Source organism: Flavobacterium sp. LM5 (assembly GCF_002017945.1).
GTDB classification, from domain to species: domain Bacteria; phylum Bacteroidota; class Bacteroidia; order Flavobacteriales; family Flavobacteriaceae; genus Flavobacterium; species Flavobacterium succinicans.
Map to the genome: position 1 here is coordinate 1,613,657 of NZ_MUFX01000001.1, position 230,686 is coordinate 1,844,342.

At 34.7% G+C, this 230,686-nt stretch carries 195 protein-coding genes and 2 pseudogenes (2 of these 197 cut by a window edge); 72 read left to right on the forward strand and 125 right to left on the reverse strand.

Annotated elements, in window-relative coordinates; all coding sequences use genetic code 11:
* From BXU11_RS06885 to BXU11_RS06900, 4 genes are all read right to left on the reverse strand, one after another.
* Window positions 1-3,123, reverse strand: the 5' portion of a protein-coding gene (locus tag BXU11_RS06885) for a T9SS type B sorting domain-containing protein (RefSeq protein ID WP_078211511.1). Its footprint begins 1,821 nt before the window's first position; 3,123 of the gene's 4,944 nt are visible here — the first part of the coding sequence; its start codon is at window positions 3,121-3,123; the stop codon falls past the left edge of the window.
* Between the two features lie 304 nt (window positions 3,124-3,427).
* Window positions 3,428-5,764: a T9SS type B sorting domain-containing protein gene (locus tag BXU11_RS06890; protein WP_078211513.1), complete on the reverse strand. Its 2,337-nt coding sequence runs from the start codon at window positions 5,762-5,764 to the stop codon at window positions 3,428-3,430.
* A gap of 15 nt (window positions 5,765-5,779) precedes the next feature.
* Window positions 5,780-6,616 (reverse strand): ABC transporter permease, encoded by an 837-nt coding sequence (locus BXU11_RS06895; RefSeq protein WP_078211515.1) that lies wholly within the window; start codon window positions 6,614-6,616, stop codon window positions 5,780-5,782.
* A gap of 30 nt (window positions 6,617-6,646) precedes the next feature.
* Entirely contained in the window at window positions 6,647-7,540 is an 894-nt protein-coding gene (locus BXU11_RS06900) for an ABC transporter ATP-binding protein (protein WP_024981091.1), read from the reverse strand.
* 188 nt (window positions 7,541-7,728) lie between these two features.
* On the opposite strand from BXU11_RS06900, the gene BXU11_RS06905 reads away from it, so the two are divergent.
* Together BXU11_RS06905 and BXU11_RS06910 are read left to right on the forward strand one after the other, a co-directional pair.
* A complete protein-coding gene (locus tag BXU11_RS06905; RefSeq protein WP_078211517.1) occupies window positions 7,729-8,790 on the forward strand; it encodes a hypothetical protein in 1,062 nt (353 codons plus the stop codon).
* Between the two features lie 31 nt (window positions 8,791-8,821).
* On the forward strand, window positions 8,822-10,033 hold the full coding sequence (locus BXU11_RS06910; protein ID WP_078211519.1) for a TCR/Tet family MFS transporter: 1,212 nt from the start codon (window positions 8,822-8,824) through the stop codon (window positions 10,031-10,033).
* Between the two features lie 136 nt (window positions 10,034-10,169).
* Here BXU11_RS06910 and BXU11_RS06915 read toward each other — a convergent pair whose 3' ends face one another.
* The 11 genes from BXU11_RS06915 to BXU11_RS06965 form a co-directional block, all read right to left on the reverse strand.
* Entirely contained in the window at window positions 10,170-11,960 is a 1,791-nt protein-coding gene (locus BXU11_RS06915) for an acyl-CoA dehydrogenase family protein (protein ID WP_078211521.1), read from the reverse strand.
* Window positions 11,961-12,036: 76 nt separating this feature from the next.
* Complete coding sequence (locus BXU11_RS06920; RefSeq protein WP_078211523.1) at window positions 12,037-12,402, reverse strand: four helix bundle protein; 366 nt, start codon at window positions 12,400-12,402, stop codon at window positions 12,037-12,039.
* A gap of 131 nt (window positions 12,403-12,533) precedes the next feature.
* On the reverse strand, window positions 12,534-13,715 hold the full coding sequence (locus tag BXU11_RS06925) for an acetyl-CoA C-acyltransferase (protein WP_078211525.1): 1,182 nt from the start codon (window positions 13,713-13,715) through the stop codon (window positions 12,534-12,536).
* A gap of 50 nt (window positions 13,716-13,765) precedes the next feature.
* Complete coding sequence (locus BXU11_RS06930) at window positions 13,766-14,128, reverse strand: four helix bundle protein (protein WP_078211527.1); 363 nt, start codon at window positions 14,126-14,128, stop codon at window positions 13,766-13,768.
* A gap of 45 nt (window positions 14,129-14,173) precedes the next feature.
* The gene (locus tag BXU11_RS06935; RefSeq protein WP_078211529.1) at window positions 14,174-16,564 is read right to left on the reverse strand and encodes a 3-hydroxyacyl-CoA dehydrogenase/enoyl-CoA hydratase family protein; all 2,391 of its coding nucleotides are present in this window, start codon (window positions 16,562-16,564) and stop codon (window positions 14,174-14,176) included.
* 45 nt (window positions 16,565-16,609) lie between these two features.
* On the reverse strand, window positions 16,610-17,101 hold the full coding sequence (locus tag BXU11_RS06940) for a MarR family winged helix-turn-helix transcriptional regulator (protein WP_024981083.1): 492 nt from the start codon (window positions 17,099-17,101) through the stop codon (window positions 16,610-16,612).
* A gap of 342 nt (window positions 17,102-17,443) precedes the next feature.
* On the reverse strand, window positions 17,444-19,225 hold the full coding sequence (locus BXU11_RS06945; RefSeq protein ID WP_024981082.1) for a long-chain fatty acid--CoA ligase: 1,782 nt from the start codon (window positions 19,223-19,225) through the stop codon (window positions 17,444-17,446).
* 345 nt (window positions 19,226-19,570) lie between these two features.
* Complete coding sequence (gene purL, locus BXU11_RS06950; protein WP_078211531.1) at window positions 19,571-23,272, reverse strand: phosphoribosylformylglycinamidine synthase; 3,702 nt, start codon at window positions 23,270-23,272, stop codon at window positions 19,571-19,573.
* A gap of 101 nt (window positions 23,273-23,373) precedes the next feature.
* Complete coding sequence (locus tag BXU11_RS06955; protein ID WP_078211533.1) at window positions 23,374-25,215, reverse strand: endonuclease; 1,842 nt, start codon at window positions 25,213-25,215, stop codon at window positions 23,374-23,376.
* A gap of 181 nt (window positions 25,216-25,396) precedes the next feature.
* Window positions 25,397-27,238, reverse strand: a complete 1,842-nt coding sequence (locus BXU11_RS06960; RefSeq protein WP_078211534.1) for an endonuclease — start codon at window positions 27,236-27,238, stop codon at window positions 25,397-25,399.
* A gap of 294 nt (window positions 27,239-27,532) precedes the next feature.
* Complete coding sequence (locus BXU11_RS06965) at window positions 27,533-29,065, reverse strand: hypothetical protein (RefSeq protein WP_078211536.1); 1,533 nt, start codon at window positions 29,063-29,065, stop codon at window positions 27,533-27,535.
* 170 nt (window positions 29,066-29,235) lie between these two features.
* On the opposite strand from BXU11_RS06965, the gene BXU11_RS06970 reads away from it, so the two are divergent.
* From BXU11_RS06970 to BXU11_RS06985, 4 genes are all read left to right on the forward strand, one after another.
* The gene (locus BXU11_RS06970; RefSeq protein WP_078211538.1) at window positions 29,236-29,661 is read left to right on the forward strand and encodes a PaaI family thioesterase; all 426 of its coding nucleotides are present in this window, start codon (window positions 29,236-29,238) and stop codon (window positions 29,659-29,661) included.
* Between the two features lie 28 nt (window positions 29,662-29,689).
* Window positions 29,690-30,778, forward strand: a complete 1,089-nt coding sequence (locus tag BXU11_RS06975) for an isochorismate synthase (protein WP_078211540.1) — start codon at window positions 29,690-29,692, stop codon at window positions 30,776-30,778.
* Between the two features lie 33 nt (window positions 30,779-30,811).
* On the forward strand, window positions 30,812-31,264 hold the full coding sequence (bcp, locus tag BXU11_RS06980; protein WP_078211542.1) for a thioredoxin-dependent thiol peroxidase: 453 nt from the start codon (window positions 30,812-30,814) through the stop codon (window positions 31,262-31,264).
* A 144-nt stretch (window positions 31,265-31,408) separates the two neighbouring features.
* Window positions 31,409-31,867 carry a YciI family protein gene (locus BXU11_RS06985; RefSeq protein ID WP_024981074.1) on the forward strand — a complete coding sequence of 153 codons (459 nt, stop codon included), beginning with the start codon at window positions 31,409-31,411 and terminating at the stop codon, window positions 31,865-31,867.
* Window positions 31,868-31,909: 42 nt separating this feature from the next.
* Here the strand turns inward: BXU11_RS06985 and BXU11_RS06990 are convergent, their stop codons facing one another.
* Window positions 31,910-33,367, reverse strand: coding sequence for a nicotinate-nucleotide adenylyltransferase (locus BXU11_RS06990; protein ID WP_024981073.1), 1,458 nt, complete (start codon window positions 33,365-33,367; stop codon window positions 31,910-31,912).
* A gap of 97 nt (window positions 33,368-33,464) precedes the next feature.
* Between BXU11_RS06990 and BXU11_RS06995 the strand changes: the two genes are divergently transcribed.
* Genes BXU11_RS06995 through BXU11_RS07005 form a run of 3 tightly spaced genes read left to right on the forward strand, consistent with a single transcriptional unit; the run spans window position 33,465 to window position 35,242 of the window.
* Entirely contained in the window at window positions 33,465-34,229 is a 765-nt protein-coding gene (locus tag BXU11_RS06995; RefSeq protein ID WP_024981072.1) for an MBL fold metallo-hydrolase, read from the forward strand.
* Between the two features lie 14 nt (window positions 34,230-34,243).
* Complete coding sequence (locus BXU11_RS07000) at window positions 34,244-34,744, forward strand: hypothetical protein (RefSeq protein WP_078211544.1); 501 nt, start codon at window positions 34,244-34,246, stop codon at window positions 34,742-34,744.
* 18 nt (window positions 34,745-34,762) lie between these two features.
* Complete coding sequence (locus BXU11_RS07005; protein ID WP_078211546.1) at window positions 34,763-35,242, forward strand: GNAT family N-acetyltransferase; 480 nt, start codon at window positions 34,763-34,765, stop codon at window positions 35,240-35,242.
* A gap of 38 nt (window positions 35,243-35,280) precedes the next feature.
* Here BXU11_RS07005 and BXU11_RS07010 read toward each other — a convergent pair whose 3' ends face one another.
* From BXU11_RS07010 to BXU11_RS07025, 4 genes are read right to left on the reverse strand one after another with little or no spacing between them, the layout of a single operon-like run.
* Entirely contained in the window at window positions 35,281-35,922 is a 642-nt protein-coding gene (locus BXU11_RS07010; protein WP_078211548.1) for an alpha/beta hydrolase, read from the reverse strand.
* 19 nt (window positions 35,923-35,941) lie between these two features.
* On the reverse strand, window positions 35,942-36,265 hold the full coding sequence (locus tag BXU11_RS07015; protein WP_078211550.1) for a DUF4870 domain-containing protein: 324 nt from the start codon (window positions 36,263-36,265) through the stop codon (window positions 35,942-35,944).
* Window positions 36,266-36,275: 10 nt separating this feature from the next.
* Entirely contained in the window at window positions 36,276-37,526 is a 1,251-nt protein-coding gene (locus BXU11_RS07020) for a dihydroorotase family protein (RefSeq protein ID WP_078211552.1), read from the reverse strand.
* A 30-nt stretch (window positions 37,527-37,556) separates the two neighbouring features.
* Entirely contained in the window at window positions 37,557-39,485 is a 1,929-nt protein-coding gene (locus BXU11_RS07025; protein ID WP_078211554.1) for a BatA and WFA domain-containing protein, read from the reverse strand.
* Between the two features lie 430 nt (window positions 39,486-39,915).
* On the opposite strand from BXU11_RS07025, the gene BXU11_RS07030 reads away from it, so the two are divergent.
* Window positions 39,916-41,031: a lactonase family protein gene (locus BXU11_RS07030; RefSeq protein ID WP_078211556.1), complete on the forward strand. Its 1,116-nt coding sequence runs from the start codon at window positions 39,916-39,918 to the stop codon at window positions 41,029-41,031.
* Window positions 41,032-41,120: 89 nt separating this feature from the next.
* On the opposite strand, the gene BXU11_RS07035 is transcribed toward BXU11_RS07030, so the two are convergent.
* The 8 genes from BXU11_RS07035 to BXU11_RS07070 all read right to left on the reverse strand — a co-directional run bounded on the left by BXU11_RS07035 (window position 41,121) and on the right by BXU11_RS07070 (window position 50,533).
* Window positions 41,121-42,473 (reverse strand): DEAD/DEAH box helicase, encoded by a 1,353-nt coding sequence (locus tag BXU11_RS07035; RefSeq protein WP_078212140.1) that lies wholly within the window; start codon window positions 42,471-42,473, stop codon window positions 41,121-41,123.
* A gap of 149 nt (window positions 42,474-42,622) precedes the next feature.
* Window positions 42,623-42,994 (reverse strand): PleD family two-component system response regulator, encoded by a 372-nt coding sequence (locus tag BXU11_RS07040; protein ID WP_051536637.1) that lies wholly within the window; start codon window positions 42,992-42,994, stop codon window positions 42,623-42,625.
* 13 nt (window positions 42,995-43,007) lie between these two features.
* Window positions 43,008-45,236 (reverse strand): DUF4838 domain-containing protein, encoded by a 2,229-nt coding sequence (locus BXU11_RS07045; protein WP_223253687.1) that lies wholly within the window; start codon window positions 45,234-45,236, stop codon window positions 43,008-43,010.
* 2 nt (window positions 45,237-45,238) lie between these two features.
* Entirely contained in the window at window positions 45,239-46,504 is a 1,266-nt protein-coding gene (locus BXU11_RS07050) for a YaiO family outer membrane beta-barrel protein (RefSeq protein WP_078211557.1), read from the reverse strand.
* 4 nt (window positions 46,505-46,508) lie between these two features.
* A complete protein-coding gene (locus tag BXU11_RS07055) occupies window positions 46,509-47,951 on the reverse strand; it encodes a glycosyltransferase (protein WP_078211558.1) in 1,443 nt (480 codons plus the stop codon).
* Window positions 47,942-48,868 carry a hypothetical protein gene (locus BXU11_RS07060; RefSeq protein ID WP_139363454.1) on the reverse strand — a complete coding sequence of 309 codons (927 nt, stop codon included), beginning with the start codon at window positions 48,866-48,868 and terminating at the stop codon, window positions 47,942-47,944. The genes BXU11_RS07055 and BXU11_RS07060 overlap by 10 nt, the downstream gene beginning before the upstream one ends.
* Window positions 48,869-49,071: 203 nt before the next feature.
* Window positions 49,072-49,836 carry a TIGR02757 family protein gene (locus tag BXU11_RS07065; RefSeq protein WP_078211562.1) on the reverse strand — a complete coding sequence of 255 codons (765 nt, stop codon included), beginning with the start codon at window positions 49,834-49,836 and terminating at the stop codon, window positions 49,072-49,074.
* Window positions 49,837-49,870: 34 nt separating this feature from the next.
* The gene (locus BXU11_RS07070) at window positions 49,871-50,533 is read right to left on the reverse strand and encodes an ABC transporter ATP-binding protein (protein ID WP_024981057.1); all 663 of its coding nucleotides are present in this window, start codon (window positions 50,531-50,533) and stop codon (window positions 49,871-49,873) included.
* 153 nt (window positions 50,534-50,686) lie between these two features.
* Here BXU11_RS07070 and msrA point away from each other — a divergent pair, with 153 nt between their 5' ends.
* Genes msrA through BXU11_RS07085 form a run of 3 tightly spaced genes read left to right on the forward strand, consistent with a single transcriptional unit; the run spans window position 50,687 to window position 52,246 of the window.
* Window positions 50,687-51,220 (forward strand): peptide-methionine (S)-S-oxide reductase MsrA, encoded by a 534-nt coding sequence (gene msrA, locus BXU11_RS07075; RefSeq protein ID WP_078211564.1) that lies wholly within the window; start codon window positions 50,687-50,689, stop codon window positions 51,218-51,220.
* 14 nt (window positions 51,221-51,234) lie between these two features.
* Complete coding sequence (folE, locus tag BXU11_RS07080) at window positions 51,235-51,903, forward strand: GTP cyclohydrolase I FolE (RefSeq protein ID WP_078211566.1); 669 nt, start codon at window positions 51,235-51,237, stop codon at window positions 51,901-51,903.
* A gap of 40 nt (window positions 51,904-51,943) precedes the next feature.
* Window positions 51,944-52,246, forward strand: a complete 303-nt coding sequence (locus BXU11_RS07085) for a hypothetical protein (protein ID WP_051536631.1) — start codon at window positions 51,944-51,946, stop codon at window positions 52,244-52,246.
* 40 nt (window positions 52,247-52,286) lie between these two features.
* Here BXU11_RS07085 and BXU11_RS07090 read toward each other — a convergent pair whose 3' ends face one another.
* From BXU11_RS07090 to BXU11_RS07115, 6 genes and pseudogenes are all read right to left on the reverse strand, one after another.
* The gene (locus BXU11_RS07090) at window positions 52,287-52,589 is read right to left on the reverse strand and encodes a DUF6787 family protein (RefSeq protein WP_024981053.1); all 303 of its coding nucleotides are present in this window, start codon (window positions 52,587-52,589) and stop codon (window positions 52,287-52,289) included.
* A gap of 32 nt (window positions 52,590-52,621) precedes the next feature.
* Complete coding sequence (locus BXU11_RS07095; RefSeq protein WP_024981052.1) at window positions 52,622-53,053, reverse strand: DUF6146 family protein; 432 nt, start codon at window positions 53,051-53,053, stop codon at window positions 52,622-52,624.
* A gap of 115 nt (window positions 53,054-53,168) precedes the next feature.
* Complete coding sequence (locus tag BXU11_RS07100; RefSeq protein ID WP_078211568.1) at window positions 53,169-53,726, reverse strand: DUF937 domain-containing protein; 558 nt, start codon at window positions 53,724-53,726, stop codon at window positions 53,169-53,171.
* A 98-nt stretch (window positions 53,727-53,824) separates the two neighbouring features.
* Window positions 53,825-54,775 (reverse strand): D-2-hydroxyacid dehydrogenase, encoded by a 951-nt coding sequence (locus tag BXU11_RS07105; RefSeq protein WP_078211570.1) that lies wholly within the window; start codon window positions 54,773-54,775, stop codon window positions 53,825-53,827.
* 189 nt (window positions 54,776-54,964) lie between these two features.
* Window positions 54,965-56,035, reverse strand: coding sequence for a 3-phosphoserine/phosphohydroxythreonine transaminase (gene serC, locus BXU11_RS07110; RefSeq protein ID WP_078211572.1), 1,071 nt, complete (start codon window positions 56,033-56,035; stop codon window positions 54,965-54,967).
* Window positions 56,036-56,125: 90 nt separating this feature from the next.
* A pseudogene (locus BXU11_RS07115) lies at window positions 56,126-57,186 on the reverse strand (acyl-CoA reductase).
* Between the two features lie 145 nt (window positions 57,187-57,331).
* Between BXU11_RS07115 and BXU11_RS07120 the strand changes: the two are divergent.
* Both BXU11_RS07120 and BXU11_RS07125 read left to right on the forward strand, forming a co-directional pair.
* A complete protein-coding gene (locus BXU11_RS07120; RefSeq protein ID WP_024981047.1) occupies window positions 57,332-57,682 on the forward strand; it encodes a 4Fe-4S dicluster domain-containing protein in 351 nt (116 codons plus the stop codon).
* A 204-nt stretch (window positions 57,683-57,886) separates the two neighbouring features.
* On the forward strand, window positions 57,887-59,038 hold the full coding sequence (locus BXU11_RS07125) for a hypothetical protein (protein ID WP_078212144.1): 1,152 nt from the start codon (window positions 57,887-57,889) through the stop codon (window positions 59,036-59,038).
* A 34-nt stretch (window positions 59,039-59,072) separates the two neighbouring features.
* Here BXU11_RS07125 and BXU11_RS07130 read toward each other — a convergent pair whose 3' ends face one another.
* Window positions 59,073-59,822 (reverse strand): class I SAM-dependent methyltransferase, encoded by a 750-nt coding sequence (locus BXU11_RS07130; protein ID WP_078211574.1) that lies wholly within the window; start codon window positions 59,820-59,822, stop codon window positions 59,073-59,075.
* Between the two features lie 91 nt (window positions 59,823-59,913).
* Window positions 59,914-62,583 carry a TonB-dependent receptor gene (locus BXU11_RS07135; RefSeq protein WP_078211576.1) on the reverse strand — a complete coding sequence of 890 codons (2,670 nt, stop codon included), beginning with the start codon at window positions 62,581-62,583 and terminating at the stop codon, window positions 59,914-59,916.
* A 218-nt stretch (window positions 62,584-62,801) separates the two neighbouring features.
* On the opposite strand from BXU11_RS07135, the gene ychF reads away from it, so the two are divergent.
* Window positions 62,802-63,896 carry a redox-regulated ATPase YchF gene (gene ychF, locus BXU11_RS07140; RefSeq protein WP_024981043.1) on the forward strand — a complete coding sequence of 365 codons (1,095 nt, stop codon included), beginning with the start codon at window positions 62,802-62,804 and terminating at the stop codon, window positions 63,894-63,896.
* 172 nt (window positions 63,897-64,068) lie between these two features.
* Complete coding sequence (locus BXU11_RS07145; protein ID WP_024981042.1) at window positions 64,069-64,539, forward strand: Dps family protein; 471 nt, start codon at window positions 64,069-64,071, stop codon at window positions 64,537-64,539.
* A gap of 60 nt (window positions 64,540-64,599) precedes the next feature.
* Here the strand turns inward: BXU11_RS07145 and BXU11_RS07150 are convergent, their stop codons facing one another.
* From BXU11_RS07150 to BXU11_RS07160, 3 genes are all read right to left on the reverse strand, one after another.
* On the reverse strand, window positions 64,600-65,799 hold the full coding sequence (locus tag BXU11_RS07150; protein WP_078211577.1) for an LETM1-related biofilm-associated protein: 1,200 nt from the start codon (window positions 65,797-65,799) through the stop codon (window positions 64,600-64,602).
* A gap of 331 nt (window positions 65,800-66,130) precedes the next feature.
* Window positions 66,131-66,898: a superoxide dismutase gene (locus BXU11_RS07155; protein WP_223253688.1), complete on the reverse strand. Its 768-nt coding sequence runs from the start codon at window positions 66,896-66,898 to the stop codon at window positions 66,131-66,133.
* A gap of 37 nt (window positions 66,899-66,935) precedes the next feature.
* Entirely contained in the window at window positions 66,936-67,460 is a 525-nt protein-coding gene (locus BXU11_RS07160) for a hypothetical protein (RefSeq protein ID WP_024981038.1), read from the reverse strand.
* A 117-nt stretch (window positions 67,461-67,577) separates the two neighbouring features.
* Here BXU11_RS07160 and BXU11_RS07165 point away from each other — a divergent pair, with 117 nt between their 5' ends.
* The 3 genes from BXU11_RS07165 (at window position 67,578) to BXU11_RS07175 (ending at window position 69,449) form a co-directional block, all read left to right on the forward strand.
* Window positions 67,578-68,009 carry an META domain-containing protein gene (locus tag BXU11_RS07165; RefSeq protein WP_223253689.1) on the forward strand — a complete coding sequence of 144 codons (432 nt, stop codon included), beginning with the start codon at window positions 67,578-67,580 and terminating at the stop codon, window positions 68,007-68,009.
* 240 nt (window positions 68,010-68,249) lie between these two features.
* Entirely contained in the window at window positions 68,250-68,762 is a 513-nt protein-coding gene (locus tag BXU11_RS07170) for a DUF4251 domain-containing protein (RefSeq protein WP_078211581.1), read from the forward strand.
* Between the two features lie 207 nt (window positions 68,763-68,969).
* Entirely contained in the window at window positions 68,970-69,449 is a 480-nt protein-coding gene (locus BXU11_RS07175; RefSeq protein WP_078211583.1) for a copper resistance protein NlpE, read from the forward strand.
* Between the two features lie 92 nt (window positions 69,450-69,541).
* Here the strand turns inward: BXU11_RS07175 and BXU11_RS07180 are convergent, their stop codons facing one another.
* The 3 genes from BXU11_RS07180 to BXU11_RS07190 all read right to left on the reverse strand — a co-directional run bounded on the left by BXU11_RS07180 (window position 69,542) and on the right by BXU11_RS07190 (window position 72,292).
* On the reverse strand, window positions 69,542-69,988 hold the full coding sequence (locus tag BXU11_RS07180; protein WP_078211585.1) for a GNAT family N-acetyltransferase: 447 nt from the start codon (window positions 69,986-69,988) through the stop codon (window positions 69,542-69,544).
* A 115-nt stretch (window positions 69,989-70,103) separates the two neighbouring features.
* Window positions 70,104-70,739, reverse strand: coding sequence for a carbonate dehydratase (gene can, locus BXU11_RS07185; protein ID WP_024981033.1), 636 nt, complete (start codon window positions 70,737-70,739; stop codon window positions 70,104-70,106).
* Window positions 70,740-70,786: 47 nt separating this feature from the next.
* Window positions 70,787-72,292 carry a SulP family inorganic anion transporter gene (locus BXU11_RS07190; RefSeq protein WP_078211586.1) on the reverse strand — a complete coding sequence of 502 codons (1,506 nt, stop codon included), beginning with the start codon at window positions 72,290-72,292 and terminating at the stop codon, window positions 70,787-70,789.
* 806 nt (window positions 72,293-73,098) lie between these two features.
* Between BXU11_RS07190 and BXU11_RS07195 the strand changes: the two genes are divergently transcribed.
* On the forward strand, window positions 73,099-74,163 hold the full coding sequence (locus tag BXU11_RS07195) for an outer membrane beta-barrel protein (protein WP_078211587.1): 1,065 nt from the start codon (window positions 73,099-73,101) through the stop codon (window positions 74,161-74,163).
* A 125-nt stretch (window positions 74,164-74,288) separates the two neighbouring features.
* Here BXU11_RS07195 and arsB read toward each other — a convergent pair whose 3' ends face one another.
* From arsB to BXU11_RS07220, 5 genes are all read right to left on the reverse strand, one after another.
* On the reverse strand, window positions 74,289-75,353 hold the full coding sequence (gene arsB / locus BXU11_RS07200; protein ID WP_078211589.1) for an ACR3 family arsenite efflux transporter: 1,065 nt from the start codon (window positions 75,351-75,353) through the stop codon (window positions 74,289-74,291).
* Between the two features lie 6 nt (window positions 75,354-75,359).
* The gene (locus tag BXU11_RS07205; RefSeq protein ID WP_189318512.1) at window positions 75,360-75,971 is read right to left on the reverse strand and encodes a low molecular weight phosphatase family protein; all 612 of its coding nucleotides are present in this window, start codon (window positions 75,969-75,971) and stop codon (window positions 75,360-75,362) included.
* Between the two features lie 35 nt (window positions 75,972-76,006).
* Window positions 76,007-76,477, reverse strand: coding sequence for a DUF6428 family protein (locus tag BXU11_RS07210; protein WP_078211591.1), 471 nt, complete (start codon window positions 76,475-76,477; stop codon window positions 76,007-76,009).
* 19 nt (window positions 76,478-76,496) lie between these two features.
* Window positions 76,497-76,841 (reverse strand): helix-turn-helix transcriptional regulator, encoded by a 345-nt coding sequence (locus tag BXU11_RS07215; protein ID WP_078211593.1) that lies wholly within the window; start codon window positions 76,839-76,841, stop codon window positions 76,497-76,499.
* Between the two features lie 114 nt (window positions 76,842-76,955).
* Complete coding sequence (locus BXU11_RS07220; RefSeq protein ID WP_024981027.1) at window positions 76,956-77,675, reverse strand: DUF547 domain-containing protein; 720 nt, start codon at window positions 77,673-77,675, stop codon at window positions 76,956-76,958.
* 361 nt (window positions 77,676-78,036) lie between these two features.
* On the opposite strand from BXU11_RS07220, the gene BXU11_RS07225 reads away from it, so the two are divergent.
* From BXU11_RS07225 to BXU11_RS07240, 4 genes are read left to right on the forward strand one after another with little or no spacing between them, the layout of a single operon-like run.
* Entirely contained in the window at window positions 78,037-79,053 is a 1,017-nt protein-coding gene (locus BXU11_RS07225) for a glycosyltransferase (RefSeq protein WP_024981026.1), read from the forward strand.
* The gene (locus tag BXU11_RS07230) at window positions 79,050-80,294 is read left to right on the forward strand and encodes a glycosyltransferase (RefSeq protein ID WP_078211596.1); all 1,245 of its coding nucleotides are present in this window, start codon (window positions 79,050-79,052) and stop codon (window positions 80,292-80,294) included. Before BXU11_RS07225 ends, BXU11_RS07230 begins: the two co-directional genes overlap by 4 nt.
* Before the next feature lie 3 nt (window positions 80,295-80,297).
* Window positions 80,298-81,443: a glycosyltransferase gene (locus BXU11_RS07235; RefSeq protein ID WP_078211598.1), complete on the forward strand. Its 1,146-nt coding sequence runs from the start codon at window positions 80,298-80,300 to the stop codon at window positions 81,441-81,443.
* A gap of 24 nt (window positions 81,444-81,467) precedes the next feature.
* Window positions 81,468-82,682, forward strand: a complete 1,215-nt coding sequence (locus BXU11_RS07240) for a glycosyltransferase (RefSeq protein ID WP_078211599.1) — start codon at window positions 81,468-81,470, stop codon at window positions 82,680-82,682.
* Window position 82,683: 1 nt separating this feature from the next.
* On the opposite strand, the gene BXU11_RS07245 is transcribed toward BXU11_RS07240, so the two are convergent.
* A complete protein-coding gene (locus tag BXU11_RS07245; protein WP_078211601.1) occupies window positions 82,684-83,640 on the reverse strand; it encodes a hypothetical protein in 957 nt (318 codons plus the stop codon).
* 167 nt (window positions 83,641-83,807) lie between these two features.
* Here BXU11_RS07245 and BXU11_RS07250 point away from each other — a divergent pair, with 167 nt between their 5' ends.
* A complete protein-coding gene (locus tag BXU11_RS07250; protein WP_024981021.1) occupies window positions 83,808-84,689 on the forward strand; it encodes a hypothetical protein in 882 nt (293 codons plus the stop codon).
* Here BXU11_RS07250 and BXU11_RS07255 read toward each other — a convergent pair.
* Window positions 84,681-85,754 carry a glycosyltransferase family 1 protein gene (locus tag BXU11_RS07255; RefSeq protein ID WP_078211602.1) on the reverse strand — a complete coding sequence of 358 codons (1,074 nt, stop codon included), beginning with the start codon at window positions 85,752-85,754 and terminating at the stop codon, window positions 84,681-84,683. The genes BXU11_RS07250 and BXU11_RS07255 overlap by 9 nt on opposite strands.
* An 82-nt stretch (window positions 85,755-85,836) precedes the next feature.
* Between BXU11_RS07255 and BXU11_RS07260 the strand changes: the two genes are divergently transcribed.
* On the forward strand, window positions 85,837-86,601 hold the full coding sequence (locus BXU11_RS07260; RefSeq protein ID WP_078211604.1) for a lipopolysaccharide kinase InaA family protein: 765 nt from the start codon (window positions 85,837-85,839) through the stop codon (window positions 86,599-86,601).
* On the opposite strand, the gene BXU11_RS07265 is transcribed toward BXU11_RS07260, so the two are convergent.
* Complete coding sequence (locus BXU11_RS07265; RefSeq protein ID WP_078211605.1) at window positions 86,582-87,355, reverse strand: glycosyltransferase family 2 protein; 774 nt, start codon at window positions 87,353-87,355, stop codon at window positions 86,582-86,584. The genes BXU11_RS07260 and BXU11_RS07265 overlap by 20 nt on opposite strands.
* 18 nt (window positions 87,356-87,373) lie before the next feature.
* Window positions 87,374-88,438: a glycosyltransferase family 9 protein gene (locus tag BXU11_RS07270; protein ID WP_078211606.1), complete on the reverse strand. Its 1,065-nt coding sequence runs from the start codon at window positions 88,436-88,438 to the stop codon at window positions 87,374-87,376.
* A 128-nt stretch (window positions 88,439-88,566) separates the two neighbouring features.
* Here BXU11_RS07270 and BXU11_RS07275 point away from each other — a divergent pair, with 128 nt between their 5' ends.
* Entirely contained in the window at window positions 88,567-89,316 is a 750-nt protein-coding gene (locus BXU11_RS07275; protein WP_078211607.1) for a glycosyltransferase family 2 protein, read from the forward strand.
* 63 nt (window positions 89,317-89,379) lie between these two features.
* On the opposite strand, the gene BXU11_RS07280 is transcribed toward BXU11_RS07275, so the two are convergent.
* Entirely contained in the window at window positions 89,380-90,195 is an 816-nt protein-coding gene (locus BXU11_RS07280; protein WP_078211608.1) for a 2,3,4,5-tetrahydropyridine-2,6-dicarboxylate N-succinyltransferase, read from the reverse strand.
* Window positions 90,196-90,453: 258 nt separating this feature from the next.
* Between BXU11_RS07280 and BXU11_RS07285 the strand changes: the two genes are divergently transcribed.
* The gene (locus BXU11_RS07285) at window positions 90,454-91,074 is read left to right on the forward strand and encodes a PAS domain-containing protein (protein WP_078211609.1); all 621 of its coding nucleotides are present in this window, start codon (window positions 90,454-90,456) and stop codon (window positions 91,072-91,074) included.
* An 84-nt stretch (window positions 91,075-91,158) separates the two neighbouring features.
* A complete protein-coding gene (ruvX, locus tag BXU11_RS07290) occupies window positions 91,159-91,569 on the forward strand; it encodes a Holliday junction resolvase RuvX (protein ID WP_024981013.1) in 411 nt (136 codons plus the stop codon).
* Between the two features lie 5 nt (window positions 91,570-91,574).
* Here the strand turns inward: ruvX and BXU11_RS07295 are convergent, their stop codons facing one another.
* The gene (locus tag BXU11_RS07295) at window positions 91,575-93,788 is read right to left on the reverse strand and encodes an FUSC family membrane protein (RefSeq protein ID WP_078211610.1); all 2,214 of its coding nucleotides are present in this window, start codon (window positions 93,786-93,788) and stop codon (window positions 91,575-91,577) included.
* Window positions 93,789-93,980: 192 nt separating this feature from the next.
* Between BXU11_RS07295 and def the strand changes: the two genes are divergently transcribed.
* The 4 genes from def to BXU11_RS07315 all read left to right on the forward strand — a co-directional run bounded on the left by def (window position 93,981) and on the right by BXU11_RS07315 (window position 97,449).
* Window positions 93,981-94,568 carry a peptide deformylase gene (gene def, locus BXU11_RS07300; RefSeq protein WP_024981011.1) on the forward strand — a complete coding sequence of 196 codons (588 nt, stop codon included), beginning with the start codon at window positions 93,981-93,983 and terminating at the stop codon, window positions 94,566-94,568.
* 74 nt (window positions 94,569-94,642) lie between these two features.
* On the forward strand, window positions 94,643-95,116 hold the full coding sequence (locus BXU11_RS07305; protein ID WP_024981010.1) for a DUF5606 domain-containing protein: 474 nt from the start codon (window positions 94,643-94,645) through the stop codon (window positions 95,114-95,116).
* Window positions 95,117-95,198: 82 nt separating this feature from the next.
* Window positions 95,199-95,972, forward strand: coding sequence for a nucleoside triphosphate pyrophosphohydrolase (mazG, locus tag BXU11_RS07310; RefSeq protein WP_078211611.1), 774 nt, complete (start codon window positions 95,199-95,201; stop codon window positions 95,970-95,972).
* A gap of 34 nt (window positions 95,973-96,006) precedes the next feature.
* A complete protein-coding gene (locus tag BXU11_RS07315) occupies window positions 96,007-97,449 on the forward strand; it encodes an APC family permease (RefSeq protein WP_078211612.1) in 1,443 nt (480 codons plus the stop codon).
* A gap of 3 nt (window positions 97,450-97,452) precedes the next feature.
* On the opposite strand, the gene BXU11_RS07320 is transcribed toward BXU11_RS07315, so the two are convergent.
* The gene (locus tag BXU11_RS07320) at window positions 97,453-98,133 is read right to left on the reverse strand and encodes a Crp/Fnr family transcriptional regulator (RefSeq protein ID WP_024981007.1); all 681 of its coding nucleotides are present in this window, start codon (window positions 98,131-98,133) and stop codon (window positions 97,453-97,455) included.
* Between the two features lie 109 nt (window positions 98,134-98,242).
* Here BXU11_RS07320 and BXU11_RS07325 point away from each other — a divergent pair, with 109 nt between their 5' ends.
* The 8 genes from BXU11_RS07325 (at window position 98,243) to BXU11_RS07360 (ending at window position 107,013) form a co-directional block, all read left to right on the forward strand.
* Window positions 98,243-100,618: a heavy metal translocating P-type ATPase metal-binding domain-containing protein gene (locus BXU11_RS07325; protein WP_078211614.1), complete on the forward strand. Its 2,376-nt coding sequence runs from the start codon at window positions 98,243-98,245 to the stop codon at window positions 100,616-100,618.
* A 120-nt stretch (window positions 100,619-100,738) separates the two neighbouring features.
* A complete protein-coding gene (ccoS, locus tag BXU11_RS07330) occupies window positions 100,739-100,924 on the forward strand; it encodes a cbb3-type cytochrome oxidase assembly protein CcoS (protein ID WP_024981005.1) in 186 nt (61 codons plus the stop codon).
* A 7-nt stretch (window positions 100,925-100,931) separates the two neighbouring features.
* Window positions 100,932-103,115, forward strand: coding sequence for a cytochrome-c oxidase, cbb3-type subunit I (ccoN, locus tag BXU11_RS07335; protein WP_024981004.1), 2,184 nt, complete (start codon window positions 100,932-100,934; stop codon window positions 103,113-103,115).
* Window positions 103,116-103,123: 8 nt separating this feature from the next.
* Window positions 103,124-103,303 (forward strand): CcoQ/FixQ family Cbb3-type cytochrome c oxidase assembly chaperone, encoded by a 180-nt coding sequence (locus BXU11_RS07340; RefSeq protein WP_024981003.1) that lies wholly within the window; start codon window positions 103,124-103,126, stop codon window positions 103,301-103,303.
* An 18-nt stretch (window positions 103,304-103,321) separates the two neighbouring features.
* Complete coding sequence (locus BXU11_RS07345; protein ID WP_078211616.1) at window positions 103,322-104,257, forward strand: cbb3-type cytochrome c oxidase N-terminal domain-containing protein; 936 nt, start codon at window positions 103,322-103,324, stop codon at window positions 104,255-104,257.
* 92 nt (window positions 104,258-104,349) lie between these two features.
* Window positions 104,350-105,768, forward strand: a complete 1,419-nt coding sequence (gene ccoG / locus BXU11_RS07350; protein WP_024981001.1) for a cytochrome c oxidase accessory protein CcoG — start codon at window positions 104,350-104,352, stop codon at window positions 105,766-105,768.
* Between the two features lie 27 nt (window positions 105,769-105,795).
* Window positions 105,796-106,251, forward strand: a complete 456-nt coding sequence (locus tag BXU11_RS07355) for a FixH family protein (protein ID WP_024981000.1) — start codon at window positions 105,796-105,798, stop codon at window positions 106,249-106,251.
* Between the two features lie 60 nt (window positions 106,252-106,311).
* Window positions 106,312-107,013 (forward strand): sulfite exporter TauE/SafE family protein, encoded by a 702-nt coding sequence (locus BXU11_RS07360; protein ID WP_024980999.1) that lies wholly within the window; start codon window positions 106,312-106,314, stop codon window positions 107,011-107,013.
* A 229-nt stretch (window positions 107,014-107,242) separates the two neighbouring features.
* On the opposite strand, the gene hemN is transcribed toward BXU11_RS07360, so the two are convergent.
* From hemN to BXU11_RS07405, 8 genes are all read right to left on the reverse strand, one after another.
* Window positions 107,243-108,607, reverse strand: a complete 1,365-nt coding sequence (gene hemN / locus BXU11_RS07365; protein WP_024980998.1) for an oxygen-independent coproporphyrinogen III oxidase — start codon at window positions 108,605-108,607, stop codon at window positions 107,243-107,245.
* 155 nt (window positions 108,608-108,762) lie between these two features.
* Window positions 108,763-109,239 (reverse strand): hypothetical protein, encoded by a 477-nt coding sequence (locus BXU11_RS07370; protein ID WP_035717467.1) that lies wholly within the window; start codon window positions 109,237-109,239, stop codon window positions 108,763-108,765.
* 564 nt (window positions 109,240-109,803) lie between these two features.
* Window positions 109,804-111,759 (reverse strand): DUF349 domain-containing protein, encoded by a 1,956-nt coding sequence (locus BXU11_RS07380; protein WP_078211619.1) that lies wholly within the window; start codon window positions 111,757-111,759, stop codon window positions 109,804-109,806.
* A 132-nt stretch (window positions 111,760-111,891) separates the two neighbouring features.
* On the reverse strand, window positions 111,892-112,626 hold the full coding sequence (locus BXU11_RS07385) for a lipid A phosphoethanolamine transferase (protein WP_223253690.1): 735 nt from the start codon (window positions 112,624-112,626) through the stop codon (window positions 111,892-111,894).
* 226 nt (window positions 112,627-112,852) lie between these two features.
* Window positions 112,853-113,602: a shikimate dehydrogenase gene (locus BXU11_RS07390; RefSeq protein ID WP_078211623.1), complete on the reverse strand. Its 750-nt coding sequence runs from the start codon at window positions 113,600-113,602 to the stop codon at window positions 112,853-112,855.
* Window positions 113,595-114,998: a lipopolysaccharide assembly protein LapB gene (locus BXU11_RS07395; protein ID WP_024980992.1), complete on the reverse strand. Its 1,404-nt coding sequence runs from the start codon at window positions 114,996-114,998 to the stop codon at window positions 113,595-113,597. The genes BXU11_RS07390 and BXU11_RS07395 overlap by 8 nt, the downstream gene beginning before the upstream one ends.
* A 159-nt stretch (window positions 114,999-115,157) precedes the next feature.
* Entirely contained in the window at window positions 115,158-116,342 is a 1,185-nt protein-coding gene (locus BXU11_RS07400; RefSeq protein ID WP_078211625.1) for an aspartate aminotransferase family protein, read from the reverse strand.
* An 85-nt stretch (window positions 116,343-116,427) separates the two neighbouring features.
* Window positions 116,428-118,071, reverse strand: coding sequence for an OstA-like protein (locus BXU11_RS07405; protein WP_078211627.1), 1,644 nt, complete (start codon window positions 118,069-118,071; stop codon window positions 116,428-116,430).
* 266 nt (window positions 118,072-118,337) lie between these two features.
* Between BXU11_RS07405 and BXU11_RS07410 the strand changes: the two genes are divergently transcribed.
* A complete protein-coding gene (locus tag BXU11_RS07410; protein WP_369803199.1) occupies window positions 118,338-120,224 on the forward strand; it encodes an alpha-amylase family glycosyl hydrolase in 1,887 nt (628 codons plus the stop codon).
* A 733-nt stretch (window positions 120,225-120,957) separates the two neighbouring features.
* Here the strand turns inward: BXU11_RS07410 and BXU11_RS07415 are convergent.
* From BXU11_RS07415 to rsfS, 7 genes are all read right to left on the reverse strand, one after another.
* Window positions 120,958-121,737, reverse strand: a complete 780-nt coding sequence (locus BXU11_RS07415; protein ID WP_078211628.1) for a superoxide dismutase — start codon at window positions 121,735-121,737, stop codon at window positions 120,958-120,960.
* On the reverse strand, window positions 121,734-122,009 hold the full coding sequence (locus BXU11_RS07420; protein WP_024980987.1) for an acyl-CoA-binding protein: 276 nt from the start codon (window positions 122,007-122,009) through the stop codon (window positions 121,734-121,736). Before BXU11_RS07420 ends, BXU11_RS07415 begins: the two co-directional genes overlap by 4 nt.
* Complete coding sequence (locus tag BXU11_RS07425; RefSeq protein WP_078211630.1) at window positions 122,009-122,662, reverse strand: phosphatidylserine decarboxylase family protein; 654 nt, start codon at window positions 122,660-122,662, stop codon at window positions 122,009-122,011. Before BXU11_RS07425 ends, BXU11_RS07420 begins: the two co-directional genes overlap by 1 nt.
* Window positions 122,652-123,542: a phosphatidate cytidylyltransferase gene (locus tag BXU11_RS07430; protein ID WP_024980985.1), complete on the reverse strand. Its 891-nt coding sequence runs from the start codon at window positions 123,540-123,542 to the stop codon at window positions 122,652-122,654. Before BXU11_RS07430 ends, BXU11_RS07425 begins: the two co-directional genes overlap by 11 nt.
* A 2-nt stretch (window positions 123,543-123,544) precedes the next feature.
* Complete coding sequence (locus BXU11_RS07435) at window positions 123,545-124,141, reverse strand: lactate utilization protein B/C (protein ID WP_024980984.1); 597 nt, start codon at window positions 124,139-124,141, stop codon at window positions 123,545-123,547.
* Window positions 124,142-124,257: 116 nt separating this feature from the next.
* A complete protein-coding gene (gene ftsH / locus BXU11_RS07440) occupies window positions 124,258-126,183 on the reverse strand; it encodes an ATP-dependent zinc metalloprotease FtsH (RefSeq protein ID WP_024980983.1) in 1,926 nt (641 codons plus the stop codon).
* Between the two features lie 16 nt (window positions 126,184-126,199).
* On the reverse strand, window positions 126,200-126,571 hold the full coding sequence (rsfS, locus tag BXU11_RS07445) for a ribosome silencing factor (protein WP_024980982.1): 372 nt from the start codon (window positions 126,569-126,571) through the stop codon (window positions 126,200-126,202).
* A 96-nt stretch (window positions 126,572-126,667) separates the two neighbouring features.
* Here rsfS and BXU11_RS07450 point away from each other — a divergent pair, with 96 nt between their 5' ends.
* Window positions 126,668-127,396 carry a biotin--[acetyl-CoA-carboxylase] ligase gene (locus BXU11_RS07450; protein WP_078211632.1) on the forward strand — a complete coding sequence of 243 codons (729 nt, stop codon included), beginning with the start codon at window positions 126,668-126,670 and terminating at the stop codon, window positions 127,394-127,396.
* 56 nt (window positions 127,397-127,452) lie between these two features.
* Here BXU11_RS07450 and BXU11_RS07455 read toward each other — a convergent pair whose 3' ends face one another.
* Together BXU11_RS07455 and pyrE are read right to left on the reverse strand one after the other, a co-directional pair.
* Complete coding sequence (locus BXU11_RS07455) at window positions 127,453-127,845, reverse strand: hypothetical protein (RefSeq protein ID WP_024980980.1); 393 nt, start codon at window positions 127,843-127,845, stop codon at window positions 127,453-127,455.
* Window positions 127,846-127,863: 18 nt separating this feature from the next.
* Window positions 127,864-128,511: an orotate phosphoribosyltransferase gene (pyrE, locus tag BXU11_RS07460; RefSeq protein ID WP_024980979.1), complete on the reverse strand. Its 648-nt coding sequence runs from the start codon at window positions 128,509-128,511 to the stop codon at window positions 127,864-127,866.
* A 7-nt stretch (window positions 128,512-128,518) separates the two neighbouring features.
* On the opposite strand from pyrE, the gene BXU11_RS07465 reads away from it, so the two are divergent.
* Window positions 128,519-129,121, forward strand: coding sequence for an NUDIX hydrolase (locus BXU11_RS07465; RefSeq protein WP_078211633.1), 603 nt, complete (start codon window positions 128,519-128,521; stop codon window positions 129,119-129,121).
* 14 nt (window positions 129,122-129,135) lie between these two features.
* On the opposite strand, the gene BXU11_RS07470 is transcribed toward BXU11_RS07465, so the two are convergent.
* Window positions 129,136-130,863: a M14 family metallopeptidase gene (locus BXU11_RS07470; protein ID WP_078211634.1), complete on the reverse strand. Its 1,728-nt coding sequence runs from the start codon at window positions 130,861-130,863 to the stop codon at window positions 129,136-129,138.
* 116 nt (window positions 130,864-130,979) lie between these two features.
* Here BXU11_RS07470 and BXU11_RS07475 point away from each other — a divergent pair, with 116 nt between their 5' ends.
* The gene (locus BXU11_RS07475) at window positions 130,980-132,326 is read left to right on the forward strand and encodes a DEAD/DEAH box helicase (protein WP_078211636.1); all 1,347 of its coding nucleotides are present in this window, start codon (window positions 130,980-130,982) and stop codon (window positions 132,324-132,326) included.
* Window positions 132,327-132,435: 109 nt separating this feature from the next.
* On the opposite strand, the gene BXU11_RS07480 is transcribed toward BXU11_RS07475, so the two are convergent.
* The 3 genes from BXU11_RS07480 to BXU11_RS07490 all read right to left on the reverse strand — a co-directional run bounded on the left by BXU11_RS07480 (window position 132,436) and on the right by BXU11_RS07490 (window position 134,575).
* Entirely contained in the window at window positions 132,436-133,002 is a 567-nt protein-coding gene (locus BXU11_RS07480) for an alkylphosphonate utilization protein (protein ID WP_078211637.1), read from the reverse strand.
* A gap of 76 nt (window positions 133,003-133,078) precedes the next feature.
* Entirely contained in the window at window positions 133,079-133,543 is a 465-nt protein-coding gene (gene coaD / locus BXU11_RS07485; RefSeq protein WP_024980974.1) for a pantetheine-phosphate adenylyltransferase, read from the reverse strand.
* A 60-nt stretch (window positions 133,544-133,603) separates the two neighbouring features.
* The gene (locus BXU11_RS07490) at window positions 133,604-134,575 is read right to left on the reverse strand and encodes a D-alanine--D-alanine ligase (RefSeq protein WP_078211639.1); all 972 of its coding nucleotides are present in this window, start codon (window positions 134,573-134,575) and stop codon (window positions 133,604-133,606) included.
* Window positions 134,576-134,695: 120 nt separating this feature from the next.
* Between BXU11_RS07490 and BXU11_RS07495 the strand changes: the two genes are divergently transcribed.
* Both BXU11_RS07495 and BXU11_RS07500 read left to right on the forward strand, forming a co-directional pair.
* The gene (locus BXU11_RS07495) at window positions 134,696-135,322 is read left to right on the forward strand and encodes a PASTA domain-containing protein (protein WP_024980972.1); all 627 of its coding nucleotides are present in this window, start codon (window positions 134,696-134,698) and stop codon (window positions 135,320-135,322) included.
* Window positions 135,312-136,349 (forward strand): RluA family pseudouridine synthase, encoded by a 1,038-nt coding sequence (locus BXU11_RS07500; protein ID WP_078211641.1) that lies wholly within the window; start codon window positions 135,312-135,314, stop codon window positions 136,347-136,349. The genes BXU11_RS07495 and BXU11_RS07500 overlap by 11 nt, the downstream gene beginning before the upstream one ends.
* 47 nt (window positions 136,350-136,396) lie before the next feature.
* On the opposite strand, the gene BXU11_RS07505 is transcribed toward BXU11_RS07500, so the two are convergent.
* The 4 genes from BXU11_RS07505 to BXU11_RS07520 all read right to left on the reverse strand — a co-directional run bounded on the left by BXU11_RS07505 (window position 136,397) and on the right by BXU11_RS07520 (window position 142,198).
* Window positions 136,397-136,786: a DUF1398 domain-containing protein gene (locus BXU11_RS07505; protein WP_078211642.1), complete on the reverse strand. Its 390-nt coding sequence runs from the start codon at window positions 136,784-136,786 to the stop codon at window positions 136,397-136,399.
* 11 nt (window positions 136,787-136,797) lie between these two features.
* Window positions 136,798-137,232 (reverse strand): thioesterase family protein, encoded by a 435-nt coding sequence (locus BXU11_RS07510; RefSeq protein WP_024980969.1) that lies wholly within the window; start codon window positions 137,230-137,232, stop codon window positions 136,798-136,800.
* A 407-nt stretch (window positions 137,233-137,639) separates the two neighbouring features.
* Window positions 137,640-140,348 (reverse strand): phosphoenolpyruvate carboxylase, encoded by a 2,709-nt coding sequence (locus BXU11_RS07515; RefSeq protein ID WP_078211644.1) that lies wholly within the window; start codon window positions 140,346-140,348, stop codon window positions 137,640-137,642.
* 647 nt (window positions 140,349-140,995) lie between these two features.
* Complete coding sequence (locus BXU11_RS07520; RefSeq protein WP_078211645.1) at window positions 140,996-142,198, reverse strand: aminotransferase class I/II-fold pyridoxal phosphate-dependent enzyme; 1,203 nt, start codon at window positions 142,196-142,198, stop codon at window positions 140,996-140,998.
* Window positions 142,199-142,434: 236 nt separating this feature from the next.
* On the opposite strand from BXU11_RS07520, the gene BXU11_RS07525 reads away from it, so the two are divergent.
* Complete coding sequence (locus tag BXU11_RS07525) at window positions 142,435-142,896, forward strand: Lrp/AsnC family transcriptional regulator (RefSeq protein ID WP_024980966.1); 462 nt, start codon at window positions 142,435-142,437, stop codon at window positions 142,894-142,896.
* 87 nt (window positions 142,897-142,983) lie between these two features.
* Here BXU11_RS07525 and BXU11_RS07530 read toward each other — a convergent pair whose 3' ends face one another.
* The 22 genes from BXU11_RS07530 to BXU11_RS07630 all read right to left on the reverse strand — a co-directional run bounded on the left by BXU11_RS07530 (window position 142,984) and on the right by BXU11_RS07630 (window position 168,418).
* On the reverse strand, window positions 142,984-143,169 hold the full coding sequence (locus BXU11_RS07530) for a DUF2892 domain-containing protein (RefSeq protein WP_078211647.1): 186 nt from the start codon (window positions 143,167-143,169) through the stop codon (window positions 142,984-142,986).
* 16 nt (window positions 143,170-143,185) lie between these two features.
* A complete protein-coding gene (locus tag BXU11_RS07535; protein WP_024980964.1) occupies window positions 143,186-143,491 on the reverse strand; it encodes a hypothetical protein in 306 nt (101 codons plus the stop codon).
* A gap of 69 nt (window positions 143,492-143,560) precedes the next feature.
* Window positions 143,561-146,794: an efflux RND transporter permease subunit gene (locus BXU11_RS07540; RefSeq protein ID WP_078211649.1), complete on the reverse strand. Its 3,234-nt coding sequence runs from the start codon at window positions 146,792-146,794 to the stop codon at window positions 143,561-143,563.
* A 75-nt stretch (window positions 146,795-146,869) separates the two neighbouring features.
* Entirely contained in the window at window positions 146,870-147,958 is a 1,089-nt protein-coding gene (locus BXU11_RS07545) for an efflux RND transporter periplasmic adaptor subunit (protein ID WP_078211650.1), read from the reverse strand.
* 57 nt (window positions 147,959-148,015) lie between these two features.
* Window positions 148,016-149,329, reverse strand: coding sequence for a TolC family protein (locus tag BXU11_RS07550; RefSeq protein WP_078211652.1), 1,314 nt, complete (start codon window positions 149,327-149,329; stop codon window positions 148,016-148,018).
* Window positions 149,330-149,542: 213 nt separating this feature from the next.
* On the reverse strand, window positions 149,543-150,067 hold the full coding sequence (locus BXU11_RS07555) for a CIA30 family protein (RefSeq protein WP_223253691.1): 525 nt from the start codon (window positions 150,065-150,067) through the stop codon (window positions 149,543-149,545).
* Window positions 150,068-150,205: 138 nt separating this feature from the next.
* Window positions 150,206-150,589 carry a VOC family protein gene (locus BXU11_RS07560; protein ID WP_024980959.1) on the reverse strand — a complete coding sequence of 128 codons (384 nt, stop codon included), beginning with the start codon at window positions 150,587-150,589 and terminating at the stop codon, window positions 150,206-150,208.
* Window positions 150,590-150,775: 186 nt separating this feature from the next.
* Window positions 150,776-152,596 (reverse strand): hypothetical protein, encoded by a 1,821-nt coding sequence (locus BXU11_RS07565; RefSeq protein WP_078211654.1) that lies wholly within the window; start codon window positions 152,594-152,596, stop codon window positions 150,776-150,778.
* 599 nt (window positions 152,597-153,195) lie between these two features.
* Window positions 153,196-153,678, reverse strand: a complete 483-nt coding sequence (locus BXU11_RS07570) for a DUF4348 domain-containing protein (protein WP_078211656.1) — start codon at window positions 153,676-153,678, stop codon at window positions 153,196-153,198.
* A gap of 126 nt (window positions 153,679-153,804) precedes the next feature.
* The gene (locus tag BXU11_RS07575) at window positions 153,805-154,575 is read right to left on the reverse strand and encodes a hypothetical protein (protein WP_078211658.1); all 771 of its coding nucleotides are present in this window, start codon (window positions 154,573-154,575) and stop codon (window positions 153,805-153,807) included.
* A 200-nt stretch (window positions 154,576-154,775) separates the two neighbouring features.
* Window positions 154,776-155,621 (reverse strand): metallophosphoesterase, encoded by an 846-nt coding sequence (locus BXU11_RS07580; protein ID WP_078211660.1) that lies wholly within the window; start codon window positions 155,619-155,621, stop codon window positions 154,776-154,778.
* Window positions 155,622-155,653: 32 nt separating this feature from the next.
* Window positions 155,654-156,490, reverse strand: coding sequence for a carboxypeptidase-like regulatory domain-containing protein (locus tag BXU11_RS07585; protein WP_078211662.1), 837 nt, complete (start codon window positions 156,488-156,490; stop codon window positions 155,654-155,656).
* 348 nt (window positions 156,491-156,838) lie between these two features.
* Entirely contained in the window at window positions 156,839-157,390 is a 552-nt protein-coding gene (locus BXU11_RS07590) for a zinc ribbon domain-containing protein (RefSeq protein ID WP_078211663.1), read from the reverse strand.
* A 603-nt stretch (window positions 157,391-157,993) separates the two neighbouring features.
* Window positions 157,994-158,155, reverse strand: coding sequence for a hypothetical protein (locus BXU11_RS17830; RefSeq protein WP_155959411.1), 162 nt, complete (start codon window positions 158,153-158,155; stop codon window positions 157,994-157,996).
* 133 nt (window positions 158,156-158,288) lie between these two features.
* Window positions 158,289-158,735, reverse strand: coding sequence for a thioredoxin family protein (locus tag BXU11_RS07595; protein WP_189318513.1), 447 nt, complete (start codon window positions 158,733-158,735; stop codon window positions 158,289-158,291).
* Between the two features lie 82 nt (window positions 158,736-158,817).
* Entirely contained in the window at window positions 158,818-159,372 is a 555-nt protein-coding gene (locus BXU11_RS07600) for a hypothetical protein (RefSeq protein ID WP_078211667.1), read from the reverse strand.
* A gap of 101 nt (window positions 159,373-159,473) precedes the next feature.
* On the reverse strand, window positions 159,474-160,487 hold the full coding sequence (locus BXU11_RS07605; protein WP_078211668.1) for a hypothetical protein: 1,014 nt from the start codon (window positions 160,485-160,487) through the stop codon (window positions 159,474-159,476).
* Between the two features lie 163 nt (window positions 160,488-160,650).
* Window positions 160,651-162,525 (reverse strand): hypothetical protein, encoded by a 1,875-nt coding sequence (locus tag BXU11_RS07610; protein ID WP_078211669.1) that lies wholly within the window; start codon window positions 162,523-162,525, stop codon window positions 160,651-160,653.
* Window positions 162,526-162,963: 438 nt separating this feature from the next.
* Entirely contained in the window at window positions 162,964-163,353 is a 390-nt protein-coding gene (locus BXU11_RS18045) for a glycosyltransferase (protein WP_223253692.1), read from the reverse strand.
* 2 nt (window positions 163,354-163,355) lie between these two features.
* Window positions 163,356-164,189 carry a glycogen synthase gene (glgA, locus tag BXU11_RS07615; RefSeq protein ID WP_223253693.1) on the reverse strand — a complete coding sequence of 278 codons (834 nt, stop codon included), beginning with the start codon at window positions 164,187-164,189 and terminating at the stop codon, window positions 163,356-163,358.
* 1,970 nt (window positions 164,190-166,159) lie between these two features.
* Window positions 166,160-167,578, reverse strand: a complete 1,419-nt coding sequence (locus BXU11_RS07625; protein ID WP_078211673.1) for an adenosine deaminase — start codon at window positions 167,576-167,578, stop codon at window positions 166,160-166,162.
* A 66-nt stretch (window positions 167,579-167,644) separates the two neighbouring features.
* Window positions 167,645-168,418, reverse strand: coding sequence for a sulfite exporter TauE/SafE family protein (locus tag BXU11_RS07630; RefSeq protein WP_078211674.1), 774 nt, complete (start codon window positions 168,416-168,418; stop codon window positions 167,645-167,647).
* A 235-nt stretch (window positions 168,419-168,653) separates the two neighbouring features.
* Here BXU11_RS07630 and yaaA point away from each other — a divergent pair, with 235 nt between their 5' ends.
* From yaaA to BXU11_RS07650, 4 genes are all read left to right on the forward strand, one after another.
* The gene (gene yaaA, locus BXU11_RS07635; protein ID WP_078211740.1) at window positions 168,654-169,412 is read left to right on the forward strand and encodes a peroxide stress protein YaaA; all 759 of its coding nucleotides are present in this window, start codon (window positions 168,654-168,656) and stop codon (window positions 169,410-169,412) included.
* 301 nt (window positions 169,413-169,713) lie between these two features.
* Window positions 169,714-171,309, forward strand: coding sequence for an RNA-directed DNA polymerase (locus BXU11_RS07640; RefSeq protein WP_223253694.1), 1,596 nt, complete (start codon window positions 169,714-169,716; stop codon window positions 171,307-171,309).
* Window positions 171,306-172,034 carry a hypothetical protein gene (locus BXU11_RS07645; RefSeq protein ID WP_078211742.1) on the forward strand — a complete coding sequence of 243 codons (729 nt, stop codon included), beginning with the start codon at window positions 171,306-171,308 and terminating at the stop codon, window positions 172,032-172,034. Before BXU11_RS07640 ends, BXU11_RS07645 begins: the two co-directional genes overlap by 4 nt.
* Window positions 172,035-172,190: 156 nt before the next feature.
* On the forward strand, window positions 172,191-172,649 hold the full coding sequence (locus tag BXU11_RS07650) for a DUF4440 domain-containing protein (protein WP_223253695.1): 459 nt from the start codon (window positions 172,191-172,193) through the stop codon (window positions 172,647-172,649).
* Window positions 172,650-172,715: 66 nt separating this feature from the next.
* Here the strand turns inward: BXU11_RS07650 and BXU11_RS07655 are convergent, their stop codons facing one another.
* The 22 genes and pseudogenes from BXU11_RS07655 to BXU11_RS07755 all read right to left on the reverse strand — a co-directional run bounded on the left by BXU11_RS07655 (window position 172,716) and on the right by BXU11_RS07755 (window position 197,741).
* Complete coding sequence (locus BXU11_RS07655) at window positions 172,716-174,299, reverse strand: DHA2 family efflux MFS transporter permease subunit (RefSeq protein WP_024980939.1); 1,584 nt, start codon at window positions 174,297-174,299, stop codon at window positions 172,716-172,718.
* Between the two features lie 163 nt (window positions 174,300-174,462).
* Entirely contained in the window at window positions 174,463-175,542 is a 1,080-nt protein-coding gene (locus BXU11_RS07660; protein ID WP_078211746.1) for an HlyD family secretion protein, read from the reverse strand.
* A gap of 7 nt (window positions 175,543-175,549) precedes the next feature.
* On the reverse strand, window positions 175,550-176,881 hold the full coding sequence (locus tag BXU11_RS07665; RefSeq protein WP_078211748.1) for a TolC family protein: 1,332 nt from the start codon (window positions 176,879-176,881) through the stop codon (window positions 175,550-175,552).
* Window positions 176,871-177,497 carry a TetR/AcrR family transcriptional regulator gene (locus tag BXU11_RS07670; protein ID WP_024980936.1) on the reverse strand — a complete coding sequence of 209 codons (627 nt, stop codon included), beginning with the start codon at window positions 177,495-177,497 and terminating at the stop codon, window positions 176,871-176,873. The genes BXU11_RS07665 and BXU11_RS07670 overlap by 11 nt, the downstream gene beginning before the upstream one ends.
* Before the next feature lie 87 nt (window positions 177,498-177,584).
* Complete coding sequence (gene trpA, locus BXU11_RS07675) at window positions 177,585-178,349, reverse strand: tryptophan synthase subunit alpha (RefSeq protein WP_024980935.1); 765 nt, start codon at window positions 178,347-178,349, stop codon at window positions 177,585-177,587.
* Between the two features lie 297 nt (window positions 178,350-178,646).
* Window positions 178,647-178,967 carry a gamma-glutamylcyclotransferase family protein gene (locus BXU11_RS07680; RefSeq protein WP_078211750.1) on the reverse strand — a complete coding sequence of 107 codons (321 nt, stop codon included), beginning with the start codon at window positions 178,965-178,967 and terminating at the stop codon, window positions 178,647-178,649.
* A gap of 134 nt (window positions 178,968-179,101) precedes the next feature.
* Window positions 179,102-180,283 (reverse strand): tryptophan synthase subunit beta, encoded by a 1,182-nt coding sequence (gene trpB, locus BXU11_RS07685; RefSeq protein WP_315173700.1) that lies wholly within the window; start codon window positions 180,281-180,283, stop codon window positions 179,102-179,104.
* Window positions 180,284-180,343: 60 nt separating this feature from the next.
* A pseudogene (locus BXU11_RS18580) lies at window positions 180,344-181,021 on the reverse strand (phosphoribosylanthranilate isomerase); the annotation flags it as partial.
* 18 nt (window positions 181,022-181,039) lie between these two features.
* A complete protein-coding gene (trpC, locus tag BXU11_RS07690; RefSeq protein WP_078211754.1) occupies window positions 181,040-181,849 on the reverse strand; it encodes an indole-3-glycerol phosphate synthase TrpC in 810 nt (269 codons plus the stop codon).
* A gap of 87 nt (window positions 181,850-181,936) precedes the next feature.
* Complete coding sequence (gene trpD / locus BXU11_RS07695) at window positions 181,937-182,929, reverse strand: anthranilate phosphoribosyltransferase (RefSeq protein ID WP_078211756.1); 993 nt, start codon at window positions 182,927-182,929, stop codon at window positions 181,937-181,939.
* A gap of 87 nt (window positions 182,930-183,016) precedes the next feature.
* Window positions 183,017-183,583: an aminodeoxychorismate/anthranilate synthase component II gene (locus tag BXU11_RS07700; RefSeq protein WP_078211758.1), complete on the reverse strand. Its 567-nt coding sequence runs from the start codon at window positions 183,581-183,583 to the stop codon at window positions 183,017-183,019.
* Window positions 183,584-183,592: 9 nt separating this feature from the next.
* Entirely contained in the window at window positions 183,593-184,051 is a 459-nt protein-coding gene (locus tag BXU11_RS07705) for a hypothetical protein (RefSeq protein ID WP_078211760.1), read from the reverse strand.
* A 19-nt stretch (window positions 184,052-184,070) separates the two neighbouring features.
* Window positions 184,071-185,471: an anthranilate synthase component I family protein gene (locus BXU11_RS07710; protein WP_078211762.1), complete on the reverse strand. Its 1,401-nt coding sequence runs from the start codon at window positions 185,469-185,471 to the stop codon at window positions 184,071-184,073.
* A 377-nt stretch (window positions 185,472-185,848) separates the two neighbouring features.
* The gene (locus BXU11_RS07715; protein ID WP_024980926.1) at window positions 185,849-187,135 is read right to left on the reverse strand and encodes a hypothetical protein; all 1,287 of its coding nucleotides are present in this window, start codon (window positions 187,133-187,135) and stop codon (window positions 185,849-185,851) included.
* A 241-nt stretch (window positions 187,136-187,376) separates the two neighbouring features.
* On the reverse strand, window positions 187,377-188,657 hold the full coding sequence (locus tag BXU11_RS07720) for a hypothetical protein (protein ID WP_078211764.1): 1,281 nt from the start codon (window positions 188,655-188,657) through the stop codon (window positions 187,377-187,379).
* A 234-nt stretch (window positions 188,658-188,891) separates the two neighbouring features.
* Window positions 188,892-189,455, reverse strand: coding sequence for a YceI family protein (locus BXU11_RS07725; RefSeq protein WP_078211766.1), 564 nt, complete (start codon window positions 189,453-189,455; stop codon window positions 188,892-188,894).
* Between the two features lie 38 nt (window positions 189,456-189,493).
* The gene (locus BXU11_RS07730; RefSeq protein ID WP_078211767.1) at window positions 189,494-190,126 is read right to left on the reverse strand and encodes an NAD(P)H-dependent oxidoreductase; all 633 of its coding nucleotides are present in this window, start codon (window positions 190,124-190,126) and stop codon (window positions 189,494-189,496) included.
* Window positions 190,127-190,137: 11 nt separating this feature from the next.
* Entirely contained in the window at window positions 190,138-190,593 is a 456-nt protein-coding gene (locus BXU11_RS07735) for a MarR family winged helix-turn-helix transcriptional regulator (RefSeq protein ID WP_024980922.1), read from the reverse strand.
* Window positions 190,594-190,884: 291 nt separating this feature from the next.
* Entirely contained in the window at window positions 190,885-192,123 is a 1,239-nt protein-coding gene (locus BXU11_RS07740; protein ID WP_139363456.1) for a serine hydrolase, read from the reverse strand.
* Window positions 192,124-192,208: 85 nt separating this feature from the next.
* Window positions 192,209-194,719 (reverse strand): beta-N-acetylhexosaminidase, encoded by a 2,511-nt coding sequence (locus BXU11_RS07745; RefSeq protein WP_078211771.1) that lies wholly within the window; start codon window positions 194,717-194,719, stop codon window positions 192,209-192,211.
* A gap of 206 nt (window positions 194,720-194,925) precedes the next feature.
* Window positions 194,926-196,851, reverse strand: a complete 1,926-nt coding sequence (nagB, locus tag BXU11_RS07750) for a glucosamine-6-phosphate deaminase (RefSeq protein ID WP_078212157.1) — start codon at window positions 196,849-196,851, stop codon at window positions 194,926-194,928.
* Between the two features lie 140 nt (window positions 196,852-196,991).
* Window positions 196,992-197,741, reverse strand: coding sequence for a DeoR/GlpR family DNA-binding transcription regulator (locus BXU11_RS07755; RefSeq protein ID WP_024981611.1), 750 nt, complete (start codon window positions 197,739-197,741; stop codon window positions 196,992-196,994).
* 218 nt (window positions 197,742-197,959) lie between these two features.
* On the opposite strand from BXU11_RS07755, the gene BXU11_RS07760 reads away from it, so the two are divergent.
* The 8 genes from BXU11_RS07760 to BXU11_RS07795 all read left to right on the forward strand — a co-directional run bounded on the left by BXU11_RS07760 (window position 197,960) and on the right by BXU11_RS07795 (window position 210,455).
* Entirely contained in the window at window positions 197,960-201,031 is a 3,072-nt protein-coding gene (locus BXU11_RS07760) for a SusC/RagA family TonB-linked outer membrane protein (RefSeq protein ID WP_078211772.1), read from the forward strand.
* A gap of 10 nt (window positions 201,032-201,041) precedes the next feature.
* Window positions 201,042-202,637: a SusD/RagB family nutrient-binding outer membrane lipoprotein gene (locus tag BXU11_RS07765; RefSeq protein ID WP_139363457.1), complete on the forward strand. Its 1,596-nt coding sequence runs from the start codon at window positions 201,042-201,044 to the stop codon at window positions 202,635-202,637.
* A 22-nt stretch (window positions 202,638-202,659) separates the two neighbouring features.
* Window positions 202,660-203,580, forward strand: coding sequence for a DUF4397 domain-containing protein (locus BXU11_RS07770; RefSeq protein ID WP_078211776.1), 921 nt, complete (start codon window positions 202,660-202,662; stop codon window positions 203,578-203,580).
* A 139-nt stretch (window positions 203,581-203,719) separates the two neighbouring features.
* Entirely contained in the window at window positions 203,720-205,540 is a 1,821-nt protein-coding gene (locus tag BXU11_RS07775; protein WP_078211778.1) for a family 10 glycosylhydrolase, read from the forward strand.
* 12 nt (window positions 205,541-205,552) lie between these two features.
* Window positions 205,553-206,752, forward strand: coding sequence for an exo-beta-N-acetylmuramidase NamZ domain-containing protein (locus tag BXU11_RS07780; RefSeq protein ID WP_078211780.1), 1,200 nt, complete (start codon window positions 205,553-205,555; stop codon window positions 206,750-206,752).
* An 8-nt stretch (window positions 206,753-206,760) separates the two neighbouring features.
* Window positions 206,761-207,579 carry an N-acetylmuramic acid 6-phosphate etherase gene (murQ, locus tag BXU11_RS07785; protein WP_078211782.1) on the forward strand — a complete coding sequence of 273 codons (819 nt, stop codon included), beginning with the start codon at window positions 206,761-206,763 and terminating at the stop codon, window positions 207,577-207,579.
* Window positions 207,580-207,605: 26 nt separating this feature from the next.
* A complete protein-coding gene (locus BXU11_RS07790) occupies window positions 207,606-209,114 on the forward strand; it encodes a sodium:solute symporter (RefSeq protein WP_078211784.1) in 1,509 nt (502 codons plus the stop codon).
* A gap of 69 nt (window positions 209,115-209,183) precedes the next feature.
* Window positions 209,184-210,455: an acyltransferase family protein gene (locus BXU11_RS07795; RefSeq protein WP_078211786.1), complete on the forward strand. Its 1,272-nt coding sequence runs from the start codon at window positions 209,184-209,186 to the stop codon at window positions 210,453-210,455.
* Window positions 210,456-210,954: 499 nt separating this feature from the next.
* Here BXU11_RS07795 and BXU11_RS07800 read toward each other — a convergent pair whose 3' ends face one another.
* A complete protein-coding gene (locus BXU11_RS07800; protein ID WP_024981620.1) occupies window positions 210,955-211,413 on the reverse strand; it encodes an RNA methyltransferase in 459 nt (152 codons plus the stop codon).
* 160 nt (window positions 211,414-211,573) lie between these two features.
* On the opposite strand from BXU11_RS07800, the gene BXU11_RS07805 reads away from it, so the two are divergent.
* The 7 genes from BXU11_RS07805 to BXU11_RS07835 all read left to right on the forward strand — a co-directional run bounded on the left by BXU11_RS07805 (window position 211,574) and on the right by BXU11_RS07835 (window position 224,464).
* Window positions 211,574-212,335, forward strand: coding sequence for a S1/P1 nuclease (locus BXU11_RS07805; RefSeq protein ID WP_078211788.1), 762 nt, complete (start codon window positions 211,574-211,576; stop codon window positions 212,333-212,335).
* 282 nt (window positions 212,336-212,617) lie between these two features.
* A complete protein-coding gene (locus tag BXU11_RS07810; RefSeq protein WP_051536678.1) occupies window positions 212,618-213,169 on the forward strand; it encodes a sigma-70 family RNA polymerase sigma factor in 552 nt (183 codons plus the stop codon).
* Window positions 213,170-213,370: 201 nt separating this feature from the next.
* A complete protein-coding gene (locus tag BXU11_RS07815; RefSeq protein WP_189318514.1) occupies window positions 213,371-214,543 on the forward strand; it encodes a FecR family protein in 1,173 nt (390 codons plus the stop codon).
* Between the two features lie 321 nt (window positions 214,544-214,864).
* Window positions 214,865-218,470 (forward strand): SusC/RagA family TonB-linked outer membrane protein, encoded by a 3,606-nt coding sequence (locus BXU11_RS07820; protein ID WP_078211793.1) that lies wholly within the window; start codon window positions 214,865-214,867, stop codon window positions 218,468-218,470.
* 2 nt (window positions 218,471-218,472) lie between these two features.
* Window positions 218,473-219,972 (forward strand): SusD/RagB family nutrient-binding outer membrane lipoprotein, encoded by a 1,500-nt coding sequence (locus BXU11_RS07825; protein ID WP_078211795.1) that lies wholly within the window; start codon window positions 218,473-218,475, stop codon window positions 219,970-219,972.
* A gap of 253 nt (window positions 219,973-220,225) precedes the next feature.
* Window positions 220,226-222,352 carry a glycoside hydrolase family 97 protein gene (locus BXU11_RS07830; protein ID WP_078211797.1) on the forward strand — a complete coding sequence of 709 codons (2,127 nt, stop codon included), beginning with the start codon at window positions 220,226-220,228 and terminating at the stop codon, window positions 222,350-222,352.
* Window positions 222,353-222,424: 72 nt separating this feature from the next.
* Window positions 222,425-224,464 (forward strand): glycoside hydrolase family 65 protein, encoded by a 2,040-nt coding sequence (locus BXU11_RS07835; protein WP_223253696.1) that lies wholly within the window; start codon window positions 222,425-222,427, stop codon window positions 224,462-224,464.
* A gap of 398 nt (window positions 224,465-224,862) precedes the next feature.
* Here the strand turns inward: BXU11_RS07835 and BXU11_RS07840 are convergent, their stop codons facing one another.
* Window positions 224,863-225,714, reverse strand: coding sequence for an AraC family transcriptional regulator (locus BXU11_RS07840; protein WP_024981627.1), 852 nt, complete (start codon window positions 225,712-225,714; stop codon window positions 224,863-224,865).
* Window positions 225,715-225,878: 164 nt separating this feature from the next.
* On the opposite strand from BXU11_RS07840, the gene BXU11_RS07845 reads away from it, so the two are divergent.
* The 4 genes from BXU11_RS07845 to BXU11_RS07860 form a co-directional block, all read left to right on the forward strand.
* Window positions 225,879-226,799 (forward strand): dihydrodipicolinate synthase family protein, encoded by a 921-nt coding sequence (locus BXU11_RS07845; RefSeq protein ID WP_024981628.1) that lies wholly within the window; start codon window positions 225,879-225,881, stop codon window positions 226,797-226,799.
* Between the two features lie 98 nt (window positions 226,800-226,897).
* A complete protein-coding gene (locus tag BXU11_RS07850; protein ID WP_078211799.1) occupies window positions 226,898-228,481 on the forward strand; it encodes an aldehyde dehydrogenase (NADP(+)) in 1,584 nt (527 codons plus the stop codon).
* A 3-nt stretch (window positions 228,482-228,484) separates the two neighbouring features.
* On the forward strand, window positions 228,485-229,495 hold the full coding sequence (locus tag BXU11_RS07855) for a 4-hydroxyproline epimerase (protein ID WP_024981630.1): 1,011 nt from the start codon (window positions 228,485-228,487) through the stop codon (window positions 229,493-229,495).
* Window positions 229,496-229,574: 79 nt separating this feature from the next.
* A protein-coding gene (locus BXU11_RS07860; RefSeq protein WP_078211812.1) for an FAD-binding oxidoreductase crosses the window boundary here: on the forward strand, window positions 229,575-230,686 show its 5' portion. 124 nt of this gene lie beyond the right edge of the window; 1,112 of the gene's 1,236 nt are visible here — the first part of the coding sequence; its start codon is at window positions 229,575-229,577; its stop codon lies beyond the right edge, outside the window.

Genomic DNA, 230,686 nt, shown 5'->3' on the forward strand with positions numbered 1-230,686 from the left:
GGAATTTGCAGTAGTAGCACCGGCTAGTGTAGTATAGTAAGTGAAAAATTCGTTGGCAGCATTACTGGAAATAGCGTCGTTTTTTACGGTTAAATTAAATGTAGAAATAGCATCTAAATCATCATCGCATTGCACAATGGTAATAGGGGCAACGGTTGGCAGCGCAAAAGTCGTTAAGGTTGCTGCTGTAGAGATTAAACCACAAGAGTTTCCAACTCTGTTTAATAGTACTCTATAACTGTAACCATTCATAGTTGAAGCAATATTATTTACTTGCAGAATTGCTGTGGTTACCCCAGTATAATCAACATTGTTGATTAAATTGTTCCAAGTCACTCCATCAGTACTCCATTGCCATTGAAAACTTTCGGCATTGGATACCACTTCAAAAGTTGCGCTTTGCAAAAGGCATTGCGATTTGTTTGCCGGTTGCGTCGTGATTGTGATTGGTGCTGCAATACTGTAATTAGGATTTGGAAGGGTATATGGTGCACCAATTACGCGCCCGTTGGTATCAACCAAAATAGGAGCCGTTCCCAATTTTCCATCTCCATCAGGATCAGGAAATCCAGCTTCAATAATATCGTTGCATGAATCGTTATCACGGTCAAGATCGCGATAGTTAGCACTGCCGTCAGCATCTTGATCTGAGCCTGTTTCTATAGTATCTAAAATTCCGTCGTTGTCACTATCTAAATCTTTGTAATCGGGAATACCATCGTTATCCGTATCTATTGGAGTAAAGCCTGGTTCGAAGGCGTTATCCAACCCGTTTTTATCGGAGTCAGTGTTGGCAATTGTTACAGTAGTATTTCCTTGTGCTTCGAGGGTGTCTAAAATGCCATCGTTGTCACTGTCGGAATCAAATTGGTTAGGAATTCCGTCAGCATCTGAATCAACGGATCCAAAAGTGTAAATTTGAAAAGGAGCTTGGTTACTAGTTGATTCCGAAAGATTACTATGTTTAAAAATTAACGAGTCAATAGCATATCCTTGGATTTTAAATCGCATGCTACCAGCAGGTATGCTGGTCGTGCTTTTAAAACGGAACCTGATTTCGAAAGAGGTAAATTCTTTTACTCCGCTTTCGTAAATGCCATCAAAGTTGGTGTCAATCAATAATTCATCAAACGGGTTAGTGATTGTTAGCGTTTGATTTGGAGGTACAGAAATGATAAAATCTCCATCTCCATTAGCTAAATCAGCAACTGGAGTAGTCTTTCCAATATCAGGACCTATGTAGTTAAATGTTACTGATTCAGGTTTTGTCCAGTTAAGGTTATAAATGGTAGGATTGTTTTTGCCTGCTGGAACATTTGAGACAAAGCCGTAATCAACATAGCCAGAAATAGATCCAGTACCAGTAACTGTACCAGCGTAATTGCTGCCAACTATAGGATTACTTTGATTTACCAGCATGAACGCGCCTTCTGTTGTATTTACTATTCCATCGTTGTCCCAGTCAATATCGATGTTGTTGTTAGTGCCATCATTATCATCATCTTTAGGACATTCACTTACGGGAATTTTATCTGAAAAAACTTCACTCAAGCATCCCGAAATACTTCCTCTAACTTGATAATAACCAGGAGTTGTAGGCGTATAAGTATTCGTTGTTGCTCCCGTTATTTCTAAATCATCTTTGTACCATTGAAAATTATCATAAGCCGATAAACTACTAATTTTTAATACCACATTGGGTATGCAAGACGAAGTACCGATAGCTATTTTATCCGAAACAATTTCAGGTTTCAAATCAAAACCAGAATAATATCCACCATAAGTAGCCGCTCCATTAGTTCCAGAATACGAAACATAGACTTGTTTGGTGGATTTCACGGCAATATTTCCAAAAAGGCTTGTTATGGTATATTTTACAAAAGCAGGATTGCCAGTAATGGTTTGAGGTAATGCCGAAATCGGTGCGTTGTTCACTAAAACCGTAGCTCCGTTTTCTGTAATAATATTTAGTCCCCCCGAGTAAGTAATGGCTCCTATCTCTTGAATATCAGGAATGTTATCTACTACATTCGGCGTTGAGCAATTTAAGGGCGGTACAAAAAACATATTTTGATTCGCTGGTGAGTTTGTTCCCCCAATACTTTGGTAGGCAAATACTTTTTCCGAAGTTTTAATGTACAAGCTCCCGTTACTAAAATAGGATCCATCAATAACCGCATATTCTCCTTTGTTTAGAACGGCAAAAGGTATGCTATTACCATTCAACAAAATACTAGTAGCATCAGTATGCGCTACTAATAATACGCGCTCCAATTCATCGGTTCCATTGCCTTTGGCAAAAATATATTCGGTTCCCGTGCGTTCCAAAGGTACAATTTGGTCAAAACCTAGATCTCGTCCAATAGGAATGCCTGCTCCATTAACCTCAGTACTGTTACTACCACAAATTGAACCAGCATTCACCACTACTGATTTGTCTGCTTCCACTAAGGCACCAATCATTTTGGCACTATTTGACGGAATGGCGCTAGAATTTGTATTTTCTAAAGCAAGAACATAACTTTCATTTTTGTTCAGCGTCACAGTTATAGGACCGCTCACCACGCTACCATCCGTAAGCAAGGTGCCTGTTGGAAGGTTAGATATCGTAACTTTTGTCCCGTTTTCAGTAGCTAACACCGAAGCAAAATTCAATAGGGTAGCGTCCACCATTGGATTCAACATCGCGCCTAAACGGAATATTTTTCCTAATGCACTATTTCCTTTCGAGACGATACCTCCGGCGTGATTAAATCCGCCAAACTGACTCGGACTAGCATTCATTCGAATACTGGCATAAATTAGGTCATCAGCCTCAATCACATAGCCCTTGTTTTTTACTACCCCGATAAGACTTTTTGGAGTAATCAATTGTGTATTGTCACCCGATCCAATAGAATAACGATAAGGCGACGTTTTGCTTACGGTACCCGTAATTACAGCACCTCCATTTTCAATAATTTTAAACGGCACCGCAGTTGTATTGGGTGTCGAAATGTAGATGTAATGATCCCGAATAATATTAGTTTGACCTGTAAGTGGTGGTAAATAATGTGTTTTACTAAATTGAGCTTGAGTCAAAGCCGCTGCAAATAGCAACAAAAGGGTAAAAAGGTTTTTCATAGGTTAGTTACAAACAGTCTTGGTGGTTAAGTCATACTACTTTTTTAGGAGCAGTAACAATAGGCTTTATCAGGCAACATCGTCCCGTGATCCGCTGTATCTTTTCCTTTTTAAAGAAAAAAGGAAAAGGATGCCGCTACTCCCGGGGCTAAAATCAAAGAAGTGGCTTTTTTGGTCACAATCAACCACTTGGTATTGAGATTTCAAAATCAAAAATAGACTTAATAAGTGGATAAAAAAAGAGTAAGAATAAGAATTATAATCACGTTTTTTCAGCGGATTTAGGTAATAAACAATCGATAGTTTAGCGCTTCAAGCTAAAATGCCCCTTGATGATTTTACCCTCTTGAAAAATCAGTTGAAACCAATAATCATCCGAGGGCAAGGGGGATCCCGTAAAGGTTCCGTTCCAGCCTTCACTGCCGTGGCTTAATTCTTTTACCAGTTTTCCATAGCGATCAAAAAGTAAGATTCTTGAAGCGGGCAAAGTCTCCCAATTCTTGATTTTCCATGTATCATTATACCCGTCACCATTTGGAGTAAAAAAGCGAGGATAATCCAACACATAAATTAAATCACTAACAGTTATACCACAACCATTTTTATCTCGAATATAGGCCGTATAACTTCCGGGCGCCATATTGCCAAAAGTGGGACTTTCTTGATATTGACTACCATCCAGTGAAAATTCATAATATCCAGTTCCTGAGAAATTTAGCGTAATGGTGTTTTTATTACCAGCAAAATCATTAACAACAGCATTTAAAAACACCGCTTTTTCAGAGGATACTACAATAAAGTCTTTTGTTTTTTGACACCCTTTTTCGTTAGTAACCGAAACAAAATACTTACCCGCTTGAGACACCACAATCGATGCTGTGGTAGCGCCAGTATTCCAAACATAACTTGTGAAATCATCGGCTACACGGAGAGTTGTATTGCTCTCCGCACAAATAAAAGCTGTGGTAGGTTCAAAATCTACCGGATCAAAAGTGTTGACAACCAAAGTAATTGGAGTGATGCCGTAACAGTCGGTACCATTTTTAATTCTAGCATAAATGGTTTGTTGCAATGCTTGAGTATTGGTAAAATTGAGGTTGATTTTATTTTTCTCCACCAAAGCATCTTCATTGGATAAATAATAATCTACGATCAATCCATTAGGTAGTCCACTCAAAATAAGGGGAGTTGCTTGAATAGCTAAATCAAACTGGGACAAGCCATCTTGTTTTGAATCTTGATCGCAAATTTCTATGGGACTCGGACTAGGTATTACCGTAGTAGCCGTACTCAAAGTTACTGTAGCAATTTTTGTACAGCCGTAAATAGAAGTCGCTTTTACATAAAGCACTTGATCGACACTTGTGTTGTTAAAAGCAGCTAAATCAGTCAATGCATTGTTGTTATTCTGAGCATCGATTAGGTTGAGGTACCAATTGGTCTTGGCAATTTTGGTATCGATATTTTTGAGGGCAGTATCGTAGGTTTGTAAATCATAAGTTGTCAAGCCATCGGTATCAATATCGCATTGCAGGATTACACTATTGCTAAAAACAAGATCTGGTGCAAATTCTATTTTAATTTCTTCAGTAATAATACAAGTTGGTGAAAAAGCAACGGCTACTTTGTATGTTCCGGGAGTTGTAACCGAATAGGTAGGTTGGTTTGCGCCCGTAATCTTTAAACCATCTCTGAACCATTCAAAACTGTTGGTAGCAGGAAGATTGGTATTTAGGATCACTTGTTCCCCAAAACAAACTGGGGTATTGGTCGACAACAAACGATCAGGCCCCAAATCAATTTTGGAAGTAAAGCTTCCTGCTTCGATAAAAACAGCCGAGTTATAATCCACTAATCGATCATCCGCAATCACTAGTTTTATTTCATAGGTTTTGCCAGCGGTAACTTTGGAGCTTGCGGTTAAAACTTTAGTTTGTCCAGCATAATTTATGGGACTTGTAAAAGTATTATATCCTCCAAAATACACCTCGTTTTTGGCAGGACATCCGGGCTTGATACCATTGTTAGTGTTAGTTGGATCGATGAAGGGATGCACGCTAGTTGAGGCCACAGGAGTTGTAGATTCTGGAAGCACCGCTAAATTTTGATACGTACCGGTGCTTCCTTTTTCTTTAATCAAAAAAGCAAAGCCATCTGAATATTCGCAAGGAAAATACGAGTAGTATTCATTAGAAGCAAACACGTAATTAAAACTTATAAAATCAGTCAAAGGCACAAAATCAAATCCGATCACTGAGGCATTAATGCTTGAGATCCCCAAAATAGCATCCAAATCAGCATCGCCTTTCCAATTAGAAACTCCATTATTAATTCCATTATCGTCTTGATTAGCCAAGTATGGACCAGGAGTGTTACTACTGCTCCATGTACTCAAGAAAATTCCTTGTTTGAAAGGGAAAGCACTGCCATTAAAGTCAAAAAAACCAAGACTTTTTCGACCAGCAGTAAATGTATCTCCTGAGCTGATAAAATTAGATACTTGTGCGCAAGAACTATTTACCAATACTTTTTCAACCAAATGTTGTGTACTAAATGTATCATCAACAGTTATGTTTTGGGCTTTAATTTCTGGAAGAAAATAAAAATAAACTAGTAAAAATAAAAGGAGATGGAGTCGCATAGTATGACAAATATACTATAAATCTCGCTTTTTCAATATATTGTATGATGCGTAATTTAGAATACCCGTCCAAACTACAACAATTAGCAGGCTACCGAATCCTACGCCATATTCTTTGGTGTTTTCAACCCCTAATTGCGAACCGATATTTTGTACCACCGATAATCTGGTGAAAGGTTCGGTAATTAAATTTGACATAGCTTCCAAGGGAAAAAATTGGGTAATGTAGCCTGCAATTGGGCTGTCAGGAAATATTTCAAAAGTGAGTAGCCCTCTTGTAAAAGCTTCTACAAATGATAAAACTAGTATAAAGCCTAAAGCAAAAGCCGAACGTTTGACCCAAATACCAGCAAACAAACACAAAGAAAAGAATCCGACTAGTTTTACAAAAAAGGCCAAAACATATTCCAAATCCGAAAAAATGATACCAAATTCAGTGTAAGAAGAAAAGCATAATCCCAAAATTAAACTCATGATAAAAACGAACACAGTAGAAGCCGCTGCAAATGAAACTACAGTTAGGAATTTAGATAATACCAGTTCTTTTTTGCTCATACCATCGATGAGGTTTTGTTTTAGCGTGCCATAACTGTATTCGTTGGCCATCATCGAAACAATAACAATGGCTAAAAAGAATTTTAAAATAGCGGCAATATAGGTGTTGAAATGCCAAATAAAAGGGAAGTTAAAGATACCCATTTCGGCCAAGTGAAATTTGAAAACACCCAAATCAAATTTGATAGAGGCAATTAAGGCGATAAAGGAAAGCAATATAAAATAAGTAAGAGTAAGGACTCTACTGGCTTTATTCAACCAGATTTTTTGGAGTTCTATAGCGAGTAATCGTTTCATGATTTTATTTTTAGAGGTAGAGAAAGTAAACTATTTTTTGGTCAATGTTAAAAATTGCTCCTCCAAACTGTTTTTACGTTTTACAAGGTGCTTTAGCGTGATCTGATTGTCAAATAAGTAGCGATTCAAATCTGATGCTGGCCACTCGCTTTTCAAGTAGACCAATATTTTAGCATCTTCATCGACCACTTTTTCTACAGCAGGATGTGTTTGCAGCATGGCTTTGAGTGCTTGATTGTCATCTGCTTCTAGTTCAAAAAAACCTTCATTTGCAGCTATTCCGTCCACAGGACCAGCATACAAAATTTCGCCTTTTTGTAAAACAACAACGTGAGAGCATACTTTTTCTACTTCGTCTAAAAGGTGGGAGGCCAACAAAATTGTGGTGCCTAAAGCGGCTATTTTTTTGATAATATCCCGAATTTGATGAATACCTTGTGGATCTAAACCATTGGTGGGTTCATCCAAAATCAAAATCTCGGGATCGTTGAGTAGGGCAGAGGCAATGGCCAAGCGTTGTTTCATACCCAAAGAAAAAGTGCTGAATTTGCTGTCTTTTCTTTCGATAAGCCCTACCAATTCTAATTTTTCTTCAATTTTAGAATAATTGATGTTTTTTATTTTGCACACTAATTTAAGATTTTCATGTGCAGTCATGTACGGATAAAAATTAGGCCTTTCGATGATGGCGCCTACTTTTTTGAGCGCCTCATGCGTTTCTGTTGTTCCATCAAACCATTGATAGTTGCCGGATGAAGCATTAACTACATTGAGTGTAATGCCTAGTGTGGTAGATTTACCACTTCCATTTGGGCCCAAAATTCCGTAAACATTGCCTTTTTTTATCTCAAACGAAACATTTTTCAAGGCTTGTATTTTGCCATATCGTTTGTTGAGATTATTGATGCTGAGTATAGTTTCCAAGTGCGTTATTTTTAGTTTATTATAGGACGGCTCAATACAGTATTTGTTACTCATTTGCTTACTTTTTTATACCACAAAAGTTTATTCGATATAAAATTTGTTTTAAAAAGGAATAAAAAACCTTGTCAAGCATGGGTTTTCTTAGCATAACAACTGAAATTACTTAAATTTGTAAAAAATACATTCTTATGAGCGAGCCGTTAATGGTTTTTAAAAAGCCATCTTATCCTATCAACAAGCCTTTAATGGAATATTTAGAGCGATTTGAACGCATTTCAAAAGTGCCTATTTTTTACGATGATTTATTACGATTTTCGGGTGCCATAAATGTATACGATAAAAAAAACAACGATACGCTTTGGATTCGCGTGTATTATAATGAATTTGAAAGGGCTGAGATCGATTTGACGCTGATGAAAATTTATTCCTTACTTCATTCTGATGGAAATACCAATATCATAAAATACCTCAATATCGACTGTATCGATTATTGTACGTTCGGGAATTCGAAGCCGTTCCGTATTAAAGTTAGAAATATTTTAAACGACAATTATACTCACTTTTATATTAAAAAAGCCGACGCATCTAGAGTATATGGTTTAGAGTTTGAACACATACTTTCGCCAGATAAAATTAACTTTTTAGTGTATGGTGACACATTGGTGGAGGAGCATATTATGGGTATTCCAGGCGATATGTTCATGAAAGAACGTTTGTCAAAATGTTCAGAAACGGCCAAAGCACAAATCGCGAAGGAATTTGTTAAGTTTAATGAACGTTGTATGATCCGTCTGCTAGGGGATATGAGGGCTTATAATTATGTAATTGTTCCCACACACGATTTTGATCAAGTGGTGTATCGCATTCGAGCGATTGATTTTGATCAACAAACTTATGAAGGGAATTTTAAAGTATATCGCCCTCAATTTTTCAAAGAAAATTACCCCATGGTGCTATTGGTGAAAGATAAATTACAAGAAAGTTCTATCGAACAATACAAGTATGAGGAACGTTCTGCTATGGCCAAAAGAATTAAATCATACGAAAATAGAATCAAACGATTGGTTCAAATTATGACCAATGATCCCGTGGCTCCCATAGAGCACGTGGATCGATTAAAGCAAGAATTATTCAATTATACCCATGATATCAATTTTAAACATGCTAAATCAATGGGAGGTATTATGAATGCGGCTTTTGATTTTGTGACCCGAAATTTTAAAAACACTCATATTAGCCCGGGCTTTTAATGTTACATTTCATTAGTTGATTTTATTTTTTATGATAAGACAAAATAATAATGCCTTGCTGTTTATTTTTATTACTGTTCTAGTAGATGTCATTGGTTTGGGAATTATTATTCCAATAGTACCCAAATTGATTGAAAACCTTACTGGGCATGGAATCAGTGAAGCTTCAAGATATGGAGGTTGGTTGTTGTTTTCATACGCCATCATGCAGTTTCTTTTTTCTCCTATTTTGGGTGGCTTAAGTGATCGTTTTGGTAGACGACCTATTTTGTTACTATCGCTATTTGGACTGGGATTGGATTATATATTTCATGCCTTTGCACCATCCATAGCGTGGCTTTTTGTGGGCCGAATTATAGCGGGAATCATGGGCGCGAGTTTTAGTACTGCTACGGCTTATATTGCTGATATTAGTACACCCGAAAAAAGAGCACAAAATTTTGGTTTGATAGGCGCCGCTTTTGGTTTAGGTTTTATTATTGGCCCTGTAATTGGAGGTATAAGTAGCAAATGGGGTACGAATGTGCCTTTTTTGATTGCTGCTGGACTTACATTGTTGAATGTCATCTACGGTTATTTTGTTTTACCAGAATCCTTATCCAAAGACCATCGTAGAGCTTTTGAATGGAAACGCGCGAATCCTATTAGTTCCTTGCGAAATTTAAAGAAATATCCAGTAGTTTCGGGATTAGTGGTCTCGTTGGTTTTAACTTTTATCGCCTCTCACGCGGTACAATCTAATTGGTCGTTTTATACGATTTACAAATTCAATTGGACAGCCGAAATTGTAGGCTATTCTCTTGCTGTAGTTGGTGTTTTGGTCGCTTTTGTCCAAGGATTTTTGATTCGGAATATCATTCCTCGATTAGGACAAACGAAATCTATTTACTTAGGGATGTCGTTTTCTGCTATTGGATTACTATTGTTTGGTTTGGCAACCGAAAGTTGGATGATGTTCGTGTTTTTGATTCCGTATTGTTTAGGTGGAATCGCTGGGCCTAGTATTCAAGGAGTGATATCGAGTCAAGTGCCTGCTAATGAACAAGGAGAATTACAAGGTGCCTTAACGAGTTTGATGAGTTTGTGTGGCGTATTTGGGCCTTTATTGATGACCAATTTATTCGCCTTTGCGACCGTCAAAAATGGCCCGATTTATTTGCCTGGCGCTCCTTTTTTCTTGGCCTCTTGCTTGACTTTGATCAGTTTTCACCTTTCGTATCGCACATTATCTAACAAAAGATAGTTTATCAACAATACCGCAAATTCGCTAATTATTTTCATTCTTATCAATGGCAATTTGCGGATTTTATGGAAATAAAAAAGCCGACTTGTACCACACAAGCCGACTTCTTTAAACAAATAAAAACTAAAAAAAAATCTTAGAAACAATATGCATTTTCGTTCACAAGTTTAGCAGCAATTTGCTCTCTTAAACTCACAACATTTGGCATATTGGTATATTTCGTATAACGACGCAATCCCATTAACATCATACGTTGTTCATCACCTTCAGCAAACGAAGCGATGCCCTCTTTACCTTTTTGAGTAATGATATCTACGGCTTTGTATAAGTACAATTGTGCCATTGCGATTTGCTCTTTTACGTTGTCTGCACCATTAGTTTTAGCTAATTTTTCAGTACGTAAAATGGTACTTTCAGCCATGTAAATTTCAATCAGAATATCAGAAGCAGCCATCAATAATTGTTGGTGCGCTTCTAAGTCTGGGCCGTATTTTTGAACCGCTCCACCAGCAACCATCAAGAAAGCTTTCTTCAATTTGCCAATCATTTCTTTTTCTTCAGCAAATAATTCAGAATAATCAGGTGTTTCGAAAGAAGGAATTCCCATTAACTCCGCTTGTACTTCAGAAGCTGGTCCTAATAAATCTACGTGACCTTTCATAGCTTTTTTGATCAACATACCTACAGATAGCATACGGTTGATTTCGTTCGTTCCTTCGTAGATACGAGCGATACGTGCATCTCTCCAAGCACTTTCCATCGGAGTATCTTCAGAGAATCCCATTCCACCAAAAATTTGTATACCTTCATCAGAACAGTTTTGAACGTCTTCAGAAACCGCTACTTTCAAGATAGAGCACTCGATAGCATATTCTTCCACTCCTTTTAATTCCGCTTCTTGATGCGTTGATCCAGCTGCTTCACGCTCGATGATTCTGTCTTCGATATCTTTTGCTGCACGATATGAAGCACTTTCACCAGCGTAGCATGAAGTTGCCATTTCAGCTAATTTCGCACGGATAGCTCCAAATTGAGAAATAGAAGTGTTGAACTGAATTCTTTCATTTGAATATTTTACAGACTCCGTAATTACTCTTCTCTGAGCGTCCAAACAAGCTGCTGCCAATTTGATACGTCCCACGTTCAACGCATTCATCGCAATTTTGAATCCGTTACCTCTTTCAGATAACATGTTTTCAACAGGAACTTTAGTATCATTAAAGAACACCTGACGTGTAGAAGAAGAACGAATACCTAATTTGTGTTCCTCTTCATTCATAGAAATTCCGTTAGCTGGATCGTTTTCTACGATGAAACCTGTAATGTTTTTGTCATCACCAATTCTTGCGAAAACGATGAAAAGCGAACAAAATCCTGCGTTAGAAATCCACATTTTTTGTCCTGTGATGCTGTAATATTTTCCATCTTCAGATAAAACTGCTTTTGTTTTTCCAGAGTTAGCATCCGATCCAGCACCTGGCTCAGTCAAACAATACGCACCAAACCACTCACCTGAAGCCAATTTTGGAACATACTTTAATTTTTGTTCTTCTGTACCATACAAAGTAATTGGCATAGTTCCAATACCTGTGTGTGCTCCAAATGCAGTTGAAAATGATCCAGTAGCTCCAGAGATATAGTCACAAACCAACATAGTCGATACGAATCCCATTCCTAATCCGCCATAAGCTTCTGGAACAGCTACGCCAAGTAAACCTAGTTCACCAGCTTTACGCATGGTTTCTTCAGTATAAGCGTAATCTTTTTTCTCAAAACGAGCTTTATGAGCCCATAATTCTTTGTCTACGAACTCTTTTACAGAGTCACGCATCATTAATTGCTCTTCATTAAAATCTGCTGGTGTGAAAATATCTTCACATTTTGTTTCCTTTACGATGAATTGACCACCTCTTGTTTTATTGCTCATGTTTTTTTTAAATTTAGATGATAGATAATAGACGAATAGATAATAGACGCCGATTATTTATGAATTAATTTATAAGTTATTTATTTAATGTGTTTTGAAATGACATTGTTACCTTTTGAAATTCTTCAATTTTTATTTCAATAAAATTGGTGTATTCGTCTGTTATATATTTTCTATGATTTGCAAGTAAAAGTTGTGTTTGTAGTTCAAAAGACGATCCTAAAGATATATTCAGAAAATAACTAAAAGATTTATCTGTTCTACTTGATCCTTCTGCAATATTTGATGGCATAGAAACAGTAGATCGATCCATTTGACTTTTCAATCCAAATTTTTCAGAAACTGGAAATGTATCCGTTGCATCTAAAATTAGTTTAGCAATCTCCATTGCCATTTGCCAAATTTTTAGTTTTTTGAAATTATGTCTTTTGAATTCGCTCATGTTTTTAAATTTTCGATGATAGACGGAAAGATGATAGGTAACAGATGGATAGACGGATAGATGAAAGATTTTGATTTGATAAAATTGAACAAAAATCTATTATCCATCCGTCTCTCATCTATTATCTCCTTTTACACCAACTCAAAAATCCCTGCACTTCCTTGTCCTGTACCTACGCACATAGAAACAATTCCGTATTTGTTGCCTCTGCGTTTCATTTCGTCGAATAATTGAACCGAAAGTTTAGCACCTGTACAACCTAGAGGGTGACCTAAAGCAATAGCTCCACCATTCACGTTGATGATGTCAGGATTTAAGTTCAGTTCTCTAGTTACTGCTAAAGCTTGAGAAGCAAAAGCCTCATTTAGCTCAATCAAATCGATGTCATTTAGTGTCAATCCTGCTTGTTTTAAGGCTTTTGGAATGGCTTTTACTGGACCAATTCCCATAATTCTTGGTTCTACACCAGCAGAAGCAAAGTTTACCAAACGGGCAATCGGCTGAATGTTTAATTCTTTTACCATTTCTTCGCTCATCACCAAAACGAAAGCTGCACCATCACTCATTTGAGAAGAGTTACCAGCAGTTACACTTCCATCGGCAGCAAAAACAGGACGTAAACCTGCCAAGGCTTCCAATGAAGTACCAGCTCTAGGTCCTTCATCTTTAGTGACTACATACGATTTGGTTTCTTTTTTACCATTTTCATTGATAAAAGTTTGCTCAACTGTAATAGGTACAATTTGGTTGTCAAATTTTCCTTCTGCTTGAGCTTTTAAGGCTTTATTGTGCGATTGAAAAGCAAACTCATCTTGGTCTGCACGAGAAATGTTGAATTGTTTTGCTACCGCTTCAGAAGTCAATCCCATTCCCCAGTAGTAATCTTCGTGACCAGCTGCAGCCACTTTGTAATCTGGTGTTGGTTTGTAACCTCCCATTGGAATATAACTCATACTTTCAGCTCCACCTGCAATGATACAATGTGCCATTCCAGATTGGATTTTGGCAGTTGCCATCCCGATAGTTTCTAAACCTGAAGCACAGTATCTGTTTACGGTAACTCCAGGAACATCGTCTACTTTTAATCCCATCAAAGAAATCAAACGTCCGACATTTAGGCCTTGTTCAGCTTCTGGCATAGCATTTCCAACCATTACGTCATCAATACGGGTTTTGTCAAAATCAGGCAACTCATTCATCATATACTGAATGGTTTCTGCTGCTAATTCATCAGGGCGTTTGAATCTAAAAACTCCCTTTGGTGCTTTTCCTACGGCTGTACGATAAGCTTTTACTATATATGCTGTTTTCATTGTTATAAAGTATTAAGATTGGAGAATTAAGTATTAAGATTTTCCAATCGTTATTTGTTATTAGTTTTTAGAGATTTTTGAAGGGCAAAATTCATATTACTCACTTCAACTAAATTATGGATGATTGGAGTAATTTTTACTTCTTCAACTAATTCTAAGCGTTTTGAAATCATTAATTGAGTAATTAATTCATAAGTAGAACCATTTGCAATACCAAGAAAATGCACAAACTCATTATTTGAGTTTCTTCCTGAGCCCTCAGCAATATTTGATGGAATAGAAACGGCACATTTTTTAATTTGATGTGTTAAGTTAAATTTCTCATCAGAAGGTAATTCTGAAATGACTTTGTAAACATCTACAGTAATATCCATTGCTTTTTGCCAAATCTTTAATTTCTCAAATTGATGCATATTTCTAGGTCTTGATACTTAATACTTAATTCTTTCTACTTCAATCTAGTTTCTCAACGGTTTCCCTTTAGTTAACATAAATTGAATTCTCTCTAATGTCTTTCTTTCCGTACAAAGCGATAAAAAAGCTTCTCTTTCGATATCCAATAAGTATTGTTCAGATACTAAGGTCGCTTCAGATAAATCGCCACCAGCCATTACATAAGCCAGTTTGTTGGCGATTTTCTTATCGTGTTCAGAGATGTATTTACCAGCTTGCATTTGGTCAGTTCCTACTAAGAACATTCCCAAGGCTTGTTTTCCTAATACTTTTACATCGGTTCTGCGAATTGGTTGCGTGTAACCCGCTTCGGCCATCAGTAAAGCATGTTTTTTAGCCTCAGCAATCTGGCGATCTTTGTTGACTACCACCACGTCTTTACCATGTTGTAAAATACCTAAGTCAAAAGCTTCATAAGCAGATGTAGATACTTTGGCCATTGCCACTGTTAAGAAATACTCTTGAAGTACGTTCAATTCTACGTCGTTTTTACGGAACAAATCAGACGCTCTCAACGCCATTTCTTTTGATCCACCACCACCAGGAATAACACCTACACCAAATTCTACTAATCCAATGTACGATTCAGCTGCAGCTACAACTTTGTCAGCATGTAAACTCATTTCGCAACCACCACCCAATGTCATACCGTGTGGTGCAACTACTACTGGAATTCCAGAGTAACGCACGCGCATCATAGTGTCTTGAAACATTTTGATCGCCATGTTCAATTCGTCGTATTCTTGCTCTACAGCCATCATGAAAATCATTCCAATATTGGCTCCAACAGAAAAGTTTGCTGCTTGATTTCCAATTACTAAACCTTGGTATTCTTTTTCGGCTAGATCAATTGCTTTGTTGATTCCTTGCAATACATCGCCACCAATAGTATTCATTTTAGATTGGAATTCTAAGTTTAAGATACCATCTCCCAAATCTTGAATAATGGCGCCACTGTTGCTCCATACTTTTTTGGTTTCGCGTATGTTGTTCAGGATGATAAATGCATCTTGACCAGGAACTTTGGTTTGTGATTTTGTTGGAACATTGTAGAAATAAGTAGCACCTTCTTTTACTGTATAAAAACTAGTATTTCCAGTAGCTATCATTTCGGTAACCCATGCAGCAGGAGTAAGACCTTCAGCTTGCATAATTTCAATTCCTTTTTCAACACCTATGGCATCCCAAATTTCGAATGGACCATTTTCCCATCCAAAACCAGCTTTCATAGCGTCGTCAATTTTGTATAATTCATCTGATATTTCAGGAATTCTATTAGAAACATAAGCAAACATTCCAGCGAAACTTTTTCTATAGAATTCACCCGCTTTGTCTTTTCCTTTTACTAAAACTTTAAATCTATTGATTGGCTTGTCAATTGTTTTTGTCAATTCCAAAGTTGCGAAAGAAGCTCTTTTTGCCGCACGATATTCTAAAGTGTCTAAGTCTAAAGATAAAATTTCTTTGCCTTCTTTTTTGTAGAAACCTTGCCCTGTTTTACTTCCCAACCATTTGTTTTCCATCATTTTGTTGACGAAATCTGGTAGTTTGAACAACTCATGTTGCTCATCAGTTGGGCAGTTTTCGTAGATTCCGTTGGCCACATGTACCAAAGTATCTAGTCCTACAACGTCAACCGTTCTGAAGGTAGCCGATTTTGGACGACCAATAACTGGTCCTGTCAATTTATCAACTTCTTCAATAGTTAATCCTAATTCTTTTACTAAGTGAAACAAACTTTGGATGCCGTAGATTCCAATTCTGTTTCCGATAAAAGCTGGAGTGTCTTTGGCTACAACCGAAGTTTTTCCTAAGAATTTTTCACCATATCCTGTCAAGAAATCTAATACTTCAGTTGAAGTTTGTGGTCCAGGAATGATTTCAAATAATTTCAAGTAACGCGCAGGGTTAAAAAAGTGAGTTCCGCAGAAGTGCTTTTGGAAATCTTCACTACGACCTTCACTCATGAAGTGAATAGGAATACCAGAAGTGTTTGAGGTTACCAAAGTACCTGGTTTTCTGAATTTTTCAATTTGTTCAAAAACCAATTTTTTGATGTCTAAACGCTCAACAACTACCTCGATAATCCAATCTACACCTGCAATTTTCGCCATATCATCTGTAGTGTTTCCAGTACTGATACGGTTTGCGAATTTTTGATTGTAAATAGGAGAGGGCTTTGATTTTAAAGCGGTAGCTAAACTATCATTTACCAATCGGTTTCTCACGATTTTGCTTTCGAGAGTTAATCCTTTTTTGGCTTCTGCATCCGTCAATTCTCTTGGAACAATATCCAAAAGCAAGACTTCAACACCAATGTTGGCAAAATGGCAAGCAATTCCAGAACCCATAATTCCAGATCCGATTACTGCGACTTTTTTAATTGTGCGTTTCATACTTAGTTACTATTTATTTTTTTGATTAATTTGGAATTCGTTTTTTTATGAAAGTTCATTCTCATCATAATAAGAATCATTTTCATTGAATGTGATATCTTCAGTATTGAAAATTCTTTTTTCGAGAATTAAGTCATTGATGATTTCGGCTACCTCCATAAAATGAAGTAATTTTTCTTCAGAGACGTGTTCACGTACAGTTTCATTGAACCGAAGTACCGTGTTTTTGGAAAGGTCTCTTTTTTCTTTACCAAAAGGAGTCAGATATAGTAAAACTCCCCGACCATCTTCTGGATTTTTTTTTCTATAAATCAACCCTCTTTCTTCCATTGATTTGAGTGTTCGGGTTAAACTAGTAGCTTCCATTCCCATTCTTGGTCCCAAAGCAGTAGATGGTGTGCCATCTTCCTTGTCAATGCTTAATAAGGCAAATCCTGTTGCCATGGTGGCATCATATTTGGCAGCTTCTTCGTTATACATTCTAGATACGGCTTGCCAAGTTGCTCTCAAAATGTAATCAATTGTTTTGTCTTTCATAGTTTACTATATCGATTTCAAATATATATAAAAAATACTATGCACGCATATTATTTTTTTTGTTTTTTTATAAAAATAAAAATTTAACACTGATAATCAGTATTTTGTATTTTGTTTTCAATCTTTTTTTAAGTTTTTTTACTCCAATTTTTGAAAGTGCAAAAAAAAAGTCGTTAGGTAGTTCTTTGTTCAAAATGACTCTCTTTTTTTAATGGTATACCAGTACTTTTTCTAGCTAGATCCTTTTTTGAAATTTCAAAAAGATATAAAAATTGATCGGTATACTCCAAAAAAAAAGTCCTGAATTTGTAAATCAGGACTTTTGGTTATGGTTGCATTTTTTTATGATTGACCGTAAATTTTTTCATATAACGGTTTATACATTTCCATGATAACCTTTCGTTTTAGTTTTAAGGTAGGGGTAAGTTGACCGCCATCAATAGACCAAACGTCTGGAGTCAATTCAAAGCGTTTTATTTTTTCCCAATTCCCAAATTTTGCATTTAAGTGATCTACTTCTTCCTGAATTCTTGCAATAACTTTTGGATGCGAAATGACTTCCTGATTGGTTTTGCCAACTTCAATATCATGTAATTTTTCCCATTCTTTGATGAATTCAAAACTAGGTTGAATGAAAGCGGCTGGCATTTTTTCACCATCACCAATCACCATGATTTGTTCAATAAAACGAGATTGTTTCATTTTGTTTTCAATCATTTGAGGTGCAATATATTTTCCTCCTGAGGTTTTGAACATTTCTTTTTTTCGATCTGTAATTGTCAAAAAGCCCTCTGAATCGATGTTGCCAATATCTCCCGTATGAAAATAACCACCTGATAATACTTCGGCTGTTTTTTCAGGGTCTTTGTAATATCCCATCATTACGTTAGGTCCTTTACAAAGAATTTCTCCATCTTCGGCAATTTTCACTTCTACATTTTGAATAACCTTACCTACGGTTCCAACTTTGAAACCTTTGTTTCTCATATCATTTACAGCAATTACTGGGGAAGTCTCTGTTAGACCATATCCTTCCATTACTGGAATTTCGGCAGCGGCAAATACTCTAGATAATCGGGGTTGCAAAGCTGCACTTCCTGAGACCATTAAATCTAATTTTCCTCCTAATCCTTCTTTCCATTTGCTAAAAATTAATTTTCTAGCAATTTTTAATTGGAATTCATACCAAAAACCATTGGCGCCATATGGCGCATAATGTAAGCCTAAATTAATCGCCCAAAAGAAAAGCAATCTTTTGATTCCGGTTAATTCAGCTCCTTTGGCATAAATTTTATCGTATACTTTTTCTAGTAAGCGAGGCACGGCAGTAATCACATTAGGTCGCACCTCTTTAAGGTTATCGCTAATTTTGTCTATCGATTCTCCAAAATAAACCGAAACACCACAATATTGGTACAAATACAAAATCATGCGTTCAAAAATATGGCAAATTGGCAAGAAGCTTAAGGCAGTGTTTTTTCCTGATTCAAAAGGAACTCTTGGCGCACTATTTAATACATCCGAAACAATATTTTGATGAGAAAGCATCACACCTTTTGGTTTTCCAGTGGTACCAGAGGTGTATATGATAGTCGCCAAATCCATTTCGTTAACGCTAGATTTGCGTTGCTCTACTTCATTTTGGTTGCTTTCATCATTTCCTAAAGCGAATAAAGTAGTCCAATTTTGGCAACCTTCAATCTCATTAAACGAATATACTTCCTTTAAGCCCGGCACATTGGCTTGTATGTTTTTTAGTTTGTTGTACACATCAACATCCGAGACAAAACAATATTTGGATTCAGAATGATTCAAAATATATTCATAGTCTTCCTCTCCAATGGTAGGATATATCGGCACCGTTTGAGCTCCAGTTTGCAATACCCCAATATCCATAATATGCCATTCGGTTCTATTATTGGATGAGATAATGGCAATTTTGTCATTTTTTTGAATGCCCATTCGGAGCAATGCTCTTGAAATCGTGTTCGATTTTGCAATGTATTCTTCTGTCGAAGTTTTGATCCAAACTCCATTTTGCTTCGTAGCTAAAGCATCTGGAATGGAGTTAAATTTTTCTAATTGATAGTAGGGGAAATCAAAAAGACGTGTGATATTGACCATTGTAAATAAATTGAATTTGGCGCAAATTAAATAAAAAATGCTAATTTCCTAACGTTTTGTAAAAGTAATTATCCTATTGATTACTAATTGTTTGGAATTCAGCGAAATCGTTTTCATAAATAATGGGATTTAACATTTTTAGAGCAGGCACAATTGGCATTTTAACATATATTGTCCCGCTGTTCGTTATATCTTTCCCGCCGAACCCCGTCGGCAAAGGATGCCACTGCCATCGGGGCTATGAGGAATTATGGTTTCTTTTTTGTTGTCATTATCATTTCAACTTTTGATAAAAAAAGCTCATTCCTATTTAGAATGAGCTTTTTACAGAAAGTAAAAAATGTTTTATTGTTTTTCAATCCATTTTCTTGCGTTCACAAAAGCTTCTAACCAAGGCGAAACTTCATCTTTTTGCCCGTTGTCTGGATAATGTGCCCAGTTCCAAGGGAAAATAGAACGCTCAATATGTGGCATCATCACCAAGTGGCGACCTGTAGTATCACACATCATGGCCGTGTTGTAATCCGAACCATTTGGGTTAGATGGATAACCTTCGTAACCATATTTTGCTACAATATTATAATTCGTTTCTTGTTCTGGTAAATGGAATTTTCCTTCACCGTGTGACACCCAAACCCCAAGTGTAGCACCTTCTAAGCTAGAAAGCATCACCGAGTTGTTTTTTTGCACTTTTACCGAGGTAAAAATACTTTCGTGTTTGTTCGAAGTATTGTGGTGCATTTTTCCGTGTACTTTATGTTCTGGATTGATTAATTCTAATTCCATCCACAACTGACAACCGTTGCAAATCCCCACAGATAAAGTGTCTTCGCGTTTGAAGAAATTTTTCAATGCAGTATTGGCTTTTTCGTTGTACAAGAAAGCTCCAGCCCAACCTTTGGCAGAGCCTAAAACGTCCGAGTTAGAGAAACCACCCACTGCACCAATAAACTGAATGTCTTCCAATGTCTCACGTCCCGAAATCAAATCGGTCATATGTACATCTTTCACATCAAAACCAGCCAAGTACATAGCGTTTGCCATTTCACGCTCGGAATTACTTCCTTTTTCACGGATAATAGCCGCTTTTGGCTTCTCGACTGCGCTCGAAGTGACACCGACTGCGCTCGAAATGACAGCTGCTTTACCTGTAAAATGCGCTGGGAATTGATAGCCTAACGGTTGGTTTTTGTAATTGGCATAACGCGCTTCAGCCATTCCGTTGCGAGATTGCTTAGCATCTAACAAATACGATGTTTTAAACCAAGTATCTCTAGTTTCATTTACGTTAAAAGTGAACGTATCTGCATTATTCTGAATAGTAACTAAGTCTCCTTCGGTAATCGTTCCAATTTTGAAAATCTCAACATTTTGAGCGGCAAAAAGAGCTTCAATTGTTGCATCAGCTTGGAAAACCACAGCGATATTTTCATTAAATAATGCTTTAACCGTATCCGCTTCACCAAGAACGCTCAAGTCATAAGTCGCGCCTAAGTCTACTTCTGCAAACGAAAGTTCTAATAAAGTAGTAATCAAACCACCGCTGCCTACGTCGTGACCCGCTTTGATTTGGCGGTTTTTGATGGCGTCTTGTAAGGTGTTGAAAGCTGTTTTAAAATAAGCTGCGTTAGTAATGCTTGGCACATCGGTTCCTACTTTGTTCAAAATTTGAGCAAAAGATGAACCTCCCAATTTGAAACTATCTTGAGATAAGTTCAAATAGTAAATGTTGCCACCATTGCGTTGTAAAACAGGTTCAACAACTTTGGTAATATTGGTACAATTTCCTGCTGCCGAAATAATCACTGTTCCTGGAGCAATAACCTCGTCGTTAGGATATTTTTGTTTCATTGAAAGTGAATCTTTACCCGTTGGGATATTGATTCCTAATTCGATGGCGAAATCAGAACACGCTTGAACTGCTTCGTACAAACGAGCATCTTCACCTTCGTTTTTACAAGCCCACATCCAGTTGGCCGATAAAGAAACCGATTGTAAACCGTCTTTTAAAGGAGCCCAAACGATATTAGAAAGTGCTTCTGCAATAGCAGTTCTTGTTCCCGCTACAGGGTCAATCAACGAAGCTACTGGCGAGTGACCAACAGTGGTTGCAATTCCTTCTTTGCCTTTGAAATCCAAAGCCATAACTCCCACATTGTTCAGTGGTAATTGCAATGGACCAGCACATTGTTGTTTGGCTACGCGACCTCCCACACAACGGTCTACTTTATTGGTTAACCAGTCTTTACAAGCAACTGCTTCTAATTGCAGTACTTGATTAAGATAGTTCGGGATGTTTTTAGTAGTATAATTTAGTTCTGTATAATTTACAGCTACTTTCTTGTCTGTCATTATCGTTTTTGGAGAACTTCCAAAGAAATCTTCCAAAGCATAATCCATAGGTTTTACACCTGTAGTTTTGGATTCAAAAGTAAAACGATGGTCGTTCGTCACGTCACCTACTTGGTACATTGGAGAACGTTCTCTATCAGCAATGCGTTGTAAGGTGTCAATGTCTTTTTCGCCAATCACTAATCCCATACGCTCTTGCGATTCGTTACCAATGATTTCCTTAGCAGAAAGCGTTGGGTCACCTACTGGTAATTTATCCAAATCAATCAATCCACCAGTTTCTTCTACCAATTCCGAAAGACAGTTGAGGTGTCCACCTGCTCCGTGGTCGTGAATTGACACGATAGGGTTGTGGTCGCTTTCTACCAGTCCACGAATGGCATTCGCTGCACGTTTTTGCATTTCTGGATTAGAACGTTGTACGGCGTTCAACTCAATTCCGGAGCCAAAAGCACCTGTATCAGCTGAAGAAACTGCAGCACCACCCATTCCAATTCTATAGTTTTCTCCACCTAAAATAACGATTTTATCGCCAGCTGTAGGTTTCTTTTTTATCGCTTGGTCTAATTTTCCGTAACCAATTCCACCTGCTTGCATGATTACTTTATCGTAACCCACTTTACGGTTGTTTTCTTCGTGTTCGAAAGTCAAAACAGAACCCGTAATCAACGGTTGTCCAAATTTGTTTCCAAAATCAGAAGCTCCATTCGAAGCTTTAATCAAAATATCCATTGGTGTTTGGTACAACCAAGGTCTTTCTGCCATTCCTTTTTCCCAAGGTCTGTCATCCTGAGCGGAGTCGAAGGAGGTTAATCGAGAATACGCAGTCATATAAACCGCTGTTCCTGCTAATGGCAACGAACCTTGTCCTCCTGCTAAACGGTCGCGAATTTCTCCTCCAGAACCTGTTGCGGCTCCGTTGAAAGGCTCCACAGTAGTTGGGAAGTTATGGGTTTCGGCTTTTAATGAAAGTACCGAATCAAATGTTGTTTCTTGGTAAAAATCAGGTTTGTCGGCACTTTTTGGTGCAAATTGTGTCACTTTCGGTCCTTTTACAAAAGCCACATTATCTTTATAAGCAGAAACGATATCGTTTGGATTCGTTTCAGACGTTTTCTTAATTAATTTGAAAAGAGAAGTCGGTTTTTCTTCGCCATCAATTACAAAAGTTCCATTGAAAATTTTGTGACGACAGTGCTCTGAATTTGCTTGCGAAAATGCAAAAATCTCAGAGTCGGTTAATTTTCGACCTAATTTGGTTGCTAAATTAGAAAGGTAGTCTACTTCTTCTGGACTTAATGCCAAACCTTCGGATTGATTATAAGCTTCAATATCGTCGATTTCCAATATAGGTTCCGGTTGGATATTGATAGTAAAAATATCTTGGTGGAGTTCGCTAAATTTTTGCGAAAGCATAGGGTCAAAATCCGAAAAATCTTCGGTAACACGTTGAAATTCCTCGATTCTGATGATACCAGAAATCCCCATGTTTTGAGTAATTTCTACTGCGTTGGTACTCCAAGGCGTAATCATAGTGGCGCGTGGACCAACAAAAAAATCCGACAAGACGGATTTTTCTATTTTATTGGCATCAGCAAATAGCCAGTTGAGTTTTGAGATGTCTTGAGCCGAAATTTCGTTCTGCGTGTGTACGGCAAAAACAGTGTTACTTTGGTTTTCAAAGAAATGAATCATTGTTGTAGGGTTTGTTGTATTGCGCTGCAAATTTAGTTAATTAAGCCCTAAAAAAAAAGCGGCAATTGCTGCCGCTTCAAATAAAATTATTTTATCGTTATCTAATTTACAATTAGCTTTTTGGTTGTTGATTTTCCTTCTTTTGTGACTTTTACCAAATAAATCCCTTTTTGAAGATTATTTACAGCCGCAGCAGCTGTGTTATTGTATTCTTTTTCAAAAACTTTTTGTCCCGAAACAGAAAATATGGTAACGTCGTGTTTGTCGTTAGCATTTTCAAAATTGATTTTTACCGTTCCATTAGAAGGATTAGGATAAATATTGAATTCATTAGCGTCAAAATCAATATTAGAAAGGGTTGCCAATGAATGACTCCCCAATCCATTGCAAGTATCCTTAGTATATACATCCCATTCAACAGTTTTGTTGAAAGTAGTGTTTGGACCTGTAATGCTCGGTTTTCTACGCAAGGTCTCATCAATTGCAAAATTTGGAGATCCTCCATTGAATGTTCCTATGATATCGATTAACACTCCATTTTTAAATAATCCCATAGGATCATTCCCATTGAATGCTTCTTGAGCTGATGATAGATTGGCATTTGCTACAGTGAAACAAGTTGTAGTGATTTGTGGATCAACTAAAATAAATACAGCACCAGAATTTAAAGTTCCAGTTAAATTAAGTCCTGTGGCGCTCCAAGCTCCAGCTCCATTAGATTGTTTTTTTATAGAATAACCTGTCAAGTCAACTGCAGCTCCAGTAAAGTTAGCAATTTCTAATGCTTTGTTAAAACCAGTTCCTTCAACATACTCTGAAAAGAATAACTCTGTAGCTCCCGATCCACCTGATGGGGCAGCCGTAGTTGTTCCCGTTACCGAAGCACTCGCCACAGAAGAATTTCTATCAGCGTCTCTAGCAATTAAATAAAAGGTATAAGTTGTCTCAGCTGCTAAACCAGTGATCGTTGTGGTTACCCCAGTTACTGAAGTTTTCAAGGTGCCATTTACATATACATCATAGCCTGTAACTCCCACATTATCTGTTGAAGCAGTCCAAGTTAAAGTTGCTGAATTGGTAGTGGTTTCGGTTACTACTAGATTGGTTGGAGCAGTTGGTGCTTCAGTATCAACGGTACCTGCTTTCCAAATTTCGGTTACATAGGTTGGATTATCAATAAATGGATTTCTATTGTTTTGTCTGGCATAAATGGCGTTGTTTCTAGCAATTTCTCTCTCGCTTACTGGGTCTTGATTGTGCCAAGCTAATAGTTGATTTAAAAAAGCAGTGGTAAAAACTTGATTGCTGCTATTGTTGAACATAGCATAGTTGTAACCTGCTACGGTATTTTCATATCGAGTAGCAAAATAAAAGTACATTCTAGCAATATCTCCTTTGAATTCATCGATGGGTTCAAAAACCAGTCCGCTGTAACCGGCTGTTGTGCTAGTTCCCAGTTTGCTTCCATTTAAGGTAGTTTGTGAAGGCGTTACAACCACGGAATGCGGATAGTTGGAACGGATTCCGTTTACTTTTCCATCGGTTGGTGTAATAAAGTGCGCATCCGAAACCATTGGCGAAAGCTCATTAAATACCGATTGCGGAATGATGTGTTCTCTGTTATAACAATCACCTTCGTTGGTATAATTTCCACATCTTTGAGTAGCTGCAATGCTGTAGTTGTAAGGGTCTGTTCCTGCAGGATTCTCAGAATACATATCTAAAACAGAACCATCCTTTTCGAAAAAATTATCAATATCAGAAGTTTGATAGGTGACATATAACCCTGCATAATCAATAACAGTATGGTCTTTAATAATGTTGTACAATTGGGTTTTTAGCGTGTAGCCCGTTCCCGTGGCAGTCGAATAGTATCCAGTTGGAGCTTGGGCAAAACTCGCTGAAAATAGTAATAAAAAAAGTAGGGAGTAGATTTGTTTCATAATGTGAAATGGGATAAAATGTTTAAAAGTTTGTAAAGCTATTCTTTACAAATGGAACCTAGGTTAAGAAATATTTAAGTTAATGAGATATGTTTTACATATTATTCATAGGTACAAACAATTCAGACAGCAAAAAAAAACGACACAATTGTGTCGTTTTTCATATTGGAAATGGTTGTAATTAGTTGATAATTATCTTTTTGTAGATAGTTTGTGTAGCGTCTTCTATTTTGACCAAATAAAATCCTTTTGGAATAGTGTTTAGGGTCACCGAAGGTTGCGTAATGTTTTCTTTCTCAAAAATGATTTGTCCTAACAATGAGATAAGCTGAATAGAATAATTTTTGTTAGAATTGTTGTAATTAATCGTAAAATCACCGTGAGAAGGATTGGGGTAAATTGAAATTGCATCGATATCAGTTACTTCTTTTTTGTTCACTTTAGTGCTTGTTTTGCTACCAAGGTTGTTGCAAGTGTCTGTTGTGAATGAGTCCCATTGGCTTGAAAGATTAAAGGTCGTGCTGGGTGACGTTACAGTTGCTTTTCTTCTCAAGGTTACATCGGCAGCGAAATTAGCCGTTCCTCCATTAAAAGTCCCAATGATATCAATCAATACTCCATTTTTGAACAGACCTACAGCATCATTTCCGTTAAAAGCTAATTCGGTTGCGGCTGTTGAAATATTGGCAGATGTTTTAGGATAGCAAGTGGATGTAATAGAACTATTCACTATGGTAAATTTACCACCACTTGTTAATGTTCCTGACAAAGTTAGTCCCGTGCTCCAAGCTCCGGCACCATTAGTTTGTTTTTTGATGGTATAGCTCGATAAGTTTACTGCCGCTCCAGTGTTATTGGCAATTTCTAATGCTTTGTTGTTCGATGAACCTTCTATGTATTCAGAGAAAAGCAAGTCGGTTGCAGCTGTTCCGCCGCTACTAGTTGTTACTGTAATGGTAGTACTTTTTGTTGAACTATTTCCTGCTGCGTCTTTTGCAACTACATAAAAAGAGTAAGCGGTAGAAGCAGACAATCCTGTTATAGAGGTAGTTGTGCCAGTAACAGTAGTTTTGAGGGTGTTGTTCATATAAATAGCATACCCAGTTACTCCCACATTGTCTGTTGAAGCAGTCCAATTTAATGAAACAGAAGTAGCTGTAATAGCAGAAGCTGTTAAATTGGTTGGAATAGTTGGTGCTTGCGTATCAGAAGAAGGAGCGGATCCCCAAATAGCTTGTACATATTCAGGATGGTCTATATAGGGGTTACGATTATTTTGTCTAGCATAAATAGCGTTGTTTCGGGCTATTTCTCTCGCACTTACTGGGTCTTGATTGTGCCAAGCTAATAGTTGATTTAAAAAGGCGGTAGTAAAAACTTTGTTGCTAGAACCATCAAACATTGCAAAGGAATAGCCAGATACGGTATTTTCGTATCTAGTGGCAAAGTAGAAATACATTCTTGCAATATCACCTTTGAAATCATTTATTGGCTCAAAAACAGTTCCGCTATACCCAGATACACCACTCGAACCCAATTTCCCTCCGTTCAAAGAAGTCCAAGTTGCAGTTGCTACATTACCGTGTGGGTAATTTGAACGTTGTCCGTTTACTTTTCCGTCAGTAGGAGTAATGAAATGTGCATCAGAAACCATTGGTGCAGCAGAGTTAAAGGTAGATTGTGGGATAATATGTTCTCTATTGTAGCAATCGCCTTCAACTGAGTAAGTACCACATCTTTGCGTCGAACCCGAACTGTAATTGTAAGGATCTGTACCAGAAGGTTTTTCGGAATACATATCTAAAATGGTTCCATCATTTTCATAAAAAGAATCGATGTCAGAGGTTTGATAAGTGGTATACAGTCCAGCGTAACCATTGTCGGTGTGACCTTTGATGATGTTGTACAGTTGCGTTTTTAAAGTATATCCAGTACCCGTCGCAGTGCTGTAATAACCAGATGGAATTTGTCCAAATCCAATCGAAGACGAAAGAATAAGAAGTAAAACGTAGAGTTTTTTCATAAGTGCAAGTTTTAGTTAAGTTAATAGATTAGGGTTTTATGTGTTTGGTTTTCAATATTATAATCTAGGTTTAATAACAAAAGTACCTTTTTTTGTTATACATTATGTTAAGAAATAGTAATATAAATATGGTTTTTCTTATTTTTTAATGAAGTATGATATAATGGTAAATTTTGAGTAATTAGATAGCTATAATGTATTCTCAAAAAAAAAAGTGCTGACGTAAAAGCATAAGTAGTTGCATCATCTGCATAACTAAATGCTGATGACGAGATACTTTAAAAAACGGTAGAATTAATTGGTTTTCGGAAAAGCTTTATTTTGATAAGCACCCAAATCAGGTGGCAGGGTTCTGCTTGTTCCTAAAATGTCCAATGGAATTAAATAACTAGTATTCCCTTTGGCAAAAGCCGCCGAAGTATTGTCAATGTTGAGTTGGTTCTGATTTACTTTGAAAAATTTGGGGTCTTTGTTTAAAATTATCCCACTGTAGTGAGTGGCATCCGTCTCAAATTGGTATAAAGGGTTATTTGTAAAAGAATTACTGCTATTGTTGAATTTAAGCAAACAATGATTGAATTGATAATTGAAAGCCGAAGTAGCTTTTTTATTCAACAGCATTTCATTAGAGTAAGAGCCGTAAATGATACAGTTATTAAAAGTAGCTTGCGTCAAATCTTTAGACTCAGGAACGGCACCAGTAATAAAGTTGCTGACCAAAACTGCAACTTGTGAGGAACTGTTCCAATTGTTATTGAAAGTAGAATGCGTAAAATTGTATTCTCCACCATACAAACAAGCCAAACTTGCCACACCTGCATTGTTTATCACTACATTTTCACCTACGATTTTTCCCGTTTGAGCCAGAATGCCGTAGTTACTTGAATTATAGATTTGAGTATTTTTTAGTTGTACTGTAGTTCCATCGTTATTTTGAATCAAAAGTCCGATGGTTGCATTTTTTATAGTCAAATGGTTGATGCGGTTATTGGTGCTTCCGTTGGTTAGCCATAACGCTCCCCATTGTCCTGCTACATTCGAAAATCCGGGCTCTAAGCGATTGCCTTCAAAAATGACTTCATTTTCTAAAGCATTCGTGGTTGAGGTAGTTCCGTTGATTTGAATGCTTCCTTGATTGGCAACAATCAATCCAGAATTGGCGTGAAAATGCACTCTAGCACCCGCATCAAAAACAGCTGTTTTTCCCGAAGGAACTGCGGCATAACCATAAATTACATAGGGTTTTGTTTTGGTAAAATGCAACTCATTACCATTGATTGCATCGTTTTCGTCTAAATAAAAACCTTCGATTTTTTCATTGCCAATTGGTAGCGTCTCAGTCGTGCCATCCGCGAATCGCTGTGGATAAAGAAAAATAGCATCTTGAATTAGCGTAACCAATTCAACCGTTTGTAAATTGGCGCCACTATCAAATTGAATTTTATCGGTATACAAAAAATCACTAGGGTTAGCATCAGCGATACTTGCTGTGGTTTCGATGAAAATATACAAGCTGTCTTTGGCCAGTAGCGTAATGTCTTTGAAAATCTTACCCGAAGTTCCTTGCTGTCCATCTACGGTCATTCGGTATTTCGAATTGAGTCCTTTTTCGAATTGAATAATCGGAATGTTGATGTCCTTTTTACTTTTATTATAGACTTTTAGTTGGTACGTACTCGAACCAATATTGGCAAAAACCGTGTCCAAATACACCGTATCCTTAGAAAATTTCAAATCGCCCGTGCTAGCCACAGTTTCAAAATCAGCTCGGCAAGAACCCAGCAGCAGTATAATTCCAAGAATAAAAACGGTAGCAATGGAGCGCATTTCTTATTTTTTTTGGTAAAAATAACGATTAATTAGAATATGCCATCGCAAAACCCACAAATTTGATGGTGATGGCTGTTGCCTTTAAATCTAGTCAATTATACTAAAAAACAAGGATAGGTTTGTACTGACCAATTAGTTCGCTTATTTTTACAAGAAATATAATGACAATGGAAAAAGACAAAGAAAAAATGCTCCAATTTTGCAATGACTTTTCGAAGAATACGTTGATGGAGACCTTAAATATAGAATACATTGATGCTGGCGAAGGTTTTTTGGTAGCCAAAATGCCAGTCAATTCCACAGTACATCAGCCTATGGGATTGTTGCACGGCGGAGCTTCTGTGGCTTTGGCAGAGAGTGTTGGGAGTGCGGCTTCTCACTTTTTTATCAATCCTAAGGAACAAGAAGTTCGTGGCATTGAAATCTCGGCCAATCATCTAAAAAGCATACGCGAAGGTGTAGTTTTCGGCACAGCCAAAATTATTCATAAAGGTAAAACCGTACATTTATGGGAAATAAAAATCACCGACGAAGCCGGAAATTTGATTTCCTTATGTAAATTGACGAATATGGTTTTGCAAAAAAAGCCTTAATTATTTACCAACCATAAAAATAGCGGTTATGATTGATTTTTTTATAAAAGTACAGCAGCAAATTGCCTTAAACTTACCTTTTGTTATCTATCACAAACCTAATAAAAGTAAGATAGTGGGCTTTTTTCAAAAAAATGACCACTTGTTTTTCGTAGATGATTTTAAAGAAAGTGGATTTGTTTTTTCACCTTTCAATGGGAATCAGATGATTTTGATTCCACTCAAGGAGGCTGTTAAATGGGAAACGATAGTGCCAACCGTTGACTTTGAAGAAACAAAAGTTGCTTCTTCAGATGAAAATCAGGAGGCAAAAAATCATTTTTTAGCACTAATTGAAAAAGGAGTCGAAACGATTAAAAAAGGAGTTTTTGATAAAGTGGTTTTGTCTCGACAAGAAGAGGTCAATGTGTCCAATTTTGATGTTGTTACTACTTTCGAAAAATTAATTTCTTTGTATCCTACAGCTTTTACGTATTGTTGGTTTCATCCCAAAATAGGGCTATGGATGGGAGCTACACCCGAACGATTGTTGAAGGCGAACAAATCTAAGTTTTACACCACTGCTTTGGCTGGAACGCAAATCTTTGACCCCAAAAAAAGAACGGCAGTTTGGGGAAATAAGGAACAAAAAGAGCAACAATATGTTACAGATTCTATTTTAGATAGTCTTAAAAACCATACTTCTGAGATTGTACTTTCGAGCCCTTACACAGTTAAAGCAGGAAAGTTGCTACATATCAACACAGATATCGAAGGTGTACTAAAACGAAGTTCGAGTTTAAAAGAAGTGGTTTCGGTTTTGCATCCAACTCCTGCTGTTTGCGGATTACCCAAGGAGCAAGCTAAAGATTTTATTTTGGCTAATGAAGGCTATGACCGCAGTTATTATACTGGTTTTTTGGGTGAGCTAAATGTCAAAGGAGATTATTTGAATAAACCAAAATCTCATTTATTTGTAAATTTGCGTTGTATGCAAATTAAGCAAAGTGAAGACAAATCCGATACAGCAAAAGCTTATTTATATATGGGTTGCGGTATTACTTTAGAAAGTATTCCAGAGAAAGAATGGGAGGAAAGTGTCAACAAATCGATGACAATGAAAAGGGTTTTGGGTTAATTGGAAGAAATTTTAATTTAAATAAACAAATAAATGACAACATTAAAAAAAGGAGATCAAGCACCCCAGTTTTCTGGAGTAGATCAAGACGGAAACACTCATCAATTATCTGATTATGCTGGAAAAAAATTGGTGGTTTTTTTCTACCCAAAAGCGAATACGCCAGGTTGTACAGCCGAAGCTTGTGATTTGAGAGATAATTTTGCTCGATTTGAAGCACAGAATTATGCCTTGTTAGGCGTAAGTGCCGATAGCGCCAAAGCACAAGCAAAATTTAAAGATAAATATGAGTTTCCATTTCCTTTGTTGGCCGATGAAGATAAATCAGTGATTCAAGCTTTTGGTGTTTGGGGACCCAAAAAGTTCATGGGAAAAGAATACGATGGAATTCATAGAACCACTTTTGTGATTAATGAGAAAGGTGTTATAGAAGATGTGATTTCTGATGTTAAGACAAAAGTTCACGCTTCGCAAATTTTGAAATAAAAACAATTTTAGTTGTTTAAAGTAAGCCAAATGATTCGTTTTATTTGGCTTTTTTTGTTACTACATATTAAAGAATCAAGACTGTTAAATAATGATTATATTTGATAATTACTTAAATCTTTACTGTTTCTTAATTCTCAAGTTATGAAAAAAACACTGCTACTTTTTACGTTTTTTTTGTCATTTACTTCAAGTTATGCTCAAAATGACAATCCAAAATATGATGCGTCATTGGCTCAACAATTGGGAGCCGATGAATATGGAATGAAAAACTATGTTTTTGTATTGCTAAAAACAGGAACGAATACGACTAAAGATAAGCAATTCATAGCGGATTGCTTTGCTGGTCATATGGCCAATATTGCTAAATTGGCCAACGTTAAAAAATTGATTGTGGCAGGGCCAATGGGCAAAAATGAGGCCAATTTGAGAGGGATTTTTATCTTGAATGTGGCCACGATCGAAGAAGCCAACAAATTATTAGAAACAGATCCAGCTATCAAAGCCAATTTATTAAGTGCTGAGGTGTTTCCTTGGTATGGATCAGCGGCATTACCCGAATATTTGCCTTTTCACGAAAAAGTATCGAAAAAGAACCATTAATAATACAAAAGCCAAGTCTAGAACTTGGCTTTTACGGTTTTATTAGGCTTGTAACATTTTTTCTGGATCGTAACCAAATAAGCGCTGTTTTTTGATGATTTCTGCAACACCAGAAGGTAACATAGGTTCCCATCCAGGCTTACCTTGGCTAATCATTTTGAGGACTTCTCTCGAGAAAATCTCAAGGATTTTTGGATCATAGTCCGTGATGTCTTCAACTTTTCCATTGAATTTAAAGAATTTGTACAACTCTTTCATTCTAGGATGAACTTTAAGGTTGGCTGAGGTAATAATTTCGCCTTCTTCACCAATCATCGGATATAAAAATACTTTCATGTCTCGGTAAAACAATTTACCAAAAGCTTCCAAAATACCTCCACTCAAATGGCGGTAGTATTTCTCGTCAAAAATATCAATTAAATTGTTAACGCCCATCGCTAATCCCATTCTGGCTTTGGTGTAGTTAGAGAAATATTCAACTACTTTGTAATACTCTTGGAAATTTGAAATCATTACGGTTTGTCCAAGCGAACACAATAATTCGGCTCGATCCATGAAATCTCTTTCATCAATTTCACCATCAGAACGAAGATTCGATAAGGTAATTTCAAAGATAACCTGTGTGTTTTCTTTTTCTACTTTGTTTTCTTCCAAAAACATTTCGATGGATTTTTCATACATGTCCATATTAACCTTGGTCACAGGACGGAAACTTCCTCTAAAAGCCAAGATGTTTTTCTTGTATAAAATGGCTGCAGGAAGAATGTTTTTTCCTTCTGGATTGAACATCACAGCGTCGGTCATGCCGTTTTTAACCAATTGTAAACTCATCAAACGATTGTCAACTTCAGCAAATCGAGGTCCAGAAAAGTTGATGGTATCTATTTCAAGTTGGTCTTTATCTAAATGATCGTACAAATAGCGTAATAATTTTTTCGGATCGTTGTATTTATAAAAAGCACCATAAATTAAATTCACCCCAAGGATTCCAAGTGTTTCTTGTTGTAAACGAGAGTCAGTTTCTTTGAAACGAATGTGAAGTATAATTTCGTTATACGCCTCAGTAGGATCCAATTGGTAGCGAATACCCACCCAGCCGTGGCCTTTGAATTGCTTTGCAAAATCGATAGTCGCAACAGTATTGGCGTAGCTAAAGAATAACTTGTTTGGGTGTTTGACTCTGCTCAAACGTTCTTCAATCAATTCTCCTTCAAAAGTTAACATTTTTTTAAGACGACTTTCGGTTACATATCGTCCATCTTCTTCGATTCCGTAAACTGCGTCACTAAAATCTTTATCATAAGCAGACATTGCTTTCGCAATCGTTCCAGAAGAACCTCCTGCTCTAAAAAAATGTCTTACCGTTTCTTGTCCCGCACCAATTTCAGCAAAAGTACCGTATATGTTCTCGTTTAGATTTATTCGCAGTGTTTTGTCTTTTATGGATGGAATTTGTTCAATAAATTTATCCCCTTTGAGTTTGATTTTTTTTGTGTCCATTGGCTATCTAAAAAGTAGAATTTTGTTACAAAGTTAACTAATTCGATTTCGAATTGAATGATAAATAATTCTATTTTTGTAAAAAAATTAACAAACATTGAACATCTATTTTTTAGGTACAGGCACATCACAAGGAATTCCTATTATTGGGAGTTCTCATCCTGTTTGTAAAAGTATTGATCCTAAGGATAAAAGGCTCCGCGTTTCGCTCTGGATGTCGTGGAATAATCATTCCTACGTTATCGATTGCGGACCGGATTTTAGACAACAAATGTTGGCGGCTGATTGTCAGAAAGTAGATGGTATTTTATTTACCCATGAGCATTCAGATCATACGGCGGGTTTAGACGATATTCGCCCCTTTAACTTTAAGCAAGGGGAAATGCCTATTTACGCCCATCAGCGGGTTATTGAGAACTTGAAAAAACGATTTGATTATGTTTTTGAAACCGAAAACCGATATCCAGGCGCTCCTTCGGTAAAGACGATTGAAGTGATCAATGACCATCCTTTTGAACTGGGAGGCAAAACAGTTATTCCGATTAACGTTATGCATGGGAATTTGCAAGTTTTTGGGTATCGCATAGAAAATTTTGCCTATCTCACAGACGTGAAAACGGTAGCTCAAGAAGAAATCGATAAATTGAAAAATTTAGAAGTTTTAGTATTGAATGCTTTGCGTATTGAACCGCATACTACGCATTTTAATCTTCAAGAAGCATTAAGTTTTATTGCTTTAGTACAACCTAAAAAAGTGTATTTGACGCATATTAGTCATTTGTTAGGTTTTCATGAAGAAGTACAACAACAATTGCCAGAAAATGTATTTTTGGCCTATGATAATTTAGCCATTACCCTTTAATCTTTATATTTAAAATGAAAAATTCGCTTTTACTTTATGGTTTTATTTTGGCAGTTTTATTCAATATTTACACCTATATGTTTTTGAGCAAAGAGGTGAAATTTGAACAAGATAAAAGTGCAAAAATAGCTAACAAACTTCGAGACAGTATCAAAACAGTGGCTTTAAAATTAGACGATGCGAATTACTTTTCGCTAGCTAAAAATGAGAATGCTCAAAACTATTTTGAAGCCAGTAATCCTAATAAAACTATTCTTATTGATCAATTGATTCCTGTAGTTACCGAGAAATTACTCGACTTTAATGATGATCCAAAAGGCAATCCCTACACCGGACAAGATCGCATTGGAGCAAATAAATTTGTGATCAACAAAGTCAGAATCTTAAATCACCGTTGGATTATTGCTGATTTTAGTGATGGAGAATATTGGGGAGAAGTACTCTTAAAATACTTTGTCAACACCGATGATACGATTTCGTTTGAAGTAAATCAGTCTATTTTGTATCAAAAATAATTTTAGACATTACTTTAAATGAATGTAACTCCTACGATCGAAAGAGTAACCATAAAGGACGCAGCTGAAATTAGCGATTTGATTTTAAATAATGCCTCATTTTATTTAAGGTCACATTATTCTGATGCACAATGGAGAGTTTTCAAGAGGTATTATTCAATTGAAACCATTCAACAAAAAATCCTAAAACAGCAAATGTTTTGTGCTAAACTAGGAAATACAATAGTGGGAACCATTGCTATAGATCACGATTATGTTGTGGGGTTCTATACCCATGTTGATTATGCTAATAAAGGAATTGGGTCAAAGTTGCTTCGTTATATTGAAAAGGAAGCACAAGAAATGGGACATTCTGAAATTTATTTGGCATCATCTCCAGTTGGAGTTGATTTTTATCTAAAATTTGGATGGCAGATAGTGGAAGAACTTGCCATCGAATATTTGGGAGTTCCTTTTGTAGAAACGGTAATGAAAAAGCGACTTCAATCGATGGATTAAAGCCGCTTTTTTTGGTACTTGAAAGGACTGCTATTCGTTTATTGCAACCAATTTTTGAAGTCATAAAAATTTTGTGGTGATACACCATGCCCAATCGGATATTCTTTGTAAGTTATAGCAACGCCTAATTTTTCCATAAAAGGAGTTGTTTTTCTAGCCCATTCTACTGGAATTACTTGATCTACAGTTCCGTGAGAGGCAAAAATGCGTAACGAATTTAGATTGTTTTTTAAGTAATCTTCAGTAATGATATCAGGATTCAAATAACCGCTCATAGCCACAATCTGTTTTACTTTTTCGGGGTAAGAAAGTGCGACTGCATAACTCAATATAGCACCTTGACTAAAACCAATTAGAGTTACTTCTTCTTTGTTGATGGGGTAATTTTGTGTTAATTCGTCGATAAAGTTCGCAATGCAATCACGAGATTCGCGTGCTTGATCATTATCTGAAAATTTGTTTTGATCGGCATCAAAATTAATCGCATACCAAGCATAACTTCCGTATTGTAAATCATAGGGCGCTCTGGCTGAAATGATATAATAATGCTCTGGTAATTCTGGTGCAAAAGAAAACAAATCAGCTTCATTACTACCGTAACCGTGCAGTAAAATCAAAACAGGATTTTTTTCTAAAACAACTTTAGGCTCTCTTATTTTGTATTCTAAGGATAAATTCATGAAATGTATTTGATTTATTTTATTCTATGTTTTTAAAAATCTTTTGAAATTGTTCACCTAAAAGCGGAATGAGTTTGGTTTCTCCTTGTAAGGCGGCAGTAAAACCATAAATCCAAAGGATAAAATAAAATATGTAAAAGGCAGACGAAATCATCCAACTATCAAAATAGCCAATGAAATAGCCAATTAGAAAAAAAGAAATAAAAATTCCTAACGCCTGACGAATATGAAATGCGGCAAAAGTATCTTTTTTTTCAGAGTTCATGAAAATTGCAATCACGGCTCCAATTATGGTGATATAACTAACAATGGCTGTGTTTTTGCCTTCTTTAGTAGGATTCATTTTTTTGAATTTAATTTAATACAATTTGGTTTTGGTGAATACAGCCATACACTTTTCCTTTCATCGGCTGTCTTAAAAAGGCTGAATTTTTAGATTTGGAAAGGATGTTTTCTTTCTCAAAAACGCTTTCTCCTTCAGAAGTGAAAAGGGTTATATTGGCCATTTGCCCTTCTTCAATTGTTGTTACTGTAATTCCAAAAGTGGTTTTGCCAGCCGTTAGTTTTTCAACAATTACAGCTGTTGGCAAAACGGTAGATAAAGATCCAAACGCACTTTCTAATCCAATGGTTCCGTTTTTGGCTCCATCAAATTCCATTTTCTTGTGTTCAATATCAATTGGATTGTGATCGGAAGTAATCATGTCTATCGTTCCGTCGAGAACACCTTCTATTAGAGCTTTTCTGTCTGCTTCGCTTCTAAGCGGTGGACTGACTTTGTAACGGGTATCAAAGCCATCGAGTAAGTCTTCGTTTAATACTAAATGATGTACACTCACACTACAGCTTACGGCTAGTCCTTTAGCTTTAGCTTCTTTAATTAAAGCTACCGATTTTTGAGTGGAGATGGTAGGAATATGAAGTTTTCCACCAGTATATTCTAATAGAAATACGTTTCTAGCAATATGTAATTCTTCGGCCAAAGCTGGAATTCCTTTTAAACCTAATCGGGTAGAAGCTAAGCCTTCGTTGGCGACTCCGTTTCCTTTGATTTTTTCATCTTGTGCAAAAGCGATAACTAGACCATCAAAATCTTGTACGTATTGCAAAGCGATTTTCATCAAATTAGCGTTGTCCAAACTTTTATTATAATCACCAAAGGCAATCGCTCCTGCTTTCTTCATATCGTATAATTCTGCCATGTCTTTTCCTTCGCTTCCTACTGTAAGGGCGCCAATTGGATAAAGTTGTGTTACAGAATGCTGAGCTTTGTTGCGTACGAAATTAATCTGTGATTGATTGTCAATAACCGGAAACGAGTTGGGTTGCAACGCAATGGCAGTAAATCCGCTCTTGGCAGCTACGGTCAGACCGTTGCTGATGGTTTCTCGGTCTTCAAAACCGGGTTCGCCTAAGGATACACTACTATCAAACCAACCTGTAGAGATTTGTAAGTTTGGTAACTGGATTTCTTGTGCGCCGTCATTTTGAAGTTCGGGACCTATTTTTTTTATCCAGCCGTCTTGGATATAAACATCCAAGGTTTGGTTATGAAAGGGACTTTTAGAATCGAGAATAGTGGCTGCTCTAAGGAGAATTTTCATGGGTTGAGAAGATTATTTTTTGAAACTTTTTTATTTGACAAATCGGATAATGGCCATTTCTGCTAGCAAAAAAGCTAGGGCAAAGATAAGAAACCATTTCCAAAGTTGATGGTCTGTTCTGTTGGTTTGTAACGTGTTGAAAACGCTTTTGATACTATCAATTGTTTCAAAATCCGACGTCCATTGGGTGTTGATTTGGTTCAAATCGCTCTCCGTTCTGGCATAATTAAAGGAGAGGTTTTCTATGGTTTTATTTTGATTTTGTAAGCTGTAGTTACCAGAGGTATGTGGTAGGTCAGCAAAAGTAACTTTGACTTTGTTGTCCAACATTTGTTGTATGGGAATAAACTGTTCTGTGGTGCCTTTTACGGTCAGCACGGCTTCTTTACTCAAAGATGTAGTGGCCCAAAACGGAATGTTGTTGCCAATCGTTATTGCATTGAGTAAGGTGTTGTTGTTGGTTACGGCCATTTTATAGAAAACCGGAACAATTAATGGTGATTGCTGAAAATTACTATTATCCGTATTTAGAGGTGCAGCGAAAACAAAAACGGCTCCAACGGATTTAGGAATAGCTGTTACAAATTGGGTTTGATCCTCGAACGAAAGAATGGAAGGATATGAGCTATTCAAAACAAAGCTGTTTTCGGTTTTTGGATATTGAAAATTAGAGGTTTTACTTTCGAAAACACCGCCAAAAAGAGGATGGTCAAAATTGATTTTGGTAATTTGTTGGGCTTGATTTTTTAGCGCAGCCAATTGTACACTTCCTAAGGTTTTTAGGAACGAATTGGTGGTTTCAAGTACGGAAGTTTCAGAGGGGATTAACACCAAATTCCCACCTTTGGCCACAAAAGAATGCAGTGTTGTTTGTAAGGCTTGTGGAATGTCGGCTACTTCGTTGAGAATAATTGTTGATTGGTTTTCGATCAGGTTGTAATTCAAACTGCGCAATTCAGTAGGCGTGAAATTGAATTCTTCTGGGGTGAAAATACGAGAGAGAAAGTTATTTTTTTGGGTGTCTCCTATACTTAAAACGGAAATTTTTTTGTTTTTGCTGATGCTAAAAAAATATTCATTATCGTAGGTTAAGCCTTTGTCCTTGATGGTAGCATAACCATGAAACTCTTGTTTGGGAATGGTGAAATTTACCTTTTTCTTAGGGCTTTCAAAGTTGACGATAGTTTTGGCTATCAATTTGTTTTGATTGTATAATGCTAGGGGAATGGGGCTAAAGTCGGATCCGAAGGCCTGTAAAGCTACAGTTATTTCATAAAAATTATCGAGTGTTTTATGAATGTAAACACTATCAATCGCGACATTGTTTTTTTGTTCAGCTTCGGATATAATAAAATAGGGTATGGGGTGATCCGATTTTTTTTGAGCTGTTTTTTGGGGCTTGCCAACAGCATCTGAGAGGATGATGACGTCTTTATTAACGGCTGATTTACGAGCGTTGACTTGGGTTAGTTGCTCGTTGATGTCAAAGGGTTTTGCGGAGTAGCTTATTTGTTGTAATTCACTTTGTATGGATTTGATGTCCGTGTTCCAAAACGTTTGGTCGTTGGTTAAAAGCGAAAAGGTAGTGTTTTCAGGAGTATCTTCTAGCAGTTCTTGAACGGCTCTTTTGAGGAGTTCGCCACGATTGCCTTTGGCTTGCATACTGAAGGAGTTGTCTAAAATGATGTACAACTCGTTGTTGGTATTGCTGCTGTCTTTGGCGGCAAAAAAGGGTTGTGCAAAGGCCAAGATTAATCCGGTGAGAAGTAATAAGCGCGTGGCCAATAAAAGCCTTTTTTTGATTTTAGAACTTTTTCGGGATTCGATGGTTAGTTTTTTTAGAAAACGGACATTGGTAAAATATTCTGTTTTAAATTTTCGCAACTGGAACAAATGCACCAAAATAGGTACTAAGAGAAGGAATAAAAAATATAGAATTTCGGGGTGTTTGAAATGCATTCTATGTTGGTTTTACTTGAATATTGGATTAAGCGTATTGGTTTTGATGCTTTTTGATAAAGCCCATTGTTATGATTTAGCCCCGATCGAAGTGGCATCCTTTTTTTGATAGTTAATAGGTGCAAACCGGTTAACTATAAAAAAAGATACAACGTAGAGCGGGACGATGTGTGTTAAAAGGCCTATTGTTCATGCTCCTAAAAAAAAGAGTGGCTCAGTGAACGACCTTTCAAAAATACAAATTTGTGCCCAATGCTGATGGAAATTGTAGGTGTTTTTGAGTAGGAAATATTTTGTTTCAAATTCTTAAAAATTGCTGTACTTTCGCAGCAAAATTTGACCGTTACTATCGGAAATACAGGATCGAGATTGTTTAGTTACTAATCGATTAGATGATGGTCAAAAGCCTCAATTCCAAAAATCAATTGTTATGAAAATTAAAGCGTTATCATTTTCTTTTTTATTCTTTTTTACGGCTGTACAAGCGCAACAAAATTTGTATCATTTATTGGTAGGAACCTACACCAATAAATGCGAGAATAAAGGTGTTTTTAATTACAAGTTAGAAGTAAATTCTGGAAACTCGTTATTGCATGGTTCGACTGTTAATATTCAAAATCCGAGTTTCTTGGCTCTTTCGTCAGATAATAAGCATTTGTATGCGGTTAATGAATCAGGTAATTCTAGTACTGTGACTTCATTTAATTACGATGGCAAAGCGGGAAAAATTATTATGCTGAATAAGCAGGCTACTAAAGGAGCGGATCCTTGTTACTTGATTACAGATGATAAAAATGTGATTACAGCCAATTATTCAGGTGGCAGTATTACGGTGTTTTTTAAGAATGTGGATGGTAGTTTGACAGATGCTAAGCAAGTGGTACAACTTTCTGGTAGTGGTCCGAATAAAGAGCGTCAAGAAGCGTCACACTTGCATATGGTGGCTTTTTCTGAAGATCATAAGTATGTTTTGGCTGTTGATTTGGGGGCGGATAAAATTTATGTGTACAATTATAATGCCGATGCGAGTAAAGATATTTTGACCTTTAAGGGAAGTGTGAGCATGAAACCAGGTGCTGGGCCGCGACATTTAACGTTTAGTGAAGATGGGAAATTTGTGTATGTTTTGAACGAACTAGATGGTGGTTTGTTGACGTATAGTTTTTTGAAAGGGGAATTGATTTTGCTAGATGATACCTCGGTAATGCCAAGAGATTATACTGGTGATTTTCGTGCAGCTGCTATCTTATTATCGCCAGATGGTAAGTTTTTGTACGCAACTAATAGAGGGGAAGCCAATACGATTTCTATTTTTAAGGTGTTGAAAAACGGAAAATTAGAGTTTAAGGAAACAGTAAGCACTTTAGGTAAAGGGCCAAGAAGCTTTGTGATTGATCCAACGGGTAATTTATTGTTGGTGGCCAATCAGTTTAGTAACGAAGTAGTGATTTTTAAACGCGATAAAGAAACGGGAAGTTTAACGGATTCAGAGAAGAGGATTTCGGTGTGCGAACCGGTTCATTTGCTTTTTGAAAAGCGATTGTAATCTGTTGAAAACAAAATATCAAGTTAAAGCCACGAATTCACCCATTTTATTAATTTGTGAATTCGTAGCTTACTTTTTATTTTTTGCTCTTATTTATTGGAGTCTTTGCGTTTTTTATTTCTGGTTTTAAGCATGTTTCGGTTTACGGAGCCATGTGTTTTTTTCTTGGTAACCCCAGGTCCTCCCAAATTAACTTTTTTATTCTTTTTGCTTTTTTCGTGAAAAGCGCCATCACCCTCTAATTTCACCTTTTTCATTAGGAATTTAATAGGTTGACGATCTTTTTCGGGTTCGATGAGTTTGGTGGAGATTTCGACTTCTTCTGGAAAATCAGCGATGGGTAATTCCATGTTCATCAAGACTTCGACTTCTATCTTTGATTCTTCTTCACGTGGAGTTACAAAACTGATGGCTGTTCCTGTAGCGTCGGCTCTACCGGTTCTACCAATACGGTGCATGTACAATTCTGGCATTTCCGGCATTTCAAAATTGATAACATGAGTAATGTTTGAAATGTCCAAACCTCTAGCCATAATATCGGTAGTAATTAGCCCGCGTAAGTTTCCTTGCTGAAATTCGGCCATGGTGCTCAAACGGTAATTTTGGGATTTGTTGGAGTGGATCACACCAAATTGCCCTTCAAATATTTCGTCCATACGGGTAAAAAGCATGTCCGAAATCTTTTTGTTGTTTACAAATACTAAAATGCGGCTCATGTCCTCATTATTTTCTAGTAAATGCTGTAAAAGATTGATTTTGGTGTTGAAGTTAGGAAGATTGTAACTTATTTGGGAAATGTTTTCCAATGGTGTTCCTGAAGCTGCAAGCGTTACTTCTTCTGGGAAATCAAAATAATCATTCAATACGGCATCCACTTCATCGGTCATGGTGGCCGAAAACAAAATGTTCTGTCTTTTAGTTTTCATCATCGCCAATAAGGCGGTTAATTGTGTTCTAAAACCTAAGTTGAGCATTTCGTCAAACTCGTCAATCACTAATTTTTGTGTTTCGTCAAAACGGACTACGGCATCTAAAGCCAAATCCATCATTCTACCTGGTGTTCCCACCAAGATGTCAACACCTTCATAGATGGCTTTTTTTTGAGTATTGATGTTTACCCCGCCGAAGATTCCTAGGGTTTTAACCGACATGTATTGGGTTAATTTTTCAACTTCTTCAACAACTTGCACTACTAATTCTCGAGTAGGAACTAAGATTACGATTTTAGGAGTATTGGTGTTGGTAAATTTATATAGCTTTAAAAGCGGTACTAAGTAAGCAAAGGTCTTACCTGTTCCGGTTTGTGCAATTCCCATCATATCTCTTCCTGACATAATTACCGAAAAGGTTTTTTCCTGAATGGGAGTAGGAGAAGTGAATCCTATTTCATCAATTGCTTTTTGTAAAGATTTAGGAAGGTTAAATTGCTCGAAAGTACTCATTTGCATTAATTTTTGTGCAAAGGTACACTTTTTTTTGGTCTTGTTTTGTGTTGTTATTCAGTGGTTTATGTAAATGAATAGGATCAGAATAACATAATTAGATCAGATGTAATCATGCAGACTCCTACTTTTTGTGAGATGATTTTTGATTATTTTTTCAATAAACGCTTTATTCGTAGTAAAAGTTCGTTGGGATTGAATGGTTTGGCAATAAAATCTGAAACACCTAATTGAAAGGCTTCTTCAACTGTTTTTTCTTCGTCTGCCAAGTTGGAAAGGGCTACGATCGGAATGTTGGGATAGTTTTTACTTAGGTAATTGATAACTTCTAATCCTGATCGTGGCGGAATGAGTATTGCTATTAATATCAAGTCGAATGGTTTTTTTTGTACCAGTGAAATGGCTTCGTTCCCATCTTTGGCGATGGTTAAATTAAACTTTTCTCTTTCTAGAATAATTGACAAAATATCCGAAGTCATGGTATCATTTTCAATAATCAATAGGTTTGGAATTGTATTCATATCAAATGGGGTTTTAATTCAAAAAAACTTCGATTTCATCCAACATTATCATTGGTTTTTTGTTTTTACGAAAACGCCAACTAGGCACTGTTTCTTGATTTTGAATGACTAATTTAATTTTTTTATATTTTCTAAAATTAGGATTTGTTATTTCCCATGTTTTAGGTGTAATATCATAATTTTCAATTATAGGTTCTCCTTTTTTAGTGGTGATTGTCTCCCAATGCTTGTTTTTTAGCCCCAAAATCGTCAAAGCTTTGGGCGGAAAAATCCAATGTCTTTGATCTTCTAGGAACGTTACTTTTATGGTATTGAACGCTATCGCATTGGGATTGATTTCTATTTCTGGGTTTGTGCCATACCAACCCATCCAATTGATGTTAAAATCATGATACCCTTTTATGCCATCCATTAATTCTTGTGCTCCTTTGCCTGCATATTCAGGGGCTGGAGATGTTAGTATATTGATTTTCATTTTTTCTCCCAAATGTTGGGTGGTATTTTTACTAATCACCAACCAATCTTCATAATATTTATTTGGCGAAATTCCTCCTTCACTTAATTCATAGATGCCCATTTTATTGCATTGTTGGCTAAATTGAAGCACTCTCTCGGTAAGTCCATTTCTAACCATTTTTTTACCATTTTCATCACTTACGAAAAGGCCATGCGCATCGGTACCATAAAATTTAGACTGTTCGAAATAAACGTATTCTAGGGAGAGTCTTAATTTTTCTATTCTAGACTTGATAAGGTCATCATTTGTGACAGCATTTAAAGCCTCTTCCAAAATTTGATCATATTGATCCATTGCTTCTGGTGTGAGATACGTATTTCTGTTTTGTATAGGACCAGAATAAATATCCAGATAGGCTTTTGATTTTTTTTGATTTGACGAAAGTAAATTTAAATACTCTTGGATAGAATTAGCTGCTTTTCCATAATATCCTCTCAGAAAATCGGCGGTTGTGGCTTGAACATCGATATTGGTATCCCAAAGTAGTTTTGCTAGAAGATATTGTCTTAGTTCAGAAAGGTCTCCTGGTACATCTGCGTAGCCTTGAACAAATACTCCCTTTACATTACTTTTTTTGAATTTTGTGTAGTTTTCTTTACAATACGAAAGATTTGGAAAAGGAGACAAATAATTTGAAAATTGAACGGTATAATCCCAAACCAATACATTTTTGTTGGTTTTTCCCCATCGATTCAGCGTATTGGCAATAGATTTATTTCTGTTTTCTAGAGATATAGGAAGACCACGATCCATTTCTATTGGGCAGAATATAGTGGTAATATTAGGAGCTATAGTTAGATTAGTGGGAGGATTGAAAGTGTGTAAATAGGCCAAAGTACTTATTTGTATTTTTGGATACTTTTTTGCGATTACATTCAAAAAATGATAGAGAGCGCCCTGAGGACCTCCGTGTTTTGAATTTAAATCTTTACATTTTTGACATTCACAATGTATCACATCATCGTTTTGGCTAATAGAAAAAAATTTGGCATTTGGCTTTTGGTCTATTTCCTTTTTTAAATAGTCGGAGACTAGTTTTACGACAGTATCATTGGTCATGCATAGGGATTCAGCTCTTCTTTTCCCATTGTAAAGTGCAAATAGCTTAGGATTTTTTTTGAAAAAGTCTTTGGGAGGGACTAGGCGATCAAAGGTGTGTCCCCAAAGGCCAAAGTCGTCTTGGTGCCAATCAAGTTTGTGCCATTCTCTAAAGGATTCATCATAGCAATCAGGATAAAGCAGGTATCTGTAGGTAAACGATGGCGAGTACTTTTGGTAAAAGTTTTGAGGAAAAGTAAACGATATTGGTTTGGGTACATACGTTACAGTACTGCTGAATTTTCTAAATTCCCATTTTTCTAACAATGTATATACTGCATATTTTAACGATTTTAAATTGGTAGCAAGTAAAGAAATACTTAGAGTGTTACTTTTTAGTATGAACTCTTGATCTTTTAATTCTTTATTCTTTTTTTCTATCTCAAGAATAATTGTAGTATCGTTATTAGACGTTTTAGTGTTGCTTATTTCAAAAGTGTTGGGAAATGATTTTTCTACAAACGAATAGAGTATTTCAGCAGCGATTTTGGATTCAGCGCAAGAGTAGGTGATGGCTACTTTTTTTTGCTGATTCGAAATTTGGATGGTATTAGATTGCGCCATACTAGTAGTTAAGGAAATAATTCCATTGATAAATAACAGTAAAAGTTTTGTTTTTAAGTTCATAGCTACAATTTATAATGTAATAATAGCGATAGTTCGTATTCATTCTGATATTCGTTAGGAATGTATTCTTGATAATTATAGTTGAATTGAATACCGGTAATGAATTTTTCAAATAAAAGTCTATAATAGCCAATACCCATTCTGTAGGAGTTTAAATTGAGTCGATTTTGTAATTGGGCAATGGTGGTTCTCTCATCAGGAGACGTTCCAAAACCTAAATTTAGTGTGGCATAATCGTATTTAGAATCAAAATAGTATCGATTGTTTAAAGCAAACACAGGATTATATCTTTTTTTATTGTTGTTAAGATAAGCTTTAAAAGACAGCCAATAAGGCCCAATAGTTTTAGTAACTCCAGTTACCATTGTTAAGACATCAAGGTTTTGCGTTTTGATGAAACGAAGTCCTAAATCGGTTTCCCATCCTTTTTTGAAATTTAAATAGAAAGAGCCTCCAAGTTTGTATTTCGGAAAGACAAGGTCGTTACTGTAAGTAGCATCCCAATAAGTATAGCTTCTTTTACTTGTTTTATAATAGGATTCTAGTTCATATTGCATGCCTTTAATAACAAAATTATTGATGGCATGCCGTTCAGCATAGCTAATTCTACCTATTATAGAACCCCATTTTTGATCATTAACATATTCTAGATTGATCAAATGCCAAGGGCCAATTTCTTGTCGGCTTATAGTAGTGTAATTATAGTTAATTCCCATTCTGTTGTTCTTATTCTCTTGATGTAGTTGTTCTAATGCAGAGCGGGCTTGAGGATCGTAGGGAAAAATTTCGAGTGTTTCTTTTAGGCTTTTTATTTGTTGTTCTCGGTCTTGAAGTAAACCATAGATTTCGGATTTTTTTTGATAAAATAGAATTGATTTTGAATGTAAAATAATGGTTTTTTCGGTGGTTTCTAGTGCTTGATTATATTTTTTTTCTTGAATGTCTAAGTTAATGGAATATAAAAAGGCATCTTCGTATTTTGGGTTTTTATCCATTACTTTTTGATAATAATATCGTGCGCTATCGGTTTGTTTTGTGAATTCATAGTTTCTACCAAGGAGCAATTGAAAATCTAAATAGTCTGGTGCTATTTTTTTTCCTAATAGGCATTTTTCTATTTTTTTTTGATAATTATTGGATGTTTTCATGTCTGAAATAATCACAACCAGCAAACTATCTGTATTTAATTTTTGAGCACAAACCGACATTGTCCCCAAAAAGAGTATCATTGTGTAAATGAATCGGAAATAACAATAGTAATATCTCATGTTTTTAGGTTTGTCTAGGTTGTTCGTATCCCTTTCGAACCATAACTCCCCATTTTTGTTCTTTTTGATTAAAAAAATCCCAATATCCTTTTAATGAAGTAAAAATGGTTAAAGGATGGTATACAATAGGTTCAATGATTGCCATTCCAATTAAAATAAGAAGTTCTTTGTAATTGGCATAACTTCTGTATAATGTTTCGTCAATTAAGATACACATCAAGGTGATGCATAAATAAACTAAATATACAAAGGCGGTCATGATGACTAGAAAATCAAAATTTATAAGTCCCCAAGCATAACTTAATATCAGAACTATTATTCCTAAAAATTCAATAATAGGAACTAAAAACTCAAAAGCAAAAAAGAAAGGTAAGGTGACAAATGCTGTTCGACCATATTTTTTATTGTAAAACATTTTTCTATGCAAATAAAGGGTCTGGACTAAGCCTCTGGCCCATCTCACCCTTTGTCTAATAAAAATAGTTTTAGTCTCAGGAACCTCTGTCCAACATAAAGATTCTGGTATATATCGTATTAAAAAAGGTTCGTTTTTATGATGCATATATTTTCTCATGCGAGTAATCAATTCCATATCTTCTCCAAGAGATTTGTGCCAATATCCTCCTGCGGCAATTACAATTTCTTTATCAAACATTCCCAATCCACCTGAAACGAGTAATAATCCATTGATTTGGCTCCAAGCCATTCTCCCAAAGATGAAAGAACGCACATATTCCAATTCTTGAAATCGTGGATACCATTTTTTAGGAAAATGAACTTTCACTAGCAATCCATCTTTTATTTCACAAGAATTAGAGATACGGATACCAGCTCCAGTAGCAATAACTCTTTTTTCGTTTTCTATAAAAGGTTTTGATAATTTGAGTAGGGTATCTCTTTTCAATATGCAATCAACATCAGTACACAAAAACAAGGGATGTTGTGACGAGTTTATGCCAGCATTTGAGGCATCTGCTTTGCTTTTGCCATTTTCTTTATCTACAATCAGGAGTTTTGAGTAGACTGGATTTTTAGACTTGTAATGGCCTTTTACAGGTTGCGTTTTTATTTTTTCTTGATAATAAAAATCAATTTTTTCTAATTCAAATTCGTTGATGAGTTTTTCAAGTGTATCGTCAGTACTCCCGTCGTTTATGATAATAATTTCATAGTTAGGATAGGTTAATGACAATAAAGATTTTACATTATAAACAATATTAATTCCTTCATTATAGGCCGGGGCAATAACAGAAATACCTGGCATATAATTAGAACGCGCAATAACATCATCTTCTAAAAATTTTTTGTTGTTAATGTGTTTTAGGATTGCGATGTAAGATAATATTGCTAAACATAAATAGAAAAAAATGTAGGAAAAAGAGAAAATTACTATGAAAATTTCATACAGAGATAAAAAAACGTCAACTATGTTTTTAATTACATCCATAGCGATTTCACGTGTTGTAACATTTTGGAATACTCATTATTACAAGAAGCCATGTTTTGGGCTAAAATTGGATCAATTTTTAGTATGCAATACATTGCAGCTAATTGTATCTCTGGATCATTAATGTGTTTAAAGCTAGATTTTATATACGTTGTAGTGCTATGAGAACCTATTTCTGCCAAACACCAATAGCATTTTATTTGAGCTTTTTTTGAATAGATATTTATTTTATTTAGAATGGGTTCTTCAGCTTCTTGAAGGTAGAGTTTGCTAGCTGCAATTAATGCCTCTATTCTCGTAGATTCTACTGGGTAATTCAAAAGTTGAATGATTCTTTTTGAAGCGTTTCTGTTATTAAAATAGGTGACTATTTTTAATCCTAATTCAATTAAGGAGCTTTTATCAGCTTCTAAAAAAAAATCAAGGTTTTTGGGATAGTCTTTTTTGATTTCAAAGAAAATATCCATTATTTTGATTTGATTGAGTTTTGAAATTTTATCAGGAACATGGGATAATTGTTCTTGATTTAAATCAATAAGTGCTATGTAGCTAATAGTGGCATTGGATTGAATTAAATCATTTTCACTATTTAAGAAAGGTAAGATTTGATGTTTTCCTTTGGTATATTTCATCATCTGAAAATGATAAAAACCAATACATTTTTTATAAGGTCTAAAATCATGGATCAGTTTTGAAGAATATTTATTGAGGTTTAAGCTTTTATACAAAAGCGAAATAATAGTTGTTTTGTCCCCTTTGATATTCTTTTTTAATCGGATCATCTCATTGATAACGATAATTTTGCACCAATTTCTTTTAAATGGAATTGCTTTTCGAAAGTCTTTAAGTTTAGCTTTAAGCTCTTGTTTGTCATAATCATGTATGACAATTTCTATTAAGAATTGTTGAATGATCACTCTATACTTTTTTTTAAGGCGATACAGCCATTGATTATAAAATCTTTTTGTTAGTAAAAGAATACTAACAAATAGAATTACAATAACCAAGATGGGAATAGCGAAATTTTTTATATAAAATAAAAAAGCACCCATAAAAAAGATTTGTTACTCAAATGTAGTAAAAATATTGGTAACTTTTTGTTTTTTACAGGTTTATGTGTTTAGAAGTCCTCGAAAACGCCTAGTCCAAATAAGGCAAAATCATACTTAACGGGGTCTTTTGGATCTAAAAGTCGGAGTTGAGTGTCGAGTTCATAAAGTGCTTTAGCGTCATTTTGTTTTCTGGTTAAAAGGCCTAGTTTTCTTGCTACATTTCCAGAATGAACATCAAGCGGACACGAAAGTTTGGAAGTGGAAATGCTTTTCCAAATACCTAAGTCTACAGCTTTGTTATCTTGTCGGCACATCCACCTCAAATACATGTTAATTCTCTTCGCTGCTGAGTTATTCAGCGGGTCGGATATGTGTTTTTGGCTTCTTTGAGGTTGATTGGCTTCAAAAAAAACTTTTTTAAATTCATGTATGCTTTTTTGGACACTTGTTGCCTCTTGATGTTTTGCAAAGACAGATTCTAAACCACCATGATTGTTATAAACGTGTTTCAATCCTTTGATAAAAGATTGAAAATCCTGTCCATTAAAAGTACGGTGAACAAATGTATTGAGTTTTTCTAAATGATGTTCTGAATGCGATAAAACAAAATCATAGGGAGAATTACCCATCACATCCATCATTTTGATGCTGTTTTTGATAATCATTTTGCGGTTGCCCCAAGCAATAGTAGCACTCAAGAAACCTGCAATCTCGATATCTTCTTTTTGAGTAAATAAATGCGGAATTTGAACCGGATCACTTTCTATAAAGTCAAGCGTGTTGTATTGTAGTACTTTTTCGTTAAGAAAGTCTTTAAGTTCAGCCTCAGTCATATTTTTAAATAAATGCTTTTTTGGGTTCTAATCGCTAAGCACTAATTTGCCCATCAACCATCACTAATTTTCTATCGGCCATATTGGCTAACTCCTCATTGTGTGTAACAATAACAAAGGTTTGTCCCAACTCGTCTCTAAGCTTAAAGAAGAGTTGATGCAAATTTTCTGCTGATGTAGTGTCCAAATTCCCTGAAGGTTCATCTGCAAATAGGATGTCGGGTTTATTGATTAATGCTCTAGCTACCGCCACTCGTTGTTGTTCACCACCTGATAATTCGTTAGGTTTATGATGATGTCTATGCGAAAGCCCTAAATAATCCAATAATTTCTTTGCTTCAATTTCTGTTTCTAATTTGTTTTTTCCAGCTATAAAAGCAGGAATACATACATTTTCTAATGCGGTAAATTCAGGTAATAACTGATGAAATTGAAAAATAAACCCAAGGTTTAAATTTCTAAAACGTGACAAAGCTTTGTCGTTCATTTTTAAGACATCTTCTCCATTAATCAACAAACTTGAATTTTCATTCGAAGTCGGTCTGTCCAAAGTGCCAAGTATTTGAAGTAAAGTGGTTTTTCCAGCACCAGAGGCACCCACTATAGATACAATTTCTCCTTTAGTGATATGTAAATCAACTCCCTTTAAAACCTCAAGTTGGTCGTAAAATTTATGTATGTTTTTTGCAAGTATCATTCCAATCTATTTTTACAAAGAAACAAAGATTTTGTATGCCACTCAACTATTATAAAATTTCTTTATGGTAACATTTATTAATATTTAGTTAAATCATCTTTTTTGTTTAATTAATTACTATTTTTGTTAAACAAAATTATAATTCAATTTTTAATGAATAAATCGATTGCAACATTTGCTGGAGGCTGTTTTTGGTGTACCGAGGCTGTTTTTTTACAGCTCAAAGGAGTAGAATCAGTAGTATCGGGTTATATTGGAGGTACTGTTGAAAATCCAACCTACCAACAAATATGTACAGGCACAACAGGACACGCAGAAGCTATTCAAATTACATATGATGAGGACTTAATTGCTTTTGAAACTCTTTTAGAAGTATTTTTTGCTACACACAATCCAACAACACTCAATAGACAAGGCGCCGATGTAGGAACACAATATCGTAGTGAAGTTTTTTATCATTCGGACAATCAAAAGTTACTTACTGAGGCCTATATCCAGCAATTAGAAGAAGCTAAAGTTTTTGATTCTCCTATTGTTACCCAATTTTCTCCAGTTTCAAAGTTTTATCCTGCAGAACCGTACCATCAAAACTATTATCAACTCAATAAGGAACAATCGTATTGTCATTACGTCATTACTCCCAAAATGAATAAACTTTCTGAATCGTTTACTAGAGTATTAAAATAAATAACACCTAAAATATGAACACAGTATTAGACAGAGAATTAATTGAAATTTTAGGTGATAATCACCAAGCCACTAGTGCAGATACGCCTCTTAGAGCTGACGCTTTTGTAAAATCGGATGCTCAAAAAATGGAACGAATTGAACATCATTTTTATGCCATTATGGAAGAAATGGGATTGGATATGACAGATGATAGCCTGAGCGGTACCCCGTTTCGTGTAGCTAAAATGTACATTCAAGAAATTTTTAGTGGTTTAGACCCTAAAAACAAACCCAAAATTTCGGTTTTCGAGAATACCTATCATTATGACAAAATGTTGGTTGAAGCCAACATTAATTTCAACTCTACTTGCGAACATCATTTCTTGCCAATTGTGGGTAAAGCGCACATTGGTTATGTCTCTAGCGGAAAAGTGATTGGTTTGTCAAAATTGAACCGAATTGTGGATTACTATTCTCGTCGTCCCCAAGTTCAAGAGCGCTTGATTATGCAAATTTTTAACGAATTAAAAACTGTTTTGGAGACGGATAACGTTATCATTGTTATGGAAGCCAAGCATTTGTGCGTTTCTAGCCGTGGAATCAAAGATGAAACTAGTTTTACTTCTACCATTCAATATGGTGGGATTTTTAACGAAAAAGAAAATAGAAATGATTTCTTCAATATGATTAAGCAAGAATAAAAGGCACTATTTTTGTTTGGACTTTTTCAAAAATTAAAAAATGACAAACCAAGCAGAAATTAGCGCTGAAGCTTCTCTAAAAAAAAGACATTTATTTTTAAGTATCTTGTTTGATGCCATTGGGATGCTCTCTTTTTCCATTCCATTGATTGGTGAATTCTCAGATGTTATTTGGGCACCTTTAGCGGGTTTTCTGATGACCTGGATGTACAAAGGAAGTGTAGGCAAAGTAGTAGGAGCGATTACATTTGTAGAAGAAGCTTTTCCTTTCTCGGATGTTATTCCCACGTTTACTTTGACTTGGATATACACTTATCTCATCAAGAAACAGAAAAATTCTTAATTAATAGCAACAAAAAAAGCTTCAGAAAGGAAGCTTTTTTTTATGTTTTGAAAAGAAAACCGAGTCCCATACTTCGGAGCATTTTTTTTTCGAAAGCCCAAAAAAATCGAAATTGACCAAACAAAAATCCTATGCAAACTAAAAGTACTTGATAAATAGGAAAAATAAGTAGGAGTCGGACAGGAGTGAACCAAAGTCCTAAATCAGATTTGGTAATACCTAGCCAATAACAAAAAGGTTTAGATAACCATGCGGATGCTGAACCAGTGATTGCAAAAACAATAAAAATTAATGTTAATTGAAAGTTACTTTCTATTCCCCAACGTTCTTTTAATTTTTTCATTCTAAAGTGTCAATTGTACAAATATACTAAGATTATCGTATTGGGACATTGCCAAATAGCCTTTGCTGGTATCGATTTTGGAAATAAATCATATAATTGTAGATTAAATAATTCACTTCGTATCCATAATTTATCTGTGGGTCATAATTTATTGTCATTTCATATAAATTTGGGTCAAATCGTAACGGTTGTTGCGCTCTATTGTTCCATTCTGTAATATAAAATCGGTTCTTATTTTCTAAATAAAACTGCGAATAATAGCCTCTTGGAAGTGCAATAGAATTCAACCAAGTGCTAAAGCCAGGGTCAATAATGATAACCTCGTATTCAAGTGAATCATTAGCAATTCTTACCGTGTCTCCTTTAACGGCAGCGGTGGCAGGAAGAGAGGCAAGATTGTTTTTTGGAGTCGAACAAGCGCCAAGTATTGCAATAAGCACGATTATAAAAGCTATCTTTTTCATGGCTTAACTATTGAAAGTGAAATTTACAAAATCTGAGCCCGAAAAATGTAAATTCTATCATAAAAAAACGCCATCTCTTTTAAGGAAATGACGCTTTTCTATATGTTTTTAGCTTTTATTTACCAAATAATTTACCGAGTATTCCTCCAATTCCGCCACTGCCTTTTGCTAAATCCATGGCGTCACTAATATCTACTTTACCATCTGCATTTTGGTCTAAACCAAATTGTGTTCCGTACTTAGAAATAGTATCCATAATACCGCCAGCTTGTGCACTATTACCAGCAATTGCGCCAATAATATCCGAAATTTGAAAACTATCGTTTGGGTCATTGGCTTTGCCCATCAATCCTCCTAGTATTTTCGGAATCATATCTCCAGCAACACCAGATGCAGCTTCTCCGCTTATTCCGAATTTTTCAGTCAAACTACCAGTAAGTTGTTGCGTGATTTGTTGTATTGCAGGATTCGAACTATCCTGAGCAGTATTGCCTTGCAACAAACCTGCCAATTGCTCAACTCCTCCCTCAGAAGCCATTTTTTGTAAACTAGCAAAAATGGAGCTACCTGCTTCTTGCATAACTGCCTCGTTATGTTCATTTGGGATAGCGCTGTTTTTTACAACAGCATCCTCTCCAAATTGCTGTATTAATTGTGTTAATTGTTCAAACATAGGATTTTAGATTTAAAGTATTCTCAAATTTAAATAAAAAAGGGTAATTTATAACTACTGTTAATAAATTACCCTTTTGGTATGTTGAAGGTTTAAGATTATCCTAACAATGCAATAATTTGTGAGGCTAATTCTGTTCCAATTCTGTCTTGAGCTTCGCCAGTAGCTGCACCAATATGAGGCGTCAACGAAATTTTTGAATGCATCAAAATCGCCATTTCTGGTTTTGGCTCGCTTTCAAAAACATCTAAACCTGCAAAAGCAACTTTTCCACTGTCTAAAGCTTTTACTAAAGCAACTTCGTCAATTACACCACCACGAGCACAGTTTACAATTCCTACGCCGTCTTTCATAGTAGCCAATTGTTCTTCGCCAATGATATACCCGTTTTGTGCTGGTACGTGCAAAGTAATAAAGTCTGCTTCTTGAAACAACGATTCCAAAGATTGAGAAATAATAGTAGTAGTGATAGATTGCCCATCAAAAAATTCTACTTTCACATCTACTTGAGGAATAAAGCTGTCAGCAGCAATAACTTTCATACCTAATCCCAAAGCCATTTTTGCAGTAGCTTGACCAATACGGCCAATACCTACAATTCCTAAAGTTTTTCCTCTTAGTTCAGTACCATTAGCGTAGGCTTTTTTCAAACCTTCAAAATTGGTATCGCCTTCAAGAGGCATATTTCTGTTCGAGTCGTGTAAAAAACGAACTCCTGTAAACAAATGTCCAAAAACCAATTCCGCTACCGATTCTGAGGAAGAAGCAGGAGTGTTGATTACGTGAATTCCTTTACTTTTTGCATAGTCCACATCAATGTTGTCCATACCAACACCGCCACGACCAATAATTTTGATACCAGGACAAGCATCGATAATGTCTTTGCGCACCTTGGTAGCACTTCTTACCAAAATAACGCTTACGTTGTTTTCATTAATAAAATTGGCCACTTGTTCTTGCGCCACTTTTGTAGTGATTACTTCAAAACCACCTTTTTCTAAAGCTAGAATTCCACTTTTTGAAATTCCGTCATTGGCTAATACTTTCATTTTGTTTTTATTTTGTTTCTCTAATTCCTTGTTTGTGCCAAAGAATCAACTATACTATTTTTATTTTTTTTAGGAGCTAATCCCGCTATCCGTTCTTATCTTTTCTATTTTTAAAGAAAAAATAGAAAAGGATATCCACTGCTATCGGGGCTAGGGGAGTGTGCTTTTAAGAAAATTTGGTTTAAGCGATTAAACCGCTGCTTCCAACGCTTTCATAACATCAACCAAAACTTGAACACTTTCTATTGGCATCGCATTGTAGATAGACGCTCTATAACCTCCTACAGAACGGTGTCCTGGAAGACCAGAAATGTTAGCAGCTTTCCACATTGCGTCAAAAGTGTCTTTATGCGCTTCGTCGTTCAATAAGAAAGTTACGTTCATATTCGAACGGTCTTCTATAGCAGCTGTTCCTCTAAACAATGGATTTCTGTCGATTTCATTGTACAATAAAGCCGCTTTTTCATTATTGATTTTTTCGATGGCAGCTACACCTCCCAAGTTTTTCAACCATTGCAAAGTCAATAGCGAAGTGTATACCGGGAAAACTGGTGGAGTATTGTACATACTCTCTGCTTTGATGTGTTTAGCATAATCCAACATACTTGGAATCACGCGACCATTTTTGCCCAAAATCTCTTCTTTAATCACTACTAAAGTTGTTCCTGCTGGTCCCATATTTTTTTGAGCACCTGCGTAAATAATATCAAATTGTGTGAAATCCAAAACACGAGAAAAAATATCCGAACTCATATCACATACGATTGGAATATTCAATTTTGGAAATTCTTTCATTTGTGTTCCAAAAATGGTGTTGTTGCTCGTACAGTGAAAATAATCTGCATCTTCAGGCACAGTATACCCTTTTGGAATATGATTGTAGTTTTGTTCTTTGGAGGATGCCACGATTACCGTTTCTCCAAAAGTTTTAGCTTCTTTAATGGCAGCACTAGCCCAAGTTCCAGAATCTAAATAGGCCGCTTTGCCTCCTTCTTTCATCAAGTTGTAAGGCGCCATAATAAACTCTAAACTAGCTCCTCCGGCCAAGAATAAAGCTTGGTAGCCTTTGCCTGTTAGACCCAATAAGTCTAAAGCAAGAGCTCTCGCTTCTTCCATTACGGCAACAAAGTCTTTACTGCGGTGTGAAATTTCTAAAATGGATAACCCTGAGTTATTGAAGTCTAAAATAGCTTGTGCTGATTTTTCAAAAACTTCTTGAGTTAAAATACTGGGTCCTGCGCTGTAGTTGTGTTTTTTCATGGTTTGTAAGTATCCGAAAATTTAAAAATGCAAATTTCGACAATCATACCTGAAATCAAGCTGAATTATTCGAAATAATTATACAATTTTTTACTTTATTGTTAGTAAAAATGAAATAGTATCTATATTATCTGCATAATCCCATAATTCAGGGGTTTGGGTGTGGCCAAATGGGATGCTGTTGGTAGTTAAATTATTGGAAACAATACATTGAATGTGTTCATTTTCATGACGTAAGCGCTCGGTAATAACTCCAACGTTTTCGTAGTATTCATAAAACGTACTCGATATCGGGGAGGCGTATCCAGGGTCTTCTTTTAGTGTTAAAAAGCCATTGTCTAACAGCTTGAAATTACTCATCAAAAAGACGGCTTTGTTATAGTCGTAATTATTGGCGTATTTTTCATATTCGATTACATCTTTATACTTGAAAATGGCCTCAAAAAAGGCTACAAATGAATAGTCTTTGGGAACAAATAGTTTAGAAACATTACGGCAACCTAAACCAAAATAGCGGAAAATATCTTCTCCAAAGCTTCTAGTTGTTCACGAGTTTCTTCACCAGTAAGCAATGCCACCGAGTTTCGGTTTTTTCTAATAATGGATGGTTTGTCTTTGAAATAATATTCAAAATAGCGAGCAGTATTATTACTTCCTGTTGCGATAACGGCATCAAAATTTTCTAATTTTCCTTCCACAAAAGTGATTTTCTCTTTGAATTCAGGAGCAATGTGTATTAGGTATTTCGCTATAAACGGAAGTAAATGCTGATCATTCGAAGAGGTCTTTACTAGAACATTATGTCCCGAAATCAATACCGATAAAAAATCATGAAAACCTACCAAAGGAATATTTCCTGCCAATATCAGCGCAATGGTTTTGGACGATATAGTTGTTAATTCATAATTAGAAAGCCATTGGTTTAATTTGTCTTCAGTCAAAGCCTTTGCCCAAGATTGAAAAGTGAAACAAACTTGCTCGGGTGTGTACCAACCATTATGCGACTGAGAAAGAGCAATTAGATTAAGACATTCGTCAAAAAAGAGATCGTTGCCTTGTGCTTCATTTTTGATTGGATTTTCTAAAGAAGGAAATTGACTTAAGAATTTACCCAATTCAACAAATTTACTTTTTTTTGTTTCTAATGTCATATTGCTTGTGTATGAAATCTTTTGATTGTAATTTTGCACAAAAATAGGCTTTTTAGAAGCGAATGACAATAGTTGTTTTTTTATTATGAAGTTCAAATTAAAAAACAATACTTAGTAGGATTTTAATTAAAAAATTTAGTTAAAGATGGCGATTATTATTACAGACGAATGCATTAACTGTGGGGCTTGTGAACCAGAATGTCCAAATACTGCAATTTATGAAGGTGCGGATGATTGGCGTTACAAAGACGGAACCAAGTTAAAAGGAAAGGTAATTTTACCCGATGGTACCGAAATTGATGCTGATGCGGCTCAAACTCCAATTTCTGATGAAGTGTATTACATTGTACCTGGTAAATGTACAGAGTGTAAAGGATTTCATGATGAACCGCAATGTGCAGCTGTTTGTCCTGTTGATTGTTGTATTCCTGATGACAACCACGTCGAATCTGATGAAACATTATTGAACCGACAATCGTTTTTACATAACGAATAGCCTGTTTTTTGATACCCTATACAACCTGAGTTTACTCAGGTTTTTTTGTTTTATACAACCAAGTTCAGGTTTATTCACCTAGGTCTTAGATTAAAGGATTGGGATTTATTTTTGAATTTTAGTATTTTTATTACGTTTTTTTGTATATGTTTATGTTGTTGTAAAATGCTTTTTCGTAATTTTCTGAATATTAAAACTTTGTTTATGAAGAATGTATTATTTTTCTTTTTGTTTGCTAATTTGGTCGTGGCTCAAAAAGTTGAGAAAACGATACTTATTAAAGATATCGATACGCAGTTGCCAATAGAAGAGGTTTCGGTTTTGGTGTTAAAAACCAAACAGATTTTGTTGAGTAATCAGCAGGGTGAGGTAAGCTTTATGATTACAGGAGGCTCGGCTTTAAAACTATCACATCCTTCGTATGAAGAATTGGTAGTAAAAGCGGCTGTATTGAAGCAAAATAATGCAGTTGTTTATTTGAAAAGCAGTCTTAACAAATTAGACGAATTAATTGTGACACGACAACACCCACAAAAAATTCTAAAAAGCTTAGTGTCTAATTCCATTAAGAGTCTAAATATTCCGGCTCGTTTGAAAGTTTATAGTCGTGAATTTTTTAAACACAACGGTGTCTATTCTTATTATACCGATGGATTGCTTAATTTTCAATTGGCTACCAATCAAAAGAAAGTGAATGCTACTATTTTAGTCGAGCAAAATCGCTCTTTTGGTACTATTGATCAAGAGGTAAGTCCTGATTTGTTGGGTTACAACTTAAATAATATTATGGAAAATTATTATAGTTTTAAGTATTTGGCTCCTGTTTTAGATCCTAAATTTAAAGATAAATATTACTTTTTGATTCGATCGTATTCTGAAAATGATGCGTATTATGTGTTAACTGCCACGCCACTTGATAATTCAAAGGAGGTTTTAGACGAGTATAGGGTGATTTATGACAATCAAAAGAAATTAATTATTGAAGTAAGTTCCAAAATATTTCAAGGTAACTTGGCTAATAACTTGATTCAAAGAAAAGGGACTAAAAATGTTTATAAATCTGATTTTAAAACTACCTACAGAGTTGAAGATACTAATTATTTTTTAGTGAGTTCCAAAGAAGAAATTGGTTTTGAAAAGCAGTATAAAAAAGGAATTAAAAACATCGAGGTTAAGAATTATTTGGTGACGACCAATTTTAGCAATCAGAATTATACCTACAGAGAACCACAAGTGTTTAAGGATAAAACCCTGATCAATAAAGGGAATAGTGTTTTGACAAATTACTGGGATTTTTCAGGCTTAGCGGCTACCGATGAGGAACAACGTATTATTGAGTTGATCAAATCCAACTAAGTTTTACTAAGGCTCCATCGATTCTTTGAGCAACTTATCGTGATTGTTTTTTTTGAGCCACGATCACAAAGGTGTCATAGGCATATGTTTTACGATCAATGACCTCTAAAATCTCAAAACCTTTGAGTTGTAAAAACAATTGCATTTCATTCAATGTGAATACTCTAACCGTAGAGAAATCCTCGGCTATGATTTCTTTTTGTTGGTTGTTTACAATGTAATACACTGCAGTCCATTCCATCAAAAAATTGTCAGCAGTTGTAATTTTCCAATTGCTTTCTCGATAATACTGCTTGTCTTCGTATTGGGCTTTGTGAAGTATTTTGGTGTTCTTTTCTGTGTATGGAATGTATCTGTTGGCATCGATAAAATCAAATACAAATATACCGTTGTCACATAGGTTTTGTTGCGCCGATTCAAAGCAATAATACACATCTTCGTTCGAAATTAAATAACTGGTAGATCGTCCAGTAATTATTATGGCTTGTACTGGGGTTTGTAAAACAAATTCTCGCATGTCCTCATGAATAAAACAGCTGTTTGGTGCTTTCTTTTGTGCAATTGCAATCATGTCTTCGCTAACGTCTAATCCAGTGTAATCCATCAAGTTGTTTGAGAAAAGTTGGGCTAAATTTCCTGTTCCGCTTCCTAATTCAAGAACCGATTGGCACTTGTTTTTTTGCAAAATTTCATTGTAAAATTTAAACTCCTGAGGATAATCAATGAAAGTTTGGTACATCGCGTCGTATATGCTGGCCATTTCATTTTTGTATAAATCGCTCATACTGTATTTTTTAAGTGCAATAAATATAGTGATTTTTCAAAAGAAAAGGGCTGTCGAAATGACAACCCTTTGTTTTTTAATTTGAAAAAAATTAGAATTTATAGTTAAGTGATAAGTTTAACATGGTTCCCAATTGGCTAAAGTGATATCCATCATAAGTCATTTGAGAATAACGTCCGTTAAACGTAATCAAATTGAATTGTGCTTTGGTTTGCAATGGATCGTTTAAAATAGCTTGACCCGCTGCATTTTCAGCTTTGAATTCCCATTCTGGTAAAACATTCAATAAGTTGTTCACGTTCAATGCTAGAGTTAGTTTGTCAGTAGCATTGAAATTAATTCCTAGATCGGTTACGATTTTTGGTATAAATTCTGTTCTCAAATCATTACTCATACCATCTTGCTTGAAAGTAGTTTTTCCAAAATAGGTGTTATTAAGCGAGAATCCAAATTTGCCAATTTCATAGTTAGCACCCAATATCCATTTGGTTTCAGGTCTTGAAGTGAATGTTAAGGCATCTAAAATAGGACCAAATGAGTTGTTTCTTACATCAGAAATTCTTTCATTTTGCAAGGTTATATTTCCAGATAAATTAAATCCTAATTTTCCTGATCCAATTTCTAAATTATTGTAATTAGCTACAAAGTCTAATCCAGAAGTTCTAGAATCGAATGAATTGGAGAACCAAGCTACATTCGAAACTACACCATTAATGGTTTTGTCTTGTCTGTCTCCTAATACTATTCTGTCTTCTACTTTGATGTTGTAATAATCAATTGTGAAGTTGAAGTTTTTGGATGGTTTAGCTCCAATTCCTACCGTAATATTGGTGGAGTTTTCAGCTTTTAAAGAAGGTATTCCAAGAATGCGTGCTTGTGGTGATACGTTATTTATAATTCCACTTACCTGAATACCTTGTCCAGCTACGAAAGAATATTGTGCTTTTTGGGTATAAATTTGGTGTAAAGTAGGGGCTCTAAATCCAGTAGATACAGATCCTCTTAAAGTGATTTTATCATCAAGAAATTTGTAGCGAGTACTTAATTTCCACACAGTAGCTCCACCAAAATCACTATATTCTTCATGGCGTAAGGTTCCATTTAATAAAAAGTCTTCAGTAACATCAAAAGCAATATCAGCATAGAAACCTAAATTATAACGATTCCATTTTCCAGAGTTTTCAGGTCTGTTTCCTGCAAAGGAGTCAGCACCAAAGCCATCCCAAGAGGCTTTTTCTCCTTCGATCACTTCAAAAGTTTCTGTTCTAAATTCTGATCCAAAACCAATACTAACTTTGTCGGATAAGTTTTTAGAAATATCGATATTACCAACAACATGGTTGAATTTTGTTCCACCTGGTTTGAAAGTAATAGGAGAGTTCTCTTTATATACATTTTGGTTGTTACTATCTTTAATATCAGATCTGTTTTGAGAATTTTCTACAGTATAGATTTGACTGTTTCCACCTACAGTGATACTTCCGTCAGTATTCCATCCATTGGTTTGGTTTTTGAAGCCTAGGGTAGCATTGTAATCGTTAAGATCTCCAACAAATGTAGGTACATAACCTTTATATGAAGGATTTGCATCATTTCCGTTTCCGAAAAAATCATTTAGATATGGATTTGTTGGATCTAATGTTCTCCAGTAAGGAGTTCTGTAATTAGCAAAAGAGCTTACTTTTTTGTAAACATATGCAGCATTATAGTATAATTGAGTATTATCACTTAGGTCTCTACCTCCGTTTACTAAGAATTTTGCAGCAAGAGTTTCTGGTGCCCCGTTAATGTTTCCAGCATCAGGGTATTTTGCTAAAAAAGCTTGAACGTCAGATAAGTCAGCACCAAAGTCACTTGCTTCGCCAGCGGCATCAACTGTACCTGGACGATTGGCTAATTTTACTTTTGAGAAATCTAAAGTATAGTTTAAAAAACCTTTTTCGCCAACAGTAGTTCCGTTATTGATGCTAATGCCTAACATTTCTCCATCTCCCTCTGTGGTGATACCACTTCTAAGAGTAGCGGATCCAGAGTTGTTGTTTTTCTTTAAAATGATATTCATAACCCCTGCAATCGCATCCGATCCGTATTGAGCAGAGGCTCCGTCACGTAAAATTTCTACTCTCTCGATAGCGTCAGTCGGAATAGCTGAGATATCAGCACCAGTTTCACCACGTCCTGGCGATGTTTGCACATACACCAATGAACTTAGGTTTTTACGTTTACCATTAATTAAAATTAAAGTTCTACTCGGTCCCATGTTTCTTATTTCATATGGATCTAATAAGGATGTTGCATCGTTTACCGGCGTTTGTACTGTATTAAAAGAAGGAATTTTGTACTGCAATGCTTTGTCAAAAGTTGCTTGTCCTGTTGAAACTAAATCTTTTGATGAAAGTACATCAATTGGTAAAGCAGTTGTAGTATTACTTCTAGGCGCTGTTCTTGTACCTGTTACCACAACTTCTTCAAGATTTTGAGAACCTTCTTCTGTTAGGGTTACGTTAAGTACAATTCCTGCAGTTGATTTAGTTACTGTTGTGTAGCCAATATAGCTAAATACCAAAAAGGAGTCTTCGTTAATCCTTATTTTGTATTTTCCATCCATGTCGGTGGAGGTACCGTTAGAAGTCCCTTTTTCGATGATATTTACACCGGGTAACGGGTTGCCTTGGTTGTCTTTTACCATACCAGTTACTTCTTTTTGTGCTACCATGACAAAGGAGCATAAAAGAAAAAATAATAAGCTTAGTTTTTTCATAAAATGGTTATTTTTTGGTTATTGAATAAGTTAATATGATGTTAAATATAGCTTAATTTTAACAAAATACATCTTGATTGTTTATTTTTTTTTAAAATGGTCATTTAAATTAAATTTAGAATGTTTTCAACTAGGATATTTTAAATCATATATTTGCAAACTTTTAAATGTAATAGTAAAATGAGGATTGTTAATTGATTCTCGGAAAAATAAAAACTATGAAAGCAGGAATTGTAGGCTTACCTAATGTTGGAAAATCCACATTGTTCAATTGTTTGTCAAATGCCAAAGCGCAAAGTGCAAACTTCCCATTTTGTACTATCGAACCTAATATAGGTGTAGTAAATGTACCCGATCCTAGAATTGAAAAATTAGAAGAGTTGGTAAAGCCAGAACGTGTGCAAATGGCAACAGTTGATATTGTTGATATTGCAGGTTTGGTAAAAGGAGCTAGTAAGGGCGAGGGGTTAGGAAATCAGTTTTTAGGAAACATTAGAGAGTGTAACGCTATTATTCATGTTTTACGTTGTTTTGATAACGATAACATTGTGCATGTTGACGGTAACGTCAACCCAATTCGAGATAAAGAAACTATCGATATCGAATTGCAATTAAAAGATTTAGAGAATGTTGAAAAACGTTTGGAAAAAGTAAATCGTGCGGCAAAAACGGGAAACAAAGAGGCGCAAACTGAGAAAGCTTTATTGGATCGCATTAGAGAGGCACTTTTGCAAGCCAAATCGGCTAGAACTATTTTTCCTCAAAGTAATGAAGAAGAAGTTTTGATGGAAAGTTTTCAATTGATTACAGCAAAGCCTGTTTTGTATGTTTGTAATGTTGACGAAAATTCTGCGGTAAATGGAAATGCATATGTTGACCAAGTACGTGAATTGGTAAAAGATGAAGAGGCAGAGGTAATCGTACTTTCAGTAGGAGCAGAGGCAGATATTACGGAGCTAGAAAGCTACGAAGAGCGCCAAGTTTTTCTTGAAGATATGGGCTTGAAGGAGCCTGGTGCTTCAGTATTAATTCGTGCAGCCTACAAATTATTAAAACAGCAAACTTATTTTACAGCCGGTGTAAAAGAAGTGCGCGCTTGGACCATTAACATCGGAGCTACTGCGCCTCAAGCAGCTGGTGTTATTCATACCGATTTTGAAAAAGGATTTATTCGTGCCGAAGTAATTTCTTATGAAGATTTTGTACAGTACGGATCAGAAGCCAAATGTAAGGAAGCTGGAAAATTTAAAGTAGAAGGAAAAGAATACATCGTTAAAGATGGAGATGTAATGCATTTTAGATTTAACGTATAATTTTTTTAACACAAAACGAAAGCCTGTAATTGAGTTTACAGGCTTTTTTTGTGGAATGATTTATCATTAACGGATAGTTTTATCCAATTTAAGGATAAAAACTAACAATTTGTTGGGAAAGAGATACCAAGTAAAGGTTGTAAATTTGTGAAAACATAAAAATTTTTACATTATGAAACTAAATACTATAGGATTGCCAATCGAAGAAACGGATAAAATTGTACTTGAATTAAATGTTTTATTGTCTAATTTTCAAGTGTACTATCAAAGTTTAAGAGGAATGCATTGGAACATTCGCGGGAAACGTTTTTTTGATTTGCATGTAAAATTTGAAGAATTGTATAACGACTCTCAAATTAAAATTGATTTAATTGCAGAACGTGTCTTGACCCTTGGTGGAACGCCTTTGCATACTTTTGAAGATTATATCAAGCACAACAAAATCGAAATTGGTAAAAATATTTCAAACGATGAAAAAGCCATTCAGTTAATTGTGGAATCATTAGCCGCATTATTAACTATCGAAAGACAAATTTTAGCAAATGCTTCAGAAATTAATGATGAAGGGACGAGTTCTATGATGAGTGACTTTATTGTAGAACAAGAAAAAACGATTTGGATGATGCAAGCTTGGTTAGCTTAAACTCATCCCGATAGTACTCATAAAAAAAAAAACGAAACGTACGGTTTCGTTTTTTTTATATTAGTCTTCATTGAGATTTTCATTAAAGGATGAAGGCAATAATGTGGGGATAAATTTTATTAAAATAGGTAAGAGTAAACTTCCTCCAGGTAATAAAAATATAGTAAGCGAAGGAATAGTTTTGCAAATATCAAGGACTTGTTTTCGAATTTTTTTCTTTTCTTTTTCGTTCAAATCCCTTCTGGTGGAGTGAGCCAACAAGACCATTAACTCTTTACTCTCCATGATTTCTTTAACCAGTCTATTTTTGTTTCGAGTGACTAAATTCACAACACTTTCGGTAGTTTGATCGTAAAAGTGTTTTACAGGATTGGAATAATTAAAATACGGAATCTCTTTTTTATGATTGCTGATAAAATCGTTAGTGTGGTGAATAGATGCTTCCACAAATTCATCAGTTTCGCTCAAGATACTACCTAAAGTATACAAGAAATAGGCTTCTTCTTTTTCTATAATACCATCACTCCATAAGGCCATTCCAGTGACATCAATCAAGTATTTTCGCTCTAATTCATGACTAAAATAGTCTAATTCTAACGATTCTAAGGTAACTACTGCATTTTTAGAAAATTTAGAATAACGAACGGAAGCTTCAAAAAGTTTGATCAGTAAATCATCATAATTACTTTTATTACTTTTTATTTTTAAAGCTAAAGCAACAATATTGACTACGGTTTCTTCGATTCTTTTTAAATATTTTTCTGGAATTTCTCCGTGTTGCAAAAAGCGACAAAACGCCAAAACATCAATAAATAAAAGGGCATTAGTTACCAGATGAGAGAAATTTTTATTGATTATTCCATCATTGGTTTGTACTCTTTCGTTAATATAATTTTCAAGTGTAAGCGATCGGCTATTTTTGGGTAATATTTTTTTAAACAAATTGAACCCAGAAGGATTCATTTGGTTGTAAAAATCAAGTGTTTTAGCAATAAAAGCTTCAGGAGCGGTCTGTTTTTCAAATAAACAATAAGCGCCATAAAGTGTATTTAACAACGCAATTTTTGAAATTTCTTCTTTGAACCATCTTTTTGATTCGATCGGATTTATGGTATTAAAAGCAATAATATGACCATAAATAAAACCTGTATCTCTGGTTTTTAGATAAAAAGAGGCCTTGCTTTCTTGGGAAAGCACTTCAGAAAAGGGTTGTTCAATGAAGTATTTGTCTATCCAACCTGGAGCTGAAGGGTTAATCATTGTTGTAATTTAAAAATGCAAAACTAGGGTATTTAATAATTACCAAAGATAAGTCTAAGTTAAACTTTTGTGATCGCTAGCTGAAGCTTGTTTTTTGTTTTTGACAGAATGCTGCAAGAAACAGTGATTTTTATTTTCTGGACTAAGTAAAATATTGAAAATAAGAATGTTACGTGTTGAGTGTATTTAAATATAAAAGAAAGCTAAAGTTAATAATTTATAATTTGTAGGTTATTTTTATCTCATTATAATCTTAAAAGATAAAAGATTGAGTAAAGAGCAACCACTTTTAATAGGTTAGTTGCTCTAACTAGAATTCATATGTTTTGAGTTAAGAATTAAATGCTATTTCGGCAGCTTCCCAATTGACTACATTCCAAAACGAAGCAATGTAATCGGCTCTTCGGTTTTGATTTTTAAGATAATAGGCGTGTTCCCAAACATCTAAAGCCAAAACTGGTTTTCCTTTTGAAATAATAGTTGGTAAATTCATCAACGGATTGTCTTGATTTGGGGTCGAAGTGATTACTAATTTTCCATCTGAAATCACCAGCCACGCCCATCCGGAACCGAATCGTTTTGCCGCCGCCTCAGAAAATTGTTTTTTGAAGTTGTCAAACGAACCAAAAGTTTGGTTGATGCTTTCGGCTAATTTGCCTTTTGGACTGCCGCCACCATTAGGTTTCATTAAATTCCAAAACAAGCTATGATTATAATGTCCACCGGCATTATTACGAATGGCTTCTGGGAAAAGTTTCATGTTTTCAAAAATCGAATTCAAATTCTGGGCTTTGTCCTGTAGATTTTTGTCTAGACTTTGTACTCCTTTGTTCAGATTGGTAATATACGCTTGATGGTGTTTGGAATGATGAATTTCCATCGTCAATTTATCAATATGCGGTTCTAAAGCATCATACGAATAAGGAAGTTTTGGAAGTGTAAAAATATCTTCTGCTTGCAAAAAATCATCTTCGTTTTGTACCTGGGAAACCGAATTAGAAGCCAATAGGGAATGTAGGACAGAACTTCCCATAAAAATTCCTGTAGATAGTAAACCTGTCTTTTTTAAAAATTCTCTGCGGTTATTATTGTTTTTCATAGATAATGTTTTTTGATGATTTTTTAAATAAAGAAAATTACTTTGTTTTTTCACCGACAAAGTTATGCGATGGCGACTTGAACAGCACGTTAAAAGTAGTTAAAGTGCCATAGATACGGGTTAAATATTGTTGCAACTCAATTTTTTCTAATTCTTCTATTTTGCTTGAGTTGATCTTTTGTTCCATGACTCTAAGTCGATCTCTAACCATTATTATTTTATGGAAAAAAGTATCTATTGGAATTTCTTTTGAAGCTAAACTAGGTTGGCCAGGTTCTAAAATAATTTTACCGCCTTTCCATTTATCGGCCAAAGGAACAATTTCTGAGACATCGGACCATTTTTTCAAAATTGTTTTTAACGTATTTTCAATTTCGTATAAACTAATAGTGTCCACTTCATTTTCCGCGGCTTCTATAACATGGAACGTTTCGTCCAATGCAATAGTTTCTAATCCAGAATCTATGAAAGTAACCCAATATTGCGTTGAGGTAACATTGGTTACTACGCCTTTACCGTGTTTTTCATGTTCTATTCGTGATCCAATTCCTAATATTTTCATTTTTTTGAGGTTGATTTTTTTCTTAATTAAATATTAAACTTTTTAAAATAGCATTCTTTCGAAACGATTTTGGTATGGTTTTAGTAATTTTACATTTCAACAATAAATAAATACATAATGAAAAATTTTTCTCTAGTAACAGCATTAATTTTTATGACATTCACTTCTTGTACTACCACCAAAAATACAACAAATTCTGCTAATTCATTGCAAGGCGAATGGGTATTGACATTTATTAGCGGACCAAGAATTGCATTTCAGGGCTTGTATCCTGATGCTAAACCTACGATCAACTTTGACCTAGCGGGTAAAAAAGTTTTCGGAAATAATAGTTGTAATAATTACACAGGTGCGCTACAAGTAGAAGGTAATAAAATTTCGTTTAAAGACAGTAAAATGGCCGTGACTATGATGGCTTGTCAAGGAAATGGAGATTCGGTTTACATGAATATGCTTGAGAAAATAGCGACTTATACCATATCAGAAGACGGTAAGGTACTTACTTTTGAAGGTGAAGGCGTGGCTTTGATGCGTTTTGAGAAAAAATAATATTGTTATCATTTAAAAATACATGTTTCAGTATTGATATTTGATCCTATAGCAACATAGAATTGTAATTTTTTATAGGTTTTGGATAAAAGTAAATCCATTTTCTGGATTAGTTTTTTATAATTCTATGTTGTTTTTTGTTGCGCCAAATTCCTGTTTTTTCAGGTTTATTCACTTTTGAAATGGCGATAATACTGCTGTGGATTCTTACAATTTTACTAACTCTATAATTTACAATTTATGAATACATTATTGAAAAAACACGTTGTCTTATTGTTGTTATTGGTTACAGGATTTTCTTATGCTCAAGAAAAATCAAAAAAAGAACTGAAAAATGATCAAAAGATTGCGCAGCAAAAAAAGATTGAAAGTTTATTAGCTACTCAAAAATTTCAATTTGTGGCTAATAGAGCTTTTCCCATGGGATATAGAAGTATTGATTTGACCACTAATCCTAATTTTATTTCTTTTTCTCCAGAAATGATTGTAAGTGAAATGCCTTTTTTTGGACGAGCCACAGGTAGTCTTCCTTATGGAGGCGGAGAGGGTGGTTTGAAATTTGAGGGTGTTCCGGATATTTACACCATTGAAAAAACTAAAAAAGGACATGAATTGAAGGCGAACGTAAAGGGGAAAAATGATAGTTATAAAATCCTATTGACCATTTTTAATGACGGAGGAGGTTCTTTAGTGATTACTAGTAACAATAGGGCAAGTATAAGCTACACCGGCTTAGTGAGTGAGAAAAAATAATTAAAACGACTAGCTAAAAGGAAAGCATTTCTTTTCGTGTTTTTATGGAGTGGATTTGTGATAAATAGTATCATATTAAGATCCTGCTTGATTTAAATATTAGGTATTACTAATGAAAGTCTGTTTTTTTTCTTAAATTTATAAAGTAGATACTATGGATTCAAGACGGATCTTAGTAGGGGTGTTTAAACGTAAAATTCAAATCCCATGAAATATAGTGTGTTGTTTTTTTTCGCAACTGGATTCTTGTTGTTCTCATGTAAACAACAAGAGCAACAAGTGTCCCAAAATGATTCAGTAACCGAATTGAATGCTATTGATGGAGTTTCTTCCTCAAAAATAATACCCAAAGGAGATACTTCGCAAAACGCTTTGGATTGGAATGGCGTTTATAAAGGTGTACTTCCATGTGCCAATTGTGAAGGTATTGAAACAGAGTTATCGTTGTTGCTTAATGGTACTTTTGTTTTAAAAACGAAGTATTTAGGTAAGGGTTCTGGGGAAATAAATGAAATTAAAGGAGCATTTTCTTGGGATGAATCGGGTTCTATAGTGGTTCTATCAGGTTTGTATTATAGTCCTAATCAATATAAGGTTGGAGAAAATCAATTGTTTCAGTTGGATAGACAAGGTGAGGTAGTTAAAGGTGATTTAGCTTCCTTGTATATTCTTAAGAAAGTAGAGTGATAATGTTTTATTTAGTTCAAAAAAAACTCAAAATCAAGTATTGATTCTGAGTTTTTTTATGCTTTACGATTTAATATCGAAAAATCGGAGATCTATAAAGTGATTGCTAAATCATAGCCATATAGATGTTCGTCTCTAACAAATCCCATTTTGTGATATAGATTTTGAGCGGCAAAATTATTTTTAGCGGTTCTTAATCTTATGACAGGAGCGCCTATTTTTTTTGCTAAATCTTTGGTCTCTTCAATAAGTTTTTTAGCGGTGCCGTTTTTTCTTAAAGAAGTATCCACAAATAAATCATTAAGAATCACGATTTTGTTGAGCAACAAAGATGAAAATGTGATGTAATTCAATACAAATCCAATAGGATTGTTTTGTTCGTCGAAAGCCATGTATACTATAGCTTCGTTATTTTCTAATCGTTCTTTCAAATAGTTCTTATGGCGTTCTAAATCAGATTTTTTTTTGTAAAAAACCAAATATTGATCAAACATCAGGGCTAAGGAATCAAGATCATTGAGGGTAGCTTTTCGGATCATAACTATTTGTTTTAAAGTTGGTTGAGACTAAAGTTACATTTTTTTTTAAAACTTTCAAAATATAGCTTGTTATATCCAAAAAACAACAACTTACAAAGACCACTTTGTGAGCGTCTTAAAAATTCAATTGATATACTTCATCCAAATCTTTATTACAATTAATATTCACCTTTAAATCGGTTATATAGCCAGAGTTTAATCCGTATACCCAACCATGTAAAGAGAGCGCTTGATTGCTTTTCCATGCAGATTGCACTATTGAGGTTTTGGCCAAGTCAAACACTTGTTCTTTGATGTTCAACTCCACAAATTTATTAAATCGATCGTCAGTGTTTTGAATGTCGTCTAATTCATCTTTATGATGTCTGTAAACATCTTTAATATGACGAATCCAATTGTCGATTAATCCAATTGAATTGTTTTCCATAGCGGCTTTAATACCTCCACAACCATAATGACCACATACAATTATATGTTTTACTTTTAAAACATTAACTGCATAATCCAATACACTTAGCATATTCATGTCGGTATGAATGACCATATTGGCAATGTTTCTGTGTACAAAAACTTCTCCTGGTTTTGCGCCAATAATTTCATTTGCGGGTACTCGACTGTCAGAGCAACCAATCCATAACAAAGGAGGGTTTTGGCCTTGTGCTAAATCTTTAAAGCAATTAGGGTCTAAAGCCAAAGAATCTTCTACCCATTTTTTGTTTTTTTCTATTATGTTTTTATAAAATTCGCTCATATTCTTTAAAAATTAATATATGTTTTTGTTCAAAAAGGAGTAAAGCTTTAAAGTTGATATTCTTTTCTAAAATTAATTAATTCAACTGTAATATTACGATTTTTAGATTGTATGTTTTGGAACTCTTTAAGAATGTCTAATACATCATGCGTAATGTAAACAGTATCAACGGCATTAATAATTACTTTGGTATTTTCTGGAATCTCGTTTAAAGTTGACTTGATTTCAGCTTTGTTTAAAAAAGAAACTTCTTGGGCCAAATCAATATGGGTGACTTCGTTATGGTCTTTTCTTAATGTAAAAGCTTTTTTGAGATTTCCTTTTAAGATAAAAAAGATACTGATCACGATTCCTAGCGCTACTCCTTTTAATAAATCCATAAACACTACAGCTAGTAAGGTGGCTATAAACGGAATGAATTGATATTTGCCTTTCAGCCAAAAATGCTTTATGACCGATGGATTAGCTAATTTGTAACCGATAAGTAATAAAATTGAAGCTAGGGTGGCTAGTGGGATTTTATTTAACAACCAAGGAATGGTAATTGCGCAAACCAATAAAAGGAGACCATGAAATATGGTGGATAGTTTAGTTTGGGCACCAGCGTTATTATTGGCAGAGGTTCTAACAATTACTGAAGTCATGGGTAGTCCTCCTAAAAGGGATGAAACTATATTACCTGTACCTTGTGCTATTAATTCGATATTCGTATTGGTGTTCCTTTTTTGAAAATCAATTCTATCAGCAGCTTCAATACATAATAAGGTTTCTATAGAAGCCACTATTGCAATGGTAATGGCAACACTCCAAACTTTTGGATTGGTAATGCTTGAAAAATTTGGAGAGGTAAAAATAGATTTTAGTTCATCTATAGATTCAGGAATTGGAAGTGTAACTAATTGATCTTTTGAAATGGCTAAAGAACTTTCAGTGTAAACAAAAAAGTAATTTATTAAAATACCAATAATAACAACTACTAGAGCGCTTGGTATAAGTTTTATTTTTTTTAAGAAAGGTATTTTATCCCATGATAATAGTAGGGCAACGGATATAATGGTAATAAGTAAGGATCCATAATGAATTGAAGTTAGCAGTTCAGACGGAGAGGAAATGTTATTTAAACCGGAGTTGATGCCCAATGCATAGGGTAATTGTTTAAAGAAAATAATCACTCCTATACCAGCAAGCATTCCTTCGATTACGTTACTAGGAATGTAATTTGAAAGACTTCCAGCTTTTATAAAACCTAAGATAAGTTGAAAAATTCCAGCCAAAAAAACAGCTAGTAAAAATATGTTGAATGCCCCTAAGTCTGTAATAGCAGTTAAGACTATAGCGGTAAGACCAGCAGCGGGACCTGATACACTAATATGTGATTGGCTGATCATTCCTACAATGATTCCTCCTACAATTCCTGATATAATTCCTGAAAATAATGGTGCCCCAGAGGCAAGAGCGATACCTAAACATAAAGGTAAGGCGACTAAAAAGACAACTAGTCCTGAGGACAAGTCTGCAGTTATGTTGGAAAATAAATTTGTTTTTTTAAGCATTTTGTAAAATTATAAATTGGTATTAGTGTAGTTTTTAAAAGTAGATTAAGGATGGTTTAAATGTGTTTCAAAAAAGAAAAAAGAGAATTTGATTTCTTAGGAATGAATGGTTTTTGTGAATTTTATTTTCTATTAAGCAATTCATTCCTACATAGGTTTTTTTGAAAAGGTGACATGTTGATATTTTTTTTAATGTAATAAAATAAAAAATAAAAATTAAGGAAGCTTACTTTTTGTTTTGATTACTTGGAAAGTAAAATTAAACAAATAAATAAGAAAATAGAAGTCGGTTTTGGCTTTTGAGAATTCTTTATTTTTTTACACAATCACATTGTTTGAATTTTTTGTGTATTGTTGAGAATAGGTTCTTTAATTATTAAAAACAGTGCTAAATGTTGTGTTGGGTATTTTTATTTTTTAGTAGCTATTGTGTGATTTTTAATGGGGGTTGTTTTTTAAATTTTAATATTTTGAACAATAAGGACGTTTTTTGATAGGGGTGTATGTGTATTTTTGTGTTTTTTTTGTTAAAACACCCTTTATGTTATTTTTGTTATAAGGCTATTAAAATATTGAATTAATATTATTTTAATCTAATATTTTAGATTTCGTAATTCTTCAATGAAAAAGTAAAATACTCTTTTTTAGATGTAAGTTCTTAGAAAAAAAGGTAATAAATTCGTCCAATAAAAAAAGGAAAAAAGCTTACAAAGTTCTTTTTTTAAGTTCGATTTTTAGCTAAAGTCATATCGCATACCAAAAAACAATAACCAAATAATTGAAATTTTAACCAAAATTAAATGCACATGAAAAAAGCCACCTTTATTTTTGCTTTATTGCTCTCTTCTAATTTTATTATAGCACAAGAGGGAGAAACTAAAACCACTCCAACCACTATTTTTGCAGGTTCAGCAGATGCTTATTATAAATATGATTTTGCTAATGATCCAGCCAATAATAAAACCAGTTTTACAAATTCAAGTAATTCTTTTGAGTTAGGAATGGCTTCTATTGAGGCGTCTCATAAATTTGGTAAAGCATCTGTTTTTGTGGACTTAGGTTTCGGAAAAAGAGCAGCAGATTTTTCTTATAATGACACATCTCCAAATGATAATGCTACATTTTTGATAAAACAATTGAATTTTACCTATGAATTCTCAGATAAGTTTAAAATAATTGCGGGTAGTTTTGCAACTCATATAGGGTATGAATTAGTTGATGCTGTAGATAATAAGAATTACAGCATGTCATACGCTTTTACCAATGGCCCTTTCTTTAATACTGGGGTAAAAGCACAATATACTGCGGGTAAATTCGGAATTATGGCTGGTGTGACTAATCCTACCGATTTTAAAACGGCTTTGGATAGCGGAACAGATCAAAAAACTTATATAGGTCAAATTTCTTATACAGGAGATACTGGTGCAGTTTATTTAAATTTCACTTCAGGTAGTAATAACCCCTCTTCAGAAACTAATGCCACTCAATTTGATATTGTAGCTACTAAAAAATTGAATGATAAATTTTCCTTAGGATTTAATGGTACTTATGCTTCATTGAAAGACGATGCAGATAGTGCGTTGGATGCTAATTGGTTTGCATTAATAGGATATGCTAATTATTCCTTTACAGATAAAGTGAGCTTGGCTTACAGAGTAGAGTATTTTGATGATAAAGATGCTGCTAAATATTTGCTTGTTGATAACAATGTTTTTTCAAATGCCTTATCGTTGAACTTCAAAGAAGGTAATTTTACTTTCATACCAGAAATTCGATTTGATTCTGCTTCAAAAGATATGTTTTTCAAAAGTAATGGTAGTGCTACAAGTTCAGCAGGGAATATTCTGTTCGGTACCACGTATTCTTTTTAATAACACAAACTATTTTTTTTTTCTGCCATGGCACTTTATCTAAAAGTGTTGTGGCAGTTTTTTTTATTAATCGCACTACTTGTTTTGATAAAATTCAAAATCAAGTAGTGCTTTTAAGAATTGTTTTAGGTAGTGAAATATTTTTTTCTAAACCAAAAAGCAAGATTAACCAGTGCTATCAAAGCTGGTACTTCTACCAATGGTCCAATTACACCTGCAAATGCTTGTCCGCTATTGATGCCAAAAACACCGATACTCACTGCAATGGCTAGCTCAAAATTGTTTCCTGTGGCCGTAAACGCAATAGCAGTTGCTTTTGAATAATCTGCACCAAAATATTTTCCTAGAAAAAAACTAATGATGAACATGATGCTAAAGTAAATGATTAACGGAATAGCTATTCGTACTACGTCCATTGGGATTTGAATGATTAATTCGCCTTTTAGACTAAACATGATTACGATGGTAAAAAGTAATGCGATCAATGTCATTGGCGATATTAGTGGGATGTATTTGTTGTCAAACCATTCTTTTCCTTTACACGCAATCAAGCCATATCGGCTTATAACGCCTAATGCAAAAGGGATTCCCAAATAGATACCCACACTTTCTGCGATTGCCTTTATACTAATGTTTACTTCAAAACCGGTATATCCAAAATAGGGAGGTAGAATGGTAATGAATATATAGGCATACACACTATACAAAAGCACTTGAAAGATACTGTTTAGCGCAATCAAGCCTGCGGCGTATTCTCGGTTTCCATCGGCTAAGTCATTCCATACAACAACCATGGCGATACATCTGGCTAATCCAATTAAGATTACACCAATCATGTATTCAGGATAACCATTTAGAAAAAAAAGTGCTAAGAAAAACATTAAAATAGGTCCAATGATCCAGTTTAAAAACAAGGAAGTGCCGAGTACTTTAGTGTTTTGAAACACTTGTCCTATTTTACCATAATCTACTTTTGCCAATGGCGGGTACATCATTACTATTAACCCGATGGCTAAGGGAACGTTAGTGGTTCCCTTAGAGAAAGAGTTGATGAAATCGGCACTATTGGGTACGAAATAACCAATGCTGACTCCAATTGCCATGGCGAGGAAAATCCAAAGCGTTAAATTTTTATCTAGAAAACTTAATTTTTTTCGTTCTGCTGCTGGGCTACAATTTGTTGCTGACATTATGTGTTATTTTTTAATTTTACTGAATACATACATGAAGTCGGTTGCAATTTGTAGGCTTCGCTCCTCGTATTTTTGAGTTTGTAACGGGGTATTGTCAAAAGCTTTTGGGTCTTCAAACATGATTGGGATACGTTTTTCTGCTCCTGCAATAAAAGGGCAACCTTCGTCTGCGCTTGAACAAGTAAGTACCGCGGCAAAATCTTTATTGGGATTAAAAGCGTCATCATACGTTTTGGAAAACCCGATGATTGGATGGTCTTGTGTGTTGTATTTTATAGTATAAATTGGATTCTTTCCTTCTGCAATGGTTTTGATTTGAAAACCAGTGTTTTCCAATGTTTCAGCTATCTTTGGGAATAAAGCGGTTGCTTCGGTACCGCCAGAATAGCATGCAACATTAGGGATGTTGTAAAATGATGCAGCGGTTTGTGCCCAAATTTGAGAAAGATGACTTCTTCTGGAATTGTGCGTACAAATGAAATTGATACGAACCGCAGATGTAGCATTAACTTTTTCTTGAATGTAGTCAATAAGAGGTTGTAATGTTGCTTTTCTTTCTTCAGTTATGGAATTAAAATTTAAATCATTGATGGTACTGGTGATTTTTGTAAACATAATATCTAATGTGTGGTTTATGATTTTTTTTAGCTTTAGCAACAACCTCCTCCTGGAATACAAGTGTTGTTGGTGTTTCCAAGATTAATTAAAGCTTTCTTTTGTTTTGTTTCAGGTATACCGCAGTTGTCTTTTGCTAAGCAATCTGTTTGTTTGTTGACTAGTAAAAAGTGACTGCCATTGAAATCGAGATTGTATTTGCCAATCGTCTCGTTTTGATATTCTACCTCAATTTCGTAATCTTCCATGGCTAATGCCTTTTCTGCTAGTTCAATGATAGCTAATAATTTGGTTGGTTTTAATCGGTGGTCGGTATCATTGGCGTTCCATAATTGGAAATTTACTACTTGCTCAACTCTTATCGTACCCCCACAATCGATAAATTTTTTGGTAACAATACCGACTTCTGTTACGTGAAAATGAATAGGAATCATTTGGCCGTTGGGTAAGCTAAAATTGACATCTTCTAGTTTTTGTAGATTTTCTTTTACTTCGGATACTTTCATAATGATTAATTTTTAAAGTTTAGCAACAAGTTGATACGGTTGTACAGTCGACATCTTCTGTTTTGGTTGATATCAGATTACAAAACGCTTTTATTTTTTCAAAGCCATTCTCATTAATACAGTAGCATATTGAGTTTCCTTCAATGGTCCCTTTGATAAGTCCAGCGTTTTTTAATTCTTTTAAATGTTGTGAAATCGTGGGTTGTGCAAGAGGTAATTCAAGGACGAGATCGCCACAGATACAAGATTTTGATTGTAAAATGAATTCTAAAATAGCAATTCTTGCGGGATGGCCTATGGCTTTGGCTATCAATGCTAGTTCGTTTTGTGTTGTTGAAAATTGGTCTGACTTAGAGATTCCCATGGCTATGTTTGTTTTGTATATTGCAATATTACGATAATATATTTATTATTTTAATTTTTTATAAAAAAAAAATGCCATCTGATAATGATGGCATTTTGAATGTGAGGGAAATTTTTATTTACTATTGAGCGACCAGTTGTAAGCGCGAGTCATTACTTTATAGGTAGTCTCAATTTTTTTCTCTAAAAAGATATTGATAAAGTCTATTTCATTAAAATATCCTGTAACAAAATCACCTTTATATGTTTCAAACATTTTAGGTAATTCGATTGAGTTGGTGTTTTTAAAAATTCGATAGAAGTCTTTGTCGTTAATATACAACCTAGCTCGTTGTTTGATTTGATCGTTTACTTTTTCTGGAGTGTAGGCTTCATTCAAAAGTGGAGCATCTCCATTAGTCCCTTTGCATAAAACGAAATGTACACCAGCATCAGCAATAACTTCTCTTAGTATGGTGTTTTCAATGTCATTGAGTGTTAACTCTTGCTTAGCAACAATAAAAGTTCTTTCATCAAAAAAACCAGGTACTGCATTTACTGCTACTATAGGGAATTTTTCAACCACCGATTTTATCACTAATAAATTGTAGGTATTAATCCAAAATGCTTTGGCTTCTTCTTTGGTTTTGAAGTCTGTTTTGAGTTTTGAAATATTGTCTAAAATATAAATCAATTCACCGGGGCTTTTTTTCAATTGTGCGTAGCCTATTTTTCCAGTTTCGGAGACATTTTTCTTTAAAAATTCGTTGGTTTGTTCAAAGAAATCATTTAAAGTTTGTGCCTGAGTGAATGAACTAGCGACACAAAACAAAATGAGAAGTAATTTTTTTTTCATAAAAGGGTATTTACTTATCTTACATATATTCATATTAAATAATCGGCAAATAAACTGTTTTTTTTTCTATCTATGTAGTTTTTTATGTCAAAATTTTAATTAAATTTTAAGATTTATGTTTATTAATAAAGGACAAATTATGAATTATATTTTTAGATGTTTTGTGATCTAAATTCTGGATTTTTTGATTAGCTATTTAGTTTGTTTTTAGAGTGCAATTAAACAAATGGTTTGGCTAGTAACCTGAAACGTATTTTGAGGCTTTTTAAATTGATGTTATAGGTATTTTTTAGACGAAAGTTAGTCTTGAGCAGAGAAATTACTTTACTTTTGGGGATTATTTCAAATTTAAATCAAAATTTTGAGTTCAGGTATTTTAGTTTCAGTTGTTATTCCGGTTTTTAATGTTGAGGGGTTCATCTCTGAGACTATAGAAAGCGTTTTGAGTCAATCTCTAAAGGATATTGAAGTGATTTTAGTGGATGATGGATCAACTGACAAATCATTAATAATTTGTCAAGAATATTTGAATAAGGATTCAAGAATTAAAATAGTAAAACAATTAAATTCAGGGGTTTCAATAGCACGTAATAGAGGTTTAGAGCTTGCGATAGGAGAATATATTTTTTTTATGGATGCTGATGATACAATAGATTTTGATTTTTTGAATTCATCCTATAAAGTAGCAAAACAGAAAGATTTTGATATTGTAGTGCTTGGAGAGGACTGTTGCAGTCGTTTACCAAATGTTTCGGCATTACCAACATGGGGGCAATTTCTAAGACATGATTTTTTAAAAAAACATTCAAGAATTAGATTTCCAGAAAACATTCAGCCTTGTGAAGATGGATTGTTTTCACATCAGCTATTAGCGTTGACCCAAAAAATTGGCACAAATCCTCAGGCTAAATATCATTATCGACATCACGAGAATCAAAATCATAAAAAAAATAATGACCGCGTTGACAAGGTGCTTCTACAAATTCCACTTTGGCTTACAATTTTAGAAGATTTTTATAAGGAGTACAATTTGTTCGAAACTCACGCGCTTCATCTAGCGCTTTTTATGGAACATGAGCCCCTAGAGTTAAGGTATTTTTCAATGCCATTAAATCCGAATCAAAAAGAGTGTTTACATGCATTGATTGTTCAGTTTATGCAAAAAAATGTATTGCCTTTTTTAGGAAACGAGGATCAAAAAGTATTAAAAAAATATTTTTTGATGTTTATACAATCTAAAGATTATTCAGATTTTGATCATGCGTTCAAGATGTTGATCTTAAAATGTAAAATTAAGTTATTTTTGCTGCGATTTGTTCCCGTTTCAAAACTTAGAAAAAGAATGCGAAAAGAAATAAAATCAAATATTTTTAAATGAAGATCATCATAATTCAGCACACAGGTTTTTTAAATGGATCAGGAGGAACTGAAAAAATATGTTGCTTTTTATCTAATATTTTTAGTAAAAACAATTTTGAAGTAGAAATTGCTACCAATCAGGATCTTTCTGGAAGGCCTATGTTTGAATTGGATGAAAAAGTGACTATTACTAATATTTTTGATAAAAATGTTCCGCAAAAAAAGCTGCTAGAATTATATAATTACGAAGGCAGAAATCCTTTTTTTTGGCTTTATTTTAAAGTTAAGAAAAAGTATTGCAAGGCACATAATAAGGCTTTATTAAAAAAAATGAATGGGATGGATGGATTTAATACCTTCAACTTGTTGCATCGTTCTCAAAACTGGAAAAATTATATTGTCAAAGCCAATCCTGATTTGATCATTACTATGACAATTGGTTCCTTATTAGAGCTTACTTATAAGAATGAGTACAGCGTACCGATAATTAATTCCGTAAATGGTCGACCCGATTATGATTATTCAGATGTATTATGGTATCGCTCTAAAATTGAAATGGGCCTACTCAAGGATGCTTACAAACATTTAACTGCAATTCAGGTTTTATTCGATAGTTATAAAAATTATTTGCCCAATACTTTCAAAGGAAAAGCTTTTACTATTCCTAATCCAGTTTTTCAGATCGATGATGCAGAAATTGTTTCTCATTATACGGATAAAGAAAGGTTTAAAATTATAAATGTTGCTTCTCTAGTTACAAGCTGCAAACAGCAACATATTGCTATTGAAGTTTTTTCTAAAATTGCCAATAAGTATACAACGTGGGATTTTCATTTTTGGGGAACCGGTGATGATTTAGAAGTATTAGAAAGTCAAGTAAAACGATTACAACTTGAAAACAGAGTGTTTTTTAATGGGTTTACAAAAAATCCGATGGATGAAATGAAAGCATCTGATATATTTATTTTCCCTAGTAAGTATGAAGGGTTTCCTTTAGCTTTGACTGAGGCTATGTCTGTAGGGTTGCCGTCCATTGGTTTTGAAAGCTGTTCTGGAGTAAATGAGCTTATTGAAAACAATGTTAATGGCTTTTTAGTAAATAATGAAATCGACTTGCAGGAATCTTTAGAGAAATTAATACTTAGCAAAGATTTGCGACAACAAACAGGTTCGGCTGCGCATCAAATGGTGAAAAAGTACTGTGAAAAAAATGTAGCGGATCAGTGGATGCATTTAATAACTCAAGTTTTAATAAAATAGATTATGCGTATTTTATATTTCTATCCAGAGAATCCATTATCTTATACTCAAGGTAACAATGCAAGGGCTTTATCGTTACTACAGTATTTTAAAAACCGTAAAATTTATCTTGATTTTGTTGGAGAAGCATCAAAGGAATTTGAGGAAGATGCTATAAATGAATTAAAGAGAGAGAATTTAATTAAAAACGGATATCTGTTAAAGAAAGAAAAGAAAAGTAGTAACATCATTAAATATTATCTGAATTATTCTTTTCCAAAAAAGTTCAATAGTAAGTTGAAGGATTTTGACCGAACAAAATTTGGCTATAAAGAGCAATTTTCGAAGATAGTACGTGATAATGATTATGATTTTATAATTGTTTCATATGTTTATTGGTCTCCACTTTTAGATGCTGTAACAAAAGGATGTAATACGAAATGGATTATTGATACACATGATTTTTTAACCTCTCAATTTCAAGATCATAAAAAGTTTGCTTTGGATCGGTATTTCAAAAAGGAGATTTCTGTAATGAAGAAATTTGATGAGGTATGGGTGATTTCAAATGAAGAAAAATACCTTTTTTCTCAGTTTATAACAAAACAGGTAAGTCTTATTACTCATAGTTTGCCTAATGCTATTGAAACTTCATCAAAAACGGAGAAAACAATCGATGTTTTATATGTAGCCAGTGAGAATTTCCATAATATAAAATCTGCAAAGTGGTTTTTTAAAGAAGTATATCCTTTATTGTCTTCAGATTTAAAAATTACGATAGTTGGAAAAGTCGGGAATCATATTTCTAATTTTGAAAATGTTGAAAAATTGATTTTTGTAAAAGAATTAGAGGATGTTTATTCAAAGGCTAAAATTACTGTTTGTCCAATGTTATCGGGTACTGGAGTTAAAATAAAAGTAATTGAATCATTATCGCACGGAATACCAGTGGTATGTACAGAAAGAGGTGTTGATGGTTTACTGAATAAAACGAATAACGGATGTTTAACTACAAATGATCCTCTTTTATTTTCAAAACACATTAATACACTTTTAAATGATAATGAGTTTTACAAAAAAAATCATTTAGAAGCGAAGTGGTTTTTTGAGAACCATTTTGATGTCAAAAAAACATATAAAGTGCTTGATGCTATCTTTGCAAAAAATTAAAACAACAAACAAAATCCATTCAAAATGTTCAAATCAATTAAGTTATATTTTCGATTAAAGTCATTAGGCAATAAACTAAGAAAGCAAAAGAAAGAAGTGGATTTTACTAGTAATTTGAAATATACTAGAAACGTTATAATAATTGATACTAAAGTTCCTGAGTACAATAAAGATTCAGGTTCCAGAAGATTAACAGAAATTATAAAATTGCTTATCAAAAATAATATCGGTGTTTTTTTAATGGCTGATTTTAAGGAATATCGTTTTACAACTGATTATGTGCAGTACTTTAAAAATTTAGGTGTTGTGGTGTATGAGCCTGGCGTGGATAAAAAAGGCGAGTTAATTGCTAAAAATGATTTTATAAAGCAAGTACTTCCTTTTGCAGATTTTGTTTGGTTGCATAGACCTGAAATTTTTGCAAAGTATTATCCAATTATTACAAAATGTAAACCTGAAGCCAAAGTGTTTTTTGATATGGTTGATTTTCATTATCTGAGATTTAAGAGAGAATCTGAGTTGACACAAAACGCTGATATTTTAAAAAAAGCAGATAAATACCTCAAATTAGAACTTGATAATTGTAAAAAAGCAGATAAAATCATTGTGATTTCTGATGTTGAAAAAGAAAGTTTAAAAGATTTTTATAAAGAGGAAGCTAAAATAATCAGCATTGGTAATATTCATCAATTTATAGAAAATGAAAATCCTGTTTCTTATGAAAATCGTAAAGATTTGTTGTTTATAGGAGGTTTTGATCATAAACCAAATGTTGATGCGGTAAACTATTTGGCAGAAGAAATTATGCCTTTGTTATGGAAATCAAATCCAGAAATTTCAATTACTATCATAGGAAGTAATCCTCCGGAATCCATTCAAAAATTGAATTCTGAAAAATTCAAAGTAGTAGGATATGTCGAGGACGTAACGCCCTATTTTTTAAACACACGAATCTTTGTAGCGCCACTTCGATACGGTGCAGGAATTAAAGGCAAAATTGGACAAAGTTTAGAGTTTGGACTTCCGCTTGTAACGACAAACATTGGAGCTGAAGGTTTCGATTTTCAAGGAAATAGACATGTGATAGTAGGAAATACAAGCCATGAAATTGTTGATAATATCCTTTCTTTATACCTAAACAAAGAACTTTGGCAGAAAGTAAGTACTGATTCAAAAAAGGTGATTGAGCCTTTTTCTATAGCTACTATCGAAGAAAAAATAGTGCGTTTGATTCAGTAATTTAATTAAGTTCGAATACTGTATTTACCCAATTTTCAATCGTGTATTTGTGATATACTTCCTCATCTAGTGGCTCATAAGGCGTGTTGAAAAAATCAGGGTTTATTTTTATTGGTTTGTTTTCTTCAAGTATCAAAATGTTATTTGGGTTATAAAAATCGTACTGGCTAATTGACTGATTTGTTGTGATTATTTTTCGTTGCATGGCCAAGGCTTCAAAAATTCGAAAACTTAGTCCATTATGACCATGTCTGATTAAATCAAGGAATATTTTTGAATGTTCTAAATCATTTTGCAAGTCTTCTTGAAAAACATGCTTTCTAGAATAAAAAATATTCGGATTAATTCCTTCGGGTTTTCTTTTACCGATAATCAAAAAATTATATTCAATGTTGTGTTCTGATAGATAATTAGCGAGGTTATTCAAAAACGGAATACGTTCATCGATAGAAATTACGATAAAAACATTTTGATTGGTTTGATGATCTTTAATTTGTTTTTTGTCAATATATATGTAATTCGTTATAAAGTTGAAATTGTACTTTTTGCAGTCATCCAAATCAAATGAAAAGATTTTGTCAAATACACCATCAAGTAAATGATCAGTAGGAAATCTTGTGCAACTATCATACAGATAAGCAATATATTTATTGGTATGTTTTTTGATCTCTAAATGTGTTTGCTTGGTGAAACAGTCAGGGCGAATAACTAAAATTATATCATAATGTTCTTCCTTTTTAAAATGAGCAAGAACATGCTCTTCCATTTTTATATTTTTTATGTTTTTTTTGAAAATTAATTTATTAAAAAAATTTCTTACTCTATCAAAAACTGAGGAATATTTATATTTGAATTGAGAGATATCAATATGGTCTACCTGAACATTTCTCCTATTTAATTCTAAGACAATTTTTTGATCAAAATTAAAAAAATCAAAGCTGAGGATGCCTATTTTCATAAGAGTGTTTTTTTAATGGTTTAGTGTGATAAGTCGCGTTTTTACTGAATTAAAGCAATATGAAATATAAAAAAAAACGTCAAGAAGTGCGTAAATAAATTTCATAAAAGGCTCGACAAAAGTAGATATTAATTATTAACTTGCAGAATGTTTTATAATCAATTTTAATGAGTGGAAAGATACACATAGGTTATTTAGTTTCATATGATTATGAATTATTAAAGACATCTATCCCTACAATATATACTGAAGCGGATGCTATTTTTTTGGCTATTGATAAAAACAGGCAAACTTGGAAAGGAGAGCCTATTTTTATAGATGAGTCCTTTTTTGAATGGATTAAGGTTTTTGATGCTGAAAAAAAAATCACCATCTATGAAGATACTTTTTATGTTGAACATTTAACAACGATGGAGTGCGAAATTAGGGAGAGAAAAATGCTTTCTCAAAAAATGGGAATAGGGAATTGGCTTATTCAAATAGATAGTGATGAATATTTTGTTGATTTTAAAAAATTTGTTGCCAATTTAAGGAAGTACGATTCTTATCTTATTAACCCAGAAGAAAAACCGATACAAATTTGTGCTTTTTGGGTAATGCTCTATAAATATACCGAAAATGGGATTTTATATGTAAACAAACCTTTAAAAGCTATTTTTGCTACAAACTTCCCAAATTATGTCAATGGTAGGAGGATTAAGGGACGTCAAATTTATACCGACACTATAGTCTTGCATGAATCTTTATCTCGTAGTGAGGAGGAATTACGTTTTAAGTTTGAAAACTGGGGACATAATACCGATGTGAATGAAGGCTTTTTAGATAAATGGCTGGCTGTAAATGAGGATAATTATAAAGAATATGAAGATTTTTACTATCTACAGCCTAAAAAATGGAAAGAATTGGCCTTTTTTCCAACAAAAAACATCTGTGAGATAAAGGATTTTATTCAAAACGAAAGCAAATTAAATACATTAAGTTCAGTTCTTTATATTAAAAATTTAGGGCATAAACTTAAGTTTTTATTGAAAAAGAACCTCTTAGAGTAGTATTTTTTTATAAACTTCAAGATATTCAGCCGCCGCAGTTTTCCAATCGAATGTTGCGGCTCTTTTTTTAAGTAAAATTTCCGCTACATTTTTGTTTGTTTCATGATAAGTTAATCCATTAAAAAGAACACTTTTCATATCTTCAGGATCAAAATTTGTCCAATAATTAGCCACATCGCCCCCAATTTCAGGGAGAGATGTTTTATCGGAAAGGAAAACTGGTTTGCCAAAGCTCATTGCTTCAATTGGAGGTAGGCCGAACCCCTCTTTTAATGAAGGAAATAAAAATGCTTTACAGTTCTTCATGAAAAATTGTTTTCCTTCATTGCTTACTTTTCCAGTTAAAAAAACTTGCTTGCTTAATCCGTTTTGTTGGATCATTTTTTTTATTTCGTCACCATATTTTTTATCGTTGTTTCCTGAAATAATTAAATTAAAGTCTTTTATTACTTTCATCATATTGATAATGGATTCATAATTTTTTCTTTCTATGAAGTCTCCGATAGAATAGAAAAATGGGCGATCTACAGGGACATTTGGAATATATGAAGAAGTGTCCAATATTGAACTAATAGGATTTCCATTATGAATTACATATTCTGGGATGTTAGGTACCGAAAAGTGCTTGTGAGTTTCGATTTTTGTAAATTCAGAAACGTAAGTTATAGCTGTTGCTCGGGCTAACTTTTCAGTAAATAATTTGTTTAATTTGTAATTACGACTAGAGTCTAATTCATCTCTAAAATGAATGTCGTGTATGGTTAGTAAATAATTATTAAAATGATAAGGCTCTACTTTGGTGTTTTGATTGACAGAATGCCATAAGTCATTTTTTTTTCGAACCCGAAAAAGAGAATGTCTGGAGATACTTTGATATTTGTGGTATTCAAATTTATCTTTGAATTCTTTTTTTAATAATTCTGGATTTGAAGTGTTTAACGTCAATTCAAAACCATCTAAATCTAATAAAGATAAGCCTTTTATTAATTCGTAGTTAAAGGTTCCTAATCCAGTGTTTTTATTGTTAATGTTGTGGGTCTCTAGAAAAACACTTTTAAAAGGCATTGGTTTTTTTTTGCTAAATTACAATATTAATTTTAACTCTTAAAATGTATATACTTACTTTTGTGGTTCAAATATAAGAACAATGTGTGATAAAATTAACTCAGTTTACAAAAACAAAAAGCAATTGCTTTTAAATTATATTTCTGATTTTAATACTTCAGGAATACTTTTTGGAAATGGAGATCGCAACACCATAAAATTATTTGATCTTGAAGGCAAAACCATTAATGTTAAGTCCTTCAAAATACCTCATTTAGTAAACAAAATCGCTTACAAATATTTCAGAAAGTCAAAAGCAAGACGTTCATTTGAATATGCGACGGCTTTGTTGGAAAAAGGAATTGGCACACCAGAACCTATTGCATATTTTGAAAATTATGATCTGCTAGGATTAAAAGATAGTTATTACGTTAGCGAACATTTATCCTGTGATTTGACCTTTCGCGAATTAGTTGAAATCCCTGATTATCCTGATCATGAGAATATTCTAAGGCAGTTTACTAAATTCAGTTTTGATCTTCATGAACAAGGAATTGAATTTATTGACCATTCTCCCGGAAACACTTTGATTAGAAAAAATGAGCAAGGAAATTATGATTTTTTCCTAGTTGATTTGAATCGTATGCAATTTCATTCAACGATGGATTTTGATATGCGAATGAAAAACCTAAGAAGGCTTACTCCAGAAAAAGACATGGTTGCCGTGATGAGTAACGAATATGCTAAGCTGTATGGTGCATCTGAAATAATGATTTTTGATGCTTTGTGGAAGTATACAACAGATTTTCAAGAGCAGTTTTACAGGAAGAAAAGGCTAAAACGAAAAATCAAATTCTGGAAGCGGTAATTTTTTTTAGTTCCTTATAACGAATAAAAATACTATACGCATTGAGATAACAAATAATTACACCTCTTATACCATCTAAAAAACCTAACCTGATCAGGAATTGGTATAAAAAGGTGTAAATAGGATGAAGAAAGGCTACTATTTGCTGCGGTTTTTGTGCTTTTTTAATTTTTTCATTGGCTTTTAAAATCCCGTATTGTATCATTTTTAGTTTGTACTCTTGGTAGGAAGTGTAGGAAAAGTGAATGATTTTATTTTTTAAAACTGCAATTTCCCCCTGAACAATTAGCTTCTCGTGCACCATTCGGTCTTCATTGTATCTACAGGCAGATTTGTTGAAGAGCCTGAAAATCTTGTCAGTTTGCCAACCACTAAAATTGAGTTCTTTGTTTTTGAACATAAAAGTTCTGTACACCAAATAGGCGCTTGCAGCATCCTTGCTGTTTATGGTGGTGACAATCTCAGTTTTCAGTTTTGGTGTCAAAAGCTCATCCGCATCAAGGAATAATATCCAGTCATTTTTTGCCTGATCTATTGCGAAATTTCTTTGCGAAGTATAATTGATAAAATGGTTTTGAATTAATGTTACATGAGGCATTGAGGCTACAATACTAATCGTTTTGTCCGTACTATAGGAGTCAATCACAATTACTTCATCGGCAAAATCAATATCTTTTAGTAAAGATGCAATAAAACGTTCCTCGTTAAGAGTGATAATTAAAACAGATAACTTTTGTTTTCCTGTAAAATTCATGTGATATTTTTACTTTTTTCAATTTTTGTATTCTTGAAAATAAGTTTCTAATTTTTCTAGTAGTAGTGGTAATGGGTATTCATCATAAAATTTAAAAGTATGCTCTTTTATATATTGCTCAGTGTGCTGTTGGTAAATTTCAGGTTTTAAATCTTTTAAATGAATCGACACATTCTTTGCTTCATTTTCAAATAGTTGCCAAGTTTCTTTTCTTACAGAAGGAGTAAAAAGTGAAAAAGTAGGAATTTCAAGTGCTTTGGCCATATTTACAGCGCCACCTTCGTTTCCAATCAACATTTCACATTGGGAGAGAAGTGCTAAAAACGGTCGTAATTCCACACTATACAAATCCAAAACAATGTGTTTTTTGGTCGCTTCACTACAATAATTATAAACTTCTAAGGCTAGATCTTTTTGAAAAGGAACATAGTTGAATAGGATGGTAGCATTGGTTTTGGCAACAGTAAAATCAATAATTTTCGCCATTCCTTCCAAAGGATACGTTTTATAGACTTCACTTCCCAAAATACCAAACATAATTATGGGTTTTGTAGTGTCTATGTTGTGGCTCTTTAAAAGATTTTTAGCGTCTTCAATTTCCGCATTATTTAAAAATATTTTGGGTTTTACCGCGGTTATTTTTTCAGAAATAAAAGGTTTTAGGAGTAACAACCTATTTTCAATTGCTAATCCATGTTCCGAGGCAATGGCATCAAAACGCTCGTAAGTGTAATTGTAAAATATTTTGGAGTACCATTTATGATAGGATACCTTGTATTTTGCCCCTGAAAATAAAGTGATTAGATTGGTTTCTAATTTTGAATATACATCAATTACCGCATCGTATTTTTCGCTACGTATTTTAAAAATAAATTTAAATAAGGAAATATATGATTTTCTTACCTTATTAGACAAAGGAATGATGTGGTCAATATTTGGATTTTCTTTTAAAACATCTACAGAATTGGGATAGCACATATAATCAATTACAGCGTCTGGAAACTTTGCTTTTAAATTGTTGCAGATTATGGTGCTAGTTAAAACATCTCCAATTCTTTTTTGCTGTATGACTAATATCTTCATATAATTATCGTTCAATTTGTGGGCTAAATTACAAACTATTTTATGAAGTGCGCAAGTCTATGTTTGTGATTCGGGAAAACTAAAGCAAAATTGTTTTATTTTTGCCGCAAATAATTTTAACTTTTGTTATGGAAATTAGTGGTCTGGTTATTACTTTCAACGAAGAAAAAAACATAGGAAAATGCATCGATGCTTTATTTAAAGTTTGTGATGAAGTGATAGTGGTGGATTCATTTAGTAAAGACCGCACCGTGGAAATTGCCAAAGCAAAAGGAGCAAAAGTTATTGAGCAAAAATTTTTAGGCGATGGTCCACAGCGTACGCATGGTCTTCCTTATTGTAAAAACAATTGGATTTTGAACCTTGATGCCGATGAGTTTTTGGATAAAGATGCTGAAGAATTTATCCTGAATAAAAAATATTTAGAAGGCAATTATGATGCTTTTAGTTTTAGAGTAAAAAACTATCTCGCGGATAAATTAATTGATTTTTCGGGCTGGTATCCGGATCAAAAGGTTCGTTTTTTTAATAAACAATCGGCTCATCCATCGGATGCTAAGGTGCATCAAAAAATTGTTACTCAAAATGAGAAAAAAGTAGCCGTTCATATTCTGCATTACGGTTGGGATTCTCTGGATCAGATTATATCCAAAAAAAATCAATATTCCGATTGGCATGCTCATCAATTGTTTGAGCAGGGAAAAAGGATAAACGCATTTAAACCCGTTCTTAATGGTACGGTTGCTTTTGTGCGTTGCTATTTTTTTAAGAAAGGAATTTTTAATGGAATAGATGGTTTGTCCATTGCCATGATTCAAAGTTTCTTTTCTTATATGAAATATGCCAAGCTTTTAAAACTGCAAAACAAAATCAAATAAAAAATTCCAAATTCCTCTTGAAGTCAATTGGAATTTGGAATTTCAGTATGTTTTTTTCTGAAATTATACCGCTACATCATATTCGCGTAAGGCATTATTCAAAGAAGTTTTCAAATCTGTTGACGGTTTACGAGTTCCAATGATCAAGGCGCAAGGAACTTGATACTCACCAGCAGCGAATTTTTTAGTATAACTTCCTGGGATTACCACTGAACGAGCAGGAACATGACCTTTCATTTCAACAGGTTCATCACCAGTTACATCAATAATTTTTGTTGAGGCAGTCAAGCAAACGTTAGCTCCAAGAACAGCTTCTTTTCCTACGTGAACACCTTCTACCACAATACAACGAGAACCAATGAAAGCACCATCTTCAATAATAACAGGTGCAGCTTGTAAAGGTTCTAAAACACCACCAATTCCAACTCCACCACTCAAATGAACATCTTTGCCAATTTGAGCACAACTTCCTACGGTTGCCCATGTGTCAACCATAGTTCCAGCATCAACATAAGCACCAATATTCACGTAGCTTGGCATCATGATTACACCACTTGAGATATAAGCACCATAACGAGCAGAAGCTCCAGGTACTACACGAACTCCTTTTTCGGCATAATCTTTTTTCAGTAACATTTTGTCATGGTATTCAAAAATACCCGATTCCCATGTTTCCATTTTTTGAATAGGGAAGTACATTACCACAGCTTTTTTTACCCATTCGTTGACTTGCCATCCGTCAGCTACTGGTTCAGCTACTCTAAGTTTACCAGAATCTAGTAACTCGATTACTTCTCTAATGGCATCTGTTGTTGTGGTTTCTTGCAATAAAGCTCTGTTTTCCCAAGCTTGTTCTATAATTGTTTGTAATGAATTCATTTTTCTAATTATTTTTTGCAAAGATAAATTGATTTTTTTTAAAACCCGCTTTGTTTATTTTTTAGTAACATTTTTATTCGTTTTGTGAAATTTACAGAAATAGTTATCATCTTGGGTGAGGAGTAATAGAAATCGATTGCGAAGTCGATATTTTGTCTTAGGATATGATAAAAATCATTTTTCAATCGATTTCTTAACATTATTTTTGGCCACTTTTTGAAAGGAAGAGACTAACAATTAATACCAAATATAATACTTATGGGAGCAAATCAATTATTTCAAATGCCAGTAATTATTGATAAAGAAGTTGCTTGGGACAAAACCAGGACGATTATGAGTAAAACCGATCATCGTGGGGTAATCGAATATGCTAATGAAGTTTTTTCTGATGTTTGTGGATACGAAGATTATGAACTTATGGGGCAACCCCATAGCATTGTAAGACATCCTGATATGCCGAAAGTTATTTTTAAAGTACTTTGGGATAATCTGAATCAGGGTAATAATTTTCATGCTATTGTTAAGAATTTGGCCAAGTCAGGTCGATACTATTGGGTAGTAACGGATTTTGAAGTAACCAAAAACGAAACAGGAGAAGTGGTGAACATTTTTGGTAAAAGAAAAGCAGTGCCTAATGAAATTATCAAAGAACACATTGAGCCTTTGTACAAAAAATTATTGCAAATTGAACAAGCCAGCGGAGTGGCTTACAGTGAAAAATATTTGATTGGTTTTCTAGAAGAAAGAAAATGTTCATATATAGAATTTGTTGGGCAATTATTTGCTCAACATGAAGCTTCACAGGATGCAGTTAAGGAAAAAAACATTGAAACTGTGGATACCAGTAAAAGTTTTTTTAAACGGTTTTTCTTGGGGTAATGTAGAATTGGAATTTAAATAAGATGTACCGCTTTAGTTTTAAAGCGGTTTTCTTTGGTTATATTTGTACTTTAAATTTTTAAAATGCCAAGAATTCTAGCCATAGATTACGGACAAAAACGCACAGGAATTGCCGTTACCGATGAATTACAAATTATTGCTTCGGGTTTGACTACCATTCCTTCCGAAACCGCCATATCCTTTCTTAAAGATTATTTTTCAAAGGAAAAAGTAGAAGCGGTGCTCATAGGCGAACCCAAGCAAATGAACGGAGAACCTTCGCAAAGCGCTTCAATTATTAAAGGGTTTGTTACGCATTTTACCAATCATTTTCCAGAAATGAAAGTGATTCGAGTGGACGAACGATTTACTTCTAAAATGGCTTTTCAAACCATGATTGATTCTGGGTTGAAAAAAAAGCAGCGCCAAAACAAAGCTCTTATTGACGAAATTTCGGCTACTATTATGCTGCAAGATTTTTTGAATAGAAAATAACGAAATTAATTTTCCAGTAAAATTTTGGTGTTTTTTAGGATGTTTTCTGAAAGATTGGTCAACCAAACTAATTGTTCAATGATGAGTTGTGCTTCTTGCATCTGTATGGAATGATCCAATGTTGTCGAAGCTTCCTTAGCTGATATTTCATTCATTTTTATTTTCATTAGTTCTAGAAATCCTGATGCTTTTTCTGTATTGGAAACCGTTACTTGTTCCGTTGGGGTGTTCGGATTTAATAATTGTAAGGCTTCCTCTAAGTTTTGAATCACAGTCGTCATAACGCTATTAAAGGCAATTGATGCAGCAGTAGTTTTGTGCGATTGGATGTAGGTACCCATTGAGGCTATCGAAGAAAGTAACGTGTGGTTTAGTACTGCAAGTTTGTATACTTGCGCTATTTTTACTTGTTTTGATTTTGGTTCTTGACTCATGCGTTGAAACGAGGCCATCAAATTGCCTATCTCCACAAAAGCATTTTTACGAGCTACTTTATACACCGTTGAGACGGTTCCTTTCTCGTTGTAAAACAGTGCGATTTGATTCAAATAATTTTTATTGGCCTGAATGGCTTTTTCAATGTGTTTCGGCGTATTGATGAATTCCCAAGACGGCCAAAAAAAATGATTGAAAGTGTAAGCAATTATGGCTCCTATGAGTGTGTCGATAATTCTTAATTCAATGACATTGGATATTTCGGGTGTTAAAATACTGTATAAAAAGACTACATACATGGTCACAAATGTGGCGCTAGTTTTGTAACTAATATTCGTGAATGCCATACCCAATAAAATGCATACAATAGCCATCATGCTCCGAAAAACGGTATTGTCAATAAAGTACAGACATCCAAAAGCAATAAACCCTCCGAGTATGGTTCCGATTGTTCGTTGGTAAGAGCGTACTTTGGTCAGTCCATAGCCTGGCCGCATAATTACGATGATGGTTAACAAAATCCAAAATACGTTTTGAAACGGTAAAAAGCTTCCAACACAAAATCCAAACAATAAAGCTACCGATAAACGAAGAGAATGCCTGAATAAAGTTGACGAAAAACTTAGATTATTGATAAAGGTAGATAAGGGATAATATTGAGGTGTTAGGAATTTTTGAAGTTCTTTTCGATTGATTTCAGGGTGTTTCTCTTTTATTTTTAAATCAAAAGCTCTTTCTATGGTTTTGATTTTTTCCACCTGACGCTCTGCATAATGTAGCATGTTGGTTAGCATGGATATTCCTTCATGTGATCCGGAATCTTTGATGTTGTTTTGATACTCAAGGATAGTGGATTCAAAATTTTTGAGGTCAACTTCTAAGGAATGTTTCGAACGATATTGGGAACTCTTAGGGATGTTATTGCTCAGTTGCTTTAGCGTTTTTTTTAAATTAGTGGCAAGTGTAGCGTAGCTTTTAATAATTTCTGGTTGTACATCAAACTTCTCATGAAGTGTTTTGTGGTCAAATGAAGTGGCCAATGCCAATTCTAAAATTTCGACCAAATTGATAAATACAATGAGGAGTTTTCTATTTTGTGCGGTATCCGAATATAAAGATTGATTCCCGATAAGTACACTTCTAATGGTTTCATGAACCGTATTCAATTCTACTTGTAACACAAGCTGTTTCTCGATAATACTTTTTCGATCGGCTTCTTTTTTCCATAAAGCGGCTCTGAGTTTTAGGTATTTTGCCGTTAACTCAATGCAAGAAACCAACTGTAATTCAATAAAACGAAAAGGATTAAGGTAATGAAAAAGTAAAGAAACTAACAAGTAAAAAAGACCACCCGTAAATATTAGTGCGGCATAGCCTAACATTTCCCATCCGGTATGCAAATGTGCAAAAGCCAAACAAAGGGATAGCAAGCACGAAAATGAAACCGCCGTTGCTCTTTGTCCATAAACAGAGATCATGGAAAAAAGAAAAATTAATATTCCAAAAATCGGATAAAAAACTAATTTGTATGGATAGAGGATATTGACTAATAAATTGACTAATGCAATTAAAGAGGCAGTTACTAGTAAGCCTTTGATTTTGTGACTTAAACTACTTGGAATGTCACTGGGATAGGTAAAAAATGCCCCTAATGCTATTGAAAATCCTATATCAAAATGACCTAAATAGGTAAATAGCAATACAGGGATAACCGTGGCTGTGGTTACTTTTAATGCGTTAGTGAAATGAATAGTCTGAGTAAAATTTATTATTTTTTCAATCATAGGAATACAATGAACCTCAAAGATAGGAATTGTGTAGGGCTTGTTGATAGTAATGAGTATAGAAATTGAAATTTTAGTAAAATCTAAACTTATTGCCAATTGGAATTCGGCATTGTTGAATTTTTACTATTTTTGCCAACCAATTAAAAAGGAAGTTTTCCCTTTTGTGGTACAAACTTAATTCTATAAAAAATGATTTTACCAATTATAGGTTACGGTGACCCAGTTTTACGAAAAGTTGGCGAAGCACTTACTCCTGATTATCCCAACTTAAAAGAAGTGATTGATAACATGTATGAAACCATGTATAATGCCTCTGGAGTTGGTTTAGCAGCAGAACAAGTAGGGTTATCTGTGCGCCTTTTTGTAATTGACACTACTCCTTTTAGTGATGATGAAGATTTAGAATCGGATGCTCAAAATAAATTGAAAGGTTTCAAGAGAACGTTCATTAATGCCAAAATCATCAAAGAAGAAGGTGAGGAATGGGCTTTTAACGAAGGATGTTTGAGTATTCCTGATGTTCGCGAAGACGTATACAGAAAACCAATCGTGACTATTGAGTATTGCGAAGAGGATTTTGTAATGAAAACCGAAGTATTTGATGGTTTAATTGCTCGCGTCATTCAGCACGAATACGATCACATTGAAGGCGTTTTGTTTACCGACAAAATTTCGTCTCTAAAAAAACGATTGATTCAAAAAAAATTAAAAAACATTACCGAGGGAAAAACATTTCAAGACTACCGAATGAAATTTTTTGCCAAAAAAGGAAGATAAATTAGCAATAGCAAGAGTTGATTTTTGAATCAACAATTTTATACTATTGCCAACGAACTATAAATAAAAAGAAAATGAATTTAGAGAAAATTTTAGCCATTTCAGGTAAACCAGGATTGTTTGCTTTGAAAGTACAAACCAGAACAGGTTTTGTTGCAGAATCATTAGTTGATGGAAAAAAAGTAACCGTAAGTTTGAAAAGTAATGTAAGTTTATTAACTGAAATTTCGGTGTACACTTATGAGGCAGAAAAACCTTTGGCTGAGGTAATGTCTAATATTGCTAAAAAAGAAAATAACGGAAAAGCCATCTCTCATAAAGAAGATAACGCTACTTTGAATGCTTATTTTAGAGAAATTTTGCCAGAGTATGATGAAGAAAGAGTATACGCTTCAGATATTAAAAAAATCTTGAATTGGTATAATATGTTGCAAGAACGTGGCTTGGTAACCAATGATGCTCCGCCAGCCATTGGAACAGAAGAAACTGTAGCTGTAGCACCTGAGGCCGAAGCTAAGCCAAAAAAAGCAAAAGCTAAGAAAGAGTAGTACTAACTACCTGAAAGATAAAATCCTGTTGAGTTGTTTTTCTTGACAGGATTTTTTTATTTTTACCAAAAACCATTATGTTATGAATACAAGAGCCCAACAATTAGAAGCCTTTGATCGATTGTTAACCATTATGGATGAGTTGCGCGAACAATGTCCTTGGGATAAAAAGCAAACCATGCAATCCTTACGGCATTTGACCATTGAGGAAACCTATGAATTAGGCGATGCTATCTTGGATAATGATCTACAAGAAGTCAAGAAAGAATTGGGTGATGTATTGTTGCATATGGTATTTTATGCCAAGATTGGTAGCGAAACCAACGATTTCGATATAGCAGATGTTTGTAATGAAATTTGCGAAAAATTGATTCATCGTCATCCTCACATTTACAGTGACACCGTGGTTGAAAATGAAGAGCAAGTCAAGCAAAACTGGGAAAAACTCAAACTGAAAGAAGGTAAGAAATCGGTTTTGGAAGGAGTTCCTAAAAGTTTACCAGCTCTAGTAAAAGCCAGTCGCATTCAAGATAAAGTAAAAGCGGTAGGTTTTGATTGGGACGAACCCCATCAAGTTTGGGAAAAAGTACAAGAAGAATTGCAAGAACTGCAAGTAGAAGTGGCAGCCAAAGACCAAGATAAAATTGAAGCTGAGTTTGGAGACGTGCTTTTTTCCATGATAAATTACGCTCGTTTTTTAAATGTAAATCCCGAAGATGCTTTGGAACGAACCAATAAAAAATTTATAAAAAGATTTCAGTATTTAGAAAGTAAAGCTAGCGAATTAGGTAAGCCACTTATGGATATGACTTTGGCTGAAATGGATGTTTTTTGGAACGAAGCAAAAAAAATATAATAAAAGTATCATTCAATAGTATAGTTTATACTTCATGTCAGAAAACAAAACCGAATTAAAGCGCTCTTTAGGATTAGTTGATGCTACTAGTTTAGTGGCAGGGTCTATGATTGGTTCCGGTATTTTTATCGTTACCTCGGCCATGGCTAGGGATATTGGTTCGGCAGCTTGGTTGTTGTTGATTTGGGTTGTAACAGGAGTCATTACCGTAGCTGCGGCCTTGAGTTACGGCGAATTAGCAGGAATGATGCCTAACGCTGGCGGGCAATTTGTTTATATTCAGAGAGCTTACGGTCGATTGGTATCTTTCTTATATGGTTGGACTGTTTTTTCGGTGATTCAAACAGGAGTGATTGCGGCTATTGCGGTTACATTTGCCAATTATAGTGCTATTTTTTTTCCGTTTTTAGATACTAAATTATACCAATCCGGATCGTTTATTATAGCGTACAAACAAGTTTTGGCGGTGATGAGTATTTTTTTATTGACGTATATCAATACGAAAGGAATTGAAAATGGTAAATGGATTCAGTTGATTTTAACAGCGGCCAAGTTAATTGCTCTATTTGCACTCATCATACTAGGTATTTATGTTGGCATACAAAAAGACACCTTGTTCGTTAATTTTGATACGATGTGGGATGCTTATAAAACGGTTCAACATCCCGACGGATCGGTTACGGTTACTAAATTAGTTGGAACGGCTATTTTGGGAGCGGCTACTGCAACCATGGTGAATTCATTGTTTTCGAGCGATGCATGGAATAATGTGACGTTTATTGCTGGCGAAATTAAAGAGCCTAAAAAAAACATACCAAGAAGTTTGGTACTAGGAACACTCATTGTTACCGTGGTTTATGTACTGGCCAATGTGTCTTATTTGGCGCTCTTGCCGCTACAAGGCAATCCAGTGGGAGAAGATGCTTTGGCAAAAGGCATCATGTTTGCTTCCAATGATAGGGTAGGAGCAGCTGCTGCGAGTGTTATTATGGGAAATACAGGTGTTTTTTTAATGTCTGCTTTGATCATGATCTCTACATTTGGATGCAACAGTGGTCTGATTCTTTCGGGAGGAAGATTGTTTTATGCTATGGCTCAGCAAGGCTTGTTTTTCAAAAAGGCCATGCAACTCAATAAGCATCAAGTACCAGCAAAAGCACTTTGGTTACAAGGTTTATGGGCCAGTGTGCTTTGTGTTTCGGGAAAATTTGGAGATTTATTGACCTATGCTACTTTTGCTTCTTTGTTGTTTTATATTTTGACTATTCTTGGGGTTTTTATTTTGAGAAAAAAGGAACCTCATGCCGCTCGACCCTACAAAGCTTTTGGATATCCCATCGTTCCAGCACTCTATATCATAGTAGCTCTAGGAATAAGTGGTACTTTGTTAGTGTATGATACTGTGAATACAACTTTGGGATTAGGGATTGTTTTTTTAGGAATACCAATATATTATGGAATGCTCAAAAAAAAATAGCAGTTATTCTGCTATTTTTTTAAGTTGATTCAAATCCTTAACGGCAATTTTTTTACCGACCAATTCTATTGTACCATTTTTATTGAATTCAGATAAAATTCGGATACAACTTTCGGTTGCGGTTCCAATCATCCCGGCTAATTCTTCTCGAGACAGTTGTATTTTTAGTGTTTTGTCAGGATTGGTGCCAAATGTTTCTTGCAAATAAATTAAGGTTTCTGCCAAACGATTTTTGACTGTTTTTTGAGCCATCGAAACTACGTGCATATCTGAATCTTTCAAGTCACCACAAACCGATTTCATTAAGCTTAATGAAAATTGATTGTTGGTATTGAAAAAACCAAGAATCTCTGTTTTAGGAATAAAACATACCTCCATGTCCTCAATAGCTATGGCAGTAAGATTGGCTGGCTCGTCGCTTACCATAGATCGCTGTCCTAATAGTTCTCCTGCTTTTACTAATTTTACAATTTGATCTTTTCCATTAGTACTGAGTTTTGATAGTTTGCAATAACCATCTTTAATGCAATACACACCATTAACAGTATCACCTTCTTCAAAAATAGGTTCGCCTTTCTTTATAGTGTACGAAGTTTTACAACTGGCTATCTTTAATAATTCATCTTTGTTTAATGCTTTTAAAGCACTAAATTCACGAACAATGCATTGCTCACATTTACTCATTTGCGACAGGTATATTTTTCGGCAAAAATAATCAAATTTATGACAAATATCATATTTTTGAGAGGATCAAATGGTAATATTTGCTCTACTTTAACAGGAAAAATTTATTATGGGAAAAGAGAATTGTTTTCATTGTGGCTTAAACATTGAAAAGTCAGAGGAGATACATTTTGATGACAAATTGTTTTGCTGCAATGGTTGTAAAACAGTTTATGAAATATTTAGTACGAACGACCTCACTTGCTATTATGATTTCGAGCAATCACCAGGCGCTACACCCCAAGATATTGCAGGAAAATATGATTTTTTAGATAATAAAGCTATTGTTGATAAATTACTCGATTTCCAAGAAGCGACTACCGAAATCATTACGCTTAGTATTCCGCATATCCATTGTAGTTCATGTATTTGGATTTTAGAAAATCTGCAACGTTTACAGCCGGGTATCAATACTTCAACAGTGAATTTTCCTGATAAAAAAGTAAGAATAAATTACAACCCCGAACTAGTTTCAATAAAAACAATTGTTCATTTATTGAGCTCTATTGGCTATGAGCCCTACATTAGTCTTGAAAATTATGCGGCTGGAAAAGAGACGATTGATAGGAGTTTGACCTATAAATTAGGAGTAGCCTTCTTTTGTTTCGGTAACATTATGTTGCTTTCGTTTCCTGAGTATTTTGAGGTCGAAGAATATTGGTTAGACCAGTATCGCGGTTTTTTTCGTTGGTTGATTTTTGCGCTTTCACTCCCTAGTTTCTTTTATTCGGCTAGTGGTTATTATGTTTCGGCTTACAAAAGTATTCGTTCGAAGATGCTTAACATTGATATTCCTATTGCTCTGGGGATTGTGGTGATGTTTGTGCGAAGTACGTTTGATATCATAATGGACTATGGTTCTGGTTTTTTTGATAGTTTGTGTGGCTTGATTTTCTTTATGCTTTTAGGTAAAATGTTTCAAATCAAAACCTATAGTTTTTTAAGTTTTGAACGCGATTTTAAATCCTATTTTCCTATTGCGATTACCAGAATTAATCCTGATAATACCGAAGAGAGTATTCCAGTATATGATATTCAAAAAGGAAATAGGTTATTGGTTCGAAATCAAGAATTAATTCCTGTAGACGGAATTTTGATCAGTGAAACGGCCGAAATTGACTATAGTTTTGTAACCGGTGAAGCAATTCCAATTATAAAAAAATCTGGCGATAAAGTATTCGCTGGCGGTAAACAAATTGGAAAAGTAATCGAAATGGAGGTGTTGCATTCGGTTTCACAAAGCTATTTAACGCAGCTATGGAGTAATGATGTTTTTCAGAAGAATGTAGAGCAAAAACACAAAACAATTACCGATGCCATTTCGCGTTATTTTACCCCAATTTTATTGCTAATTGCTTTTGCTGGGTTTGGATACTGGATTTTTTTTAGTGCCAATACTGCATTTAATGTTTTTACTGCTGTACTTATCGTAGCTTGTCCTTGCGCCTTGGCACTTACGGCTCCTTTCACCATGGGTAATGTATTGCGCATTATGGGAAAACAAAAATTTTATCTGAAGAACGCTTTAGTTATTGAACAATTGGCTAAGGTTGATACGATTGTTTTTGACAAAACAGGAACCATAACGACCAATAAAAAATCAAATATTTCTTATATTGGTAAAGCATTGAATGAAGAGGAAACCATTTTGATCAAAAGTGTTTTACGAGCATCGAATCATCCTTTGAGTAGAATGTTGTATGATTATTTGCCAGAGTCATCAAGGGTAAAAGTTACGCATTTTAACGAAATTCCAGGAAAAGGAATTGAAGCCACTTTGGCAGATAAAAAAGTGGTGTTAGGCTCCGCTTCTTTTGTTGGAGTACAACTAGAAGATGGATTGCAACAAACCACGGTGCATATTGCTATAAACGATGCATATAGTGGATATTTTGTGTTTAATAATGAATATAGAGAAGGTTTAGAAAGTCTATTTCAATTGTTACATGAAAACTATGAAATAAAAATTCTTTCAGGAGATAATGAAGGTGAGCGTCCCGTTTTAGAAAAAATGCTTCCAAAAGATGTCACCTTTGTTTTTAATCAAAAACCTGATCAAAAGCTAGCATACATCAAACAATTGCAAGAGCAAGGCAAAAACGTGATGATGGTAGGTGATGGTTTGAATGATGCTGGGGCCTTAGCGCAAAGCAACGTTGGCATATCTATTTCTGAAAATGTTAATGTTTTCTCACCTGCTTGCGATGCTATATTGGATGCCTCAGAGTTTTTTAAATTGAAGTACTTTTTGAATTTATCCAAAGACGCGATAAAAACCATTAAAATGAGCTTTGTGTTGTCACTACTTTATAATGTTGTAGGGCTTTCATTTGCTATCACAGGAAATCTTTTGCCTTTGGTTGCGGCAATAATTATGCCATTGAGTACCATTACAATAGTAAGTTTTGTAACGGTGATGAGTAATTATTATTCACGAAAAAAATAAATTATTAAAAGCTACAATTGGTTTTTTTTGCATAATTTTAACAAAAGTAGATTTAATATGATAAAAATCATATTTTGAAATTATTCTTAAAACTATTTTTGTCTTACTAAAACGAGTGAAATGAGTGTGATTTACCTTTTAATTTCGATCAGTATTTTCGTAGCAATAGGGTTCTTTATTGCCTTTGTAATTGCCGTTCGTTCTGGGCAATATGATGATGATTATACCCCGTCGGTTCGCATGCTTTTTGACGATGAGCTTGCTAAAAAAACTAAAAAATCAACAACAATAATAAAAGAAAACTAATTTAATTATGGAGATGCAACAATTTTATTACGACAACAAAATTGTAAAGAAGTTTATTTACGCCACCATCGTTTTTGGTGTAGTAGGTATGCTTGTAGGTCTTATTTTGGCTATAATGTTTCTTTTTCCAAACATTACCGATGGAATATCTTGGTTAAGTTTTGGTAGATTGAGACCTTTACACACCAACGCTGTTATTTTTGCCTTTGTAGGAAACGCAATGTTTGCTGGGGTGTATTATTCTTTACAGCGATTATTAAAAGCAAGAATGTTCAGTGATTTCTTGAGTAACCTTAATTTTTGGGGTTGGCAATTAATTATTGTTGCTGCTGCAATTTCATTGCCTCTAGGGTATACTTCCTCCAAGGAGTATGCAGAGCTTGAATGGCCTATTGACATTGCGATTGCGTTGATTTGGGTTGTTTTTGGTATCAACATGATTGGAACCATGCTTAAAAGACGTGAGCGTCACTTATATGTTGCAATTTGGTTTTATCTAGCGACTTTCATTACAGTAGCAGTATTGCATATTTTCAATAGTTTAGAATTGCCTATTTCGGCCATGAAAAGTTATTCTGTGTATGCAGGGGTTCAAGATGCTTTAGTGCAGTGGTGGTATGGTCATAATGCGGTTGCTTTTTTCTTGACCACTCCTTTCTTAGGTTTAATGTACTATTTTGTACCTAAAGTAGCCAATCGTCCGGTATATTCTTACCGTTTATCTATTATTCACTTTTGGTCTTTGATTTTCTTATACATCTGGGCTGGTCCTCACCACTTGTTATATTCTGCATTACCTACTTGGGCACAAAACTTAGGTGTAGTTTTCTCAGTAATGTTGATCGCTCCATCTTGGGGAGGTATGATCAATGGATTGTTAACCTTAAGAGGTGTTTGGGACAAAGTTAGAGTAGAGCCTGTGTTGAAATTCTTTGTGGTAGCCATGACAGGTTACGGTATGGCAACTTTTGAAGGACCTATGTTGTCTTTGAAAAATGTAAACGCTATTGCGCACTATACGGATTGGATTATTGCTCACGTTCACGTAGGAGCATTAGCTTGGAACGGATTTATGGCTTTTGGTATTATTTATTGGTTAATCCCAAGAATGTCAAAAGGCACTTTATACTCCACTAAATTGGCTAATTTCCACTTTTGGATTGGTACTTTAGGAATTATTCTTTACGCATTACCAATGTATGTTGCAGGTTTCTTGCAAGCTTCAATGTGGAAGCAGTTCAATCCTGATGGTACATTAACTTACGGAAACTTCTTAGAAACAGTGACTCAAATCATGCCAATGTATTGGATGAGAGCTGTTGGTGGAACGTTATATTTAACAGGAATGTTGGTGTTGGTGTACAATATTGTACAAACCGTTAGAAACAGTGATGCTATCGAAGATGAGTTAGCCGAAGCACCTGCCTTAAAAGAAATTAGCACCAAACGAATTAAAGGTGAAAAATACCATACTTGGTTAGAAAGAAGACCAATACAAATGGCAATTTTAGCTACAGTAGCGATTTTAATTGGTGGAATTATCCAAATCGTTCCTACGATAATGGTCAAATCTAATATTCCTACCATTGCAAGTGTTAAGCCTTATTCTCCACTTGAATTAGAAGGACGTGACTTATATATTCGTGAAGGATGTGTGGGATGTCACTCTCAATCGGTGAGACCGTTTAGAAGCGAAGTTGAGCGTTACGGACCTCAAGCCAAAGCGGGTGAATTTGTATACGATCATCCATTCCTTTGGGGATCCAAACGTACAGGTCCAGATTTACAACGTGTGGGGCAAAAATACAATGACAACTGGCACTTTAATCATTTCTGGAATCCACAGAGTATTTCAGCAGGTTCTATCATGCCAAGTTACAAATGGTTGTTTGACAATGAAGCCATGGATGTTTCTATGTTAGAAAAAAAGATGAAAGCAATGGTTACTTTAGGTGTTCCTTACACCGAAGAACAGATTGCTAACGGTCAAAAAGATTTAAGAGCTCAAGCCTTAAAAATTGAGGAAAGCTTGAAAAACGATCCTGACTTTGTAAAAAGTTATGAAGAAAGTAAAAAGAAAGCTGCAGCAAGAGGTGAAAAATTTGTTCCAATGAACGAGAGAGAAATTATAGCCCTAATTGCATACATGCAACGTCTAGGTACAGATATTAAAGTAAAAGAATCTAAATAAAGTCGGTTATGTTTGAACAAATTAAACACAATATGGAGACCATCGTTGGGATCGAAATTTATCCCATCCTTTCTCTATTGATTTTCTTTTTCTTCTTTGTTGGATTAGCCATTTGGGTATTCTCTTATCAAAAAGAGACCATTCAAGAAATGAGCAACATCCCTTTAGAAGATAATCTTACTTTATAATTTTTAAAGCTTTAAAAAATGAAAAAATTAATTCCAGTATACGTTAGGGTTCCCCTTATTTTCTTTGCCGTATTTGGCGCAATGGAGTATTTTATTGACTCAGGAGATCGTCCTGCGTTCATAAAGTTTCCAATGGTATCTTTATTCTTATTTGTTTTTCTTTTTCTGCTAATCGCGATCGAGGTGACCATAAGTGCTATTGATACAATTACCTATCATTTGTTAACTGACGAACAAAAAGCCAAATTAGAGGAAGCAACTTCGTTAAGTTTTGGTGAAAGTGATTGGTATAAAAATATCATGAAAAAATTAACCAAGTCAACTCCAATTGAAAGAGAAGGCGAGTTGCTTTTGGATCATGATTATGATGGTATTCGTGAGTTAGACAATAGTTTGCCGCCATGGTGGGTTTATTTGTTTTACGCTTGTATTGTTTTTGCGGTGGTTTATTTAGTCCGCTTTGAAATTCTTGGTGCTCCAGATCAAGAAATGGAATTAAAAAATGATATCGCCCAAGCCAAAATTGAAATAGCCGAGTATATGAAAACGGCCCCAGATTTGATGGATGAGAAGACGGTTACTTTGTTAACTGATCCAGCTGAATTAGCCATTGGGAAAGAAATTTTCACTACCAATTGCGCTGCTTGTCACCGTGCCGATGCCGGAGGACAAATTGGCCCCAACCTTACTGATGAACAATGGATTTTAGGAGGAGGGATCAAAAACGTTTTTCATACTATTATGAATGGTGGTCGTGACGGTAAAGGGATGATCTCTTGGAAAGGTACTTTAAAACCGAAAGAAATGCAAAAAGTAGCGAGCTACATTTTGTCCTTGAAAGGAAGTAATCCAAAAGATGCCAAAGCGCCTGAAGGTGAAATATGGGTAGATGATGCAGCTTCAAAAAACGAAGCTTCTGCTGCTCCTGCTGTAGATACTACGGCTGCTCAATAAATAGTTTCTGTCCTATTCTATACCCTGTGTCAAAGTATCTTACTTTGACACAGTTGTTTTAATAAGTTTTAATAAGTTTTAAAAAATTAGCTATGGCTGTTTTACCTGATGACTCCTTTAGAGACAGTATTGCGACTATTGATCAAGAAGGCAATAGAAAATATATTTATCCCAAAAAACCTAGTGGTAAGTTCTATGACTACCGCAAATGGGTGAGTTATATTTTACTCATCATCCTTGTGGCTAGTCCATTTATCAAAATTAATGGAAACCAATTCATGATGTTCAATGTTTTGGAACGTCGTTTTTCTATTTTTAGTTTTCCATTTTGGCCTCAAGATTTTTATTTGTTTGTTCTGTTCATGATTGTTGGGGTAGTGTTTGTAATTCTATTCACTGTAATTTTTGGGCGTATTTTTTGTGGTTGGATTTGCCCTCAAACCATTTTCTTAGAAATGGTTTTCAGACGTATTGAATATTGGATCGAAGGAGATAGAGGAGCACAAATTAGATTGGACAAACAAAAATGGGATTCGGAGAAAATTCGAAAAAAAGGAATTAAATGGTCTCTTTTCTTGGTCATCTCTTTTTTTATTGCGAATGTATTTTTAGCCTACTTAATTGGTAGTGATGTGTTGTTTAAAATGATCGAAGAAGGACCGAAAAACCACATCAGTACTTTAATTTCTTTATTTATTTTTACTGGAGTTTTTTATTTTGTGTTTGCTTGGTTTAGAGAACAAGTGTGCATAATTGCTTGCCCGTATGGACGTTTGCAAGGCGTTTTACTTGATAATAAATCTATTAATGTTGCTTATGATTTTGTTCGTGGCGAAAAAGAAATAGGACGAGCAAAATTCAATAAACAAGAAAATCGAGCCGAAACAGGAAAAGGAGATTGTATAGATTGCAAACAATGCGTACATGTTTGTCCAACCGGTATAGATATTCGAAATGGAACACAATTAGAATGTATTAATTGTACGGCTTGTATCGATGAATGTGATACCATTATGGAAGGTGTGGGATTACCAAAAGGCTTAATTCGCTATGCCTCTGAAGATGAAATTGAGAAAAACGAAAAATTCAAGTTTACAGCGCGTATGAAAGGGTACAGCGCCGTATTGTTGATTTTGATGGGAATTCTTTCGGGACTTTTGTTTTTGCGCTCCGAAGTAGAAACTTCAATTTTAAGATTACCAGGACAATTGTTCCAGCATAAAGGTGAAAATATTAGTAATGTTTACACCTTTAAAGTGATTAACAAATCTAATAATGAAATTAAAAATGTTCATTTTAAATTAAAAGAGATCAAAGGTACTTTGAAAATTGTGGGTAAGAATCAGTTAACTGTTCCTAGACAAGGTTTGACAAGTGGTACTTTATTTATCGAAATCAATAAATATTTGCTAGAAAGTGATAAAACTACTATTGAAATTGAAGTATATGAAGCCGACGAATTGATTCAAACAACGGCAACTAATTTCTTGGGGCCAAGAAGTTTCGATTAAAGTATTATTCTTTTTAAAAAAAAAAATATGAAATTAAAATTCAACTGGGGAACATATATTGTGATTGCTTTTGCTTTGTTTATTACTTTTATTCTCTATTTTGTGGTAAAAGTACAATCGGACTCCAAATATGATAACGATTTGGTGGTCGAGGAATATTACAAGCATGATATTCATTATCAAGAGGAGATGCAAAGGGTTCAAAATGCCCAAGATTTAGCTACAAAACCCAAGGTTACACAATTGGATCAAGAAGTAACCATCACCTTTCCGGCCAACTTTGTTCCTAAAAAAATCAAGGGAACCGTATCGTTATATCGTCCGTCTAATAAAAAACTTGATTTTCAAGTAAAATTAGACCTAACCGAGTCTACTGTTCATATTCCTAAAACCAATTTGGTAGGTGGAAGTTGGGATATCAATATGGAATGGCAGTATGAAGGAAAATCCTATTTGACCAAGGAGACACTCTATATAAATTAAAATAAAGGTGTAATTCTAACTTGATTCATGTCATGGAGTTGCATTGAAAAACGATAATAAATGCTCTATACCGCTTTTATTTTAGGCTTGATTAGTAGTTTTCATTGTGTTGGAATGTGTGGTCCAATTGCATTAATGTTGCCTGTGGATCATTCGAATCCAACCAAAAAAGCTTCGCAAATACTTACCTATCACATAGGAAGATTGTTGGCTTATGGTGGTATGGGACTATTGTTTGGCTTACTTGGGAAAGGTTTTTTTGTAGCGGGTATTCAACAAAAACTATCTATTTTTATTGGTGTTTTGATGATTATCGTGGCGTTACTTCCTGAGCGTGTTTTTGCAAAGTATAATTTTTCCAAGCCAATTTTTAGAATGATTTCTAAATTGAAGCAAAAATTAGGTAGTCAATTCAAGAAAAAATCATACAGTTCATTGTTGACTATTGGGTTCCTAAATGGTTTACTCCCATGTGGAATGGTGTATGTAGCTTTGTTTGGTGCCATTGCTATGCAAAGTGCATTGGTTGGTGTTGTATACATGGTTTTGTTTGGCCTGGGAACAATTCCTTTGATGAGTGTGGTGGTTTATTTGAAATCCTTTTTAAGTCTTTCTGCGCGAAATACTATTCAAAAAGTTATTCCATATGTAATGGTAGTAATTGGGGTGTTATTCGTGTTACGAGGCTTGGGGCTTGGGATTCCTTATGTTTCTCCTACAACCTTAAGTTTGTTTGTTCAAGAAACCCCTAATTGTCATTAAATTAAAGGAAGTATTTGGATAAGTACGTTAATGATTTAGGATTGTTTAAAAGGGTTTAATGTTTTTATTTACCGTTTTTTGCGTTAGGGTTTGCAGTAAAAATCCTTTTTAGGCTTTTTCTGCCTCAAAAAGATTGTAACCTAAATCCTGACCCTTGTGGTAAAGCCCAAATATTGAGATTTACCGTAATGTGGTTTATTAAAAAAGTAAACGAATAAAAGTGATTGCGTTAGACAGTCATTGAAAACAAGGCGGTTTCTGGCGCTTTTCTTTTTAATAAAAGATCAAAGGCCATGCAAATGTTTCTGACAAAGGGTTTGCCTTCTTCTAATACCTTGATACTTTGTTTTTCAATGGTAATCAATCCGTCTTTTTGCATTTCTTCTAATTGCATGAGGACTTCTGGAAGCTCTTTAAAATAGCCATTTTCTTTGTCCCATGAGGTTTGAAATTGGCACATTAAATTTAATATATGCTGTCTGATGATTAAATCTTCTGAAGTAAGAATATGACCACGATAAACCGGTAGCTCTCCTTTTTCAAGACTAGCATAATATTCTTCAATTGTTTTTACATTTTGGGCAAAACTTGTCCAACTATCACTGATAGAAGATACGCCAAGACCAATCATAACTTGTGTTTTTGAAGAGCTATAACCCATGAAGTTACGATGAAGTTTTTCGGATTTAAAGGATGTGTAAAGGCTGTCTTCTTCTAAAGCAAAATGGTCCATACCAATTTCATGATATCCGTTTTTACTCAATAATTGTTTGCCTACTTCGTATAATTGTCTTTTTTCTTGATCTTTTGGAATATCGCTATCCTTAAATCCTCTTTGTCCGTTTCCTTTGATCCATGGCACATGCGCGTAGCTATAAAACGCTAAACGATCCGGATTTAATGATTTTGTTTTTTCGATGGTATCAATTACATCGTCAAGTTGTTGAAACGGAAGGCCGAAAATGATGTCATGACCGATAGAGGTGTAACCAATTTCTTTAGCCCAAAATGTTACTTTGGCAACGTTATGGAAGGATTGCACCCTGTGAATTGCTTGTTGCACTTTTTCGGAATAATCTTGTACGCCAAAACTTACTCTCCTAAAACCTAAATTGTAGAATGTTTGTAATTGAACTTTGGTAGTATTGTTGGGATGTCCTTCAAAACTGAATTCGTACCCAATCGCTTTAGTGGCTTTGTTTAAGATTCCATGAATTAACTTCTCGAGGTTTTCGGACGAAAAGAAAGTTGGAGTACCGCCGCCCAAATGAATTTCTTTAATGATTGGTTTTTCTTCTAGTAGTGAACAATAAAGATCCCATTCTTTTAAAACAGCCAATATGTATGTTTCTTCAACATTGTGATTCTTTGTAATTCTCTTGTTGCATCCGCAAAATGTGCAAAGACTTTCGCAAAAAGGCAAATGAATGTATAAGCTAATTCCTTCTTTTGTATTACTTTCTTTAAAAGATTGTTGAAGCGTTTTTAACCACAAGTCAGTAGAAAAAAGTAATTCATTCCAATACGGAACCGTAGGGTAGCTAGTATATCTAGGGCCAGGAACATTGTATTTTTGAATAAGATTATTTTTCATATTAACTTAATTTTGTAGAACAAAAGTATCTTATAATACTTTTAGTGCAAATGATATTTATCATAAATATTAAAACACTGAGAAATGAATAATTATTTTCGTTTCTCAGTGTTTTGTTTTAGTATTTTTTTAGGTATTTATAAACAATTGCGTTCTTAATGTGTTAAACAGTTGTCTATAATTTTTTTCCATTTTTTAGCCAATTGACCATCTTCATGTTCGCATATTTGATTTATTAGATCATATTCTGCATTGTAAACGGTAATTGATTCTTTGATATTACTAGTGCTTGATATGAAGTATAGCTCAATTTTTTTAGTTAGATCGTTTGCCACATCTTTAATGTACTTGATCTCACAACTGGATATGGTATTGAGTTCAATCAGTTTTGAAAAGGGTTCTTTCGGATGAAAGTCCATAAACAAAAACGCCTGGTTTAGTGTATCAATGGAGTATACCTTTTTGTTTTGATTTTCAGTTATAGTAAAGTTGTACTTGTTTTTAGGATTGTGAATAGCTTGTATTGATAGTATTCTTTTTTTCTGAATAGCGTTACTTTTAAAGATAAAATAGAGAGGTATCGCAATTAGTAATGTTATTACCAATCCGATGATAGTTACGGAAGTGTCCATAGTGTAAATTTTTGATTTTTTTAAATAGTGAAACATGCGAATTCATTAGTAATTCGCAAAGTGGATCGAGAAGTTGATCTCTAAAGATTACACTATCTAGTTACCAAAAATAATGTTTTGGAAAGAGCAGGCACGAAACGGCTGGTATTGCATTAATGCTCTTGTAAAGGAATGCTTTTGAAGCGACTTTGTTGCTGTAGTTGATAAGGAGAGCTACATGGGCAAAAGACGCAAAAGTAGCTTGAATAGGTGGGTAAAAATGATATGTTGCAACCGTATAACTTAGAGTTTTAGGTAACATACACTGCAAATTGTTTTTGTCAATTTGCTCGAAAGAAGTTTCTTTTTGAGCTGTACCATTATCAAAGTAATGCTTGTTGTTTTTTGTTTGTAAAACAAAAAACAATAATACAACTCCTATAGTTAAAATTATTTTGCTCAAAAACTTCATTTGGCAAAATTACTTTATTTATGTTTTAAAGGTTTGGGAGTTTGTATAAAGTATTGTTAATCTTTAAGGTATAAAAATAAAGCCTCAAAATTTACTTTGAGGCTTTATTGTATTTATTCGATGGTTAAATTTCGAAGTTGATGAAGTTTTTCTTTCCAAACTTCTAAGCTTTCTTTGTGGATGGCTATGTTTTTTCGGACTTCTAAAACAATCGAATTTTCCTTTTTTGCGTTTTTGGTATTGGTAAAAAACTGAATGTTGTTTTCTAATTGGAAAATTTCATTTTGAACTTCCTCAATTTTACGCATTAAAAAGATTTTTTCATTGTCTAGTTTGCGAATATCATTGCTTTCGGATAAGTTTTCCATACGATTTGAAAAACGCATCATATCTGTTTCTTTTTTACTCAAACTTAACTTGGCAAACAAAGCATCTAGAATTTTATTGAATTTCCCTTCTATATGTCGTCTTGGAAACGGTACTTTTCCAAAATTTTTCCAGTTTTCAATATGTTTTTTTATACTCTCAAGATCCGTTTTGTGATCTCCTGTTAGTTGAAATTCTTTGATGCTTTCTAGGTATGCTTTTTTGTTTTCAAAAGCAGCAATTTCTTCACTATTTTCTTCATTGCGTTGCTCTTTTACCTTAGCAAAGTAATGGTTGCAAGCTTCCTTGAATTCATTCCAAATTTTATCTGAATATTTTCTTGGAACATGACCTATTAGTTTCCATTCTTCCTGAATTTGTTTCATTATAGGCGTTGTTGTTGCAAAATCTTCACTTTCTTGTAATTCTTTGGCTTTGGCAACTAAGGCTATTTTTTTATTTAAATTGTCGGTTTGGTCTTTTTTAATGTCTTTGTAAAAGGAGTTTTTAAAGCTATTAAAGTTTCTAACCGCTGTTTTGAATGCTGACCAAGTAGCTTCGTTTACCTCAGAAGGTACTTTTCCTGTAGAGAAAAAAGCATTTCTTAGCGCCTCAACTTTGTCAATTTGAACCAGCCATTGCGAATGACTGTTGACTTTTTCAGTGGCTAAGATTTCAATTTTGGCAATTATATCTTTTTTTACTGCTAAATTCTCTAATTCAATCCCTCTTAGTTTTTCAAACAATTTTTCACGATTGTCATGCATTTGCTTGGTCAATTCGCTGAACTTATTCCAAATCTCATCGCGATGTTCTTTGGAAACTGGCCCAATATCTTCTTTCCAAATTTTATGTAAATCTTGTAATTCTCGAAACGATTTGTTGATATCCTCTTCTTTGGTAAGCTCTTCAACTCTGGCGATTATTTTTAATTTTAAATCAAGATTGTGTTTAAAATCGATGTCTCTAGCCTCACGGTCTAAATGCAAATAATCGTAAAAATTTTCAACATGGAAATGATAATTATTCCACACATGATTGTATTTATCTTTCGGAATCGGACCAGCATTTTTCCAGCGATCTCTAAGGTCATTGAAGTGTTTGAGGGTATCCTTAATGTTCGCTTGTGGATCAATTAAGTTTCTCAACTCTTCAACAATAGCTAATCGATGCTCTAAATTGCTTTTTAAATTGGTCTGAAGGCTTTTAAAATGCGCGTTTTTTTGATCTTTATAATTGGTGTAGTATTGATCGAACTTGTTTTTTAACGGGAAATGATATTCGAAAGTTTCATTTGTATCCTGATTTTCAGCAGCAAATTCTTCTCTTTTCTCTTCTAAAAGATGATGATATTTAGCTAAGAAAGCTTTTTTGATTTCTTCAACGTGAAGTTTAATTGACATTACTGTCTCTGTAGTGACTAGTTTTTGTAATTCTTCTACTAATGCAGCCATGTCCATAGCTTCATAATCTAATAGAGGAATATCATGGCGCCCTTTTAGGGTTTCATCTTCACTTTCTTCAGCATTGTTGCTGGTTATCGCATCAAGGATGGTTTGGTTTTCGTGTACCTCCGCAGTTGTAGAATCTGTTGTTGCTGCACTATCCTCATTTGTAGTCAAGTCAGTTGATACTTGATCTACTACTTCTTGTTGTTGTTCTCCGTCTGCAACTGGCAGGTTATCTTGCTTTTCTTCTAACATTTTTGAAATGTTTAAGGTTGTTTTTATAATGCGAAAGGTACTAAAGGATTGGTTAATTGCAAAATTTTTCTATGTTTTATAGTTGATTTACTGTGTAAAATACCTTAAAAATGCTTTTCAGTATCATCTAGATTAATATCGGATAAGCATTCCTACTTCAAAACCATAATTATATGCTTTTTTATTTCCAAAGGCTAAACTCGGATGGATATAAAAAAAGGAGTCGGGAGTGATTTTTCGTCCAAATTCAATAAAGGTACTGTTTTGAAAACCATTTAACACTTCATTGTATCGAAACGAAATATTGGCACTCATCCAATTCTTTGAAAAGGAATAAATCAAGCTGTTTTCAAGTACTGTGATCCTGACGTCATCTCTATTGGTATCTCCAGCTATGCTATATTGGTATTCCAAATCCGTTATAAATACAATGTTTTTGGCACTATCAATAAAGGTTCCGTAGAAAATGGCGGGAACAACAACCCATTTTCCTAGCCCAAAATTTCTATCTGTAGCTGTATTTGCTATAAGTCTTACTCGTGTAGCAATGCCCGATGTTTTGGTTAAAAATGGTATAAATGAAGTCGCTATACTAAGATCTCCTAGTCCTGTTTTATTTTTGGTCGATGAGTTAGTTGAAACAAGTGGAGTATCAAAACGTATCGTCCAAGCCCGATTACCTATTGGTTTTAGTAAACGAAAGGTAGTTGTGTTAAAAGAACCATTTTTAGTGTCTAAATATTCATTAAATAAGATTATAGTCTCTCTGAAATAATTAAAGCGCGCTTCAGAAAAGGGATTTTGCTCCTCTCTGATTTTTTTTTTATCCTGAGCATTTACACTTGAGGTGTAAAAAAATAGCGCCAAAAATAGTAGAATTAGCTTTTGCATAACATTACATAAAATTACATAAAATTACATAAAATTTCGTACTGCTAATTTACTTAAATGTTTTGATAATTAAATGGTTGCGTTTTTTTTAATACGTTTTTTCTATTTAGTATACCACTGAATTGGTGTACACTTTGTAGCGTTTATTCTGTCTTGTTTTTTTTGACAATTTATTTGGACGTTTTACTATGGTGTTTTTTTACTATTTATTCCAAATACGCCATGCTTTTTCTGCTTGAAGTACTAACATTTCAAGTCCGTTTTTAATAGTAGCACCTCTTTTTTTTGCTTTTTTTAGAAATACGGTTTCCGCTGGATTGTAGATCAAATCGTAGGCAATGTGTTTCTCTGTGAAAAACTCATAAGGGATATCAGGAAAATTATCTGTGTTTGGGCTAGTTCCCAATGGTGTGGTATTGATGATAATGGTGTGATTCTCAAAAATAGTGGCATTAAGTAAATCGTAACGTATGGTTTGTTCTTTATTTTCTCTCGAAACAAAGGTGTATAAAATACCCAATTCTTCCAACGCAAAAGCAACGCCTTTAGCGGCACCTCCAGTGCCTAGAATTAAAGCTTTGGTGTGATGCGGTTGTAATAAAGGTTGTAAGGATTTTTTGAAACCAAAATAATCGGTATTGTATCCTTTTAGTTTTCCTTTTTTGGTGAATTTTATCGTATTTACTGCGCCAATGGACGTAGCTTTTTTTGAAAGTTTATCCAAAAAGGGAAGTATGGCTTCTTTGTAAGGAATGGTTACATTTAGGCCGCGTAAATCAGGATTATTCTTGACTAATTCTGTAAAATAATTGATGTCTTGTATGTCGAAATTTTCATAACTATAGCCTTCAAATACTGGATTGTTAAACTTTTCGGTAAAATGTCCTTTAGAAAATGAATAGCTAATATTGCGTCCGAGTAAGCCAAAACGCATCTTAATAGAATCAGTCATTATTATTTTTATTTTTTGTAATATAATTTTGAACCAATTTTCGGTTCCAAACTACAGGGAATAAATCTTCAAGTATATTATGGTTTTCAAAGTTAATGCGTAAACCGTTGCCGAGATGTTTTTTTCCTTTGGTGTCATTTTGTAGCATAAAATACAGGCCTGCTAAGCGGTATTCTATCTCGTTTTCTTCTGGAAAAAATTCGCCCGCTTGCAAAAGGGTTTGTATCGCTGTTTCAAATTCGCCTAAAAATTGCAAAATATCTACCCAAAACAACCAAGTATCGAGTTGATAGTCGCCATATTCTACTGCTTTTCGATATCCAAATTCTGCTTCTTCAAAAAAGTTCATTTGTTTGTTGATGTTGGCGTAACGCTTCCAATACAATCTATTTTGATTGTCGATTGCCAAGGCTTTGTTGACAAAAAACAAGGCTTTTTGGTAGTTTTTTTGACGGATATAGAAATCAGTAATGGCAATCCAACCTTTATCTAGTAATGGATCTTCATGGACTGTTTGGTTGAAAAACTGTAAGGCTAATGCTTTATTGCCCAGTTTTTCATGACATTTTCCAATCCTCAATAAGGCATATGAAGTGGCATCGTCAAGATCAATAGTACGAGTATAGCTTTCTATGGCTTCTTCGTATCTTTTTAAACGTTCCAAAGCTTTTGCTTTTTCCATAAAAGCACCTAGAAACTCTTCGTCGATTAGCGTAGCATAATCAAAAGCGCGAATGGCATTTTCGTATTCTTTTACGCTATAATGCAATCTGCCTATTTGGTGCCAAGCAATCTCGCTGTATGGATTTTTGTTAATGTATTGGTTTAAATAGACAATTGCTTCTTGAATTTGATCTAAAAACTCAAAACAATAGACTACATTGTAAAGGGCTGATTGGTCCTCAATGTCTTCTTCTAAACATTGTATGAAGCTTTGTTTGGCTAATTCTAAATTGTCCATGAACAAATATTCCATGCCGATTAAGTTGTAAACATCAGCATAATCATCTGTATACTTTAAAGCTATTTTGAGCTCAGCAACTGCTTTTTCATGTTGGTCTCTTTTGGACCAAATATTGGCTTTTTGGATATAAATTTCTTCGTTTGTAGGCTCTATAGCGTACAACTCATTGAGCATTTTTTCGGCCAAATCTAACTTGTCATCATACACCAACATTTCGATTTGGACTAATTTTAGTCCAGTGGATTTTGGGTGTTGATCTAGTGCTAATTTTAAGGCTTTTTTAGCCAGATTGGCTTTTCCCATATCTAGGTAGTGAAGAATGATTTCTTCAAATTCCTCTGAGTCAAAAAAAAGAACTTTGTTCGTTTTTAACATGGACTCAAATTTGGAAAGCGATAAGCTGTAATCTTCTTCTTCGTTGCTTAATTGCATACTTGTTTTTTTTTGAGTTTGCCTATTTTAAAAGTAGGCATCCTTACTGTTATTGTGAGGTTTTTTTAGAATTGTTGTGAACAATTTAATTAACAAACTCTCATTTTATACTTGGCTTGTTTGTGCTAATTTGTGAATGGGCTACAAACAAAATAATTTTTATTCTGAAAGGACTTCATCCATTGCTTCTAATATAATAGCACAGCCTTCACGTATTTCGCTTTCAGAGATGTTCAAAGGTGGTGTTATACGTATGGCAAACGCTTCAAAAAGCAACCAAAACAGTATCAGTCCTTTATCTTGGCATTTAAAAATAACTTTATTGGTAATTTCTGCGCTTTCAGTCATGGCTGCCAGCATCAATCCTTTGCCTCTAATATCTTTTATCAAAGGATGTACCAAAAGACTACGAAACAGCTTTTCTTTCTCTAAAGCTTCTGGCATTAGATTAGTTTCGGTAATTTCTTGCAAGGTAGCCAAACTCGCTGCCGCAATGACAGGATGTCCACCAAAAGTGGTAATGTGTCCCAGTTTTGGATCATGACTTAATAAATCCATCCTCTCTGGTGCTGCGGTAAAAGCACCTACTGGCATGCCGCCTCCCATTCCTTTTCCCATCACAACAATGTCAGGAACTACATCATAGTTTTGAAAACCAAATAATTTTCCCGTTCTACCAAATCCGGGTTGTATTTCATCAACAATCATCATGGCACCCACCTCGGTACAGCGTTGTCTTACTTTTTGTAGAAAATTATTTTCTGGTTGAATAAAACCTGCGCCACCTTGAATAGTTTCTAGAATGATTCCAGCGGTTTTAGTGGTTATTTTTTCTAAATCGGCTTCGTTGTTGAAGGTGATAAAATCCACATCTGGAATCAAAGGACGAAAGATTTGTTTTCGTTCTTCAAAACCCATAACACTCATGGAACCCATCGTGTTACCATGATAGGCATTGTGGCATGAAATAAGCTGACTTCTGCCTGTGGTTCTTCGGGCTAATTTTAAGGCGCCTTCGATGGCTTCGGTTCCTGAATTGACTAAATAGGTTTTTTTTAGTGGTTCAGGCATGTGTTCGGCTAGTAGTTTACAAAATTCCACGGCAGGGCTTTGTGAATATTCGCCGTAAACCATCACATGTGAGTATTTGTCTAACTGATTTTTGATCGCATCATTCACACGTTTATTTTGATGCCCTAGAGTACAGGCTGATACACCGGCTACAAAATCTAAATATTTCTTATTGTTGGTATCATATATATAGGAACCAATGGCATGTGAAACTTCCATTCCTAAAGGATAAGGTGACGTTTGTGCTTGGTATTTTATAAAATCTGGATTCATTTTATTTGCTCTAAATTAAGTATGAATGTATTGCACTGGTTCTCCTTTTAGTTTTTTTAAATAGTAGCAATACACTTCTCAAATGCTATTTTTTATTCTTGTTCGTCCCTTTTTTCTTGTCGTAGTTTACGGTTTCTTTTCTGGGCTTCAAAGGTGTTTTTGCTTTGTCGGCAGCAGCTTTGGTTTGTTTGGCAATTTTTTCATTGTCCATATTTTCTTCAGGTGGAAAAATGTCATCTTTTGATTTAATTCTTTCGTCGCCTCGCCACACTAATCCCCTAAATTTCCGAGCGTTTTCTGGAAGATCTTTTTCGGGAAACAAATCCCCATCTACATCTTGAAAAAAGGTTAGGGTTTCCACGTCATTATTTTCGAAAATAATATTGATTTTACTGCTCTTGTTTTTATTGATTCCAATCAGTTCTTGTTGATCGTTTCGCATGTAATAAATGACTTCAGTATTTTTAACAATATCAACATCATGCAGCTTTCCATCTTTGAACTTCCCAAATAAATTTTGTCCTTTGACTTGGTTAAAACCTGTGCCTAAAGTATCCTTGGAGACGATGAACGTATTGTTTATTACTTTTAGAGAATCTAGTTTTTCAGTTTTTGAATTGCCTATGAGATGCATCAAATCGCCTGTGATTTGATTTTCAGCATTCCATAAAATCGGATTTCCAATGAGTTTGGTCAGTGCTTCTTTGGTGCTGGAATGAATTGAATCACATTTGCCACTCATGTCTGTTTTGTAAAAGCGAACATTGTTAAAGGCTCGAATGATACGATTGCCTTCTTTTCCGGTCACCATCAACTTTTTGCCATGAATATAAACCGAATCGTTTTCGACAAAGTTCACAGCAAGTGCTCTTTTGGTCACATACATCGAATCCTTTTTTTTGAAAATCTCGGCATAATGTCCTTTTACAATACCTCTGTTAATTGAATCTGTAATTTTTACGTTCCGTGTTGCCGAAGCAAATTCGCGGTTTCTATCATAATATAAACTGTCGCCTCTGATGAGTCGGTCATCATATTTAATGTATGATTTATTTAAAAAATGGGCTAAATTTTTCTTGGTATCATAAAACCCTTTTTCTGTATAAATATAATTGGCCTTACTCGTGATGGTCGAAGGGCCTAATAAGTACGAGTGTCCCGAGTTACTGTAATAATCGAGATGATTGGATTTTATGGTATAAGTCGGATTGGTTAAAGTTACAGCTGTTAAAAATCGAAATTTCTTTTCCGATACATAATAGCGTCCCGATTTGCTTTTAAGTGTGTTTTCTTTATTTACAATAGTTCCGTTGGTGTTGTAAAAAACTTCTTGTACGTTGCGATCAAAATTAATAGTGTCCGTGGCCAAAGTAGCATCAGGTGAGCTCATAACGGCATTTCCTGTGGCGAACGCTTTTTTTACATTCCCACTATATTCAGCGTATTTGCTATTTAAATACAAAGTGTCTCCTTGCACTAATTGTACATTTCCAAAGGCTTTGATGTAATTTTCCTTTTGAAAATAATAGGCTTTATTACAGGTCATGATTACGCCATCGTGAGTCATTCTTACGTTTCCAGTTAGTAACGCAGCATCAGGCGCTTCGACTTGATTTACGGTAAAAAAATCAGAATGTTCAATTATTATTTTTTTAGGAGCTTGAGCCAATAATTGAGAAGTAATGCTTATTATCAAACAAAAACGGATACTATCTACTAGTTTTTTCAAGGGTTAAAATTTTTGTCAAATTTATGAAAATCCTAATTAGTATAGCTTTAATATATTTTAATTGTAATTGTTAAAGTTAGTGTTAAAATAGTAGGCTAGGGTAGGCTATAAATTACTAACAATTTTTTTAACTCTCACGTTGTAGTTGCTATTGTTTTGTGCGGTTAACTGTTGCATAGTTGTTAAAAAGATATTATTTGGGGCTATTTTTTGTAAATTTATAAAATGGAATAGTTATTTCTTCATTATTAATAAAAAAGACAGAAATGCATAAAATCATCATTATGTTTAAAAAAATTACCTTATTTTTAGTTGCAAGTGCTTTGCTTGTGGTAGGATGTAAATCAAAAGATTTGAAAATGAATGCTGAAAACAAACCAACAGAACACCAACATAAAAAAGTGGTGTATCAGGTCTTTACAAGATTGTTTGGGAATACTAATACAACCAACAAACCTTGGGGAACCATAGAAGAAAATGGAGTAGGTAAATTCAATGACTTTACTGATAAAGCATTGCATGAAATTAAAGATTTAGGAGTAACACATATTTGGTATACAGGTGTACCTCACCATGCTGTAATTAAAGATTATACTGCTTTTGGCATTTCGAATGACGATCCAGATGTGGTAAAAGGGAGAGCCGGATCACCTTATGCGGTTAAAGATTATTACAATGTTAATCCTGATTTAGCCGTTAATCCAGCAAATCGTTTGGCAGAATTTGAAGCACTGATTGCACGAACGCACAAAGCGGGTATGCAAGTAATTATTGATATTGTACCTAATCACATTGCCCGTAAGTACAAAGGTAAGAGTAATCCAAAAGGAGTTAGAGATTTTGGTGCCGATGACGATGTTAGTGTTGAATACAAAAGAGATAATAATTTTTATTACATTCCTAATACTCGTTTTGAAGTTCCAGATGCTCCGAAACCACTCAATGGAGAAAATCATCCTTTGGCAGATGGTAAATTTGAAGAGTTTCCTGCGAAATGGACCGGAAATGGCTCTAGATTGGCTAAGCCAGATAAGAATGATTGGTATGAAACGATCAAAGTAAATTACGGTATTCGTCCTGATGGAAGTAAAGATTTCCCAACGCTTCCCGAAGGTTTTGATAAGAAGGATTACAAAGAGCATTTTGCCTTTTGGGCAGATAAGAATGTTCCAAGCTCATGGGTGAAATTCAAAGATATTGCGTTGTATTGGATTGCAAAAGGTGTTGATGGTTTTCGTTATGATATGGCCGAGATGGTGCCATATGAGTTTTGGAGTTACATGAATTCAGCGATAAAAATGGCCAAGCCTACTTCTTTTTTAATGGCCGAGGTGTACAACCCTAAAGAATATCGAAACTATCTTCATTTGGGTAAAATGGACTACTTATATGATAAAGTAGAAACATACGATAAATTGAAGGATATCATTCAAGGAAGATCATGGCCTGATGAACTTTCTTCGATTCAATACAATATGGTTGATATCGAACATCACATGTTGAAATTCTTAGACAATCACGATGAACAACGTTTGTCTAGTCCAGAATTTGCTAGAACGGCAGAGCGCGGTAAGCCATTAATGGTGGTATCTACTACTTTGAGTTCTGCGCCAACTATGATTTATTTTGGGCAAGAAGTTGGTGAACCAGGAAAAGAAGATGCTGGTTTTGGAACGCATTCTAGAACGTCAATTTTTGATTATATTGGAGTGCCACACCATCAACGTTGGATGAACAATGGCAAATTCGATGGAGGTCAATTATCTTCAAGTGAAAAAGATTTGCGTGATTTTTATAAACGTCTTTTGAATTTTTCATTAAAGAGCAGTGCTTTAATGGGAAGTTTCCAAGAAATTCAAGGAGCTAATCGAAATATTGTTCAAGGATATGATAAAGATTTGTATACTTTTACTCGTTGGTCTGATACAGAAAAATTAATTATCATTGCTAATTTCTCTTCTGAGGTTAGTAGTACGTATGAAATGAAAGTGCCAGCGGATTTACTTCAAAAGTGGAATGTAAAAGACGGAAGTTACACTTTAGTAGATCAATTGTACGGGAAGTTTAAAACTGAATTAAAAGTAAGTAATGGAGTGGGTACAGCTGCTATCACGATTGCTCCTTCTGAATCTTTTGTTTTGAAACTGCAATAAATCTCACTAGTAATAGGTTTGAAAATGCTCCAACTAAGGAGCATTTTTTTTTGTACTCCATTGATGTTTTCTTGTTTATGATTACTCGAGTTTCCTTAATTGGGTTTTGCTGGTTTGTTTCAGAGACTTACTTCTTTTTAGTGCTGTATTTTGTGTTAGGGATTACTTCACTTATACTATTTTCATTGGAGTTCAGTGAACTTCGTTTGCAGTGAAAATCCTTTTAAGGCTTTTTCTGCCTCAAAAAGATTGTAGCGTAAAAGCCCAACCCTTGTGGTAACGCCCAAATATTGAGTTTTGAAAATTTTTTTGTTATGGTATTCAGTGGTTTCGGTCTTTTAAATCAGGATGTTGTCTGGGAACTAACTCAATAGAAAAATTAGTAGAAGTTCTTTGTTTTGAAGGTGACATCGAAGACTGTAGTGTATCAGTGCAACAATGGAAATAAGTATTGCGTTCAATGGTCAATAATTTAAGATGTTTTTGATTGAAAAGTAACGATTCTTGATTTTAAATTTTGTGCTAATAAATAAGAAAAACTAGTTTTTTCAATGGTTTATACATCAGCAATCAAGAATCGTTATTCAAAAATCAGCAATCAAATTATTGATTATTCCTTAACTTAATGACATTGGGATTGCGATTGGTTGAAGCAGGTTTTTAATGCGTAATTTGGGATGAATACCTTATAAAAAAAGGCATGAATCTGTTGTGATGATTCATGCCTTCTGGCTTATTTTTTCTTGAAAGTGGCTTGATAATTTTCATTTACTTTTTGCCAATTTATCGTTTCAAAAAAGGCGTCAATGTATTTTTTTCTTTTGTATTGGTAGTCCATATAATAAGCGTGTTCCCAAAGATCTATACCTAATATTGGTTTTCCGTGGTATCCAATCACTGGCGCATTAGGCATTAATGGATTGTCTTGATTTTGAGTGCTTGTAATTTGTAATTTCCCTTCACGATCTACTACTAGCCAAACCCAACCAGAACCAAAATACTTTGAAGCGGTGTTTTTGAATTGCGTGGTGAAATTTTCAAAGGAACCAAAGTTTTTAGTGATGGCGCCTGCTAGGGTATCTTTAGGAGCGCCCTCGGATTTTGGATCCATTATTTTCCATAAAAGAGAGTGGTTGTAATACCCTCCGGCGTTATTTCTCAAATCGGCATTATTGATATCTAATTTGGTTAGGACTTCTTCAATCGTTAGATTTTCTAGAGGAGTTCCTTTAATGGCTTTGTTTAAATTATTGGTATACGTTAAGTAGTGTTTAGAAAAATGAAGTTCTAAGGCTAAAGCAGAAATAGAAGGTGATAAAGCATCGTATTTATAAGGCAAAGGTTCAATTTGGAAAGAACCATCGTCAGCTTTTACATCTTCTGGATTTCCTATCGTTATTTTTTCTTCGGCACTTGGTAGCGGAACTTCGACAACTTCAACTAATTCTTTTTTTTGACAACTGATAAGAAATAAAACGGATAATAAAGGTGTTATAAAAAAATATTTTTTCATGACGGATTGTTTTTTAATATGTCGTTTACTGTCTCAATATATTTTTTTTTGGCTTGCTCTTGGGTTAAATGACTAATTTGTATCCAAGCATTTGTTTTAAACGCATTTCGTAAATCAAAATTGTCATTTCTATTATAATTCGACGTACCAAAGGTAGCTTGTTTGAAATAGGCATACAGTCGCAACATCACGTCTGGCGGTAAAGGCTGTGTCATGTTTGAAGCCTTTTCAAAAGCTTCTTTGAATTCTAATTCCAATGTGTCGTTGGTCATTATGCTTTACTTGCAATAATAGTTTTTCCTCCAATGGCTTTTTGATTCAATACTACATTAATTGGAGTGCCTAAAGGTAAAAATAAATCTACTCTAGAACCAAATTTTATAAACCCAGCATCGGTTCCTTGAATGACTTGCATGCCTTCTTCGGCATAATTTACAATTCTTTTGGCTAAAGCACCTGCTATTTGACGGTACAAAACAGCACCAAAAGTATCGTTCTCTACAACAATTGTAGTTCTTTCGTTTTCTTCACTTGCTTTAGGATGCCAAGCTACTAAGAATTTCCCAGGATGGTATTTGCTAAATTTTACTAGACCGCTCAGTCCGTAACGAGTCACGTGTACGTTTATTGGAGACATGAAAATAGACACTTGAATACGTTTGTCTTTAAAGTATTCTTTTTCAAACACTTCTTCAATAACTACTATTTTTCCATCAACAGGTGATAATATATGTTTTTCATTAAGAATTACTGTTCGTTTCGGGTTTCTGAAAAACTGTAGAATAATGATCAAAAATGCTAATGTAGCTAATTGTATGGTCATTTTTATCCAATTGGTTTCAATTAGATAGTCAGTGAGTAGCAAAACAATCGCAGTAAAAGTTGTTCCTAATAAAATGCTCGGGGTTCCTTCTTTATGAAACATAATTTAAAATTTGGTAAAATAAAAATATTATTGGCGCTACAAATATAACACTATCTAGTCGATCTAGTATGCCTCCGTGTCCCGGCATGATGCTTCCGCTGTCTTTTACTTCAGCAATTCGTTTAAATTTAGATTCTATTAAATCACCAATGGTGCCTAATACGCCTACAATTACTGCAATCGAGGTCCAAATTAAAATTGATTTTTGACTAAACTCAGGTTTGGGTTCAATGTAAAGTTTTGAAATTAGGTAGCCAGCAAAAACTGCAAAAGCTATACCGCCTAGAAAACCTTCTATTGTTTTTTTAGGTGAGATTTTTTCAAATAACTTATGTTTTCCCATTGATTTCCCTACGATGTAAGCGAAAGTGTCATTGGTCCAAATCAATATAAAAAGGCCAATAATTATTTTTGGATTATAGGAATTGACACCGAAAGATATTTTTGTAATAAAGACAAAAGGCAATATAATATAGCCCAATAAATAAAGATATTTCCCCGACAAGCTTATTTTTTGTACTGAATCGTAAAATAAAAATAGAATACATTTTACGGATACAACTAGGGTTATGGCTAATAAAACAATATCTAACTGTTGTATGTTTACAGATAAATCCCATTGAGTGAGAAATACTCTGTTGAGAAATACTGTAGTTTCTTTGTTATAATTACTTATTAATGTGATGCTTGTGTAAAGCGTACTACCGAATAGTATTGGAAAAATTGAATTAAGTTGTACTAAAGCACAGAATTCATAAATTGCAATAACAAGAAATATACCAAATAGTATAAAAAAACTTTCAGTAGAGTAGAGGATGGATGCTAGTAATAAAGTAATATATACTGCTCCAGACAGGGATCTTTTAAGCGTTTCATTCATTATTATAGATCCTCTAGTAGTATAAGGTATAAATTTTTAGCAGCACTTCCATACTGTGTAAAATCTTCTTCTTGTGCTTTTTCGAAATACTTTATTGTGGTAATATTGCTGGGGTATTCTTTTTTGTATTTGTTTTTGATAGCACAGAGAATATCACTTTTGTTAGCAATAATTTGACTAGTTTTTGCAATGATTACCATATTTGTAGGTAATTCATTTGGTTTTTTTTGTTTGATTTGACTGGAAGAAAAGGAAATGGATCCTTCATCAGCAACCAGATTTTCGCAAGTGGCCAATAGAAAATTAGGTTTTTGCGTGTTTTCAAAAAAGATATTATTTTCTTTTAACATTGAAAATAAATTAGGTTCAAAGCAAAGGGCTTCACTTTCAAACCAATCGTTCTCTTCCAATATGTTTTCAAATTGTTCTTTTACTTCAGTTATGGAGTCACAATATAAAAATTTCCCGCCGTTTCTCTTGAAATTAAAGATAAATTGTTCATCAACAGGGATATTCTGTTCAAATGAGAGTTTTTGTTCCTCTTTTTCTTCATCTGAATTTGTTTGACCAGAACTAAAAAATTTTCTGAAAAGATTCATATTGGGTTACTATTCTTAATAATCTATTGGAAATCGGTCAAAGATAAAAAAATCTTAATTCAAAAGTTGATTTTGAATTAAGATTTTAAAAAATATCTATTTTATGTTTTGAGAGGTTATGAAACCGTTTCTTCCAAATTTTTATCGAAAGAACGTTTTCCGAAAATAGTTTCTAAATCATCTTTAAAAATTACTTCTTTTTCAATTAGTATATCCGCCAATTGGTTCAGTTTGTCTTTGTTTTCTTCTAAAATACTGATCGCTCTTTGGTATTGACCTTCGATTAATTCTGAAATTTCCGCATCAATAATTTTGGCAGTATCATCAGAATATGGTTTTGAGAATCCGTACTCATTTTGACCTGTAGAATCGTAGTAAGTTACGTTACCTATCTTATCGTTCAATCCATAAATAGTTACCATTGCTCTAGCTTGGCGAGTTACTTTTTCTAAATCGCTTAAAGCACCAGTAGAAATTCTATCAAAGGTTACTTTTTCAGCAGCTCTACCGCCCATAGTGGCACACATTTCGTCTAACATTTGGTCTGTTCTAACGATTTGTCTTTCTTCTGGCAAATACCAAGCAGCTCCTAAACTTTGACCACGAGGGACAATTGTCACTTTAATTAGCGGCGCGGCATGTTCAAGCATCCAACTAACTGTTGCATGACCAGCTTCGTGTATCGCAATTGCTCTTTTTTCATCTGGAGTGATGATTTTGTTTTTCTTTTCTAAACCACCAATGATTCTGTCTACAGCATCTAAGAAATCTTGTCTATCAACAGCGGTTTTGTTGTTACGAGCAGCAATCAGCGCAGCTTCGTTACAAACATTAGCAATATCAGCACCAGAGAAACCAGGAGTTTGCTTAGCTAAGAAGTCTAAATCTAATCCTTCTACCTTTTTAATTGGAGCTAAGTGAACCGCAAAAATTTCTGCTCTTTCACGGATATCTGGAAGGTCAACAAAGATTTGTCTATCAAAACGTCCTGCACGCATTAATGCTTTGTCTAATACATCAGCTCTATTAGTTGCTGCCAAAACAATTACATTGGAATTGGTACCAAAACCATCCATTTCTGTTAAAAGTTGGTTCAATGTATTTTCGCGTTCGTCGTTTCCGCCTGACATATTGCTTTTTCCTCTGGCTCTACCAACTGCGTCAATTTCATCAATAAAGATAATTGCAGGTGATTTTTCTTTAGCTTGTTTGAATAAGTCACGGACACGTGAAGCTCCTACACCTACAAACATTTCCACAAAATCAGAACCTGATAAGGAGAAGAAAGGTACTTGCGCTTCGCCTGCAACAGCTTTAGCTAAAAGAGTTTTTCCTGTTCCTGGAGGTCCTACTAATAAGGCTCCTTTTGGAATTTTACCACCTAGATTGGTATATTTTTCAGGATTTTTCAGGAATTCAACAATTTCTTGAATTTCTTCTTTGGCTCCTTCTAAACCAGCAACATCTTTAAATGTGGTTTTGATATCTGTTTTTTCGTCGAATAATTTGGCTTTAGATTTTCCAATGTTGAAAATCTGTCCGCCACCTCCAGCACCTCCGCCAGACATTTTTCGCATAATGAATATCCATACTCCAATAATGATGATGATTGGGAGTAGACTAATTAAAATATCAGACCAATTGTTTTTTTGTAAAAAGTTAAAGTCTTTTAGTTTTCCTTCTTTAACCGCTTTTTCTAACTTGGTTTGGAAAATTTGATCATTTCCAATTTCTAGTGTATAATGTGGCCCTTTGTTAGGTCTTTCAAATACATCTTTAGAAACTTTTTGATGTGTTTTTTCTTTAAGTGCAGCTGCATTTAAAAAGACTTCTGCTTCAGATTTGTTGTAAACGATTACTTTTTCTATTTGCCCTTTTTCTAAATAATCATTGAATTTAGAAGATGTCAATTGCGAGGCTTCTTGTAAACTAGAACCTCCAGTTGCAAAGTTTATTAATAGAAAAATGATAAGTATCGCCGCGTAAATTAACCAAGGACTTATTTTAAATTTATTGGAATTTGGATTATTCTCTTTAGCCATTAGACGTTAAGTTTCTTTAGTATTTATTTTCGATAGTTGTTATTTTGGCATCTCCCCAAAGACTTTCAATATTGTAGTACTCACGAATGTGTTTTTGAAATACATGAACAACAATATTCACATAATCCATCAATACCCATTCTGCATTGTCAGTACCTTCAACATGCCAAGGTTTGTCTTTCAATTCTTTTGAAACTGTTTTTTGTATAGAATTGACAATGGCATTGACCTGAGTATTTGATGTACCATTGCAAATTATGAAATAATCACATACCGCAGTATCAATTTCTCTTAAATCAAGAATGGTAATATCATTTCCTTTTACTTCTTCGATCCCTTTGATGATGTTTGCTAGTAAAACATCATTATTAACAGTCTTTTTCGCCATGAATTATTTTTATATAAGTTTGTAAAGTTACCATTTTTTGTGATTATTTTTGAACCTTAACATAATATTAAATTATGTTTTTTTTAAAAATAGTAAATGAAGTTAATCAAACTCGATGCCATAGATTCTACAAACGATTTTCTCAAGGGTATTTCGGTTCTTCCTGAAACTACTAATTTTACTGTAGTTACCGCCGAAAGACAAATGAAAGGAAAGGGGCAAATGGGGCAAAAATGGGAGTCGGAATATGGTAAAAATTTGATTATGAGTGTTTTGGTTGGTGATTTTTGTCAGGACATCAACCAGTTGTTCCATTTGAACATAGCCTTTGCTTTGTCGGTAATTGAGGCCTTAGAAAGCTTTAAAGTTCCTGAATTAAGTGTTAAATGGCCAAACGACATAATGTCATACCAGAAAAAAATTGGTGGCATTTTAATCGAAAATAGTATCAAAAGTGACGGTACTATTGTTTCGATCATTGGTTTAGGATTGAATGTAAATCAGACTAATTTTACCGGTTTACCAAAGGCTTCTTCGATGTCAGTTGTTTGCGAACAAGCCTTTGAAAGGGACGTAATTCTAGAGCAGATTATAGAAAAATTAAAAAATAAAATTGCTCAATGGAATGAAAAGGAAGTGCAGTTTTGGACTGATTATAAGAATTTGCTTTTCAAAATTGGGACGCCTATGCCATTCTCTACTGCAAACGGGGAGCATTTTATGGGTATGATTCAGGGCGTTTCGTCTATAGGTAAATTGCAAGTATTGTTAGAAGATGATACTGTTGCAGAATTTGATATTAAAGAAATTCAGATGTTATATTGAAAACAAAAGGGCGAAAAAATAATTTTTCACCCTTTTTTATACTTTACCATGCAAGATTAGAGCTTGGTCATATTAGTAGCTAATGTTTCGATAAATTTTCCAATAGGTCCTTTAATCATCATGGCCATCATTGGGTTAAATTCGCCAACAAAATCTAATTTTACATCGCTTGAAGTTTCGGAAACACTATCAATTGAAGCGGTAAGTGTAAACGGTAATTTATCACTAGCAGCACCCAAAACCACTTTATTTGGTGCCACTTTTTCTTTCATTTTTAATTTGATTTCAGGCATTCCTTTTAATCCAAAAATGAAAGCATCTTCGCCAATTACTTCAAATTTAGCAATGTTATCTGGCATTAATTTTTCAAAATTCTTTACATCTGTCAATAAATCAAATAGTTCTTGGTCTGATTTTGACACTGTAACTTTAGGGCTTTCTAAATTCATTTGGTTTTTGTTAAAATATTATTGTTCTGTTCCCCAGGTTGACGGAGAAGCATTCCATTCTCTTAGTGTACTTTCTTCTTTTTCGGTTATGTATTGTTTGGCCACCGCCAAATTGAGAAGATTTTGGTAATTGCTCAAAGTGTACAAGTCTAAATTGGCTTTTTTGAAGTTTTGTTCCGAAACATCAAATCCATAAGTAAATATGGCTGCCATACCTTTGACCACAGCTCCTGCTTCTTTTAAAGCTTCAAAAGCTTGTAGGCTACTACCTCCAGTACTAATTAAATCTTCTACAATGACTACATTTTGTCCTTTTTGTAAAAAACCTTCAATTTGGTTTTGTCGGCCATGCTTTTTGGGTTCGGGTCGAACATAAACAAAGGGTAATCCCATGCTTTCAGCTACTAGCATACCAATACCAATAGCTCCAGTGGCTACGCCAGCAATAACATCTGGTTTTCCAAATTGTTTTTCTATGTGCTTGGAAAATTCGTCTCTAACATAATTTCTTATCACTGGAAATGAAAGAATTAGACGATTATCACAATAAATAGGGGATTTCCAGCCAGAAGCCCACGTAAAAGGATTTCCGGGATTCAATTTAATTGCATTTATTTGCAAAAGCAATTCGGCTGTTTTTTCGGCAGTATCTTTATTAAAAATCATAATACAAATGTATAAAGTTTTTGTGAACGACAAACCACTTTTTTTGACAAATCAAATTTCTAAAGAAACCGATTTTGAGTTGTTTCTTTTGGAAAGTATTGATTTTGAAAGGGTTATTATAAAAATGTTTCAAAATAAAATTCAAAAGGCGTACTTGTACCATCCTGATGAAAAAGAGATAATGAAAACCTTAAAAGCTAAAATTCCTGTTTGTAAAGCAGGTGGCGGTTTGGTATACAATACAAAAGGTGAGGTTTTATTTATTTTTAGAAACGGAAAATGGGATTTACCCAAAGGCGGCATTGAGAAAGGCGAGGAGATCGAAGTCACTGCAATGCGTGAAGTAGAGGAAGAAACAGGGGTTAATCAATTAAGGGTTACTGATAAACTCCAAAAAACCTATCATGTTTTTAAACGAAATGGCAAATACAAACTCAAAGTGACTCATTGGTTTGAAATGCAGTCTAAGTTTGATGGAATCCCAAAAGGACAGCTTGAGGAAGGTATAGAGAAAGTAGCTTGGTTGAATCCTGAGGAAATCAGAGAGGCATTAAAAAATTCCTATGAAAATATAAAATTGTTATTTGAAGAAGAAAAGCTCCTAAAATAGGAGCTTTTTTTTTGTTATAAAACGCGGCAAACCGGGTAATTGAGGTGTGCTTTTTCGTAATAAACAGAATGTTTATAAATCCAGTCCAATTGTGCTTCAGGATTTTTATTGAAAGCAGCGTCTTTTGTTTTTAAGGCTTCAAATTCGGTCTTTAAACTAGGGTTGTCTTTCAATAATTGAGCAGCAGTATCTTCAAAAACATAGTCTGAATACCCTTCTTTTTGTTGTAAGATAGTATCAAAAAAGTTCCAATTAAAAAAAGAATCTACGCCTTCTGGCTCAAGTGTTTCTAATAAGTATTTTACTCCTTTTTGTTGGGTCGAAATTAAATAATCGCCTTTTCTGAACGGTACTTTTTCTGTCGAAGCCTTGACGGTTGTATTACGATGGAGATAATGACCTTCGTAGGCATTGGGCGTGGTTTTAAAATCTGCAATACGATAGCGTTCAACAGTTATTAACGTATCGTTTTCTATTGCTCTCATTTTGATTCCATTGTGTTTTAGTAAATCGATTACGGACCAGAAACCTTGCGGAATAATGTAATATTTAGGGATTTCAATTTCTTTTACAGCTTTGTAGTCTTTGATAAAAGGCACTTCTTTTTTGTAAGGTTTTGTACGGTCATAAAACAAACGATTGCCAGTGGTTGCTTCGCTTTTTTTGTAACTTGCTTCAAAGCCTAAAAAAGGGATGGTTGTTTTTATTGTGGTATCCAATTCCCATTTAATAGTGTACTTTTTATTTGGTAAATATTGAGCTTCGTTCTGAACGCGAAGCATTTTGATTTTTTGATAATTTATATCTGTAAAATCGATGGCTGAACGCATGTATTCGTAGGTCACTTTTACTCTATCCGAATATTTTTTTAGCATATGCGTTTCCACAACAAAACCGATGGTATTGAATAAGGAAGTGTAGCCTGTGGTATAACGTGGGCTTTCAAAGAATTGACCAAAACCTTTATCAGGAGTGTCAGAAAAAGTATTAACATAAGGTGTACTTTCTATTTTCTTTTTTTGAAGATCATTCACGATAGAAGGCATCATTTCTTCATTTAAAAAATTACCCAAAACAGTCCCTAATTTGTTGTGTTGGGTCATGATATAGGTCAGTTTATATTGATAATCGGAACCATTACTTACGTGATTGTCGATAAAAACATCGGGATTTGTCAAATGGAAAATTTCAACAAAACTCTTGGTGTTTTTGGTGTCAGATTTTATAAAATCACGATTCAGATCAAAATTACGAGCATTGCCTCGAAACCCATATTCCTCTGGGCCATTTTGATTGGCTCTTGAGCTCGTATTTCGGTTCAAAGCACCACCAATATTGTACACTGGAATACAAACTAAAACAGTGTTCTTGGGGGCTTTTATTTTTCCCAAGGCCAAGTCGCGATACAATTGCATGCTGGCATCAATGCCGTCTGGTTCGCCAGCATGAATGCCATTGTTGAGAAGCACAACGGCTTTGGTGGTGTTTAGTTTGGTAAAGTCGAACTCTTTTTCGGGATTATAAACAACAATATGCAAGGGTTTTCCGCTATCGGTTAGTCCCATTTCCTTTAGGTGGATGCTTTCGAAGTCATTTGCTAAAAGTTGATAATAACGAATGGTTTCTTCGTAAGTAGCCGATTGATTTCCATTTCCTTTTTCGAAAAAAGTATCATATTTGTTGCTTTTTTGTGCTATGGCGAATGTCGAAAATAGCAGGAAAATGAAAGGAAGTTTGCTCATAATTTTATAGTGTTTGGGAAAAATCAAATATACTTATTTCTTGTATTATTTGATAGAAACGATGTTGTGAAACACTCAAAATAGGCGCTACCAACTATTTTAACTACTTTTGCACTATGAATACACCATCAAATTTCCATCCGATTCTTGCTAATTTTGGAATTTCAAGTCTAAATGAAATGCAAGAAGTGTCGCATGATGCGATTCTTAACGAGAATAATGTTTTATTGCTTTCGCCTACGGGTTCTGGCAAAACATTGGCTTTTTTACTCCCAATTTTCGAATTGCTGCAACCTGAAATTCTATCGGTTCAGTGTTTAATTTTGGTTCCCTCACGTGAGTTGGGATTGCAAATTGAGCAAGTTTGGAAAAAAATGAATACGGGCTACAAAGTAAATGTATGTTACGGTGGTCATTCCATCGATACTGAAATCAAAAATTTGAGCAATCCACCCGCTGTTTTGATAGGAACTCCTGGGAGAATCGCCGATCATATCGATCGTGGTACGTTTCGTGTGGACAAAATTCAGACCTTAGTTTTGGATGAGTTTGACAAGTCTTTACAACTCGGATTTCATGAACAAATGTCGTTTGTGATTGGTAAATTGTCTAAATTGAACAAACGTGTTTTGGTTTCGGCAACCTCGGGTATCGAAATTCCTAAATATACAAGGGTTGTGAATCCTTTGGTGTTGGATTTTATACCAGAACATCAAGAGGAAAATAACCTTTCTATGCAATTGGTGGTTTCGAAAGATAAAGATAAATTGAATACTTTGTTTCAGTTGATTTGTTCATTAAAATCTGAAGCAGCTATTGTTTTTTGTAATCATCGTGATGCTGCCGAGCGCATTAGTGATACTTTGAATGAAAAAGGCATTTATGCTACCTATTATCATGGCGGTATGGATCAAGAAGAACGGGAACGCGCTTTGATTCAATTTAGAAATGGTAGTATGAGTTATCTTATTACTACTGATTTGGCTGCCCGTGGATTGGATATTCCAGAAATGAAACACGTTATTCATTATCATTTACCTTTAAAGGAAGAAGAATTTACCCATCGAAACGGTAGAACAGCGCGTATGCAAGCCTCAGGAACAGCTTATCTCGTGATACATGAAAGTGAGAAGAAGTTAGAGTATGTTGATTATGGTATGTCGGTTTTGACAGTGAATAGTACTACTGCTTTGCCAAAACCACCGCAATTTCAAACCATATATATTAGTGGTGGGAAGAAAAATAAATTGAATAAAATTGATATTGTAGGCTTCTTTTCTCAAAAAGGAAAATTAGAAAAAGGTGATTTGGGATTAATTGAAGTCAAAGATTTCATTTCGTTTGCAGCTGTAAAATACAATAAAGTGAAAGATTTGCTTTCTAATATTCGGGATGAAAAAATGAAAGGAAAGAAGTTTAAAATTGAAGTCGCTAGAAAAGTCATAAAGAAAGAAGAGGAGTAGAGAGACTTCAGATTGTAGATTTTAGTCTTCAAATTTCAGATAATAAAAAAACGAAAACACTTTGAAACACAAAGCGTTTTCGTTTTTTTTGCTAATTGCTAACAGCAAGTTATATTTTCTTCACATACTGCGTGATGATCACGATTTGTTGGCCATCTACTTTTCCTTCGATGTATTCGGCATTTTCATGATCTAGGCGAATGTTTCTAACGGCAGTTCCTTGTTTGGCTACCATGCTAGAGCCTTTTACTTTTAAATCTTTGATCAAGACTACAGAATCTCCGTGTTCAAGAATGACACCATTACTGTCTCGGTGAATGATTTTGTTTTCGTCTTCTTCTCCTTCGCCTGTAGCTTTTGCCCAAGCTAAATCCTCTTCTTCAAAGTACATTTGATCGGCCAGTTCTTGGTTGCCTAAACGACTCAATATTCTCCAAGATAGCACCTGTACCGGAAGATGTTCGCTCCACATACTATCGTTTAAACATCTCCAAAGATTAATATCCATGGATTCAGGATTTTCTATTTGGTCGATCAGTGTTTGATTAATCAAAACATGTTCGTCTATGCCTCCTTTTCTGGTGGGTAAAATTTGGTACACTTTTAAATCTTCTGTAACTCCTGAAAGTTCACATTTACCACCACTACGTTTGTTTAATTCTCTCTCTATACTCATTTTTTTATGTCTTAAATCGTTGGCAAAAATACCGTTAAATGGTTGGTTTTACAACTACCTGTTGCTATGTTAGCATTTATTTATGCAATTTCACTCGTACGGATTCTGGAACCAACAATTTGTAATCACCATGGTTTCGAATCACATCTCTTACAATGCTCGAGCTGATATAGGAAGTTCTGGCTGCAGTTAGTAAAAATACCGTTTCAATTTTTGATAGTTTTCTGTTGGTATGCGCAATGGCTTTTTCAAATTCAAAATCGGCTGGATTTCTTAGACCTCTTAAAATAAAATCGGCATTTATTTTTTGGCACAAATCAATAGTTAGGCCTTCATAGGTAATAACGCTAACCTTCGGTTCGTTTTGGAAGGTTTCCTCGATAAATCGTTTTCTATCATCTAATGAAAACATGTATTTTTTTTCAGCGTTCACTCCAATAGCGATGACGATCTCATCAAAAAGGGGTAAGGCTCTTTTAATGATGTCTTCGTGCCCTAAAGTGATGGGATCAAAGGATCCTGGGAATATGGCTTTTTTCATTTTTTTAAGGTTGGGTGTTGCGAAGTGCTTAGTGGCTCAGCATCTTAGCCACTCAGAAACTTAATTAAGCGCTAACTCAATAGCATTAGTAAACAAATCTTCAAGAGAAATTCCTGCCGCTCTGGCTTGTTGTGGAATCAAACTTTCGGTAGTTAAACCTGGGATCGTATTCATTTCTAGCATATGAGGTTCGCCATCCACAATTATGAATTCGCTTCGGGAGAATCCTTTCATTTTCAAAACTTCATAGGCGCGTTTGGCAATATCGCCTACTTTTTGAGTCATTTCATCAGAAATACGAGCAGGCGTAATTTCTTGTGATTTGCCCTCATATTTGGCTTCATAGTCAAAGAAATCATTTTCAGAAACAATTTCAGTAATTGGTAAAACGGTAATATTTCCTTTATAATTAATGACACCAACGGATACTTCGGTGCCGTCTAAGAAACATTCAATAATAATTTCGTTATCTTCTTTATAAGCAACTTCGATAGCAATAGGTAATTCGGCTTCCGTTTTTACTTTTGAAATTCCAAAACTAGAACCGGCTTTGTTGGGTTTTACGAAGCAAGGCAGTCCTACTTTTTTTACGATTTCGTCGGTATGAATCACATCGCCTTTGTTCAGGTAATAAGAAGTAGCTGTTTTGATGCCATAGGGTTTCAAAACTGATAATAAGTCTCTTTTGTTGAAAGTCAAGGCCGCTTGGTAATAATCGCAAGCTGTTTGTGGTATTCCTAAAAGTTCAAAATAAGCTTGCATAAGGCCGTCTTCTCCGGGTGTTCCGTGAATGGCATTGAAGACGACATCAAAACTAATTTTAGTACCGTTTACAGTCACAGAAAAGTCGTTGCGATCGATAGGGAATTCGGCATCATTGGCATCTACATATACCCATTTTTCTTTGAAGATGTGGATTCTGTATGCTGAATATTTGGTTTTATCAAGGGTTTGATAGACTACGTTTCCGCTGATGAGAGAGATTTTGTATTCGCTTGAATAACCTCCCATGATGATGGCAATGTTTTTCATTTTAAAAAATTAATCGGTTAACCGTTTAATCGATCAAGAGATTAAACGTATTCAAAACAAAATTATCATTTTTTTTGAAACGAAATACCTTTATCTTTGCGGCTTACTAAAAATAAGTTTATGAGTTTACGCAAGTATCTAAGTAGTCGTGTTTTTTTCGGTCAATTGTTCCTAGCAATTGCTTTTATAGTGCTTTTAGCGTATTTTTTTATGCATTGGCTAACGTATACCACGGATCATGGTCACGAGATTTCGGTTCCTGATTTGTCAAAATTGACTGAGGAGCAAGTAGAAGAAAAATTAGATGAATTGGATTTGGACTACGAACTGTTAGATAGCGTAGATTACCGAAGTGACTTTCCTAAATTTAGCGTTGTAGAGCAAGATCCTTCACCAGGGACGAAAGTAAAAGTTGGTCGTAAAGTCTATATCAAAATCAATTCTTCTGGCTTTTCTTCCGTACAACTTCCAAACCTAATTGAAAAAACCTATCGTGAGGTGGTTCCTACGCTTAAAGCCTTAGGGTTAGAAGCAGGAACAGTAACGTATATACCCAATATAGCTAAGGATATGGTGCTAGAAATCCGTTTTAAAGGACGTAATCTTAAAGCAGGAGATCGTGTTTTAAAAGCCTCTAAAATCGATTTGGTTTTAGGCGATGGAAAAGCAACCTATGAAGAAGTGATTGCAAATGATAGTTTGCAAGTGCCGGCTGTAGAATCTGAAAATAACACCAATGAACAATAATATTGAAGCCAATGATTTAGAAGACGAATTATTCGAACACTATCGATTTGAGGTTCCCAAAGGGCAAGCCATTTTGAGAATCGATAAGTACTTGATGAATTTGATTCAAAATGCTACGCGAAATAAAATACAGAACGCCGCTACCGAAGGTAATATCTTTGTGAACGATCTTCCGGTGAAGTCCAATTACAAAGTAAAACCCTTTGATGTGATTACGGTGATGTTGACGCATCCTCCTTTTGAAAATCATATTTTACCCGAGGATCTTCCATTGAATATAGTGTATGAGGACGATGCTTTGTTGTTGGTCAACAAAGAGCCAGGTATGGTGGTTCATCCTGGTCATGGTAATTATACAGGGACTTTGGTCAATGCTTTGGCACATCATTTTGATAATTTGCCGATGAATAGCAGCGAACGTCCTGGTTTGGTACATCGTATTGACAAAGACACTTCAGGATTGCTTGTGGTAGCCAAAACCGAAGCGGCTATGACACATTTGGCCAAACAATTTGAGGCCAAAACAACCGAACGAGAGTATCTTGCTTTGGTTTGGGGAAATGTAGCTGCAGAAAGCGGAACTATCGAAGGGAATCTTGCCCGTCATTTGAAAGACAGAATGCAAATGGCTGTTTTTGACGATCCCGAAATTGGTAAACCAGCGATCACGCATTATAAAGTATTGGAACGATTTGGTTATGTTACTTTAATTTCTTGCAATCTAGAAACTGGACGTACGCACCAAATTAGAGCGCACATGAAACATATTGGGCACCCCTTATTCAATGATGAGCGTTATGGTGGGCATTTGATTTTAAAAGGAACTACTTTTACCAAATACAAACAGTTTATTGAAAATTGTTTCAAAGCTTTACCACGCCAAGCCTTGCATGCTAAAACCTTAGGGTTTGTGCATCCAAATACTGGCGAAATGATGCGCTTTGATACCGAAATTCCAGCCGATTTTCAAGATTGTATTGACCGTTGGCGTAATTACTGCAAGACGCATGTTGCAGACGAAGATTAAGTATAAAAAAAGGACTTGTAATTATTAACAAGTCCTTTTTTTATGCTTTACAACTGAATTTTTTCGATGACAATAGGGGCATCGTTTTGGTCGAAATAGGTACAGGTTTTATCCAAAATGTTTACCGTCCAGCGGGCAATACCACACTGGGCTACTTGCGCGCAAAACGTAAGATAATCGGTTTGGCCTTCTTGGTGCATCACCAAATATTCAATGAAACGTTCTTTGTTGGCAGACGCGGCAATTGTTAAAGGTTCATACGTTTCGGTAGCGGACGTTCGAAAATTGTCAGCGCCAAAATACGTTACTTGACCATCGGCCACAGAAGTATCGTAGCCGATCACTCCTAAATCAATTAAATCTTGAATATATTTTGGGAAATCTTCGCCTGATTTTACTTTGGCGTGCGCTTCTTTTATTTGGGCAATGGTAAACATAGGTTAGGTATCTAAAGTGAAATAAAATCAGTAGTTTTTGGAAACGCATTGAAAGAATCAATCACGATTTGAGGGGTTGGACTCGCCAATTTCCTTGCTTTGGTATCCATCCAAGCACCATCCACCGTGATGGTAGCACAGAGCACCTCGTCTCTATACATTTCATGTTTGATCGTCCAGCGTGAGGCATCGGGTTTCATTTTGGCAATTTTAGTATTCAAAATGATGGTGTCGGCCAAATGTATTTCTCTTTTAAAAACACACTCTTCTCTAAATAAAACGGGGCCAATATGTTGAGATTTCATGACTCCCAAGGTTAATCCTAATTCTTCTAGAATCTCAATACGGTGTTGGGCTCCAAAATCGTAGTAAGCGCTATGACGCATATGAAAGTTAGGATCAAGATCAGACCATCTTACGGAAATTTGTTTGCTAAATGTAGGCATAAACGTTATTTTTTTGAGCTTTTTTTGAATTTGCAAAAGTAAAACATAAATCCAAGAGCAAGATGGAATTAAATAGAAATTAACACTATTCTTACTGTTGATTACTACAGCCTTTTTTCGAATTTCACTATTTGGGCGTTACCACAAGGGGCGGGCTTTACGCTACAATCTTTTTGAGGCAGAAAAAGCCTCAAAAAGGATTTTCACTGCAAACGAAGTTCACTGAACTCCTATGAAAATAGTATAAGTGAAGTAATCTCTAATCAAAAAGAACTGTGCGTAATAGAATTTAGAGCTTGTTCTAAAAACGAGAAAGGTATAAAAAAAGGTCCTTTTAAGGCATAAAAATGCTTTAAAAAGACCTGATTTTTGGTGTCATTTACATAACAACACTAAGTATCATGGGATCAACCTGTGTTTTTCAAACCACTTGAGATGGAGTTAACAATGCTTAATAGTTTGGTCAAAAGTTTATTTTTTTCAATACTATTTTCATCTGCAATATTTCTCCATTGCGTCAAGTATTTAAGATGTAGTTTATGCAAAACCTTAAGTTTTTCATTTCTCCACTCTAAATTATCATATTGACCACCTCTACGTTTGGAAGCTGGTTCGTCAAATAATTCTTCAATGATTGAGAATCCGTTGTGATAATCGGTTAGGATTTTGTCCATGAACAGTTTTCTCTCTGCTTCGTTTTCATCCAAATTAGCATACAAATTCATCATTTCTTTATTAGAAAGGATAAGGTTTGTTTCTGTTTGAATCATTAAGAATTTCAAGAATGTCCAATTTTCAACATTGTTTTTGAATGTGATAAAATCTGTCGGTCTTTCTTCTTTTAATTTTTTCAAGGCTTCACCCAATCCGTACCAACCTGTGATGGTAATACGAGATAAATTCCAACTAAATACCCATGGAATAGCGCGTAAGTCATTGAGCGTTCTTGTTCCAGTTCGTCTAGCAGGTCTAGATCCAATTTTACTTTTCTCTAAGACGTCAATACACGTTGCTTTTCCGTAAAAATCAATAAAACCAGGAGTTTCAATTAAATCTTTATAGTGTTCACAAGATTTTTGAGATAAAAATTCCATGATTTCAATTGGGAAAGAAGCCTCGTCTGTATTTTCTTTGCTCAATATCGTTTGTTTTGCTACTCCTGATGCTAAAGCATTTAGGTTGTAAGTCGCAGTTAATGGATTGCCAAACAACTGTGCCATAGTTTCTCCTTGCACCGTTAATTTGATGGTTCCGTTCACGGTGTTGGTTGGCATACTTTCTAGGAATCGGTGGTATTTTCCGCCCCCTCTACTAATCGTTCCTCCTGTTCCGTGGAAAAAGAAAATGTCTATTCCATTTTTTCTACCCACTGCCGAAAGTGCTTTTTCAGCTTTGTAAAGATTCCATTTACTAGCAATGGTTCCACCATCTTTATTACTGTCGCTATATCCTAACATCACTTCTTGTTTGTTGTCAAGTTGTGCAGTACGTTGTTTGGTAATAGTATTTTGTAAAAAGGCTTCTAAAATTTCTGGACCATTGTGCAAATCTTCGATGGTTTCTAGCAAGGGAACGACTCTAATTTTAGTATTGAGTAATTGTGTTTCTCTCATCAAAAGATAGACCACTAATAAATCACTCAAACTTCTGGTCATACTCACAATGAATGAACCAATGCCCTCTGCACCATATTGATTAATGTGTTGGCGTACCACTCGGTAACAATCCAAAACATTGTCTGCTTCTGGACCATAAGAAACGGTTACATCTGTGATTAACGAATGACTTTGTAAAGTTTTGTTCAAAAAGGCTACCCTTTTTTCTTCTTCCCAGTTTTCAAAATCATAATCAGTTTTTCCGTTCGATTTCAAGATTTGAGAAATTGCTTTGTCGTGGAAGGTACTGTTTTGACGAATGTCTAACTTGGCCAAGTGAAATCCGAAGCATTTAACTGCGCGTTCAATTGGGAACAGTAAATCATCTGCCAATCCTTTCAATCCATTATCAACTAACACTTCTCGTAAAAATTTTAAATCTTCTTGCAGCGCAGCGCTAGATTTGTAGTACGATTGAGAATCAGAGGTTTTGTCAGAAACGGTGTTTTTTAATTGTACCAAAATCAAACTCACATATTGTCTCCAAGGTTCGTAAGGATTTCTTTTGATACTATTTTGTCCTGCTGCTCCTAGAATCGTTGCTTTTTTCTCGATAGCATTCGTCAAAACAAAAGGAATCGGGTTATTGATAGCAGAAACAGAAAGACGACTTGCCAATGTTAGCAATTGACTTTTTAGTAAAAAAAGCGCCGTTTGTCTGTGCAAAAGTAAGGTGTCCTGTGTAATGTTTGGCGTTACAAATGGGTGACCATCTCTGTCTCCACCCACCCAGCTACCAAAAGTAATGCTTGGATAAACATCTGGATTTTTAATTTTATTGGGATTGAGTCCCATTTCAATCCAAGAACTTTTGAGTTGTTGGTCACTTTTTTCTAATACAGCAGGGAAAACTTTGCTTAGGTAATAGATGACATTCGATCTTTCGTCAGTAATGTCTGGTTTTTCAAGATAAATTTCACCAGTTCGCCACCATCTTTCCAATAAGCAAATAATTTTTTCTTTATTTTCAAAAAGTTCAATTTTACTTAAAGCAGTGTTTTCTTTTTGTACTAAAAGCAAATACAATTCACGGTGAATTTCGATAACTGTAACTCTTTTGGCTTCAGTGGGGTGAGCTGTTAAAACTGGAATTACATGAGTAGAGGCTATGGTTTTTAGCATTTCATCTTCACTAATTCCTTGTTCTTTCCAAATTTTGAAAGCCTCAGCCCATGATCCTCTGGTGGAATCAATGTTCAATTGATTCTCTGTTTTTCTTCTGTATTGAGTAGCAGCGTTTTCTTCAACTAAGGTCATTAATTGGAAATAGATGCTAAGTGATTGAATTACTTTTTCACTTGGAATCTCGTCATTCTCTTCAATCGAAAGGTTTTTAGGATCATTTTTGATCAATTCAATGATTTTTGGCTCATTGATGCGGGACAACATTTCAACATAACAATCGATGATGAACTTGCGATCATCGGTTATTTTTTGAAATGGTGATTTTAATTTTGTCATAATGATTCAATTTGTGTTAATTATGATTTAAAAAAGGTACCTGTTTTATAGTTAAACAAGAGCTATTAATTGTGCTAATTTCATCCGTTTAATCTTGTTATTATTATAAAAAAGATGATAAACAAATATAAAAAATGTTTGAGTATAATTAGCTTACATTGATCATGTGGTGGGTATTTTATATTTTTTTTTTGATACGTGTTGTACCAATAGTATACCTGAAAAGGCTTGTGAATTCTGACTTTTTTATTTTTTTGTCACTTCACTTTGGAGTATATTCTACAACGTTTGAAGACTCGTTTTTGGAGATGTTTTCTTCTACACTTTACCTACTTGGGGTTATAGTTACGCTCGTTTTTTTATTGGAAATTTGCCTTAAAAACACACCTTAATAGATTGATTTTAAATAAATATTTTAACAAAAAATTAATAAATTATTTCTTCATTAATTATTGTATCGATATTTTACAATGTGTTTTTTTGTGGTTGTATAAAGAAATGTTGCTTTTAAAAGCAATTTGAAAATCGTGTTGACCTTTTTTCTATTGTTGGTCAATCATTGTTTAAGACCAACGCACCGTTGATTTTTGGATAAAAAAAACCGTTACAAAGGCTGTAACGGTTAAATATAGATTTGTGATTCGATTTTAAAGAATTCCCAACTCCACCATGCATTCTTTCATGCTTTGATACGTTCGCTCAATGTTGTTATCAAGTCCGATTGAGAAACGAATCAAGCCATCCGTTAATCCCATCTCGGCTTGTTCCTCTAATGGAATCTCGCTGGATGTGGACGTACCCGGTGCGCTGAATAAAGTTTTATAAAAGCCTAAACTTACCGCTAAGTACCCTAAATTGCGTTGTTGCATTAATTCCATCAAGGCGTTAGCGGTGTCCAAAGTGCCCACATCAAGCGTCATCATGCCACCAAAACCATATTCAGGGTTGATCATCTTTTTATATAACTCATGACTTGAATGACTGGCTAAACCAGGATAAACCGTTTTTAATCCGTCTTTTTCAAAACGTTCTGCCAAGTAACTGGCATTGTAACTGTGTTGTTTCATTCGAATATGCAACGTGCGAAGGTTTTTCATCACACTTGCAGATCGTAAACTGTCCATAGTGGGCCCTAAAAGCATGCTGGCGCCGGTATTCACGTTTTTTAGACTGTTGATAAACTCGCGACTACCGCAAGTAACTCCACCCACCGTATCGCTAGAACCATTAATGTATTTGGTTAAACTATGAATTACCACATCGGCACCTAAAGTGGCTGGAGCCACAGACAGTGGCGAAAAGGTATTGTCGACTACCAATTTTAAGTGATGTTTTTTGGCAATTTTTGACAATCCCTCAATATCGGCTACTTCTAAAAGGGGATTACTTACTGTTTCGCAATACAAAACTTTAGTTTTAGGCGTAATGCTGGCTTCTACCACGTCTAGCTTAGTGATGTCTACAAAAGTAGTTGCTATACCTAATCTTGGGGCAAAGTTTTTTAGAAACGCATACGTTCCACCATAAATGGTTCGACTCGACACGATATGATCACCCGAACCACACAGTTGTAATAGGGTAGGAGTAATGGCACCCATTCCAGAAGCAGCTACATTGGCGGCTTCCGTACCTTCCATGGCAGCAATGGCTTGGTCTAAGTATAAATTACTGGGGGAAGAATGACGCGAATACAAATAACAGCCTTCCATATTGCCTTCAAAAGTGTCAAACATGGTTTTGGCGGATAAAAAAGTATAGGTAGACGAATCAGAAATAGAAGGGTTTACACCTCCAAATTCTCCAAAGTATTGTAAATCTTGAATGTTGTCGGCTGGGTTAAAGTGTTTCATAACGTAATTTGGTTTTATTGTTCAATAGTAAATGACTTTTTAAAAAAAAATAATAGTCAAAATAAAGAGTTTGTAGATTCAATTTCAATAGCATCTGTTGAATATAGATTTTAATTCCTTAATTTTTATTTTATATAAATTTTAAATCTATATTTGATAAGTAAATTTTAAAAAGCTAGTTTTTCTTTCTAAACGAAAAGGTGGAACATTATGTTTTTTAATTCAAAATCAAGTATATGTTTTTAGATGCAATTGATAAAAAGTTATTGGTATTACTGCAAACCGATAGTAAAAAAACAACCAAAGAACTGTCTGTAAAGCTGAATCTTTCGGTAACAGCCGTTTATGAACGAATCAAAAAGCTGGAGCGAGAGGGCGTCATTCATCATTATGCGGCGTTAGTCGATAAAACCAAAATTGAAAAAGGATTTGTGGTTTTTTGTCATTTAAAATTAATTCAACACACCAAAGAATTTTTAACTCGTTTTGAAAATGAAGTCGTGCAGCTTCCTGAAGTGTTAGAATGCCATCATGTAAGTGGTGATTACGATTATATTCTGAAAGTGGTGGTCAAAGATATGGAGGCCTACCGAGAGTTTTTGGTCACCAAGCTCACCACGTTGCAACATATTGGCAGCACGCATAGTACTTTTATGATCAATGAGGTGAAAAACACAACGGTAATCTCTTTTTCATAACAGCATATATCATTCTTAAAGAAAATGCCATGACTGTACAAGAATCATGGCATTGGTAATCATTAAAAAGTTTTTTTTCTAACCAAGTTAGTCTTTTACTCCCAATTTGGTTAGTATGTCTTCCATCAAACACCATTTGGTAATAGCCGATTGCAATAGATTAGCGCCCACAAAGGCGGTAAACCACAACCAATTTTGATTGACATATATTGATAATACTACACTTAGCAGCACAAAGCTTCCGGCTATGGCTCTTATAATTCTGTTTTTCATTGCTTGATTTTTGAGGTTAATTGGATTTTTCTATACATAAAACCGCCAAATGAATTTGTGATAGCGTTTCTTGCTTTGCATTGAAATCTGCAACCCATTCAAATAGAGGGTCTACTTTTTTTTCATGCGCAAAGACATAGAACAATACCGATTCATTTTCGATATTATCGGTGGCGAACCAGTTTTCTTCTATCAATTCTTCTGAACTGTTTTGGTAGCCCGTTACTTCTTTATAGGAATATGAACTAATATTGGCCTTCTTCAATAGCTGTTGGATTTCTTTTTGGAAAGCTTTGACGGCAACGATGAGTAGTAATTTCATTTTTTTAGGTTTAAAGGTTTAAAAGTTTAAGGTTTCTAAAATTGGAAACCTTAAACTTGAAACTAATTTTTATTGATTAGCAGCTCCTGATTCCTCTTTTTCGGAGAGATTATTTGTTTCCCATTTTTTTCGTTCAGTGATGTAATAAATCAAAGGCACCACAATTAGCGTTAAAACCGTTGAAACAATAGCACCAGCTACAAGTGAAATGGCTAATCCTTGAAAAATGGGATCAAACAAAATAATAGACGCTCCAATTACCACTGCTCCGGTTGTTAAAAGAATAGGAGTGGTGCGGACAGCTCCAGCTTCTATAATGGCTTGTTTTAAAGGTACACCGTCATTCAATCGGATTTCGATGAAGTCGATAAGTAAAACCGAATTTCGAACCATAACTCCTGCCAAAGCAATCATTCCAATAAAAGAAGTGGCGGTGAAATAAGCATTTAGCATCCAATGCCCTAAAACGATTCCTATCAACGAAAGTGGAATAGCCAACATCATAACGATTGGTGTTTTGAAGTTTTGAAACCATCCTACAATCAACATATAGATGATCACAATCACCACCATAAAGGCTACGCCCAAATCACGAAATACTTCTAAAGTAATTTGCCATTCACCATCCCATTTTACTGTAAAATCACTTTCATCTGTAGGTTGTTCCATGTACAATTCATTGATCTTGTAGCCTTTTGGAATTTTCATTTTAGACAGTTTTTCATTCATTCCCAAAATAGCATAGACTGGACTTTCCAATGTACCCGCCATATCGGCAGTAACATACACCACACGTTTTTGATCTTTTCTGTAAATGGTTTTTTGTAGCGTGTCCTTTCTAACTTTTACCAAATCGCTGATCGGAATCATATTCCCTTGACTTCCTTTTATTTTCAAGTTTTGGATATCTTGCAAACTGGTTTTGTCTTTGTCATCTAATGAAAGTACGATGCTTACATTGTCATTTGAGTTTTCGTCGTATAAATTAGAAACAGGATATTCTTTTAATAAATACGTAAGATTTCCTACTACTTGTTGAGGAGCAATACCATTGAGCATGGCTTTTTCTTTATCAACTTCAAGGCGGAATTCCGTCTGATGGTCTTCTACCATCCAATCGATGTCAACAATATCACTAGTGTTTTGCAGAATGGTTTGTACTTGTTGGGCTACTTTAATTTGTTCTTCATAATCAGGACCATAAATTTCGGCAACCAAAGTTGACAGTACTGGAGGTCCCGGAGGTACTTCAATCAGTTTTACATTGGCACCATATTTTTTGGCAATCTTTTGAATCTCAGGACGCATGGCTTTAGCAATGTCATGACTTTGCAAATCACGGTCTTCTTTATGTAATAAATTTACCTGAATGTCGGCCATATTACTACCACCGCGCATATCGTAATGACGCACCAAACCATTGAAAGTAATAGGAGCAGAAGTGCCCACATAGTTTTGATAATTGACTACTTCGGGTTGAGTCGATACGTATTGAGCAATTTCTCTTGTAACTGCCGAGGTTCTTTCCAAAGTACTTCCCTCAGGCATGTCAATCACTACTTGAAATTCATTTTTGTTATCAAAAGGCAACATTTTAACGACCACCGATTTGGTGAAGAACATCAAAATCGAACCAAACAATAAGACCACAGTACCAGCCAACAAAAGTCTTCTTTTTAAACTGTTTTCTAAAAACGGACGTTCGATTTTACTGTAAATTTTATAAATCAAACTGGTTTCTATTCCTTCGACATGTTTGTGTGCTTGTTCTTCTTTCTCTTGTAATAAATGATATCCCAAATATGGCGTTACCGTTAAAGCAACAAATAAAGACAATAACATCGCAATAGACGCTCCAATAGGCATCGGACTCATATAAGGTCCCATCATTCCAGATACAAATGCCATCGGAAGTATGGCGGCAATTACTGTAAACGTGGCCAAAATTGTTGGGTTACCCACTTCATTAATCGCATAGATTGCGGCTTGTTTAAAGGGAAGTCGCTTCATTTTGAAATGCCTATGCATGTTTTCGGCGATGATAATACTATCGTCAACCACAATTCCAACTACAAATACAAGGGCAAAAAGTGTAATTCTATTGAGTGTGTAACCCAACAAATAATAAGCAAATAGTGTTAATGCAAAAGTGAGCGGAACAGAGAAAAACACGACCAATCCACCACGCCATCCCATAGCTAGAATTACCAAAACAGTAACCGCAATAATGGCTATTCCCAAGTGAAGCAATAATTCACCCACTTTGTGCGATGCTGTTTCTCCATAGTTTCTTGTTACTTCAACGTGTACATCATCAGGAATGATGGTTTTTTTAAGTTGCTCTACTTTGGTCAAAATTTTATCCGATATTTTCATAGCATCGGCACCTTTTACTTTTCCAACAGAAATGGTTACAGCAGGATATTCTGATTTTGCCGTTTTGAATTGTTCATTGGCTTTGCCATAACCAAAAGAAACATAGCTTTTTGGAGTTGAAGCACCATCTGTGATTGTAGCTACTTGTTTTAAGTATACCGGCATATTTTTGTTGATACCAACCACTAAGTTTTCTACATCTTCGGCATTCGATAAAAATTGTCCTGTTGTAACCAAAAATTCTTCATCGTTCTCAACAAAACTCCCCGATTGCGAACTGCCGTTATTGGCCTGTATCATTTGCATGATTCCTAAAGCATCCACACCATTTTCGGACATTCTATCTTTGTCGAGAATAACTTTAAGTTCTCGATTATTGCCGCCAATTTCTTTGGTAATGGCTACATCTTTTACTTTTTCAATTTCAGAAGTTACTTCTTCTGCAATCTGACGCAGTTGGTAATCATCTTGTTTCTCGCTCCAAAGGGTTATTCCAAGCATCGGAACATCATCTATAGAACGGGTTTTAACCATAGGTTTGTAGACACCTTGCGGAAACATGTTTTCGTGTTTGGCCAATTCGTCATACAGTTTTACATAAGAGCGCTCTACATCTTGCCCTACATAAAATTGTACAATCAACATCGCCTGACCGTTCATAGCCATCGTATGTACGTGTTCTACACCCTTAATATTAGAGATAATTTTCTCTAGTGGTTTCGCGACACGGCTTTCCACTTCTTTTGGACTCGCTCCGGGATAGCCAACCATAATATCAGCCATCGGAACATTGATTTGCGGTTCTTCTTCCCTTGGAATTAGAAACGAACTATATACCCCAATAATCATCAACCCAATCATTAACAAAATCGTTAATTTGGAGTTCATAAATGCTTGGGCAATTTTGCCTGAAATACCTTCTTGCATTTTTATCTTGTTTAAAGTTTGAAATTGTTTAAAGTTTAAAAGTTGTTTAATTGAACACTAAAAACTGATTACTGATTACTGAATATTTACCAAAGCTCCGTTGTACAATTTTCCTTCTGCCGAAACGATATAGTGTTCTTTGGCCGAAAGTCCAGATAAAACCTCTACTTGATTGCCTAATTTTTTACCAACGCGCAACCATCTCAAAATCGCAACATTTCCATTGCCTACAGTGTAAATTCCAGTGAGTTGACCTTGATGCACCAAAGCACTTTCTGGTACAAGCATTCGTTCATTTGTTGCCGAAGGTGTTTTATTTTCAGTAGGAAACTGAACATTTACAAACATTCCTGATAACACTTTCGCTTTCGTTGGTTCTAAATTGATTTTTACCAAATACTGTCCACCTGTATTTTTGGCCGAGGCACTCACTTCGATTACTTTTCCTTTAAGGCTCGTAGCATTCGATTTTACTAAAATGTCAACAAGCATTCCATTGCGTATTGCGGTAATATCATTTTCGCTAACCATAGCCGTTACTTGTAGCTTAGAAGCTCCTTCAATACTAACCAATGGCATTCCAGGATTCGCCATATCGCCTTCTTTTACAAAGGTGTTGGTGACTACTCCACTAAAAGGAGCAGTTATGTTAGTGTAGGAGAATTGGGCTACTACTTCGTTTCGCATTTGTTTGGCGCCTTGCAAGCTAGCTTTTGCCATTTCGTAACGAGCAGTCATGTCATCCAATTCTTTTTGGGAAGCACTTTGTTGTTTGAACAAATTAGTAAAACGGTCGTAATCTTTTTTAGCATTGTTGTAAGCTGCAGTAGCTTGTAGAATACTAGCGTCTACTTGCGCTTTTTTAGCTTGTAAGTCGGTATTATTAATGCTAACGATTAATTGTCCTGTAGTTACTTTTTGTCCCACTTGTACGTGCAGTTTGGTGACAAAGCCCATCATTCGGGTACTTAAATTGGCTGAATTTTCAGCTTCGATTTTACCACTTGCCGTAATGAATCCACTAGTACTGTTTTCTGCAATGCCACTTACTTTTACAGCAATTGGTGTTTCTTTGTTCAAAGATTCTTTTTTGTCGCCTCCACACGAAGTCAATACAACTGCGGAAAGGGAAAGGAGGGCTATTATTTTATTACTTATTTTCATTTTTTTTTATATTGATGATTATCTTTTTTATTCGTAAAACGTGAGACTTACTAATTGCTACTTTGTTAAAAACTGCAGATATTCTTTGGTGAAATTATACTCAAACACTGCTTGTAAATGTTCCAGTTCTTTTTGTGCCATTTGCGTTTCGGCTTGTAATAAATCAGTGGTTTTTTCCAAACCTTGCTTAAATCTGTTGTTGCGAATGCGATAGGCTTCTTCGGATTGTTCAAATGCTAGTTTGGATAAATTGACTTTGTTTTCAGCATCTAATAATTGGCGATTGGTTTTGTTTAATTCCAATTGACTTTGTGCTTTGTATTGTTGGTTTTCTATCGTTGATTTTTGAAGATCAGCTTTGGCTTTTTCCATTTTGCCAATCGCTTTATAGCCATCAAAGACTGTCCAAGACAACTGCGCTCCAATCAAATAACCACTAGCGCCCATGCCTAAGAAGTTCTTGTCGTATAGTTCATAACTACCAAAAGCATTCAATCGAGGCAAGAAATTCATTTGACTGGATTGCGCCATTTTTTCGTATGCCTTTACCGATTGATCCATCGCTTGGATGTCTTTTCTGTCTAAGGGCAAATTCAAATTTATGGGACTTACAACAATGCTGTTTTCGAGTGCTTCAACAGGTTTGAAAACTGCATTTTTAGTATCTTCATTTAATAAAAAAGCCAAATAATCAGAGGCGTTTTGTATGTTGCTTTTAGCATATTGCAATTGATTTTTAATTTCATTTACTCGAACTTGAACCGAAAGTAAATCAGTTTTTTGTAGTAAGCCTTGTTTGAAATAGTTGTTGACCAATTGCAAATTAGCTTGTACAGTAGTATTGGCTTTGTTCAAAACGTTGACGGCTTGATAAGCCAATTGTAGTTGCATAAAGGCCTTGTTTACTTCCAATTCAAGGTATTCTTTGCTGCGTTCGGTTTGTAATTGATGGGCTTGCATTTTGGCTTTTGCAGCCTGTCTGCCATAAAGACCATCGACATTGATTAAGGGTTGAAGGATTTCTATTTTGGTAGCAAAGTTTTGTGTGCGAGCTGGATTGTTGAGTAAAGCCGGGTTGAAATCGGCTTGGGTTAGGATTTCTTGATTCAGTTTTGAACCAAAAGCCATAAGCGGATTAGTAGTCGAAATCGCCGTATGCGAAGCCGTGATACTTGGAAGAAATAAAGCGTTCGATTGTCTGTAATCAGCTTGTGCGGCTTGAAATTCTTGTTGCGCTATTTTAAGCTGAAGGTTTTTATCTGCAGCTTTTAGCGCTATTTCTTTTTTGTATACCAACAGTGTATCTTGACTCCATCCTGTAGTGGAACCGATCAAGCTCAATAGAAGTCCAACTATTTTTATTTTTTTCATCTTTTTTACTTTTTGATAAAGCAAAAGTAGGCGCTAAAAAAAACAAAGTCTGTAACTAATATCACACTGCTTGTTTTGGGTAGGAGTTAACCCTGATTTCAAAAAAATAGGGCACTTTTGTCAAATCGGAAAGTTGTTAAACAGAAAACGGAATTAGAGAGTAAGAGACTAGAAATGAGTCTTAGCGTGCTATCTATAACAAGAAATGACGACTTATTGCAGCACAATACGATCCAAAAGTAATTGGAACGATTCGTTTTTTTTGTTCGCAATCAGAAATACTATTTCTTCAAAAGAAGCACTGTTGAAATTAGGAGCCTCTAAGCGTCGACCTCTAAACGAAGGATACAAGGTGTTGAGGTTGATAATAATGGTTTCCCATTCCCCTGTGGTTGGAAAGGTGGTGATATAGGAATAATAAGCGGAAGATTGATCTTTAATCCGAAATTGATAGTTTTTACCGTCTCCTTTTACACGAAGGACAATTTGACTTTTGGAAGTCGCAGCTACAGGCGAAAATCGATGTCGGATCGAGGTAAAACCGCCGTTGTTTTCTAAAGAAACCTTTCCCGAAAAAACACCATGCCCTGACGTATTGATGGCAAATGCACCAGAGGAAAGGCCACCCATAACTCCATCGTTTACCAAAGTCCAATCATTTGCAGCTGATTTTGTAGTGAAATCATAAAGAGTGGTAGTTTGTGTCATCATAAATACTATAGCAATGAATAAAGGCATAACTCAATGTTTCAACTAAAGTACTCAATCTACTGCGTTGTAGGGCAGTTTTAACAGCTTTTTGATAGCTGTTTAGGGGCGAAAGAGCGAATGGTTATTGTTTTGAAGAGGAGCTAATGCAGTGTCTATTGGAGTTTTTTAAATTTCATAAAGTTCAATGGGCAACTTGTCAGGGTCTTCCAAAAAGGTAAAGCGCTTTTGTGTAAATTCATCGACTCTTATCGGTTCTGTAATTACATTATATTTCATTAAATGTTCTATACATTTTTCGAGATTTGAAACTTCAAAAGCAAGATGACGGAGTCCACAAGCTTCTGGTTGCGAAACCCGCTGTGGTGGAGTAGGAAAGGAAAATAATTCTATAGTATAAAGGCCACTTAACGCAAGATCAAGTTTGTAGGATTGTCTTTCCTCTCTGTAACACTCTTTAATAATTTCCAAACCTAATATTTCGGTATAAAAATGTTTTGATTTTTGATAATCAGAACAAATGATGGCTATATGATGAATGCTTTTTAACATTTTTGATGGGGTATAGTGCGACAAGAAAAGTTAAGGCAAGTGCCTATCGTAATAGATCTTACTAATTTTACTTGCTCAAAGGTAATTTTTTTTAATCAAAAAAAACAGCAGTAACGTCAAGACGATACTGCTGCAGGTATTGATTGAGTAACCTTTCAATATGTTTTGTAAGTTACTTCAGCTTAGTTAGTTTATGTTTACTATTTCAAAGGCATAACCCTCTGAGCCGTTTTGACTTGTTCTGCTCAAGGAAATAATATCTCCTTTGAAGTTAAACAAAAATTTAGGATATCCTTTTAGTAATATTTCATTATCACGCGTCAATGATGGGTACTTTATAATCTGTAGCGATGGTCGATTTGAAGTTCCAGCATAAATAGTGTTACCATTATTACCAAAAGCAAAATCTGAGAAAAATAAGGCTCCTCTGTCCACCATTCCTTTGTAAATCATGGAGCTTGATGCGCTATATACTGCACCAACGCTTCCGGTTATTACAAATTCACCATTACTAGAAATTCTGAAAATATTTGCATCCAATGGGTGGTCTCCATGATATTTATCGTCAACATGCGAAAGGATTTTCCCGTTACTGTCTAATTCTAAATATTCCATATCTAAGGGTGAAATACTAGTTGTTATGGTAATAATTTTATCAGAATTAGGAATGAATCGTATATAATCACCGTCAAAATCCCCATTTCCACTGATATTTATACCGGTACTTCTCGAATACGTTCTAATTGGTTGTTCCCACCAAGGCGAGGGTTTTACCGATGCTACCAAATATCCATGACCATTTGTGACAACGCATCTTGTGGCTAGACCGGTATTTATGGAAGTGACTAAATTTAGGGTATTGGCATTGTACACTTTAATAAAGCCATTTTCATTTGGGACATAAATTTCTAAACCAAAACCATTGTTTCCAATATCAATTTTACCAACAGTTGCGTCTATACTAACATTATCAATCTCTTGATTTGTTTTGTAATTGATAGCTCTTAATTTATGAGCAGCATTATCCACAATATACACTATAGGTTCCGAAGGGTGATGAACTGCATCAGTAATGGAGTAGTTGTAGATTTTACCAGCGGGTTCAAGCACATTAAGTTTGTTGCTATTCCTTGAGTAGTTTTCATTATTTGAAACTCTTACATAATAAAATACTTCATTGGCAAAAGGAGGAAGTTTGTCTAAAAAGGTAGTAATATCAGCGGAACTAAATGTTGCGATCACTTCTCCTTCGCTATCTTTATTAAGAGATCTTAGTACTTCGTATTTCTTAAAATCAGTAGATGTATATTTTTGCCATTTAAGCTCAACATTTCCTGAATTTGGAATTGCTGATTCTAGTGTAATACTACTAGGCGCTATTGTAGCTACTTCAATAGTTTTTGTGGTGAAGTATTTATCTTTGTCTGTAGCTGTTACTGTAACGATATGCTTTCCTCTTGTTAATTTAGTAGTTTCAAATTTAACGTTATTGGAAGCATCGGGGCGCGTTTCCAATAATTTGCCGTCAAGATTACTTGAGATAACTACAGTGATATCGCTTGGTTTGGAGTCGCTATCTCTCACGTCAAATGAAAATACAATCTTTTCATTTAAACTAAATGAGGCTGGTAAGCTTGGAAGAATTTGTGTAATTTCAGGGGTAAAACCTGTTTTAACTCCTTGCTCAATAAGGATTTCTGCTTCTTCCAAAGAGTTTGCTGATACGCGTACAGCGGTTTTTCCTGAGCCATAACCGTCCAAATTAGCGTATACTTCGTAAGAGGCAACATCGATATCTTTTAATATAGCACCGCCAAATTCATCAGTAGTAACTTGTTTGGTTGGAGGCACTGTAAATACACTCACGCCTTTGGCAGGAAATTTTGAAAAGCCATTATTCATAAAAACTTTTACATAAAGATCTCCTTTTGATGATGATGATTCGTCTTTGTCACAAGCTAAAAGAGTGAGCAGTACAAAAAGAGCTGCAAAAAAATTATTCTTCATTTTACCTTCTTAATTTATAGTTAAATATTAACAATTATTACGACTTGATTTTTATTGTAAGTACTAATGCAACGCATTAATGCCGTTGTTTTTTTATGAATTTTTTTTTGAAAAAGCATTAAATCAGTACTTTGTGTTATGTGTGTTGATGAAATATAATTTTCTACCCTCATTTATATAAGTACTTAGATAACGTTTTGTATAAGGAAGTAAATATAATAATGTTTTTTTTACAAATTATTAAATGTGTACTATTTTTCTATAGATTTTGAACACTTTACAACTTGATCAACATGACTATTGTCTTTTCGGGAAAGGATGTTTTATTCAGTAAAAGCTATAGTTCACGAGTTGTTTTTAAGGAATAATTGCAGTGTGCTTTCCAATTGTTTATCAAACGGGAGATTGATGCTTATGCTTTGTTTATGAGTGGTTTAGCTTGCTAATTATGCTAAAAAGTCGTGAGACTTTTATCGTGTTTACGGACCTCAACTTGATTAAAAATGGCGTGAAGTCGGAGACGTTCGAGCAGCATACTTCAAGAGTTTGTATGCTTCGGAGGATCAGGAGCTTTTAGCAATTGTTATCAGCTGTTCTTTTTAGTTCGAACTATCATTCCAAGATTTAAGATGCCACTTTCCATTTATTTTTTCAAAATAGAAATCAGAATATATTCCATTGTCAACTCCTCTAATTTCAACAACCGCTTTATTGCCCTTAGTTTTGATGTTTTGTGTGTACCTATCAAATTCTCGTGTTAAGGCATCTTTTGGATATTCAAAGTCAAGTTTTGTGTATTCTTTTTTTTGAATAATTTTTACTATTGATTCAAGTTCGTTATTATAATCTAATTCCGTAACCTTCAATGGGAAAATTACACGACTAATTTGAAAAACAGAATCTTTACTAAAATTATCAAGAAATGTTTTGAAATTGTCATCAATATTTTTTGGACTTTGAATTGCGGTCAACTTTTTTTTGCTCTCGATTGGTTTCTCAATACGTGTTTTTTGTGATTCATTTTTACAACCCATTATGGTTAAAGTGAGCATTAAATAGCAATATATTTTTAGTGTTTTCATGAAGCTAAAGTATAGATAAAGGTCACGTGCTTTTGTATGTTTGGGAAATAAATAAGACCCATTATTAGAAGCTAGAAAAACCGAAAAATCAAATTTATTGAAGTATGTTAGAAGATGTCTTTTGTATTATAAATCAATTTCAGTCATGAAACTTTCATTTGGATTGTCATTTTTGTAGTATACGTAGGCAACATAAATTTTTGTTTTTTTGGGAATTTTTTTTATTTTTTCATTGCCAATTATAAAGTTATTGGATAAACATTTTAAAATTGCTTTTGATAAATCAGCATTATCAAATTCTTTTAAAGCTTTGACTTTTTTTATTTTCAAATTAGTACTAATCGTAATCTCATAAAGCGCTGTGTTATCATTTACTTCATAACCTTTAAAATCGCTATCACATTTTTTTGAGCGAAGAAGCCACAAGCCATTTTCATTAAAAGTAGTAACTCTTATTTCTTTTAAGATAGTAAGAATTGATAATTGTCTTTGAATGGATTGATTTTGATATTTTTGAGCATTTGGATATTCATTTGTGTCAAAATTCCTGTCGATTTGTTTTGAGCCTGAGCAAAAACCGAAACTTAATTTTCCATCATGGGTATCAGCAAAAACTAACCAAGTTGAGTTTTCTTGAACATTAAAGGCACAAGAACTATTAATTGCGTACAATATCTTAATTGTTTGTCGTGTTTCTCCTTTGTAGAGTTCTAGTATTTCAATTTCAGCATCTTGATAATCAAAATCATTTTCAATAGTGGTGATTTTTACTATTTTGACCTTTGCAACAAAATCAGATTTTTGAAATCTCTCAATTAATGTTTCGATTCCACAAACGCAACTAAAAGCGTAATTTGAAAAGAAATAAAACAAAATAATTAAAACTGTTTTTTTCATAAATTTATTTTAAAAGGTTATTGCTTTATTTATTTTATAATTTCTACCAACTTTCTATTACTGCAGCGTTGTATTCTTTGAAGGTCAGAATTTGAGAGCAGATTAGGTTTTGTTTTTTGGAATTAACAAAATGTATATTAAATTGTTTTGTTGAAAGCTCATTTTACAGGCTTTTTCATCTTAGTTTTAATATTTATTTTCTATCCATTTTGCAGTTCAAAAATTGTTATTTCGGGTCTTACATTAAATCGTACCTGCCATAAATGGCCTAATGCTCTATTTATGTATAACGTTCGATTATTACTTAATGCAAATTGTCCTGCAGAATATTTTTTATTATTTACTGGCAACATGGGTGGCGGAAGAAATGGAGGTTTTACTTGGCCTCCGTGGGTATGTCCCGATAAAATCCAACTGTTGTAGTTGCCCCAAATGTCCAAGTCGCAAGCGTCTGGGTTATGGCACAATACTATACTTGCTTTTGAAGAATCGAAACCATGCATTGCTTTTGCAGGATCAAAATTAAGTCCCCAAAAGTCGTCGAAACCTATGAAATGTATGCCGTTTATTTCTGTACTTTCGTTTCTTAACATTTGAACGCCATTTTTGGTAAGTAGTTCCGAAATTTGGTCTGCCACTTCGCTTTGTGACCAATTTCGCCCGTAATCGTGATTACCCAAAATTCCAAGTGTTGCTATTTTTCCTTTTACCAGATTTTGTAATGTTTCCTCTAGTTTGTCCCAAAGGACTTTGTCTTTGTAAGTACTTACATAGTCTCCTGTATAAACCACAAAATCTGGATTGTATGCTTTTGCTTTTTTGAAGGAGTCGATAACAAAATTATGGTCGAAACGATTTCCAATATGGATGTCACTGATTTGCATTAATGTCTTTCCGACCAAGTCTTTGGGTAGGTTTTTGATCGGCATTTTGACTTTCACAAATTCTAACCAATGAGGTTCTATTTGCCAAGCGTACAAGCCACTAAAAAGTCCTAATCCAGTTAGTCCCCAGAAGGACCTGTTTAAAAATTTTCGTCTGTTCATTATCGTTTGTCTAAAATTGCGAAAAATCGTTTTTATTTCTCAATCATTACATCAACATTTATTGAGGGTTCACCACCTGAATATTTTTTCCATGCTCCAAAATAATTTCTGTAATAAGTATCTTTTGAAAAGGCAAAAACATTTCCAGCAAAAGAAAGCTTTCCTTTAAAATCATCCGCTATTCTGACTAAAACAAAGAAATCTTTATTTGTCCAAATGTTTTGATTAGAAACATCTATCGACAATTTTTTGTTTTTTATGTCACTTTCGGTAACTGTTAATTTTAAAGTTTCAGTAACTAAAGATTGGGTATCATCTGGAAAACCATTTTTTTCATTTTGTATGTCGAAAATAAAGGTAGCCGTTTTTTCGAATTTGAAATCAGCAAGATTAATGTTTATGTTCTTGATTTTTAATTTCTTTTTGTTTTTAATTTTTATGGCATGTTCGATAAAAACATCATAGGGTTCATTGGAATTAACTCCAAAATAGGCTTGTTTGGTATTAGAAGTGCCAAAATTTTTACTGACATATTTTTTGGGATTGATGATTACTGTTTCAAGAGTAATGATTTTTTTCTTTAGCTTAATCGTGTAGTTTTGAGATTGGAGTAGGTCACCAACGGAAATTATAAAGGGTTCATATTCATTTACGATTACTTTAAAGGTTTCGGTTTTGTCAATGTTTGTTATGTTAATAGTATAATTTCCATTACTATCTGTTATACAGCCAATTGCTTTGTTTTCAATTCCTATTCGTGCTTCAGAAATGGGATTGTTATTTTCATCTAAAATTTTACCTGAAATTTTTTGAGCGTGAAAATTTATAGTGATTAAAATAAATAGTATCGTAAATCTAATTTTTTTCATTGAAAATGGTTTTTTGTAAAATGGCTTATCATTGCTCAAATTGTCCTCCTCTGCGAATTTTATACTTTTCTTTCAAAGACATAAACATACTAAAAGGCTATCGATTTTTTCGTAATTATATTACAAATTCTCTCATTTTGTTTAGTAATTTTTAAGGTGCTACTTAACGAAAAAAAACACCAAAAAAGCGCAAAGGTCATTTTTGGTGTTTTCCAAGGACAATCTGATTATAAATGGCGCGAATTCGGAGACGTTCGTGCAGCATACTTCAGCGGTTTGTTTGCTTCTAAGAGTTGGGATAACTATTTAGCTAAATCACTTATAGAAGCCTGAGATCACTAGATTTTTCTATTCGTACATTTCGGGTTTAACGACGTATTGAGTGACAAATTCACCATTTTTATCAGAGTAATAATAGTTTAAGGTTACTTTGTTTTCTCTGAAAAACTTCATATCTGGGTTGCTTTTTAGGTTTTGTAAAAGTGCAGGAAAAACATACTTTTTCACTGTATCAATTTTTACTTCTGCTTTGGTCATTCCTATCAGCGTGTAGTTGTACTGTATGGTTTTATTGGGTAAAGCAACAACGTTTTTCAAAAGGGTATATTCGTCAAGATTCATTGGGCAATTTTTGTTAAACTCATTGGCGAATTCCACTAATTGTTTGTCAAATGATGGTTTGAAGAACGATTGAGAAACAAAAAACATAATTACAAAACCAATGATAAAACCTATAAAGGTTTTCAAGTCAAATTTTCTTTTAGGTTTTGTGGCTTTTGGTTGTTCAATTTCGGTTTTTGTATCTTGATTTTCTGTTATTGGTAGTTTGTAACCACAAACGGAACAATATTTTGAAGTTATTTCGTTTTCAGCTTCGCAATTTGAGCAAATGTTTTTCATAATTTTCTGTATTCTTGTTAGTATGTTTTTTCGCGGTCTAACTGCCAACGTTCTGCTATTTTGTTGGGTTTAGGACTATCTTAATATTATTCTTAAGATTTGAAATCCTCGTTGTGCAAAGTATTCTCATATTGTAGATTTTATACTTTTCTTTTAATTACATAAACATAGTAAAAGTCTATCGAATTTCCTTATAATTGTATTACAAATCTTTCACTTTATTTGTTAATTCTTAAGTTGCTACTTAACGAAAAAAAAACACCAAAAAAGCGCAAAGGTCATTTTTGGTGTTTTTATGGTTTTTTAAAAGCTGATTATGCTAAAAGTTCGTGAGACTTTTTCGTGTTTACTGAGGATAATCTCATTAAAAATGGCGCGAAGGCGGAGACGTTCGGGTAGCATATTTTAACGGTTTGTATGCTTTAAGAGCTTAGACGTTCGCGCAGCATACTTTAGCGGTTTGTATGCTTCGTGGAGCGAGTTTAAATTTGCAGTTAACGTCTTTATCTTCTGTAGATTTTTGTTCTTTGAAGAGTAGGTTTTATCGCAAAAAAAAAATAATAATGAAATTGCTATTGATTTTAATTTTATTCCTTTTTTTATTTAATCACAACTACAATCAAATTCTTTAGCAATTTCTTCACAAGTCAGGTCACTTTGGCTTTGAATATTTAATTCAGAACAAGGAGTTTTATCATCATCTTTTGAGCAGGAACTATTAGTTACTCCGATTACTATTCCAAATAGTAAAATTAGTTTTTTCATAAGTTTATGTTTGATTAATAATTCATTTGGTTTGAAAAATACTTAGAATGTTTTTTATTTCAACATAGACGTTTTCGCCTCACACTTTAATGGTTTGTATGTTTCGAGGAACGGTGAAATAGTACTTAAATTTTTACTGTTTAGTTGTTAGTTCAAGAAGTCTATTGTATGTTTTTTCAAAAGATGTCAATCCTTTACTAATTACTGATTTAGTAACCTCATTTTTATCTATTAAAATAAGACTAGGCAATGCATTTGTCTGATATTTATTTTTGAAAAAATCATAATCTTTATAGACTTTTGAACTCATATTTATGTGTCTATCTAAATTTATCTCAAGAATTATTAACCTGTCTTCTGCAAGTTTTATAAACGCTGTATTTTGAAAGACATTTTTTTTCATTTTTATACAAGGTTTACACCATTCAGAACCCGTAAGAACAATCAATATATCTTTATTTTGCTTTAAAGCTTCACTTTTTGCAACCTCATAATCTGTGTACTTAATAATTTGAGCTTCACTGTAATTTGATATTAAAAGAATAACTATAACTATCAAACTTGTTCCGAGTTTTTTCATTTTTCTGTTGTTAAGGTTTTTTTGTGGTCTTACTGATAATAATCTGTTACTACAGTGGGGTCGCGCAGTATACTTCAAAGGTTTATATTTTTTTATGATTGGCATTTATCGCATAAACTAAAGCTTTTTCATTCGACAGATTTTCACCAAAATCAAATTTAATAGACCAATGCTCTAGATTATTAATACTTTTCAAATAAATCCGATTCTGTTTAATAAAAATGTATATTCGTTCACCTGAATGTCTACTGTAGCTTAAATATTCGTCGTAACCTCTGATTGGAATTGTTTTGAAAACCATCTCAAGCTTATCATCTTTTTCGATTTTCCATTTTCTCTTTTCAGCCAAGTTTAAAATTTTATTTCTAAAGTCTAAAACAGGATTCTCAAGGATTGTCATTTTCAAACGATTCAATTTCACCTTAAAAGAAACCAAGCCAATTATGAGAAAAATTAAACTATATTTAGGTAACGTTTCTTCAAAACTAATAGTAGAGAATTGTTGAAAACCATTTGTGATTGACATTAAACTAGCAAAAAGACATAAAAAGGGAACTTTGAAATAAATGATTTTTTCAAATGTATCTAATTGAAGTCTTTGGGTTTCTAGTGATTTTATGATATAATCTTTTTCCACTTTTTTATTATTATAGATAAGCTAAGGTTATGGTAATAAAATAGATGCGTTTGCGTAGCATATTTCCGCTGTTTGTATGCTTCGTGGAGCAGGGATGTTTATTATATTACGATTTCTCTATAAATTCCAATTGGACTGACTGAAACTTTTGGATAATACACCTCGAAAAATTTTTCTAAACCTTGTATTGCATTGAAAACTCCTCCAAAGGCTTTTTCATAAACTTTTTCTTCAGTTAACTCGGTTTCATCTATGTAATTAAATTCATCACTTGGTTTTACTCGTTCATCAATTAACTGAGGACAAGAAGTAATAATTCCAAAAATTGTGAGTTTAATATTTGGTCTGCTACCATATGTATAGATTACATTTTCAAAAGAACCATTAACTAAAAATTCATTTTTTAAATTTGACATAATTTGAAATTCAGGAAAATCGTCAAATGGTATAAGTTTGAAATTAAGGCGATTTGGATTAAAAGTTGACATAAAAACTTTAATTCTTTCGACAAATGTTTCATCTAGAAGATTTGTTCCTGATAATTGTTGAATAATTTCGTCAAATTTCTTTTCAGTAACTTTTAATTGATTTATCTCTTTTTGATTATGTGCTCTTTTAAGACTTTTCTTTTTACCGTCAATTTCTTTTTTCAGATTTAATATTTCTGGATTATTTTCGTGTGCAGAACCAAATATAAGTCTTTGTATTTCATTAAAATTTTCAAGAACATTTGTAAACCGTTTATAGTCTTCAAAAGTACACCAGCCAGTTGCCTTAACATAAGTATATTTAGGAACTTTTTCGAGGAAATCATTAAAAGTGTTGTCAAATTCTGTATTCAGTTCTTTTAGAGTATTACTTTCAAATAATTTACTTTCAATATCATTTAGTAGTTCATGATAAATTTCAAGTTTTTCTGTTTTAACAGTTTTTTCTCTGTCGTTTAGTCCAGTTTTTGCACTAACTATTTTTAAGTCAAAGCCTAATTCAGAATTTCCACCGCTTTCGCTTTCAAATGCTCTTGTGATTTCATTTAATAATCCACCGCCGAGCTGACTTTGAAGCGATTTCGCTTTTTCATAATCAAAATAAATAAAATCTTTTATTGTTTTCATTTTAGCAGTTTCGTTTTAAATATCGCCCAACGTTCCCGCGCTACAAGCAGTTTGGGACTAAATTAAGCCCATTATTCGGATTTGCCAAATCTTCCAAATACAAAACCAATTTCAAATTAAGCCTATTGCCCAAATTGCTTGTAGCGTGTGTTGGCGGTAGTATTTACTCGAAATTACCCAATATAGATGAAATTTTATTTTCTAATAAATTATATGCAATTTTTCTAAATTTTGTTACTGCTCTCTTTGTCTGTTCAGTAATAATAAAATCTTTAAGTTTTTGTAAAAATATCTTATCAGGATTCAGTTCAGAATACACTTGATGAGAATATCTTTTATCTATGTAAAATGCCAGTTCAATGACATGATTATTGCTGATTTTTTTAAAACTGCTTAAAAATTTATTAAAATCAAAATTGGAAAAAAATGGAGTAAAATACAACTCATTAGAGCTATCCTGAATTTCCTCCATGAATTGTGCAAAATCAGTTTTAAATAGAGTAAAAATTGATTCTAATTCATCCGACTGATTTTCTTTTTTTACGCTTTCATTTATTAATATACAATGATCAACAATTTCTTTTATCTCATTGTAAAATTCATCATCCGAACGAATGTTTATACGGAAAGAAAGATGTTGATTATACTTGTAATTTTTTTTTCCGACGATTATTCCTTTCTTAAACCTTTTAATAAGTTTTTCTAAATTGAAATTAATTACATTATTAAATCGGGTTGCATATCGAAATATTGAAGGATACTCTTCTAGTTCGTATTCACCTTTGTCAACATATTCTAGAATTTTTTTTGTAAAAGTCTTATAATCAGTTAAACTCAAATCAATACATTGCCAATAATTTAATTTTGCAAGTATTTTTTGCCTTTCAGGAATATTATTTCCTTCAAATCTATAAATAAGATTTATATCATTTACTAATTCTTCAATTTGAAAGGAAGACTCTCCTATGATATAGTTAAAAATTGATTTGAAAAATAATTTTTTCGTTTGTTCATCTTCAAAATATGTTTCTTTAAAGAAGTCAGTGTAATCTTTTTCATTTGATTTATCTTCTTTGTCACCAAGAAAAGGCGAAAGATTAAAAGAAAAGCTATTATATACATTTTCAATTTGACTGAAATTTGATGAATTTAAATTACCTAATTTATATTCAATTGCAATTGGTAGTGTAAATACCAATAACTCGACTGTTAATTTATCCCTAATGTCTTTATACTTTTCATCGGCTTTTAGTAAGACGTCAGCTTTTAAAAAGATAATTTTGAAATGCTCTAGAAAAAAAAGAAGGTTTCGTAAATTGTTTTTATTTTTTTCAATTTGTGTAGTTATATAACCCTTATTTATGGTTAAAAAATCAAAATAATTTTTGGACTCTTTTTCATATTTTGCCTTTATTATTTCATCATATATTATACTCACGTTGGTTTTAAACGTTATGGAAACACCTATTACTTTTTCTCTTAAAACAGCGTAAGTATCATTTTCAATATCTGCTTCATTTCTGAGTTCTTCCTCATTAGCTATTAATAATATTTTGGCATTTAAATTTTCTACAAGATTATTTACAAAGCCAAAGAATTCCTTTATATCAAGTATCGGACTTTTTCTATCAATGTCATCAATGCATAATAAAATTTTATTGAATTCGATCAAATCGGAACTAGAAGTATTTGTATCACTTAATAATTCTTTAAAATCAGAGCCTGAGAGAAATTTATAAACGCTTTTTCCAAGACCAGCAAAAATTTTGACACCTTTATTTTTTAAAATAGGATATAGTTCAATAAAAATTTGGTTTTGAATTTCTTCAATCGAATTCACTCCAAATAATGATATTAAAATCGGAATGTATGTTTCTTCTTTTTTTGACCCAGGAATTTTTAGAGTTTTTATTACAGGAAATAGTTCGTTTTTTATATAATGAGTTTTGCCTATCCCATAATCTCCATTAACAATGATTGCATAATTGGTTTCTAATTCTAAATATTCTTGTATTCTTTGAGTAAGTTGTTCGTTCATTGTTATTGATATGTTGAAATATTCTAACTAACGTTTTTTTAATGTTCTGAAAATTAATTTATTGTATTTTTTAATATTTGTTTAAATTTTCACTTTCAATCGTTAGCTGAAGGAGTCAATTTGGGCGAAAATATGGGGTATTACCGCCAACTAGCATATAGGTCTGATAAAATAATACTTATCATATCTATATTAGAACTATAGGTTTCACTGTATTAAGACTTTTTTATTTCTCAAATATATCCTTTTTCCTGTAAAAAAGATAAAAAAATTCTGAAATATTCTATGGTGTTTGGTTGCCTTAAACTCCCGTGATTGCCCGCGTGAGGGATAGGAATAAACTACCGAAGTAGTATGGATAGCCCGACCGCAGGAACGCAAAGGGGCAAATAACACGCTTGCTATTCGCCCCTTTGTGGTACTGGGGTCACGCCCCAATTATGCTTTTTCTTTTTCGAAACGGTCTATGACTTCTTGGTAATAGGCCAAGGTGGTTTTGGCGATGGAGGCCCAACTGAATTGGTTGAGTACGCGTTGGCGACCGGCTTTTCCCATTTGGTTGGCCAAGGCTTCGTTGTCGAGCAAGAGATTGACTTTGGTGGCAAAATCTTGTTGGAAGGCTTGTGGATTGGCGGGGTTAAAATCGGTTCGGGAAACGGGGGCGAGGGGTACCAAAAATCCGGTTTGTCCTTCGACGATGATTTCGGGTATGCCTCCTACGGCGCTTCCTACTACGGGTGTTTCGCAGGACATTGCCTCGAGATTGATGATGCCAAAGGGTTCGTATAGCGAGGGGCAGGCGAAAACGCGGGCGTGGCTGTAGAGCACTTTTACTTTTTCTCTTGGAGCATTTCGGAGATGAGGATGACGCCTTCGCGGGTGGCTTTTAGCTCGGCGATGAGTTGTTCGGTTTCGGCGGCGATTTCGGGGGTGTCCGGGGCGCCTGCACACAATACGATTTGGCAATTGGCATTGAAATGTTGTGCCGCAGCGATGAGTTGCGAGATTCCTTTTTGGCGCGTGATGCGTCCCACAAACAGCACAAACGGAATGTTGGGGTCGATGCCTAATTCGGTCAACAGCGCATCATCAAAAGTGGGTTGGTAAAAATCAGGGTCGATGCCGTTGTGAATCACCGTAACTTTTTCGGGTGCTACGCCATAGGCTTCGATGACATCGGTTTTCATTTGTTCGCTTACGGCTATCACACCATCGGCAGAGGCATAGGCGTGTTGCTCTAACCAGCGCGATAGGAAATACCCATTGCCGAGTTGCTCGACCTTCCAAGGGCGGTGGGTTTCGAGACTGTGGGTGGTCAAAATGAGCGGAACCTGCAGCAATTCGCGTGTAAATACGCCTGCCAAATGGGTGTACCAAGTGTGGCAGTGCACAATGTCGGCCTCAGGCGTGGCTTGTGCCATCTCGACATTTTTGCTCAGGTTATGAAACATTTTGATGTGTGCATTGCTTGGGTCTTCCATCTTGGTCAAGCTGGAGGTGATGCCTTGCACGTGCATATTTTCGGTAGTTTCGGATTGTGCCCCAAAACAGCGGACTTCTACTTGGGCGAGTTTGGCCAGTTCTTGGCTTAAAAAATCGATATGTACTCCCGCACCACCATAAATGTGCGGAGGAAATTCATTACTGTAAAGGGCTATTTTCATACGCAGATATTATTTGTTTTTTAAAGGAATATGTAATTCGCATATCTCTTTAACTGTATTAACGACAAATTAACGGTTATGCTCATTTCATAAAAAAACATTTAGAGAAGTAAAAAAGCTTTGTTTTTTGTCTTTATAAAACTATAAAATTTCAGTGAGAAAGTAGCCGTGAATTTGATGATAATTTGAAACGGAATCGACTTAATTTGTAGTATTTATGATTTTTTGTGGTAATTGTTTTTTTTATGACAATTTGATAGCTGAGTGCGGGTTAGAGGTAAAGTTTTGAAAAGATAGTTTGTGTCTCGGTATCTCGGTTTGAAATTGGTCTCGCAAAGGCGCTGACAATGTCTTTAAGTTAAGGAATTACTCTTTTTGTTTTCACGCAGATTTCGCAGATTTACGCAGAAAAATTAGTTAAAATCTGTTGAATCTGCGTGCTATTTTTTCTTTTTCCTCTTAACTTAATGACATTGAAGGCGCAGAGGTGCAAAGAGTGGAATTTTGAAAAATTCAATAGGGATGGGCTTTAGCTCATTCTTTATTATGAGTTTAGTAGTAGGCTTTAGCCAAAATAGTACCCTAGTTTCGGCTAAAGCCTTTATATCTTTTATTATTAGGTCATCTCGCTAAAACGGGATGCAATTGATTTTAGTACAATCTATTAACAAGCCTTGTTGTGTTTTTTTGATAGGAATTTAATGGAGGTTTTTTTTGGGGATGTTTTTTGGGGATGTTTTTTTGGGAATAAAAAAGTGGAGTTGGTCTCGCAAAGGCGCAGACAATGTCATTGAGTTAAGGAATTACTCTTTTTGTTTTCACGCAGATTTCGCAGATTTACGCAGAAAAATCTGTTAAAATCTGTTGAATCTGCGTGCTATTTTTTTCTTTTTCCTCTTAACTTAATGACATTGAAGGAGCAGAGGCGCAAAGAGCAGAATGCTGAAATATTCAATAGGAATGGGCTTTAGCTCATTCTTTACAATGAGTTTCGTGTTAGGCTTTAGCGAAAATAGTACCCTAGTTTTGGCTAAAGCCTTTACCTCTTTATCATTATGTCATCCTGCAAAAGCGGGATGCAATTGATTTTAGTACAATCTATTAACAAGCCTTGTTGTGTTTTTTTGATAGGAATTTAATGGAGGTTTTTTTTGGGGATGTTTTTTGGGGATGTTTTTTGGGGATGTTTTTTTGGGAATAAAAAAGTGGAGTTGGTCTCGCAAAGGCGCAGACAATGTCATTGAGTTAAGGAATTACTCTTTTTGTTTTCACGCAGATTTCGCAGATTTACGCAGAAAAATCTGTTAAAATCTGTTGAATCTGCGTGCTATTTTTTTTCTTTATCCTCTTAACTTAATGACATTGAAGGCGCAGCCGCGCAAAGAGTGGAATGCTGTAATATTCAATAGGGATGGGCTTTAGCCCATTCTTTATTATGAGTTTAGTAGTAGGCTTTAGCCAAAATAGTTCCCTCGTTTTGGCTAAAGACTTTGCATCTTTATCATTATGTCATCCCACTAAAACGGGATGCAATTGATTTTAGTGCAATCCATTAACAAGCTTGTTGTGTTTTTTTGATAGGAATTTAATGGAGGGTTGTATTTTTTGGATGCTTTTTTTGGGAATAAAAATATGAAATTGGTCTCGCAAAGGCGCAGAGGCGCAAAGAGTGGAATGCTTAAATATTCAATAGGGATGGGCTTTAGCCCATTCTTTACAATGAGTTTAGTAATAGGCTTTAGCCAAAATTGTACCCTAGTTTCGGCTAAAGCCTTTGCCTCTTTATCATTATGTCATCCCGCTAAAGCGGGATGCAATTGATTTAGTACAATCAATTGTCTTGTTGTATTTTTTTGGATGCTTTTTTTTTGGGAATAAAAAAAGCCGCTTCTTTTCAGAAACGGCTTGCAGAATTAAGCGCTACATCACAAATCTTATTGTGGGATAGCTACTCATTTAAGATCAGAAAATCATTGTAACTTAAATTGTGCTTCGAATTTTTTAAATCGGTAATCCAAATCTTCTAGTACTTGTTCTTTTACTTTAGACTCTTCGATAAAGCTATATCGGATGCTGTTGTACACATAATCCTTGATGTCTTTGTAGCTTACTTGTGGGTATCTTTTGGCCAAAAGCACATATTGCTCGGTGAGATTGGTTCTTAAAATACCAGCATCGTCCGTACTAATTACGATGGGAACACCAAATTCTTTGTACAAACTAAACGGATGGCGATTCTCTTTTACTTTAAGTATAAACTCGTTACTAGTTAAATTGATTTCGATAGCGATTTTGTTTTTCGCCATATAACGCAATAGCTCGTAGTTGTTTTTTTCGTAAGCCAAATCTACGCCGTGCCCAATTCTGTTCGCGCCTGCGGTATATACGGCTGCGTTGATGTGCCACGTTAGTTCTTCGGGTTGCACCAATCCTAGGGTCAGTTCACCGGCATGCATGCTGTATTTTACTTTTGGAAATTTGGTATGACAGTATTTATAAAACAACATATGCAATTCATAATCTTTCATGGCTGTAGCCCCATCTTCAGGCGAAACGATATTCACGCCATCGATTAGTGTACTATTATCAGCAGAAATAAAAGCGATTACTAAGTTCTTAAACAAGTCTACTGGCTCCATAAAGCGCAACACAAAATTTTGATAGCGCATGGTGAATTGTGCGTCATCAATCTTGAGGTCGTTATGCATTTTGGCTACAAAATTGGTATTGAAATTAGAAGCGTATTTTGCAGCCTCTCTTTTGGAGAAAGTAGCAAACAGTTGGTCCAATGCTTTGAAAACCGCTTTTTCATCTTTTTTGGCTACCAAGCTTCGAAGTTCTTCGTTATAAGGTGTCAAATCCTCGGTATTCATATCACACGGAATCGTTGATAATTGCGTTTCGATATAACTTACTTGCTCTTTGATGGCGCGATTTTTCAGTTCCAAAAGCCCTTGTTCAAATGTGCCTTTGATGGTGGCTTGAAATTTCCCGAAGGATTCAAAAAACTGTTTATCAGAAGGGTAACTTATGCCGTTAAAGTCTTTGATAGACCATTTTTCGATGATTTTTTGTTGGTATAAAGGTAATGCTCCATTTTTCTGAATCATTTCAAAATTTTCCCAAATCCCGTCTTTTCCTTTTTCTGGCTGTACTTCTAAGGTTTCTAAATTGAGGTAAAAATTGTTTTTAATAGCGTAGGCTATAAGCGGTTCGGCATAGACAGAGCCAGAGTAGTGGTGGTGCAAATCGCCTCCTTTGGGCATTTGAGAAAAGAAAGCCGTGAGTTGGGCTTCGTTATTTCGGATGTTATCAAAAAAGGAGTCAACAGTTTGTGCGGTTCCAAATACGGTACTTAGTAGCACTAAAAAGAGCGAAATCTTTTTCATACTTTTTATGGTTTAGTAGATTTGGGGTGCAAAAATAGGAAAAAAAAACAATTTTTGTATACGCAATTATAAAATACCCAAAATCAATAAAATAGCAAAAAGTATCAAGAAAAGGGCTACCAACATCTGAATGGTTTTTAAGGTCACTTTCCCTAGCAATCGATTCCCCCAAAATGCTCCAATAAAAGCCGAAAGTGTGGCGCACATGATGAGAGTAAAGTCAATATCCATTGCTTCCTCGGGTAAATTTTCAATATATACCCCCATTCTCGAAAGGTCGATCACGGTAGCAATCACAACACCTGTTCCAATAAACGATTCTTTTGATAAACCAGCTCTGATCAAAAAAGCGGAGCGCATAGCCCCTTGCATGCCAGATAATCCTCCAAAAAAGCCACTCAGCATTCCACCCAAGGGCATGTATTTTTTATCAAAAGTAAGCTTGGACCACGAGGGCACCACATCAACAAAAGCAAAAAACAAAAGAATTATTCCAATTCCTACTTTGATCGGAAGAATATAAAAGGTTTCGCCCACAAACGTATAACTTCCCAGCGCTTCCATGTCATTTATAATCGAAAGGGCATAAGCCCCAAGTGCAGCAAATATAAAAGCCGGCACACCAAAATACAACAACACTTGTCTGTTGGCATTTTTGCCTAAAAGAATAAGTTTGAAAAAATTATTCAAACAATGCACAATGGCCGTCAAAAAAATCGCAATTTCTATGGGGAAAAAAAATCCGAAAAAAGGGAACAAAATAGTCCCTAAACCAAAACCTGAAAATAAGGTAAGGCCCGAACCCAACAAAGCAACAATACAAATTAGGAAATAATCCATAAATTAATTAAATGAAGCGCCAAAAGTACAAATTTTACACTTTGAATTACAAGTGATTATGCAACTATTAAAGAAAACGATTTCAAACGTCAAAAAACTAATATTCAAATTGTATTTTTGAAAACAAAGAAAAGTCAGTTATGAAATCGCCATTTATAAAAGGTTTGTTGCAAACAAACACCGATAAGTACAAGACGATACCATATATGACCGCTAACAAATATCTTTTACATATATGAAAATTGTTATATCGCCAGCCAAGTCCTTAAATTTCGAGAAAGAATTACCCGTTGAAACTTTTACACAGCCTGCTTTTTTAAAGCAATCCAAAATCGTGCACGCCGAATTGCAACTCAAAACGCCCAAAGAATTAGCTAGCCTGATGTCGATTTCGGATAAATTGGCCGACTTGAATTGGCAGCGCAACAAAGATTGGAAAACCCCATTCAAACCCAGCAATGCTCGCCCTGCGGTGTACGCTTTCGATGGCGATGTCTACACTGGTCTAGATGCTTACACGCTTTCCGAAGACCAATTGCCACTGTTGCAAGACCGCTTGCGCATCCTTTCGGGCTTGTATGGCTTGCTCAAACCCTTAGATTTAATTCAGCCGTACCGCTTAGAAATGGGAACCAAAATGCCTGTAGGCGAGAGTCAAAACTTATACCAATTCTGGAAAACCACCTTGACCCAAGCGTTGAACAAGGAACTCAAAAAAGACGAACTGTTTGTCAATTTGGCGAGCAACGAATATTTCTCTGCCGTGGATGCCAAGGCGCTCAATGTGCCTGTAATCACGCCCGAGTTCAAAGACTACAAAGACGGAAAACTAAAAATGATTAGTTTTTTTGCCAAAAAAGCCCGCGGAATGATGGTGCGCTACATCATCGACACCCAAGCCGAAACCATCGACGACCTAAAAGGCTTCAATTACGACGGCTATGCCTTTGATGCCAATTTATCCAAAGGCAACCAACTCGTTTTTACCCGATAACCTATTTTTTAAAATTATTTGGGCGTGACCCCATCCACCCAAAGGGGCGAATAGCAAACGTGTTATTCGCCCCTTTGTCTGGCTACGGTCGGGCTATCCATACTACTTCGGTAGTTTATTCCTATCCCTCACGCGGCAATCACGGGAGTTAACGTAAAAACAGTAATGAATATTTCAGAAAATTTTATGTTTTTTTGTAAGGAAAAGGATATATTTGGGAAAGAAAAAGTTAGGCTACTGTCAGACCTTTATACAAGTTATGCCTAATTTTCGGATTCTGCTAAAAATGAACAATATAAATATGAAAGACAATTTCAAAAAAGCTTTACAAAATATAATAAGACACGGAGATACTGACGTATTTCCATTTCCATTTGAAAGACATCTTTTTGATGAGAGATTGGATGATTCCGTAAAAATTTTGGAAAACATACACAAAGATATAGAAAAGGCTTTGAGTGAATCTCCACCATTGACCTTAGTAAAGTTAAGTCAAGTTGGGTATTATGGTTTCAGGCAAGCTACAATGATTGAACCTTTTTGGAATGCTTACTTTTTAAGTTTAGTTATTGCTTTAGCTGAAAACATTGAAAATACGAGAATAAAAGAAGAGGACAAAAAAGTTTTCTCCTATAGATTTGAATGGAATGAGACTAAAAAATCACTTTTTAAAGAATCGAATTGGATAGATTATAAAAAACAATGTGTTGAATTTTCTAAATCATACGAAGTTGTTCTTCAAACTGATATTTCAAATTTTTATCCACGAATAAATCATCACAAACTAGAAAACGAATTAAAAAGAATTGACAATATAACAGATATTCCAAAAAAAATAATCAAACTTTTAAGTGTCTTTTCAGGAACAATATCTTACGGGCTTCCTGTTGGTGGTCCAGCATCCAGAATATTGGCTGAACTTGCTTTGAATCATACTGATTTTCATCTAAAAGCTAGAGGAATAATATTTTGTAGATATGCTGATGATTATACAATTTTTTGCAATTCAGAATCTGAAGCATATAAAATACTGATATTGTTATCTGAAAAATTATCAAACGACCAACTCGGACTTCAAAAGAACAAAACAAAAATAATGTCATCAACTGAATTTAGAGATATTCATCAGTTTTTAGACCCTAAACCTACTGATGATGATATTTCAGAAGAAGAACAAAAACTTTTAAATATATCTATTCGTTTTGACCCATATTCGGCAACTGCTGATGAAGATTATGAAACACTAAAAGAGGCAATTAGAGAAATAGACATAATTGGAATACTTTCTAAAGAAGTTAATAAAACAAGAATTGATCAAACTGTAACAAAACAGGCTATTAATTCTATTAAAGTTTTATCAAAACTTAGTCAAGTACAAGCAGTAAAAATACTACTTGACCAAAACAACTTAATAACACTTTCTCCAGTATTCACAACCATTATACGTTCTGTAAGAAGTATTTATGATGATTTAGGAAATGATGGAAAAGAATTAGTTGATAGTTCATTGTTAGAACTATTTAAAAATGATAGTTATTTAACTAAAATTGAAATTAATCTGAATTATTTAGTTCAAATATTATCTATTGAACATTCACAAGAAAAAGAAGAATTATTTGTCAAACTATATGAAAGCGAAACCAATCATTTCCTAAAACGCCAAATAATTGTTGCAATGGCAAATTGGAATTGTCATTATTGGTTAGTAGATGTAAAAAATCAATTTACAACTATGACAACTTGGGAAAGAAGAGCTTTTATTTATGCTTCTTTTATACTTGGTGATGAAGGTAAGCATTGGAGAAGTCATAATAAAAACCTATTTAGTAAGGAAGAAAGTCTTATTAGAGATTGGTGTAGCGATAGACATCAAATTAAAAAGACAATATTAGTATGATAACTGAGAGAGATATTGCTGAAAAATTCAGTATAATATGGAAACAACATTTCCCATTATTAACCCCAAACTTCATGCGGGTTTTTAATGAAGCAAAAATATTTAATATAAACGCTCCAATTCCAATAAATGAAAACGTTCGAAATGACATTGTTTCTGAAATTGCATTCAATATTGTAGAAAAAATTACAATTGAAAAAACTAAAGTTGAAGTATTTATCAATGATGAGAATATATTAAAAAAAATAATTGAAGTAACTGCAAAAGCCATTTGGAAATCAGGAAATTATTCTGAAAATGATTTAATTTTAAATGACTATGAGTTAAATGAAATTAAAAGAATTTGTAATAATACCATAGAGTTTATTGAAAAATTAAAGAAATCTGAACTACAATTTAAACCTGAATTTAAAGGTTATAGTTTTATACCAGATTTAATTGGAGATTTATCAATTGATGATACTTTGTTTGAAATTAAAACGGTAAACAGAAATTTTAAATCAAGTGATTTAAAACAATTGTTTATTTATTTAGCATTACAACAAGTCTCAACTGGTCAGAATTGGAAAAATGCTGGATTATACAATCCAAGAAAAGGTACATATTGCATATTTAATGTTAAAGGTTTAATTTATAATTTAACAGGTGGAAAGTCACCTAATGAAGCATTTGAAAATTTACTTGATGGTTTGACAAGAGACATACAATTAGATTCTAAATTCTAAAAAAAACTGGGCATAACACACGCTAGAATGCATTTCGGTAATTGGTTTAATTTAAAAATAGTTTTGTATTTGAGATGTTTAGGTAAATCCTAAGATAAGGTTTAATTTAATTCCAACTCCAGTACAAATAAACGTAAAACTGTAATCTCATCAACAATGAAAAAATATAACACCCTACTTTTGATGCTATTTTTCACTACAATAGCAATCGCTCAAGGTTCCATTGAAGCCCACAAAAAACAGTTTCAAAATTTAGTACAAGAATCGTTTGACGAAATTTGGTCAAAACTAGAAGCTAAAAACATTGAGAAATATTACACCAAAGATTTCTTGCTTTTGGAACACGGAGAAGTTTGGAATAACGATACCATCGCAACCTATTTGAATAAAGCCAAGCTCAAATTACCCATCCCAAACCGAGTAAACAAAATTGAAATCATTGATGTCAAAGTCAATAACAAAACCGCTTGGGTGGCTTATCACAACTACGCCACCATTTCCATTGACGATAAAATCATTCGAAAAGTACATTGGCTAGAAAGCGCCACAGCCATTTTAACCGATAGAGGTTGGAAGTTCGATATGCTGCACTCCACGCGTGTTAAAAGCGAATAAAAAAGCTAAAGACTATGAGTTATACAACCAAAAAGCCGATTTCAGTACTAGAAATCGGCTTTTTCGTTAATGCATTGCATCGGCAGGATTGATTTTGTTTTTTCCTTTTTTAATCAAAAGAATGAAAGGAATACAAAACAAAAACAAATAGCCTAAATACAGAAAGATATCCGAAAAGGTGAGGACAGCCGCTTGTTGTGTAATCATCAACTCGAGCGATTTATAGGCTTTGGATAGGGCTTCGTTGATAGAATATCCTTTCGACATGAATCCCATCTGCAATTGATGTACTCTTTGTTGCACTTCAAACGACGTTTTATCCAAATAGCCAATCATATTCACCCGATGTTCTTGATTGATTCGAGCAATATACGTGGTGATGATGGCAATACCAAATGAACCTCCCAATTGACGCATCATTCCAGTAAAGGCCGCTCCTTCGCCGATATGTTTGCCGGAAAGGGTAGAGAGAGAAAGCGTTGTGATAGGCACAAACAACAGCCCTAAACCTACTCCTCGCAAGATTAAAGGCCAGTACATATGCTCGACACCCGAATCAGGTGTAATCACCAAATGCATCCAATACGTAAAAACAAAAAAGATAAAAAATCCCGCAGCAACTAAATACGCTTGTGGCACTCCTTTTTGAATCATTTTGCCAATAAAAGGCATCATCACTCCAGTAGTAATCGAACTCGGAATCAGTAATAATCCGGCATCTGTGGCACTCCATCCCAAAATGGATTGGGTGTAAATGGGAATAATGAAAGTAGAGCCATACAATCCAAAACCAAGGATAAAACACATTATGGTACCAATGCGTAAATTAGAATCTTTCAGCACTCGCAGATTTACAATCGGGTGTTCGTAAGTGAGTTCTCGCCAAATGAAAAACAACAGACCAAAGAACGAAACAATGCTCAACGTCACGATTACCGAATTATTGAACCAATCGTCTTGTTGTCCGTGTTCCAACACAAATTGAAGCGATCCAATAAATGCAGTTAGGAACACAATGCCCCACCAATCGACTTGGTTGGCTTTTAATTTTGCGCCATATTTTGGACTTTTGATAAACGAAAGCGTCAGTAATGTAGCGATGATCCCAATCGGAATATTGATATAAAAGATATACGGCCATGAAAAACGGTCTACAATATACCCTCCCAATGGCGGACCTAGGGTTGGTCCAACAATAACACCCATCCCGTAAATAGCCTGTGCCATACCTCGTTTGGCCAAAGGGTAACTTTCGGTCACAATGGTTTGTGCAGTAACTAGTAGTGCTCCGCCACCGAGTCCTTGAATGAAACGAAAAGCCACCAATTCCCATATATTTGTGGCGTTCCCACATAAAAAAGAGGAAACGGTAAAGATGATAATAGATACCGCAAAATAATTGCGTCGACCAAATTGTTGGGACAACCAACTCGTCATCGGTATGATAATTACGTTGGCAATAGCATAAGCCGTAATTACCCAAGCCACATCCGTAAGTGTCGCTCCTAAACTGCCTCGCATATTGTTGAGTGCTACGTTGACAATCGTGGTATCTACCACTTCAAGCATAGCGCAAAGGACACAAGTAATCGTAATAATTACTCTTCTAAAACCATATTCTATTAAATCGTCAGCTTCTGATTGTACCATTTTTTTAGTGATTAGTCCTTAGTAATTAGTCCTTAGTAATTAGTGAATAGTCCTTAGTCTTTAGTGAATAGTCCTTAGTGAATAGTCCTTAGTGAATAGTGCGTGGCGAAGAGTCCTTAATAGTCAGCCTGCTAACAGCTAATTACTAATCACTAATAGCTATTTATTTCAAATGCACATCCACTTCGACATTCATACCAGGGCGCAACAGTTTAATTTTACTGGCATCATTGCTTTTGTCTAAACTAATTTTTACAGGCAAACGTTGGATGGTTTTTACAAAATTACCAGTGGCATTATCAGGTGGTAATAAGGAAAAAGTAGATCCTGTGGCTGGAGAAAAAGAAGTTATCGACCCTACAAATTCATAGTCAGGATAAGCGTCTACTTTCATAGAGACTTTTTGACCTATCACCATTTTGTTCAATTGCGTTTCTTTGAAATTTGCTACAACCCAAGCTTGATCGTTGTTGATAATGTAAAATAAGGATTGCCCCGCTTGCACCAATTGACCTGGTTGAATGTCTATTTTCGAAACCTGTCCGTCAATAGCTGCAGTAACAACGGTATAACTTAGGTTAATTTTTGCGGCATCCAAAACCGCTTGTGCTCTTTTGATATTGGCAGCAGCGACTTCGGTTTGTTTGTTAGAAACTCTTGATTTGGCTTCAATTACTGATTTTTGAAACGAACTCGCACGTTGTTGTTGTTGTAAAATGCGCAATTGACTTTCTGCTTCTTGTTTGGTAGCCAAGGCTTGTTCGTATTGCTGTTTAGTTATGGTGTGATTTTTATACAGATTTTCATAACGGGCAAAATCACTAGTGGCACGCCCCAATCTAATTTTTGCCGATTCGATATTGCCACCTGCCGAAAGTACATTGGCTTCAGAAACAGAGATACTGGCTAAGGCACTGCCGATGTCTGCTTTGGCTACCTCAAACCCCCCTTCAGCACCGATTAAAGCGGCTTTGGCTTCTTCAATTTTTACTAAAAAATCTTTTTTATCAATAGTAAATAAGGTATCTCCTTTTTTGACAAAATCATTGTCTTCTACATGTACTTTACTGATATAACCCGCCACACGTGGGATGATAGGGGACATGTTTTTTTCAATTTGTGCATCATCGGTTTCTTCGTGGGATTGTGAATGATTGTATTTGTAAATGCCATAAATACTGCCAAGTACTAGCAATGAAACGGTAATAATGAGGAATTTTATATTTGTTTTTTTCTGTTCCATGGTAAGGTTACTTATAATTTGATGGATTGAAGGTTTGGCTTAGTTGTCCGGTAACGGATAGTAATTCGTAATATTTTTGAATGATATTGGCTTTGCTTAAGGCTTTGTTGATTTTGGCCGTAAGTTGGTCCACATCTGCCTCTAATAAATCGTTGGTGTTCGAAAGGCCATTGTCGTATTTGTCTTTTACAATCCGATAATTCTCAGAAGCTTGGTCTATCGCTTCGGCATAGACGACATCCTGCTTTATGGCCAATTGGTAATCTTCAATGGCTTTTTGTACTTGAACTTTGATGTAGTCCGTTAAAAGTGCTTCGGTGTTGTGTACTTCAGAAGCTTTGCTTTCGGCCACTTTTACCAATGCCTCATTTTTAAGTAGACTGGTAAAATCGTACGAAATACCTACCCCAATATTCATGGCATTTTGCACGCTAACTACGTTGTGTAAATCTAATGCGGTATAACCTCCCAAAATAGCAATAGTAGGAAAATAGGCGCTACGTGCTATTTTAATGTAGGATTCGCTGGCTTTTCCTTGTAAACGAAGGGCTTCTAAATCTTTTCTGTTTTGTAAAGCTGGTTGTTCGTCAACGGGAATATTGGTCATTTGAAAATTAGCAAAATCTTTTTCGATGATTTCAATTTGAGTAGCAGAATCAAGTTTTAAGAGATTGACCAAATAAAAGTTAACGATGTTCCAATTATTAGTCGCCTCGTCGATGGCCAATTGTATTTTCGAAACTTGTAATTGTGCTTTCAATAAATCATTGCGAGGAATAATGCCATTTTTCTCTAAATCAATAAAATCAACTACCCGTTGTTTGGCGCGCTTTTGATTTTCTTTTAAGATTTCGATTGTTTTTTGGGCTTTATACAAACTCGCGTAATAGTTGACCACTTTTAAAGCAATTTCCTCTTTTGATTGGAATGCTCGAGCGGTTTCGGCTTGGTACAGGTTATCGTGTAAATCTATATTGTTTTGAATTTTAAAACCTGCAAAAACTGGTACGCTAGCCGTAAGTTGTCCCAACATTAAGCGATCCACTGGGCCGCCTGTAGGTAGTGCGGCGCTGGCCGAGTTAGGTACTAAATCAATAGTGGCATTGGTAAGCCGTTGGTATTGACCAGAAAGTTTTAAATCAGGATATTGATTGTTCTTGCTGGCTTGCAGTTCGTATTTTTTGGTAGCAACTTTAGAGGAAGCAAGCGAAATGTCGTTACTCTTGGTCCAAGCCAATTGTACGGCATCTTCAAGCTTAAGGGGTGTTTTTTCTTGAGCATTTGCCGTCGAAGTTCCCCAACACAAAATCCCAAAGACAAATAATGGGCTAATTTTCATAAATTAAAAGGGCTTTAATGGTTTGTTGTATGTGTTTGGTCAAGCTGGTCTTGACGTATTGGTTATACAAGTTTTCTGTACTTAGGTTCAATAAGTCTTTGAAATAGGTTTTATTCATATGAAAATGAAAAAAAGTACCCAAAATGGTTGGCGTGATTAATGGAATCATGACATCTTTTCGGAAAATTCCTTTTTGTTGTCCTTCATGAATGATGGCTTCTAAATACTTCAAATTGCCTTTTCGGAATTCATTGAAAGCCATTAGGTTTTGTTCTCTTTTTTTTGAATTGAATTCAAAATGTAGAATCCTATAAATTCCTTTGTTATTGTTGATCCGATTGATGTAAATTTCAATCAACTTGTTCACCTTTTCAATAGGTTCTAAATCTTCTAATAGTAAATTTTCGAGTTGACTTTTGAGATCTGTTGTTTTGAAAATAATCAGTGACTGTAGTAATCGCTCTTTCGATCCAAAGTAATAGGAGATCATAGCAATATTAATTTTTGCTATTTTAGAGATATCTCGAATTGAAGTACCATCAAAGCCTTTCTCGGCAAATAAGGATTCGGCTACTTCGAGTATTTGGATTTGCTTTTCGGTAAAGTCCGTTTTCACTCAGGTTATATTTGTTAAAGCAAAACTAAACAACTGTTTAATTTAAACAATTGTTTAGTTTTTATTTAACTTATTTTTAACAAAACTTCATTGGCGTATAGTGTGAACAAATTCTTTGATTTTGCTGGTTCCATTTTCTTTTAAATAAGTAATGAAGGCACTACCGATGATAGCTCCTTTGGCAAATTGAGTTGCTTGTTGAAAAGTTTCGGCATTGTTGATTCCAAAGCCAATGACTTGAGGATTTTTCAAATTCATTTGAGCGATACGTTGGAAATACGCTTCTTGTGTGTTTCCAAATCCTGCACTGGAACCTGTTACACTAGCCGAGCTAACCATATAAATAAAACCATCCGAAACGCTGTCGATAAAATGGATGCGTTCGTCTGAAGTTTGCGGCGTGATTAAAAAGATGTTTTTTAAACCGTATTTTTCAAAAATTGCTTTGTATTCGTCAGCATATACATCTACAGGTAAATCAGGAACAATCAATCCATCGATTCCTATTTCGGCGCATGTAGCACAGAACTTTTCCACACCATACTGTAGCATCGGATTAAAGTATCCCATAATCACCAAAGGAATGTTGACTGTTTTTCGAATGTCTTTTAATTGGTCAAACAATACTTGAGTGGTCATTCCGTTGTGCAAGGCTTGCGTTGAACTCGCCTGAATAGTTGGACCATCTGCCAAAGGATCACTAAACGGTAATCCGATTTCGATCATGTCGACGCCATTTTTTTCTAAATCTTGAATGATTTGTACGGTATCGTTTAGGTTAGGATAACCCGCAGAAAAATAGATGGACAATATTTTTTTATCTTCTTGTAATTTTTGATTGATTCGGTTCATAGTTTATTCTTTCTATCTGAAATTCTATATTTATTGGTCTCAAATCTAATGCAAATGAGCCTTTTTAGTTAAGTTTAAAATTGTATTTACCCCAAATTGGCATTTTAAAATGTTAGCCACGAAAAATACAAATTGGCACTAAATCATCAATTTTTAAATTGAATTACACTAATTATGTGGTTCTTAAGGATTCGTGCAATAAAAGAAATGTTCTGAATTAGTGTTTATACGTGTAATTTGTGGCGAAAGTTTTAAAAGTAAATGCCTTAAAATTTGCGAATTTGCGGTTGTATTTTTCTACACCACCAAACTATAAGCCCAAGCCTTTTGGTTGGATTGCAAAACTACTTCTACACGTTTATAATGCTTTCCTTCGTAGAGGTCGGCTTGGCGAAGATCATTGGTCGTCACATCATAAACAATGCCTTGAATGGTATCTTCAGGGTTTTCGGTTTCAACGATGATGGGGTAGTTGATTAAACCAAATTCTTCTTCGATTTGGATTTCTTTGACACGATAGCCCAAAAGTGTTTCTGGGGTTCCTTTGAGTGTTCTACCAAAAAGGTCTTCTTGCACCTCAGGATGCTGTAATGTTCCGTATGTAAATAATTTTTGCATAGTGCTTTGGTGTTAATGACTACTTCATTTGTGGTGATGCAGGGTTTGCGTTAGGGATGGGAGCGGCATCCTCTAGGGGCGGGGTTCGCCCCTAGAGATATAGCGTACAGCCCGACCCTTGTGGTAACGCCCTACTACAATTTGAAGTAGTCAATATACGTATTTAAATCTTTATCTCCTCGTCCTGAAAGGCTAATCACGACAATGTCTGAGGGTTTGAACTGTTTTTGTTTGAAAATAGCCAAGGCATGCGAGGTTTCGATGGCGGGAATGATGCCCTCTAATTTACACAATTCGAGTCCAAATTCCATAGCATCATCATCGGTAACGGAATAGAATTCGGCACGACCAGATTCGGCCAAATGCGCGTGCATAGGCCCAACACCCGGATAGTCTAGTCCAGCGGAGATAGAGTAGGGCTCCGTAATTTGCCCATCTGGCGTTTGCATCAAAAGGGTTTTACAACCGTGAATAATCCCCATTTTTCCTAGTTTACTCGTCGCGGCACTATGCCCTGAATCGACTCCTTTTCCAGCGGCTTCTACGGCAATAATACCCACTTCTTCTTGGTCTAAGAAATGGTAAAATGTCCCGGCAGCATTGCTTCCGCCACCAATACAAGCTACGACATAGTCTGGATTTTCGCGACCTTCTTTTTCGTTTAATTGCCATTTGATTTCCTCGGAAATGACACTCTGAAAACGGGTTACCATATCAGGATAAGGGTGTGGTCCAATGGCGGAACCAATGATGTAATGGGTGTCTACGGGATTGTTAATCCAATCGCGGATGGCTTCGTTAGTGGCGTCTTTGAGGGTGCGAGAGCCCGATAACGCAGGACGTACGGTAGCGCCCAACATTTTCATTCGAGCCACGTTAGGTGCTTGACGAGCAATGTCGATTTCGCCCATATAAACGATGCATTCTAATCCCATTAAGGCGCAAACGGTAGCGGTGGCCACGCCGTGCTGACCCGCACCTGTTTCGGCGATGATGCGTTTTTTGCCTAATTTTTTGGCGACTAGAATTTGTCCAATCGTGTTGTTGATTTTGTGTGCTCCGGTATGGTTAAGGTCTTCTCTTTTTAAGTAGACTTTGGTATTGTATTTTTCAGACAATCGCTTTGCAAAATACAATGGACTTGGACGCCCCACATAATCTTTTAATAGTTGGTTGAATTCTTCTTTAAAATCGGGTGTAGCGGTAATGTCCAAATAGTTTTGGCGCAATTCTTCTACATTAGGATATAACATTTCGGGAATGTAAGCTCCTCCAAACTGACCATAATAGCCTTTTTCGTTTACGTTGTATGACATTTTTTTATTTTTTTTAAATAGGGACAATTCGCGAATTGTCCTTACGCGAATTGTCCTTACAAGATTGATGTTTTTTAATCCAGGTTCAATTTCAAATTTACTATTTACGTCTATGGCGTAAAGGGGTAAATGGGTGTTCAAAATTTCGTTTACTGCTGCTATTTCGTCAATTCCGATGCCTCCACTTAGGAAAAATGGTTTTGAGGAAGGATAGTTTTGTAAAATTCTCCAGTCAAAAGTAGTTCCGTTACCTCCGGGTAATTTGCCTTTGGTGTCAAAAAGAAAGAAATCGCAAACCTCTTCGTAAGGTTTCAATAGGCTAAAATCAAAAGTTTCATCTGCTGAGAATACTTTGATGATTTCGACACTAGTCCCTAATTTATTTTTTAATTCCAAACAAAAAGTTACCGATTCTTGTCCGTGCAACTGTACAGCTTGTAAATCATATTGAGCTACTTTGTCTAGGATGATATCACTTTTTTCGTTGACAAAAACTCCTACTTTTTTAATAGATTTGGGTAACTCAGGCATAGGTCCTTCAAAATACCGTGCTGACTTTTCCCAAAAGATAAAGCCCATATAATCGGGTAGGAGGGCAGCAACTTCGATTATGTTATCAGGGTATTTCATACCGCAGATTTTTATCCCCACCCCAGCCCTCCCCGAAGGGGAGGGAGTTGAAATACTAGATTTTAGATTTCGCTTTTTGATTGTCTTTTTTTCTGAATCTGAATGCATAATAACTTAATATATTTATTAGCTTTTAGTTCCCCCTTCGGGGGCTAGGGGGATTTGGTTTATAAATTCCATTGCAGCTTCGCCTGCGTTATCTGTTTTCATAAAGTTTTCTCCAATCAAAAAGCCTTGGTATCCGTAAGGTTTTAACTCTTGAATCGCTTCAATAGTCGAAATGCCGCTTTCAGATACTTTTACAAAATCACTTGGAATCTTAGCAGCTAACTCTTTGCTAAAATCCAAACTTACTTCAAAGGTTTTGAGGTTACGGTTGTTCACTCCAATCATATCAAGAGTGGGCATAATCGATTTTTCTAATTCTTCTAAATTATGCACTTCAAGCAGCACTTCAAGCCCTAAACTTTTAGCAAATTCAGATAAAGATTGGATTTCTTCACGCGTTAAAACCGCAGCGATGAGTAGGATTAAATCAGCGCCGTGGGCTTTGGCTTCTAGGATTTGGTATTCGTCTACAATGAATTCTTTTCGTAATAAAGGAATATTTACCGAGGCTCTAGCCAAGAGCAAGTCGTCTAGCGAACCCCCAAAATATTTACCATCCGTAAGTACCGAAATTCCGCAAGCACCAGCATTTTCGTAGCCTTTTACTACTTCTTCAACCGTGAAATTATTGTTAATGATGGATTTGGAAGGGGAACGGCGTTTGTGTTCGGCAATAATTCCAGAATGACTTTCTTTTAATTTTTGGCTAAGAGATATCGTCTGTTTTTCAAAAAACACAGAAGCTTCCAATTGCGAAACGGGAATAATAGATTTCTTGAGAAGGACTTCTCTTTTTTTATCGATGATGATTTTATCTAGGATGTTCATTAATTTTTTGTTTAAAGTTTTCTTTGTTTAAGGTTTAAAATTGTGGACTATTTTAACCACTTTAAACCTTAAACTTTTAAACTATTTTTAGTTACTTAACTCTTTTAGTTTGTTCAAAACTACCAAGCCTTTGCCAGATAGCAAACTTTCTTTCGCTATTTGAAATCCTTCTAAAGGAGTGCAATGGGTAACGGTTGCAATGGCCATAGCAGCATTGGCACAAACCACATTGTTTTGGGCTTCCGTTCCTTTTCCTGAAAGAATGGAGAGAAACATAGCCGCTGATTCTTCAATGGTTTTTCCGCCTTCGATTTCGTTTTGAGATAAAAGAGACACACCAAAATCAGTCGGATGCAACATACCTTCCATTGTTTTGGTAATTGTCTTGGTAGGGCACGTCAAAGAAATCTCATCGTACCCATCGAGTGCGTGAAGGATAGTAAAATTCACCTCGGTGTTTTGATACAAATAGCCATACATTCTGGCCAATTCCAAATTGAAAACCCCTACCAATTGATTTTTGGGAAAGGAAGGATTGACCATCGGACCCAACATATTGAAAAAGGTTTTTACTGCCAATTCTTTTCGTATAGGACCTACATTTTTCATCGCCGGGTGAAAAAGAGGTGCATGCAACACACAAATACCTGCTTGATCGATGCATTTTTCTAAAAAAGAGGTGTCGTTACTAAATTGTACTCCCATTTTTTCGAGTACATTACTAGAACCAGAAATAGAAGACACTCCGTAATTACCGTGTTTGGCTACTTTTATTCCTGCTCCTGCTGCTACAAATGAAGCCAAAGTGGAGATGTTAAAGGTGTCTTTACCATCGCCACCTGTACCACATAAATCAATGGCATTATAGGCGGATAAATCTACTTTGATACACAAATCCAATAAAGCTTCTCTAAAGCCAGCTAATTCGTCTATACTAATGCTACGCATCATATAAACAGTCAAAAAAGAGGCAATTTGACTAGGGTTATAACTTCCGTTGGATATGTTTATCAATACATTTTTTGCTTCTTCTTTCGAAAGCATTTCGTGATTGATGAGTCTGTTTAATATGTTTTTCATTTTTATGAAATACTAAGTTTGTAAATAACTAAGATTCTTAGTTTTGTTTTCAAAAAGGACTGTTTACTTAATACTGAAAACTGAGCACTAATTTTTCACCCAATTCTCTAACATTTTTTTTCCGTCAGGGGTCAATACACTTTCGGGATGGAATTGTACGCCACGAACATCAAAGGTTTTGTGGCGCAAAGACATCACTTGACCGTTTTCGTCTATGGATGTGATTTCTAAAACATCCGGGACATTCACATCGACCACCCAAGAATGGTAGCGCCCCACTTCGAATGTTGGTTCCAATCCATCAAAAAGGAGTTCATCATTTACAATCGTTTTTACCGTTGTAGCTACCCCGTGATAAACTTTGTCTAAATTGGACAAAGTACCGCCGTAGACTTCTCCAATGGCTTGTTGACCAAGGCATACTCCAAAAATGCTTTTGGTGGGACCGTATTTTTGAATCACTGCTTTGAGCAAGCCTGCTTCGTCGGGAATACCGGGTCCTGGCGATAATAAAATTTTGTGGAAATGAGCGATTTCATCCAAATCAAATTCATCATTTCGGTACACCGTTACTTCACAATCTAAATCTTCTAAATAATGTACTAAGTTGTAAGTGAAGCTATCGTAATTGTCAATGACTAGTATTTTTTTCATATTGTTTGATTATTTTTCTCGAACGTATTTTTCGATTATGATTTGGTCTACACCAAGTTTTTCAATTTTTTCGATTCCTTTTTGTGTTAAAGTGTCATTTTGAACTTTTACTACAAAATCAAATTTGTTGTTTTCCCATTCTCTAAGTGAAAAGTATTCTAGATTTTCAGTGTAAAGGCTATCTTTTAAAGTATACTTTCCTCCTCCAGCAAAATAGACTGCTGCACTGTCTTTTCCATTATTCAAATCATGGTTGAAGAAAGAAAAATGAGTGCCATTAATTATTTTTATCATCTTCGTTTTTGGATTGAAGGTTGAAAAAGTACTGTCTTTTATAATTTTAACTGCTGATATGAGTCGCCAAGTGCCTTCAATGCTATTGTTTTTCTTTGCCTTCTCTTGTTTTTCAGCAAGATTACAGGCTGTAAAAAGGAAAATCATTAGTAAGCAACTGATTGTTGTTTTCATATTTTTACTTTTATCGTGTTTAAATCGTCTCTGCCAAATCCAATGCCGTATTTAAGGCTCTTAGTTTATTATAGACTTCTTGCATTTCGCTTTCTTCATCAGAGCTGGCTACGATTCCAGCACCTGCTTGTGAATGCAATTGATGGTTTTTGCTCAAGAACGTTCGAATCATAATGGCGTGATTAAAATTGCCTTCAAAATCCATAAAACCAATGGCACCTCCATAAAAATTGCGGTTGGTTTTTTCGTATTCTTCAATCAATTGCATGGCTCTGTGTTTTGGTGCGCCACTCAACGTTCCTGCAGGGAAAGTGTCTGCTACCACTTGTAAGGTCAAGGCTTTTTCGTGCAAATACCCTGTAACTTTGGAAACTAAATGGATAACATGGGAGAAAAATTGCACCTCACGGTATTTCTCTACTTGTACGTCATGTCCGTTGCGACTTAAATCATTTCTGGCTAAATCTACAAGCATCACATGTTCACTATTCTCTTTTTTATCTTCAGAAAGAGCTTTGGCCAAAACAGCATCTTTTTCATCATCGCCTGTTCGTTTGAAGGTTCCGGCGATAGGGTGAATTTCGGCTTTTCTGTTTTTTACAATAATTTGTGCCTCGGGAGAAGAACCAAATAATTTGAAATCACCATAGTCAAAGAAGAATAAATAGGGTGAAGGGTTAATACTTCTTAACGCTCTGTAAACATTGAACTCATCACCTTTGAATCCTTGTGTGAATCGACGAGACAAAACCAATTGAAAAACATCGCCACGGAAACAATGTTTTTTGGCTAAAGCTACGTTGTGTTTGAATTCTTCATCCGTAAGGTTCGAAAAACCTTCACCTTCTTTTGAGAATTTATACGAAGCAATGTTTCGGGATTGCAAGAGTTGCTCGATTTCGGAGATGTTATTTTTTTCATCTAAACTATGACAAAAAATATAGGCCTCATTCTTGAAATGATTGATGGCAATGATGTTTTGGTACACCGCATAATACACATCTGGAATGGAATTACTGTTTTCTTTTTTGGCAATACTTACTTTTTCGAAATAACGAACAGCATCATAAGCAATGTAACCAAATAGCCCATTATTTATGAATTTGAAATCATTTTTCTTGGATTGAAATTGACTTGAAAATTTCTGAATAATCTCAGGAATTTTGGTGGTAGCATCAATGTTTATGGTTTCTGAAGTTCCATCTGGATAATTCTTAGAGATGATTTCGTTTTCTATTTTAAAAGAAGCAATAGGATTGCAGCAAATGTAGGAGAAACTGTTGTCGTTTCCATGATAATCACTACTTTCTAATAATAAACTGTTAGGGAATTTATCTCTAATTTTTAAATAAACACTAACGGGTGTAATGGTGTCGGCAAGGATTTGCTTGTAATGGGTATTTAATAAATATCTTTTCATTTTTTTTCCTCCCCCAACCCCTCCGAAGGAGGGGAGTACCTATTGGGGTAAAATAGGTTTTAAATTAATCTTTTATGGTTTTAAATTTTTATCTCAATTCCCTTATATTTCGAGCAAAAAAAAAGGCTTGTCGTGATGACAAGCCTTTTTGATTATATTTAGTTCAAATAATACTATAGGTGCTTTGTTCACGACGTTTGACGTAAAGTATTCCACCACCAAGTATTGTTTGTTATTGTTCTCATGTTTTGTTTATTTGAAGCAAATATAGGAATGTAAATTTATAAATCAAAAATTAAATCCTTGAAATAAAACAATTTTTATTGTAAAGTTTTTATATTTCAAACAGTTGTTGCCTTTAAAGCAAAACATACTATTTATTTTTGGGCTACTATTTGACCTTCTTTTTTTCTAAAATCAGGACTGTTTTTCACATCGGTAGAATTGAAAAACTCTGCGATAGGTATATTGGTTAGTTCAAATTCCATAGCGTTTGGATCTGGCCAATATTTTAGTTTTCCATTAAAGCCAATTTCTTCACTAATTAGGTTTTCTTTACATCTGTTAATGCTGATGTTTTTAAAGGTTATTTTGGAAAAATTTTCAGGAGTTAAAGTGATTTTTTCTCCCAATAATGCCATTGTTGAGAAACCAGAAACTACACTATTGGTAAATGATAGGTTAGTATTTTCTTTAAGATAAATAGCTTCTCGAACCAATCCTTGATTGTTTTCCTCAATATTGATAAATGTAATGTTGTTTGCCTTTACATTGGTTAGCTTTTTAGTTAAGTTGGCATTTTCAATTTTGTCATAGGAATCAATTTCAAAACATCTAGAGTTTCCGGACCCTGATGAAAAGGGGTGTCGAATTGCGATACTATTGCTGATAGAAGCTTGTACTCCTTCTGAAAAGTCAAAATCATCATCATCACAACGATATGATACTAAATTATTCATGTTTACTTCACCGCCTATAAACTGAAAAGCATCGGCGTTAGAGTAACTTACTTGTATGTGATTAAGCACGGTGTTTTTGCCCACACCTGCTAATGTTAAAGCATTAATTTCTTTGGAACCATTAATTTTCTTACCGCTGTACTCAATGCGGATATGTTTTAAAATACCTGAATTATCGTCTATTTTGTCTCCTCCATAAGAGGCATAAGTAGAATCAAGATTGAAGTCTCTTAATAGCAGTTTATTTTTATCGATTTTATTAACAGGGGCATTCCCCATAATTACAATTCCTCCCCAGTTTCCTGGTTTTCTAACAGAAGCCGCTTTGTCTGAGGTGAATACAATAGGTTGTTTTTCGGTTCCTTCTGCTATTAATTTTGCTCCTTTGGTAATGATTAAAGTACCGCAATAGTCGATGTCGCCAATACCCCCTCTGATTATGGTTCCAGGTTCAATGGTAAGTGTTGCATTATTGGTCACATAAACCCTACTATCTAGCAGGTATGTTTTTGTGTTGACTAATTTGGTATTGGTAGTAATGTTACCAGTTAATACTTCGGTCGCTTCGGGATATTCTGCTTTTGCTGGTTGAAAATTGGTCCAATTATTCATCCAATTGGTTTCGCCGAAAACACCTTTTTTAGTTTGAGAAAATAGCGACATGCTTACGGCTACGCATAAAAGAGTTAGGTTTTTGGTTTTCATGTTTAGTAGTTTTGGAGCTTAATATTTGGTAAACATAATAAAACTCGATCAATAATTTAAAATAAAAACAATAAAAACTTAACATTTTTCAGTTAATAATTCAAAACTATTTCACAAACACCAACTTATATTGTGTAAATTAAGTGAAATGTTGTACAAAAAGCAAAGGGGGCTAATTTGCTTAATTAGCCCCCTTTTTATAAATAGGATGGTTGTAATGTTGATGTGTTTGTGCTATATTTTAATTAGTACTAACGACTATTTTTGTTTCTTTTTTTCTAAAATCGGGGTTGTTTTTTACTTGAGTAGCGATGAAAAATTCAGTAGTTGGAATAGTAGTAAATTCGATTCCCATGCTCGCTGGATCTGGCCAATATTTTAATTTTGAATTAAAACTTTGTTCTTCACTCATGATTGCCCCAGTACAGTTATTAACATTGATGTCTTTTAAAGTAATTTTACTTAGATTTTCTGGAGAGAGCCCAATTTTACCATCCATTAAAAGAAAAGGAGCAAATCCAGAAACCACACTATTTTTTAAGTTTAAAATTGTTTTTTCTTTGATATGAATGGCTTCTTTTACTAATCCTTGATTGTTTTCTTCTAAATTGACCATCGTGATATTACTCGCTTGCACTGAAGTTAACTTTTTGTCAGGATCATAGTTTTCTATCTTGTCGAAGGAGTCGATTTCGAAACATCTTGAACCTGATGCATCAGATGAAAAAGGGTGTCGAATTGCAATACAATTGTTCATCTCTATTTGAGCGCCTTGTGTAAAGTCAAAATCATCATCGGTAGTTCGGTAGGAGATCAAATTATTAATTTTTACGTTACCACCATAACATTCAATAGAGTCGTCGTTTGAAAAGCTAATTTGAATGTTTTGCAATGTAGTCTGTTTTCCTACGCCAGCTAATGATAGACCGTTAAGCTCTTTGTGTGCATTAAGCTTTCTGCCGGCATATTCAATTCTTACATATTTTAAGATACCTGAATTACTTTCTGTATTTTCACCACCATAAGTGCTTTTTGATGGATCTAAGTTAAAATCTAGTAAGGCTTGTCCGTTGATACCTGCTTTATTAATGGGTGCGTCACTTAGAATGAGTATGCCTCCCCAATCGCCGGGTTTTCTAACGGATGTGCCTTTGTTGGACGTAAAAACAATGGGCATTTTTTCTGTTCCTTCAGCAATTATTTTTGAACCACGTGTGATTATAAGTGTACCACAAGTCATCTCGTCTCCTCTTATCACAGTGCCGGCTTCAATTGTTAAAATGGCGTTGTTGGTTACATAAACCACACCTTCAAGTCGGTAAGTGGTATCACTTTTCAGTACAGTGTTTTTATCGATAATTCCAGTTAAGATGGCATTAGCTTCAGAATATTCTGTAGTTGAGGTTTTGAAGTTGGTCCAATTTTGCATCCAATTTGATGTGCCATAAATTCCTTTAGTGGGTTGTGCTAATAGTGAGAAAAAACTCAGAACACAGATCAAGATAGCTAGTTTTTGTTTCATTTTTTACGATTGTTTGAGATAAAATCAAAAGTTGTATTTTCTTATATATCAAGTCAAAAGTAGTACTAGATCATGAATTAAAAGGATAAAAAAGGTTAAGGATTTATTATGTAAACGTGTATATTTTTTGTTGATTTAAAATTTATTTTACGATTAATTAATATGTAGTACGATGTAAAATACAAATAAAAAGCCCCAACAGTGTTGAGGCTTTCGATTGACTAAATTTTATAATTAGAATTTCAAAGTTACTTTCAATTCAAATTCGTCGTTGATGGCTTTGTCACCAATTGAAGAAAATATTGATTTTGAGTTGTATTGAATACCATATTTAGTTCTGTCTACGTTGAAGGTAGTAGTTGCGGTGTTTCCGTTTACAGTCATATCAAAAGTAACTGGTTTAGTAATTCCTTTGATGGTTAAATCAGCAGTTACAGTATAAACGTCTTTTGCTTTTGAACCGATTTTTTTGAATACTAAAGTTGCTGTTGGGAATTTTGCAGTTCCAAAAAAGTCATCTGCTTTTAAGTGCCCATTTAGTTTTCCTTGGTATTCTCCTTGTAAGTCTGTTGCTGTTAAAGAGTTCATGTCTACTGTAAATGAACCTCCTTTTAAGGCTTTTCCTTTGAATACTAAAGCACCTTCTTTGAAGTTTACCGTACCATTGTGTTGTCCGGTTACTTTTTTTCCTAACCATTCAATAGCGCTAGTTGCAGTATCGATTTTTTTGGTTTGTGCGCTTACAGTTATTGTAGCAAATACTAGGAACGCAGCAGCAATAGATTTTAAATTTTTCATTTTTTAATTGGTTTTAAGTTGTTGATTAAATGGTAAAATTATAATGTAATAAATATATCTTCGTTAGATTTTCTAACTTTTTTGTAATGTTGAGTATCGTCTTCTTCATGACGGTAGCCTACTGCTGCAATTACTGCTGCATTTAAGTTTAATTTGTCTAAACCTAAAATAGCATTAAATTGCACTGGGTCAAATCCTTCCATTGGCGTAGTGTCAATTTTTAATTCAGCAGCTGCATTCATTAAGTTAGCCAAAGCTAAATAGGTTTGCTTGGCTGTCCAAACTTTTTTAACATCATCGGTTAGGTTAAGAAGGTTGCTTTTCATGAAATCGCCATAACCATTTAGAGTTCCTTCTGGTAAATTTCTGATTCCTTCTGCATTTTTTAAGTAGCCCTCAATGTCTTCGTTGCTCACAGTAGTTTGATTGGCAAAAACGAATAGGTGAGAAGCCTCAGTAATTTGACTTTGTCCCCAAGCGGCAGGCTGTAATTGTGCTCTTAGTTCAGGATTGTCTACAATAAAAACTTTATACAACTGCAAACCATAAGAAGAAGAACTCAAACGAATCGCTTCTTTTAAAGTGTTTAAATCTTCAGTTGATATTTTTTTGCTAGCATCAAATTTTTTGGTAGCATATCTCCATTTCTGGCTGTCTAAAAAGGTATTCATAGTTTTTGTATTTATTTAGTTCTGTATTTTTCTATTAATTGATTGAGTTGTTGAAGTTCTTCAGCGGTCAAATTTTTAGCAAAAGATTCTTCATGTTCTTGCAGCAGTGGTTCTAATTCTTTCAATAGCAACAACCCTTTTTCAGTAATGAGTACTTCAATTTTTCTTCGGTTGTCTGGACATACATTGCGAGTTACTAGTTCTTTCAATAATAATTTATCCACTAAGCGAGTGGTATTACTGGTTTTGGCTAGCATCCGTTCTTGAATAATACACATATTTGCTGGACTCCCTTTTTGCCCTCTGAGAATTCGAAGTACGTTGTATTGTTCTGCTGAAATGTCGTAATTTTTTACAATCTCATTAAAACTTTCTGTAATTACGTTATTAGTGTACATGATGTTTAAAATGGTTCGCGTGGCGTCATTGTAATCTACGGTACTTTTTAAAATTTGTTCGATCTTCATGTTTGTAATTACATTATTTGTCGATACAAATGTAACACATTTTTTATATGTATATACAAATATTTAAAATTTAACATTTGATAATTGTATTTTGTAATGTTAATCGAGCTGTTTTTGTTGTATTGAAATTTTTAAGCGCCTGTGTGAGAGAGGGTAGTAGTTCTTGTTTTGTCTTGCACTATTGTATACGTAAGTTTTCATTCGTAAGTGCAAAAAAAGATTGCATTAGTAAATGCTTTTCTGCTTTTTTAGAATCTCGGTTAAATGGCATTACGCATAGAAACACATTCTTTAGAGATTAACACTTCTCCAAATTTTAGCCATAAAATTATCCGCATACATCAATCGATTAGTACGTGTGGGATGTACTCTATTGGTTAAAACGATCAAAAATCTGTTTTTTATTGGATTGACAAAGAAAAAAGTCCCAGTAAATCCCGTATGACCGTACTGATTTATATCAAAAAAATAATCTGAATTTCTTTTATCAAACCCTAATCCTCTGTAGATACCTTTTTTGAGTAGAGGTGATCGAGTAAACTTACTAATCACATTAGATTTAAGGATTTTTTTTCCATTGTAAACCCCTTTATTCAACAACAATTGGCATATTACAGCTACTGATTTTGCATTCGAAAACAATCCAGCATTACCCGATACTCCTCCAAAAATAGCTGCAGTTTCATCGTGAACATGAGCCCGAATAGTATCTTTTCGAAACAAATGATCTACTTCTGTAGGGGCTACTTTGTCTTTGGTAGTCCAATGTAAAGGTGTAAAACCTATACTTGTCAATTCTAAAGAAGTATAGAGTCTATTGACTAATATGTCAAGTTTTTCATGAGTTACGGCTTCAATTGCTTGTTGTATTAAAATCATATTCAAATCGCTATAGAGATAATTTCCTCTAGTTTTGATCGGAGCTGTTATAATTTTCTTAAAAACTATCTCGTAAAACTCTGGATTTAACCATAGATTATCATAAATTAAAACGGATTTGTTTTTCGGCTGATGTGTTATAAATGCTGTGTTATATTCTAAAGAAGAAGACACGAATTGAGTATCAAAAGGGAGATTGTAAATTGATGATTTCTCTTTGCTTAAAAAAGGAGAATGATCTGGGGTTTGCAATAAGTGCTGGTAGAACATAAATCCTGATGGCAAACCAGAGGTGTGTGTTAGTAATTCAAAGAGTGTAAGATTTGCTATTGGTGTATTCTTAAATCGTGCTACTTTTTCACCTAATTTATCATTAACTGATAACTTGTGATTGCTTACCAATTGCATAGTTATTAAAGTGGTAGCTAAAACTTTGGTCATGGAAGCTAAATCGTACACCACATCACTATTAACTTGGGAGGTTTGCGAATAATCTGTAAATCCATAATTTTTCTCAAAAAGAATCTCTCGGTTGTTCCCAACAATTACTTGTGCTCCAGGGAAAAATTTTTTATCCAAAGCATTTTCCATCATTGAATCAATATAGATAGGAGCAGGATTGGAAGGGGTGTTTTTTATAGTCTGATGCATTGATTTGCATCCGAATTGTAAAAATGAAAGTAACAAAAAAAGTAAAAATACATACCTTGGAATAGTTTGTCGCATAGTGCTTGTATTAAGGTTTTATTTTTAAATCTTGAATGGCAACAGTAGGCTCATTATTGGTTCCAGAAATTACAATTTTCACACCAACAACAGCTTGCTTAGGATAAATAAAGGCTTGCCCGTACTCAAAGTCAGATCCTCTTTCAAATGATATACCATCATAGGTATATTCCACATATCCTTCGTTAACAATAAATCTTGGATGATTAGGAATGCCGGTTGATACTTCGATTTTTGTAGCCGAAATTGGATTTTGAAAAGTGTAAAGAATCCAATCTCCTTTTTCACAAGGTCGACTTGATCTAAAATAACTTTCAGGGTTATAATCTTCTAAATTTTCTAGTTTGAAATTTGATTTTTCTGACAAAGAACTACTAGCTTGTACTAGAGGTTCTATATATTTAGAATGCTCAAGATATACCTCGGCTTCTGCATTTGAACCCTCCGTATTTTCAAATTCTAGTTCTAGGCGGTACTCGTGACTTGATTTGTAGTTAGGGATCTCTATTTTGTAAGATGGTTGTTTATTTAAGTCATTCTTTGATGTTTGATTGAAAATCATGACATTGTTTTCGTACAAAGAAATTCGTCTACAACTCCCGTTATTTACATTTTCATTTTTTGTGGTAAAATACACTTTCCAAATGCCATTTCGATCTATAACTGAGGTGACATTTTTCGAAATCATTTTCTTTTCGGCCATAAATGACTTCCAAGAAGTAATAGCAGGAAGTTTTACGTTTATGGCTGGGCTTTGTGATTCTTTGCCAAAAAAGGTTTTAAACTTGTATTCTTCAAAAGATTTCGTTGGAATAGGCTTTTCATATATTTGTGAAATAAACGTTGGATCAGTTCCGTCATTTGTATAACGAACAGTCGCATTTGAGTATGGTAATTCAACTGTAATCTGACCATTACTATAATATGCAGCAGGAGGAAAGTCTCTAAATGCAATGCCCATATTTTCTAGACGATTAAAATGACTATGGGTTAATCTGTGATAAAAATCATCCCAGTTATTTTGCTTATTTTGACTCCACGCTATTTCAGCTAATGCGGTAATTCTAGGGAAGCTTTGATATTCAATAAAACGTTCTGGTCTATCCAAGTACTCACTCCAAAGTGCACCCTGTATGCCAATAATTAATTTTTTTTCTTTTCTAGTTAGTCCTTCGCTAGGTACTGGATTTAAAGAATATACCTTTTTCGTGTTGATAAGGCCTGCCCAACGGTGTCCTCGTTCTGATTCAGATTGCGCCATGTCAAAATAGGTAAACTGCCCAGGAATCATAATTGTTTTATGTCCTCTTTTTACAGCTTCGATACCATGATTTACTCCTTGCCAAGCTGCAATGACTGTGTTTTTACTCAACTTGCCTCCTTTTAAAATTTCATTCCAACCAATAACTTTTTTGTTCTTTTTTTCGATGATCGATTCTACTCGTTTAAAGAAATAATTTTGCAGTTGAAAAGCATCCGTAAATCCTTGCTGTTGCATTAATGTCTTGCATTTTGAACAATGATTCCAAGTGCTAGTATTGACTTCATCGCCGGCAACATGTATGTATTCGAAAGGGAATAAATCAATCATTTCATTGATAATTCCCTCTAATGCTATATAATTTTCTTCACGACCAACGCACCAAACATTATTGATTTCGCCTTGGATGCTTTTGCTTTGTTCTGTAGTTTTACATCCCATCTCAGGATAGGAGCCAATAACAGCTCTAGAATGTCCTGGTATTTCGATTTCGGGCAAGATAGAAACTCCACGTTCTTTAGCAAATTTTACTACTTCTTTTATATCTTCTTGGGTATAAAATCCGCCATATCTTTTGTTTCCAGAACCGTAGGATGGCAATAATACCTCACCAGGACCTCGCCAAGCTCCTTTTGTTGTTAAGTTTGGCATTGACTTGATCTCTAAACGCCATCCGTTATCATCTGTCAAATGCCAATGAAAGATGTTAATCTTATGAGCGGCTAACCAATCGATGTATTGTTTTACTTTTTCTTTATCAAAAAATTGCCTAGAGACATCTAGCATCATTCCCCGCCATTCTAGGGTAGGATAATCTTTAATGGTTACTAGTGGTAAAGCTCCTTTTTCAATCTCTTTACTTGATAGGATTTGTAAAAAGGTTTGGTAGCCATTGAGAACCCCTTCTGTAGTTTTGCCTTCAATTACTATTTTTTTTTGAGTAATCTTGAGATGATATCCTTCTTTTGGAATTCTCATCCATTGTTTAATATTTATTTCTACAGTGGGTTTTTCAACTGTATGATCAAAAAAAATTTTTGGAGATTTATGGGTCTGCTTGATAAAATTTGAGGCAATAAAGGGTGCATTAAAACGTAATTGTTTATCCAAAACAAATACAAACTCTTCAGGAAGCGTTAATACCTTGCCATTGTTTTTAAAGTTTAGCTTTTTAGGTTGCGGAATAAGGTCCAAATTTTGAGCAACACTAATAGTGATTGAGCCAATAAAAAAAACTACAATAAAACTTAATATTTTCATAAACAACAGACTTGAAATTGATTGAAACTTAAATTAAGGGCCATAAGACCTGTAAACATGATTAAAAAAGACAAACAAATGATGCGGTCTAGCTTTTATAAAGTGATCAAAATAGAAGTTTAGAATAGTATTGCTCTTTTGTAGGGATTGTATTCTGATTTTACAAGCTAATTCATCATTTGTTTTATTGCTAAAAACAAAATAATCTAATAATCAAATCGTTTGAAGGCTTCGATCGCTTCGTATTCTGCTAATCCAAGATCATCGTATAATTTGGCAGTATCTTTATTTCTGTCCTCAGCACGTACCCAGAATTCTCTTGAGTCATTACCTTGGAACATTACTCGATCTTTTTGAGATTGATGGAATAAAATGGCCTGACGTTTTAACAACACTTCATCTGGACTTAGTGGCACAGCCATGTCGATTTCGTGTAGGTCCCATTCGTGCCAAGCACCTCGATACAACCACAACCAACATTCTTTCATGTATGGCTTAGCTTTTAATTGCTTCATCGCAGCAAAAATGGCATTCAAACACACTTCATGTGTTCCGTGTGGATCGGCTAAATCTCCTGCTGCAAATACTTGATGTGGTTTAATTTTAGCAATAATGTCTGCTACAATTTCAATATCTTCTGTTCCAAGTGGGTTTTTCTTCACCTGACCTGTTTCGTAAAATGGTAAATCTAAAAAGTGAACGTTTTCATCTTTTAATCCAATGTAACGAACAGCAGCATACGATTCTCTTCTTCGGATTAATCCTTTTAATTTGCGTACTTCAAGGGAATCAATTTGATTGTCATTCTTGTTTTTCAAGAAATCAATCACCGCTTGAAAATTGATCTTACTACTATCTTCGCCAACAAAATCATTGCATACTTCGGCAAATTTTAAAGCTTCGTCATCTGTAACAGCAATATTTCCTGAGGTTTGATATACTACGTGTACATCGTGTCCTTGCTTGATCAATTTAGCAAAAGTTCCTCCCATAGAAATCACATCATCATCAGGATGAGGGCTAAATAAAATCACACGTTTTTTAGCAGGATTAGCGCGCTCTGGTCGATTGGTATCGTCAGCATTAGGTTTTCCGCCTGGCCATCCGGTGATTGTATGTTGCAACACATTGAACATGTTGATATTCAAATCGTAGGATGATCCTTCTTGCGCTAGCAAATCAGACATTCCATTATTGTTGTAATCTCTGTCAGTAAGTTTTAAGATAGATTGTTTAGTTTCTTGACACAACCATACAATGGCTTTGCTTTTTAATTCTTGTGTCCATAAACATTCCCCTACCAACCAAGGTGTTTCAAAACGAGTCAGTGCCGAAGCAGCAGACTGATCTAAAACAAAAGTAGCATTTGAATGGTTTTGCAAGAAAGTAGCTGGCACTTCTGAGCTGATATCACCTTGGATGGTTCTTTTGATAATATCGGCTTTGTTTTGTCCCCAAGCCAACAATACAATACGTTTGGAACGCATGATTGTTGAAACTCCCATTGTAACAGCACGTTTAGGCACATTATTGATTCCATTAAAATCTGACGAGGCATCTACTCTAGTGATATGATCCAAAGTAATGATGCGAGTTCCTGAATTGATATGTGAGCCCGGCTCATTGAAACCAACGTGTCCCGTACGACCAATTCCTAACAATTGAAAATCAAGGCCACCTGCGTTTTTTATGTTCATTTCGTAATCAATACAATATTGATTTAACTCCTCAATGGCTACCGTTCCATCAGGTACGTGAACATTGTCTGGATGAATATCAATATGATTGAATAAATGTTGGTGCATAAAGAAATGATAACTTTGCTTGTTTTCCTTATTCATAGGATAGTACTCATCCAAATTGAAAGTGATTACGTTTTTAAAGCTTAACCCTTCCTCTTTGTGCATACGAACCAATTCTTCGTAGACTTTGATAGGCGATGATCCAGTGGCCAATCCTAACACACAATTCTCATTGCTTTCTTGTTTTGAGCGAATCAAATCGGCCATTTCTTGAGCTACTATTTTTGAAGCTTCCACTGAATTTTTAAAAATTTCATTGTGAATTTTTTCAAATCGTGTTTCTTCGAATGCTCCTGGGGTATTATAAATAATTGTTGAGGTTGTTTTCATTTTATCTTCATCATTTAATGGTAGTTGTTGTAACAAAATTAAATAAAAAAAGAAAAACAATACGTTATTTTGCATTTTAATTTTAATAAAAATAAAAATAACGCATAATAATGCATTAAATATAATACTAAAAATATCTGTTATAAGATATTAATTCCTGTTTTTTTGTATTCTGATAACCTATAATCTTCAGGATCTAATTCTGTGACTATAGTGCTTAAATGATTTAAGTCGCACACAACATGAGGCATTTTAGTATCCAGCTTATTAGAAGAAAACATTGAAACAACTTGCTTTGAAGCTCCAATCATCGCTTTTTTAACTAAGGTCACCTCGTAATCTACTTCTGTCAACCCTAGTTCTAAATTAACACTGCACGCACCTATAAAACAAATATCTGCTTTAAGTCTTGATAACACCTGTATCACATCCATCCCAATAGTTACCATTGCATTTTTTTGCATTTTTCCGCCAATAAATATTAGATCAATATTTGGATGTTGCGAAAGTTGCATAGCAATTCTTAAACTATAGGTGTAAATAGTCGCCTTTAACTCGGCAGGAATCAATCTAGCAAAAACTAAATTAGTGCTTCCCCCACTCATTATTATTACTTGACCATCATGCAATAGAGATAAAGCCTTGCTTACTATTTTTATCTTTTGCTCTTCAGAAGTAATCACAATATCAAAAACATCAACAGGAGCATCAGTAATTAAAACAGCACCTCCGTAGACTTTGTTTAGTTTTTTTTTAGCGTGCAATTCATTTAAATCCCTTCTTATAGTATCCTCAGAAGTATTCAAAAGCAAAGCAAGATCCAAAGTCAGTACTTTTTGCTCTTTATCAATTTTTTCCAGTATGTACTTTTGTCTTTCAATTTTCAACATCTCTTTTATAATTTAAATCACAAATAACTCACAAATACACTAACTATTAAGATAATGTGTAAACAAATACATTCTTCGCACCCTACAAACATAAATAAAAAAAAATAACAAATTGCATTATTGTGCATTTTTATGATTTATTTAAATAAAATTTGACTCAAATTTACATTTATATGCAATAATTAAATATATTTGTAGTATAACCAAAATTGACCATCATGAAAAAAAAGTATTTAATTTTATTGCTGTTTTTTTGGGGAATACTAAGTAGTTATTCTCAAGAGTTTACAGTAAAAGGTAAAGTTTTAGATATTGACAAAACCCCTTTATCAGGAGTCAATATTGTTAATAAATCTAACAAGAAAAACACTTCAACAGAACCAAATGGAACTTACGCAATAAAAGCTTCAAAAGGAGACGTGCTAGAATTTACATTTATAGGTTATGGCACGAAGAGTCTTAATGTATTGAGCAGCACACTCGATGTATTGCTTACAGAAACCTCACAAAATCTAAAGGAAATCGTTGTAATTGGATCTCTTGGACGAAAACTAAACAAAAAAGCACTTGGTTATTCCGTTCAAGAAGTAAAAGGACAAGAACTTGCAGACACACAAAGACCCAACTTTGCTAACGCATTACAAGGAAGAGTTGCCGGTTTAACTGTTACTTCTACTTCTGGAGCTCCAGGAGCCTCTGCGGCTATCCAATTAAGAGGAGTAAATTCCCTAAGTGGTAACAATTCTCCCTTGTACATTGTAGATGGTTTACCTATTAATAATGAAACTCTTAGTCAAGGGTTATTAATATCTGATCAATCTAATAGAAATCAAGATTTCACCAACAGAGGAGCGGACATCAACCCTGAAGATATTGAGTCTTTGACGATACTTAAAGGCCCAGAGGCAGCAGCTCTATATGGCATTCAAGCAGGTAATGGGGCCATTGTTATTACAACCAAAAAAGGAAGAAAAGGAAAAGGAAGAATCACCTATTCGAACAACACCCGTTTTGACCAGGTGTATCGATTTCCAGAGATTCAACAAGTCTATCAAAGAGGTATCAACGGAGTCTCAAATATAGATTATCGTAGACAATTTGGAGCTCCATTTGCAGAGGGAACAAATTTCTATAATAATATTGATAATTTCTTCAAAACAGGAGTATCTACCACACAGAATATCTCTTTTGAGGCCGGAAGCGAAATAGGTTCCTATCGTGTTTCATTGAGTAATTTAGATCAAGAAGGAGTAACACCTAATACAGCATTTAACCGTTTAAACGTTGCTATAAATGGCTCTGCTATTCTTTCTCCAAAGTTAAAATCCGAAGGAACCTTTAGTTTTACAAAATCTAGCAATCAAAAAGCCTCAAAAGGTGGTGGAGGTTCTCTAGCTGCATTAGCTAACTCTGGCTACGTGTTAACCTTATTGGGTTGGCCACAAACAGATGATGTACGTAACTACTTGAATGCAGATGGATCTAGAAGAAAAATTTCAACTGGTATTTCGGATACCGAAACTGATAATCCATTTTGGGATGTAAATAAAAACGTAGCCGAAGATTTCAACAATCGTTTTATTTCTAACGTAGGATTAGTGTACGATCCAACTAGTTGGTTGAATTTGACAGCTCGTATAGGATGGGACGTAAACTCTGCACAAGGATATAGAGCTATTCATCCAGAATCAGCAGCGGGTATTACCACTCAGGGTTTTATCGAAACCTACTACAATTCTACTAGTAATTTAAACACTACTTTTTTAGCCTCTGTAAAAAAATCTTTTGGAAAATTCAATTCCAAAATACTATTAGGTAATGCGGTTAATGATAACTATTTCCGTATACTCTCTACCAGCGGAAATAAATTTTTTGATCCTAACTTCAATTCTATCAACAATACAGATGCCACTACTCAACGATCTCAAGAAAGAATTGTTCAAAGTAGACAAATTGGTTTCTTTACAGAGATGGCGTTTGATTATGATAATATAGCATTTTTAACACTTACTGGTCGAAAAGACTGGACTTCTGTATTGCCAGATCCCTTTTTCTACCCTTCTGTTGCTACGAGTTTCATGTTTAGCAACTTGCCCTTTTTAAAAGAAAACAAAGTGCTTTCTTATGGTAAATTAAGAGCTTCGTATGCAGAAGCCGCCAATATCCCCTCGCCTTACTCTGCAGTAGCTGTATACCAACCTCAATTGACAACGGATGGTGGATATGCGTACGGTGTAACGGGTGCAAATCCGAACCTAAAACCTGAATTTAGAAAGTCTTTTGAATTTGGAACTGAATTAAAGTTTTTCCAAGACAGATTAGGCCTTGATGTAGCTGTTTACAGTACCAAAACTATCGACCCTATTCTAAGAAACATGCGTTTAAGCTATGGTACAGGCTTTGTGGTAACATCTGCCAACTTTGGGGATTTGAAAAATGAAGGACTGGAAATTACATTAAATGCGACTCCCATAAAAACCAAAGATTTTTCTTGGAATCTCAATGTAAACTTTAACAAAACCGATTCTGAGCTACTTAACTTACCTCCAAGCGTAACAGAATACTATGTATCTGACACTTGGTTGTATGCCAATGCAAGAGCAGGTCAAAAAGTAGGTTCGCCGCTTACTTCCATAACCTCTCATAGCTACCTAAGAAATAATGCTGGACAAGTTTTAATAGATGCTAATGGATTCCCTATTCGAAATTCGAATTTTGAAATTACTGGCGATAGAAACCCTGATTTTGTGGTAGGTTTCCAAAACACATTTAATTACAAAAACTTCTCCCTATCCTTACTATTAGATATTCGAAAAGGTGGTGATATTTTTAATGGCACCGAAATGTTTATGTACCAAAATGGAATATCAAAAAACACTTTAGATAGAGAACAACCAAGAGTAATTGAGGGAGTACTTAGAGATGGTTTAGAAAACACAGCCACACCTACTAAAAACACCATTCAAGTCACTCCGTACTTTCAAAATGAATATTACAGAACTGCCGCCATTGAGACTGATTTTATTGAAAAAGATATCAATTGGTTAAGAATGCGTGACATCACTTTAAACTATCGAATGAGTGCAGAGTCCTTAAAAAACACTCCTATTCAAAACTTTTCAATATTTCTTACTGTTACCGATGCTTTTATGATTACCAATTATACTGGAGCCGACCCAGCAGTTAATGGTCTTAATGCCTCTACTGGAGGTGCTGGTGGAGCAGGATTTGATTTTGGAGTACTATCCACTCCTAGAGGATTTAACATTGGAATGAAAGTTGGATTTTAAAAAAAAAACTATGAAAAATTTAAAAAAATATATCGCTGCCCTCGCCATTACTTCGGCCATCGTATCTTGTGATGATTTACAAGATTTAAATGTAAATCCGAGTTTTCCGGTAGATGTTTCTACTCAAGCTCTTCTTCCTCCTATTGAACAGCAAATGGCAGTGGGTTTACAATTTGACAATCGTTTTTTAGGAAGGTATGTACAGAATTTTAGTAATGTTACTGTAGGTAATGAGTGGGACTTAATGGGGTACACCAGAAATAGTGATTCCGGAGGAGAAATTTGGAAAATGGCCTACTTTTCTCTCGGCTTGAATGTTACCAACCTAGAAAAAAAAGCCACTGCTGAACAAAGACATGATATCACTGGAATTTCAAAAGTGATTCGTGCTTGGTCCTGGCAAGTAGCCACTGATTATCATTCAGAGTTAATAGATTTTGATCAAGTTTTTACCCCACGACTATCCTATGATTACGTTGGTCAAGATAAAGTGTATGCTGAAGTTTTACGTCTCATCGAGTCAGGTGTGGCTGATTTGCAACGCACAGATGGAGTGGTTTCTGCAGCCTATACTGGTGTTGGGGATAAAATGTACAAAGGAGATCGATCCAAATGGACTAAGTTTGCATGGGGAGTTGTCGCTCGAAACTTAAACAACCAAATTAACAAGTCAACTTATAATCCTGACAAAGTAATTGAGGCTTGTGATAAATCACTAGCTTCTAACGCAGATAATGCATTGATTAGTTATAATGGAACCATTAGCTCGGACTCCAACTTCAACGGTCCAGGGAGAAATAATTATCAAAACTTTAGACAAACTGATTTTGTGGTACGTTTAATGAACGGTTCTGTTTTTACAGGAGCTATTGATCCGCGTATGTCAAGAGTTTTGGCACCCTCGATTGGAAATTCAGAAACCGCACCAGCTTCTCCAGCTAATCCGGATCCCTCAAAATACACCTTCGTAGGTAACCCGCTAAACACTACAGCTTCTTCGGTTGCAGGACCGAGTAGAATTCCAAATTTATACGGAACATTTGTAGCTGGAACAGTTACAACACCTGGACGATACTTATTTAGAGATAAGGCTCAATTTCCATTAATGACGTATGCTGAAATTCAATTCATAAAAGCAGAAGCCGCTTTTATCAAAGGAAACAAAACAATAGCATTAGACGCCTACAAAAAAGGAATTCAAGCCAGTATCGATTTTGTAAATGCTAATACTGTTGTGAGTACAACTTACCCTATAACTTCTTTAATCACTGCAGCTGAAGCTACCGCTTTCATGAATAACACTAATGTGGTACCATCAGAATCCAATTTGACTATGAGTCATATTATTCTTCAAAAGTATATTTCTTTATTTGGTTTTGGACAATTAGAAGCTTGGACCGATATGCGTAAGTACAAATACGATACTAATATTTACAAAACCATGACTTTTCCAACCACCTTGTTTTTGGACAACAATGGAAAATTACCATACCGAGTTAGACCTCGTTTCAACTCTGAATATGTGTGGAATTTTGCGACCATTCAAAGCATTGGCGCAGATAAACTCGATTATCACACTTTTGAAATGTGGTTTATGAAACCCTAATTAACCCATTAAACCAATTATTATGAAAAATATATTTAAAAAAATAAAAAGTACTTTTCTGCCCTTATTGGGCGTATTACTTGTAACTTCTTGTGGTGAAGAAAATGATTTTAACCCTTATGAAAGTTTTGACATAGAAAATAAAGCTAAAGTAAAATTCATTCATACTGCCATTGGCGATGCAGGTGTAAATGCTCAATTAAATTTCTTTTTAGGAACTGAAAAAGTTTCAGGATTTATTATATCAAGTGGACTACCATTAGGAACTGGTTTTGGAAGTACTTTCCCTATTGAAAACTATTCTAATATCTCCTCAGGTGAGCAAGTTTTAAAAGGCATCAGTCCAAAAATTGCCGCAACCGCAACGCTGCCCGAAAAACCTGAAGTGGAACGTTTTTCCGAGGCATTCAAAACAGAAAGCGGAAAATATTATTCTATTTTCATCATTGGTTCAGATCCAAAAGTAGCTCCCGTAACTTACACTACTCATAAAATCAATGATGATTTGAGTACTGTAAATTTAGATAAAACCAAAGCGTATATCCGATTTATTAATCTAATTCCAAATTCACCAGTAGCTGGATATGATTTAGGATTAATTAAAACTACATCAATTCCAGGAGGGACGCCAGTAGTTACTAAAGAAGTTACCACATACAAAGGAATTACTTTTAAAGGAGGAAAAGAGACATTTATTGCTATTGAACCACAAGAGGCAATAGACAACCGAGGGTATCAAATCCAACTGCGCGTTTCAGGAGCCGCAATAAACACTCCTGGACTAGCAGCTCCTGCACTAGTTGCTAATCAAGCCAATTCTGGAACTGGAATTTTTATTCCAAGAGCGGGAAGAATGTATACCATTTTTTGCAGAGGATATTCTGGAGGTGTTCCGACTGCTACAGCCAATATACCTACCATTTCTTTTTACACCAATTTTTAATTCAAAATATAACCATTTTAGTAAAATCTAAAGTGGTTATATTTTTTTCTAGTTGCTTACTTAAATGAAAGCAAGAAAATTTTTCATGCAAAAAAATAATCATGTAGAGGTAAAAACTCAAAATAATCAATGAAAAATCATGAAAAAAACATATTTATTAATTGCTCTAAGTTTTGTTTGCCATTTTTCTTTAATTGCTCAATGCTACATTAATTCTGAATTCAATAAAAATAATCCCAAACGAGAACTTAGAGGTGTTTTTGTTGCCTCAGTTTACAACTTAAACTGGCCTTCTAATAAAAAATCAACTCCTGATGAACAAAAAGCAGAGCTAATCACACTACTGGATAATTTAAAAACAAACGGCTATAATAGTGTGTTTTTCCAAGTACGATCTGAATGTGATGCATTGTATAACTCTAACCTAGAGCCTTGGTCACAATGGTTAACAGGAACTCAGGGAGTTGCTCCCTCACCCATTTGGGATCCACTTACTTTTGCAGTTGAGGAGGCGCACAAAAGAGGGCTTGATTTACACGCATGGCTAAATCCTTATAGAGCTCAAACTTCTGACGTTGTTACTTATCCAAAAGCATCCAATCATGTCATGAATGTCAATCCTTCTTGGATAATTGACCCTGTTTATAGCCCTGTAGACCGTGAACTCCATTTGCGAATTCTAGATCCAGGACTTCCAGCCGTTACCAATTTCATTACGACTGTTGTTCAAGATATAGATAGCCGATACGATGTTGATGGTATTCATTTTGACGATTATTTCTATCCTAATGTAGGCATGTTAGCCGCACCAAACAATCAAGACGCAGCAACATTTTTAACCAATAATCCAGACGGATTATCTTTGGCGGATTGGCGAAGAAGTAATGTTAACAAAATGATTGCCAAAGTATATGATGCCATTCAAACCATCAATAACATTCAAAATAAAAATATCGTTTTTGGAGTAAGTCCCTTTGGTATATGGAAAGCAGGGACACCAACAGGAATTAGTGGAAACTCTTCATTTGACGCCTTGTATTGTGACCCAATTGCTTGGCTAAACGCAGAAAAAGTGGATTATCTAGCACCACAATTGTATTGGAAAATCATTGGAAGTCAAGACTACAATGCACTCTCCAAATGGTGGAATGATCAAGTAAAGAATAAAAACAAACAACTATACATTAGCCAAGCTTATTACAAAATGTATGATTCGAACGCTTGGAGTGCTACAGAAATACAAAATCAGATCAATCAAAATAGAGTCCAAACCATGGAAGCTACTTTTGGGCAAATTGCTTATAACTATACGAATATAAAATCCGATCCAAAAAGTTTAAATGCCGCCCTAAATGCAACACAATATAAATACAAATCCTTTGCTCCTCCCATTGTAGGAAAGGATGGAATCTGTCCTAATCCCCCTCTAAACCTAAGATTTGAATCTACAAAATTAAAATGGGATACGCCAGCTGTAGCCTCTGATGGAGATCTTCCGATAAAATATGTGGTCTATGCTTTTAATTCCTCTGCTGAAGCCATTACCAATAAAGACGATGGTGCTAAAATTTTAGATATTATTGTTGGAAATGAAATTCAGCTTACACAAAATCTAATTGACACTAAGCATTTTGTAGTAACTGCTTTGGATAAAAACAATAATGAAGCTGGCAATTTTAACACCACATTAGCCAGTCCTTCTCAAAATTTTGTGTCCGAATTAAAGATTTATCCTAATCCATTTCAAAATACCCTAACAATTGAAAATAGCACTACGGCATCTGCAATAGCAAAAGTTATCTTTTACACTATTCTTGGTCAAGAGATTATCACTAAAACTGTAAATGAAAGTGTTTCACCTATTGAAATCGATACTAAATATTTTTCAAACGGCATGCATTTCATCAAAATAATCTTCGAAAATGGTAAAAGTGAAAGTCATATACTCTTAAAAAACTAATAAAAATAACGCATGAAAGCTCTATTCATAAAACATATACATTTGGCCCTAGCCTTATCCATGAGCTATATTGGATTTTCTAATTCAATCGTGAACAAAAAAATGCCTCAAGCTCATTTCAATACCCGATCCATAGAGACGGGAGCTGATAATTCTATGGCATATCTTCCATTATTAAAGGGAAAAAAAATAGGACTTCTTACCAATCAGACAGGCGTCCTATCTAACCAAAAACACTTGGTAGATTTTTTACTTGAAAAAGCCATTTCCATACACACCATTTTTGCTCCCGAACATGGTTTTCGAGGGACAGCAGATGCAGGAGAACATGTAAAAGACGGGAAAGATGCCAAAACTGGAATTCAAATTGTTTCTTTGTATGGAAAAAATGTAAAACCTTCAAAGGAACAACTTCAAGGGATTGAGATCATGGTTTTTGATTTACAAGATGTGGGGGCTCGCTTTTATACCTATATTTCTTCCTTGCATTATTTGATGGAGGCTTGTGCTGAGCAATCGATTCCATTAGTTGTTTTAGATCGTCCCAACCCAAACGGTGGTGTAATCGATGGGCCTATTTTAGAGAAAAACTACAGCAGTTTTGTTGGAGTGCATCCCATACCCATGCTACACGGCATGACCATCGGAGAATACGCACAAATGATTAATGGTGAAAAATGGTTGAAAAATGGTATACAATGTCAACTCACAATAATACCTTGTCTTAACTATAATCACCAAGCGAAGTATGTATTACCAGTAAAACCCTCTCCAAATTTACCCAATCAACAAGCGATACATTTGTATGCTAGTTTATGTTTGTTCGAAGGAACAAATGTAAGCGTAGGGAGAGGAACTGAAAAACAATTTCAAATATACGGATCTCCATTTCTAAAGACCACGTCATTTAGCTTCATGCCAAGACCAAATTTTGGTGCAAAAACACCAATGCACAACGGTGTACTTTGTTATGGTGAAGACCTTTCTTTGGTGCCAAGACCAAAAGGAATTGAACTCAAATGGTTACTAAAAGCATATAAGAAAACGAAGGACAAAAGTAAATTTTTCAATGATTTTTTCACTAAACTAGCTGGAACACCACAATTAAAGTTTCAAATTGAGAAAGGAGCATCTGTTGCTACAATTCGTAAATCATGGAAACATGGCTTGGATGATTTTCAAAAGATTCGTCAAAAATACTTATTATATTAATCCTTTAAATGAATACTCTAAACATGGAAACTGAACAAGATTCATTATATACTAATTTAGAAAAGATGAGTACCTCAGAATTACTCACAAACATTAATAATGAAGATAAAAAAATAGCAAAAATTGTAGAGAAGCAAATACCAAAAATAGAAAAACTTATTGATCAAATTGTTTTAAAAATGAGAGATGGCGGTCGTTTATTTTATATAGGTGCAGGAACATCAGGGCGTATTGGTATTTTGGATGCTTCAGAATGTCCTCCTACTTTTGGAGTGCCACAAAATATGATTATTGGTATTATTGCAGGTGGAGATACCGCTATACGAAAAGCGGTAGAAAACGCTGAAGATGATAGTGAACAAGCTTGGCATGACTTATCAAAATATAATATTTCTGAAGCAGATGTAGTTATTGGTATTGCTGCCTCGGGTAATACCCCTTATGTAATTGGTGGTTTAAAAAAAGCCAAAGAACACAATATTCTTACTGGAGGTATTTCATGTACCAAAAATAATTTAATCTCTCAAAACGTAGACTATCCCATTGAATTAGTGGTAGGACCGGAGTTTCTTACTGGAAGCACTCGTATGAAAGCAGGTACCTCTCAAAAATTAGTTTTAAATATGATTTCTACTTCGGTCATGATTCAATTAGGAAGAGTTAAGGGAAATAAAATGATTGATATGCAACTTTCAAATAAAAAATTAGTAAAAAGAGGCATTGATATGATCGTTTCAGAGTTAGACATTGATGACGCACTTGCCCAAGAGCTACTACTAAAACACAAAAGCGTAAGAGCGGCCCTTCATGCCTACAAAAATCAATAAATAGCCATAATCCTTAAACAAAAGATATGACACCAAGTGGTATTCTCCTTTTAATAATCATCTATTTCGGCACGCTTTTTATCATTTCAAATCGAGTAAGTAAAAACGACAATGGTAATGCAGCATTTTTTTCAGCAAATAAAAATTCAAAATGGTACTTAGTCGCTTTTGGATTGATAGGTACGGCCTTATCTGGGGTTACATTTATTTCTGTGCCTGGCGAAGTGGGCTCACCTTCTGGAGAACAATTTAAGTATTTTCAATTTGTATTGGGTAATATGCTTGGTTTTTTAGTGATTGCTAAAATACTATTGCCCTTGTACTATCGAATGAACTTAACTTCTATCTATAGCTATATTGAACAAAGAATGGGCTTTTATAGCTACAAAACTGCCGCTTCCATTTTTTTAATTAGTAGAACAATCAGCTCTGCTTTTCGATTGTACTTAGTAATCATCGTTTTGCAGCGCTATGTATTTGATTTTTATCAAATTCCCTTTGCCGTTACGGTTTTGATTTCGTTATTATTAATTTTTTCCTATACCTACCGAAGTGGTTTAAAAACCATCATTATTACTGATACACTTCAAACTTTTTTCTTAGTAACCTCTGTTTTTTTAACCATTTATTTCATTTGTGACAGTCTTGATTTTGGTCCTATCCAAGCTTTTAATGAAGTCAAAAACAGCAATTATTCCAAAATATTTTTCTTTGATGATTTCTTAGGAGGCAAATTTCATTTCATCAAACAAATTATTGGTGGTATGTTTGTAACTATAGCAATGACAGGGCTTGATCAGGATTTAATGCAAAAGAATTTGAGTTGTAAAAATATTAAAGAAGCACAAAAAAATATTTATACGTTTACAGTCTTGTTTGTAATTATCAATATCTTCTTTTTAAGTGTAGGTGCTTTGCTTTATTTGTATGCCGAAAAATATGGAATAGCGGTTCCTCTTGATGCCATTACTCAAAAACCTAGAACAGATTTATTGTTCCCAGAAATTGCCCTTAATCATCTATCAACGATTCCTGCGATTGTATTTTTGCTAGGAATTATAGCGGCTACTTTCGCAACAACCGATTCGGCTTTAACAGCACTAACTACTTCTTTTTGTATCGATTTTCTAGAAATGGACAAAAAGGAAGAGGGCGAACAAAAAAAGGCGATTAAAAAAAGACATATAGTTCATCTAAGTTTCTCATTACTGATTTTCATTGTTATCTTATTTTTTAATGCTATCAATGATAGTTCCGTTGTAGCAATGATTTTTAAAGTTGCTTCCTATACGTACGGACCTTTATTGGGGTTATATGCCTTTGGTCTTTTTCAAAAAAACAAAGTTGTAAAAGACCGTTGGGTTCCCTATTTGTGTGTAATTTCACCTATATTTACATATCTGATTAGTGAGAATAGTTTTTATCTTTTAGGTGGTTATGTTTTTGATAATGAGTTAATTGTGGTAAATGGATTATTGACTTATCTTGGACTTTATGCCATTAGTACAAGAACAACTGAAACGATACGATTTTAAATAAACTAAAATTTCAAATGTAACCATGATGAAATTGTAAAAAAAACACAAACCCAAAATTACCTTACCATGAACAAAGAACGATTACTTTCTCTTGATATATTTAGAGGATTTACCATTTTATTAATGACTATTGTCAACAATCCCGGGAGTTGGAGTGCGATTTATCCTCCATTAGCACATGCGGAATGGCATGGTTGCACCCCAACCGATTTAGTTTTTCCTTTTTTCATCTTCATTATGGGAACTGCGGTACCATTTGCAATACCTGAAAAAATATGGAACGTCACCGTTTTACAAAAAATAGCCATACGCTCAGCACGTATTTTTTGTTTGGGATTGTTTTTAAATTTTTTCAGCACCATTGAAGTTTTCGGTTTAGAAGGGACTTCCGTTTTGATAGCACGAATTGTAATTACTTTACTTGTTGCTTATGCCTTGCTTGGTAATTTTTCAACCAATGTAAAAGCGGGATTGGCTTTTGGACTTTTGGGCTTGATGCTTATTTTGGCCTTTAGCGGCATTGAAGCCTATAGCGAGGTTCGTATTCCCGGTGTATTGCAACGTATAGGAATCATTTATTTTATTGTGGCTATCTTGTATATCAAATCAAATTACAAACTACAGCTAATCATTGCTGGCCTTTTATTAGTAGCATATTGGGCTATAATGACTTTAATTCCTGTTCCTGGAATAGGTCCTGCTAATTTAGACAAAGGCACAAATTTAGCAGCATGGCTTGATAACATCTTACTCAATGGTCATTTATGGGGAGCCTCAAAAACATGGGATCCGGAAGGTATTTTGAGTACCATTCCAGCCATTGCTACAGGTATAATAGGTATGTTGATTGGACAACTTTTTCATCTTCCCATTTCAAAAACGGCTATTGTAAAAAGAGTAGCGCTATATGGTTTGGGTTTACTTGCTTTAGGACTAGTTTGGAATAGTGTCTTTCCAATAAACAAATCGCTTTGGACCAGCTCATATGTCTTGTACACTGCAGGAATTGCATCGTTATGTCTAATTGCGCTCTATTACATTATTGATGTCGCCAACTACTCCAAATGGACTAAGGTTTTCTTGTTTTGGGGTGTAAATCCTATGATTGTATTTTTCTTTTCAGGAATTATTCCTAGAGTCCTAAGTGGTATCCAAATTCAAAACCCTAACCTACCCACCGAAACCCTTTCGGTACAAACCTATCTGTACGATTTTATAATAAGCCCTAGCTTTGAAAACCCCATGAATGCCTCATTAGGGTATGCCTTGAGCTACGCTGCTTTTTGGTGTGTGATTCTATGGATTTTATTTAAAAAGAAACTCATTTTTAAAGTTTAATAAGTAGTATATCCTTTTAAATTACAATGATGCTGTCCGGGCAGGCTATCCACTACAAGTCCGCAGTCTTCAATCGATACAACATACCCCCAAAAGGAGCTTCTTTTAGTCGCTCTTTTGGGGGTTGTTGTACTACGATTTCAGCCTTTACGGGCTTTTCGTTCCTATCCTTGACAGAATTGCAATACATCTAATTGCAATATCATTAAACCCAGATTCCGCATTAGAAATCTACTACAACTAAATTACTTCACCATATTTATATTTTTTAGCGGAGTTCAGTGAATGAATTTCTTCTTCAAAACCAAGAACTTACTCCTATTTTTAAATTCAAAATACAAAAGTATTAGCTCATTGGTTTATATTTTATATAGGTATTCACTGAACGTTGTTTCCTTCTTCAAAATAGTCCGTGAGCTCTTCCTTTTATTGAATAATTCAGTTTCGCTACGAAGTCTAATGCGGATTCTGGGTTAAACCCTCATGGTAATCAAGAAATTTAAGATCTAGGTTTTGGTAAATTTCTGTCGTACATCACTATACTTCCAGCCACAGAGACATTCAAACTCTTTTGTGATTTAAATTTTATTAAATGATGACATTGCTGCATGGCTTTTTTAGACAAACCATGATCTTCGGCTCCTAGCAAATACACGCAACGTCTTGGATGCTCAAAAGTTTCCAAATCACAAGCATTTTCATCTAATTCCACCCCTACCAATCGTGCACCTTTAGGTAAATTATCATAAAAATCTTCAAAATTTTCATAGTGAAAATAAGGAATGGCTTTTACTGCGTCATGCGTGTCACAAGCTTGTTTGGCATATCGATTGCCAATTGTAAATATAAAAGTAGCGCCTAAGTTTTGTGCTGTTCGCCATAAAACCCCTAAATTTTCGGGTGTTTTACCATTTTGTATCCCAATCCCAAAATATTCATTTATAAAGTTATCATTCATACTTGCAAAAATACAAACTCAGTCGTAACAATTCCAGAATTTCTTTGAGCAAATTTATCCTACCACCGCTTCATTACTAGCCTAATCGAATTCTATAAAAAGAAAAAAAGAATTGAATTCAATGATTATCCCTATTTTTGCCGCTTTAAAATAAATTCTAATGAAAAAACAAATTCTATTCCTTGTTATCACTCTTTTTGTTATCACTTCTCAAAGCTTTGCCTGGGGTAAAAAAGGACATGCCTTAGTGGCCGAAATTGCCTTTACTTATTTGGATCCAGCTGTACAAAAGATAGTAACAAAATACCTTGACGGGCGTTCCATACAAGATGCAGCGAATTGGATGGATGAACTTCGAGACGATCACTCCTACGATTATTTAAAACCGTATCATTACGTAAATTTTGATCAAGGTGTAAAAGTAGTGAGCCACGAAGGCGACAATATCATTTTCCGATTGACCCAAACCATACAGGAATTGAAAAACTACAAAGACCTCTCTGATGAAGCGGTAAAAATGAAAATCTGTATTATTTTTCACTTAGTGGGCGATTTACATCAACCTTTACATGTAGGTTTTGGCACGGATAAAGGAGGTAATACCAAACAAATTAACTACAACGGAAAAGGCACCAATTTGCATTCTTTTTTTGATAGCGGCATCATTAATGCTAGAAACATTTCACTAAGTGATTGCTTGGCGCTTAACACTTATTCAAAACACCAAATCAAACGTTTAGGCAAAATCAATACCGTAAAATGGGCCAAAGAATCTCGTAGCCACATGCCGACTATTTATGATTATAAAAATAATATCATAACCGAAACGTACGTGGACACTCAAGCACCCATCATAAAAAAACAACTTTTGCATGCTGGTTTACGACTTTCTGCTGTACTAACAGAAGTATTTGGTTCGTAAAAACATTCAAAGAAACCAGACCAATAAGCAGCAATTAGCCTGTGTTTTTTGTAATTTAAGTAGAGGAAGAGAATCGATTAATGCACCATTGTCTAGATTAGCTTCACTCAAAAAAACAAATTAGTTCTCATTTGCTAAAATTTCTTTATTTTTTTGAATTCTAGCTTTAGGTAAATGCAATCAGTAGGAGTTTAGATTGGGTTTAAGTTATGTATTTCACCTTTTTTAATGAGTCATTATTGAAATTTATTTATTTAATTTGCCAGAGATAAAAACTAATTTTTGAAAAAAAAGGTATTGGATGTAGATGTACATAATAGTAGTGAAATCTATATAAAGAAACTGTTCAATGAGCATTATAGGTCACTTGTTCAATATTCAAATCGTTTTCTTAGTATTGAAGAAGGGGAAGATTTGGTTCAGGATGTTTTTATAAATCTTTGGGAAAAACAAACTACATTCCCAGACGAACTCCATTTGAAATTGTATCTGTATAAAGCTGTTCGTAACAAATGTTATAATGTTATCAAACATAATTTGGTAAAAAATAAATATGCAACTACGGCTATTCAATCTTTGGAAGATGATGACTTGTTTTTGAAGCATGTACTTGAAGAAGATATAGTGAGTCAGCTTTATAAAGCGATTGAAGGTTTGCCTGATAGAAAAAAAGAAATTATAAAACTAAGTCTTAAAGGTCTTAAAAACACTGAAATTGCTGTAGAATTAGGAATACAACTTCAAACAGTTAAAACGTTAAAAAGCCAATCTTATAAAATATTAAGAGAGCAATTTCAAGATCTAGAGGCTATAATTTATTTTTTATTGGTTTAATTTTTTTTCGCTCCATTTTTACAATCAAAATGAATTTACTTTATAATCACTTCATTGTGAAGGGATTCTGGTTTTTTTACTACTTGGTAGTTCCGCCATAATTATATATGAATTTTCGTTTTAAAATATTTATAAAAAAAATATAATTTTTTGATAGTACCTTTTTAACTGTCAGTTGTTCTATAATAAATGAACAATAGAATGATAGATATTTTTCAAATTTCCCGATTACTTATCAAAAGAAAACTAAAAGTCTTAACCCATTCTGAGGAATTGGAATTGAAAGCTTTTAGAAGAAAAAATCCTTTTGTAAAAGAGGTTAAAATCAAAAAATTAGTAGATCGAATGGATAAGTATTCTGCTATGGATACTGAAAAAGCATGGGAAGCAGTAGAAGCTAAATATCATGAAAAAAACAATAAACCAGTTTTTGCAATAAGTAAAAAACCTTGGTTACGTTATGTCGCTGCCGCTGTATTGGTTGGTTTGTTTATTACAACTTTACGTTTCAAAGATACACTATTCCATACATCCGAGGCTAAGCCTGAAGTTGTTGTAAAAAACATTCAAAAAAGTAATTATGGAACGGATAAGGCAACTTTAACATTGGCTGATGGTTCTGAAATTGAATTAAAAAAAGGGAGTTTATTACAAACTCAAAATGCAAACAGTAATGGTGAAGAAATCATTTATGCGGCTAATAAGCAAAAATCATCTAAACTAGTTTATAATCATATTACCATTCCAAGAGGGGGACAATTTGTTATAAAACTCTCCGATGGCACTAAAGTTTGGTTGAATTCTGAATCTCAATTAAAATTTCCTGTAGCATTTATTGAAGGAGCACCTAGAGAAGTTGAGTTGGTTTATGGAGAAGCTTATTTTGAAGTATCACCTAGTACAGCTCATAAGGGCTCACATTTTCAGGTTTATAATCGAAAGCAGAAAATTGATGTGGTAGGAACTGAGTTCAATATCAAGGCGTATGCTGATGAGTCCAATATTTATACTACGCTAGTAAATGGAAAAGTGAATGTTGAAACACAAAGCAAGAAAGTAAGTTTAATCCCTAATCAACAACTCAATCTGGATCTTAAAAATAACACTTCAATCATTAAAATAGTAGACACTTATAATGAAATATCCTGGAAAGATGGGGTCTTTAGTTTTAAAGGGAAGCCACTAAAAGAAATTATGAAGGTAATATCAAGATGGTATGATGTTGATGTGATTTTTGCAACTAAAAAACTCGAAACAGTTCATTTTAAAGGAAGTCTTGATAAAAAGCAATCGCTAGAAGAAATACTTTCAATCATGAAATCAACTACAATTGATGGCTATGAAATTAAAGAGAAGACAATAATAATTAAATAGCAGTAATCCTTAGAAAACACATTTTTTTTAATAAAAATTTCAATCGATATAGTGGCTAAAATCAATGTTTATCGTACTTGTCTTTAAGATTGTCCTATTATTTCTGTGAAAACAAATTGAATTGAAATAGCATAAAAAATGAATACATCACTTATAAATACATACCAACAAATTAATACCAAAAAATATCATTGCCTATGAAATGAAATGAAATGAAATAAAAAAAGAAGGATAGAGTTTAACCGACCAAAGTATCAACTCTACCCCCTTATTAGATCACTATTTAATTAAAAAGTTTAACTAAACAATAATGACAAATTTATGAAAATTAATTATACGGATGCCCATTTTTGCTATAGAAAGTGGCTATTAATGAATATTATGCGAACATTCATATTCTTATTTTGTACCACCCTTTTTGCCCTAAACCCAGAAAATGTTTTGTCACAACATTCAAAAATTGAGATAAAAGAAAACAAAAAAGTGACGATAGATGAAGTTTTTGATTTAATTATGGATCAAACAGATTATAAATTCTTTTATGAAGAAGGTATTTTTGAAGGACTTCCTAAGGTACAATTAAAAAAAGGCAGTATTAAAACAAACGACCTTTTAAAACAAAGTCTCGTAAATGCCAATATTGATATTAGTATTGGACATAATAATACGGTTATTATTAAAGAAAAACCCAAAAGTACCACTCTTGTTTTACAAAAAATAAAGATAACAGGAAAAGTGACCGATGTTGCTGGAATCCCAATTCCAGGAGCTAATGTAACGGAAAAGGGAACTAAAAATAGCACGCATACCGATTTTGATGGGAAATTTTCGATAGAAGTAGCAAATAATGAGGCTAAAGTAGTCATTAGCTATATTGGAATGATTACTCAAGAATTACCAGTTAGTACAACATTTATGAATGTGCGCTTACAGGTAACTACTACAGAGCTTAATAATATTGTGGTAACAGCCTTAGGTATAAAAAGAGAGAAAAAAGCTTTAGGTTATGCTTCACAAGAATTAAAAGGAACCGACTTATCTGCTGGAGCTGCAAGTGGTAACTTTCTTAACGATCTTTCCGGAAAAGCAGCTGGGGTGTACATTAGAAAAAACACCAATTTTGGAGGTTCTACCAATATCGTTTCAAGAGGGATTAAGAATCTTACTGGAAACAACCAAATGCTTATTGTAATTGATGGTATGCCAATTAACAATTCAACGGTAAATTCAAGTACTGCAGGTCAAGGTTCTAGAAATACCTATGATTATGGTAACGCCGCCATGGATATTAATCCTGATGATATTGAGTCTATCAACGTATTAAAAGGTGCTGCCGCTGCTGCTTTATATGGCTGGCAAGCTGGTAACGGTGTGATTATGATTAGTACTAAAAAAGGAAAAGCAGGTAAAGGTATTGGAGTTACCGTATCGAGTGAATTTAGTGTTAATTCTGTTGATAAAAACACTTTCCCGGTGTATCAAAATAAATATGGTCAAGGATATGGACCTAGTTATGATGCGGCTGGGAATCCGAAGGGTATTCCAGTAGGTCCAACGGGAGCTTTTTTTACAATTGATAAAAACGGAAATCAAGTAGTTACCACAACTGATGATGCTTCTTATGGGGTAGCATTTGATCCAAATCTTTCGGTTTTTACTTGGGAATCGTATGTTCCATATTCTTCGAAATACGGCCAAAAATCAGCTTGGCAAGCCGCTAAAAATGGACCGATTAGTTTTTTCCAAACGGCCACTACGTTTAATAATTCCATTTCTTTGGAAGATGCTAATGACAAATCGAATTTTGTTTTGAATTATAATAATTATAAAGAAACAGGTATTTTACCCAATAGTGAATTGAAGAAAAACAACGCGAGTATAAAGCTGAACCATAAATTTACTGATAAATTCTCAACAAGTGTCTTTGCAAACTTCATGACGCAAAATACAATTGGTAGAAATAGTTCTGGTTATACTGGAGATAATATAGCAGGTTGGTTTCGCCAATGGTGGGCCACTAATATTGACCTTCAGTCATTAAAAGACGTTTATAGAAATTCTGGAGGTAAAAATATATCTTCTTTTATGGCAGACCCAGCAAATGGAAACACAGCGCCTAAAACGATGGACAATCCTTATTTTAACAGATACAATAATTATCAATCGGATAGAAGAAACCGTTTTATTGGTTACGGACAGCTGGATTATAAAATAACCGATTGGTTGTCTGCTTCAGGAAAAGCAAGTATTGATAGTTATTCTGAATTACGTGAAGAACGAAAAGCAACAGGATCTATTAATGGCTCATTCGGGATCAGTAGAGCAGCTGTTCCTTCTGGATATCAAAAATATGTTGGGACATTCTCTGAACAAAACTATCAGTTTATTTTAACGTTCAAGAAAAAATTTGGCGAAGACCTTTCTCTTAATGCTTTGGCAGGGGCTAATACATTAAGAACCAAGAGTAATTCAACACTTGCTTCAACAGATGGAGGACTTATTATTCCAGGTATTTATGCCTTGTCTAATTCCATAAGTCCTTCTCCGTTTCCGTTAGAAACAGAAAATAATTCGGCCGTAAATAGTGCTTATACCTCGGTTTCTTTAGGATATAAAGATTTCTTGTACTTAGAAGGAACAGTTCGTAATGATGCCTTTTCTACGTTGCCAAAAGGGAATAATGCTTTAAATACATTCTCTACTTCTGCGAGTTATGTTTTTACAAAACACCTTAACTTAGATTGGTTGTCTTTTGGAAAAATAAGAGGAAGTTATGCTGAAAACCCTCAAGGAAGTATTGATTTATACTCGTTGACGGATGTTTATGATAAAAACAATCCTTTTGGTTCCAATCAAATCTATTCTAAACCCAATAGAAGCAGTAATCCTGATTTACGACCAGTAAAAACAGTCTCAGAAGAGCTTGGATTAGAAATGCAGTTTTTGAACAAACGAGTTGGGTTTGATGTTAGTATTTATAAAAGTTTGAGTAAAGATCAGATATTTCCAGTAGATTATTCTACAGCAACAGGTATCTCATCAAGATATGTTAACGCAGGTTCGGTTGAAAATAAAGGAGTCGAAGTACAATTGAATATCACTCCAATACAAACAAAAGATTTTAGCTGGGATGTTTTTGTCAACTGGTCTAAAAATAAAAACACCTTAGTATCATTGGCGCCAGGAATTGAAACTCTTTCTATAGGTGGATTTCAAGGAATAGGTATCGTGGCAAAAGTTGGTAATCCTTACGGTGATATTGTGGGTAAAGACTATGTTTATGCTGCAGATGGTCAAAAAATCACCAAGAATGGACTTTATGTAATGACCACTACTACCAATAATGTCATCGGAAACATTACTCCTGATTGGATCGGGGGACTTCGTAATAAATTTACATACAAACAAGTATCATTTGGTTTCTTAATAGATGTGCAACATGGTGGAGATATTTATTCTTTAGATCAAGCATACGGACAGCATACAGGCTTGTACGAATCTACTGCTGGGTATAATGAATTAGGAAATCCAGTGAGAAATACACTAGCGAATGGTGGAGGTTTAATTTTGCCTGGTGTAAATGAAGATGGTACACCAAATACCACTAGAACACCACGTCCAGAAGTCGCTGGTAGTATTTATGGCTATAAAGCCAATCCTGAAAAAGCCTATATATATGATGCCAGTTATATTAAACTAAGAGAGGTAAACCTTACTTATGCATTTCCATCAAAGTTTGTAGCCAAAATGGAGTTGACAGATTTAAGAATATCTCTAATAGGGTCGAATTTGTGGATAATTGATAAAAATCTTCCTGATGCAGATCCAGAAAGTGGGGTTAGTGCTGGTAACTTATCATCAGGTTATTCAGGAGGTTCACTTCCTTCGACAAGAAACATTGGTTTTAATCTAACTTTAAAATTTTAATCATGAAAAAAATATTTTTATTAATAACTATTCTAAGTGTCACTTTTTCATGTAGTTCGGATATTACGGACATGAATACTGATCCCAAAAAATCCACTACTACACAACCTGAATATTTATTTACCGGTGCTCAAAAAGCTTTAGTGGATCAAATAGTTACGACTGCTCAAGTTTTTAGATTGTTTTCACAACAGTGGGCATCAACCACTATTCCATCTACCAGTCAATATGTTATTCCAGATATTCCAGATGCGCGTTTTACGGTGTTTTACAGAGATGTACTTAGAGATCTTTTAGAAGCCAAAACTTTGATTCAAAATACTCCAACTTCAACGGCTGCTTCTGATATTGCCATTAAACAAAATAAGCTTGCTCTTATTGACCTATTAGAAGTTTATTGTTATAGCATGTTGGTGGATACCTTTGGTAATGTTCCTTATTCTCAAGCTTTGGATATCAAAAAGTACCCTCTGCCAGCGTATGATGATGCCAAAACAATTTATATGGATCTCATCTCAAGGTTAACAGAAGATGCAAAGATTTTAAAAGCAAATTCGGCTAATCCTAATTTTGGTAGTGCAGATATTATCTATGGAGGAAACGCTGCGAGTACCGCAAAATGGGCCAAGTTTGCGAACTCATTACTCATCAAATTAGCAGTAAATATTTCAGATGTAGATCCTGCTTTTGCCGCTACTACTATTCAGACAGCTCTTGCAGCTGGTCCATTAGCGAGTAATGCTGATAATACAAAGTTGACTTATTTGACAACAACAGGAAACCAAAATCCATTATTTGCGACCTTAGTAACGAGCAATAGAAATGATTTTATTCCAGCCGAAACTTTTGTTGCTGCCATGGATGCTATCGTTCCTGGAGGTGACCCAAGGATGACAAAATACTTTGTTAATGCAACTGCTCCAGCGCCAGTTTTGCCAGCAGGAAGAACTTTTATTGGAGGTACTTATGGGGAAGCCAATGTTTTTTCAACGTATTCTCATATAACTGCAACATTAAACAACCCAGTGTTTCCGGGTACTTTATTTGATTATTCAGAACTACAGTTTTTGCTAGCCGAAGCGGCAGAGAAAAACTTAATTCCTGGAGGTACTGCTAAAGCTAAAACGTATTATGAAGCAGGTATTACGGCTTCAATGTTAGATTGGGGTGTTACAAACGCGGCAATCACCACTTATTTGTCTAGTCCTAAAGTAGCCTACAACAACGCTCAAAGTGGTGCAACGTATAAAGAAAAAATTGGTATCCAAGCTTGGTTTGCGCTTTACAACAGAGGATTTGAAGCATGGACATCCTACAGACGTTTAGATTATCCTATTTTAAAATCTCCAGCAGCAGCCGTAAATAGAGGAATTCTTACTGTTCCAGTGCGCTACCTTTATCCTGGTGCTGAACAAACTAAAAATGAAACTAATTACAAAAAAGCAGCAAGTGCCATTGGAGGCGATTTGATGAACACTAAACTATTTTGGGATAAATTTTAATTCAGTTAGTTTTTAGATGTTGAATAACCTTGATTAGTAAACATTCAAAACCTACTTATTTATAGCGCTTTCTAAAAAAGTTTATGTTTTGTTTGAAATAACCCCATTTGCTTAAGTAATTGGGGTTATTCTTTTTTCAAGCTAGTTATTACAGTTTAGTTCAACGATTTATTGTTAGTTTCCCAAATCAAGAACATAAATAATATGTTAAAAAACGATTCAATTTTAATAGTACTAATTTCATTTTTACAGTATGAAAAACATATTTTTAACTGCTTTGTTTTTTCTTTTAGGAATGCAAAGCTATCATGCGCAACAGTTGAAATCTCCTAATGGAAATTTCATCATGGAGTTTGCTTTACAAAAGGATGGAACTCCAACTTATCATTTAATTTATAAAGGAAAAATAGTAGTCAAGCCCAGTAAATTAGGACTCGAAATCAAAGAAGATAAAAATAGTAAGAAATCATTATTGGATGATTTTACTACGCTAGACGTCAAAACGTCTACGTTTGACGAAACTTGGAAACCGGTTTGGGGAGAACAGTCTTTAATTCGCAATCACTACAATGAGTTAGCAGTAACTTTGCTTCAAAAAGAAACCGACAGGCAATTGATCATTAAGTTTCGATTGTTTGATGATGGACTGGCATTTCGCTATGAATTTCCATCCCAAAAAAATCTAATTTATTTTGTGATAAAAGAAGAGCGAACACAATTTGCCATGACAGGTGATCATACCGCTTTTTGGATGCCAGGAGATTATGACACGCAGGAATATGATTATACTACTTCCAAATTATCCGAAATTAGATCTCTTTTTCTAAAAGCAAAAAACAGAAATTTAGCTCAGCCTCCTTTTTCTCTTACAGGGGTTCAAACGTCTCTTATGTTAAAAACAAAGGAAGGTTTGTATCTCAACCTACATGAAGCAGCATTGATTAATTATTCATGTATGCATCTGAATTTGGATGATAAAAATATGATATTCGAATCTTGGTTAACGCCAGATGCAAAGGGAGATAAAGGATACATGCAAGCACCTGCAAACTCGCCTTGGCGTACCATTATTGTGAGTGATGATGCCAGAAAAATTTTGGCTTCGAAGATGACTTTGAATTTGAATGAACCCTGTAAAATAGAAGATACTTCATGGATCAAACCTATCAAATATGTTGGTGTTTGGTGGGAAATGATTACGGGTAAAAGCACTTGGAGGTATACTGATGAAGTGCCAGCGGTGCAATTAGGCGTTACGGATTATTCAAAAGTTAAACCAAACGGAAGGCATGGCGCTACAACAGAAAATGTAAAAAAATATATCGATTTTGCGGCAACCCACGGATTTGATGCTGTGCTTGTTGAAGGATGGAATGAAGGCTGGGAAGATTGGCTGGGTCGTTCCAAGGATTATGTTTTTGATTTTGTAACGGCCTATCCCGATTTTGATGTAAAAGCTATTCGAGACTATGCAAAATCGAAAAATGTAAAAATGATGATGCATCACGAAACCTCAGGCTCTGTTCGTAACTATGAGCGTCATATGGACAAAGCCTATCAGTTCATGAAAGAAAACGGGTATGATGCGGTAAAAAGTGGTTATGTCGGTTCTATTCTTCCTAGAGGAGAAAATCATTACAGCCAATGGATTGTAAATCATTATCAATATGCCATAGAAAAAGCCGCCGAATATAAAATCATGCTTAACGCACATGAGGCGGTTAGACCCACAGGTATTTGTAGAACTTATCCTAATTTAATCGGAAACGAATCGGCTAGGGGTGGGGAATGTGAGGCTTTCGGAGGGTCAAATCCTAATCATGTGGCCATTCTTCCGTTTACGCGTTTACTTGGTGGCCCGATGGATTATACGCCTGGTATTTTCGAAATGGACATCAGCAAAATGAATCCCCGTAATAAATCACATGCAAACTGTACGATTGCCAATCAACTGGCATTGTATGTAACACTTTATAGTCCGTTGCAAATGGCTGCCGATGTACCCGAAAATTACAATAGATTTTCAGATGCTTTTCAGTTTATTAAAGATGTCGCAGTGGATTGGAGTGAAAGCCATTATCTGGAAGCCGAACCTGGCCAATACGTGACCGTTGCCCGAAAAGCAAAAGGAACAAATAACTGGTTTGTTGGGAATGTAAACGGCTATGAGCCTAGAATTTCAACCCTAAATTTTTCTTTTTTAGAAAAAGGAAAAAAATATACCGCAACCATTTATGCCGATGGAAAAGAAGCGCATTATAAAACAAATCCGCAAGCTTACACGGTTCGAAAAATAACAGTGACAAATACATCTAAACTTTCTCAGTTAAGCACAGCAGGAGGAGGGTATGCAATAAGTATAATAGAAATTGAAAAATAACTTTTTGAATGCTTTAGAGTTTTGAAAATGTAACTAATTTTTAAGATAGATTAATAAAGTAATGATAAAAAAATGAATAAGTTTACAATAAATCAAATCATGAATAGAGGTATGAAAATAAAATTTATAGCAGTAGTATTGTTTGTGAATGGCATTGTTTTTTCACAAATAAAAGGAGATGAATGGAATTTGAAGGCGACATCGAAAGAAAATTATTTTGGAGTAGCTATGGCCAATGGAAAGATTGGAATTGTGACTGATGCCACTCCTTTGAAAACAAAAGATATCATCCTAAATGGCGTCTATGAACCCAATCCTAAAAATGGAATTAGTAAAATAGTAAGAGGTATTGAATTTCTAAATGTGCATCTGTCTATCAATAATGAAGTAATTGATGGTTCAAACATTGATCACTGGAGTCAACAGGTGGCTATGAAAGAAGGAACCAGCACGGCTTCGTTTCAATTTAAAGATTTGGCAGAAATAAAGTACACGATTTTGGCGAATCGAGTATTGCCTTACTCAGGAATGGTAGTGGTAGAAATTCTGCCTTTGCAAGATATTGAAATTGGAGCATTCAATTATATGAGCGTTCCCGAAGAATTAAAAATCACCAAAAGTGAGTTTAGAGTAATGAAGAAAAAGGATTATCAAATCCCTCTTTTCAAAACTACGGCCCAAACCAACACAGGGAAATGGAATATCTCGGCTTCAACTACCTTTCTTTTTGATGGTGCAGCTGAGGCGATTTCGCAAAAGGGCGCTGAAGTTGGTTTTACCAAAAAATTAAGCAAAGGAAAAAAATACCGCTTTGTAATTGCAGGTGGTATTTGTAATTCTAAGGATATTTCAGATCCCGCAAATGAAGCCGAACGCCAAGCCATCTTTGCCTATTTAGAAGGTATCGATAATTTGCTCAGTAAACACAAAAAAGCTTGGGCTAGACTATGGGAAACAGGTGATATTCAAATTGAAGGAGATTTAGAGGCACAACAAAGGGTTCGATTTGCTTTGTATAATTTGTATTCTTTTATCAGAGAGGGAAGCAGACAAAGTATTTCCCCCATGGGATTATCGTCTCAAGGATATAACGGGCATATTTTTTGGGATACTGAACTTTGGATGTATCCAACCCTTTTAGCCTTACAACCCGAAATGGCAAAATCGTGTTTAGACTACCGTTCTGATCGATTGCAAAAAGCAAAATTAAAAGCGTTTATTTATGGGTATCAGGGCGCTATGTATCCTTGGGAATCAGATGATACTGGGGAAGAAGCAACGCCAACTAGTGCCACAATGGGTATTTTTGAACAACACATAACGGCTGATGTAGCTATCGCTTTTTGGAATTATTATGCCTTAACTCAAGATCAGAATTGGTTAAGAAAAGAGTGGAATGTATTAAAAGAAACTGCCGATTTTTGGGTGAGTCGAGTAGCTAAAAATCAAGATGGAAGTTATTCTATTTTGAACGTGGTGGGAGCAGATGAATATGCTCTAAATGTTGACGATAATGCGTTCACCAATGCCGCGGCCATCGAAGCGCTCAAAAATACTATAAAAGCCGCTAGTATTCTGAATGAACCCATAAATCCAACTTGGGTTGATGTTGCCAATAAACTTATCATTCATAATGAAAACGGGATTACTCAAAATTACAAAGGATACAAAGGACAACTGACTAAACAGGCTGATGTGAACTTGTTAGCCTATCCATTACATGTTGTAAATGATAAAAATCAAATCAAAGCCGATTTGGATTATTATGCTACAAGAATTGACGAAAAAGATGGGCCTGCAATGACTTATGGTGTATTTTCGGTACTGTATTCTCGTTTAGGCGATAGAGAGAAGGCATACGAGTATTTTGTGAAATCGTATTTACCTAATAGTCGCCCACCCTTTGGCGTGTTTTCAGAGTCGCCTAATAGTAATAATCCTTATTTTGCAACAGGAGCAGGGGCGATGTTACAGGCTGTAATTTATGGATTTGGAGGCGTTGAACAAACAGATTCGGGTTTGAAATTCAACAAAGGTTTACTACCAAAACAATGGAAATCTTTAAAAATAATTGGTATTGGTACTGATAATAAAACGATTCTAATAAAATAAAGTTGATGCTTACCCTTCATCGTCTAAAATTCAAACTTAACTACCCAACTTTGCTTAAGCTGAAGCTTGTCTTGCTTTCAATTGGCTTTAGCTGGATTTAAGGGGATGGATTGTATTGGCTTTAGTCAAATAAAAGCCGCTAATTTTGGCTAAAGCCTTTACAACTATTTTATTCATATAAGAACACTTTTGGGAGCCTGCCTCGTTGTAAATAATGAAATTATATAACTGTTTTACCTTGCAATAAAATGTTGTTTATTGATGGTGCAGAGCAAGTGAGTGAGGGTAGGGGATAGTGAAGTAGAAGCAATTTACCTTCGGTTGAAAAGCAGTAACGCATTTAATCAGCTTAGGTAAAGGGAAGTGAAAATTTGATAATACAACAAGTAACGCTATTTTCATTTCAGTTTCTGAGATTTTCTGTAAACCAAAGGAGACATTCCTTTTATCTCCTTAAATTTTCTATTGAAATTTGAAATATTATTAAAACCACATAATTCTGATACTTCCAAAACCGAAAGCTCTTGTGACTTAGACAAGAGTTTGGCGCCTCTTTCTATTCGAATTTCTATCAGAAACTGAAAAAAAGTCTTATTGGTTCTAATTTTAAAATATTTACAAAAGGCATTCTTAGTCATATTGGACAGTGCTGCAATTTCATCGAGTGTAATATTCTTTTGAAAATTTGTCATCACATATTCAAAAACGGTCTGCATCCTTTTGCCTTCGTTATCTGTAATTTTTTTATCGTAAATATAACTTGAAAGTAAGGTCTTTTTTTCCTTAGATAGCTTTTTAATGATTTCAAGAAAAAGAATAAAGCGATTAAATTCATTAGCCGATTTTATTTTCTTAAATGATTTAATAACCTTTTTGGAGGGATTATTCACTACAAACCCATTTTTACTGCTTTCCCAAAAAGGTTGAATTTCTTTCAAAGCGGCCAATGAAAAAAAATCTTTACCAAACGAATTTGGCGTAAAGAAAAGCGTAAACATAACAGATATTTCAACCGTATTTCGTTCACTTCTAAATACATGAGGTAAATTACTTCCTATTACTATAATATCTCCTTTTTGGTAAGGAGTAATCGTATCGCCTACAAAAATGGTTCCTTCACCATTTTCGATATAACTAATTTGAATTTCTTCATGTTGATGCAGTTTATCATAAAATACAAACTCAATATCTTCCTGATAGATTAAGGAATCTTCTTTGGTTTTTGGAATTTTAAATGGAAATACTTTCATGATTTGCACAATTATATGCTATAAATATAAAAAAATATACAAATATTACATGATTATTTTAGTAATTAAGACTAAACAGGATAATATAGTATCTTTTTGTGATAATATCACGAATTACATATCAATGGGTTATAAATACTTTTGAAAAAATTAAATTATTAATTATGAGTATTCAATGGAAAGGCGTTATGCCAGCAGTAACTACAAAGTTTACTGCCGATGACAAATTAGACTTCAACATGTTTGAAGTAAACATAAATGCGCAGTTAGAAGCTGGGGTTTCAGGAATAATATTAGGAGGAACACTTGGTGAAGCAAGCACATTGTTACATGAGGAAAAAAAAGAATTAATTCAGCAAACCGTCAAAATGGTTAACGGTCAAGTTCCGGTAATTATGAATATAGCCGAACAGACAACAAGAGCCGCAATTCTGGCAGCTAACGAAGCTGAGCAAAATGGAGCAAAAGGACTAATGATTTTACCTCCTATGCGTTACAATGCCACAAGTCATGAAACCGTTACTTATTTTTCTGAAGTAGCCAAAAACACTTCACTTCCTATTATGATCTATAACAATCCAATCGATTATAAAATTGAAGTAACCTTAGATATGTTTGAAGAAATTTTGAAATTCGATAACATACAAGCAGTAAAAGAATCAACAAGAGATATTTCTAATGTAACCCGTATCATCAATCGTTTCAACGACCGATTAAAAATATTATCAGGTGTTGATACGCTAGCCTTAGAAAGCCTTTTTATGGGATCTGACGGATGGGTATCAGGCTTAGTAGATGCTTTCCCTGCTGAAACTGTAGCAATCTATAAACTAGCAAAAGCGGGAAGAACTCAAGAAGCATTAGCTATTTACAGATGGTTCCTTCCGCTTTTAGAATTAGATATTAATTCATTGTTAGTACAAAATATAAAATTGGCAGAAACAGCAACCAATTTAGGAACCGAATATGTAAGAGCTCCAAGGCTTCCGCTTCAAGGAGCAGAAAGAGAAAGAGTTCTGGCTATTATTACAGAAGGACTTCGCACTAGACCAACGCTACCCGATTATAAATCGATAGTACTTTAAACCCTCAATAATCAATTTGCTTTGGCGGATTCAAGCAATAATCCATCAACCAAAACAGTCATTTAAAATTCGAAAGCTCTAACTCTAAAATATAAAAAATGATTACAGGAAAAAATTATGTGGGAAGCCAACTTTTGGCTAGTGGGACTACAACCTACAGAACTATTAATCCGCAATTGAATATCGAAAATCCCTGGACATTTACCGAAGCCTCAGCAGAAGAAATTGAACAAGCAGTCCATTTAGCTCACAACGCGTTCAAAACATATAAAGACTTTCCTGCTGAACGAAAAGCGGCTTTTTTAAATGGTATTGCTGATGAAATTTTAGCTTTAGGCGATTCTTTATTGGAAATTTACTGTACTGAATCTGGTTTCTTAAGAGGCCGTGCAGAATCAGAAAGAGGTCGTACTGTTTTTCAATTACGCGCATTTGCCAACATGCTTTTAGAAGGAAGTTGGGTCGAAGCCACAATAGATACCGCCATCCCTGACAGATCACCGCTCCCAAAAGAAGATTTGAGAAAAATGCTGGTTCCTTTAGGGCCTGTAGTCGTTTTTGGTTCCAGTAACTTTCCCTTTGCTTTTTCTACAGCGGGAGGAGATACTGCATCAGCTTTGGCTGCTGGATGCCCTGTGATCGTGAAAAGCCATTCGATGCACATTGGAACTGGTGAAATGGTAGCCTCAGCTATTATAAATGCTGCCAAAAAACAGAACATGCCCGAAGGTGTTTTTTCCAATTTAATTGGTGGCGGTGTAACTCTTGGAGCTACTTTGGTAAAACATCCGCTTGTGAAAGCGGTTGGATTTACAGGAAGTATTACGGGTGGACGTGCTTTATTTGATCTTGCCTCGCAGCGTCCAGAGCCTATTCCGGTTTTTGCCGAAATGGGAAGTATTAATCCGGTGGTTATCCTGCCTGAAGCGATCGAAAAAAATGGTAAAAAATGGGCAACAGCTTATGCAAGTTCAATCACGTTAGGAACGGGACAATTTTGTACTAATCCTGGATTGCTATTAGCCATAAAAGGAAAACATCTAGACGCTTTTTTAAATGATCTAACCCAAGAAATCGAAAAAATAGCACCTTCGTGTATGCTACATCCATCGATTAAATCTGACTTTAACATAGGAAAAGAAAAAATAAGAGCTCAAAGCGGTGTGACAACGATTGCTGAGTATAAGGGAGAAACTGCTCCTAACTTTGCACCACAAACCATACTAAGCGTTGAAGGTAGAACTTTTTTAGAAAATAAAACACTTAGTCACGAAGTATTCGGTCCTTTTTCTATTGTCGTTCAGTGTGAAAACAGTGAAGAAATTACCACAATTATTGATAAATTAGACGGACAACTTACCGGTACTATACTTGCCGAGCCAGATGAAATTTCAAAATATAATGTAGTGGTTAATGCTTTACAAAACAGAGTAGGAAGACTTATCTTTAATGGAGTTCCAACAGGCGTTGAGGTTTGCGCTTCGATGCTGCATGGTGGTCCTTATCCTTCTTCATCCGATGCTAGATTTACCGCTGTTGGCATCCATGCAGTAAAACGTTGGGTAAGACCATTTAGCTATCAAAACTGGCCTGATGAGTTATTACCAGAAGCACTTCAAAATAAAAACCCTTTGAACATTAATCGAACCGTTAATGATATACTAACTAACAAACCTATATAATTTATGCCAAGAAAAACTTTTTTTTGTGTCGATGCACACACTTGTGGTAATCCTGTGAGGGTGGTGGCCGGTGGAGGACCCAATTTGGTTGGTAACAATATGAGCGAAAAACGCCAACATTTTCTGAAAGAATATGACTGGATTCGTAAAGGCTTAATGTTCGAACCCAGAGGGCACGATATGATGAGTGGTAGTATTCTTTATCCGCCAAGTGATCCTGAAAATGATTTTGGTATTTTATTCATCGAAACCTCAGGCTGCTTGCCTATGTGCGGTCATGGAACTATTGGAACCATAACCATAGCTATTGAGGAAGGACTCATACAACCAAAAGTGCTTGGGAAAATACGAATGGAAGCTCCCGCAGGTCTGGTTCAAATTGCATATCAACAAACAGGAAAAAAAGTAGATTGGGTTCGTTTAACTAATGTTAAATCATATCTTGCAGCAGAAGGACTTACTGTTGAATGTCCCGAATTGGGAGAAATAACTTTTGATGTGGCTTATGGCGGAAATTATTATGCGATTGTAGACCCACAAACTAACTTTTCGGGAATACAAAACTTTACAGCTTCCAAGATTATTCAGTACAGTCAAGAAGTTCGCAAACGTATTAATGCAAAATATCCTGATATGTTCATTCACCCCGAAAACAGCACCATTAGAGATGTGAGTCACATGCTTTGGACAGGAGATCCGCTTGACCCTGCATCATCAGGACGAAATGCTGTTTTTTATGGAGATAAAGCCATTGACCGCTCGCCTTGCGGAACAGGAACCTCTGCCCGACTAGCACAACTACATGCAAAAGGGAAACTAAAAAAAGGTGAAGATTTTATTCACGAAAGTTTTATTGGAAGCAAGTTTATAGGGAAAGTTGAAGAAGAAACCACTATCGGAAACATCAAAGCCATTGTGCCAAGCATTCAGGGTTGGGCAAAAGTATATGGCTACAACACTATCATTATTGATGAAGATGACGATCCTTACGCCTTTGGTTTTCAGGTAATATAAAAAAAAACATAAGCTCAAAATAAATCACTAGTTTTTACGGAATTTACTCATGCCAGTGATTTTAAAATTTATAAGTATAATGAAAAAAGTAAGTGTTATTGGTGGAGGAATAATAGGACTATGTTCAGCATATTATTTGGCAAAAGAAGGTTATGAAGTAGCCGTTTTCGATAAATCAGATATGACAGATGGCTGTTCTTATGGCAATGCAGGAATGGTCGTTCCGTCTCATATTATCCCTTTGGCTCAGCCCGGCATGATGGCACAAGGAATAAAATGGATGTTTGACAGTCAAAGTCCATTTTACATTAAACCTAGACTAAGTGCTGATTTGGTACAATGGGGCTTGCAATTTTACAAACATGCCAACAAGCAACATGTAGAAAAAGCTATGCCAGCACTATGCAACTTATCGCTTTTTAGCAAAGAATTGTATCAGGATTTTGTTAAGGAAAATAATTCTTTCTTTTATGAGAAGAAAGGACTTTTAATGCTCTATAAAACCGACAAAACTGCCGAAGAAATTCATCACGAAGGAAAACTAGCGGAATCATTTGGTTTAGAAGTCGATTTTTTGTCAAAAGATGAAGTTGCCAGACTCGAAACTGGAACACGTGCTGACGTAATTGGCGGTGTGCATTATAAAAGTGATGCGCATTTGTATCCTCAAAAATTCATGGAATTTATCAAAGCAGAATTAAACAGATTAAAGGTAAAAATTCATAGTCGTACTTTGGTGCAGGATTTTGTCAAACATGGTCAGTTTATTACCGAAATAATTACCGATGCGGGGGCTTTCAAAACTGACGAAGTAGTCTTAGCAACCGGATCATGGAGTCCTGCTATAGCAAAAAAACTAAACTGCTCGATTTCAATTTTACCCGGAAAAGGCTATAGTTTCACACTACAAGATGTTAAACAAAAACCTACTATTCCTTCCATTCTATGCGAAGGAAAAGTAGCCGTTACTCCAATGAGTACCGATATTCGTTTTGGCGGAACCATGGAAATAACCCATACAAATGACACCCAAATTAACGCCAACAGAGTACAAGGAATCGTAAATAGCATTAACAGTTTTTATCCAGACCTAAAAATAGAAAGGCCAAGTGAAAAAGAAACTTGGTTTGGATTTAGACCCTGCACTCCCTCTGGAATGCCAATTATTGCCAGAGACAAAAAAATAAAAAA

Bases quoted from the DNA above. Each gene is read 5' to 3' on its own strand.
- BXU11_RS06890 (WP_078211513.1), bottom strand. From the start codon at position 5,764: ATGCGACTCCATCTCCTTTTATTTTTACTAGTTTATTTTTATTTTCTT.
- BXU11_RS06895 (WP_078211515.1), bottom strand. From the start codon at position 6,616: ATGAAACGATTACTCGCTATAGAACTCCAAAAAATCTGGTTGAATAAA.
- BXU11_RS06905 (WP_078211517.1), top strand. From the start codon at position 7,729: ATGAGCGAGCCGTTAATGGTTTTTAAAAAGCCATCTTATCCTATCAAC.
- BXU11_RS06910 (WP_078211519.1), top strand. From the start codon at position 8,822: ATGATAAGACAAAATAATAATGCCTTGCTGTTTATTTTTATTACTGTT.
- BXU11_RS06915 (WP_078211521.1), bottom strand. From the start codon at position 11,960: ATGAGCAATAAAACAAGAGGTGGTCAATTCATCGTAAAGGAAACAAAA.
- BXU11_RS06920 (WP_078211523.1), bottom strand. From the start codon at position 12,402: ATGAGCGAATTCAAAAGACATAATTTCAAAAAACTAAAAATTTGGCAA.
- BXU11_RS06925 (WP_078211525.1), bottom strand. From the start codon at position 13,715: ATGAAAACAGCATATATAGTAAAAGCTTATCGTACAGCCGTAGGAAAA.
- BXU11_RS06930 (WP_078211527.1), bottom strand. From the start codon at position 14,128: ATGCATCAATTTGAGAAATTAAAGATTTGGCAAAAAGCAATGGATATT.
- BXU11_RS06935 (WP_078211529.1), bottom strand. From the start codon at position 16,564: ATGAAACGCACAATTAAAAAAGTCGCAGTAATCGGATCTGGAATTATG.
- BXU11_RS06940 (WP_024981083.1), bottom strand. From the start codon at position 17,101: ATGAAAGACAAAACAATTGATTACATTTTGAGAGCAACTTGGCAAGCC.
- BXU11_RS06945 (WP_024981082.1), bottom strand. From the start codon at position 19,225: ATGGTCAATATCACACGTCTTTTTGATTTCCCCTACTATCAATTAGAA.
- purL (WP_078211531.1), bottom strand. From the start codon at position 23,272: ATGATTCATTTCTTTGAAAACCAAAGTAACACTGTTTTTGCCGTACAC.
- BXU11_RS06955 (WP_078211533.1), bottom strand. From the start codon at position 25,215: ATGAAACAAATCTACTCCCTACTTTTTTTATTACTATTTTCAGCGAGT.
- BXU11_RS06960 (WP_078211534.1), bottom strand. From the start codon at position 27,238: ATGAAAAAACTCTACGTTTTACTTCTTATTCTTTCGTCTTCGATTGGA.
- BXU11_RS06965 (WP_078211536.1), bottom strand. From the start codon at position 29,065: ATGCGCTCCATTGCTACCGTTTTTATTCTTGGAATTATACTGCTGCTG.
- BXU11_RS06970 (WP_078211538.1), top strand. From the start codon at position 29,236: ATGGAAAAAGACAAAGAAAAAATGCTCCAATTTTGCAATGACTTTTCG.
- BXU11_RS06975 (WP_078211540.1), top strand. From the start codon at position 29,690: ATGATTGATTTTTTTATAAAAGTACAGCAGCAAATTGCCTTAAACTTA.
- bcp (WP_078211542.1), top strand. From the start codon at position 30,812: ATGACAACATTAAAAAAAGGAGATCAAGCACCCCAGTTTTCTGGAGTA.
- BXU11_RS06985 (WP_024981074.1), top strand. From the start codon at position 31,409: ATGAAAAAAACACTGCTACTTTTTACGTTTTTTTTGTCATTTACTTCA.
- BXU11_RS06990 (WP_024981073.1), bottom strand. From the start codon at position 33,367: ATGGACACAAAAAAAATCAAACTCAAAGGGGATAAATTTATTGAACAA.
- BXU11_RS07000 (WP_078211544.1), top strand. From the start codon at position 34,244: ATGAAAAATTCGCTTTTACTTTATGGTTTTATTTTGGCAGTTTTATTC.
- BXU11_RS07005 (WP_078211546.1), top strand. From the start codon at position 34,763: ATGAATGTAACTCCTACGATCGAAAGAGTAACCATAAAGGACGCAGCT.
- BXU11_RS07010 (WP_078211548.1), bottom strand. From the start codon at position 35,922: ATGAATTTATCCTTAGAATACAAAATAAGAGAGCCTAAAGTTGTTTTA.
- BXU11_RS07015 (WP_078211550.1), bottom strand. From the start codon at position 36,265: ATGAATCCTACTAAAGAAGGCAAAAACACAGCCATTGTTAGTTATATC.
- BXU11_RS07020 (WP_078211552.1), bottom strand. From the start codon at position 37,526: ATGAAAATTCTCCTTAGAGCAGCCACTATTCTCGATTCTAAAAGTCCC.
- BXU11_RS07025 (WP_078211554.1), bottom strand. From the start codon at position 39,485: ATGCATTTCAAACACCCCGAAATTCTATATTTTTTATTCCTTCTCTTA.
- BXU11_RS07030 (WP_078211556.1), top strand. From the start codon at position 39,916: ATGAAAATTAAAGCGTTATCATTTTCTTTTTTATTCTTTTTTACGGCT.
- BXU11_RS07035 (WP_078212140.1), bottom strand. From the start codon at position 42,473: ATGAGTACTTTCGAGCAATTTAACCTTCCTAAATCTTTACAAAAAGCA.
- BXU11_RS07040 (WP_051536637.1), bottom strand. From the start codon at position 42,994: ATGAATACAATTCCAAACCTATTGATTATTGAAAATGATACCATGACT.
- BXU11_RS07045 (WP_223253687.1), bottom strand. From the start codon at position 45,236: ATGAACTTAAAAACAAAACTTTTACTGTTATTTATCAATGGAATTATT.
- BXU11_RS07050 (WP_078211557.1), bottom strand. From the start codon at position 46,504: ATGAGATATTACTATTGTTATTTCCGATTCATTTACACAATGATACTC.
- BXU11_RS07055 (WP_078211558.1), bottom strand. From the start codon at position 47,951: ATGGATGTAATTAAAAACATAGTTGACGTTTTTTTATCTCTGTATGAA.
- BXU11_RS07065 (WP_078211562.1), bottom strand. From the start codon at position 49,836: ATGACTGAGGCTGAACTTAAAGACTTTCTTAACGAAAAAGTACTACAA.
- BXU11_RS07070 (WP_024981057.1), bottom strand. From the start codon at position 50,533: ATGATACTTGCAAAAAACATACATAAATTTTACGACCAACTTGAGGTT.
- msrA (WP_078211564.1), top strand. From the start codon at position 50,687: ATGAATAAATCGATTGCAACATTTGCTGGAGGCTGTTTTTGGTGTACC.
- folE (WP_078211566.1), top strand. From the start codon at position 51,235: ATGAACACAGTATTAGACAGAGAATTAATTGAAATTTTAGGTGATAAT.
- BXU11_RS07085 (WP_051536631.1), top strand. From the start codon at position 51,944: ATGACAAACCAAGCAGAAATTAGCGCTGAAGCTTCTCTAAAAAAAAGA.
- BXU11_RS07090 (WP_024981053.1), bottom strand. From the start codon at position 52,589: ATGAAAAAATTAAAAGAACGTTGGGGAATAGAAAGTAACTTTCAATTA.
- BXU11_RS07095 (WP_024981052.1), bottom strand. From the start codon at position 53,053: ATGAAAAAGATAGCTTTTATAATCGTGCTTATTGCAATACTTGGCGCT.
- BXU11_RS07100 (WP_078211568.1), bottom strand. From the start codon at position 53,726: ATGTTTGAACAATTAACACAATTAATACAGCAATTTGGAGAGGATGCT.
- BXU11_RS07105 (WP_078211570.1), bottom strand. From the start codon at position 54,775: ATGAAAGTATTAGCCAATGACGGAATTTCAAAAAGTGGAATTCTAGCT.
- serC (WP_078211572.1), bottom strand. From the start codon at position 56,035: ATGAAAAAACACAACTACAGCGCAGGACCCAGTATTTTAACTCAAGAA.
- BXU11_RS07120 (WP_024981047.1), top strand. From the start codon at position 57,332: ATGGCGATTATTATTACAGACGAATGCATTAACTGTGGGGCTTGTGAA.
- BXU11_RS07125 (WP_078212144.1), top strand. From the start codon at position 57,887: ATGAAGAATGTATTATTTTTCTTTTTGTTTGCTAATTTGGTCGTGGCT.
- BXU11_RS07130 (WP_078211574.1), bottom strand. From the start codon at position 59,822: ATGAGCGATTTATACAAAAATGAAATGGCCAGCATATACGACGCGATG.
- BXU11_RS07135 (WP_078211576.1), bottom strand. From the start codon at position 62,583: ATGAAAAAACTAAGCTTATTATTTTTTCTTTTATGCTCCTTTGTCATG.
- ychF (WP_024981043.1), top strand. From the start codon at position 62,802: ATGAAAGCAGGAATTGTAGGCTTACCTAATGTTGGAAAATCCACATTG.
- BXU11_RS07145 (WP_024981042.1), top strand. From the start codon at position 64,069: ATGAAACTAAATACTATAGGATTGCCAATCGAAGAAACGGATAAAATT.
- BXU11_RS07150 (WP_078211577.1), bottom strand. From the start codon at position 65,799: ATGATTAACCCTTCAGCTCCAGGTTGGATAGACAAATACTTCATTGAA.
- BXU11_RS07155 (WP_223253688.1), bottom strand. From the start codon at position 66,898: ATGAAAAACAATAATAACCGCAGAGAATTTTTAAAAAAGACAGGTTTA.
- BXU11_RS07160 (WP_024981038.1), bottom strand. From the start codon at position 67,460: ATGAAAATATTAGGAATTGGATCACGAATAGAACATGAAAAACACGGT.
- BXU11_RS07165 (WP_223253689.1), top strand. From the start codon at position 67,578: ATGAAAAATTTTTCTCTAGTAACAGCATTAATTTTTATGACATTCACT.
- BXU11_RS07170 (WP_078211581.1), top strand. From the start codon at position 68,250: ATGAATACATTATTGAAAAAACACGTTGTCTTATTGTTGTTATTGGTT.
- BXU11_RS07175 (WP_078211583.1), top strand. From the start codon at position 68,970: ATGAAATATAGTGTGTTGTTTTTTTTCGCAACTGGATTCTTGTTGTTC.
- BXU11_RS07180 (WP_078211585.1), bottom strand. From the start codon at position 69,988: ATGATCCGAAAAGCTACCCTCAATGATCTTGATTCCTTAGCCCTGATG.
- can (WP_024981033.1), bottom strand. From the start codon at position 70,739: ATGAGCGAATTTTATAAAAACATAATAGAAAAAAACAAAAAATGGGTA.
- BXU11_RS07190 (WP_078211586.1), bottom strand. From the start codon at position 72,292: ATGCTTAAAAAAACAAATTTATTTTCCAACATAACTGCAGACTTGTCC.
- BXU11_RS07195 (WP_078211587.1), top strand. From the start codon at position 73,099: ATGAAAAAAGCCACCTTTATTTTTGCTTTATTGCTCTCTTCTAATTTT.
- arsB (WP_078211589.1), bottom strand. From the start codon at position 75,353: ATGTCAGCAACAAATTGTAGCCCAGCAGCAGAACGAAAAAAATTAAGT.
- BXU11_RS07205 (WP_189318512.1), bottom strand. From the start codon at position 75,971: ATGTTTACAAAAATCACCAGTACCATCAATGATTTAAATTTTAATTCC.
- BXU11_RS07210 (WP_078211591.1), bottom strand. From the start codon at position 76,477: ATGAAAGTATCCGAAGTAAAAGAAAATCTACAAAAACTAGAAGATGTC.
- BXU11_RS07215 (WP_078211593.1), bottom strand. From the start codon at position 76,841: ATGGGAATCTCTAAGTCAGACCAATTTTCAACAACACAAAACGAACTA.
- BXU11_RS07220 (WP_024981027.1), bottom strand. From the start codon at position 77,675: ATGAAAAAAAAATTACTTCTCATTTTGTTTTGTGTCGCTAGTTCATTC.
- BXU11_RS07230 (WP_078211596.1), top strand. From the start codon at position 79,050: ATGAAGATCATCATAATTCAGCACACAGGTTTTTTAAATGGATCAGGA.
- BXU11_RS07235 (WP_078211598.1), top strand. From the start codon at position 80,298: ATGCGTATTTTATATTTCTATCCAGAGAATCCATTATCTTATACTCAA.
- BXU11_RS07240 (WP_078211599.1), top strand. From the start codon at position 81,468: ATGTTCAAATCAATTAAGTTATATTTTCGATTAAAGTCATTAGGCAAT.
- BXU11_RS07245 (WP_078211601.1), bottom strand. From the start codon at position 83,640: ATGAAAATAGGCATCCTCAGCTTTGATTTTTTTAATTTTGATCAAAAA.
- BXU11_RS07250 (WP_024981021.1), top strand. From the start codon at position 83,808: ATGAGTGGAAAGATACACATAGGTTATTTAGTTTCATATGATTATGAA.
- BXU11_RS07255 (WP_078211602.1), bottom strand. From the start codon at position 85,754: ATGCCTTTTAAAAGTGTTTTTCTAGAGACCCACAACATTAACAATAAA.
- BXU11_RS07260 (WP_078211604.1), top strand. From the start codon at position 85,837: ATGTGTGATAAAATTAACTCAGTTTACAAAAACAAAAAGCAATTGCTT.
- BXU11_RS07265 (WP_078211605.1), bottom strand. From the start codon at position 87,355: ATGAATTTTACAGGAAAACAAAAGTTATCTGTTTTAATTATCACTCTT.
- BXU11_RS07270 (WP_078211606.1), bottom strand. From the start codon at position 88,438: ATGAAGATATTAGTCATACAGCAAAAAAGAATTGGAGATGTTTTAACT.
- BXU11_RS07275 (WP_078211607.1), top strand. From the start codon at position 88,567: ATGGAAATTAGTGGTCTGGTTATTACTTTCAACGAAGAAAAAAACATA.
- BXU11_RS07280 (WP_078211608.1), bottom strand. From the start codon at position 90,195: ATGAATTCATTACAAACAATTATAGAACAAGCTTGGGAAAACAGAGCT.
- BXU11_RS07285 (WP_078211609.1), top strand. From the start codon at position 90,454: ATGGGAGCAAATCAATTATTTCAAATGCCAGTAATTATTGATAAAGAA.
- ruvX (WP_024981013.1), top strand. From the start codon at position 91,159: ATGCCAAGAATTCTAGCCATAGATTACGGACAAAAACGCACAGGAATT.
- BXU11_RS07295 (WP_078211610.1), bottom strand. From the start codon at position 93,788: ATGATTGAAAAAATAATAAATTTTACTCAGACTATTCATTTCACTAAC.
- def (WP_024981011.1), top strand. From the start codon at position 93,981: ATGATTTTACCAATTATAGGTTACGGTGACCCAGTTTTACGAAAAGTT.
- BXU11_RS07305 (WP_024981010.1), top strand. From the start codon at position 94,643: ATGAATTTAGAGAAAATTTTAGCCATTTCAGGTAAACCAGGATTGTTT.
- mazG (WP_078211611.1), top strand. From the start codon at position 95,199: ATGAATACAAGAGCCCAACAATTAGAAGCCTTTGATCGATTGTTAACC.
- BXU11_RS07315 (WP_078211612.1), top strand. From the start codon at position 96,007: ATGTCAGAAAACAAAACCGAATTAAAGCGCTCTTTAGGATTAGTTGAT.
- BXU11_RS07320 (WP_024981007.1), bottom strand. From the start codon at position 98,133: ATGAGTAAATGTGAGCAATGCATTGTTCGTGAATTTAGTGCTTTAAAA.
- BXU11_RS07325 (WP_078211614.1), top strand. From the start codon at position 98,243: ATGGGAAAAGAGAATTGTTTTCATTGTGGCTTAAACATTGAAAAGTCA.
- ccoS (WP_024981005.1), top strand. From the start codon at position 100,739: ATGAGTGTGATTTACCTTTTAATTTCGATCAGTATTTTCGTAGCAATA.
- ccoN (WP_024981004.1), top strand. From the start codon at position 100,932: ATGGAGATGCAACAATTTTATTACGACAACAAAATTGTAAAGAAGTTT.
- BXU11_RS07340 (WP_024981003.1), top strand. From the start codon at position 103,124: ATGTTTGAACAAATTAAACACAATATGGAGACCATCGTTGGGATCGAA.
- BXU11_RS07345 (WP_078211616.1), top strand. From the start codon at position 103,322: ATGAAAAAATTAATTCCAGTATACGTTAGGGTTCCCCTTATTTTCTTT.
- ccoG (WP_024981001.1), top strand. From the start codon at position 104,350: ATGGCTGTTTTACCTGATGACTCCTTTAGAGACAGTATTGCGACTATT.
- BXU11_RS07355 (WP_024981000.1), top strand. From the start codon at position 105,796: ATGAAATTAAAATTCAACTGGGGAACATATATTGTGATTGCTTTTGCT.
- BXU11_RS07360 (WP_024980999.1), top strand. From the start codon at position 106,312: ATGCTCTATACCGCTTTTATTTTAGGCTTGATTAGTAGTTTTCATTGT.
- hemN (WP_024980998.1), bottom strand. From the start codon at position 108,607: ATGAAAAATAATCTTATTCAAAAATACAATGTTCCTGGCCCTAGATAT.
- BXU11_RS07370 (WP_035717467.1), bottom strand. From the start codon at position 109,239: ATGGACACTTCCGTAACTATCATCGGATTGGTAATAACATTACTAATT.
- BXU11_RS07380 (WP_078211619.1), bottom strand. From the start codon at position 111,759: ATGTTAGAAGAAAAGCAAGATAACCTGCCAGTTGCAGACGGAGAACAA.
- BXU11_RS07390 (WP_078211623.1), bottom strand. From the start codon at position 113,602: ATGACTGATTCTATTAAGATGCGTTTTGGCTTACTCGGACGCAATATT.
- BXU11_RS07395 (WP_024980992.1), bottom strand. From the start codon at position 114,998: ATGCAATTAAGCAACGAAGAAGAAGATTACAGCTTATCGCTTTCCAAA.
- BXU11_RS07400 (WP_078211625.1), bottom strand. From the start codon at position 116,342: ATGAATCCAGATTTTATAAAATACCAAGCACAAACGTCACCTTATCCT.
- BXU11_RS07410 (WP_369803199.1), top strand. From the start codon at position 118,338: ATGCATAAAATCATCATTATGTTTAAAAAAATTACCTTATTTTTAGTT.
- BXU11_RS07415 (WP_078211628.1), bottom strand. From the start codon at position 121,737: ATGAAAAAATATTTTTTTATAACACCTTTATTATCCGTTTTATTTCTT.
- BXU11_RS07420 (WP_024980987.1), bottom strand. From the start codon at position 122,009: ATGACCAACGACACATTGGAATTAGAATTCAAAGAAGCTTTTGAAAAG.
- BXU11_RS07425 (WP_078211630.1), bottom strand. From the start codon at position 122,662: ATGTTTCATAAAGAAGGAACCCCGAGCATTTTATTAGGAACAACTTTT.
- BXU11_RS07430 (WP_024980985.1), bottom strand. From the start codon at position 123,542: ATGAATGAAACGCTTAAAAGATCCCTGTCTGGAGCAGTATATATTACT.
- BXU11_RS07435 (WP_024980984.1), bottom strand. From the start codon at position 124,141: ATGAATCTTTTCAGAAAATTTTTTAGTTCTGGTCAAACAAATTCAGAT.
- ftsH (WP_024980983.1), bottom strand. From the start codon at position 126,183: ATGGCTAAAGAGAATAATCCAAATTCCAATAAATTTAAAATAAGTCCT.
- rsfS (WP_024980982.1), bottom strand. From the start codon at position 126,571: ATGGCGAAAAAGACTGTTAATAATGATGTTTTACTAGCAAACATCATC.
- BXU11_RS07450 (WP_078211632.1), top strand. From the start codon at position 126,668: ATGAAGTTAATCAAACTCGATGCCATAGATTCTACAAACGATTTTCTC.
- BXU11_RS07455 (WP_024980980.1), bottom strand. From the start codon at position 127,845: ATGAATTTAGAAAGCCCTAAAGTTACAGTGTCAAAATCAGACCAAGAA.
- pyrE (WP_024980979.1), bottom strand. From the start codon at position 128,511: ATGATTTTTAATAAAGATACTGCCGAAAAAACAGCCGAATTGCTTTTG.
- BXU11_RS07465 (WP_078211633.1), top strand. From the start codon at position 128,519: ATGTATAAAGTTTTTGTGAACGACAAACCACTTTTTTTGACAAATCAA.
- BXU11_RS07470 (WP_078211634.1), bottom strand. From the start codon at position 130,863: ATGAGCAAACTTCCTTTCATTTTCCTGCTATTTTCGACATTCGCCATA.
- BXU11_RS07475 (WP_078211636.1), top strand. From the start codon at position 130,980: ATGAATACACCATCAAATTTCCATCCGATTCTTGCTAATTTTGGAATT.
- BXU11_RS07480 (WP_078211637.1), bottom strand. From the start codon at position 133,002: ATGAGTATAGAGAGAGAATTAAACAAACGTAGTGGTGGTAAATGTGAA.
- coaD (WP_024980974.1), bottom strand. From the start codon at position 133,543: ATGAAAAAAGCCATATTCCCAGGATCCTTTGATCCCATCACTTTAGGG.
- BXU11_RS07490 (WP_078211639.1), bottom strand. From the start codon at position 134,575: ATGAAAAACATTGCCATCATCATGGGAGGTTATTCAAGCGAATACAAA.
- BXU11_RS07495 (WP_024980972.1), top strand. From the start codon at position 134,696: ATGAGTTTACGCAAGTATCTAAGTAGTCGTGTTTTTTTCGGTCAATTG.
- BXU11_RS07500 (WP_078211641.1), top strand. From the start codon at position 135,312: ATGAACAATAATATTGAAGCCAATGATTTAGAAGACGAATTATTCGAA.
- BXU11_RS07505 (WP_078211642.1), bottom strand. From the start codon at position 136,786: ATGTTTACCATTGCCCAAATAAAAGAAGCGCACGCCAAAGTAAAATCA.
- BXU11_RS07510 (WP_024980969.1), bottom strand. From the start codon at position 137,232: ATGCCTACATTTAGCAAACAAATTTCCGTAAGATGGTCTGATCTTGAT.
- BXU11_RS07515 (WP_078211644.1), bottom strand. From the start codon at position 140,348: ATGACAAAATTAAAATCACCATTTCAAAAAATAACCGATGATCGCAAG.
- BXU11_RS07520 (WP_078211645.1), bottom strand. From the start codon at position 142,198: ATGAAACACTTTAACCCAGCCGACAACATTCAAGATTTACAATACTTT.
- BXU11_RS07525 (WP_024980966.1), top strand. From the start codon at position 142,435: ATGTTTTTAGATGCAATTGATAAAAAGTTATTGGTATTACTGCAAACC.
- BXU11_RS07530 (WP_078211647.1), bottom strand. From the start codon at position 143,169: ATGAAAAACAGAATTATAAGAGCCATAGCCGGAAGCTTTGTGCTGCTA.
- BXU11_RS07535 (WP_024980964.1), bottom strand. From the start codon at position 143,491: ATGAAATTACTACTCATCGTTGCCGTCAAAGCTTTCCAAAAAGAAATC.
- BXU11_RS07540 (WP_078211649.1), bottom strand. From the start codon at position 146,794: ATGCAAGAAGGTATTTCAGGCAAAATTGCCCAAGCATTTATGAACTCC.
- BXU11_RS07545 (WP_078211650.1), bottom strand. From the start codon at position 147,958: ATGAAAATAAGTAATAAAATAATAGCCCTCCTTTCCCTTTCCGCAGTT.
- BXU11_RS07550 (WP_078211652.1), bottom strand. From the start codon at position 149,329: ATGAAAAAAATAAAAATAGTTGGACTTCTATTGAGCTTGATCGGTTCC.
- BXU11_RS07555 (WP_223253691.1), bottom strand. From the start codon at position 150,067: ATGCCTTTATTCATTGCTATAGTATTTATGATGACACAAACTACCACT.
- BXU11_RS07560 (WP_024980959.1), bottom strand. From the start codon at position 150,589: ATGTTAAAAAGCATTCATCATATAGCCATCATTTGTTCTGATTATCAA.
- BXU11_RS07565 (WP_078211654.1), bottom strand. From the start codon at position 152,596: ATGAAGAATAATTTTTTTGCAGCTCTTTTTGTACTGCTCACTCTTTTA.
- BXU11_RS07570 (WP_078211656.1), bottom strand. From the start codon at position 153,678: ATGAAAACACTAAAAATATATTGCTATTTAATGCTCACTTTAACCATA.
- BXU11_RS07575 (WP_078211658.1), bottom strand. From the start codon at position 154,575: ATGAAAAAAACAGTTTTAATTATTTTGTTTTATTTCTTTTCAAATTAC.
- BXU11_RS07580 (WP_078211660.1), bottom strand. From the start codon at position 155,621: ATGAACAGACGAAAATTTTTAAACAGGTCCTTCTGGGGACTAACTGGA.
- BXU11_RS07585 (WP_078211662.1), bottom strand. From the start codon at position 156,490: ATGAAAAAAATTAGATTTACGATACTATTTATTTTAATCACTATAAAT.
- BXU11_RS07590 (WP_078211663.1), bottom strand. From the start codon at position 157,390: ATGAAAAACATTTGCTCAAATTGCGAAGCTGAAAACGAAATAACTTCA.
- BXU11_RS17830 (WP_155959411.1), bottom strand. From the start codon at position 158,155: ATGAAAAAACTAATTTTACTATTTGGAATAGTAATCGGAGTAACTAAT.
- BXU11_RS07595 (WP_189318513.1), bottom strand. From the start codon at position 158,735: ATGAAAAAACTCGGAACAAGTTTGATAGTTATAGTTATTCTTTTAATA.
- BXU11_RS07605 (WP_078211668.1), bottom strand. From the start codon at position 160,487: ATGAAAACAATAAAAGATTTTATTTATTTTGATTATGAAAAAGCGAAA.
- BXU11_RS07610 (WP_078211669.1), bottom strand. From the start codon at position 162,525: ATGAACGAACAACTTACTCAAAGAATACAAGAATATTTAGAATTAGAA.
- glgA (WP_223253693.1), bottom strand. From the start codon at position 164,189: ATGAAAATAGCCCTTTACAGTAATGAATTTCCTCCGCACATTTATGGT.
- BXU11_RS07625 (WP_078211673.1), bottom strand. From the start codon at position 167,578: ATGAAAAAGATTTCGCTCTTTTTAGTGCTACTAAGTACCGTATTTGGA.
- BXU11_RS07630 (WP_078211674.1), bottom strand. From the start codon at position 168,418: ATGGATTATTTCCTAATTTGTATTGTTGCTTTGTTGGGTTCGGGCCTT.
- yaaA (WP_078211740.1), top strand. From the start codon at position 168,654: ATGAAAATTGTTATATCGCCAGCCAAGTCCTTAAATTTCGAGAAAGAA.
- BXU11_RS07640 (WP_223253694.1), top strand. From the start codon at position 169,714: ATGAAAGACAATTTCAAAAAAGCTTTACAAAATATAATAAGACACGGA.
- BXU11_RS07645 (WP_078211742.1), top strand. From the start codon at position 171,306: ATGATAACTGAGAGAGATATTGCTGAAAAATTCAGTATAATATGGAAA.
- BXU11_RS07650 (WP_223253695.1), top strand. From the start codon at position 172,191: ATGAAAAAATATAACACCCTACTTTTGATGCTATTTTTCACTACAATA.
- BXU11_RS07655 (WP_024980939.1), bottom strand. From the start codon at position 174,299: ATGGTACAATCAGAAGCTGACGATTTAATAGAATATGGTTTTAGAAGA.
- BXU11_RS07660 (WP_078211746.1), bottom strand. From the start codon at position 175,542: ATGGAACAGAAAAAAACAAATATAAAATTCCTCATTATTACCGTTTCA.
- BXU11_RS07665 (WP_078211748.1), bottom strand. From the start codon at position 176,881: ATGAAAATTAGCCCATTATTTGTCTTTGGGATTTTGTGTTGGGGAACT.
- trpA (WP_024980935.1), bottom strand. From the start codon at position 178,349: ATGAACCGAATCAATCAAAAATTACAAGAAGATAAAAAAATATTGTCC.
- BXU11_RS07680 (WP_078211750.1), bottom strand. From the start codon at position 178,967: ATGCAAAAATTATTTACATACGGAACATTACAGCATCCTGAGGTGCAA.
- trpB (WP_315173700.1), bottom strand. From the start codon at position 180,283: ATGTCATACAACGTAAACGAAAAAGGCTATTATGGTCAGTTTGGAGGA.
- trpC (WP_078211754.1), bottom strand. From the start codon at position 181,849: ATGAACATCCTAGATAAAATCATCATCGATAAAAAAAGAGAAGTCCTT.
- trpD (WP_078211756.1), bottom strand. From the start codon at position 182,929: ATGAAAAACATATTAAACAGACTCATCAATCACGAAATGCTTTCGAAA.
- BXU11_RS07700 (WP_078211758.1), bottom strand. From the start codon at position 183,583: ATGAAAAAAATACTAGTCATTGACAATTACGATAGCTTCACTTACAAC.
- BXU11_RS07705 (WP_078211760.1), bottom strand. From the start codon at position 184,051: ATGAAAACAACAATCAGTTGCTTACTAATGATTTTCCTTTTTACAGCC.
- BXU11_RS07710 (WP_078211762.1), bottom strand. From the start codon at position 185,471: ATGAAAAGATATTTATTAAATACCCATTACAAGCAAATCCTTGCCGAC.
- BXU11_RS07715 (WP_024980926.1), bottom strand. From the start codon at position 187,135: ATGAAAACCAAAAACCTAACTCTTTTATGCGTAGCCGTAAGCATGTCG.
- BXU11_RS07720 (WP_078211764.1), bottom strand. From the start codon at position 188,657: ATGAAACAAAAACTAGCTATCTTGATCTGTGTTCTGAGTTTTTTCTCA.
- BXU11_RS07725 (WP_078211766.1), bottom strand. From the start codon at position 189,455: ATGAAAAATTTAAAATCTATTGCTGCTGCGTTCCTAGTATTTGCTACA.
- BXU11_RS07730 (WP_078211767.1), bottom strand. From the start codon at position 190,126: ATGAATACCTTTTTAGACAGCCAGAAATGGAGATATGCTACCAAAAAA.
- BXU11_RS07735 (WP_024980922.1), bottom strand. From the start codon at position 190,593: ATGAAGATCGAACAAATTTTAAAAAGTACCGTAGATTACAATGACGCC.
- BXU11_RS07740 (WP_139363456.1), bottom strand. From the start codon at position 192,123: ATGCATCAGACTATAAAAAACACCCCTTCCAATCCTGCTCCTATCTAT.
- BXU11_RS07745 (WP_078211771.1), bottom strand. From the start codon at position 194,719: ATGAAAATATTAAGTTTTATTGTAGTTTTTTTTATTGGCTCAATCACT.
- nagB (WP_078212157.1), bottom strand. From the start codon at position 196,851: ATGAAAACAACCTCAACAATTATTTATAATACCCCAGGAGCATTCGAA.
- BXU11_RS07755 (WP_024981611.1), bottom strand. From the start codon at position 197,741: ATGTTGAAAATTGAAAGACAAAAGTACATACTGGAAAAAATTGATAAA.
- BXU11_RS07760 (WP_078211772.1), top strand. From the start codon at position 197,960: ATGAAAAAAAAGTATTTAATTTTATTGCTGTTTTTTTGGGGAATACTA.
- BXU11_RS07765 (WP_139363457.1), top strand. From the start codon at position 201,042: ATGAAAAATTTAAAAAAATATATCGCTGCCCTCGCCATTACTTCGGCC.
- BXU11_RS07770 (WP_078211776.1), top strand. From the start codon at position 202,660: ATGAAAAATATATTTAAAAAAATAAAAAGTACTTTTCTGCCCTTATTG.
- BXU11_RS07775 (WP_078211778.1), top strand. From the start codon at position 203,720: ATGAAAAAAACATATTTATTAATTGCTCTAAGTTTTGTTTGCCATTTT.
- BXU11_RS07780 (WP_078211780.1), top strand. From the start codon at position 205,553: ATGAAAGCTCTATTCATAAAACATATACATTTGGCCCTAGCCTTATCC.
- murQ (WP_078211782.1), top strand. From the start codon at position 206,761: ATGAATACTCTAAACATGGAAACTGAACAAGATTCATTATATACTAAT.
- BXU11_RS07790 (WP_078211784.1), top strand. From the start codon at position 207,606: ATGACACCAAGTGGTATTCTCCTTTTAATAATCATCTATTTCGGCACG.
- BXU11_RS07795 (WP_078211786.1), top strand. From the start codon at position 209,184: ATGAACAAAGAACGATTACTTTCTCTTGATATATTTAGAGGATTTACC.
- BXU11_RS07800 (WP_024981620.1), bottom strand. From the start codon at position 211,413: ATGAATGATAACTTTATAAATGAATATTTTGGGATTGGGATACAAAAT.
- BXU11_RS07805 (WP_078211788.1), top strand. From the start codon at position 211,574: ATGAAAAAACAAATTCTATTCCTTGTTATCACTCTTTTTGTTATCACT.
- BXU11_RS07815 (WP_189318514.1), top strand. From the start codon at position 213,371: ATGATAGATATTTTTCAAATTTCCCGATTACTTATCAAAAGAAAACTA.
- BXU11_RS07820 (WP_078211793.1), top strand. From the start codon at position 214,865: ATGAAAATTAATTATACGGATGCCCATTTTTGCTATAGAAAGTGGCTA.
- BXU11_RS07825 (WP_078211795.1), top strand. From the start codon at position 218,473: ATGAAAAAAATATTTTTATTAATAACTATTCTAAGTGTCACTTTTTCA.
- BXU11_RS07830 (WP_078211797.1), top strand. From the start codon at position 220,226: ATGAAAAACATATTTTTAACTGCTTTGTTTTTTCTTTTAGGAATGCAA.
- BXU11_RS07835 (WP_223253696.1), top strand. From the start codon at position 222,425: ATGAATAAGTTTACAATAAATCAAATCATGAATAGAGGTATGAAAATA.
- BXU11_RS07840 (WP_024981627.1), bottom strand. From the start codon at position 225,714: ATGAAAGTATTTCCATTTAAAATTCCAAAAACCAAAGAAGATTCCTTA.
- BXU11_RS07845 (WP_024981628.1), top strand. From the start codon at position 225,879: ATGAGTATTCAATGGAAAGGCGTTATGCCAGCAGTAACTACAAAGTTT.
- BXU11_RS07850 (WP_078211799.1), top strand. From the start codon at position 226,898: ATGATTACAGGAAAAAATTATGTGGGAAGCCAACTTTTGGCTAGTGGG.
- BXU11_RS07855 (WP_024981630.1), top strand. From the start codon at position 228,485: ATGCCAAGAAAAACTTTTTTTTGTGTCGATGCACACACTTGTGGTAAT.